This is a genomic window from Pseudomonas sp. B12(2026) (assembly GCF_057767015.1).
Genome location: NZ_CM173430.1, coordinates 1681516 through 1904575, shown reverse-complemented (window position 1 = coordinate 1904575; position 223060 = coordinate 1681516). Strand labels below are relative to the sequence as shown.

The following is a 223060-nucleotide window of genomic DNA, read 5'->3' as shown; positions in this document are numbered from 1 at the left end:
AACCGAAGAACTGTTCGGCGAACAGGGCCACTTGTGGCATGCCCTTGTCGTCGACGTGCTGCGCCAGGGCCGCCTGCAGTTGTTGCTGGAAGTCGGCTTTGCTGGCTGCGGTGAAGAACGCCATGGTGTTACTCCGCTTGGCTCGAATTATTGGATTGAGCGTAGTTCGCTTGTGCGTCTTGGTGCGGGTCACAGTTATAACCGGGCAGTGTGACCCTCGATTGACCGCCACGACCGGACAGTCACCGATCCGCCGAGCTTATCGGGAGTCGATCGCCGCCGGCTTACGAGGCCGCGACATATTCGTTCAGCCTGAGGCAATGGGTCGTACGTTCGTATGAGGCCCGCCGGCGATTTCCATGCAATGCACGATTGTCCGCGGAGGCCCCGACCGACCAGAGTGCGCCATCGACACACGAATGGGATGACGCCGATGACTCGCTCACTCTGGCTGCAGGAAATCGCCGCCGAACTGGACCCGACCCCGGCCCTGGCAACCGATCTGGACGTGGACGTGGCCATCGTCGGCGGCGGTTTCGTCGGCCTGTGGACCGCGCTGCGCCTGCTGGAACTGGACCCCGCCTGCCAGGTGGCGATCCTCGAACGGGACATCTGCGGCGGCGGCGCGTCGGGGCGCAACGGCGGCTTCGTGATGTCCTGGTGGCCGAAGATCAGCTCGCTGGCGGCGCAGTGCGGCAAGGACGAAGCCCTCCGGCTGGCGCGCGCGTCGGCAGCCGCCATCGGCGAGATCGGCGAGTTCTGCGCGCAACACCGGATCGACGCGCACTTCCGCCGCAACGGCTGGCTGTGGACCGCCACCAGCGACGCCCAGCGCGGCGCCTGGCGGGACGTCCAGCGCACCTGCGAGCGCCTCGGGGAGCCGGTCTTCGCCTCGCTGCCCGCTCAGGAAGTGGCGCGCCGCAGCGGTTCCGCCCGCCACCTGGAAGGCGTGCTCGAGGCCAGCAACGCCACGGTGCAACCGGCGCGCCTGGCCAGGGGGCTGCGGCGCGTGGCGCTGGAACAGGGCGTGCGGATCTACGAGAACACGCCGGTGCTGGACTTCCAGCGCGGCCAGCCGGCGCAGCTGCGAACCCCCGGCGGCACGGTCAGGGCCGGGCGCGTGGTGCTCGCCCACAACGCCTGGGCGGCGGCGATCCCGGAGCTGCGCCGGACCATCCTGCCGGTCACCAGCACCATAGTCGCCACGGCGCCGATCCCGCAGCGCCTGGAGCAGATCGGCTGGACCGGCGGCGAGGCGATCACCGACTCCCAGCTGATGGTCGACTACTACCGCACCACCCACGACGGCCGCATCGCCTTCGGCAAGGGCACCGGCATGATCAGCTACGCCAGCCGGGTCGACGCCCGCTACGACGACAACCCCCGGCTGAGCCAGGAGACCGAGGACGATTTCCGCCGCAGCTACCCGCAGCTGGCGGACGTACCCATCACCCACGCCTGGAGCGGCCCGATCGACCGCACCTACGACAGCCTGCCGGTATTCGGCCACCTCGAGGGCGCGCCGCACATCGTCTACGGCATCGGCTGGAGCGGCAACGGCGTCGGCCCCAGCCGCATCGGCGGGCGCATCCTCGCCAGCCTGGCGCTGGGCCGGGACGACGAGTGGAGCCGCTGCGGCCTGGTCGGCCGCCAGCCCAAGCGCTTCCCGCCGGAACCGCTGCGCTATGTCGGCGGGCTGACCGTGCGCGGCGCCGTGCAGCGCAAGGAAATGGCCGAGGCCGATGGCGGCCGGCCGTCCTGGCTGGACAAGGCGCTCGCCACCCTCGCCCCCTCCGGCCTCGAAGACAAGAACCTCTGACCCCCAAGGAGACCGCCATGCCGCAACCGATCCTGCTGGCAGCGACCGCCAGCCTCGTCCTGCCCGCCGCCGTGCCGGTGAAGGCGCCGCTCGGCGAGCCCGTCGCCCTCGCCGCGACCCACGCCGAGGAGGCCGCCGACGGCCTGCTGACCGGCGTCTGGGAGTGCTCGCCCGGCCGCTGGCGCCGTCAGGTGCTGGCCCGGGAGTTCAGCCACATCATCGCCGGACACTGCGTCTTCCTTCCCGACGATGGCGAACCGATCGAACTGCGCGCGGGCGATGCGGTGCTGTTCCCGGCGAACTGCTCCGGGGTCTGGGATATCCGCGAGGCGTTGCGCAAGAGCTTCGTGATCATTCCCTGAGCCCGGCGATCTGCGCCGCGCGCAGGGCGATCCAGAGCACCGCGACGTCCTCGGTGGAGTCCAGCGAGCGGCCGCAGATTTCCTCGATGCGGCGAATCCGGTAGACCAGCGTCTGCTTGTGCACGTTGAGCTCCTGTGCGGCCTTCTGCCAGGAACGGTTGTGCGCGAGGAACACCCGCAGGGTGCGCTGCAGCTGCGCGCCCTGCTGCTGGTCGTAGTCGGCCAGCAGGCCGAGCACGTTGCGGTGCACCCGCACCGCCTCATCCAGGCTGCCGGGCAGCCAGGGCTGCTCGGTACGCGCCTCGGCATAATCCATCAGCGGCCGCCGCGGGCAGGCATGGGCCAGCGCCAGGCGCGCTTCGCGCAGCGCCTCCGGCATCCGCCCCGCATGTCCCAGCGGGGCGCTCAGCCCCATCGCGCAACCCAGGCCGGCCTGCACCGCGCCGGCCGCGTCGCGCCCGGCCAGCAGCACCATGAGTTCCTCGCCCTGGTTGCGCACCAGGAATTCCAGCCCCTGGCGGCGCAGGCGCCGCTGCCACTCCACCGGCGCCGCGGCATCGGGCCGGGCCAGCGCCAGCACCGCGCGCTCCGCCGGGCACTGCAACTGCGCCAGCCGCTCCGCGGCCGCCCGCTCGGGCAGGCGCTGCTGCAGCAGGTCGTCGAGCAGTTCGGAGCCCAGCCGCAACCAGCGCTCGCGCTCCACCTGCAGGCGCTCCAGTTCGATCCCCAGCACCGCCACCAGGTGATGCAGCAGGCCGTAATCGAGCAGCTCGCCGCCGCAGGCGAGGATGGCGCAATCGACCTGCGACGGCAGCGCCATCACCAGCGCCTCGCCCTCGTCGCCGGAGCAGCGCAGCACCGCCGGCGAGCCGCTCTTGAGCGCCTGCCGACGCGCCAGCAGCACCGGCTGCCACTGCCCGGGCAAGGGCGGCAGCTCCTGCTGCCAGGGCTCCAGGTTCAGCGGATCGAAGAGGAACAGGCGCGCCTGCACGTCGCGCCCGAGGCGCTCGACCAGCGCCGCCAGCCCCAGCCCGCGCAGGCCCATCCGGGCGCTTTCGTAGATGCGGCTGATGGCCGTCCGCCGCTCGAACTCCTCCTGGCGCCCGGCGTCGAGAATGCTGCGGGTCACCGCGGAGAACGGCACCGAGTAGTGGGTCATCAGCACCGGAAAGCCCAGTCGCTCGGCGGTCTCCCGCAGCGCCCCGAGGTCGTCCGGCGCCTGCATGTTCTCACCGATCATCAGGCCGGCCACCTTGGCCCGCGCCAGGCGCTCCAGATAGCTGCGCTGCGCCTCGCCGTCGGCGGGAATGCCGATGCCGGTGGTCATCAGCAGGTCGCCCTCGCCGAGCCATTCGGTGGGGTCGGCCAGCTCGCAGACGTGCGCCCAGCGCAGCCGCCGGGCGCTGCCCGCGGCGCCGCACAGGAGGCGGGTGCGCAAGGGTTCGCTGTCGATGATGTCCTGGATGCAGAGCGGCATGGTGCGTGGGTCCCGCAGGGTCGGAAAAGGTTCGGCGAAGGCGCCAAGCATGGCATCGCCCAGCATGACCTGTCGCGGCGGGCGGCGCCTTAGTACGGAGGTACGAGCCGTGCACGGCGATTCTTGGTTCCGTCTGATTGCCCGTCGCGCGCCAGGCCGCCGAGACTTCCCTGGCATCGCCGCGCCGCCGTACTGCCTGGCCAGCGGCGCCGAGTCCTCCAGCCCCTGGAATACCCGCTCGACGGAGAAATACAACAATGAACAAGTCACTGAGCCTTTCCCTCGCACTCGCCCTGGGCTGCGCCGCCTCCGGCCACGCCCTCGCCGACCTCACCGTGGTGTCCCACGGCGGCGCCAACAAGGCGGCCCAGGTCAAGGCCTTCTACGAGCCCTACACGCAGCAGCACGGCACGCGGATCGTCGCCGGCGAGTTCAATGGCGAGATGGCCAAGGTCAAGGTGATGGTGGACACCGGCAGCGTGTCCTGGGATGTGGTGGAGATGGAAATGCCGGAGCTCACCCGCGCCTGCGACGAAGGCCTGCTGGAAGAGATCGGCGACCAGTCCGCCCCCGGCCTGCTGGAAGGCGCGGTGCAGCCGTGCGGCTTCGGCTTCTTCGTCTGGTCCACGGTGCTCGCCTATAACGCCGACAAGCTGAAGACCGCGCCCAGCGGCTGGGCGGACTTCTGGGACTTGAACAGGTTCCCCGGCAAGCGCGGCCTGCGCAAGGGCGCGATGTACACCCTGGAGTTCGCCCTGATGGCCGACGGCGTGGCGCCCAAGGACGTCTACCAGGTCCTCGCCACCCAGGAGGGCCAGGACCGGGCGTTCCGCAAGCTCGACCAGATCAAGCCGAACATCCAGTGGTGGGAAGCCGGCGCCCAGCCGCCCCAGTACCTGGCCTCGGGCGACGTGGTGATGAGCTCGGTGTACAACGGCCGCATCGCCGCCGTGCAGAACGAAAGCAACCTGCGCATCGTCTGGAACGGCGGCATCTACGACATGGACGCCTTCGCCATTCCCAAGGGCGCGAAGAACCGCGACGAGGCCCTGAAGTTCATCTCCTTCGTCCTGCAGACACCGCAGCAGAAGGCCTATGCCGAACAGATCGCCTACGGCCCGGTGAATACCCAGGCGGTGGGCCAGGTGGACCCGCAGCGGCGCAAAAACATGCCCACCGACGCCGCCAACCTGGAAAACCAGGTCGCCATGAGCGCCAGCTTCTGGGCCGATCACGGCGAACAGCTGGAACAGCGCTTCAACGCCTGGGCAGCAAGGTAGGACAGTGCCTCCACAGTGCGGGGCCGCCCGGCCCCGCCTGACTTCGGCCGCTCCCGGGCGGCCTTTTTTGACACCCCCGGCAGGCGCTCCGGATGTGCCTGTGATAGCCAGCTGCTATGTTGCCGTCCTGATCCCCCGGAACGGACACCATGCAACGTCACCCGCCCCTGCGCCGCCCGCTGCTGCGGCATCTGGACAACCTGCTGGTCACCCTGCTCGGCAGCGCGCTGCTGGCCCTTGCCTGGGCGTTCCTGCCGGCGGCTGTCCGTCCGCTGCTGCTGGGCGCCGTGCCGGTCTACCTCGGCGTGCTGCTGCCGCGCTGCATCGGCCGCCGCGAACGCCTGCGGCGGGTGCGGGCGGCGCGCGACAGGTCGGTGCGCGAATGGGGCTTCTGCAGCCGCGACCGCAGCGGGCCCTGGATCAACTACATCGACTTCCCGCTGGTGCGCGAGGACGCCCTGTTCAAGGGTCGCCACTTCTACAGCGAGTGGCTGGTGGTGCACGACGGCCGGCTCATCATCAACCCCGGCCCGGCCAGCGTCGACCTCGCCGCCGGCACCGTGCGCTACGACCTCTCCCGCCAGCGCACCTACGCCTGGGACGGCTGCTCGCCCAAGGTACCCTTCTACTGGATCGCCACCTTCGGCACGCCGGACGGGTGGGACCACCTGGAGCCGGTGCAGTGCCTGCGCCACGGCCGGCAGGAGCAGCGCCTGATGTTCTGGCCGGTGGCCCACCACGCCAGCCTGGTGCACGACGCGCTGTACCAGTTCCTCAACGTCGCCCCGGTAAGCAAGGCCGAGGCCGACAGCCTGTTCCGCCGCATGCTGCTGGAAGCCGGGATGCCGCGCCCGCTCGCCTGGGTCTACTACCTCGCCGTGGTGCTCGGCGGCGCCCGCGACATGCGCCGGCTGCGCAACCCCGACGGCGCGCTGCGCTGCCTGACGCCCCTGCCCGGCGACGCAGCGTCGCAGGCGCGGAGCGCGCCGCCGGCGGCGAGAACCCCGGCGCTCCCCGTGGAACGGCCGATGCAGTAAAGTATGGGCCCCGACAGCCCTACCCCTCGTCCAGGAACCCCACGCGATGGAACATCGTGAGTCGCTGCTTGCGCTGCGCCAGTACCTCTCCAGCCAGATCCTCGGCCAGGAAAAGCTCATCGAGCGTCTGCTCATCGCCCTGATCGCCGACGGCCACCTGCTGGTGGAAGGCGCACCGGGCCTGGCCAAGACCAAGGCGATCAAGGACCTGGCCGAAGGCCTGGAAGCCGAGTTCCATCGCATCCAGTTCACCCCCGACCTGCTCCCGGCGGACATCACCGGCACCGAGATCTACCGTCCGGAGAACGGCACCTTCGTGTTCCAGCAGGGACCGATCTTCCACCACCTGGTGCTGGCCGACGAAATCAACCGCGCCCCGGCCAAGGTGCAATCGGCGCTGCTCGAAGCCATGGCCGAGCGCCAGGTCAGCGTGGGCCGCTGCACCTACGACCTGCCGCCGCTGTTCCTGGTGATGGCGACGCAGAACCCCATCGAGCAGGAAGGCACCTACCCGCTGCCCGAGGCCCAGCTCGACCGCTTCCTGATGCACGTGAAGATCGGCTACCCGGAGGCTTCCGTGGAGCGCCGCATCCTCCAGCAGGCGCGCGGCGAGGCGCTGCACGGCGAGACCCGGCCGGAACGCCGGGTGACCCAGGAATCGATCTTCGCCGCCCGCCAGGAAACCCTCGGCCTGTACATGGCCGACGCGGTGGAGGAATACCTGGTGCAACTGATCATGGCCACCCGCAACCCGGCCAAGTTCGACGCCGAGCTGGGCGAGTGGCTGGCCTACGGCGCCAGCCCGCGCGGCTCCATCGCCCTGGACCGTTGCGCACGCGCCCATGCCTGGCTGGCCGGCCGTGATTTCGTCAGCCCCGAAGACATCCAGGCGATGCTGTTCGACGTGCTGCGCCACCGCCTGATCCTGTCCTTCGAGGCCGAAGCCGCGGGGATCGACCAGGACCGCGTGGTCCAGCGCATCCTCGACGTGGTCGCCGTCGCCTGACATGCACAACGTCCTGGCGCCCGGTGTGGCCGTCTCGCTCGGCGAGCTGATCGAGATCCGCCACCGCCTGCGCGAAGTCCAGCTGTTCTCCACGCCGTCGCGGCGCAGCCCGCTGATCGGCCTGCACCACTCGCGCCTGCGCGGGCGCGGGGTGGACTTCGACCAGGTGCGCGTCTACCAGGCCGGCGACGACGTGCGCACCATCGACTGGCGCGTCACCGCGCGCACCCAGGAGCCGCACACCAAACTGTTCCATGAGGAACGCGAGCGCCCGGTGTTCGTCCTCGTCGAGCAGAGCGCCCGGCTGTTCTTCGGCTCCGGGCTGTGCCTGAAATCGGTGCTCGCCGCCCGCGCCGCCGCCTTCATCGGCTGGTCCGCGCTGGCGCACAACGACCGCATCGGCGGGCTGGTGTTCACCGACAGCGAATGCCACGAGATCAAGCCACGGCGCAGCAAGCAGAGCCTGCTGCAACTGTTCAACCTGATCGTGCGCGCCAACCACGGGCTGTTCGCCGGCCACGGCGGCGCCAACGGCCACGGCGGCGACGGTTTCAGCCTGGCGCTGCGCCGCGCCCGCGAAGTGCTGCGCCCGGGCAGCCTGATCCTGGTGGTGTGCGACGAGCGCGCGCTGGGCGACCTGGCCGAGCAGCAACTGGCGCTGCTGGCGCGGCACACCGACCTGGTGCTGCTGCCGGTCTCCGACCCGCTCGACCACGCGCTGCCCGCCGCCGGGCTGCTGCGCTTCGCCGAAGGCGCCGCGCAGCTGGAGCTGGACACCCACATCGACGAGCAGCGCCTGGCCTACCGCGCCCAGGGCGAAGCGCGCCGCGAACGCTGGACCCGCCTGGCCCAGCGCCTGGGCGTGCCGCTGCTGCCGTTGTCCACCCAGGAGGAGCTGGTCGAGCAGTTGCGCAACCTGCTGGAACAGCACCAGCCGGGATACTCGCGATGAATCCGCTCGACCAGTTGGAACCGCTGATCAGCCCCGCACCGGTCGCCTGGTGGCCGCCGGCGCCCGGCTGGTGGCTGGTCGCCGCGCTGATTCCGCTGGCGCTCTGGGCGCTCTGGCGCACGCGCCAGCGCTGGCTGCCCCGGCGCGCGCCGAAACAGGCCGCCGAGGCGCCGCTCGACCCCGTGCGCCAGGCCGCGCTGGATGAGCTCGCGCGCTTGCCGCGCCCCTACGACCGCGCCCCCGCCGGCCCCTGGCTACAGGCGCTCAACGGCCTGCTCAAGCGCGTGTCGCGGGCGCGTTGGCCCGACAGCCACAGCCATACCCTGAGCGGCCGCGCCTGGCTGGCCTTCCTCGACAACCGCTGCCCCGCCGCCGGCCTGACGCGCTGGATGATCCTGGTGGAAGGCGGCTACCGCGCCGAATGCCAGCTCGACGACAAGGCCATCGACGGCCTCGCCGCCGCCGTGGAAACCTGGGTGCGCAAGCATGTTTGAGTTCGCCTGGCCCTGGGTCTTCCTGCTCGCGCCGCTGCCCTGGCTGATGCGCTACATCCTGCCGCCGGCGGACAGCGGCGAGGCGGCGCTCAAGGTCAGCTTCCTCCAGGAGCTCGAAGGCCTCGCCGGCCGCCGCGCCCGCGCGCGCCTGCCGGCCTGGCGCCAGCAGGCGCCGTTCGCCCTGCTCTGGCTCTGCCTGCTGCTGGCGGCGGCGCGCCCGCAGTGGGTCGGCGAGCCCTTGCCGATCCCCGCCAGCGGCCGCGACCTGCTGCTCGCCGTGGATGTCTCCGGCTCCATGGACTACGCCGACATGCGCTGGGAAGACAACGAGATCAGCCGCCTGGAGCTGGTGAAGAAACTCTTCGGCGGCTTCATCGAAGCCCGCCGCGGCGACCGCGTCGGCCTGATCCTCTTCGGCAGCCGCGCCTACCTGCAGGCGCCGCTGACCTTCGACCGCCACACCGTGCGCGTCTGGCTCGACGAAGCGATGATCGGCATCGCCGGCAAGGACACCGCCCTGGGCGACGCCATCGGCCTTGCGGTGAAGCGCCTGCGCCAGCGCCCGGCGCAGAGCCGCGTGCTGGTGCTGATCACCGACGGCGCCAACACCGCCGGCGAGATCGAGCCGCTGACCGCCGCGCGCCTGGCCGCCGAGGAGCAGGTGAAGGTCTACACCATCGGCATCGGCGCCGATCCGCAGCAGGGCGGCGTGGCCGGCCTGTTCGGCCTGAACCCCGGCCTGGACCTCGACGAGCCGACGCTCAGGGCGATCGCCGAGACCACCGGCGGCGCGTATTTCCGTGCCCGCAACGGCGAGGAGCTGCAACGCATCTCCGACAGCCTCGACGCCCTCGAACCGGTGGAGCAGAAGCCCACCCAGGCGCGCCCCGCCCTCGCCCTCTACAGCTGGCCGCTGCTGCTGGCGCTGCTGATCAGCGTGACGCTGGTGGTGCGCGAACTCTGGCCGCCGGAGGACTGGCGCTGGCCGGCCCGCCCGGCCTGGCTGGCGCGGCTGCGCCGGGAGCGCCAGCCATGAGCGCGCTCTGGCCCCATCTGCTGCGCCCCGGCTGGCTGCTCCTGCTGCCACTGCTCGGCTGGCTGCTGTGGAAGCTCTGGCACCGCCAGCGCCGCGCCGGCCGCTGGCAACTGCTGCTGCCGCCGGCCTTCCATCCCTGGCTGCTGTCCGGCGGCCGCGGCCGCCACGAGCGGCGCCCGTGGATCTTCCTCGGCCTGGCCTGGCTGCTGGCGGTGCTGGCGCTGCTCGGCCCGAGCTGGCAGCACCTGGAACAGCCGGCGATGGAGCGCAGCGACCCGCTGGTGGTGGTCCTCGAACTGACCCCGGACATGCTCGCCACCGACCTGCCGCCCAGCCGCCTGGAGCAGGCGCGGCGCAAGGTGCTCGACCTGCTGCAGACACGCAGCGACGCGCAGACCGCCATCGTCGTCTATGCCGGCAGCGCGCACACCCTGGTGCCGCTGTCCAACGACCTGGGCACCGCGCGCAACCTGCTCGACGCGCTCAAGCCGTCGATCATGCCCGAGCCGGGGCGCCGCGCCGACCTCGCCGTCGAGCAGGCGCGCCAGCTGCTCAAGCATGGCGCCGAAGGCAGCGGCCACATCCTGCTGATCACCAGCGCCCTGGACGCCCGGGAACGCCAGGGCATCCGCAAGGCGCTCAAGGGCAAGGGCAAGCACCTGCTGCTGCTCGCCACCGGCACCGCCGGCGGCGCGCCGATCGCCCTGGAAGACGGCACCTTCCTCAAGGACGAGCAGGGCAACATCCTGGTGCCGCGCCTCGACGACAACGCCCTGCGCCAGTTCGCCGCCGACCTCGACGGGCGCTTCCAGCGCCTGCGCCAGGGCAACGCCGACCTGCGCGCCCTGGGCCTGCTGGACGACACCCAGGGCCTGCAGGTCAGCAAGGAGGACGCCCTGCTGCGCCTGCAACGCTGGGCCGACCAGGGTTACTGGCTGCTGCTGCCGCTGCTCCTGCTCGCCGCCTGCGCCGGGCGCCGGGGCTGGCTGTTCAGCCTGCCGTTGCTGCTGCCGCTGCTGTGGGCGCCGCCGCAGACCGCCAACGCCTTCGAGTTCGCCGACCTCTGGCTGCGCCCCGACCAGCAGGGCCAGCGCCTGCTCGACGCCCAGCGCCCGGCCGAGGCCGCCGAACGCTTCGAGGACTTCCGCTGGCGTGGCCTGGCGCTCTTCGAGGCGGGTGACTACGCCGACGCCGCGCAGGCCTTCGCCCGGGGCGACAGCGCCGCCGACCATTACAACCGTGGCAACGCCCTGGCCCGGCAGGACGCGCTGGAAGCGGCGATCGACGCCTACGACCAGGCCCTGGAGCGCGACCCCGAACTGGCCGCCGCGCAGCGCAACAAGGCGCTGCTGGAAGACCTGCTGCGCCAGCGGCAGAAAGCCGCCAGTGACGAGGAAAGCGCCGCGTCGCAGCAGCAGAACCCGTCCCACGGCGAATCCAGCGAGCCCCAGCCGACGCAGCCCAAGGACGCCAAGCCCAGGCAGGAGCAGTCCGAGGAGCAGGACACGCAACCCACGCCGTCCGCGCAGACGCCGGAACAGCGCGACGCCGGCAAGCCGGGCGCCAGCCGCAGCGATGCGCCGCAGGCGGTCTCGCGCAACGACAGCGAAACCAATCCGGCAACCGCCGGTCCACTGAGCGACGAACGCCGCCAGGCCCTGGAACAATGGTTGCGCCAGATCCCCGACGATCCCTCCGAACTGCTGCGCCGCAAGTTCTGGTACCAGCAACAGCAGCAGCGCCAGGAAACCACGCAATGAAACGGCTGATCTGCCTGACCCTGCTCTGCCTCGCCGCCGTCCGGGCCGAGGCCAGCTTCACCGCCAGCGTCGACCGCACGCGCCTGAACGAAGGCGAAAGCATCGACCTGACGCTGGAGTCCGACGACCCGACGCTGTTCGGCAAGCCGGACCTCAAGCCCCTGGACGAGCAGTTCGTGGTGCTCGGCACCCGCCAGGTCAACCACCTCACCACCCTCAACGGCAAGACCCAGGCCACCACCCAGTGGATCGTCACCCTGCAGCCGCGCAACCGGGGCAGCGTGGTGATCCCGCCGATCCGCCTGGGCGGCAACGCCACCGAGACGATCAGCCTGCAGGTGCTCCAGGCCGAGGAAAGCGCCGGCGTGCAGAAGCTCGCCCCGGTGTTCATCGACGCCAGCGTCGACCAGGAGGAAAGCTACGTGCAGGCGCAGGTCATCCTCACCCTGCGCATCTACCACTCGGTGTCGCTGTACGACGACAGCAGCCTCACCCCGCTGCAGATCGCCGACGCCCGTGTCGAGCCGCTGGGCGAGGCGCGCACCTACGAGAAGGAAATCAACGGCGTGCGCCATGGGGTCATCGAGGTGCGCTACGCGATCTTCCCGCAGAAGAGCGGCACCCTGGAAATCCCCGGGCAGACCTTCAACGCCACCCAGGTCGCCCAGCAGCACACCCCGGACTACAACCCCTTCGGCCCGCAGCCCGGCAAGCAGATCCGGGTGATCTCGCCGACCATCCCGCTGCAGATCAAGCCCAAGCCCGCCGACTATCCCAAGGACGCGCCCTGGTTGCCGGCCCGCGCGCTGACCCTCAGCGAAACCTGGAGCCCGCAGCCGGAGCAGGCCCGCGCCGGCGAGGCGCTGACCCGCAACATCATGCTGCGCGTGGAGGGGCTCTCCAGCGCCCAGCTGCCGCCGCTGCCGCTGGCGCCGCCGGGCGAGCTGCGCCACTACCCCGACCAGCCGCAGCTGGCCAACCAGAGCACCGAACAAGGCGTGATCGGCAGCCGCGAGGAACGCGAGGCGCTGATCGCCGACCATGCTGGCCAGGTGCAATTGCCGCCCGTCGAGGTGGTCTGGTGGAACACCCGGGACAATCGCGTGGAGCGCACCCGCCTGCCCGAGCGCACCCTGGAGGTCGCCGCCAACCCGCAACTGGAAAGCACGGCCGAAACGCCCGCCGCGCCGTCCGCCGAGGCCCTGCTGCAGAGCGATGCCCGCCTGTGGCCCTGGCAGCTGGCCTGCGCCCTCCTCGCCTTCACCACGCTGCTGGGCTTCGGCCTGTGGTGGCGCGCGCGGCGCCTGCCGGCGGTGATCCGCGCCGCGGTCGCCGGCCCCAGCGCCCGCACCCTGCTCGACGAGCTGCGCCGCGCCTGCCAGGCCAACGACCCGCACGCCACCCGCCAGGCGCTGGACGCCTGGGCGCGCCAGCAGCCGGAGACCCTGGCCGACATGGCGGCGCGCTTCGTGCCGCTGTCCGATGCGCTGGACGGTCTCAACGGCGCGCTGTACAGCGACAGCGAAGGCGGCCGCAACTGGCAGGGCGAGGACCTCTGGCGCGCGGTGCGCAGCCTGCCGGGCGCCGATCCGCAGGCCGTCCCGGCGGCCGAGCCGGGCAGCCTGCCGCCGCTCTACCCGCGCTGACGCACCGGCGGGGCTATGCTTGCTGGCAAGCCCCGACAAGAGGCGCAGCGATGCCCTGCTCCCGCTCATACCTGCCGGCACTTGTCGCCGGCCTGCTGTTGAATCACGGTCTGCACGCCGAGCCGGCCCTGCCGCCGGCGCAGCCGCTGCAAGGGCCCGGCGGCTCGGGCTACAGCCACGCCGACGTGCGCCAGTGGCACTTCAACCTCGACGGCAACGAATACTGGGTCTTCACCCCGGCCCGCCCGCAGCCGGAAAGCGCGCCGCTGGTGGTGTTCAACCACGGCTGGAGCGTCATGCAGCCGGACCTGTACCGGGCCTGGATCGAGCACATCGTCCGGCGCGGCGCAATCCTCATCTACCCGCGCTACCAGGCCAGCCTGAAGACGCCCGCCGCGGACTTCCTCCCCAACGCCGCCGCGGCCGTGCGCCACGCCGTCGCCGACCTGCGCGCGGGCAGGCTGGCGGTCCGGCCGGAGCTGGAGCATGTGGCGTATGTCGGGCACTCCGCCGGCGGCCTGATCGCCAGCGGCCTGGCCGCTTCCTGGCAGCGCCTGGGCGTGCCGAAACCGCGCGCGCTGATGGCGCTGGAGCCGGGCAGGAGCGGCGGCCCGCGCAAGCGCCAAGTGCCGCTGGAGCCGCTCTCGGGCATCCCCGCCGGGACCCTGCTGCTGGCGGTCTGCGGCGACGAGGACGACCGGATCGGCTGCAATGACGCGCGGCGCGTCTTCGAGGAAAGCACCCGGGTCGCGTCAAGAGACAAGGACCTGCTGCTCCTGCGCAGCGACCGCCATGGCAGCCCGCCGCTGCTGGCCGACCACGCGGCGCCGGCCGCGCCGCGCTTCGACCCGCGCTACCCGCCCAGCGACTCGTCCGGCGGGCTGTTCAACCGCGTGCAGGAGCGCGTGCGCCAACGCCTCAGGCAGGGCCAGCCTTCCGCCCACAACGCCCTGGCCACCGATGCGCTGGACTGGTACGGCAGCTGGAAGCTGTTCGATGCGCTGTGCGACGCCGCCTTCTACGGCCAGGACCGCGACTACGCGCTGGGCGGAACGCCGGCGCAATTGTCGATGGGGCGCTGGAACGACGGGACGCCGGTGAAACCGATTCAGCGGTTATCGGCGCCAGTTCCCTGAGAGCCCGGCGTCTGCCTGGGTTCGCGAGCAAGCTCGCTCCTACAGGGAGCAGCGCGTAGCCCTTCGTAGGAGCGAGCTTGCTCGCGAACAGCCTCAGCTGCCGCCGGCTTCCATCACCGCGCCCTTGAACACATCGTCCAGCGGCACCTGGTAGCCGATGGCGAGGCGGTTGGTCTCGTTGGCCATGGCCACCACCGCCAGCAGTTCGCCGAGCATGGCGTCGTCCATCCCGGCCTTGCGCGCCGCTGCGCCGTGGGAGCCGATGCAGTAGTTGCAGTTGTTGGTGACGCTGACGGCGACGTAGATCAGCTCCTTCACCAGCGGGTCGAGCTGCCCCGGCCCCATCACCTCCTTGAGGCTTTCCCAGGTGCGCCTGAGGGTCTGCGGGTGGTTGGCCAGGGCCTTCCAGAAGTTGTTCACCCAGTCGATCCTGCGGGTCGCCATGATGTCGTCGTAGACGGCGCGGACTTCGGGGCTGGCGTCGGTGTATTCGATGAGCTGGAAGGACATGGGCACTCCTGATTCGTTCTTTTGAATAACAAGACGAAATAAGAAAAGCAGAATTCGGAATTGGAAGACGGGACTGGCGCTGGGGAAAGATAAGGCGCGCCATCCCTCCCCCGTCAAGGAATCAGACACATGCAACGACTGCCCGCCCTGCTCCTCGCCGCCTCCCTGCTGCCCGCTCTCGCCCAGGCCGCCCAGCCCGGCCTGTGGGACACTTACGCCAGCCTCAGGCAGCACGAATGGGTCGACCTGACCCACGCCTTCGACAACGACACGCCGCACTGGAAAGGCTTCGAGCCCATGGGCCGCAAGACGCTCTACAGCGTGGACAAGGACGGCTTCCAGGTGGAGCTGTACAGCCACGTCGGCCAGTGGGGCACCCACGTCGATCCGCCGGTGCATTTCCACAAGGGCCTGCGCAGCGTCGACCAGCTGGAGGTGAAGGAGCAGTTCCTGCCGCTGGTGGTGTTCGATATCCACCAGCAGGTGGCGAAGAACCCCGACTACGTGCTCACCCTCGCCGACGTGAAGGCCTGGGAGGCCAGGCACGGCGCGGTGCCCGAAGGCGCCTTCGCCGCCCTGCGCACCGACTGGTCCAGGCGCTGGCCGGACCAGGCGAAGATGCAGAACCAGGACGCCGAGGGCGTGGCGCACTACCCGGGCTGGAGCAAGGAGGCGCTGGTGTACCTCTACGAGACGCGCAGGATCACGGCGTCCGGCCACGAGACCACCGACACCGATCCGGGCATCGCCACCAGCAAGGACGACTATTCGCTGGAGTCGTACATCCTCGGCACCGACCACTACCAGATCGAGCTGCTGGCCAATCTCGACCGGGTGCCGGAAGCCGGCGCGCTGGCGGTGGTGAGCTTCCCGAAGATCGCCAGAGGCACGGGCTTCCCGGCACGGGTGTTCGCCATCCTGCCGTGAGCGGGCACAGACCGCTTTTCGTAGGAGCGAGCAATAAAAAACCGCGGCCCTCGGGCCGCGGTTTTCGTTTACCGCTACGGCAATCGATCAGTGCACCAGGATCGACGCCTTCTTCTGACGCACCTTCTCCGGGTTGATCAGGAAGCGCGCCAGCGCCGGCAGCAGCCAGAGCGCGCCGAACATGTTCCAGAGGAGCATGAAGGTCAGCATCAGGCCCATGTCGGCCTGGAACTTGATCGCCGAGAAGATCCAGGTGGCGACGCCGATGGCCAGGCACAGGCCGGTGAACAGCACGGCCTTGCCGGTGGACTTCAGCGTCTCGTAGTAGGCCTCCTGCAGGGACAGGCCCTGGCGCAGGAAGGACTCCAGGCGGGTGTAGATGTAGATGCCGTAGTCCACGCCGATGCCCACGCCGAGCGCGATCACCGGCAGGGTCGCCACCTTCACGCCGATGCCCAGCGTGGCCATCAGCGCGTTGGCCAGCACCGAGGTGAGGATCAGCGGCAGCACGATGCACAGGGTCGCGGCGAAGGAGCGGAAGGTGATCAGGCACATCGCCGCCACGCAGATGTACACCAGGACCAGGATGGTCAGCTCGGCCTGCTTGATCACCTCGTTGGTGGCCGCTTCGATACCGGCGTTGCCGGCGGCGAGCTTGAACTTCAGGTCATCCTGGTCGTTGGCCTTGGCGAACTCCTGGATCACGCCCACCGCGCGGTCGAGGGTCTCGGCCTTGTGGTCGTTGAGGAACACCAGCAGGGGCGCCAGCGAGCAGTTGCTGTTGAACAGGCCCTCGGCGCGGCTGATGGAGTTGTTCAGCACGTCCTGGTTGCGCGACAGCGACTCCCACTTCAGGTTGCCCTCGTTCATGCCCTTGATCATCTGCTTGGAGACGGTGACCAGGGAGATGGCCGACTGCACGCCCTCGGTGTTTTCCAGGCGCCAGGCGAGCTCGTCGATGGCGGACATGGTCTTGTGGGTGGAGCAGCCTTCGGCCCCGGACTCCACCATCACCACCAGCACGTCGGAGCTGGTCGAGTAGTTGCGGATGATGAAGTCGTTGTCCAGGTTGTAGCGCGAGTCCGGACGCAGCTCCGGCGCGCCCTGGTCGAGGTCGCCGATCTTCAGGTGGTGGCCCTGCCACAGGCCGCCGGCGAACATCACCAGGGCGATGACCACGGAGATGGGCGCCACGGTCGGGCTGGCGAAGTTGGACAGCGCGCGCCAGAACGGATGGTCGCGCACGGCGTCTTCCTTGCTGCGCTGCACCGCCTTCTTGCTGATGCCGATGTAGGAAATGGCGACCGGCAGCAGGATCAGGTTGGTGAACACGATCACCGCCACGCCGACGGAGGCGCCGATGGCCAGCTCGCGGATCACGCCGATGTCGATCACCAGCAGGGTGATGAAGCCGACGGCGTCGGCGAGGATCGCGATCATGCCCGGCAGGAACAGCTGGCGGAAGGTGCGGCGGGCGGCCAGCAGCGGGGTTTCCGCGTCGCTGGAGTGCAGGGCGATACCGTTGATCTTCTGCACGCCGTGGGAAATACCGATGGCGAAGATCAGGAACGGCACCAGCATCGAGTATGGGTCCAGCCCGAAGCCGATGGTGTGCAGCAGGCCCAGCTGCCAGATCACCGCCACCAGGGTGGTGGAGAGCACGGCGATGGTCGAGCGCACGCACTTGGTGAACCACAGCAGCAGCACCAGGGTGATCACGAAGCAGATGCCGAAGAAGCCGACCACCATCAGCAGGCCGTCGATCAGGTCGCCGACCTTCTTGGCGAAGCCGACCACGTGGACCTTCACGTTCGGGTTCTGCAACTGGTACTTGTCGCGGATCTTCTCTTCCAGCTCATGGGAGAACTGGCGGTAGTCCAGCTTCATCAGCTTGCCCTGGTCCTGCGGGTCCGGATAGACCTCCAGCAGCGGCACGTCGATGATGCTCGACTTGAAGTTGTTGGCCACCAGGCGGCCGATCTGGCCGGACTTCAGCACGTTGTCGCGCAGCTGGTCGAGCGCCCTGGGCGAGCCGTCGTAGGTCTGCGGAATCACTTCGCCACCGGCGAAGCCTTCCTCGGTCACCTCGGTCCAGCGCACGCTGGGGCTCCACAGCGACTTCATGCCGGAGCGGTCGACGCCGGGAATGTAGAAGACCTCGTCATGGATTTTCTGCAGCGTCTCCATGTACTCCTTGGTGAAGATGTCGCCGTTCACCGCTTCCACCGAGATGCGCACGGTGTTGCCGAGGTTGGCCAGGTCGTTGCGGTGCTCCAGCATGTTCTGGATGAACGGGTGCTGCAGCGGAATCATCTTCTCGAAGCTGGTGGACGGACGGACCTGGGTCGCCTGGTAGCCGAGGAACAGGGTCACCAGCAGGCAGGCGATGATCACCAGCGGCCGGTGGGTGAAGACGATGCGTTCCAGGAAAGTCGCCTTGTCCTGTTGGTGCTTGTTGATAGCGTTCATTGCGACTCCCCCGGCTTATTGTTGTTCTGCCAGCTCGGCGCCGGTCGCCGTAGCCAGGTGGATGCCGCCCTGGCCGACCAGCACCAGGTTGCCGTTGCCGGCGCCGGTCACGCCCGCCAAGGACAGGCGGTCGGGACGGTTGACGACGCTGAAGCTCACGCCGTCGTCCTTGCTCTCCAGCACGCTGCCGCCGTGGCCGACGACGACGATGGTGCCGTCCTCCAGCAGGCTGCCCTCGGAGAGGCCGAACTCCAGCTCGCCGCCATTGGCGGTGGGCAGCTCGACCTGCTGCCAGGTGTCGCCGAAATCGCCGGAGCGGAACAGGTGGCCGCGCAGGCCGTAGGCCAGGACGGTGCCGGCCTGGCGGGTGCCGGTGGCGCCGAACAGCGAGCCTTCGTAGGGGCCCTGGAGCTTCTCCCAGGTCGAGCCCCAGTCCCTGGAGCGGAACATGCTGCCCGACTCGCCGACCACCAGCAGGCCGGAATCCTTCACCGCGGCGATGGCGTTGAGGTGGAACTGGTCTTCGTTGTCCAGGCGGTCGCTGGCGTCTTCCCAGTGCTGGCCGCCGTCGGTGGTTTCCAGCAGCGCGCCATAGGCGCCCACGGCCATGCCGTGGTTCTCGTCCTGGAACCAGATGTCCAGCAGCGGCGCTTCGCGCTTGAGGTCCTCGAACTGGCGCACCCAGGTGGTGCCGCCGTCGGTGGTGGCGAGGATCTGGGCGTCATGGCCGACGGCCCAGCCCTTCTTGTCGTTGAGGAAGAACACCGAGGTCAGCAGCTGGCGGGTCGGCACGCTGGCCTGGGTCCAGCTCTTGCCGGCATCGTCGGAATAAAGGATATGCCCGTGGTCACCCACCGCCACCAGGCGCTTGCCGGCCTGGGCGACGCTGAGCAGCAGGCTGCTGGCGGCCTTGGCGGAGGGAATCGAGTTGGAATCGCCTGGGTTTTCCGTCGCGGCGAGCGCATGCAGGGGCGCCAGGGAGAGCATCAGGAAGGACAGCGCGCCGAGCAGGGAAATCGACTTGCGCGACATCGGGAAGGAGCGCGGCACGGCCGATACGGGCTGCTCGCTCGGAGTGCGCCACTGGGGCTCACGCATATGCCTTTACCTCTTTGTTCTTATGCAGGCGGTATGTAGTTCGAGGCTATATAGCCAGCCTTTTCCGGGGCTGACAATTAACGCCACGTTATCTTTTGTTAAGCGCCAGCAGCCTCATCCAAAAGGATGATCGCGCATCGCCATCAGCCCCGGAAGTCGCGCCGCCAGGGGCCTGCAGCGAGGCGAGCGGTAACACTTTCACGCTGCCGGGGCAGCGCGCTCGGGCAACGGAAAAGCCCCGCGACTGCGGGGCTTCGGGTGCGCTGTCCTGTAGGAGCGCGGGGGGACTCAGCGGGTACCGCGGCGACGCAGCGCGGACGGGCTGAAGTAGGCGTCGTCCGGCACGGCCTGGCCGAAGTCGATGGTGCCGGGTTCCTCGTTGTCCAGGTTCTGCACGTGGTAACGGCGGGCCTGCAGGTCGTGGAAGGTGTCCAGGGCGGTCCAGGTGGTGGGCAGCTCGTAGTAGTTCTTCAGGTAGGCCAGCGACACGCGCCACAGCTCGCCGCGGCCGTCGTACTGGTCGACCTCGGCGGCGCCCCAGCTGTCCTCGTCGAGGAACAGCACGCGCTTGGAATAGATGTGGCGCGCCCCGGGCTTCAGGGTGCCTTCGACGACCCACACGCGGTGCAGCTCGTAGCGGGTGTATTTCGGGTTCAGGTGGTTCGGGGTCAGCAGGTCCTGGTACTTCACCTCGGGGCTGGAGACCTTGTAGTTGTTGTACGGGATGTACATCTCCTGCTTGCCCACCAGCTTCCAGTCGTAGCGGTCCGGCGAGCCGTTGAACATGTCGGTGTCGTCGGCGGTGCGCAGGCCGTCGGCGGCGGCTATCGGCGTGTCGTAGGCCAGGTTCGGCGCACGCCGCACGCGGCGCTGGCCGGCGTTGTAGCCCCAGGCCTGGCGCGGCTCCTGCACCTGGTCGAGGGTCTCGTGGACCAGCGCGGCGCCACCGGCCAGGCGCGCCGGGCTCCTGGTGAAGGACAGGTAGTAGAACAGCAGGTTGTTCAGGTCGGCGAAGCTGCCGCCCTGGATGTAGTACTTGAACAGCGCTTCCTGCTGCGAGGTCACCAGGGAGTAGTCGCCGTTGCGCTGCACCGCCACTTCCGAAGCGCGACGCACGATGTAGGTGCCGCGATAGCGGGCGATGTGGTTCCACAGCGCTTCCACGCCGCTCTGCGGGATCGGGAAGGGAATGCCACCGAAGGCGTCGACGAAGCCGTTGCCACCCTCGGCCAGCCTGGCGCTGGTGGCGTTCCTGAAGGTGTTGTCATACACCCACTGCGGCGCCGAACCGCTGCGGCGGCTCGGGTACACCGGCATCTGGAAGGTGTCCGGGTAGGTGGCGAACAGCGCCAGGGCGCCCGGTGTCAGGTTGGCCTTGTACTGGTCCAGGTTGGCCCTGGTGATGGTGTACAGCGGCTTGTCCGCGGCGAACGGGTCGAGGTGGTGCCGGCCCGGCGTGTAACCGGCCGGCGCCTGGGTGATGCCGCCGGTCCAGGCCGGGATGGTGCCGGCGGCGTTGCCGGCCTTCTCCGCGCCCAGTGGGGTCAGGCTCGACTGCAGCCGGGCCGCGTCCTGCGCGGAAACCGCCGCCAGGGCGCTGCCGGCGGACAGGGCCAGGGCCACTGCCGCGCCGATCAGGGTACGCATGTTGCGCATGGTGATTCTCCGTGAGGTTCGCGCGGCGGGACTTCGCACGCCCGCCGCGCGTCTGTCATCCGCTGGTTAGAAGGAGTACTTGACGTTGAAGCCGACGTTGTCGCGGTCGCGCCCGGCGTTGTTCATCCCCGCCCCGTAGAACTCGGTGTACTGCAGCTCGGCTTCCAGGGCGTTCAGGTAGGTAGCCTTGACGCCGAGGGTGTAGGCCTTGCGGCCCTCGATGAAGTTGCCGGTCTGGTAGGAGTTGCCTTCGAAATCGTCCTTGTAGACGGCGTACGGCGAGACGTTGACGCCGGCGAACACGTCGTTCCAGGTCCCCGAGAGCAGCAGGGTGTAGCCGTAGGCGTTGCGATTGACCTGGTCGTCGCGGTCGTAGCCGGAGATGTAGGCGCCGTTGCCGCGGCCGGAGTAGTAGCGGGTGGTGCCATCGTAGGCGGTGTATTGCAGGTCGCTGCCGCGCAGGTGCTCGGAGGCCAGTTCGGCCACGCCCATCAGCGAGTCGAAGGACAGCCGCGGGCCGAAGTTGTAGATGCTGCCCAGCGAGGTGTTGAAGGCCTCGACGCGCTCGTGGTTGTGGATCTCGTCGCTCATCGCCAGTGGCCGGCCGCCGATGTTCACGCTCTGCCCGCTGGCCAGTTGCGGTGCCTGGACGAGCAGGTCGCCGAGCAGGTCGTTGGTGGTGGCGATGCCGATCGGCAGGTTCGGGCGGTAGGCCAGCTCACCGAACACCGAGGCGTCGCCCACGGTGGTGTTGAAGCTGAAGCCGTACATGCGGATGTTCTCGACGTACTCGCGGCGGGCGTTGACCTGGTTGGCCACGTCCACCGCGGCGGCACCGTTGACCAGCCCCAGCACCTGGCCGGCCATGGCATTGCCGTTACTGGCGGCATCGAGCAACTGAGCGTAGGACGAGAAGCCGCCGGCGCCAGCCAGTTGGTCCAGGTCCAGGCCCGCGTAGCTGCTGTTCAGGTCCGCGTAGATGGTCGGTTCCTTGGCGTGGTAGTTGACGAAGTAGAAGCCGAACTCGGTGGAGTTCAGTTCCTCGGCCACATAGTGGAAGGCCACGCCGAACTGGCCGTCGTCCTTGGCGTTGATGTCCTTGCCGACGCTGGCGACCTTGAACACGCCGTTGGAGTCCAGGTACTGGGTGCCCTGCAGGCCGCCGACGTGGGCCGCCGAGAGCTGCGGGTAGAGGCTCTGGAACAGCGGGTTGGCCAGCTCGTCCACGCGGCTGTAGGCGGTGTTGCCGCCGTCGGCGAACAGGTCGGTCTCGGAGAAGAAGGTGCCGACCGGGTCGATGCGGGTTTCCTTCCAGTTCCACTGGTAGAAGGCGTCCATCGACAGGTTGTCGGTCAGGCCGATGTTGAAGCTCGCCGCTTCCACCGGCATCAGCACTTCCTTGAGCTCCGAGCCGGGCAGGCGGAACTTGGCGGCGTCCACCGGGTTGGTGGTGTTGACGCCGCCACGGTAGAAGATGCCCTCGCCCCAGTTGAACACCTGGCGGCCCAGGCGCGCGGTCAGCGGGTGGTCGGCCACGTCCCAGTTGCCGTAGACATAGGCGTCGAGGATTTCCGCGCGGTTGCCGGCGGCATCGCGGGTCTCGCTGGTGAAGCTGTCGTCGTGGGGATGGTTCTGGCTCGGCTGCGGCGGCTGGTTGTGGTCCAGGTAGTCGTTGCGCCGGTCCATGACCTGGGTGTCATAGAACGCCGAGCCGCGCACGAACAGGCCGTAGTTGCGGTAGGTCGCCTCCAGGTCGGACGTGACCTTGTACACCTCGGAAACCAGGCCGGTATCGAAGTTGCGGTTGCCGTCGTTACCGTTGATGTCGTCGTTGTTCCCGTCCTGGCCCTGCACGCGCCACAGGGCGCCGTAGGACACCGTGGTATCCAGCGAGCCGCTCACCTCGTTGTCGAGGAAGCTGAACTCGACGGCGGCCGCCTGGGCGGGCATCAGCAGCGGCAGGACGCCGGCCAGGGCAAAACCCGCACGAGCAGGCGCGTAACGCAGGATGCTCCTGCGAACAGCGATTTCCATTAAGACTCACTCCATGGACTGATCATTCTTCAGCGGCGCCGCCACTGCCGGGCGGTTCGCCGTTCAGCCGTTATTCCACGGCCTTGTTGTGGTCGATCCGAAGGGAACGCCCCCAGGATGCGCGACACGCCTCCCGCCCCATCGGACGGGCAAAGGCGAAGCCGGGCGGCCAGTGCAACGCCGATGCCAATTGCACTGAACGCCGCGGATGTGTGCGCAAAAATCGGAGATATGCAGCGCTACCTTTTGTGACCGGTCATTCACTGACCAGACCCGGTGACCGATCGCGCCATCCGCCTTCCGGATGGCGCGATCCGCCCCTGCAAGGCCCGACGCAGAGACCTCCGCATTTTCGAGCCCAATAGCGCAACACGATAAGCAAGACGCCGATCAATTCCGATAGGTAACAAAAAAGGTGTTACCAACCAAAGCCGGTAACACCTTTCGACAGCGGACTGCGCCCCGGGGACGGGGCGCGGCGGGCGACTCAGGCGAGGCTCTTGCTCACCACTTCGTACACATCGCTGGACAGCTCGCCGGAGGCGAGGATGCGCTCCAGCTCCGCGCGCATCAGCGCCTGGCGCTCGGGCGCGTACTTGCGCCAGCGGGTCAGCGGGGTCAGCAGGCGCGAGGCGATCTGCGGGTTCAGCGCATTCAGGGTGATGATCTGGTCGGCGAGGAAGCGGTAGCCCGCGCCGTCCGCGCGGTGGAAGTTCACCGCGTTCTGGTTGGCGAAGGCGCCGATCAGCGCGCGGATCTTGTTCGGGTTCTTCAGGGTGAAGGCCGCGTGCCCCATCAGCGCCTGCACGCGCTCCAGCCCGCCCGGCAGGGTGCAGCCAGCCTGGACGCTGAACCACTGGTCCATCACCAGCGGGTCATCCTTGAAGTAGTCGGCGAACATCGCCAGCGCTTCGGCCTTCTCGCTCTCGAACGCGGAGTTGACCAGCACGGCGAGCGCGGTCAGGCGCTCGGTCATGTTGTCGCAATCCTTGTACTGCTCCTGGCAGGCGGCGAGCACCTCGGCCTTGCCGCTCTGCATCAGGTACGACAGCGCGATGTTCTGCAGGCTGCGGCGGGCGATGTGGGTCGCCTCGGCGACGTAGGCGGTCTCGCGGGACTGCGTGCGGTTGGCCTGGTAGCGCTCCCACAACTGGTCGTGCAGCGCCGCGCCGATCTGCTGGCGGGCGAACTCGCGGGCGGCGTGGATGGCCTCGACGTCGGCCACTTCGCTGATCTCGGTGAGATAGGCCTCGCTGGGCAGCGAGAGCATCTCGGCGACCATCGCCTGGTCCAGCCCGGTGTCCAGCAGCAGGGTGCGGAAGGCGCTGACCAGGCGCTGGTCGAGCGCCAGCGGCTCACCGCGCTGGTGCTGGCCGATCAGCTCCTGCAGGACCTGCACGGACAGCTGCTGGCCGGCTTCCCAGCGGTTGAAACCGTCCTCGTCGTGCTGCATGAGGAACATCAGCTGGTCGCGGTCGTAGGGGAAGCTCAGCTTCACCGGCGCGGAGAAGCCGCGCAGCAGCGACGGCAGCGGCTTCTCGGCAATGCCGACGAAGGTGAAGGACTGCTCGGCCTGGTCCAGAGTCAGCACGCGGTCGCTGCCGTGGGCGTGTTCCTCGCCCTTGAGGCGCAGCGGCAGCGCGTTGCCCAGGCGGTCGAGCAGGCCCATCTGCACCGGGATGACGAAGGGCTGTTTCTCGCGCTGCCCCGGGGTCGCCGGGCAGCTCTGGCGGAAGGTCAGGGTGTAGCTCTGCGCGGCGGCGTCGTAGCTTTCCTCGACTGCCAGGCGCGGGGTGCCGGACTGGCTGTACCAGCGCTTGAACTGGGTCAGGTCGATGCCGTTGGCGTCTTCCATGGCCTTGACGAAGTCGTCGCAGGTCACGGCCTGGCCGTCATGGCGCTGGAAGTACAGGTCGGTGCCCTTGCGGAAGCCCCCGGCGCCCAGCAGGGTGTGGATCATGCGCACCACTTCCGAACCCTTTTCGTAGACGGTCAGGGTATAGAAGTTGGAAATCTCGATGAAGGAATCCGGGCGCACCGGGTGCGCCATGGGGCCGGCGTCCTCGGCGAACTGGTTGGTGCGCAGGAAGGCCACGTCCTCCACGCGCTTGACGGTGCGCGAGTTCATGTCGGCGGAGAACTCGCTGTCGCGGAACACGGTGAAGCCTTCCTTGAGCGACAGCTGGAACCAGTCGCGGCAGGTCACGCGGTTGCCCGACCAGTTGTGGAAGTATTCGTGCGCCACCACGCCCTCGACGCGCTGGTGCGCGGCGTCGGTGGCGGTCTCGGCCTTGGCCAGCACGCAGCTGGAGTTGAAGATGTTGAGGCCCTTGTTCTCCATGGCGCCCATGTTGAAGTCGTTGACCGCGACGATCATGAAGATGTCCAGGTCGTACTCGCGGCCGTAGACCTTCTCGTCCCAGCGCATCGAGTTCTTCAGGCTGTCCATGGCGTGCTGGACCTTGTCGATGTTCTCCGGCTCGACGTAGATGCGCAGGGTGACGTCGCGCTCGCTCAGGGTGGTGAACTGGTCTTCCACGCACCAGAGGTCACCGGCGACCAGGGCGAACAGGTAGGCCGGCTTCTTGAACGGGTCCTGCCAGGTCGCCCAGTGGCGGCCGCCCTCCTCCGCACCGCTGGCCACCGGGTTGCCGTTGGAGAGCAGCACCGGGTACCTGTGCTGCTCGGCGGAGAGCGTGGTGGTGAAGCTGCTCATCACGTCCGGGCGGTCGAGGTAGTAGGTGATCTTGCGGAAGCCTTCGGCCTCGCACTGGGTGCAGAACATCTTGCCGGACTTGTACAGGCCTTCCAGCGCGGTGTTGCTTTCCGGGTGGATGCGCACGCTGCTGTCGACGGTGAAGGTCTTCGCGGTCGGCTGCAGGGTCAGGTGGCTGTCGTCGAGCTGGTACTCGCCGGGCTGCAGGGCGCGGTCGTCCAGCGCGAGCGACAGCAGCTCCAGCTGCTGGCCGTCGAGCACCAGCGGCGGCAGGCCGTCGCCGCGCTCAGGGTTGCGGCGCATCACCAGCTGGGCGTGGACCAGGGTATGGTCCTCGTACAGCTCGAAGGTCAGGTTGGTCTCGTCGATCAGGTACTCGGGGGCCTGATAATCCTTGAGGTAGATGACTTTCGGTTGCTCGGTACGCATATGGCCCTCCGGGCAGCTTCAAGCGGCAAGCTTCAAGCTGCAAGTTGTCTTATCGCTTACGGCTTGCAGCTTATGGCTAGCCGATAGGCTGTGTACTTGCGCACGTTGATCACGCCGGTATCGAAGATCAGGTACTGGCCCTTGATACCCTGCAGGGTACCCTCGACCACCGGCGTCTTGTCCAGATCGAAGCTGGCGATCTTGGCCGGGTAGGCCTCCACCGGGTACTGGATTTCGATGGGATCGAGGTCGATCACCGGCTGGATCGCCTGCAGGCCGAAGCGCTGCTGCAGGGCGCGCAGGCCCTCGGCGCAGCTGTCGAACAGCTGTTCGCGGATGGCCACCAGGTCCAGCGGCTCGGCCTCGCCCTTGAGCAGCGCGCGCCAGTTGGTGCGGTCGGCGACCTGGCTGCGCAGCAGGTCCTCGACGAAGCCGGACTGCTGGCGGGTGGCCACGCGCATGATCGGCAGCGCCTGGCGCGCGCCCTGGTCGATCCAGCGGGTCGGCACCTGGCTGGCGCGGGTGATGCCCACCTTCACGCCCGAGGAGTTGGCCAGGTAGACCACGTGGTCGGTCATGCAGAAACGCTCGCCCCACTCCGGCTCACGGCAGGAGCCATCGTCGAAGTGGCACTTCTCCGGGCTCACGATGCAGCTGTCGCACTGCGCCAGCTTGGTGAAGCAGGGGTAGCAGTAGCCCTGGCTGAAGCTCTTCCTGGTCTTGCGCCCGCAGTGGCAGCAGAAGATTTCGCCCAGGTATTCCAGGCGCACCGTCCTGCCGATCAGCGGGTTCACCGGGACCTCCGCCTCGCCGAGGCGGAAGGCGTACTGCACGGGGCTTTCCAGGCGCGCCGACATCTTGCTCAGGGCGCCGCGTCCGATCTCCTGCATCAGTGCAGCGCGTTGGAGGAGAAGAGGATGTTCGGGATCGGCTCGGCGTGGGACTCGCAGGCCTGCGGGCCCATGTAGCCGGTGTGCTGGTCTTCGGGCAGGTTCTCCATCTCCCAGGCGATCATCGCCTGCAGCGACAGTTCCTTCTGCTCCTGGGTGAGCTTGCGGCCGTCGGGCCACTTGCCGATCTCCACGGCCAGCTTGAGGCTCTCGTAGATTTCGGGGGTGATGTTCTGGATCATTTCGGCGAAGGACGACATGGGCCGGCTCCTGCTGGGGGCGAACGAAACCGGCATTCTACCGGGCCGGACGGCCGCGCGCACGGACGCCGGTCAATTGGCAGGAGTTCTTATTGTAGGAGCGAGCTTGCTCGCGAACGCCCAGCAGCGGAGTTACCGGGAAATCCGTTCGCGAGCAAGCTCGCTCCTACAGGTTTCGGCGGCGCTCCTAGCGAGCCGAACGCCGCGCCAGCAGCCCGCCGACCAGCCCGCTCAGGCACCCCGCCAGCAGCCCGCCCACGTGGGCGCCGTTGGCGATGGAGCCGAAGCCGAGCAGGTCGATCACCCCGGACAGGCACACCAGCAGCCAGATCAGCATCATCGCCACCACGCCCCTGGGCAGGTGATAGGCCGGGGTCGGCGCCATGCGCTGGAAGATCCAGCAATGGCCGAGCAGCCCGTAGAGCACGCCGGACAGCCCGCCGAACAGGCTCGGCCCGCTGGCCGCGAACTGCACCACGTTGGACACCAGCCCGAAGCCCAGGCTCAGGCCCAGTAGCACCCAGGCGCCCTGGCGGTACTCGATGCGCCGCCCCAGCTCCCAGTACCACATGGCGTTCATCGCCAGGTGCATCCAGCCGAAATGGATCAGCATCGGCGTCAGCAGCCGCCACCATTGCCCGGACGCCAGCGTCTCGGACAGCGGCAGGAACATCAGGCGGTCCTCGCCGACCATGCGGAAGTCCTGGAAGGTCAGCCAGCGCAGGGTTTCCGGGTAGGTGCCGAGCAGGGTCACGGCGGCGACGACGAAGGTCGCCAGCAGCACCGCGGCGGTCATCCGGCTCAGCTTCAGTTGCTGCAGGAATCCCGGGCCACGGCTCAGCGGTTCGGCCTGTGCGCCGAACTGCGGGTCACCCTGCGGATAGCGCGCGTAGAGGGCGCGCACCTCGTCGGCCAGTTGCGCATCGGGCACCCAGAGCACCTGCTCGCCCGACTCCTCGCTGACCCGGAAGGGCACGTTCAGGCGCCGCAGCAGGCTGACGAAACCACCCAGGTCGACCGCCGCCGGCAGCCGTATCGCTTCGACCACGCTCACTCGTCGCCCTCCGCGCGCTTCACCTCTACCCAGACGAACTTGCTGCGCTCCAGATGGCGCTCGTCGTCCAGCCGATAGGCCGCCAGCTTGCCGTACATCACCGCACTGTAATCCAGGCAGGCCAGGTTCGGCCGGATCGGCGCCGGCGTGCCGCGCCGCCAGTAGTGGCCGACGAACAGCAACGGCTCGTCGGCGCCATAGGTCAGCAGGCTGGACTTCTGCTCCGCGCTCAGGCGTTCGCTGGCGACTTCGTCGGGCAGCGCGTCGGGCTGGAACACGATGTCGCCGTAGGTTTCCGGCTCGCGGTCCTCCTCCCAGAACTTGGTGCGGAAGAACGAGCGGGTGAAGCCGTCGCTGCCGGTCAGGGTCATACCGTTGGGCAGGCGCATGTCGGTACCGCGCAGCAGGCGGTCGCAGGACTGCTGGGCGAAGCTGCCCGGCTCGGCACTGGCCTTGAGGAAGGCTTCGTCGATGCGGCCGTCGTGGAACTGCCGGCGCAGCGCGTCGATCACGTCGTGGTCCCAGCAGGCGTGGACCATGCGGAAGTGCCCGGCGTCGAGGAACAGCGGCATCTCCTGGAACCAGCCGAGGAAATCGCGCCAGTCCGCCGGATGGCCTTCGAACTGATCCAGGGTTTCCTTGATCAGCCGGGCGTGGCGCGGCGTGTGCTCGCGCACGTAGTGCCGGCCGCTGCCGGGCGCCGCCGGGGTCGACCAGCCGAGGGCGTTGAACTCGTGGTTGCCCATGATGCACAACGCCTCGCCGGCGGCCACCATGTCGTGCACCCGGTGCAACGCCTCGCGGATGCGCGGGCCGCGGTCGATGATGTCGCCGAGGAACAGCGCCTGCCGCCGGGCATGCCGCCACACGCCGCCCTGCAGGCGGTAGCCGAGGCGCTCCAGCAGATGGTCGAGGGTGTGCGCGCAGCCGTGGACGTCGCCGATCAGGTCGTAGCCGCGTGCGGGATCGAGTTCCATCACTCGCTGCCCCCGAGGCGGCTGCCCCAGCCCAGCTTGGTCCGGCAGACCTCGTAATAGTTGTGGTCGATCGGGTGGATCAGCCGCAGCTTGTGCGGCTTCTTGCTCACCGTGACGGTGTCGCCGGGCGCGCAGGTGAAGTGGTTCTGCCCGTCACAGGAGACCTGCGGATAGATCTGCATGTTCGGCGAGACGACGATCTTCAGCTCGCTGTTGCCGTCGACCACGATGGGCCGGCTCGACAGGGTGTGCGGATACATCGGCACCACGACGATGGCGTCGAGCTTGGGGTGCATGATCGGCCCGCCGGCGGACAGCGAATAGGCGGTGGAGCCGGTCGGGGTGGCGACGATCAGGCCGTCGGCCTTCTGGCTGCAGACGAACTGGCCGTCGATGTGCAGCTCGAACTCGATCATCCGCGTGGACTTGCCGGGGTGCAGCACCACGTCGTTCAGCGCGTCGCCCTGGCCGATGGACTCGCCATGGCGGCGCACCAGCGCATCGAGCAGGAAGCGGCTCTCGACGATGTACTGGCCGCCCAGCACTTCGGCGACCTTGGTTTCCAGCTCGTCCGGGCGGATATCGGTGAGGAAGCCCAGGCTGCCGCGGTTGATCCCCAGCACCGGCACCTTGTGCCGCGCCAGGGCGCGCGCCGCGCCGAGCATGCTGCCATCGCCGCCGACCACGACCACCAGGTCGCAGATCTCGCCCATGATCTTCCGCGAGCAGGTCTGCAGGCCGTGGCCCGGCAGCACCTCGGCGATGGTGTCCTCGAGGATCACGTGCAGGTGGCGTTCGATGAGGAAGCGCTTCAGCCGACGGATGGTTTCCAGGACCTGGGTGCTGCCCAGGCGGCCGATGATGCCGATATTGCGAAAGGGTTCCATGGGACTCCGGGCGGCGTTGCGGTGCGTGAATCCCGGAATTATGGGCGAAACGCCGAAGCAGCGGCAAACCGCAGCGCGGCCCGAGCGGCTAGGCTAGAGGAATGAGCGCTCTCAACCCCCTGCTGGACGAACTGATGACCGAGCTGCGCCAGCCCCAGGTGCGCGACCTGGCCTGGACGCTGCTCGCCCCGCCGCTGCTCGATCCGGGCAGCCCGGCCCTGCGCCACCCGCTGGCGGCCAGCCGCTGGCTCGCCGAACCTACGCTGCTGGCCGACTGGCTGCGCCGGCAGGAGCATTCTCCGGCGACCCTGCTGGAGCAACTGGACAGCGCACCGCACCAACGCCTCGGCCGCTACTACGAACGCCTCTGGCAATACGCCCTGGAGCAGGCGCCCGACCTGCGCCTGCTAGCCGCCAACCTGCCGGTGCGCGACAACGGCCACACCCTCGGCGAACTGGACCTGCTGCTGGAGGACGACGACGGCCTGCACCACCTCGAACTGGCCATCAAGCTCTACCTCGGCCCCAGCGAGGATGGGCCGAACGCCTGGCTCGGCCCCGGCGCGGAAGATCATCTGCTGCGCAAGATCGAACACTTCTACCAGCACCAGCTGCCGCTCTCGACCACCCCCGACGGCTTGAAGGTGATCCGCGAGTTCAGCAAGGCCACGCCCTCGGCCGGGCTCTGGCTCGGCGGCTACCTGTTCTACCCCTGGCCAACGCGCTGCCCGCCGCCCGCCGGCGCCAACGGCAACCACCTGCACGGCCGCTGGCTGCACCGCCACGAATGGCCGCGCTACCAGGACCTGCGCGCCGACGGCTGGCAGGTGCTGCCGCGCGAGCGCTGGCTGTCGCCGGCCGCCTGCGATGCCGATGAACGCTGGAGCACCGCGCAGTTCGCCAGCTGGCTAGCGGCGCTGCCGGAGGACGGCTTCCCGCAACTGCTGGTGCGCCTGGCGTTCGAGGACGGGCGCTGGCGCGAACAGCAACGGCTGTTCCTGGTGGGCGACCGCTGGCCGCGGGTGCACGGCGGCTATTCGCGCTGAGCGGCCAGCGCCCGCAGGCGCTCCTGCATCGCCCGGCGTCCCTGCAGGCCGCCCGTGTGGACGGCGACGATACGGCTGCCGCGCGTGATCCGCCCGGCGGCGACCTCATCGTGCAGCGCCAGCAGCAGCTTGCCGGTGTACAGCGGTTCCAGCGGTACCCCGCACTCGGCCTCGGTATCGAGGATGAAGCGCGCCAGCCGCGGATCGATCCGCGCGAAGCCGCCCCGGCTGGCGTCGATCAGGCGGTAGCCGGAAGCCTCGCTCCCCGCCTCCTTCAGCAGAGCGGGCACCTGCGCCTCGACGCCATGCCCCGGCGGCACCGCCAGTGCGCCCACCACCGGGTGCGCACCGCGCTCGCCCAGCACCAGGCCGGCCAGGGTGGTGCCGGTGCCGCACGCGACCCAGAGCTGCTGATAATCGGGCCAGCCGATGTCCGCCAGTTGCTCGCGAACCTGCGCCACCAGCGGCGCGCAACCCTGCGCACCGGGCAACCCGCCGCCGCCCTCGCCCACCGGCAGCAGATCGGGGTAGCGCTCGCGCCAGGGTGTCCAGAAATCCGCCGCATGGCGCTGGCGATAGCCGCCGTAGCCCAGCCAGTGCAACTGCATGCCGAGCCGGCGCAGGTCGGCGACCGTGGGATTGTCCTGCTCCTCGCCGCGCAGCAGCCCGACGCTGCGGAAACCGAAGCGGGCGCCGGCCGCGGCCAGGGCGTGGAGGTGATTGGAATGGGCGCCGCCCAGGCTCATCACACCGGCAAGGCCGAGATCGGCGGCCTGCTTCAGGTAGGGGGCGAGCTTGAACCATTTGTTGCCGGAGACGAGTGCGTCCACCCGGTCCAGGCGCAGCAGCGCCAGCTCGACGCCAGCGCGTTCGAGCCAACCCAGGTGAACCGGTTGCAGCGCTGCGACGGGGCGCCAGTCAGGGTACTGCAAGACGCCCGCTTAAGCCGTGGTCACGCTGCGCAGGCGGCCGGCGGTCTTGTGGCGGGAGCAGCAGTTGCTGTCGCCTTCGACGAAACGTCCGGGCGTTTCCACGCGGTCGATCGGCAGGGCGCAGCGATCGCCATTGGACAACCGCCCCTCGCAGGTCGGCTGCTGGTAGTGCGCCAGCCACTGGCGGTACTGGTCTTCCGAGACGAAGCACTTGGCCGCGGCGAAGGCCATCGGGTTTTCCTGATAGCGGGTGACATCCTGCAGCGACAGGGTCAGATGGCCGGCGCCCGGGTGATAGACGACGAAGATCACACCCTGGCCCGCCAGGCGCTCCAGCATCGAACCGTCCGCCGCGTTGACCGACTTTGCAGCCAGTTCCTGGCGCAGGTCTTCGACGCTCTGCTGCAATTGCTCGGCCTTCCCGGCCTGCTCGCGAAGCCGTGCGCCTTCCGCGCGCAGTTGCTCGCTCTCCTGGCGCTGTTTCTGGTTCTCCTGCTGGAGCTTCTGGCCGTCCTGCTGCAGCTTCTGGTTCTCCTGCTGCAGCTTCTGGCTGTCCTGCTGCAGCTTCTGGTTCTCCTGCTGCAGTTTCTGGCTGTCCTGCTGGAGCTTCTGGCTCTCCTGCGGCAGCTTCTGGTTCTCCTGCTGCAGTTTCTGGACTTCCTGCTGGAGCTTCTGATTCTCCTGCTGCAGTTGCTGGCCCAGCTCGTTGCGGTAGTTCAGTTCCGCATCGCGGACGGAAAGCTGCTCCTGGTAACGCGCCTCCAGCGCGGCGATGCGGGCCTTGGCCTCGTCCTCGATCTGCTGCCGCAGCTGGTCCAGCTCATCGCGGCCGCTCTCCTCGATCTGCCGCAGCTGGGCGGTCAGTTCCTCACGGCCACGCTGGAATCCGCTGACCTGCCCGTCCAGTTCGCCGCGCAGGCCGGCATTGATTTCTTCTTCGCGCCGGAGCCCGTCGCGCAGCGCCGAGACTTCGGCCTGCAGCAGCTTGATCTGCTCCTGCGCGCCGAGCTTCAGGCGGCTGAGTTCCTGCTCGTGCTGCTGGCTGAGTTGCGACAGGCGGGTTTCGTGCTGGCCGAGCAGTTCGGCGGTCTTCTGCTCGTGCTCCTGGAGCATCTCCCGCGCCAGCCGCTCGGCGGTTTCGCGGGACTCCTCCTCGGAGGGCGCATACCACTGGTGCTCGGCGGCCATCTGCAGGTGCTGGGGTTTGATGGCGGCCGGCTCTTCTTCCGTCAGCAGGCCGAGGTTGTTGCGTTTCGCCGCCTCGCGCAGCTGCACCAGATGGTTGCTGCCGCTGCCCAGGTCCGGGTCCCACAGGTGCATCTGGTGCCAGGACACCGGGCACTGGCTGCGGCACGCCAGGCGGATCGGCCCGGCGCCCATGTCCGGGCCACGGCCGGCACGCTCGGCGAGGTTGCGCAGGGGCAGGTTCCAGCCGCGGTCGGCCTCGCCCTTTTCGTCGAAGTCCAGGTAGAAGAACACCGCCGCCTTGACCATCAGGCGCGGGTTGATCAGCACATAGGCCAGCCGCACCTGTTGCTCGGCGAGATCAGGCATGTGCACGACGTTGTCGAGCAGCGCCTCGAATTCGGGGTAGAGCATTTCCTTGCAAACGCCACGGTCATTGAAGAAGACCACGGCTTCCACCATCTGAGGCTTCTTCTGCATGCTCATCGATTGACCTCTGGGCCTGTGCTGGAGGAAGTCTGGGAAATGGTACCGTAGGAAAGTGGCACCTTGATGGCAGGAAAATCCCGACATCCGGGTCAGTCTAGGGGAAATAATGTCGCGGGCAATGTGACTCGGTTGGCACCCGATCCGCCGGTCGGGTCAAGCGTGTGAGCGGCAGGGTAAATCTGTGACGGAGTTTGTCATTCCGAGAAAAGTCGCAGGCCCCGGCGGAACTTTCCGGGGCCTGCGAATTGCGACTCAGATCTCAGCGGCGAGACGCGAGCCCTGGTTGATGGCGCGCTTGGCGTCCAGCTCGGCGGCCACATCGGCGCCGCCGATCAGGTGCACGCTCTGGCCGGCGGCCTGCAGGCCTTCGTACAGCTCGCGCAGCGGCTCCTGGCCGGCGCAGACGACCACGGTATCCACCGGCAGCAGCTGCGGCTCGCCGCCGGCCACGCTGATGTGCAGGCCGTCGTCGTCGATCTTCAGGTATTCGACGCTGTTGAGCATCTGCACCTGCTTGTTCTTCAGGCCGGTGCGGTGGATCCAGCCGGTGGTCTTGCCCAGGCCGTCGCCGACCTTGGACTTCTTGCGCTGCAGCAGGAACACCTGGCGCGCCGCGGCGTGCGGGTGCGGCTGGATGCCGGCGATGCCGCCACGGGCCTCGAGGTTCTCGTCGATGCCCCACTCCCGCCAGAAGGCGTGGCGGTCCAGGCTGGTGGATTCGCCGTCATGGGTGACGTATTCGGAAACGTCGAAGCCGATGCCGCCGGCGCCGATCACCGCCACGCGGTTGCCCACCGGCTTGCGCTCGAGGATGGCGTCCAGGTAGCTGATCACCTTGGCGTTGTCGATGCCCGGGATGGCCGGGGTGCGCGGCACGATGCCGGTGGCCAGGATGATCTCGTCGAAGCCGCCCTTGACCAGGTCGTCGACGCTGACGCGGGTGTTCAGGCGCAGCTGCACGCCGGCGGTGTCCACCTTGCGCTTGAAGTAGCGCAGGGTCTCGTAGAACTCCTCCTTGCCCGGCACGCGCTTGGCGACGTTGAACTGGCCGCCGATCTCGCCGGCGGCGTCGAACAGGGTCACCGCGTGGCCGCGTTCGGCGGCGACGGTGGCCGCCGAGAGGCCGGCCGGGCCGGCGCCGACCACGGCGACCTTCTTCACGTGGGCGGTGGGAATGTAGTTCAGCTCGGTCTCGTGGCAGGCGCGCGGGTTCACCAGGCAACTGGTCAGCTTGCCGCCGAAGGTGTGGTCCAGGCAGGCCTGGTTGCAGCCGATGCAGGTGTTGATCTCGTCGGCGCGGCCGGCGGCGGCCTTGTTGACGAAGTCCGGGTCGGCGAGGAACGGACGGGCCATGGACACCATGTCGGCGTCGCCCTCGGCCAGCACCCGCTCGGCGACGTCCGGGGTGTTGATGCGGTTGGTGGTGATCAGCGGGATGCCGATCTCGCCGCGCAGCTTGGCGGTGACCTTGGTGAAGGCCGCGCGCGGCACCTTGGTGGCGATGGTCGGGATGCGCGCCTCGTGCCAGCCGATGCCGGTGTTGATGAGGGTGGCGCCGGCCTTCTCGATGGCCTTGGCCAGCAGGACGATCTCGTCCCAGGTGCTGCCGCCTTCCACCAGGTCGAGCATCGACAGGCGATAGATGATGATGAAGTCCGGCCCCACCGCCTCGCGCACGCGGCGGACGATCTCCAGCGGCAGGCGCATGCGGTTCTCGTAGCTGCCGCCCCAGCGGTCGGTGCGGTGGTTGGTGTGGGCAACCAGGAACTGGTTGATGAAGTAGCCTTCCGAACCCATGATCTCGACGCCGTCGTAGCCGGCCACCTGGGCCAGGCTGGCGCAATTGACGAAGTCGGCGATCTGCTTCTCGATGCCCTCTTCATCCAGCTCGCGCGGCTTGAACGGGTTGATCGGCGCCTGGATGGCGCTGGGCGCCACGGACTTCGGGCTGTAGGCGTAGCGCCCGGCATGGAGGATCTGCATGCAGATCTTGCCGCCCGCCTCGTGCACCGCCTGGGTGACGATCTTGTGCTTCTCGGCCTCTTCCGGGGTGCTCAGCTTGGCCGCCCCGGAATACACGCCGCCCTCCTCGTTCGGGCCGATGCCGCCGGTGACCATCAGGCCGACGCCGCCACGGGCGCGCTCGGCGAAGTAGGCCGCCATGCGCTCGAAGCCCTGCGGCTTCTCCTCCAGCCCGGTGTGCATGGAGCCCATCAGCGTGCGGTTGCGCAGGGTGGTGAAGCCCAGGTCCAGCGGCGCGAGCAGATGCGGGTAGGTGGCGGTCATGGTTCCTCCGGTATTCACGGTGATGCCGCACCCTCGGCGGGTCGCTGGCGGAACGCCAGGGCACGGGGCGCGGTCGGTATGGGGCAGACTCTAAGGAGCGCCCCCGTGCCGCTCAATGATCGAAAATGACAAGTTACTGACCAAAGATGACACCGCACCTTGGCAACGCCCGGCCCAGGCCCTACCCTGTGGAACATCCACGGAGTACCCGTCCTTTATGCGCAAGCTGATCTTCCTGGTCCTGGTGATCCTCTTCGCCGGCTATGCCGGCTGGGCGGAGCGTCGCCCGGTGGGCCATTACCTGTCCGACCTGCGCAGCCAGGTCGCGCTGAACCAGGGCGAGCCGTCCGAACGCGGCAACCTGCTGGGCGTGCAGCCGGAACTGTTCACCCAGGACTACCAGAGCGTCGAGCGCCTGCGCCTGAAGTTCCACGCCTACCTGGCCAAGGCCCGCGACGAAGGCCTGATCAACCCGCGCACCGTGGTGGTCTTCCCCGAGCACATCGGCACCTGGCTGGTGGCCGCCGGCGAGAAGCCCGAGGTCTACCAGACCGAACACCTGAGCCAGGCCATGGAATGGATGGCCGCCAGCAACCCGCTGAAACTGGCGCGCGGCTGGCTCGGCGCCAAGGGCGAGGACCGCATGGCCGACGCCCTGTTCCGCATGAAGGCGGTGGACATGGCCCACGACTACCAGACGCTGTTCGGCGGGCTGGCCCGGGAATTCGGCGTGACCGTGGTCGCCGGCTCCATCGTGCTGCCCAACCCGCGCATCGTCGAAGGCCAGATCCTCACCGGCAACGGCCGCCTCTACAACGTCACCCAGGTCTTCGGCAGCGACGGCCTGCCGCTGGGCAAGCCGCAGCGCAAGCTGTTCCCCATCGACGACGAGAAAGGCTTCACCCGCGGCGGCGATGCCGACGACCTGCAGGTCCTGCAGACCCCCGCCGGACGCCTGGGCGTGCTGATCTGCGCCGACAGCTGGTATCCGGCGAGCTACGCCGCCCTGGCCGTCAACAAGCCGGATTTCGTCGTGGTGCCCGCCTTCCTCACCGGCAACGGCAACTGGAGCAAGCCGTGGAAGGGCTACAACGGCGCTGCCACGCCGAGCGACGTGACGCTCAAGCCCGGCGAACTGAGCGAAGGCGAAGCCTGGGAACGCCTGGCCCTGGCCGGCCGCCTCGGCGCAAGCGGCGCCCGCGCCGGCGTCACCGTGTTCCTCCGCGGTCATCTCTGGGACCTGGGCAGCGACGGCCGCAGCCTGGTGGTCAGCGGCGACAGCCACACCCTGGCGCCGGACGGTCCGGGCGCCCGCCTGATCAACCTCTGGCTATGAGCCGCCCGACCATGCGCCTCGGCGACCTCTCGGTGGGCTTCGTCCACAGCCTCGCCGACGCCCTGGCGGAAAGCGGCGTCGCGCCGCAGCCGCTGCTGCAGCAATACGGGCTGGATGCCGCGCGCCTCGGCGAGCCCGGCGCGCGGCTGTCCATCCCCCGCTACATGCGCCTGGGCCACGCGGCCATCCAGCAGAGCGGCGATCCCGCGCTCGGCCTGCGCATGGGCCAGCTGAGCCGGCCGGGCCAGAGCGGCCTCGCCGGCGTCACCGCGGCGCAGGCGCCCAACCTGCGCGCCGCCGCCCGCGCGCTGATCCGCTTCGAGCCGCTGTACGCGCAGAACTACCGCGGCCGCAGCAGCTTCATCGAAGACGCCGGCGGCGCCTGGCTGCGCTTCTACTCCATCAGTCCGTACAACGCCTACAACCGCTTCGTGGTGGATTCGGTGCTGTCCGGCTGGGCCAGCATGCTCGGCAGCATCGGCGCGCAACCGCTGCGCCCGGAGAAGATCGAGATCGAATATCCGGCGCCGGCCTGGGCATCGCGCTTCGAGGAATTCTTCGACTGCCCGGTGGAGTTCGGCGCCGGGCACAACCAACTGCGCCTGGACCAGGCCAGCCTGGCGCGCGACAACCCGGAGCACTGCCCGAGCACCTGGCGGCAATTGCTGGACATCTGCGAGAAGGAACTGGAGCAACTGACCCGCACGCGCAGCCTGCGCGAGCGCGTCGCCCAGTTGCTGGGCCCGATGCTCAACGGCCGCGAGCCGGACCTGGAGGAAGTCGCCGCACGCCTCAAGCTGCCGACCTGGACCCTGCGCCGCAAGCTGGCCGAGGAAGGCACGCAGTTCCGCAGCATCCTCAACGACACCCGCCGAGACCTGGCGATGATCTACATCCGCGACACCGACCTCGCCTTCGGCGAAATCGCCTACCTGCTCGGCTTCGCCTCGGCCGAGGCGTTCCAGCGCGCCTTCAAGCGCTGGAGTGGGCAGACACCCGGGGAATTCCGCCGTGCCCAGCGGCACAGCGCCTGACACGCCTTGCCGGCATCGTCGGCGCGCGGCAGCGGCGGCACCGTGCCGGACCTTTTCGCCAAGCAAAGAAAAAGCCCCCAGGTATCGCTACCTGAGGGCTTTCGGATATGGCGCAGCGGACGGGACTCGAACCCGCGACCCCCGGCGTGACAGGCCGGTATTCTAACCGACTGAACTACCGCTGCGTGTCGGTTGGACTTGCGTCCGGTACAGCAACCTCCAATGTATCCGGAGCCTTGGCTCGACGGATCGGTTCGGGGCAGGAACCATTGGAGGGAAAAGATGGCGCAGCGGACGGGACTCGAACCCGCGACCCCCGGCGTGACAGGCCGGTATTCTAACCGACTGAACTACCGCTGCGCGTAACTTGCGAGAGTGGTGGGTGATGACGGGATCGAACCGCCGACCCTCTGCTTGTAAGGCAGATGCTCTCCCAGCTGAGCTAATCACCCTTCGTCTCGAAGTGGGGCGCATTCTACAGTCGGCATTTCCTAAGTCAATGCCCTGATTGGAATTTTTTTCATTTTTCCGGAAAAGACCTGCCAGCCTTTCCACGCCACGGTGCCGGACCGGGTTCGCGAGCTAGCTCGCTCCTACGAGGAGGCGCAGCGCCAACCTGCAGGAGCGAGCTTGCTCGCGAACAGCCCAGCCCTCCCTCGCCGGAAAAGAAAAAGGGCGACCCTCGGGCCGCCCTCCTCTTCCACGCCCGACGCTCAGTCGAGGTAGATCATCTTGCGCGTCATGCCGCCGTCGATCACCAGCTCCTGCCCGGTGACGAACCCGGCGCCGTCGCCGATCAGCCAGGACACCGCCGCCGCGACGTCTTCCACCGTGCCGACCCGGCCGACCAGGTGCTGGTCATGGTCCAGCTCGGTCAGCGGTTCCGCCTCCCGCACACGCGGGTCGCGGGCATCGGTCCAGCCGGGGGAAATCGCGTTGACGCGGATATCCGGGCCGAGGCTGCTGGCCAGGGCGTGGGTCAGCGACAGCAGCCCGCCCTTGCTCGCCGCATAGGCCTCGGAGTCCGGCTCGGACTGGTGCGCCCGGGTCGAGGCGATATTGACGATGCTGCCATTGTGCGCGCGCAGGTAGGGCGCGCAGTGCTTGGCCAGGAGCATCGGGCCGGTGAGGTTGACCGCCAGGGTGCGGTTCCACTCGTTCAGGCCCAGGCTTTCCAGCGGCGTGTTGTGCGGCCGGGCGATGGCGGCATTGTTCACCAGCGCGTCGAGACGGCCGTACTGGCCGATCACCTCGGCGACGGCCGCCGCCACCTGGGCCTCGCCGGCCACGTCCAGCGCCAGGAAGCCGGCGCGCTCGCCCAGCGCCCGGGCCACTTTCGGCCCGCGCTCGCGGTCTATGTCCGCCAGCACCACCTGCCAGCCCTCGGCGATCAGCCAGGCGCTGACGCCCAGGCCGATGCCGTGCGCCGCGCCCGTCACCAGGGCGACGCGGCCGTTGCCGAGAAGATCCGTCGCGCTCACAGGGCTGCCAGGCCCCGCGCCAGGTCGGCCGTGATATCGGCGACATCTTCCAGACCCACGGCGACGCGGATCAGGTTGTCACGGATACCGGCATTCGCGCGCTCCTGCGGCGACAGGCGCCCGTGGGAGGTGGTGGCCGGATGGGCGATGGTGGTCTTGGTGTCGCCCAGGTTGGTGGTGATGGAGATCATCCGGGTGGCATCGATGAAGCGCCAGGCCGCGGCCTTGTCGCCCTTCACCTCGAAGCTCACCACCGCGCCGAAGCCCTTCTGCTGACGCTTGGCCAGCTCGTGCTGCGGATGGCTGGGCAGGCCCGCATAGTGCACGCGCTCGATTCCCGGCTGCTGCTCCAGCCACTCGGCCACCTGCTGCGCCGCGGCGCTGTGGGCCTGCATGCGCACACGCAGGGTCTCCAGGCCCTTGATGAAGATCCAGGCGTTGAACGGGCTCAGGGTCGGGCCGGCGGTGCGCAGGAAGCCGACCACGGGCTCCATCTGCGCGCGGCGACCGGCGACCACGCCGCCCATGGTGCGGCCCTGGCCGTCGATGTACTTGGTCGCCGAGTGGATCACCACGTCCGCACCGAGTTTCAGCGGCTGCTGCAGCGCCGGGGTGCAGAAGCAGTTGTCCACCGCCAGCAGCGCACCCTTGGCATGGGCGATCTCGGCCAGCGCGGCGATGTCCACCAGCTCGGCCAGCGGGTTGGACGGCGACTCGACGAAGAACAGCTTGGTGTTCGGCTTGCAGGCCGCTTCCCAGGCCGCGAGATCGCTCAGCGGCGGGTAGTCCACCTCGAGGCCGAAGCGCTTGAAGTACTTCTCGAACAGGCTGATGGTCGAGCCGAACACGCTGCGCGAGACCAGCACGTGGTCGCCGGCGCTGCACAGGCTCATCACCAGGGAGAGGATCGCCGACATGCCGGTGGAGGTCGCCACCGCCTGCTCGGCGCCTTCCAGCGCGGCGATGCGCTCCTCGAAGGTGCGCACCGTGGGGTTGGTGTAGCGCGAGTAGACGTTGCCCGGCACTTCACCGGCGAAGCGCGCGGCCGCGTCGGCGGCGCTGCGGAACACGTAGCTGGAGGTGGTGAACAGGCCTTCGCCGTGTTCCGCCTCCGGGGTGCGGCGCTGGCCGGCGCGCACCGCCAGGGTGTCGAAACCGACACCCTGCAGGTCGCTGTCCAGCCGGCCGGCTTCCCAATCCTGAGCCATGCCCTGCTCTCCTCAGTCGTTGTACAGATCGATGATGGCGCTGACCGCGTTGGCCTTGCTCTTGGTCGCGTCGTTGCGCGCCTGCTCGATCCTGTTCAGATAGGCTTCGTTGACGTCGCCGGTCACGTATTCGCCGTCGAACACCGCGCAGTCGAAGTGCTCGATCTTGATCTTGCCGCCACCGACCGCGTCGATCAGGTCCGGCAGGTCCTGGTAGACCAGCCAGTCGGCGCCGAGCAGCTCGCAGACCTGCTCGGTGCTGCGATCGTGGGCGATCAGTTCATGGGCGCTCGGCATATCGATGCCGTAGACGTTGGGGTAGCGCACGGCCGGCGCGGCGGAGCAGAAGTAGACGTTCTTCGCACCGGCCTCGCGGGCCATCTGGATGATCTGCTTGCTGGTGGTGCCACGGACGATGGAGTCGTCCACCAGCATCACGTTCTTGCCGCGGAATTCCAGCTCGATGGCGTTGAGCTTCTGGCGCACCGACTTCTTGCGCGCGGCCTGGCCGGGCATGATGAAGGTCCGGCCGATGTAGCGGTTCTTCACGAAGCCTTCGCGGAACTTCACGCCCAGGCGGTTGGCCAGCTCCAGCGCGGAGGTGCGGCTGGTGTCCGGGATCGGGATGACCACGTCGATGTCGTGGTCCGGGCGCTCGCGCAGGATCTTGTCGGCCAGTTTCTCGCCCATGCGCAGGCGCGCCTTGTACACCGAGATGCCATCCATGATGGAGTCCGGACGGGCCAGGTAGACGTGCTCGAAGATGCACGGGGCGTACTGCGGATTGACCGCGCACTGGCGGGTGTAGAGCTTGCCTTCTTCGGTGATGTACACCGCTTCGCCCGGCGCCAGGTCGCGGATCAGGGTGAAGCCGAGGACATCCAGGGCGACGCTTTCCGAGGCGATCATGTACTCCACGCCGTTCTCGGTGTGGCGCTGGCCGAAGACGATCGGGCGGATCGCATGGGGGTCGCGGAAGCCGACGATGCCGTAACCGGTGATCATCGCCACCACGGCGTAGCCGCCGACGCAGCGGGCATGCACGCCAGTGACGGCGGCGAACACGTCTTCCTCGGTCGGCTGCAGCTTGTTGCGCACCGCCAGCTCATGGGCGAACACGTTGAGCAGCACTTCCGAGTCGGAGTTGGTGTTCACGTGGCGCAGGTCGGACTCGTAGATTTCCTTGGCCAGTTGCTCGACGTTGGTCAGGTTGCCGTTGTGCGCCAGGGTGATGCCGTACGGCGAGTTCACGTAGAACGGCTGCGCCTCGGCGGAGCTGGAGCTGCCGGCGGTGGGATAGCGCACGTGGCCGATGCCGGTCTTGCCGACCAGATGCTGCATGTGGCGCTGCTGGAAGACGTCACGGACCAGGCCGTTGTCCTTGCGCAGATACAGACGGTCATCCTGACAGGTGACGATCCCCGCAGCGTCCTGGCCACGATGCTGGAGAACGGTGAGCGCGTCATAGAGCGCCTGATTGACGTTCGACTTGCCCACGATACCGACGATGCCACACATGCGACGCAACCCCTAGTTGGTTTCAGGCTGAAACAATCCAATATTCGGCAGTATCCACCGGACCTGCCGTCACGGCGACGGCTTCCCGTCGCCTGCGCCGCCCCTCACTGGGCCGGCAGCATAGTTCCCGCTCCAGACGGTGGAGCAAGGGCGGCGCCGGACATCCAGTGCCCGGCGAAAGTCAGAATGAAGTTCTTCGACCAGTCGGCGACGATCAGGAAATGCGGCATCAGTGCCGACTGCTGCCACCACGGGTCCTGCTGCACCGGCGTCAGGCTCAGCAGGCCGACCAGCAGCACCACCAGCAGCACGCCGCGGGCACCGCCGAACACCATGCCAAGCAGGCGGTCGGTGCCGGACATGCCGGTCACCCGCACCAGCTCGCTGATGAGGAAGTTGACCAGTGCGCCCAACAGCAGCGTGACGACGAAAAGAGTGGCGCAGGCGGCGATGACACGCCCGGAGGGCAGCTCGATGTAGGGTGCGAAATGCCCGGCCAGGGCGCCGCCGAACATCCAGGCGACCGCACCGGCCACGATCCAGGTGACCAGCGACAGGGCTTCCTTGACGAAACCTCGGCTCAAGCTGATCAGGCTGGAAATGACGATGATGCCGATCATCGTCCAATCGACCCAGGTAAATGCCACGTTGCGGCCCAGAAACGGAAAGGCCCCGCATTTTAGCAGAGGCCTTCGATTTAGCGGAGCCCCAGTTTGACATGGGGCCGATTGAGTCAGGCTAACGACGCGGCTCAGCCACGCTCGGGCTGGAAGCGCACCACGAAGCCGTTGAGCTTCTGCTGCTTGCCCAGCTGGTCGCGCAGGCGCTCAGCCTCGGCGCGCTCCACCACGGGACCGACGAACACCCGGTTCATCCCGTCGAAGCTGCGTACATAGGCGTTGTAACCCTGGCTGCGCAACTGCTTCTGCAGATCGTCGGCACGGGCGCGACTGGACAGGCTGGCCAACTGCACCGACCAGCTGACCGGCAGGTTGCTGGCATCCAGACGCTGGGCGGGAGCGGGAGCCGTGGCGGCGCTACCGGCCTGGGCCTGTGCCGGCTGCGGCTGCGGCGCGGGAGCGGCGGGCTTGGGCGCCGGCGCCGCCGGCTGGGCAGGCGCCGCTTGCGCAGGAAGGCTGGCAATGGGCGCGGACGGCGCGGGAGCGGCCTGCGGCTGCGCGCCGGCATCGGCCTCCTCGGCCTGCGGCTCCGGCACCTCGGTGGGCTGCACTTCGACGCTCGGCATGGCCGGCGGCTTGGGCATCACCGGAGCTTCGACCACGACCTGACGCATCTCGTCCTCGCGGGAGAACAGCATCGGCAGGAAGATGACGGCCAGCGCCAGCAGCACCAGCGCACCGACAACCCTCTGCTTGAGCCCCTTATCGAGCAAGGCCATGGATCACTTCCCCTTTTGCTTATCGAGCAGCCCTGGCGAGCCACTCCAGGGCACCCGCCACGCTGTAGAACGAACCGAACACCAGAATCTCGTCGTCTGCCGACGCCGCATCGCACTGCGCTTCGAGCGCCGCGGCAATGTCCGCATGCCCGCTGACGCTCGCACCCCGGGCGCGCAACCCGGCTTCCAGCTCTTCCGCTGGCCGGCTGCGACCGGTGGGCAGCGGCGCGACGGCCCAATCCTGCACCAAGCCGAGCATGGGTTCCAGTACGCCATCCAGATCCTTGTCCGCCAGCAGGCCGAACACCGCATGGCGTACGCCCTTGGGCGGCGCGGAACGCAGGCGGCCGGCCAGATACTGCGCGGCGTGGGGATTGTGCCCGACATCCAGCAGCAGATGACGTTCCTGGCCCTTCCAGCGCAGGGTCCGCCGCTCCAGCCGGCCGGTCACCCGCGTGCGGCGCAGAGCGGCAGCCAGTCGCTCCGGCTGCCACGGCAGGTCGAGCAGGGCATAGACCTGCAAGGCCAGCGCCGCGTTCTCCATCGGCAGGTCGAGCAGCGGCAGGTGGTGCAGGGTCAGCGCTTCCCCGGCGGCGGAACGACCGCGCCAGTGCCACTCGCCCTCGCCCTGCGCCAGGTCGAAATCGCGGCCGCGCAGCACCAGTGGCGCGCCCAGGCTGCGCGCCTCTCCGAGGATCGGCGCCGGCGGCTCCAGATCGCCACAGACGGCGGGTTTGCCAGCGCGGAAGATGCCGGCCTTCTCGAAGGCCACGCTCTCGCGGGTATCGCCCAGCCAGTCGGCGTGATCCACACCGATGCTGGTGACCACGGCGACATCGCAATCCACCAGGTTCACCGCATCCAGGCGTCCGCCGAGGCCGACTTCCAGCACCACGGCATCCAGGCCGGCGCGCTCGAACAGCCAGAAGGCCGCGAGGGTGCCCATTTCGAAGTAGGTCAGGGAAGTCTCGCCACGCGCCGCCTCGACGGCGGCGAAGGCTTCGCAGAGCGCTTCATCGCTGGCTTCGACGCCATCGATGAGCACGCGCTCGTTGTAGCGCAGCAGGTGCGGCGAGCTGTAGACGCCGACGCGCAGGCCCTGCTCGCCGAGCAGGGCGGCGAGGAAGGCGCAGGTGGAACCCTTGCCGTTGGTGCCGGTGACGGTCACCACGCGGGGCGCGGGGCGCCCCAGGCCAAGCCGGCCGGCTACCTCACGGGAGCGTTCCAGCCCCATGTCGATTGCCGTGGGGTGGAGTTGTTCGAGATAGCTGAGCCAGTCGGCAAGGGTACGGTGGGTCATCCTGCGAGCGCGGTGCTGGGAGTGTGGGTGAACTTGGCCAGCAGCTTGGCCAGCCGCTGACGCATTTCGGAACGGTGGACGATCATGTCGATGGCGCCGTGCTCCAGCAGGAACTCGCTGCGCTGGAAGCCTTCGGGCAGCTTCTCGCGCACGGTCTGCTCGATCACCCGCGGGCCGGCGAAGCCGATCAGCGCGCGCGGCTCGCCGACGATCACGTCACCGAGCATTGCCAGGCTGGCGGAAACGCCGCCGTAGACCGGGTCGGTCAGCACGGAGACGAACGGAATGCCCTCTTCGCGCAGGCGCGCCAGCGCGGCGGAGGTCTTGGCCATCTGCATCAGGGAGATCAGCGCTTCCTGCATGCGCGCACCGCCCGAGGCGGAGAAGCAGACCATCGGGCAGCGATGCTCCAGCGCATAGTTGGCGGCACGCACGAAGCGCTCGCCGACGATGGAGCCCATGGAGCCGCCCATGAAGGAGAACTCGAAGGCGCTGACCACCACCGGCATGCCCATCAGCTTGCCGCTCATGGAGATCAGCGCGTCCTTCTCGCCGGTGTCCTTCTGCGCGGCGGAGAGGCGGTCCTTGTACTTCTTGCTGTCGCGGAACTTCAGGCGATCCACCGGCTCCAGCTCGGCGCCGAGCTCTTCGCGGCCTTCCTCATCGAGGAAGATGTCGATGCGCGCGCGCGCGCCGATGCGCATGTGGTGATCGCACTTGGGGCAGACGTCGAGAGTCTTTTCCAGCTCGGGGCGGTACAGCACCGCCTCGCAGGACGGGCACTTGTGCCACAGGCCTTCCGGTACCGAGCTCTTCTTCGCCTCGGAACGCATGATGGAAGGGATCAGCTTGTCTACCAGCCAGTTGCTCATGCTCTCGTCTCCAGTGCAGGGGCACGGCGTGAAGCCATGCGCGTGTCCCTGAGCAAATTCATCGTCGCGGTTCCGACCTCAAGGCCGGAACCCCTCGCAAACAAAGGCGCCGCCCGGGGCGTCGCCACGAATACACCACTCGATGCGGGACGCCGGCGTCGAACACCGACGACTCCCTGCGCTGCCGGGCAGCGATTGGGTAGTGGACGGCGGCAGGCCGCTCGTCGTCACATGAAGATTCCGCGTCACGCGACCGACCGGCACTGGGCGATGAAATCGCGGATCTTCTGCGCATCCTTGATGCCCTTGCTGGCTTCCACGCCCCCACTGACGTCCACCGCATAGGGCCGTACCTGGACGATGGCCTCGGCCACGTTCCCGGGCGTCAGGCCGCCCGCCAGGATCAGCGGCCGCTTCACGCCTTTCGGCACCAGCGACCAGTCGAACGCCTGGCCGGTTCCGCCGGGCACGCCTTCGACAAAGGTATCCAGCAGGAAACCGCTGGCCTGCGGGTACTTCGCGATCTGCGCCGCCACGTCGTCGCCCGGTTTGACCCGCAGCGCCTTCAGGTACGGCCGGTGCCAGCCGGAGCAGGCTTCGGGCGTCTCCTCGCCGTGGAACTGCAGGATGTCCAGCGGCACCGCATCGAGGATTTCCCCCAGCTCGCAGCGGCTGGCATCGACGAACAGGCCGACGGTGCTGACAAAGGGCGGCAGCGCGGCGATGATCGCCCGCGCCTGCTGGACGCTCACCGCGCGCGGGCTCCTGGCGTAGAACACCAGCCCGATCGCGTCGGCGCCGGCCTCGGCAGCGGCGAGGGCGTCCTCGACACGGGTGATACCGCAGATTTTGATGCGAACGGCGGACAAGATGCGGGAACCTTCCAGTATCAGGCGACAATCAATCGGTCGATGGTAGCAAATGCCCCTGGCATCGTCAGCCAAGGATATCGGGCAAACTTGAAAGGAAATGTGGCCCCAGGTAGCGCTCGGGCAAGGCGAACTCTTCGGGATACTCCACGCGCACCAGGTACAGCCCATAAGGATGCGCGGTGACGCCGCCGGCGCGCCGATCGCGCGCGGCCAGCACTTCCCCAGCCCACTCCACCGGACGTTCGCCCGCGCCGATGGTCATCAGCACGCCGGCGAAGTTGCGCACCATGTGGTGCAGGAAGGCGTTGGCGCGGATATCCAGCACGATGAAGCGGCCGTGTTCGATCACCTCCAGGTGGTGCACGGTCTTCACCGGCGACTTGGCCTGGCACTGCACCGCGCGGAACGAGGTGAAGTCATGGGTGCCGACCAGCGCGCGGGCCGCCTCACGCATGCGCGCGACGTCCAGCGGGCGGTGGTTCCAGGTGACCTCCTCGGCCATGTGGGCCGGACGGATCAGGTCGTTGTAGATCACATAGCGGTAGCGCCGCGCCATGGCGGTGAAACGCGCATGGAAATGCGCCGGCATCACCTTGGCCCAGGTCACGCTGATGTCGGCCGGCAGATTGGCGTTGCCGCCCATGACCCAGGCCTTGAGCGGCCGCTCGACGCGGGTATCGAAGTGCACGACCTGTCCGCTGGCATGCACGGCGGCATCGGTGCGCCCGGCGCAGACCACCGACACCGGCTCGTCGGCGACTTTCGACAGGGCTTTCTCCAGCGCCGCCTGCACCGACGGCACGCCGTCCTCCTGGCGCTGCCAGCCGCGATAACGCGCACCTTTGTATTCGACGCCCAGGGCAATCCTGGAAACGCCAGCGGCAGCCACTTCGTCTGCCGGAGAGTCTTTATCTATCAACGGCTTATAGCCTTTTCGTTTCCGCAACCGATCAGATTATACCGGCCTGCGCACCTACTGCCACGCGGGGCGGCTGTTTAGTTGCGGAAACGATTTTGATGGCATTTCTGCCATCAAGATGACCACCCCTTCCTTTATATAGGGAGAGGCGCCGGCTACCAACCAGTAATGCAGCAGTAGTGTAAAAGCATCGCCCCAGGCTGCATTACGCCTGCGTCTTAGTCCGAAACGGTCTAAAACGAAATCCCGAGATGGCCGCCCGGAGAGCCAGTATTTCCGGGTTGACGGCACTTAGTTTTAGACAGCCTTTCCCGCCCGTTCTGGGCACCTATCCCCCTCCCCTCACCCGGTCATAGGCCGCCTCACACGCCCGCCCCGCTATTCCCCGGCGGTCGGCTTCAGCAGCATAGAATCGAACAGCCTCTCCGAGCCGGCCGAGCAGGTCGGCTCGCACTCGGGCTTCGCCTTCGGCTGCCTGGCCGAGCTGGGCAGTGAGGGCATTGCCGCAGCCTCGGCTGCGCTGTTCAAGCTCGGCGTACCGCTGCTGCAGGCGCTGCAAAGCATCCCCAGACCGATCAGCATCAGCCCGGGCCACTTCCAATTCCCCATCTGCTTCATTTCCCACCTCATCGACCGCCTTCTGGCGGCGTTGCTCTTCAGTTCGGGCCTGGGCGGCAGCGCGGCGATCACGCTCCGAGACCTCCAGTCGGTAGTCGGCCAGTTCGGCCTGAGCCTTCGCCGCATCGGCCTGGGCCCAGCCCACCCGCAACTGCTGGCCGCCGGCCACGATGATCAGCGCCAACCCCCACCAGGCCCAAGCCGGCACCACCTTCAGCCAGGTCATGCCAACCTCCCGCCAGCGGCCAGGTAATGGGCCAGCAGGTCGTCCAGCTTGTGTTCGTTCTGCCCGTAGCCAGCGCCTGGGAGGCTGGCCCAGATGTTCCGGCATTTGGCGATGGCCTCCGGGATACGCCCGGCCTGGATGTCCGCCAGGGCGCGCCGCTCGCGGATCTGCTGGATGGCCACGCGGTCCTGGTTGGCCGGCGTGAACCCGCCCTCGAGCTTCAGCGACTTGCGGTAGGCGTCCCAGTAGCGGGACAGCAACTGGTACCGGCCGGCGGCGGTGGACTTGATGCCCAGGTGCGGCAAGTCGACCAGACGCCGCGGATGATCGGCGTAACCGGTGAAGGTGGCACCGCCGACGATCACGTCATAGCCCTGGTCCTCGGTGGGCTGGCGTGGATGATCAGTACCCTCCGACCAGGCGAGCATGTCCAGGAAGGCGAGCACGTTCCGGCCGCCGGCGGCAGCCTCAGTCAGTCGAGCCATGATTTTCTCCAGAAAAAGAAAGCCCGGCGCGTGGCCTGGCTGTCGTGTGTTGTGGCACTAGCATTGATGGGCGGATATCATTCGCGGCTTGCTTATGACGGGGGCGGTATGAGTAACAAGATTCTCGGCCTGGATGGCCTGCGCGGCATTTCAGTGATACTTGTGATAATGTCTCACGCAGTTATATGGCCTAGGGTTGGCGTAACAAATAGCGGATTTCTTTCTGTTTTTAGCCCAAACGTTGGGGTGAATGTATTCTTTGCCCTTTCCGGCTTTCTAATAACACTACTTCTAATAAGCGAAAAGAAGAAAACCGGGGGAATAAGCATTTACAACTTCTTCATGAGAAGGCTAATACGCATATTCCCACTATACTTTCTTGCAATAACCATTCTTCTTGCAGTATCAGCATTGGGAATGGCACAAATCAAAGGCTGTTCATTCGCGCACGCGTACACTTACACATTAAATTTCGCGTCAAAGAGCTGCAACCACCAAACCATGTCACACTTTTGGTCATTAGCTGTGGAAGAGCACTTCTACCTAATTTGGCCGATAGTCTTTGCAATCGGCGCAAGATTTGCTCTAGCTTCTGCGGTAGCATTCGCTGCGACATGCGTTTACTTTGGAGTTTCTCTATTTTCAGGCCTTGATGAGTACAATATTTCTCGTTGGACTTTTCCTGCAGCCGCGCCAATCGCTTTTGGATGCATAGGGGCATTCATAGCAAACAAAGAATTTGTTATTAAAATTGTATCGGACAAGGGTACGTCTGGCATCGTTCTTATTCTCGCGCTGGCGGGGCTTTCATCGCCAGCCTTCGTAAGCTCTAATTTGCCTTGGCTGATCTCTATTACACTGTTAATCCTGTATATTTACCATAATCAGGACTCAGCTCTAGTAAAGACACTTGAATTCAAGCCGCTTGCAACAATAGGCCTTATAAGCTACGGACTTTATGTTTGGCAGGGTGTTTTCACCGGAAACGGTCCGTACAGGATGAACAGCCAATTCCCGCCAGAGCTAGACCTCGGGCTTTGGATTGCAATCATTGCCGCACCAATTAGCTATTTATTTTTCGAGAAGCCAATTCTTAGATTGAAGTCACGATTTTCCGGAAAAAGGACTGATTAAGTGAAAATATGCGCCAGCAATGGCGCATTCATTATCACTGAATAATCCTATACGTGTATGTCGCAGAAACGGCGGCAGAACCGTCACTTGTTGCAATGTTGAACGAACCTGCACTTACCCCAGAAACATACAGCCGCTTAGACCCTGCCTGCTGATCTACCGCTGCTTTGCCTATCGGCGTCAGCTCAATCAGCGCTCCAGTCCGGATCGAGGCGGCTTGCGGGGACACCGCACTGTCTACCACCAGGGCGTTTGCTGCGGTCATGGTGAAGGTTCCGTTGGTGCCCAGGCTGTTCTGGCCGTTGTTAAAGGCGCGTTCGCCAGTCGGTACGGCACAGAGAGCAGTGGCCGCAGAGAGTAGGCCGATGCCGTTATTGTCGTGCGCCAAAATGTTGCTGTTGCCATCAGCCGTCGATGCGAAAAGGATCTGACTGGTCAGCTTGACGCCACGAGCATCCTCCACCGCGTTGTTGTAAATCTCGCCATTGATGCAGGTGAAGAAGCGCATGGCGGTCGCTGCTGTTGCGCCGTTGGCGTTCCTGATGATCTCGTCGTGGATCTTGAAGGCCTGCACGCCACGCATGGCGATAGCATAGCCGGCGCACTCGCGGTGCGTGTTGCCGTAGATGTTCACGTTGCGGAGCAGTCCTGCCGCGCCGGTGATATAGCGAACGCGGATGTTTGCCTCGTCGCCGTTGACACCAGGGACAGGGCCGCCCGACAAGGTGTTGCCAGAGATGACCAGATTGCGAATGCCGGTGGTCATGACGATGTCGATCGGGCTCTGGGAGCCGATAACGGCCACGTTGTTGTTGGCGATAATGATGTCGTACTCCACCGAATCAACGACCGCGCCGGATTTTGTACGCAGCGAGATGCCCGAAAGGGTAATACCCTCGGACACATCGTTGCCGATGATGCGGCAGCCGTTCAGTGTCGACACGGCGATGCCGCTCGCGCAGTTCTTGACGGTGTTCCCCTGAATAAGAGTGTCATCCGCAAAGCTCTGGATGCCCGCTGCGGCCCCGGCATCGTCGATGTCGTTGAAGGCGATCTTGCAACCGAACCCGTTATTGTAGATCAGGTGCTCCAGGACCGACTTGCCGGTGTTGTTCGCAAACACGCTTTCCCGGGAGGTGGAGAAGATGCCGCTGTAGCAGGCGCCGTTACCGGCCGAGCGGCCGAAGTGGTTGCGGGTCAGCTTGTGGCGGAACCGCGCCACGTTTGAAATGCCGCTGTAGATCCCGAACTGGATAGTTCCCGCACCGTGTGCCGTCGGTCCTCCGATGAAGGTATTGCGGTCTGCCCAGTTGTCGTCCCCACGCAGGTTCAGACCTACGGTGGGTTGATCATAGTAGGTCAGATCGCGCGATCCCGAGAAGTTGCCATCCAGGCGAACCAGAGACGGGAACCACTGGATCAGGGGATCGGACTGGCTGTTGGTGTCGAGGAATTCGCCGGATACGTTACGCACAGTGCCTTGACCGCAGAACATTTGATGGTTGCCAGTGAATCGGAAGATATCGTCCAGGGCAGACGTGCCGCGCACCTCGCCATCGATGCGCACGGCAATACGATCGGTCGAGCAGGTCAGCGCAAACAGGGTGTTATTTGCCACCGCATTGGCGCGGCGGTCGACAATGGTGACGCCGCCCGAACTGGTGGCGTTGACGTGACGGTATACGTGCGGTGCCGGGTAATGCAGGGTCTGTCCCGGCAGCAGCGAGGCCAGGGCCGCTTGGCTCGCTGGACGCCAGTCCCACGTGGAGATATCCCCGCCCGGTGCGTAGCCGGTGGCCAGCGTGGCGAATTCCCAGATGTTCACCGCCGAGGCGTCCAGCCCCTGGCTCACCGTCGTGATCGCGGCGTTGATTGGCAGTCGGTCCCAGCCGACGCGTGCGGCACCGGTCGGCGCGGCCAGGTCTTGGCGCAACACTGCATCGCCAACGCTGACGAACTTCGGTTGGTCCACCACCCAGTTGTCCACCGTGGTGTAGGGCAACGCTAGGTCGGCAGCGGACCGCCAGTATTCCCCGTTCTTTGTGAACACTTGATTCGGGGCGGAAATTAGCAACGGACCGTCGGCGTCGTAATCGCCGATTAACTCGTAGCCGGAGTTAGCTATAAAATTAGAGAACGCGGTTTGGATGCCGGACCAGCTGCGGCGATTCACCCCGAGTCGGTCGGGATAGAACTCCAGCGGCCCGTTGGAAAAGAGATCGAAGTTTGCGGCGTTATCGAAGACGTCGCGCGGATCGCTGGAGCCGTTGGGCTCAACGGGGTTCCCAGTGTTGTAGCGCATGCATTTCTCCGGGCATGAAAAAGCCCGCTCTAGGCGGGCTCAGGTAGTTGACGAAGTCGAGAATCAGGGCGCGGTGGCGTCGTCGTACTGGTAGACGCGGGCGTCGTAGTTCACTGCGGCGACAGAGGCACCGACGTTGCTGCTGGGCTCGATCGAGGTGATCAGCACCGGGTAGGACCACCGCGTGACAGTGCCAAACAGCAGGTGCGGCGGCTCTATCTCCCAGGACAGGTCTGGAATGAAGTCGGGGGCCGTGATCGTGAGGGCGTAGTCATCGACCCGCGTCGCCGGATACGGCCCGGACAGCGTACCGTCCGGGCGGCGTAGCGCGACCAGATGCGGATCCGCAGACGACCAGTCCAGCGGCTCGCTGGATTCCAACCGCACCAGGCCGCCACCAATCGCCTCGAAGCCCAGCAGCAGCGCGCTCTGGCCGTAGCCGGGCACGTCATCTGCTACCGCGCAGTAGCCGAGATAGTCGCTGTTCAGGGCATCCAACTCGGTCGACCAGATGTTGTCCCAGCGCCGGTACAGCTGGACCATCCGCCGGCGCATGCCAATTCGCCAGGCCCGCGTCCGGTCTGTGACGCCGGGAACGCTGATCTTCTCGACCTTGCGCCCGACATCGCCCGGAAGCCGGCACTGCACCGTCGCCTTCTCCCAGGTCTGCCCGTCCGTGTATTCCACATCGACGCCGTCATAGTCGTCCGGCCCTGGCGCGGTGAAGCTGCGCACCAGGCCCTCGGTCATGTTCTGCGGGGTGTACATGTGATCGAAGGAGGTCCGCGGCTCATCTCGGACGGGCGAAATCTTGCCGCGCTTGATCGTCAGTTCCGCAAAGCCGGCGTCCAGTGCGTCCTCGAGGTTGCTCTTCACGGTTCCGGCATCGGTGATCGCGATGTCGTAGGTGTCGCCCCGCGACTTCCAGATGGCGTCCAGTCGGTCGAGCTCCACCAGGTCCAGGTCGGCGTCGGTGTAGCCGATGGACTTCGCCACGTAGGCCACCCAAGGCACGATGTCGCGCGTTGGCTGCGGAGACGTCCAGGCCCCTCCGCTCCGCGTCGGCAGGATACGAGTTGGAACCAGCGAAATTTTGTTGTCGGTCATCGAGGAGATACGATCCGAGGATCGCACCTTCACCGCGATGATGGTCACCCCCTCGTAACTGGTCTTCGCCGGCAGGTTCGCCCGCAACCCATACCACTGGGCTTTGTCGCGGTACTCGGATGTGGAGTTGCCGCCCTGGTTGACGAACACCTTGCGCATCCGCACTTCCGGCCGCATGGCATACGGGAGCGCGATTCGATCCGTGAATCCCTGCTGGTCGAGTGTGTTGCCGGCGTGGCTGAAGTGGACAACGTTCCAGGCGCCGCCGACGGCCATGTCCCGCCACTCAACGTCGTAGAAGACGCTGATCTGGTAGAACTGCCCTTCCCGGCCGACACCGCACAGGCCTTCCGGCATGAACACGTCGAACTCGATCAGCGAGGTTTTCTCGCGCTCCGGGCAGGCCGGGAACGGGCCACGGTAGCCGCCGACGGATCCACTCATGTCCAGGCTGATGACTGCAGACGAGGTCGTCATGCTGTTGAAGCCTGGCCATCCGAGGTCAGTGGATCCGCTGGAGGTAAGGCGCTGAACAGTGATGCTCTGCTTGTCGGCTGCGATCGTGACGATCCGGTACAGCAGGCCTTTCGGACCGATGGTGGCGAGTCCACTCCCCAGCGCAAGCTGATCAGCAGGAGCGCCCCAGTCATAGTCGAGGGTCATTCCGGCGGTGGCGTCGAAGCTGTCCACCGTGTAGTAGCCACCGTTCACGCCAACCACTTCGATCTCATCACCGACTGATGCGTTCAGCATCGACAAGGGGCCGGTGATCACATCGCGCGGCGTTCCGTTGGTCACGGTGTAGCTATACGGCGCAACGACGCGGATCACCTGACCCACAGCCCAATCATCGGGGAACTTGCCCTGGCCTGTCGGGATGGAGATGGTGAATCCGCTGAACTGGTAGGCAGCGGCGGTCGGCGACGGCGTGACGTCGGTCGATAGCGTCAACTCCAGGCCAGCGGTACCGGTGGACGTGGCGCCAACCTCGGCCGCCGTGTGCCACCACTGGGCGGCAGTCTCCGCCGACAGGTCAGCGCCCGGTTCGTAGATGGTGTAACTGGCGTCGGCGCCCAGGGCGAGCATCGCGGTGTCGCCGATAAGCACCGAACTGGCGGGAATCTGGTACTCCCCTTTCCCCACGCACAGCAGGAGTTCCATCCACTGCTCGCGCGGACCCGAGAAGTACTTGCGCGGCGGCAGTAGGTAGTCGGGGTATCGCTTTGGACGACCGGCAAGCTCTGGAATGACGTCGCCCAAGGCGACTTTGTTCGCGTTCGCCGATGAGTCGTTCAACTGGTTTCCGCTGCCCGGCGCCGAGGGCATGCCGGGCATCTTGGGCATTAGCGCGCGGAAGACTGCCTGGGCACCTTTGAACAGCGCAGCGGTGATGGTGAACGGATCGGTACCACGCGGCTCGATGTAAATGCGCGCCACGTCCTGCGGCTGCAGCAGTGTATCGCCCCACTCTTCCGCTGGCACGACCTGCTCCTGCGCACTTATCTGCTGCTCAGTCAGATCGGACCGGCTCGCAAACTCAGCGCGGATCAGGCCGACGGTGATCGGGTGCAGGTCTCGATCGCTGAAACTCGGAACGTTGGCCACCAGCCACTCGCGAATGGTCAGCGACTGGATGATCGGATGCCGCTCCAGCGGCTCACCCTTGAGCTTCGACGGATAGATCTCTATAGCCATCTGTATGTCTTCCGATTCGCGACATTCGATATTGCTTCTGGAGAAACACCAAATATTTTCGATAGATCAAGTAATTTCGATCCAGACGCCCTCAACCTACGAATCTCTAAAACTTGATCCTCTGTAAGCTTTCCAACGGACAGCGCGGTTTTTCTTCTTTCCGTGTCACCACGCACTCTTGTCTTGTGCGTATTTGATATGGCTGCGAGGCCTTCTGGCGTGTGTTTCCATTCTTGCTTCGGAGCCTTGGTTATACGTTCAATTACATCTGCACTTCTGTCTTTCCATGCCTGCCTCATCTTCTCCTTGGTTTCCTCGCTATGTCTGTACCCAGATGGAGCGCCGGCAACCTTATGCAGGTTGTATTCAGGGGACAAGTTATCAAGACATAGCTGCTCATAAAAAAGAAGTTCCGCCCTCTCACAGATTATTAATTTATTGAACGAAAACGACTCCTCTCCATATTTTTCAAATGCATTCTGAAGATATTTATTTCTATGACAACCACGACGCAACGAGTGCAGATGAACTGACTTTCTAATTGAAAAATTGGAAGCACTACCTATATATCTTTTCCCGTTGACGGAATTAACAATTTCGTAAATACACGTCTTATATGATCTCTTTGTCACGGTAATAGATCACTCGCAGGTAGCGCGCCTCGAAGTCGGCCAGGCGCTGAATGGTTGGGGTGCCGCGCGGGTTGATGTCCAGAACAGCCAGGCGACCGTCCTTCTCGACCACCAAGCCGACATGCACGCAGAGCTCGCCGCGCATCGCCGCGGCAATGACGCCGGGCGCCGGCTCACACTCGACCAGAGCGCGCTCCACCTCGGCGCGGTAGGCGCGCTGCATGTCCACCGGCGTGAGCCGCGTGACCGCGCCGAAGTTGCTCAGCCGCGGCAGGCCGTAGAGCTCGACGCGAGCCAGGATCACCAGTCCCCAGCAATCCAGGCACGGCAACTCGCGGCCGCCTTCGACATAGGTGGCCGTCAGGTATCGATCGAACATGGGTCAGCTGATGTACTTGAGACCGGGCGCGAAGGTCGTCGTGTACACGTCACGCGGCCAGCCGGTGTTGATCAGGTCGTAGTAGCCGGCGGTTACCTCAACCGTGGTACCGGAGCATCGACCGCTCTTCACCACCATGCGATAAGGTGGCTCCGCCGGCGCGCTGCGGTCGGTGTCGAGGAAGATGCGCAGTGTTAGGAACACCTGGGCGCCGGCTTCCAGCGCAGCATCAATGCGCTGCTGGGCTTCGCCGGTGACATTGTCGATGGCGAAGCCAACTGTCTGCGCGCCGGAGTTGTCGCGCTTCGGGATTGCGACGTCGATGCCGGCTGCCTGAAAGGCGAGCGTCCGCGCATCTTCCGTTGTGAACGCCTGGTCTTCGAAGCCCTGGCACAGCAACAGCGAATCGGCCCAGGCGTCGCAGGACAGTTCCAGCGTGGCGATGGCGACCTCCGGGCCGCCAGAGGCGTAAACGCGTTCAAGGACGGTCATGCTTCAGGCCACTCCCTGTTCAATGCCATGTCGATGATGCTCATGCCGAACCAGAGGTCGGGGAAAAAAGCCCAGCCAGGTTGAATAAGCGGCCGCTCACGCAGTTCAAGCGAGGCAGTGAATCGCCACATGCTCACCCCAACGAGCGTCGGCCCCGAATACATATCGGCGAAGCGAACGGTGTAGTCCTGCATCCCGACCGGGGATTTCAGTGGGCACTCGAACCACTGCGATCCGTCGACCAGGACCTCCTTGAACCAAGCTTCGAAGAACTGGGCTTGCATGTCGTCCATCAACCAGTTGACCGCGGCAATCGTTGGCGTGCTGGTGTAGCGCCGACGCTGCCGCGCCCTACCGGTTTGCAGGGCTGACCTGAGGAGAGGACTTACTGGCGAGAGGTCATAGCCATCGCGCTGGGGGCAGGGAAGGTCGTCTGGGTACTTGATCACGTCCCTCTCCTCTTCATCCCATATGCTTGCGAAATTGCCTTGGACGTTTTCCCATCGCCCATGATGTCCGCGACGATCACATCGATAACTTCCTGGCCATTGTTGGAGCGCCTCTCAACAGTTCCGGCCTTGTCAGGGCTTTCGATGATGTTGATCACCGGCGAAGAGCCGCCCATCTCGTTCATCCCCGACTGCACCTTGTTCAGCGTGTTGTCCAATTTGGCGCTGGTTTCAGCGGTGGTCACCCGCTCGCCCTTCTGCAGAAACCAGGTGCCGTCCTGCGGGATGGAGTCAATTCCGTCGTGCGCCATACCGGAGAGTGCCAATGCCCCGATGGAGGCCGCCATGGGCTCGGCCACCGCGAGCGCCGCGGTCATTGCGCCTGGCGCCGCGATAGGACCAACAATGGGAATGGCCGCCGTCGATGCGAACGCCGCCAAGCCAGCCTGCAGCGCAGTCGCCTGCGCGTTCGCTGAGAGCGCGGTGGCGGCACTGGCCTGGGTAGCCTTCCCGGTCAGCAACTGCACAGCCTGGAGCACAAGCCATTGCGCCGCCATGTCGGCCAGCGCCCTGACCATGGTCTCGCCGATCGTCTTGGCGATGCCATCGATGACATCACTCACGCCTTCGGCCTGGGTGGCAATGTCGTACAGGCCGTCGCTCACCTCCGAGGTCGAGCTTTCGAGGATGCTCGTAACCGCGTCGGCGGCCTGCTGGTTGTAGTTGGTGGCGCTGTCGACGTAGTTCTGGAAGGCATCGTTGACGCCGTCGATCCAGTTCGACTGCGCCTCATCCACCCGGGCGTAGTAGTCCTCCTGCAGTTTCAGGCGCTCATCCAATGCCCCCTGGAGAATCGCCGTTTCCTGGTCGTACAACTCCTTGCTGATGTCGCCGGAGTTCCGCTGGGAGGTCAGCTCAGCGAGCTTCTCATTGAAGCTCTGCCGGATCTGGAGCATCTCCTGCAGCCGCGCGCGATATTTATCGCCAGCGCCGGCACCGGCCAGTTCGATGTCGAAGCCGGCGGCGGCCGTGCTGTTCTCCTGGCCCAGTGAGGCGCGATAGGCGGCCGCCTTGGCGGCATCTTCGTTCGCCAGCTTCAGCTTCTGCAGACGATCCAGCTCAGCGGCCAGGCCGTTGAGGCGCTCCTGCTGCTGAGCATTGATGCCCTTGAGCTTTCCAGACTCGATCTCGAACTGGAGTTTGGCGACCTCGGTCGCGTTCTTTCGCTTGTCGACCTCGGTGTTGATCAGGGAGATCTGCCGCTCGTAACCGGTCTCGGCCTCATCGAAACGCTTCTGCAGCGCCTTCGCGGCCTGCTCTGCAGCCTTCTGCGCAGCCTTCTCTTCGTTGGTTAATGCGGTGAATGTCCCGGCCTTACCGCCATTCTTCCTCAGCTTCTCAAGAAGATCCGCAAGCTCCTTGATCTTCCCATTCGTTCCACCGCTACCTGCCTTGTCAATCTGATCGATGAATCCAGCATACTTCTCAGCGGTCGCATCAAGGTCTTCGCCAACAGTCGCAGCGGCGTTCTGGACGTTTTGCTGGAATTTGTCGAATGCTCCACCGGAAGTAATGTTGCTCCAGTCGATATCCTGAAGACCTTCCACGCCTGCTGCGGCAACAGCAAATGCCCCGGCAATTGACTTGCCTACAAGGTCAAACGCACCGACTGCCCCTACCGCAGCCTTTGCCATGAACTTCAGGGTATCGACCACCAAGTCGCCAATGACGACCGCGGCCTGACCTTCGTTGTTGACTCCTAGCAATCCGACAGCCATGTCGCTAAGTGCCGGAAGCAGCTGCGCTGCGATCTGGTTCTTCAGCCCGGCAACGCTCTGCTCAATCAACCAGGTCGCTGCCTGCAGTTCATTCGCAGCACGAATGGTCTTCTCATCAAGGATGGCGCCGGACGCTTCGGCGGCATCCCCAAGAGTCTTGAATCCTTCAGCATTGTTCAGAAGCAGTGGGGTTAGAGCTGTAGCGTCGCTGGCAATTGCCTCCATGTAGAATGTCATGTCAGCCTGGCTGACGTTGGCCTTCTGCAGACTCTGCACGTACAGGCCGAGCGCCTGAGGCCCAGATAGATTGCGGAAGTCGTCAGCGGTGACACCGACCTTCGGAGCGATGTTGGTAAAGAAGTCAGCGAGCGCGCCGCCACCAGTGTTGAGGAAGTCACCGACCTTGTCGTTAGCATCCTTGAAGATGTCGGCGAGCTTTTCCTGCTCTATACCAACCAGTTTCGCACCGGCAGCGTACTTCTGAAATTCAGTCGTGCTGCTCCCGGCGACCTGGGAAAGGTTGGAAATCTCCTTGGCCGAATTGATGGTGCTGACTGTAATCGCAGTCAGTGCAGTCGCGCCTGTCGCCACAGCTCCGCCAATCGCAACACCAACAGCCTTGGCGTTCTTCTCGACTTCTTTCCGCCACTTCTGCGAACTTCGCTCAGCCGCGTCCATGCCAGTAACGAAGCCACCCACCTTGGCAATCAGATCGAGCGTAAGCGTGCCGAGGCTACTAGATGCCATGTTGACTCCAGTTATTTCCAGGCATCCATAGCCTGCTCAAGAGAGATCGCGGGTTCTTTTTCGTGCTGCATGAAGTCGTAGATCTTGAAGCCGCCGCCCTTCTTGTGGCTGTTGGCATAGAGGGTTGCGAGAAGTGCAGAGCCTCGCTCTACTCGCATGCCAACGTTTAGGCTTCCACGCTTAGCTCGATATCGAGTCCAGCTCAGGAACTCTCGATAGCTGAGGCGCTGCTGCGCCTCAGCTATGGTCCTGCCGCCAACCCCGCACAAGACCAACTCATGCCAGAGTTCGTCTAGCTCGCTGAGCTCGGCGTCTTTCCCATGTTGTTTACCTCGGCGATGGCGCCGAGCAGAGCAACAGTGAGATTTCCGTCAAGCTGGCCGCGGTCAGGATCGGCCTCGCCGGTAATGTCGCCAGCAGTGAATACCGGCTTCCCATCGGCAGTGACAATGCTAGCCGCGATACGTCCGGCGATGCCGTCTACCTTCCCGTTGATTGCCATCAGGTCGGATACAGCAGAGCTATAGGAAAGCGGACGAACATAGACAGTGGCAGTCAGCTCCTTGTCGCCCTGCTTCCAGGTGATTTCCCGCTCCACAGGGGCGCCACTGAAGGCGCCCAGTTCTTTCAGAGAATCGATGCTTAACAGCATGGGTTACACCTTCGGAATCCAGGCGGAACCGCCCGAACGCTGGATGGTTGCCGACGTGGTAACCACGGTGTTAGCGGCGAAGTCGAAGGGGAAGTCCGACATGTAGCCTTCGAACACGAACCAGGTGCGAGTGGTGGGCAGAACGAAGTCATATTCACCATTGCTGTCCGGGCCACTGATGGTTGGTGCGGCAGTGCCATCAGCCCAGCCAACAGCCCACTTGAGGGTCGGCGAAGGGTCAGTTTCACTGAGCTCATGTAGGCGCAGGTGGGATTCGTTTTCCGGATCAGCGTTCAGGCCGAGAGTCGCCTGCCCGGGAGTACGCAGACCCGGCTTGTAGCTGCGCGTGGTAGCGGAAAGACAGGTGTCTTCGATCTGGTCGGCGGGGTTGCCGCCCGGGCTGAAGGTGGTGGCACACTCGACTTCACGGACGCCAGGCCCGCTGCTGTCGAAATTCGGATCGATGAAATAGACCTGAGTTCCTTGGGTAAGGACCGACATGGTGTTTCTCCTGTACGGGTTTCTTGAGGCACAAAAAAACCCGCACTTGGCGGGTTGCTTACTAAGGGCTGCAGCTAGCGCTGAACCCACCAGTCCACGTCAAAACTGACGCGGTAGTTCTTTGTCTCCTGATCGCGATCCTCGCCATTCCAGCGAGTGATGTACGCGACAGGCTCTATTGCATTGCGAAGAGCTCTGGCGACGTTCCTGGCAGCAGTAGCGCTCGTGGCGTACACGTCTATCTGCAAGGAAAATTGGTCAATATCAGGACGCTGCTTCAGATAGTTCTCTGGCGATCCGCCCAGCGTTTGCCATACGGCATATGGAAGCGCCACACCCTGAGGAGCTTCGCCAAACGGATAAAGGCGCACTGGCGTTCCGAGAGCAGCCTGAACTTCGGAGTTAGCTGCGCAAACCTCATAGATAGGCGGGAACATCAATTCACCTTTTTCTTCTTGGCGCGCTTGATAGCACGGTCTATGGCCTTCTCGTATTCCGAAACGAAGGTGTTCGTCACTTCGCTGATGTGATCTGCAAGAGCGGAGCGCATGAATGGTTGCGCACGCATCTTCTCGGTTCCGAATTCAAGAAGTCGCCAATGCGGGGTCGGCGCGTTCTGTGTCGTTTCAACTCGCTCGCCACGCTTCGGAAGTATGGCACCGTGGAGCACGCCAATACGGAAACCGAGATCTCCAGTTCTCTTGAAGAGCCTTCCATTCCAGCGCAATGCTATGTTGTCCGCGATGCTCCGGCCGGTACCAGGATCGTCCACCTTCTGCGCGCCAGCCTTTGCATTCGCCACAATCAGCGCCGCAGCCTTTCGTAGCGATGAGCGACCGCCTTTGCGCTTCAGGTCATAGCTAATCTCTTCGAGCTTCCCGAGAAGGCTGTCCAGACCTTCGATCTTGAACTCGACAGCCTCAGCCATTAGATGACCCTCTCACCATTTCGCAGAATCCACCGCCCATAACGTCGGAACGCGAACGAGCTGATGCCTTCACGGCCAAGCTCTGACTCGGCATGGTTGATCTCGCGAAGCTCGAAGCCCTGGCGATCCATCCAAGAAACGAATCCTTCCAACGTCCAGTACCAGATATGCTCGCCTGGCTTGAAGTGCTTGGACTTCAGGCAGTCGGCTTGATCCTTGTAGATCGGCATCGAGACGAACGCCCAGTCGCCAACGCTACGTAGCACCAATTCAGGATCAGGGATGTGCTCAAGGCTGTCCCAGAAGGACATGGCGTCCCAGCCGAAATATGGGTTCTTGTAGCAGCCGTTGGCTTCAAGCCACTGCAGCGCCTCGGGATTCACGTCGAAGCCGAATCCACCCGACTCCTCTACGAATCGGCCACCACCTATGCCGATGTCGAGCACCTGGCCTGTGAAGTGCCGGCGCACCATCTCAACGCGAGCTCGCGTCAGGGCCTCACCCATCGGAGTGGCGTCGAGCTCCTGATACTTGGCAAAGTACGCGCCTTCATAGTCCATGGGCTTCCGGCCATGCCAGCCCATGCCGAGCTCTTCAGACCAGAGCAGGCAGTCGGTCAGCCCATTCGGCAAACTTGCGGTCATAGTCGCTGATTCTCTTGTCGCAGTTGTGTTCTTTCAGGGTGCAGTGGCAGAACCTGTCAGGGACCGCAAAGGTGATGCGGGACAGGTCCATGCATGGATCGGTGATGTGCTCTGGCGAGTTGAATCCACCCTGACCGCCGCAGATGATCCAGGCCGGCACCTTGGCGGCGATGCTGGCCGGAACGATCCAGCCGATACCGCCGATCACGGCGGCTGCGTGCTGCAGCAGAGCGAGTAACTGTTCAACCTTCAGCTCGCCGCGGTGGAAGCTGATATCAGCCACTGGCAGTGGGTCCAGAGCCCATTCAACATCTGGAACGAGGTCGGCAACCGACACGACCTTCCAGCCTCTACGCTGAATCTCTGCTGCTGCGCTAGCGATGTACTCAGGAAAAGGGTTACGCGCATCAGCGCGCCACTCGGAGCGCACCGTTGCAGGTCTCACCAGAACATAACGACCATCAACAGGCGACTGCCCGAAGTCCGGTAGGTCGAATTCTTTCGGCTCGCACCGATATGCCTTGCGAAGTCCCTTGATTATCGGCTCTCGTCCATAGGCAATGCGCAACTCTCGGGAAGGCGGCGCCTTGTGCCACTTGTGCGGACGGTCGATGTTCTTGGCCTGGGTGCGAAGCTTCGTAGAAGGCCTTACGCATTTGACGTTGAGATCGCTGTAGAACTCAGGCCATGGCGTTTCGAGAAACGCGCCTGGATAGTTCTTCACAAAGGCTCTGGCGAAGATGTTGTCGCCAAGCCCCATCATTCCCTTGATCAGCAAAGCGCCTCCTCAAGGATCAAGCGCGGGAAACATCCGAGCGCGCTATAGCGACTGCAGTTGATCACCTCAACCCCGCGAGCCTTCGCTTCCGCCGCAACCTGCGCGAACTGTTTGTGCCAGCCGGCGACCTTCTGAGCATCAGGATTCTTTGTCCGGTGGTGTGCGCCATGCCAATGCATGCCGGCGGCAATGGAGCAGTCATAGCCCAGCAGGAGGACCCGAGAGGATCCCTGCTGCATCGCAAACTGGATGGCACGCATGCCGCTGTTGTAGGGGCCGCCAACCTGATGGTGATTCACCCCAAAGCGCTGCTTGGCCTGGCGAGTGCAGCTCCAGCGTTCAGCCTGGATATCGATCTCATCGCCGTACTCGGCCCACCAGCATGCATCGCCGGCATAGATCACGTCGCAGAAGCGGGCCAGCTTCCAACTGGAGTTAACAGCGATGGTTGGCAGGTCTGCGCGTTCAACGACGGCGCAGTCTTCAGCAGTCAAAGAAGGTCCGCTGGCGATGCACACGACTGTGCAGCCAGTCCAGCGCTTGGATTCCATTAGCCTTCGTTGACGCCTTCAGAGCATGGTGCGGTGAGGTACTCATTGCCGCGCACCGGATCAGGCAGCCAACCGGCTGGGTTGTAGATCTTTCCGTTGTGCAATACTCGCATGTTCGGGAGCAGGCCTGCACGATAACGGATCGTGATCCGCGCACTGATGTCGGATTGCACAGCCTGAGCAGAGATGAACTCGCGCACGCTCAGCGGCTCGATGGCGGCCGGAACTGCAGGCCACACAGTAGACCAGGCCGGCACTACCTCGCCGGTCTGCGGGTCCTGAACATCCTGCCTCGCCTGGATATCCACCCGGTGGCGCAGACGGCCTGCCTCCATGCCCATCTCATGCCACCGCTGGGTCGCGGAGTGGATACAGTAGAGCAGTCACCGGCGCTGGCAGATAGCCCTGGGCAAAGGCGCTGTCCGGGTTCTCATCGCGATTCTTGTAGAAGTAACCAATGAGCAGCAGCGTGGCTTGTTGCACAGGCATGGCTACTACCTTGTCATTGCTGCTGTCGCGCACGTACTCAGGATCACCGTTGCTGTCCAGGATCGGATCATCGTTGCTGTCGCGCTCGACTTCGTATGCAGACGAAAACTTCAGGTAGTTCTTCACAGCGCCGGATGCTGCAGAGATGTAAGCGCTGATGAGGGTGTCGTCATCATCATGGTCCATCCCGAGATGGGCCTTGGCGCGATCCAGGGTTACGTATTCCATCAGACCTTCACCCCTTTGCTCGGATCATGCTTCGACGCATTATCGCGCAGATCCTTCCCATCCCGGCCTTTCTTCACGGCGAGACGCCAATCAGCCGAGCCACCTGGAACTCCTTCTGGTGCATCCTTCTGCGCGATCCAGTAGCAGCCACCGTAAGTGGTACCGTCACCCTGTTCGTAGGACTTATCGGCGCTGTAGACACCGCGGTCGATAACCGAAGCGATCTTCACCGACTTCTCAATTACTACTTTGCCGGCCTGCATCTTCACGGTGACGGTGCGACCGTCCTCGCCTAGATCAATATCGAACGACTCCAGAGGCAGAGCATCACGCCCATCCTTCGGTGCCGGAATTCGATCAAGAGCCTTGCTGGTGTCCTCGCGAACCTGGCGCTCCCAGTGAAGCGTAAGGTCAGAGAATCGGCGCTCGAAGAATGCGGCAACCTCTTCCACGCTGGCAGCCTTCGGAAGTTCGATGGACTTCACCAAATCTTCCAGATGAGAGCGCAGGGCATCCATATCCGCATCCTTGCCGGTGGCGGCCGGCGGCAAGGCTTTGACCGCGTCGCCCACCATCTCGGCAAGCATGGGGCGAATATCTTCGGCGGTGACGGATTCGCCATCTTTCGCCCGTGGCAATTCGGAAGCAGCCTTGGACACCTCTTCGCGGATCATCGGTGCCACATCATCTATGGTGACGCTCTGGCCGTCTTTCGGCGACGGAATGGCCTTCACGAGCTCTTCCAGGTGCGACTTCAGCGCATCCATATCGGCAGATGCGCCGTCCTCGCCATTCTTAGGGGCCGGGACCAGGGCTGCGGCCTTCTCAGCGATCAGCTCGATTGATGGCTGTGCCTCAATGGCCTTCTTCAGTTCCTCGATGAGCGAGTCACGCTCAGCGATCTGTGCTTCAAATTCCTCCCGAAGATCGCTCGCGGCCTTGGACAACAGCCGGCCGAAGACTGGCGCCAGCGCCTTAGCCTGGGCCTCCAGTTCACGCATGTTCAGCACTGGTCAGCTCCTTTTCGAGTAGCAGCGCCAGCATGCGCGCTTGGTCTTCGATTTCTTGGTCGTCTGGCTCTGGATCGGCCGCCGGTTCCGGCGCAGGCGTATTACTGGGCAACACGTTGTTGCGCACCTGGTCCAGTGGGAAGTCCTGCTGCTGCATGTAAACGGTATCGCCGCCTGCCAGCGGAGGAAGGTTGAATTCAAGGCGGGCATCGTTGATTGCTTCGATGCTGCTTTCCACAAGCTTCCCGTGGTACTCCGCCTTCTTGCCAGCGTCCATCCGCATCAGAACCGATTCGTCCATGTCGACCTTGTAAGGATCGGCGCGCAGGCCTTCGGTCAGCAAACACTCCATCGCCTGGATGTCCGCCTGAAGAGCGTCGTCGTAGTAGAGTTGGTTGATCGCGTCGACGCCCAGGCCAGAAGGAATAGTGCCGAGTCCAACCTTGAAGGGCGGAATACCGAATGGTTGGCAGATCTGCTCGTCTGAGTACCGAAGCTGCTCGACCATCTGCGAGTCGACCGATTTCGACGCCAATGAAACGAACTGCAGGCCATCACCAACGACAGCCACCTTCCCCGCATTGGCGCCGGTGAAGTTGTCGTTCCAGTAGGCTTTCAGACGCTCAGCGGTTCCGTCTCCAATCGCGCCAGGAGCCGAGAGAATCCCGGAAGGCTGGGCGTTGTTCGCGAAGAACTCCGACGACGAACGCAAGATCCGCATGTTCTTCAGCGCCGGCCAGTAAGCCGCGGCAATCGGGGGAAGGCCAATCAGCGGGTGGAACGGGCAGATGCAACGGTCGTGGATGATTTCCGAGGCCGGGACGATCAGGTCAGTCTCACCGTCCGGCAGAAGATTCAGGTTGTCCACGTAGAGCTGGTAAAAGACCTCGCCAGAATCCGAGATCAACGGCATCACGCGGCACGGGTCTAGGATGTAGAGAGCCACCACCACGCCGCGCATGTCGCGCTCCTTAAGCGCATAGGTGTTTCCCTGAGTCTTTTTCGAGAGCGACCAGTATTCGCGGAACTGCTGCGGGGTCTGGTAGTGGTTCGGCTTCTTCAGAACCGGCGAGTAGGCCGGATTCTCGACAGCCTGCCAGATGCCCTGCGCGTTCTTCTGCTTCAGGCTGAAAGGCAGCTTTCCGATGTCCGTGGCGATACGAGACACGCAAGCATAGAGCGTTGGGTACTGCAGCAGCGAATCCAGGCGCTCTTCCTTGTTCCGCTGCCAAGCACCAGTGAAAGGCTCGCGTACCAGAGGCCACCAGCCACGGGAGACAGGGACGCTCTGAAGCGTCTTCTCCCCAGTCAAGGCGGCAGCCTTAGCAGCCGAGAAGATACTCAGGCTGTTACCCATTGATCACCGCCTTCTTCAGTAGGTAACTCGCGAATAGCAGGGAAATCCCCGCGGCAATGAGAGCCGCGCCAGGGCCAAGGATTAGGTTCACGCCGGCGACAATCGAAGCGGCTCCCAGAAAGAACAGGGAGACGATCCACAGAGCTGCGCTGACGAGGAAGGTCACAAGCCATGAGGCAATCGCCTTTGAGACGTGCAGCGCCTTCTTCATCCGCATTACTTACTCCTGGGCTTGCGCCTTCGGCTTGCGACCGCGCTTCTTCCGCTCAGACGGCGCATCGCCCGTAGCCTCGGAGGAAGGCTCAATAACCACTAAAGGCGTAATAGGGTCAGCCGCAGTCATCACCTTTGTGCTGTACTGCTGCGATTCAGCCTCTGGCCACCGCGCACGCTTAGCCTTCACCAGAATCTTGGCGTAACGCTCAGGCATGGTCTTGACCACGCCGGACTTGATGTCGATGACTTTGACGTTCATGTGAACTCCAGAAAGGAAAGGGGCGCCGAAGCGCCCCTCAGGCCTTACGCGGCGCCCCAGTTGACGTCGGTCAGGTAAGCCACAGCGGAAGCACGGCGGCGCGCCCAGTTGATGGTGCGCTCGGCTCGGAAGCCGACCAGGTTGCGCTGCCACAGCGATACGAGGACGGTGCTGGCAGTGGTCGGGTTGTCCGGGGTGTCGTTCATCTGCAGGGAGGCTTCGGTGGACATCGACAGATCGATGCCGCCTTCGTCGCCCAGGTAGATGTCGCTGGCGTTGACCAGGGCGACCAGCGAGCCGCTGGAGTCGGTCGGGATGTACTCCGACACGATCACGGGCAGGCCGAACAGAGTGCCGCCGGTCATGGAGATGCCGGGGAACTCTGCTTGGCCCAGAGGATTCTGCATCAGGCTCAGAGCCAGAGCAGTGGTCGCCGGCATCAGCCATACACCGGAGGTCGGAGCATTGTTGGCCGCGATGAAGGCACTGAACAGCGCTTTGATGTCGGCGCGTACAGCGTCTGCATAGTTACCGCTGGACGGGATGCCCGCCACGCCATTCAGGATAGACGCCGGCGAGATGCCAGCTACTGCGGCCTTGGTCGGATCGATGAAGTCAATGTCCAGGCGCTCGCGCAGGGCTGCGGCCAGTTGGTCGCGGATGATGCCGTCGGCGGCCGGACTGGAATCGCGGATCACCTCCATGGTGGCCACGGCGATGTTGGCAACCTTCAGCGGCTCCAGGGTGGTGCGGTTGAAGTCGAACTTGGTCAGCGGCTTGGCATTGCCCTCGCCAACCCAGTAACCGTCGCCGCCAGAGGTCTGGCCGATCAGCGGAGTGCGGAACGGAACGCGGCGCAGGCTCGGCACACCGTTGTTGCCGAAGCGGCCGAGGATGGTCTGCGGGCGCAGGTATTCCACGAAGTCGGCGAAGACGTTGGTCTCGTCGCCAACCAGCGGGCCTGCCCAGGTAGAGTCCGAGGTGGTTGCCGGAGCAACCGCGGCCTTGGTCACCAGACGCTGGGTGGCGTTAATGATCGAGTCTTGGCCGTCATACAAGGCCTTGGCGATGCTGATCGCGTCGCGATGTTCCAGGTGACCGAGAGCCAGGCACTTGGCAGCACGAGCGAAGGCGATGCCAGGCTCGAGCTTCTGGGTGTTCTTGGCGCGGACCTGCAGTTCTTTCACATCCAGCGTCTGGATGCGCTTGGCACCGGGTTCTTCGGCAACCGGCTTGGCGGTCGCTGCCTGCGCCTTCTGCATGTTGCGCAGGCGGCCGATGTGCTTGTCGATGGCGGCGATCTCTGCCTCCAGAGTGTCGAACTGCTCCGACTGCTCGGCGTCCAGGGTTTCGCCGCTCTCGGCGGATTTGGTCATGATGGCTTCCATTTCGGCAGCCTTGGCGGTGCGGGTCGCCTCGAACTCGGCGATCTGCTCAGCGATGGTTTTCATGTCGTTGCCCTCCTCGGGCTTCGGAGATTTCAGGGATTTGGTGGTACTTGCCGAAGCGCCGGCGGGGGTGACGCGAACGACCGGAACAGACTTGATGCCAAGCGCGGCGCGCTGTTCTCGGTCGATGGATTTCACGGACGTGATCGTGGCTTCTGCGTTGGCCGGAATCGTTACGGCCGAAAGCTCGAACCATTCCCACGAGAGGAAACGCAGGCCCCAGGAACCGGGGATCTGCTCAAATTCTTTGGCCGAGAAGCCAATCGAAAGGCCGCGGACCAAGCCGGACTTGATCGACTGCCAGGCTTCATCGAGGCGGTCTTTCAGTTTCCCTGGCTCATCCACCTGGGTGAGTTGTACGGAAACTTCGATTCCCTTCTGGGTGACCTTTGCCTCGGTGACGTGGCCAATCGGCTCATCGTGGTTGTGCTGCCAGAGGAAAGGGATCGGAAGCTTGAACTGGGCGCCTTTCGGTTCAACCACGTCCTGCATCCGATCCGGCGACGGAGTGGAAGCGATGCCAGTGATGACGCGCTTCTCTTCGTCCAGCGCCTTCACCTCGAGGGTGCTGTACGCACGATTGGTCTTCATTGCGGGCTCTCCAGAAACGAGAAAGCCCGTTCAAGGCGGGCTCTATAGGTGCCGGGCAATCAGCCCAGGACGAACATCTGATAGGTGCGCTCTGGCTCAACTTCGTTGGCCGCTGCACCGCTTACTGCCATCGCCAGCGCCACCATGCCGTCAATCCGGCCGGTAGCCTTGGCCTTGGTAAACTTGCGGTTTCCGGCTGGATCGCTGACGGTGATCGCGTTCGCCGCACACATGGTCAGTACCGGGTGATTACCGTGGCGCAGCTTCTTCGCCAGCAAGCGCGACTCCAGCTCACGAAGGGCCGGGGACATGCTGACGAATCCCTGGCCGAACTCCTTGAACCGACCGATCTCTTCTTCGGTGAAGCCAACGCGCTCAAGCCATGGCTTTAGGAAGCGCATGTTGTAGCGGTCGAAGTTGATGCATTGCACGTCGCACCTGTCGAACACCGTGCGCAGGTACTCGGCGACAAATTCATATTCGATGGAGCGGCCAGGCGTGGTTTCGAGTAAACCATCACGCGCCCAGATGTCGTAAGGAACCCGGTCATTCCGCGCCTTCTCGGTCAGGCCATCGCCTGGAAGCCAGAAGGTCGGCTCAACATCACCGTCTTCTCCAACGAGGACAAGGCCGGTCAGGTCATTCACGCTGGATAGGTCAAGGCCACCGTAGACTCGCTTTCCGTCCAGGCTTTCGGCGCGGTCGCCATTCTCTTGCCAGACCGACCGGCTCACAAACGGCGTTCTCGCCTCGACCCTTTGGTTCAGGATCAGGTTTCGGTAGGCCGGCTCACGACTTGGCAGGCGCTTGGCATCAGACGCCTGGCGGAACACCTCATCCTTGTTCATGAAGTCATCGAAGTGCGGATTTGCCGCTCTGATGGCTTCTTCGCTGAATGGGTCCATTTCCAGCGGCGCAGTGCAAATCTCCACCTTGTTGCGCGGATCTGCGCCGGACAACGCATCGTCGATCAACAAGCTGAGCAGATCAGCATCAGTAGGCGCCTGAGTACTGATGATGATCGAGAGCGGGCTTTCCTGGGCTGCAGAGGCTGTTTCCAGAGCCTCATATAGCTGCGACCTGGGACCGACCACCTGACCCAATTCGTCGTGAATGATCAGCGCTGGACTGAGGCCGAACTTGGTTGCTGCGTCCGCGCTGAGCGCTTTGTAGAAAGTGCCCAGCTCGCCGCAGAGCAATTCCTTGGCAGTGTCCCGGATGTTCACGCACTGCGATAGGTCTGGGCTCATTCGCACGACCTTGGCGGCCAATTCGAACAGGATTGCCGCCTGGTCGCGGGACTGTGCCGCGCTGTACAACTGGGAGTTGGGACAAGCTTCCGGGCCGCAAAGGTGCAGGAGAAGTAGGAATGCCGACAGGGCCGTCTTGGCATTCTTCCTCGCCATCGACAGGATGAACATACGCGTCGGCGAGTCGTAGATGCGCTTGATCCACTTCTTCTGGTGCTTGGTCAGCTTGACCGGCCTTCCAACCAGGCGACCTTCAGGGATACAGCAATGCTGCTCAATCCACTGAATGTTCCGCTCGCCGCGGGTTAGTCGCTTTCGACCTGCCACGGCTTCTTACCTCTCTCGGTCGGCACGGCCTTGTCGGCGCGCACCAGACTTTGCTGTGTCAAGCGCATCGATCGAAGCAGCGCATTCATGCAGCGCGTCTCCCGCTCCAGCATGGCGCCGAGTTTGTCGAATCGCTTCAGGCCGTCATCATCGACCAGCCAAGCTGGGTCGAATTGCTCAAGCTGCTGCGCGATCAGGTCGGCCTGCACCTTGTGCCGGCAGTATTGCGCAAGCATCCCGATGTGTTCATCGCCAAACCAGTCAGCCGGTCGAGCATTGACCAGAGAAACCCACACGCCCTTTTGCGCGGCAGTCAGATCAGCCGGAGGCGCTAGACGGCGATCAATGCCAGCAGGCGTAGCAACAGCCAGCGAAGCGACGGACTTTTTGCCTCGCTCTGCCATTTCTGCGTTCCAAAATTCTACGGATTAATGAAGAAAGACTTTCGGGCGCGGTCAGATAGGGCGTGGCCAAATAAAATCTGACTACCCCCCAGTCCTACGCAGCGAATCCGAGCCCAAGTTGCCCGAATGATTTCGCACCCTTTGCTCTATTGCAGGCACTGCAAGCGCAAGCCACATTGCCCCATGTGTGCGTGCCACCGTCAGCCAAGGCGACGATGTGCTCAAGCTCTGGCGCTCTCGGGTGCAAGCTGCCTCGCTTGCTCTTCAGGGTCTTAACACCGCACAGATGGCATACCCAACCATCACGCTCGAAGACCTTCAGCGGCTCTATCCGCTCAACCGTCGAGGCACGCTTAAGAGCTCTTCTTTTCGCATCTCTCGCCTTGCGCGATTCCTGCATGCCCGGATAGCTCTTCACCCTCTGCCTTTTCGCGGCATCACGGCATTTTGCTGAGCAATGGGTGTTGATAGATTGGGTTGCGATGAATGCGCTCTTACAGTGAGAGCATTCTCGCTCGATGCGCACTGGTTGATGCTCTCGCTTTGCATATGCCTTCTTGGCATACACACTGCGGGCGCACTTGACTGAGCAGAGCCTGTGCTTGGTCTTGCCTACTGAGCCATCGATATTGCGGCGTGGCTCATATGCCGCTCCACAGCCTTCACAGATGAAGGTAGACTTCTCGCTATCCATCCTGATCCTCCTACGATCATGGGTGGTAGAAGCCCTGCCGGATGCCAGTCCGGCAGGGCTTCGTCGTTATTGTAGCCAGTGGTGATTGGGATCTACAGGAGCTCCCGATGTATCGCAGCCCGGAATCGCTCCCGATTTCTCAATCCGCTGCTTGGTCGAGCTATGGCACTGCGCGCATAGCGGCTGCCAATTACTCCTATCCCAGAAGAGCGCCTGATCACCTCTGTGTGGAACCTTGTGGTCTACCACTGTCGCAGCAACCACCTTCCCTCGATCCTGGCAGTAACTGCAGAGAGGGTTCTTCCGCAGGAAGGTCAGCCGAGCCTTCTGCCATCTGCCGCCATATCCGCGCTCGGCGGTTGTCTTGCCAGAGCGCCAGTCATCGGCAGCATCATTTGACTGCTTGCTCAAAGGACCGGATCGCCATTGAGGTAAGTGCGAAGCGGGCGTTCTTCCACCCCATCCTCGTCAGCCATCGCCTCAATCAGTGACGCGAGCAGTAGGTTGGTCTTGCGCTGCTCGGCTACCAGCTCAGTCAGAAGCGGTCGCATATCAGTCTCGATGTGTGCGTCAGTGCCACCGGCAACAACTAGGTGGCGCATGCCAAGACGCTGAGCAATCAGCTCAATCTCCTGGTCTGCCTTCTGGCTTGCCTCTTTGCTCAGTACCTGCGGGATCTTCACCACGAGTAAAGGCTTTGCGTGCTCGGTCATGTGCGATCTTGCTCCACTTGAGTAGCCAGGATCGTCTGCGCGCGCAGGCAGCACATGCCATCAGCTCACCCACCACTTGATCAGCCAGGCCCCAATCCCCATGCCGAAGATCAGAATGCCGACGATGAAACGAATCCAGGCGACAACCTGGTCATCCGTCCTGTGCGAGCCGATGTAGATCCAGAGGCCGGCGAGGCACAGGATGAGGATGATGGCGTTCACACCTGGTCAGCCTTCCGGCCAAGCCAGCGGTCGGCGTAGGTGCGGATCTTCTCCACCCCCATGAAGCCGACCATGCAACCGGCGAAGGTGGCGAGATTGCTGGGGAGGCTGAAGTATTCGAGCAGTGGCACAAGGGACACGGCGATCAGCCCGCAGAGCGCCCCTTCCAGCATCATCTGCCGTCGACCCCCGCCGCCGTAGATCACGCGGACCAGGGCAGTCAGGCCAGCAGTCAGGCCAGCATAGATTTGCGGCTGATGCAGAGACAGCCATGCCAGCAGTGCAGCCCAGAAGCTGGGATCTTCTTTCATTCTTGGCATCTCGGTTGTCCTAGCCCTTCGCCGGGCTGGCACTGCGCGTGTGGAACGAAGATGGCTGGCAAGCAGAGATTCGAACTCCGGACCGGCGCATTAACAGTGCGCTGCTCTACCGCTGAGCTACATGCCATTCGTTGGTGCCGCCACCAGGCATCGAACCCGGGACCTTCCGCTTACAAGGCGGCTGCTCTACCGGCTGAGCTATAGCGGCTGGAAGAAAACGCCGACTGCTCCGTCGGCAGAGGCGCTGGGGAGCGCAAAGTTGAATCCGATCACCCTGAGCGGCAGGAACCGCAGTGAGTTGCGATTGCGCCAGTAGTCGTCAGGATGAATCAGGATGCTGTCGAGCTGGATGCCTTGCCGCTGCGCCTCGTAGTACCAGCGCTTGATGCGGGCTTCGAGGCTCATCCTGATCTCCGAAAACGACAAAGCCCCAGCTATCTGCCGGGGCTTTGGGGGGGGGTTGAACTTCTTCAGGGGGAAGTTCGAGTTATGGGAGGAGCATAGCGCCACCCGAGATATTTTGCAATGCTATATCGTTTCGATCTTACGCTGCCTCGCACATGAGGTTGATAGCCTGGCTTACCGGCGCCAATGCGGCCTTGTCCAGGTCGTCGCAGGCGAGGAAGCAAGCATCGACAAAGCCGCCCCACTCACGACTCCATGACTCACTGGCGAGCAGTGCGCCACGCTCAGCGAGCAGCCATGCCCTGAACGCCTCCGGGGAAGGCAGCGGGTCGACGCCTGAGCTCTGTCCGCCCTGGTGCATCCGGCGATAGCGGAACAGTACGCCGGCGGCGACTGCTTCGGCCTTTGGGATGCGCTTGGCATACATGCGCTCGCCACGGCTGTAGGCCACGTCAAAGACCATCCTCTCCGACCGTTCCCTCAGGTCATCCGGGCAACCCATGCGGCCTTCCGGTGCATAGAGGTGATGTCCGAACACCTGGAGCCCAACAGGCAGAGTGCAGATAGCGGTCTGGACCATGCCGGCCAGCGTGCGGTGGACGCAGGCGGAAACCGAACGGTTGATCTCGGACTTCTGCACCGCGACCCCGAGCTCTTGGATCATCGCGAAGTGGGCGGCGTTGCCACTTTCCGCAGCGTGTAGGCAGTCGTGCCAGGCTGTGCGTGCGCTGTTCAGCTTCATTCCCCTTCCCCCTTGATCAGCCCGTATTCACGAAGGATTGCCCACTGCTGGGCGACGTATTCGGTTAGCGTCACTCCGCCGCCTCCGTCTTGTTCGCACCGCAACGCCGGCAGGTGCAGGTCTGCAGACGCTCACCCAGGCTGTACCAGGTATGAGCACAGCCCCAGGCGCAACCGAAGAACAGGCATTTCCAGTTCATGCGGTCTTCCTCTTCAGCTCGCGCACCTTGGCGCGAAATTCGGCCGTGATGGCCTCGTAACCTGCAGGACGGCGAAACGCCGGAGTGACGATTGCTTCGGCGGCATCCCACCCAGCGCGGAACCTATCGATGATCGTGTTCTCAGTAACCGCTGCGCCGTCAAAGCGCGACCACTCAGCGGCAGTCATCGTCACCCCTTCAATGCTGATAGCTACCGCATTGCTGCGCTCATGCTTGTGGTTTGTCTTGGGCGCTGGTGCGATCCGCTTTCTGCCGTTGTGAGTGATCTTTGGCGCATACACAGCATCGAAATCGCTATACCCGCGACTCTTCCTTCCGATGATTGTCCGACCGCTTACCTTGACGCCTGGGGCACGACTCCACTCTTCCGGAGTCATAGTCACGCCATTGATCGTTATCCGATGGTTCTTTTCCAGAGTTGCCTGGACCGGATAATCGCGCCACGTGTTGCACGGCGGACACAGAGGCCTGAGGTTTCCCTCGGCGTTGTTCTTGACGTCGCGGTCCTTGTGATCGATGTGGCAGGTACTCCAACTCAGTGGCGCACCGCAGAGCTCACAGTCAGGCAGAACGTCGCCGTACTTTGCATACATGACAGCTCGGTGTTCGGATACATAGCCCTGGCTATCGCGAAGCGGATGCCCCGGCTCGTAAAGACGCTGGTACCCCTTCCCAGGCATCGTTATGCGATAGGCTCTGGTGTAACCGAGTGCCTCCTTTTTCTTGTCGAGCTGCAGAGTGAAGTCTCCGTTCCTGCGAAGTCGGAAGTAGTGCATCTGGCAAAGCTGGACTCCCTTGTAATGGGCTTCCCGGTCGCAACCATCTACGCGGCATTGCATTTGCGTCGAGCCTCCATCCGGCGGATTTTCTTGGAGAAGACAGCCTTCAGGCGCTTCAGGTAGGTAATGTCGTGCCTGGCGACGGAGTTGTTTCCTTCCAACTGATCAACCCTGGATTGGCCAATCTTCTCGATCAGACGAGGCCGATAAACCATCAAGTTCCCGCTTAGGTGGTTGTTACATGCACTGCAGGACTTGTTCATGTTCCATAGGTTGAACCTGAGCTGAGGTGCAGCCCCAACGCTGCGGAAATGCGAGCAATGCCATTGGCCGCCCCATGTGGCTGGCTTGTCGCAACTGACGCAGCCGAGGTGCTCGTCGCGGAGGCGGACATACCGATTGATTACAGCCTGAGCCTCGCGCAGGTAATCCGCCCTGCTCTTCAGCTTCTCCTTCCGCACCTTGATCTCTTTGCGCTGGCGGTCAGCGATGGATTTGCGGGCCTGCTTCTGGATGCCCTCGTCCGCCTTTCCGATGACCAGGGCGCAGGCCGGGCTGCAGGCTTTCTCCGTAGTCCTGTATTTCGGCACGAACTTCTTGCCGCACTCGGGGTTCTTGCAGGTCTTCTGGCGGGCTTTGCGGAGGGAGATGGTCATGCCTCCACCTCCTTCGCCTTCTGCTGCTCGGGCTGGAAGTCGCCGCGGAGGGGCATGAGGTGCCTCTGATCAGCAAGGCCCTTTCCTGGCGTCTCGATGATTCCACGCTGCTTATTGAAATAGGCCCCTATAACCTGAGGCCCTTCAACAATCCAGGCGTCAATGGGAGCTGGCACCTTGTGCCCGGGCGAGATTTCGTATTCATCGCCAGCCCTGATGAACTGGACCAAGGTGCAGGTGGCACCGATGTTCCTTGGGTCACGATGGCAGCCAACAATCAAGGCAAGATCGTCAACATTGAACTTGCTCATGCGAAAGTCCCCATCTGCTCGGCTGCGGCCATAGCATCAGCCTCGGTTTCGAAGTGAGAGGAAAGGACCAGACGCCAGCAGGCGGCGAACACGTCGCGGTACAACGGCTCGAAGGCCGTGTCGTCCATGCTTGCCCAACTGATCGACTTGGCTTCCTTGCGAACTCCTTCAGGGGTGTGCACCAGGTGGAAGTGGCCGGCCTCGATGGTGATCCATTCGCGGAATGCCTCGCGGCTCTTCTCCACTGCAGGGAAGCGGTCGGCGCGGTCGGATTCCAGCTTGTCGATGTACGCCGCCACAGCATTCTGCAGTTGGCCTGGCTTGCCGTTGAGGTCTTCGAAGTACTTGGCCAGCCCACGGATGCCGCGCATCTCTTGGCGAGGCACCAGGCCACCCTTCGGTTCCCAGTACTCCCAGGCCAGATCCAGCATGGCGAAGAACTTTCCGTGGAACCGGGCGTTCCGCATCTTGGTGAACTTCCCGTGGACGACCTGGCCGGCCTTCCACTTCTGGACGGTTTCGCGATCAGCCTCAGTGGCAGGCACAAGGCCTTGGGCTGTGCGGATGAGGGCTAGCTCAGCCATGGCTTACTCTCCCTGCGCCGGCGCGGTTGATTCATTCTTCCGATAAGGCGCAAATGCACCGCAAACCACGCAAAGCCAGCCTTCTTTGGTTGGCTTCATCGGGCTTCCGAAGTGGCTGCCTTTCTCGCAGTTGTCGTGCCACATGGCCCGTCCCTGAATATCGTGATAGAGCTTCACCGGCTTCGGTTCTTTCAGGTCAGCCATTGGACTGTCTCCCTCAGCGAGCTTGCTGCGCAGACGAGAGAGAAGTGGTGAAACAGTCGGCTTCGGAATTTCTGCCTCAACCAGCGCGAGCGCGATGGACAGCCCCTGAAGCATTCCGCTCTCCGGCGTACCCATCGGATCAGGCGCAGGCAGTGTTGCCCCGGCCTGCTTCAGGCTCTCTTGTATCCGCTTAAGCGTCTCACCCCGACGAGCGCATTCAGCGCTTAGAGCTAACCACCGTTGCTGCGCCTTTGGCCCATGGACGATATCCACGATTTCCAGCCGCTCGCGCTGAGCCTCGAAGGCAGTGATCAACTCCATAACGTCACCGAGGACTTGGCGCACCACCTCGGCGTGCATCGTGTATCCATCTGGGCATGTGCTCAGGCGGATGGCGAGAGACTTCAGTTCATCCCAGTCAGCCATCACTCAACCCTCCCCTGCGGCCAAATCGACTGCACGACCTGCAGCGGGTCGCAGTCTTCCATCAGCACCATCACAGAGCCCTGGCATGCTCCCGGCAGTGCTCCAGCGCCGACTCCTTCGTGCCAACTGGGCCGATGAATTCGCCCCTGAACGAGGCCCTGAATAGGGGCTCCGATCCATCCATGAACTTCGCTATGGCGTACCCATCCGGCCTCCGGACGAGCCATTCGTTGATGCGCTCCCATCTCAAGAGGCCTCCCTAATGCGTTGCATGAGCAGGTCGTTGTAGTCCTGGCCGCGAGGGCAATCGCGACGGACATCGACCGGAATCTTGTGCTTGATGATCAGTCGGCGAGCCAGAGCCTCGGCTGCGGCCTCCCCCGTATGGGAATGGTCCACATCGGCGAAGACCGTCACCTGCTCCACCCCCAAGGGAAGCTGGAAGCGCTCCATGCGGCCGGCGTCTCCAGTGGCCCAGCAGGCGACTCCGTAGAGCTGCGATGCCGACAGGGCCGTCTCGATACCTTCGGCGAGACCAAGATGCTTCGGGGTGTCACACAGGCGGATCACGCAATCGCCGGTCTGACCTGGGGTGTAGAGCTTCTGGCTGGGAAGCTGGGCCTTTCTTCCTTCCTTGGTGATGAAGCTCAGGTGGTAGCCCTTGCGCTTTCCGGAGACGTCGAAGAGAGCGGCCACCATCGCCGGGGAAAGCGTCTTGTCCTGCCAGTTCCAGATGCCTGGGTTGTACCGGAGGTATTGGCGCGGAGCCGATTGGATGCCGCGGTTGCGCAGGTACAGCACCACGGGATCGATATCGGCCAGCGGCAGGTTTCCATCGTGGATGCGCTTGAGCAGCGAGCGGTGATCGCGCTCCTGCTTCACGGACTCACGCAGGGCACCAGAACGACTGTCCAGGTCGCGAGCAAGCTCCTTGAAATCCATGCCGGTGACGCCCATCGCCAGCCTGAATCCATCGCCAGCACCGCAGCCGTTGCAGTAGTAGGAGCCAGAACCTTCCTTGTCATCGAAGCGGAAGCGATCCTTGCCGCCACAGAGCGGGCATTCCGTGTGCTTCCCGCTCAGTTGCTTCTCGTTGAGCCCGTAGGAGCGAAGCGCATCAGCCCAGCGGCCAACCATGCGGTCGACAGTCTTCATGCCGCCGCCCTCCGCTTGGCCCACTTGATGTTGATGTGGCGAATCCACTTCTCGATCTCTGGGGACGGATGGCGCGGGGCTATGCTCTTGGTGTCACGCGGAGCGCTTCCGCAGTACTCGCGGCACTTGTGCCAAGCCCACCCAGGGTTGTGATGGTGGTCTATGGCATAACCGAGGAACTGGGCGAAGATGGCTTCCTTCTCGGCGGCGCTGAAGGTCTTCCGCTTGGAAGTGCCCTCGCCGATCTTCACCAGCTTACCGTCGCACCACTCGACATCCTCATGCGCCTCGGGCTTGAAGCCGCAGGCCGGGCAGATGCTGGTGGCGAAAAGGCGCTGGCACTTCGGGCACGGGCGAGGCAGGCGCTCAGCCTTCTCGGTATCACGCACGCGGCGGTCGCTGTTCTTGCCGGCACCCATATCCAACTCAGTCGGCAGCGGCTCAGTTGGAACGCCATTGCGCAGACAGTTACCGGCGTGGTCGATGATGATGCAGTCATCCTTGCCATCGGCGGGACGCAGGCCGCGCCCCATCATCTGGTAATGCATCATCAGCGACTTCGTGGGGCGCGCCAGGACAACACAGGAAGTCTCCGGCGCATCGAACCCCTTGGTCAGCACGGCGACGTTGCAGAGAACACGAATGGAGCCGTGGCGGAAGTTCTTGATGATCTTCGCCCGCTCCTGCTCATCCATGTATCCATCGACGTGTGCGGCCAGGATGCCGGCGGTGTTGAACTGGCGGGCAAGCTCACGGGAATGGGCGACGTTGCAGGCGAACACCACGGTCTGGCGGTCTTTCGCATGGATCAGCCAGTTGGTCACCACGTCGCCCATGATCTTGGCGCTGCCCATCACCTCGGCCAGGGCGTCTTCAGCCCAATCACCATCGGCAGTGGTCTTGATGCCCTTCATGTCCGGGATGTGCGGTGCATAGCATTCGGCTGGCACCAGGTAGCCCTGCTGAGTCAGGTCGGACAGAGAGGCAGTGACCACCAGGCGCCCGAAGGTCTTGCCGAGCCCCTTGCGGAACGGCGTGGCACTGAGGCCGATCACAGGAATCTTGCGCTCAATGCATTCGGCGATGATCTCCTTGTGCATCTTGTGCAGGACGTGAGCTTCGTCGATCACCACCAGGTCAGGCTTCAGGTGATCGGCCAGGTCTTTCCAGCGGGAGCGCAGGGTTTGAATGGTGCAGACCTGCACGGGCTTGCTGTAGTCCGTGAAGATGTGGTCGGACTGGATGACACCCACCTGCAGGCCGTCATGGCAGAACCGTGCCACCGCCTGATCCACTAATTCCAGGGAATCGACAATGAAGAACGCCCGCTTGCCCTTGGCGCAGGCCCCCTGCTTCATCGCCGATGCAATGGTGGTGTTGTGTGTGACCGTGAAATCGCCCAGCAAAAACAGGCGGTCGCCGTCGATCTCAAAGCCGTAATAATCACCCTCGCCTATTGGATCAACCGTGATGCCTATGTTCAGGACATTCTTGATTTGCTTACGAGGTGACGCGATGCGGCGCGGCACTCGACAAGGGATGATGTGGACGTTGCCGCTGATGCTGACTCGGAAGTATTCACCAACAAAGCCTGTTGCCTTGATAACCTTGCGGCAGGGGGTTACATAAGCAGCGAGCCCCAAAGAGCGCGCCAAAAAAGCCACGTCATTGGCAAGCTGTACCTGCTTTAGCGTCAGATCGTAGTAGCCATTACCAAGGAATCCGTCCGTATCTACTATCCCGGCCAACAACTCAAGCCGGTCTTGCCGTGAGGCTGTCTTGTAAACGTGCGGTATGTGCTTATCGAAAAGGATGCCGAGCTCGCGCAGTCCCTCCAGAGCGGAGTTCTTAACCTTCTGCTGGCGATGGCGAGTAATGCGGTAAGTGGAGCAGCCGCGACCAGGGTAGACCGCCACGTCATGACCTGACGCCGCAGCATAGTCAGCCCATTCCTCTGCGACTTCGCTGTCTGCCGTGGTCAGGTGCGGCTGCCCCGTGGTGCCGTCCCCCAGCCAAGCGCCGACTATGTACGGCGGGACAGTGAGCGCTTCGCCAGAAGATGCGAAATCGACGCCAGTTCTCCAGCCCTTCGCGCAATGCTTGAAGGTCTTTGACTGTTGCAGATAGTCGCTTACCCCAATATTCACGATGCCAGGCTCATAGCCGCCAAGGCGGTCATTGCCGATCAGCCGCAGCGAAAGGATGTGAGATTCATTAACGACGTAGCTGTCGCCCTTTGTCGGGGTCACGCGATACAGATTTTCACGACCTCGACAAATAGACAGGACTCGGCGCGGCTTGCTGTCAGGACCCATGAGCAATTCCCCAGCAGAGACATCTTCGACAGCCCTGACAGTGCCGTCGAACATCAAAACAGGTGTGCCTTTACCCAGACACTTCCCGGCACCGGTTGGAGCCATCAGCATCTGCACGAGAATCCCATCGCGGATGCCGCGCCGAAGCTCGTTCAACGCCAGGTCTTGGTACGGTCGAAGGATTTGAGCCATAATCGTCCTCGCTCTCTGAGCAGCGCCCCGTTCTGTCCTCGTCGACGCCGGGGCGTTTTCGTTTCAGCCTTTCCAGGCCCAACCAAGGGAAGGCTCGCGTTTCACCTCCCCGCCGAATTTCGCCTCAACCATCCGCATCGCGTTGGCGGGCGCATAACCCTTCCCGATGAGCCAGTCGTAGTAGCCGTTCGGGTCAGGCTTCCTCTTCTTCCCAACCAAGGGAGCGCTCTGCGCTTTCCCCTTACGCCGTCGAGCCATCTCACTCACTCCTGGTCGGGGCTTTTCCTGGCTTGGCCCTGTGTTTCAGGCATACCAAGATCAAGAGGGCACCCGGCCCAACGAAATTTCCCGGAATCGGTTGTCTTTCGAGCTCGCTATACCTGGCTGGATGGGGCGGCCTTCTGCCCCCCAAACACGTCCGACTTCTCTATTTCGCCGGACAACTCACTTGCCGCCAGGGTTGGCATCCGAACAGTGACCGCTTGCCCGGATGCAGGGCCGCCCTCCTTCCAGAATCCCCTCGCGCCTCCACAGTCACCGGCTCTTCTCGCCGTCACCTGCTTGCAGCTTCCCCGCGTCCTAGCGGTTGGTCCGACTCAGCTCTTGGGGCGTTACTCCCTCCACTTGCCGGACGCTCGGGGGCTGGTGTTTTCGCCCCGTGCTCTGTACTTCACTTTCACCGCTGCGCCTGCTCGGAGAAGGCGCCTTAGCTGTCACTGGCCGACAGTGCGGTTAGTCACCCTTGAGCCCCTCTTCAGGCCTCAGCTGGACGACCTTCGCTTTAGGTCGCCCTGCGGATGTCAGTCCGCCCATCGCAATCCCTTCGATCACGATCTCTTCCATGCAGCGTTCAATGCTCCAGCCATGCTGCTTGGCCAGGGCATCGATGCTCTCTTTCACCCACTCAGGCAGGTCATCGAATTCGAGTGCGCTCATAGCCCCTCCAGAGGGGCCTTAAGCCGCCGTAGAATCGAACTTGATGGCTTGTTCTTCCTGGATCGACTCGATGGCGCCGTTCACGACGGACCACTCGATGAGTTCACGAAGGAAAGCGGCGTACTCGATGTCAGCCCTGCTGGCCGCCTTGCGCAGCATCCGGTCGAATTGAGGTGTCAAGCTGAGCTTCGGGCGCTGGGTTTTGCGCTGCTCGGGACGGTCGTACATGCACAGTGCTCCTATGCGGCTGATTTTTTTGGGGATGCATTGGTGCGAAGCGCGGCCGGATCGAGGTGCTTTCCACGGGCCTCGGCCAGTTCGGAAATCACCTCGGCGTAGCGCGTTTCGCCGGTGTATTCGGTGCGGGGGAGCTGGTCGCTGCGGATCCATTTGTCCACCGCCTGGCGGCTCTTGCCGCACGCTTTGGCAACGGCAATGGCGCCCCCGGCGAGGTCTACAGCCTCAGCAACAGAGCCTTCTCGGCAGGTGAATGGAGTATCCATATTGAGCCTCGCTCATCAACTTACGGTTGATATTAATGATCAACTGACTGTTGCGCAAGTTCTGTGCAAGGATCAACCAATGGTTGAGACTCAAGAGATACGGGACGCCTTTGCGGCGCGCCTGAACAGAGCGCTGGACGAAATGCCTGAGATCAGGCAGGAGCGCGGCCGCAATGTCGATTTGCATGGCGCACTGGAGAAGCTAGGGGCTAGAGCGAAGAAGCAGGCTACTCACAAATGGCTTACCGGCTCCTCGATCCCTGAACGCGACAACATGGAACTGCTAGCGCGCTGGCTGGGTGTTCGCGTCGAATGGCTGGAATACGGCCTGGGCGAAATGCGCGAATCGGACCAGGCTAAGCCCGAGCCCGAACCTTCGGCGGACTCGTCCGATGACGAATACGTCCACGTCCCGCTGAAGAGCGCCAGGGGCGCAATGGGCCGCGGCTACGAGAACCCCTACGTCGAAGTGAAGGGGCATCTGGCGTTCAAGCGATCCTGGATCATGGCCAGGGGCTTGAATGTGAAATATCTGGAAGCCTTCTATGCCGACGGGTGGAGCATGCATCCCACCATCAACGATGGCGACGTGGTGCTGTTGAACAAGGCCCAGAAAGAGCCGATCCACAACACAATCTTCGCCCTCAATGGCGCCGACGGCGTGATCATCAAGCGCCTTTCGCATGCGAGCGCCGTGAACCAGTGGGGGCTGATCAGCGACAACCTCGACAAGCGCGAATTCCCGGACCAGTGGTTGGACGAGGATGACGAGCCTATGGCGCTGATGGGGCAGATCGTGTGGCGTGGCGGGGATCTATAGCGGAATCCATAGGGGAAGAGGGCATGGAAAAGGAAGATAGATTGGACGCTCTTCGTAATAGGAATCCAATCACCACGATTACTGCGGATGAGTTCGTAAGGTTCCTGAGTTTCAAAGCATCCGACACAAAATGTGAGTCATGCGGTTCGTCCTCATTCAGAACCATTAATGACCTGGCGGATGAGACCAATGCGGCGATTTTCCAGTCCCCCGTCGGCATGCACACCGAAGAGCGCATTGGTTTTATTTCTACGCTGGCTATCATGTGTGAGAACTGCGGACTAATCAGGCACCATGCTTACCGCAAGGTGCAGCATTGGCTCAATGAGAACCCTATCGAGTCATCTACCCATGGAAGCGATGCAGATGACCGGTAAGGCTGACTTCAATCCTCATGGCAATGGCGAGAACGTAGTATCCTTCCGAAGAGACGGCAAAGGCGGCAATGGCACCGGAGGGGGCGGCATGGATACTCGGATCATCAACCTGGAACGAGATATGACCGACGTTAAGGTGGCGATCGGCAAGGTTGAGACTCGCCTGGAAACCATTCAGTCCACCATGGTTACCAAGGGTCAGCTCGCAGTTTATGCGTTGCTGGGACTGATTGCCGTTGGCGGTGGAGGGTGGTGGATCGTCCAGCAATACCTGGCGCCAATCCTTGCAGCAATAGGCAAACTTCCCTCCTAATCAAATCCCCGCACCCGCGGGGCTTTTCGTTTCTGACCATTGACCGCCCTATCCGTTTTGGTAAATTTCCACTGCCCTGGAGCTGGGAAGACAGCAGCTGCCAGGACAAGGCCGCGCCATCGAGTGCGGCCTTTTTCGTTTCTGGCAATGACGGCATCGCCTGCTACGCTGAAGTTTCCATGCTGAGACCTTTCCGGCCGCCCGTCCCCGATCGAGGCGGCCTTTCTTTTTCTGGCATCTGCACAGGAGGACGCCATGGGGCAGCCACATCGACCGACCTTCTGGGTTCTTCTTTTCGCCTGGGCTGTCGCCTCGGCAGCGATTGCCTCCGTCATCTGGCTGATGCTGGATCGAATTGGACCAGGTTGGTGATCGCATCAATAGCCCGCTTCGGCGGGGCTTTCCATTTCCGGCCTCCCCTACCAGGCACTCTCGTCCACCTGCCACCGGATGGTGACAGCGCCCTCCTCCCCCTCCTCGATATCCACCCCGTCAGCCAGGCTCATCTCGTCCAGTAGCCGGTCCCAGTCAGCGTGGCTTTCGCCCTCCTCCCTACTGATGGTCAGCGACCGCGCCAGCTGCGCGGCCGGCATACCCATCAGTCGCTGAATCCTTCTCCCTAGTACCTCGTAACTGCTCGGTTCGCGCGGTTCCTGCCTCTTCGCTTGCTTTGCCATATCAACCTCCTGTTGCTGTATGTATATACAGTATTTCCTCCCTCAGGCTCTTTGCAAGCTGGCCGCATAGAAAATTTTTCCCTTAGAAAATCAACCGGATATCAACTGAAACACGAAATATCAACTTCTGGTTGTTGACATAAAACAACCACTGGTTGATATTTGTCTCACACCAACGCAATCCACCGCGCTGGAAAGGCAGAGATGCCTCGGCGAAGCCGGAAGCTCTTTAGCTCTACCCAAGGCAGCGATGGACAGGCCTCAACAGTCCAGAGGGATAGCAACTCTCCCGGGCGTGCAGCGTAAAGCGCCAAGACGAGTTTTCCAGCAGGCAGAGACCGTGGCTGGAGGAACAGACGAGACACGCCGCGCGAGACGCCAGATTGCTGAGCGCGGCGGGAAGCATCACTTCAGCCAGTTCGATTGAGCTGGCTGCGGGATGACAACCGAACAGCAACCCTGGAGACCAGCACGATGAGCCAGATCTCGATCGTTGGTTACGAAAGCGAATGCAACTGCGAGCACTGCGGTCGCGCCCTGAAACACGGCATCCGTCTGAGCGATGGGCGTCTAGTTGGAGCAACCTGCTTTGACAAGAAGCTGACTATGCCGCGTACCTACCAAGGCAAGTCCTTCCGCTTCGGTGCCGAGTTCATCGTCCGGGTCGCGAAGGTGGTGCAGTTTTACTCGCCGCAGAACTGGGCGCGCTTCGGGGTTTCGGCATCGAGCACCATCTTCGAGGTGGCCGCATGAAAGCTAAGCAAAAGCGCGGACAGGCAAGCCTGAAGGGTGACAAGCGCGACTACTCGCGCTTGGTACTCGCAGCCTTCGACTCAATCGAGGATGAAGCGGAAACAGCCAGGATCGTTGAACTGAACCGCCGGCGGCGCGAAGTGAATGAGAGCGCCAAAAAGCGATTCTGAAAAGCCATCACTTCTGCCGCTTCACCGAGGCGGAAGCGGGATGCGTAAGCATCAGACCCCCATCCTTCGCCCGGCTCCGGCCGGGTTCTTTTTCCCTCCCAGTCGAGCACAAGGACAGACCATGAGCATTCCAGCATCCATCAAAGCATCTGAACTCCCCGCCCTCGGCCAGCAGTTCGCCGGCGGCACCCTCTTTGCCCGTCAGTGGTACGGCGACAAGGAGTACGCCCTGGTGGCGCTCGGCGCCGACGCCGAGATCTCCGGCGCCTGGGGTCAGTACGACCAGGAAGTGACGACCAACCACGGCGACGGCGAAGCCAACACCCGCGCGATGGCCGAAGCCGGTAGCGAGCTGGCCGCTAAGGTGCTGGGCCTGGATGCCTTCATCCCCTCCGCGCTCGAATCGCACCAGATGATGTTCGCCAAGCAGCTCGGCTACCTGACCGACCTGCGCGAGGATCGCTTCTATTGGTCGAGCACGCAGTCCTCCGCCTACCTCGCCTTCTTCATGGGCTTCGAGCTTGGCTGGCAGAGCTTCACCGACAAGGCCGGCGAGCGCCTCGCGCGCCCCGTCCGCAAGATTCTCATCCTTCAGTAATTCACTCCTTCATTCCTTCCACCTGCAGGCGATTCGCGGGGCCACGCCCACCGCGGCCAGACCTGAAGCATGCTGGGTAAGCGCCGGCCGCCTGCACCCCAATTCCGAGGACAACAGATGAATGCGCCGCAACTGTCCGCGCTGAAGATCGGGCGCTTGGACAACCTGACCATCAACTTCTTCGCGCCGGACCGGGGACAGCCCATCGAAGGTGTCGAGCATCGCGCCTTCGAGGTGAGCAGCAGCGCTCCCCCGCTCGGCGCCTACTGGCCCGGCGAAGGCGGCCACAATGGCGGCATGATTCGCGGCGAGAACGGCCAGCCGGATTACTACCTGATCGTAGCTGCCGGCCCTGCCGCCGAGTTCCGCGCAGAGTGGGGCGGCTACGAGCACGAGACCGAGGGTGCCGACAGCGCCAGCGATGGGCTGACAAACACCCTATCCCTGCTGGCCGACAGCGTGGAGCACCCGGCGGCCAAGCTGGCCTCGGAGTTCTCCGCCGACGGCCACACGGACTTCTACCTGGCCGCGCGCCGCGAGCTGCAAGTGGCCGAAGCGAACGTGCCGGAGCTGTTCAGCAAGGGTTATCACTGGTCGAGCACGCAGTCCTCCGCCAACGGCGCCTTCGTCATGGCCTTCGAGGGTGGCTGGCAGGGCAGCCTCGACAAGGGCCTCGAGCGCCTCGCGCGCCCCGTCCGCAGGAAATTCATCTAGTCCTTCAATCCTTCATTCATGGGCGCGTCAGCGCCCTCGCTTTTCGAGGTAGCCAGGGTGGCGCTGCATACCGATCTGGAAATCCATCGTAGTGCCGAGGAACTGCTCGGCGTTGTGTTCAAGCTGGTCAGGCACATCCCGCGCGACATGAAGCAGCTCATCGGCGGCAAGCTCCGCGACGAGAGCCTTCAGGTGATGGTGTTGATCGGTCGGGCGAACATGACTCGGAACAAGCGCCAGCACCTGGACGAGATCCTCGAAAGCATATGGATGATCAACCACCTGCTCCGCGCGATGGTGAACGAGCGCTTCATCAGCGTCCCGCAACACGCGAGGGCCGCGAAGATCACCGCCTCCATAGGTCGTCAGGCTAACGCATGGAGGAAATCCGCAACTGCGCCCGTTACCTGAGGGTCATGGCTCTCTCGTCTGCGCGCTGAATCTGGTCGTGCCGCTGCCCGAACGGGCACCGCCATGCGCACCCACAGGGACCACCGGACACCGGCGAGGCCTGGCGCAGTTTCTCTGCTGAGCAATCGACAGGGCGACGTGGATAGCACGATAGGTCGCAGTACTCCGCCAACAACGCCTTCATCATGGACTTCGAGAATGGCTGGCAGAACAACAACGACAAGAACAACGAGCGCCTCGCGCGCCCCGTCCGCAGATTCGACAGTTGCACCCTTTACCTTCGAGGAGCTAGCACAAGCCTACTTCGACTGTCGGCGCCACAAGCGCAACACCAACAGTGCTCGACGCTTCGAGCTGAACCTGGAAGAGAATCTGCTGTACCTGTACGACGAACTGCAGGCCGGCACCTACAAGCCGGGCCGGAGCATCTGCTTCGTGGTCACTCGGCCGAAGGCGCGCGAGGTGTGGGCGGCGGACTTCCGCGACCGCATCGTGCACCACCTGCTGTACAACCGCGTCGGCGCCAGCATCGAGGCCACCTTCATCATCGACAGCTGCGCCTGCATCCCAGGGCGCGGCACGCTGTACGCCGCCGAGCGCCTGGAGGCCAAGGTGCGGAGCGTGACGCAGAATTGGAGTCGCCCGGCGCATTACCTGAAGTGCGACCTCGCGAACTTCTTCGTCGCCATCGACAAGCGCGTGCTTGCCAACCAGCTGGTACGCCTGATCGATGAATCCTGGTGGCGCCGTCTGGCGCTGCAGATCCTCTGGCACGACCCGCGCAGCGACTACGAGGTGCGCAGCCCGCGCCACCTGTTCAACAGAGTGCCGCAGCACAAGAGACTGACGGCACAGGCCGAACACCTTGGACTGCCGATTGGGAATCTCAGTAGCCAGTTCTTCGCGAACATCTACCTGAACGACCTGGATCAGTTCGTGAAGCACCGGCTGCGGGCAAAGCACTATATCCGTTACGTCGACGACTTCCTCCTGCTGCACGAATCTCCGCAGCAGTTGAATGAGTGGCGTGCCGCCATCGAGTCCTTCCTACCCAGACTGGGTGCCAGGCTCAACCCGAAGAAGACGATTCTCCAGCCTGTGGAGCGCGGCGTGGACTTCGTCGGGCATGTGATCAAGCCCTGGCGTCGCACCACTCGCAAACGAACCGTTGCGGAAGCGCATCGGCGAATCTCCGCGGCGCCAGATGATGAGCTTCGCGCCCTAGCCAACAGCTATCTCGGCCTGTTTCGGCAGGCAAGCCACTCTCACACAGACCGCGCATCAATCTCCAACGCCCTGCTTCGTAAGGGCTTCTCGGTGGATTTCGCGCTGACCAAGACATTCCCTCCCAGGAGGAAGTCATGAACGCAATCCAGAACCACAGGATCGAGGAGCACCAGCTCGCGTCGAGCGAATGGCTCACCACCCAGGTCGACCAGCTCCTCAAGGGTAACGACGCCGAGGGCATGAACTTCTTCGGATTCCGAATCAGCGGAACGATCAAGCATGTGCCCGGCTTCGCTGATCGCCTGATGGAAGAGCTTGGCGACATCGACCCTGGCCGCGAGTGTTTCGTCGTCCAATGCCTGCTTGCAGTGGGTCGCGGCGATCACGAACTGGCCGCAGCCATCTACGAAAACCACCTCCGCTCCGGCATCAACGAGTTCGCCGAACAGTGCATCCAGGAGAGCGCAGCATGAAGCCCTGGCAGGTAATAGATCGACAGATCGAACTGCTCCGCTCTGCCGGCGAGAACACCCCGCTATCGGCCAGCGAAGTCATGGGGATGATCGAAATGGCCGAGGTCTGCCAGGTCATCACCTACGGCGACGGTATCAAGTTCCGGGCCGACGTCCACGACATCGAGAAGAAGCACTGGGACAAGGTGCTTGGGAGTGTTGCATGAGTGAAGTAGCTGAGATGTACCAGGGTATGAAGGACCACAAGAAGCGGCTACGCGCGAAGTACGGCGTCAACTGCCCTGAGTGTGTTCGCCTCCTGCCGCGCGCCAATCCGACGATCCTGCTGCCCGGGCAGCGCTGCAAAATCCACAAGTACACCGATCCGCGCGACGAGCTGACCGATCAGCAATGGAGCGACGTATGACGATCATCGCGCCCTCCTTCGAGGAACTGATGAAAGCCCTGCCTAGCAAGGGCTTTTCTTTGCCCATATTCCGGCGCTCGCCGTTCAAGTGCAACGGCCGCTGGGTTTGCGAGGTGCAGCCATGATCCGCCGCGCCCTCCGAAACGGCCTGATCGTTGCTCTTCTCGTCATGCTCGCCTTCTTCAAGCTCATTGAGCTGGCCGACTCCATCACAGGCCATCACACAGCAGAACAGCCAATCACATACCCGACCGCAGCGGGCCGCTGAGCGGATATCTGTCGGAGGTATTAGCCGGTTCGTGGCCTGGAGTTAACCCCGGCAGCCAATCTCAGAGTGCATACCCCGCCTGAGCGAGTTGGCCGTCTGGCGCACGTTACGCGCCTTCTCTTCCACCTGGAGAACACTATGAAAGCGATCTTCCTGATTGCCGGCCTGCTCGTGCTAGCCGGCTGCATTGATGAGTCTGGAGCGCGCCGAGTGCTGCAAGGCGCCGGATACACCGAAATCCGCATGACTGGTTACAGCTTCTTCTCGTGCAGCAAGGACGACACCTATTCCACTGGGTTCGTCGCCAAGGGCCCCACTGGTCAGTCGGTAACCGGATCAGTCTGCTCCGGAATGTTCTTCAAGAACTCGACCATACGCCTGGATTAACCCCTCCCTCAACTGGCTGCGCGATGCGCGGCGAGGTATCAGTCATGTCCACTGCAATCGCAGAACGGCAGGAGTCTGCCGTTGTAGTACAAGCCGAGTCGGCCACCATCCTCCAGGTCATCCAGCGCGCCGCCGCCGACCCGCAATGCGACATCGAGAAGATGGAACGCCTGCTGGCCATGAAGGAGCGGATGGACGCCAAGGCCGCCGAGGTCGAGTTCAACGACTCCCTGTCGCGCGTACAGGCTCGCATGGGACGCATCGAAGCCGATGCCACCAACAACCAGACCCGCAGCAAGTACGCCACCTACGGGAAGCTGGATAAGGCTCTGCGCCCAATCTACACGTCCGAGGGCTTCTCGCTGTCGTTCGGCACCGAAGAGGCGCCCGAAGGAATGGTCGGGATGGTCTGCTTCGTCAGCCATCGTTCCGGCCACACCCGTCAGTACCGTGCGCACGTCCCCTCGGATGGCAAGGGCGCCAAGGGTGGCGACGTGATGACCAAGACCCACGCCTTCGGCTCCGGAACCTCCTACGGAATGCGCTACCTGCTAAAGATGATCTTCAACGTGGCCATCGGCGAGGAAGACGACGACGGTAATGCCGCCGGCGACGACGCCTTCCGCAATGCTGTGCTGGACGACCTGGTGGCCAAGGCCAAGGGCGCGCAGACCAGCACAGACCTGCAGGCCGTATGGCAATCCGGTCTGAAGACCCTGCAAGCGGCGAAGGACATAGCCGGCGCCGATGAACTGCGCGCCGCGGTAACTGCACGCAAGGCTCAGTTGGAGGGAAAGAAATGATCCTTATCCCGTGCGACCAGGGCGGAGAGGCATGGCACCGCGCCAGAGCAGGCGTAATCACCGCCAGCATGTTCAGCGATGCTCGGGCAAAGCTGAAGTCCGGTCCAAACAAAGGGCAGCCCACATCAGCAGCACTGGACTACGCCTTTCGGGTAGCAATCGAGCGCATCGCCGGCGAACCGCTGGATGGCGGCTTCGAGACGTGGCAGATGAAGCGCGGCCACGAACTGGAGCCGATGGCCAGGATGGAACACGAAATACAGACCGGCCTGATGGTTCAGCGCGCCGGCTTCGTCACCACCGACGACGGCTGCTTCGGTGCCAGTGCAGACGGCCTGATCGGCGAAGAAGGTGGCAGCGAGTACAAGTGCTTCCTCGCCCCCGACAAGCTCCGCGCCTTCCACATCGATAACGACGCCAGCGGGATCATGGACCAGGTGCAGGGTTGCATGTGGATCACCGGCCGTAAGTTCTGGCACGTCGGCATGTACTGCCCCGCCCTTGAGTCAGTAGGTCGTCAACTGTGGTGGCAGGAATTCAAGCGCGACGACGACTTCATTGAGGCCCTGGAGGAAGATCTGTGGCAGTTCAAGCTGCTGGTCGACCAGTACGAAGCCAAGCTCCGGGAGAAAGCAGCATGACTCCAATCGACTACCGCTCCACTCCTCCAGTTGACCTGGCCCGTGAGCGAATCGCGGGCTGTGTTGCTGAGTTCCTGGCGGCTGGCGGGAAAATCGACGTTGTAGCCGGCTTCGAGTACAAGCCTCTCCCTCCGAAGAAAGTGGCAACGCCTAAGCCGGAGAAAAAGCCGCGAATCAGCCCGAAGCGCCTCAAGCCAGAGCGCGAGGCGGAACTAGTTGAGGCGATCCGCAAGCACGTGTCAGCTGGCGACAGCAAGACCGTCACCCAGCGCACGCTGCACATCAGCTTCGAGCTGCTGACCAAGCTCTGCACCATGTATGGAATCGTGTTTGGAGATGCCAGGAAGCGCACTCGCGAATGGAACGCATCCATCTCGCAGAAGGCAGCAGAGAAGCGCGAGTTCCACGCTGAGCGTGTGATCGCGCTTCACAAAGCAGGCGTCAGCCTGACGGAGATCGGCCGTCGCATCGGCGCAGACCGCAAGGTGGTAACCCGCATCCTTGAGGAGAAGGGAATCATCGGAGGCCTGCCCAATGCCAGCTAAGACCGCCGCTGAACGCAAAACAGAGCGACATTTTCCGAAGCGGCAGCTTGAAGCAATCACTGCAGAAGAAGCAATGACGCTCCTGGACTATGACCCACAAACAGGCGTTCTTGTCTGGAAGATAAGGTCAGGGCCAAGAGGTCTGCCTGGGAACCGCGCCGGCTCTCAAAACTTACGCGGCTATCTGACTGTCAAGCTGCGCGGCAAGTCCTATCAAGCCCATCGTATCGCTTGGCTGATCGCGACAGGAAGCTGGCCAGAAGCCGACATCGACCACATAAACGGCAAGAAGGATGACAACAGGCTGGAGAATCTGCGTGCCGTTACCCATCGCGAAAATATGGCAAATCAACCATTGCCTACGACGAACACCAGCGGGGTTCTGGGGGTTAGCTGGGATAGGCGCGATAGGAAATGGCGCGCCCAGATAGCGATTAACGGCAAGAAGCTCCATCTAGGCTACTTTGCCAAATTCGAAGATGCAGTCTCGGCTCGCAAGGCTGCTGAAAAAGCACACGGCTTTCACGCTAACCACGGAAGGCAGAAATCCTGAAGTTTTCGACCACTTGATTGGAGAAGGAGATTGTCAAAGACACCAGCAGAAAGAAAACGCGACCAAAGAGAAAGAGACAAATTGAAGGAGGATGAACGCTTGGCGCGCCTCCTCTCCCGCCGCATCAGCCTGGACCTATTCAAGGCTACCGACATGGCGTTGATCCGCTGCATGGCCCGAGCGGGTATCGAAGAGCCGCAAGATCTCATCACTCGGCTGATTCACAACGCCGACAAGCTGACGGACGCCGGTCTCGAAAAGATGACCGAGCTTTCGTGACCTGCTCGCGTGACTGTCACGACTCGTAGTCACGCATAACCCCTAACCACGCCATCCGCTGCACCTGCGGCGCGGCGGCGCTCTACCTGGAGAAACCCAATGCAAGCAGTCATCTACGCAGGCCTGCGCAATCCAGGCCGTGACCAGCTGATCTTCAATGCCCTGATCAGCAAGCCTGTCAGCGAAGTCGCAGAGGAGTTCTGCTGCGCGCCGAGCACCATCCGCGCGGCCGCCAAGCGCATCGCTGACCTTGCTGTCTTCGATCTTCGCCTTGTAGGGGGGGGTAAGGACCTTCCGGTAGGCAAGGTGGCAGCCAAGTCATTCCGCCGTGCCGCGCTGGGTGCATATCGCCACTTCTGCGGGACCTTCCGACACCTGGAGCTCCCAAGCTGGTCCGTCACGGACGGCACCAACACTATCTCCATTCAGGACCTGCGCAACCTAGATAGCGGCTGCGCCTCCGTCACTGAAGACGACAAGGAGTAAGCCATGCCTGTGGCGGCCTACTACAACGAGATCGACCCCTACGCCGCCCAGTGGCTCCGCAACCTGATCGCCGCCGGCCACATTGCGCCAGGCGACGTCGACGAACGATCCATAGAGGACGTGCACCCCGATGACCTCCGCCCTTACACGCAGTGCCACTTCTTCGCCGGCAGCGGCGCGTGGTCTCTCGCCCTTCGCCGCGCCGGCTGGCCAGATGATCGACCTGTTTGGACCGGTTCCTGTCCTTGCCAACCTTACTCCTCGGCAGGCAAAGGAACTGGGTTTGATGACCCCCGCCACCTCTGGCCACATTTTGCCTGGCTCATCCGCCAGCATCGCCCTGGAGAAATCCTTGGTGAACAGGTTGCAAGCAAGGACGCAGAACCTTGGCTCGACCTTGTACAAGCTGACCTGGAAGGAATGGAGTATGCCTTCGGGGCTGTTGCGTTCCCGTCTGCGGGCATCGGTGCGCCGCACATCCGAGACCTAACCTACTGGGTGGCCAACACCTACTGCGATGGATGCAAACCGCGGCGCCAAGGACGCAAGGCCGTGGGACACGGGGCGCCCTTTGAACCAGATCGCAGCCCTGGCGGGCTGGGCGACGCCGGCAGCCAGGGATTGGGTGAGCGCATCAGCCTCGGAAGAGTTTCTGGCCGAGAGGCTGGAGCAGACAAGGGGGAAGCCACTCAGCGAGCAGGCATTTACTTTGGCGGGATGGCCAACACCGATGGCGGGGACGCCAGCGCAGAACGGCAACAACATGGCTGGCAACTCAGACTTCACGCGGAAGACGGAAGCGATGTGTGGCCGGGATATCGCAGGCCACGGGCTGAGCCTTCCGGAAGACTGGAGCGGCCCGGCCCGGTTAACGGCCTCTGGGCAGATGCTGACTGGATCTATTGCCGGGATGGGCGCTGGCGGGCAGTTGAACCCGGCACATTCCCGCTGGCTCATGGGGCTCCCGCCCGAGTGGGACGCCTGCGCGCCTACGGAAACGCCATCAATGTTGAAGCGGCGGCGCAGTTCATAGCGGCCTATCTCGAGTCGACGGCCTGAACCTCCCCAGAGGCTTGCCCGCCCCGCCGATGAAGCATCGCCCGATGCCGGCGAGACGGGCAAGCCGCCTCAGTAGACCCCACACCCTCAACAAGTTCAGCGCCAGCAGGCGCAAGGATTCCCCATGCTCGACAAATCAGCCTTCCAGCGCTCAACCGAAGCGCTGGTTGTAGATCCGCACGCCCATTACATGGCTCAGGCCGAGCAAGCGCAGTTCCACATGGACGCCCTGACCCTGATCCGGCGCCTGAAGGTCTATGCCGACCGCAGCGCCTCCCCGATAGCCCATGAGCTTTGTGTCGAAGCGACTGAGTTCGTGGCCAAGCACAGCAAAGGAGTACCGGCATGAGCATGACAATGGACCTGATCCGCCACATTGCCGGCCTCTACAGCGGAAAGGCCATCAAGGGGGACTTCACCCAGGTCTACATCACAGGGAACGAAATCTGGATGGCGCAACAGATCCTCGCCTCGCAGCAGGGGGAGCAGGCAGAGGGCGAGCATGTCCCTGACGATGTCTTCGAGGCCGAGTTCATGACTTGGTGGGAAGACGAAGGCCAATACTGCCGCGCTGGCGGCGGCGACTACGAACGGACGTTCGCCTTCCAGGCATGGCGTCATCTCTATCCCAAACTGATGACGGCGCGCGCCGCCCTGGCGCAACCCTCCCCGGCTGAAGACATGAGCGCAGCTCAGGAATTGGACGGTGTGAAGGCGATTCTCAACGACATGGCTGATGCACTTAAGCGCCTGACCTTCCAGGCCCGCACCACTGGCGGAACGGCAGGGCCTGACGAAGCTCTGATGAATGCATGCGAGCGCGCTGAAAGGGTTTTATCGCTGGGCGGCATGGGCGCCGCCTTCATGCGCGGATGTGATGATCATGAAGCTAAGGCCGAGCGACCGGATGTGGTTGGCAACCTGCACTTGGGCGGATGGGCAGACCAGGACGAGCTGGAAGACAACGACATCGAACTCGACATGACGGTTGTCGAGCGCCTTCAGGCTGAACTGGCAAGCAAAGGCGATGGCGTCTACATGTCGCTGATGACCGTCGCCCAGCACGAGCGCATCGTCGAGGCGCTGCTGGCTGATGTTGAGCGCAGCAGACGCACCATCACCGGCATGAACGAGGCACACGCAAAGTTGGCCGGGTTGTACGAAACCGCCCAAACCAGGGTGGCGGAGCTGGAAGCTGAAAACACCGCCCTGGCAGCTACCAGCGGCCCGTGCATTGTCGGAGATGACTACGGACACACCTACTGCAAGCACGAAGCGAAGCTATTAAAGCTGGAGAAGCGGGAGCCGGCGGCGTTCCGATCTGCGCGGGTAACCAGCTTCCGGCCTGGCATGGGTGAAGTCACATTCTACGTCGCCGGCGGCGTGCCTGGATTTATGAACGTCGGGAACACCATATATGTCGCGGATCGGGAACCGGTCGCCCAGGCTGGGCAGGTGCCGGAGGGCTGGAAGCTCGTTCCCGTGAACGCCACACCGGCAATGGTCGAAGCGCTGATAAACAACCTGACCGTGACAAATCGCGGGACTCTGTTGAACCCAGCGAATGCGGTGAATGCGGTGCTAGACGCCGCGCCGGCGCAGGGAGGTGAGTGATGGGTACGCAATGCAGCCAGTACGACTCCGAGACCAATCGCTGCAAAAGCGGATTCCCGCGAATCCACGCCGTGTGCTGGGGCGGCAATCCAGGCTGCCCAACCTGCGGCCACGTCAGTTCGCAGCCCATGTGCATGAAGGATGAAATACCGAACCACCTGGCGCGAGATGACGGATTACCAGTCTGCTGGCCAGAGAAGGAGAAAGGCCATGAGTGAGTTCAAACGCGAAGAGCGATTCATTGTCATCAAGCGCAAACACCTATCTGCGGAAAGCAGGACCCATAACTCGCTTGAGCAAGAGTTGCGCGTCTGGCTAGATCGGCACCTGGTTCCTACTACCGAGTGCGTGGTTGTCGAATCCGATTGGCCTGAGTACGAAACGGTCTGGGCGATGATCGCGGCGCGGGTCGAAGGCCGGCCAACTCCGTATCAAGTCCTCGAACAGCAGATCGCAGCCCTTCGCCAGCACAAGAACGACTACATGGAGGCGGCGGAAGGGACGCGACGTGCGCTCGAATCCGAGAACAAGGCGCTCAAGGGTGATCTCCAGGAAGAGCGCGAGATCAGCAGCATTCTGCTCGGGAAATACGATGCGCTGGAAGCCGAAGCCAATGGCATCCGCGAAGAACTCGCCCGCATCAACGCTCTCGCCAACTGCGGCAGCATCAGGAACTGGCTGAATCTCAGCGATGATGACAAGGCCAAGTGGTTCGAACTCTACTGCCGGAAGGATGACGAGAACGTGGCGATGCGGCGGGAGCTGGAAGAGCTGCGCGCAAGGGTGATGGTTGTACCGGAGCGTAAGCACGATCCACGCGGCGGACTTGGTTCCCACGCGCGCGGCTTCAACGCCTGCCTCGACGAACTGGCTCGCCTCAACGGCAAGGCGGTGAGCGAGGGGCTGTTGCGGCGGATAGTTGAGGAGCAGCCTGCCGTTCAGGACATTGGCGAGATGTTCAATTGGCAGTACGCACATGATCACGCGATGGCAGAGCTGAGAGCCCTGCTCGGCGAGGGGAAGGAGCATGAGTGAGCCAACACGTTACTGTTCGTTCTTCACCAGCCAACCAGAGAACTGGCAGCCGTGCTCGAAGGAGCACCACGACATGGTAAAGGCCCATCCTAACGAATGGCCCGGCTATGAAGTGCGCGCTCTGACGGCCATCCCCGCCGATCAGGTGTTGGTGCCTAGGGAGCTTCTGGAGGAACTGCTTGAGGCAGCTAAGGACGGAGCAGCCCACAAGGGCGAGTACCTGTCCAAGAAGCACGGCGAGCCCGAACTGTTCGCGAAGTTCGACACCCTCCTACACCCCTAACCCTTCCCCTTAACCGCACACCCAATCCCCCGCCGGCCAGCGCCGGCGCGATGAGGTATTGCCAATGGAAACCCAAGCCGAAACCCTCAACGAAGACGAGATTGCCGCCATCACCGGGTACCGGATACCGTCAAAACAGATCGAATGGCTCCGCAGGAATGGCTGGCAGCATGCTCTGAATGGAGCGCGCCGGCCCGTGGTGGGCCGCGTGTACGCCCGACTCAAGCTGGCCGGCGTAAAGCCCTCCTCCTCCAATGCCGTGGCTGAGCCGTGGACGTTGGACCTTTCTCGCGTGGGGTAAGAGATGCGCCCGAAGAAACCAGCCAACCGTGACTTGCCGCCAAGGATGATCCGCCGGGTCCGCACGCTGAAATCGGGCCAGGAGTGGGTCGGCTACTACTACGCAGGGCGTGACGAGAAAGGTAAGCGCAAGGAAATCCCGCTGGGCACCGATCCAGACGAGGCGCGCGTGAAGTGGGCGCAGTTGGAGCGAACCAAGGTGCCGGCCACCGCCAAGACGGTAGGTGACCTGCTGCGGCGCTACGACCGCGACGTGATCCCAGGCAAGGGCGTCAAGACCCAGAAGGACAACCGGAAGTGCTTGGTGCACCTTTTCCGAGCCTTCGATGACGCGCCGATGGAAGCGATCACGCCGGCTGTCATCGCGCAGTATCGGGACGGCAGGACCGCTCCCGTACGCGCAAACCGGGAGATTGCCCTGCTCTCCCATGCATTTAACATGGCCAGGGAATGGGGGATTTATTCGAAGGAGAACCCGGCGCGTGGCGTCAGGCGGAACAAGGAGGCGCCGCGTGACGTGTACGTCACCGACGAGGTATGGCAGGCGGTGTATAGCGAGGCTCCGCGCGAGCTGCAGGTTGCAATGGACATTGCCTACCTGACCGGGCAGCGGCCGGCGGACGTGCGCAAGATGCGTTGGTCGGAGGTGACGGAAGACTTCCTCCTGGTCGGCCAGGGCAAGACCTCCATGAAGCTGCGGATTCGCCTGCACATCGACGGGCTACGCACCGGCCTGGGCCGGCTGCTCGATCAGCTGGACAAGTCGCGCCCCCACCTGATCACCACCGCCGAGGGCAAGCAGCTCACCGAGTCCATGCTGCGCCAGCGCTTCGAGCCAGCACGCAAGCGGGCGGCAGGGAAAGCCACAGAGAACGGTGACCCCGACCTGGCCGCCGCCATCATGCAGTTCCAGTTCCGCGACATCCGCCCGAAAGCGGCCTCGGAAATCGTCAGCTTGGAGGATGCATCCGACTTACTTGGCCACACCACCCAGGACATGACGAAGCGCGTTTACCGGCGCGTCGGCAAGGTGGTGAACCCCGTGAAATAGCCACGGGGTTGCGGAAATGGCCAAGAGAGTTGCGGAAATTGCTCGCCTGAAAGTGGCGTAATCACCGCCTCGCCGAAACACAAACGGCAGCCACTTCGGCTGCCGCTTGGGGTATTGCTTCACTCATCTATCTGGAGCCTTCCGGCTCAGGCGATACGCCCGAGCAGTTCACGCGCTTCCTGCTGCTGGTTGTCGTTACCCTCGGCGAGCACTTCGTCGAGGATGTCGCGGGCGCCTTCGCTGTCGCCCATGTCGATGTAGGCACGCGCCAGGTCCAGCTTGGTGGCCGCCTCATCGGCGCCGGAGAGGAAGTCGAACTCGTCGTCCTCGTCCGCGCTCGCGCCGGGAATCTCCAGATCATCGCTCGCGGCAGCCACTTCCGGCTCCGGCGACGGCGCCGCGGGCTCCTCGACATCGCTCGCCAGGCGATCCAGTTCGGCGCTCACTTCGTCGAGCTGGCTGGCGAAGCTGTCGTCGGCCTTGGCCGGCTCGGGCTCATCGTCCGGCAGGGAAAGATCGAAGTCATCCGGCAGGTCGGCCAGCGACTGCGTCACGCCATTGTCCTTGTCGAAGGAGAACTCTTCCGCGCTGACGCTGGACAGCGACGCCGGGTCATCCTCCAGGCCGAGCAGGAAGTTTTCCTCGGCAGACGCAGGAGCATCCTTTTCCAGGTCCAGGGCAAAGTCGGCCAGGTCGTCGGACAGCGATACGTCCGCCGGCTTGGCGGCCGAATCCTCGCCCAGGTCGAGGTCGAAGGCGAAGTCGTCGTCCGCCTTGGCCGGCTCGACGGCGGGCGCTTCGAATGCCAGATCGTCGTCCAGATCGAAATCGCTCAGCGACAGGTCGTCATCCTTGCTCACGACCGGTGCCGCGGTGGGCTTGTCGGTCTCCAGCTCGAGGTCGTCCAGGGCCAGGTCGAAGGCGTCGTCGAGGTCGCCAACCAGGGGCGCCGGCTCGGCGGCGGGCTCCGGGCGGGCCGGCGAATCCAGGGTCAGGTCGTCGAGGCTGAAGCCGTCGAGATCGTCGGCCGCTGCAACAGCGGCCGCGGCACCCGCAGCACCCACGGCGGCCAGCGCGACCATCCCCGGATAACGGGCCTTCAGTTGCTCGACCTGGGCATCGGCACCACCCATCTCGCGCAATTCCCTTTCCTGGCGGGCAAAGCCTTCGCGATCACCGATCTCGGCATACACCTCCATCAGCTTGAGGCGCAGGTCGGCGCGCTGCGGCTCATCGTAGATGGCGCCCTGCAGGAGCTCGGCAGCCTGATTGAAGCGGCCGTAGGCGATGTAGATATCCGCCTCGCCCAGGGCATCGCTGGTCTGTGCCGCGACGCGCTCGGGAGCCGCCTGCGCCGGAGCGGCCGCTTCGGCGGCCTGCGGAGCGTCGAGGGAGTCCGGATCGGAGTCGGCGAGATCGAAATTGCCGCCCAGGCCCTGCTCGTCCAGCGCGGCTTCGGCTTCCAGCTCCTCGCGTTCCCTGGCGGCCTTGCGACGGGAAATCACCATCAGCACGACCAGCAGCGCCAGCAGCGCGCTGCCGGCGATAGCGCCCAGCCAGACCGGGTTGGCCAGGAGCTCATCGATGAAGCTCGGCGCGGGCTGTTCGACCGGGGCCGGGGCCTTCTTCGCGACCACCGGTTTGGGTGCCGGCTTGGGCGCCGGCGGCGCAGGCTGAGCGGCCGGCGCAGCAGGTGCTGCCGGCTGCACGGGCGCAGCGGCTTGAGCAGGCGCTGCCGGTTGGGTCGGAGCGGCGGACTGAGGAGCGGGGGTTGCGGGCTGAGGTGCAGCGGGCGAGGCCGCCACCGGAGCCTGGGCCGTGCCTTGCGGGGCATTGCCAAGCTCATTCTGCAGCTTCGCCAGCTGGGCATCCTTCAGCGCGATGAGCTTCTGCAGCTTGTCCATCTGGCTCTGCAGATCGGTCATGCGGCCTTGCAGTTCTTCGTTCTCGCGGCGGGTGCTATCCAGGCTTTCCTTGGTGACCGCCAGCGTCTCGGCGATACCATTGCCGCCCTCGCTGCCCTTGTCGCCACCCTTGGCCTTGCCCTTCTCGCCGGAGACCAGGCGCAGGCTGTCTTTGCTCTCGGCCTGCGACGGAGCCGCACCGGCGTTGGCGCGCGGAGTGGCATCCAGTTGACGGGCGCCTTCGGTCGGCAGGCTGCGGCCCTCGCGCCAGGTGGTGAATTGCTGGTTGACCTCGGTGGCGGCATCGGGCTGGGTGCGGGACGTGATCTGCTCCGCATCCGGCAGACGCAGCACCTGGCCGCTCTTCAGGCGGTTGATGTTGCCGCCGAGGAAAGCGTCGGGATTGAGGTCCTGGATCGCCAGCATGGTCTGCTGGACCGAAACGCTGCCGTTCGGACGCGCACGCGCCGCGATCTCCCACAGGGTATCGTTGCGGCCGGTGCGGTATTCCTTGCCGTCCAGGTGGCGCGGAGCCGGCGCCTCAGCCGCAGCGGGGCGCGGGGCCGGCGCAGCGGCCGGACGCGGCGCGACCGGCGCCGGCTGGCGGACGCTCGGAGCCGGCGCGGCCATGGGCGCACGGGGCGCGGCGGCCGCGGCGGTCTGCGGGGAATACATCGGCGGGTCGAGCAGCACGGTGTACTCGCGCAGCAACCGGCCATTGGGCCAAAGCACCTCGACCAGGAAGTTCAGGTAGGGCTCCTGCACCGGGCGATCCGAGGTCACGCGAATGACGCTCTTGCCGTTGGGCTTGATGACCGGGGTGAACTTGAGGCCGGTGAGGAAGTACTGGCGGTCGACGCCCGCCTTGTTGAAGTCTTCCGGAGAAGCCAGCTTGGGGATCAGCTCGCCCGAGGAAAGATCACGGACTTCGACCAGGTCGATCTCGGCATCCAGCGGCTGGTTCAGCGCCGAACGCAGGTGGATGTCTCCCAAGCCCAGTGCATGCGCCATGCCCGTGGTCAATGCCGAAGCAGCCGCGATTGCCTGCACCAGTTTACGAAGCCGGATCATAATTTAATCCCTTGTTTTAATAGCTTTTTTCTGGACTAGAACGATATCTATCGGGTTGTCGTCGCCCACGATGCCCAGCGTTTCCACGCTCAGGCGTCCCCCTGTCAACGACAATCCAGCCAGTGTTTCCAAGCTAGAATACTTCTTCAAATATTCGGTAAGTATCTTTTACAGATAGTGTTTTATCAACAACTCGCCCAAGTTCACAGCATTTAGCGCTGCGCCTTTTCTCACATTATCTGACGCAATCCACAAATTCAGTTTGCATGGATTTGCCAGGCCCGAACGCAGGCGGCCGACGTAGACACTATCCTGCCCCTGTGCATCGCCGATGACAGTCGGGTAATCGTCTTCGACCCGCTCGATGCCGGGCGCGGCATCCAGGGCGGCCTGTACCGCCTCCAGCGAAACCGGGGCGGCGGTGGTGATCGACAGCATCAGCGCGTCGCCGAAGAACACCGGCGCCATGACGCAGGTCACGTCCAGCGCGCCATCCAGCTCGGGAAACAGCGCGGACAGTTCCGCGGCCAGGCGCCGCTCCAGGGCGGAATGCCCCTGCTCATCCACGGCGCCGACCTGAGCCAGCATGTTGAAGGCGTACTGCCGGTCGAGCAGCTTCGGCTCCAGCGGACGGGCATTGAGCAACTCGGCGGTCTGCCGCGCCAGCTCCTGAACCCCCTCGCGCCCCAGCACCGAGGCGGAGAGGCAGGCGCTGACGCTCAGTTGGCGAATATCCAGCACCTTGCGCAGCGCGGCGAGCACTTCGGCCACTTCCGCCGCCGGCGCACAGGGCGCGGCGATCCGCGCCGGCAGGCCGAGCGACGCCAGCGCCTCGCCGTTGGCCGCCGGCAGCACGACCGGGGACTGCCCGGCCAGCGCCGCACCGCTCAGGTCGATCACGCTGCAACCGGCCGCCAGCGCCTGATCGGAGCATTCCCGGGCGGCATCGGCGGTGGTGGAGAGAAAGGCCAGACGAACCTTGCCGAAGTCGAAGTCGGACAATTTGCCGACACGCAGGTTGCGCCCGCGGAACGCCACCGACTTGCCGGCGGATTCGCCCGTGGCCAGCAGATACAGGGTGCCTACGGGAAAGTCCCGCTCTTCCAGCAGCTCGACCAGTGCCTCGCCCACAAGTCCGGTGGCGCCTACTACGGCGATGTCGATGGTTTCAGGCATCCAGTGTCTCGCGATATTCAGGGAGGGAAACTGCGCAGCACTTTACTTGCCCCCCAACGGCGAGGCAATCGAGTGCCCCGCCGCCTATCGCCGCACGATGGGTTTACGGCTGCGCGGCGCTTTCCGTGGCCTGGGCCGCTACCACCGCTTGCCCCTGGACCGGAGCCGCGCCCGCGGAAGCCCCGGCGGGCTTGCCGGCCTTGTCCTGCTCCGCCAGACGGGCGATCAGGCCGGCGATCTGCGCGTCCTTCAGCTCGAGCAGCTTGTTCAGCTTCTCCATCTGGCTCTGCAGGTCGGAGATCCGGCTGCGCATTTCATCGCCTTCGCGGCGGGCGCTGTCGAGCCCTTCCTGAAGCACGGCCAGTTGCTCGGCGTCGGCCTTGTCCTTCTGGTTGGCGGCGCGTCCCGACACCAGGCGCAGGTTGTCGCGCGCCTCGGCGCTGACCGGCGCCGCCCCCGCCTCGGTCTTCTTCGTCGCATCGATCTGCCGGCCCTGCGGCAGCGCGGCCTGGCGGCGCGCCTGCCACTCGCCGTGCTGCGCCTCGATGCGCGCCACGGCCTGCGCATGGCTCTGCGCCCGCGCCTGCTGCTCATCGGGCAGGCGCAGCACCTGCCCGGCTTTCATTTGATTGGCGTTGCCGTCGACGAAGGCATCCGGGTTCAGTTGCTGGATCGCCGCCATGGTCTGCATCACCGACACATCGGAGGACGGGCGATTGCGCGAGGCGATGTCCCACAGGGCATCGTTGCGCTGGATTCGATAGCTGTCCGTCGGCGCTGATGCAACCGGGGCTGCCGGCGACGGCGCAGCCTGGCGGGTGGGCGCGGCGAGCGGACGGACCGCGACGGCCGCCGGCGGGGTCACCGGCGAGGCGGCATAGCTCGGCGGGTCGAGCAGCAGCGTGAACTCGCGCACCACGCGCCCCTGCGGCCACACCACCTGCACCACGAAGTTGACGTAGGGCTCCTGGATCGGGCGCTGCGAGCTGACGCGGATGACGCCAGCGCCGTTCTTGCCGATCTCCGAACGGAAGCGCAGGCCGGTCGCCACCTGGTTGCGATCGACGCCCAGGCGGTCGAAATCCTGCTGGGAGGCGAGGCTGACCACCACCTCCTCCGCGTTCAGGTCGCCCACACCGCGCAGATCGATGTTCGCCGACAGGGTCTGCCCGAGGACAGCGCGCGACGAAATCTCACCCAGCTCCAGCGCATCGGCGGCGCCTGGCAGGAACGCCGAGGCGATGGCCGCCGCCAACAAGAATCCGTGAAACCGAGACATCCTCTCCCCCGCTGCAAGTGTCCGATTGGCCGGCACGAAAGGGCGCGCCGAAAACCTGGGCTGCGAGGATAGCGAGTGGTTCCGTGCTGCTTTTCCGGGTCCGTCACAGAACACCGCGAAATCGACGGAGAACTCCACCGGAGCGCCAGACTTCGCGCGTTTTTGTGCGGGAGATCACTTGCCGCGGAAAGCACGACGCCGGCACTGGGCCGGCGTCGCGGGTGTCACGGGGAGCGGATCAACGCTCGAGCAGGATGCGCAGCATGCGCCGCAGCGGCTCGGCGGCGCCCCACAGCAGCTGGTCGCCGACGGTGAAGGCGCCGAGGAACTGCGAGCCCATGTTGAGCTTGCGCAGGCGGCCCACCGGAACGCTCAGGGTGCCGGTGACGGCGGCCGGAGTCAGTTCGCGCATGCTGATCTCGCGCTGGTTGGGAACCAGCTTGACCCAGGGATTGTGCTGGCTGATCAGGCCTTCGATGTCGGCCATCGGCACATCCTTGTTCAGCTTGATGGTCAGCGCCTGGCTGTGGCAGCGCATGGCGCCGATGCGCACGCAGATGCCGTCCACCGGGATCGGGCTCTTGAAGCGCCCGAGGATCTTGTTGGTCTCCGCCTGGCCCTTCCACTCCTCGCGGCTCTGGCCGTTGGGCAGTTCCTTGTCGATCCACGGGATCAGGCTGCCGGCCAGCGGCGCGCCGAAGTGCTCGGTCGGCATGGCGTCGCTGCGGATAGCTTCGGCGACCTTGCGGTCGATGTCGAGGATGGCGCTGGACGGGTTGGCCAGGTCGTCGGCCACCGAGGCGTTGATCGCGCCCATCTGCTTGATCAGCTCGCGCATGTTCTGCGCGCCGGCACCGGAGGCCGCCTGGTAGGTCATGGCGCTCATCCACTCGACCAGGCCGGCTTCGAACAGGCCGCCCAGGGCCATCAGCATCAGGCTGACGGTGCAGTTGCCGCCGATGTAGTTCTTGCTGCCGGCATCCAGCGACTGGTCGATGACCTTGCGGTTCACCGGGTCGAGGACGATCACCGCGTCATCCTGCATGCGCAGGCTGGAGGCGGCGTCGATCCAGTAGCCCTGCCAGCCGGCTTCGCGCAGCTTGGGGAAGACTTCGTTGGTGTAGTCGCCGCCCTGGCAGGTCAGGATGACGTCGAGGGTTTTCAGATCCTCGATGCTGTAGGCGTCCTTCAGGGGGGCAATGTCCTTGCCAATGGACGGACCTTCGCCACCCACGTTGGAGGTGGTGAAGAACACCGGCTCGATCAGGTCGAAGTCCCGCTCTTCCAGCATCCGCTGCATGAGCACCGAACCGACCATGCCACGCCAACCGATCAGACCTACACGCTTCATCGCTACTACACCTTCATATATTTAGAGGGCCGTCGCGCCCGCCTTTCCACGAGGGCGGGAGCGAGCGAACCCGCAAGATTACAGATTCCGCAGCGCGGCGACTACCGCATCGCCCATTTCGCGGGTACCGACTTTCGTGCAGCCTTCGGACCAGATGTCGCCGGTGCGCAGGCCCTGATCGAGCACCAGGCTCACGGCCTTCTCGATGGCGTCGGCGGCGGCGCCTTCATTGAAGGTGTAACGCAGCATCATCGAGACCGAGAGGATGGTCGCCAGCGGGTTGGCGATGCCCTGCCCGGCGATGTCCGGCGCGGAGCCGTGGCACGGTTCGTACATGCCCTTGTTGTTCGCGTCGAGCGATGCAGAAGGCAGCATGCCGATGGAACCGGTGAGCATGGAAGCCTCATCCGACAGGATGTCGCCGAACATGTTGTCGGTGACCATCACGTCGAACTGCTTGGGCGCGCGCACCAGCTGCATGGCGGCGTTGTCGACGTACATGTGCGACAGCTCGATGTCCGGGTAGTCCTTCGCCACTTCCTCGACCACTTCGCGCCACAGCTGGCTGGAGGCCAGGACGTTGGCCTTGTCCACCGAGCACAGCTTCCTGTTGCGCACGCGGGCCATGTCGAAGCCGACGCGGGCGATGCGGCGGATTTCGCTCTCGCTGTACGGCAGGGTGTCGTACGCCTGGCGCTCGCCGTTCTCCAGCACGCGCTGCTCGCGGGGCTGGCCGAAGTAGATGCCGCCGGTCAGCTCGCGGACGATGAGAATGTCCAGGCCGGCGACCACTTCCGGCTTCAGGCTGGAGGCACCGGCCAGCTGCGGGTAGAGGATGGCCGGGCGCAGGTTGCCGAACAGGCCCAGTTGCGAGCGGATCTTCAGCAGGCCGCGCTCGGGGCGGATGTCACGCTCGATCCTGTCCCACTTCGGCCCGCCCACGGCGCCCAGCAGCACGGCGTCGGACTGGCGCGCGCGCTCCAGGGTCTCGTCGGCCAGCGGTACGCCATGCTTGTCGATGGCGGCGCCGCCGATCACGTCGTGGGTCAGTTCGAAGCCCAGCTGGAACTTGTCGTTGGCCAGCTCCAGGACCTTGACCGCTTCGGCCATGATCTCCGGGCCGATGCCGTCGCCGGGAAGAACCAGAATCTGTTTGCTCATCACTTGTTTCCTTCGGAAAAGATTAAAAGCCGCAAGCTCTCGCCTGGAGCCTGCGGCTTGTAGCTTGCAGCTGTTATTTAGTCGCCCAGAGCACCAGCACGTCGGTGCTGAAGGAGCCCTCGGCGTCGATCTCGAAATACTCGCGCACCTCGTCGCCCATCGAAAGCTGCAGGGCGCGAATGGCCTGGCGCATCACCTCGGGGGTGCGCATGCGCTCGACCCAGGAGGTGAACTCCAGGCGCAGGCGCTGGCGCTTGGCAGAGGTCACCGCGAGCCCCGCCTCGCCCACCAGACGCGCCCACTCCGACGGGGAGTAGTCGCGCACGTGGCTGGTGTCGCGCAAGACTTCGACAGTCTGCAGATAGGTATCCAGCAGAGGCAAGCCCGGCGCCGCCACATCGATGAAGCAGGCCGCGCCGCCCGGCTTGAGCACCCGGCGCACCTCGCGCAGGGCCTGGCCGACGTCCCGCCAGTGGTGCGCGGAATAGCGGCTGAAGACGAAGTCGAATTCACCATCCGCGAACGGCAGCTGCTCGGCGACGCCACAGCGGGTGGCGATGTTGCCCAGGCCGCGCTCGGCGGCGGCCGACGCCACCACGTCGAGCATCTGCTGCGACAGGTCGTAGGCCACCACCTCGCCGACCAGCGGCGCGACGTTGAAGCTGACGTGCCCGGCTCCGCAACCCAGGTCCAGCACGCGGGCGCCGGTAGTCGCCGACAGTCGCTCGCGCAGCTGGGCGAACTCCTCGCCCTGGGCGTGTACGGCGCTGGTCAGGTAAGCATTGGCCTGGGCGCCGAACTGGCGCTGGACCACTTGCTCGTGGCGACTCTCGGTCATGACGTTCTCCTTGCGAGGTGTGCGGCGCCGGTCAGGCGTCGCGGAACAACCAGGGTTGGCGTTGCTTGTAGCCGGCTTCGAAACCGCGGATGGCGTCGGCGTCCTGCAGGGTCAGGCCGATGTCGTCCAGGCCGTTGAGCAGGCAGTGCTTGCGGAACGCGTCCACTTCGAAGCGGTACTGCTTGCCGTCCGGGCGGGTCACGGTCTGCGCAGCGAGGTCGACGGTCAGCTGGTAGCCCTCGGTGGCCTCGCACTGGGCGAACAGCTCGTCGACTTCCTCATCCTTCAGGATGATCGGCAGCAGGCCGTTCTTGAAGCTGTTGTTGAAGAAGATGTCGGCGAAGCTCGGCGCGATCACGGTGCGGAAGCCGTACTCGTCCAGCGCCCACGGCGCGTGCTCGCGGGAGGAGCCGCAGCCGAAGTTCTCGCGGGCCAGCAGCACGCTGGCGCCCTGGTAGCGCGGGAAGTTGAGGACGAAATCCTTGTTCAGCGGACGCTTGGAGTTGTCCTGGTTCGGCTGGCCCACGTCGAGGTAGCGCCACTCGTCGAACAGGTTCGGGCCGAAGCCGGTGCGCTTGATCGACTTGAGGAACTGCTTGGGGATGATCTGGTCGGTGTCGACGTTGGCGCGGTCGAGCGGCGCGACGAGACCGGTGTGCTGGGTAAAGGCTTTCATGTCTGGTCTCCTCAGGCCTGCATCAGTTCGCGTACGTCGATGAATCGACCGGTCACCGCAGCCGCGGCGGCCATCGCCGGGCTCACCAGGTGGGTGCGGCCACCGGCGCCCTGGCGGCCTTCGAAGTTGCGGTTGGAGGTGGAAGCGCAATGCTCGCCGCTCTCCAGGCGGTCCGGGTTCATCGCCAGGCACATGGAGCAGCCCGGTTCACGCCACTCGAAGCCGGCTTCGATGAAGATCTTGTCCAGGCCTTCCTGTTCGGCCTGGGCCTTCACCAGGCCGGAGCCCGGCACCACCAGCGCCTGCTTCACGGTGGAAGCGACCTTGCGGCCCTTGGCCACGGCGGCGGCGGCGCGCAGGTCTTCGATGCGCGAGTTGGTGCAGGAGCCGATGAACACGCGGTCCAGCTGGATATCGGTGATCGCCTGGTTGGCGTTCAGGCCCATGTACTTCAGCGCGCGGACGATGGAGTCGCGCTTGACCGCATCGGCCTCGGCCGCCGGGTCCGGCACGTTCTGGTCCACCGCCAGGACCATCTCCGGGGAAGTGCCCCAGCTGACCTGCGGCTTGATGTCTTCGGCACGCAGTTCGACGATGGTGTCGAAATGCGCGTCGGCGTCGGAAACCAGGTCGCTCCAGGATTCCACGGCCTTGTCCCAGTCGCTGCCTTGCGGCGAGAACGGACGGCCCTTGACGTATTCGATGGTCTTCTCGTCGCACGCCACCATGCCGACGCGGGCGCCGGCCTCGATGGACATGTTGCAGATGGTCATGCGGCCTTCCATGGACAGGTCGCGGATGGCGCTGCCGGCGAACTCCAGGGCATGGCCGTTGCCGCCCGCGGTGCCGATCCTGCCGATCACCGCGAGGACGATGTCCTTGGCGGTCACGCCGAAGGGCAGCTTGCCCTCCACGCGCACCTGCATGTTCTTCATCTTCTTGGCCACCAGGCACTGGGTGGCGAGCACGTGCTCCACCTCGGAGGTGCCGATGCCGTGGGCCAGCGCGCCGAAGGCGCCGTGGGTCGAGGTGTGCGAGTCGCCGCAGACCACGGTCATGCCCGGCAGGGTGGCGCCCTGCTCCGGGCCGACCACGTGGACGATGCCCTGGCGGACGTCGTTCATCTTGAATTCGAGGATGCCGAAGTCATCGCAGTTCTCGTCCAGGGTCTTGACCTGGATGCGCGCGACTTCGTCGGTGATGGCGGCGAGGCCCCCCTTGCGCTCGGCCCGGGTGGTCGGCACGTTGTGGTCCGGGGTGGCGATGTTCGCGTCGATGCGCCACGGCTTGCGGCCGGCCAGGCGCAGGCCTTCGAAGGCCTGCGGCGAGGTCACTTCGTGGAGGATGTGGCGGTCGATGTAGATCAGCGACGAGCCATCGTCGCGGCGCTTGACCTCGTGCATTTCCCAGAGCTTGTCGTAGAGCGTCTTGCCGGCCATCAGAGAGTCCTCATCAGCGTCTTTCTATGCCCCTAGGGCTTGTGGGGACGATGCTATGGGCTGACGCCGAATAACTCAAATTCATATTTTTTATTCAAAGGATTTCCACGAGGAATACGGTGCGTTATAAAAGCCGGGCGCCGTTTCCAGAGCGCAGGGAGTCGCCATGGACCTGACCAGCCTCAACACCTTCCTCGCCATCGCCGAATCCGGCAGCTTCTCCGAAGCCGGCGAGCGCCTGCACCTGACCCAGCCGGCGGTGAGCAAGCGCATCGCCGCCCTGGAAAGCCAGCTGGGCGTACGCCTGTTCGACCGGGTCGGCCGCGAGGTGACCCTGACCGAGGCCGGCCGCGCCCTGCTGCCGCGCGCCTACCAGATCCTCAACGTGCTGGACGACACCCGCCGCGCCCTGACCAACCTCAACGGCGAGGTGAGCGGCCGGCTGGTCCTGGCCACCAGCCACCACATCGGCCTGCACCGCCTGCCGCCGCTGCTGCGGGCCTTCACCCGGGCCCACCCGCAGGTGGCGCTGGACATCCAGTTCTGCGACTCGGAAGTGGCCTACGAGGAGATTCTCCACGGCCGCGCCGAGCTGGCGGTAATCACCCTCGCCCCGGAAACCGCCGAACCCGTGCGCGCCGTGCCGGTGTGGGACGACCCGCTGGACTTCGTCGCCGCCCCCGAACACCCGCTGGCGGTGCAGGGCCCGGTGTTCCTCGCCGACGTGGCGCGGCACCCGGCGGTATTCCCCGGCGGCAACACCTTCACCCACCACATCGTGCGGCGCATGTTCGAGGCCGAGGGCCTGACGCCGAACATCGGCATGAGCACCAACTACATGGAAACCATCAAGATGATGGTTTCCATCGGCCTGGCCTGGAGCGTGCTGCCGCGCACCATGCTCGACGACAGCGTGGTGCGCCTGCCGCTGCAGGACATCCAGCTGAGCCGCCAGCTGGGCTACATCCTGCATACCGAGCGCACGCTGTCCAACGCCGCGCGGGCCTTCATGCGCCTGCTCGACGCCCAGGCGGCCGGGCTTGCGCCTGTCGCGGCCTGACCTCCCGATGCTCCGCCAGGATGAACAACAAGGGGGCTCGATGCCCGTCCGCACGCCACTTCGCGACCGCCCCGTGAGCGGCCGCGGTTTCTGCCCAAGGGGCGCCGCATGACCCGGCACGACCTCCCCTCCCGGCCCGGGCCCGAAAGCCAGGACCAGTTCGCCAAGGCCTTTCACACCGGCCCCGACGCCATGGTCATCAGTGAGCGGGACAGCGGGCGCTTCCGCGAGATCAACGCCAGCTTCACCGACCGCTTCGGCTGGAGCCGCGAGGAAGCCCTCGACCAGACCTCGCTGCAGCTGGGCATCTGGCCCTCCGCGGGCGAACGCCAGCGGATGCTCGACGCCCTCGCCGCCGAGCAGCGCATCGAAGGCCTCGAAGTCACCCTGCTCACCCGCGCGGGCGAGCAGCGCAGCGCTCGCCTCTACGGCTGCCAGATCGAACTGCAGGGCCTCGTCTGCCTGGTCCTGACCATCCGCGACATCACCCGCCTGCGCGCCCAGGAACAGGCCCTGCGCGACAGCCAGGAGCGCCTCGACCTGGCGCTGGACTGCGCGCAGCTGGGCATCTGGGACTGGCACATCCCCTCCGGGATGCTCTACGGCTCGACCCGCGCCGCGGTGCTCCACGAACTGCCGGAACGGGACTTCCACGGCCCCTTCGGCGAATTCTTCGCCTGCGTCAGCGAGGCCGACCGCCGGCGCATGCGCCAGGCCTACGCGCGCCTGGCCAGGGGGCCGGACAACGACTACCAGTTCACCTACCGCGCCCAGCTGCAGTCCGGCGAGCTGCGCTACCTGGAGAGCCGCGCCCGGCTCCACCGCGACACCGGGGGCAAGCCACTGCGCATGGTCGGCACCCTGCTCGACATCACCGAGCGGGTGGTGCGCGAGCGCAGCCTGGAAGCCTCCGAGGAAAAGTTCGCCAGCCTGTTCCAGGGCAGCCCGGACCCGATCTGCGTCTCGCGGGTGCGCGATGGCGAGTTCATCGAGGTCAACCCGAGCTTCTGCACCACCTTCGGCTGGAGCGCCGAGGAGGTCATCGGCCGTTCTTCGATCCTGATCGACCTCTGGGCGGACCCGCGGTTGCGCGAGCGGCTGTTCGAGCAACTGATGCGCGACCACGCGCTGCAGAACGCCGAGGTCCAGTTCCACACCCGCGACGGCCGCACCATCACCTGCATGGTCGCCAGCCGGCTGATCTGGGTCGACCGCCAGCTGTGCATCCTCACCACCTTCCGCGACGTCACCGGTCGCCTGCAGGCGGAGGCGGAGCTCAAGGCCAGCCAGGAGAAATTCGCCAAGGCGTTCCACTCCAGTCCCGACGCCATCACCATCACCGAGCGCCACAGCGGCCGCTACATCGAAGTCAACGAAGGCTTCTACCGCCTGACCGGCTACCGCCCCGAGGAAATCGTCGGCCGCACCTCGCTGGAGCTCAGCGTCTGGGACACGCCCGAGGAACGGACCAAGCTGCTGGCGGCCCTCGACCGCGACGGCTACGCGCACCACCTGGAAATGCGCGGCCGGCACCGCGACGGCCACACCACGACGGTGGACGTCTCGGTCGAGCCCATCGAACTGGGCGGCACCGCCTGCCTGCTGCTGACCGCCCGCGACACCAGCGAACTGCGCGCGGCGCAGGCGCGCATCCAGCACCTGGCCTACCACGACGCCCTGACCGACCTGCCCAACCGCGCCCTGCTGATGGACCGCCTGAAGCAGCAGATCGCCCTGCTGCAGCGCCACGACCTGCGCGGCGCGCTGCTGTTCCTCGACCTGGACCACTTCAAGCACATCAACGACTCGCTGGGGCACTCGGTGGGCGACGCCATCCTGCAGATGGCCACCGCGCGCCTGGAGGCCAGCGTGCGCCAGGAGGACACGGTGGCGCGGCTGGGCGGCGACGAGTTCGTGATCCTGCTCTCCGGCATCGCCGGCGACCGCCTGGAGACCGCACGCCAGGTGCGCCAGCTGGCCGAGAAGCTGCGCGACCTGCTGGCCGAGCCCATGCTGCTGGACGGACACCGCCTGCAGATCACCCCGAGCATCGGCATCGCCCTGATCCCCGACGACGGCGCCACCCCCGAGGACCTGCTCAAGCGCGCCGACATCGCCATGTACCGCGCCAAGGACGCCGGCCGCAACACCGTGCAGCTGTTCCACGCCTCCATGCAGCAAGCCGCCAGCGAGCGCCTGCGCCTGGAGAACGGCCTGCGCATGGCCATCGCCCGCCGCGAATTCAGCCTGCACTACCAGCCGCAGGTCGACGCCCGCGGCTCGCGCATCGTCGGCGCCGAGGCGCTGCTGCGCTGGGAGCACCCGACGCAGGGCGCGCAATCGCCGGCCAGCTTCATCCGCGTGCTGGAAGACAGCGGGCTGATCGTCGACGTCGGCCAGTGGGTGATCGAGGAGGCCTGCCGCACCTGCGCGCGCCTGCTCGCCGAGGGGCGGATCGACAGCGAGGACTTCTGCCTCAGCGTGAACATCAGCCCCCTGCAGTTCCGCCAGAACGATTTCGTCGAGCACGTCCTCGACAGCCTGGACCACGCCGGGCTGCCCGCCCGCCTGCTGAAACTGGAGATCACCGAAGGGATCGTCATCCAGCAACTGGAGGACACCATCGCCCGCATGCAGCGCCTGCGCCAGGCCGGGGTGCGTTTCGCGATGGACGACTTCGGCACCGGCTACTGCTCGCTCACCTACCTCAAGCGCCTGCCGGTGGACAGCCTGAAGATCGACCAGAGCTTCGTGCGCGACGCGCCCAACGACAGCAACGACGCGGAGATCGTCCGCGCCATCATCGCCATGGGCCACAGCCTGGGCCTGGAGCTGATCGCCGAAGGCGTGGAGACCCCGGAGCAGCTGGCCCTGCTGGAAGAACAGGGTTGCCACCAGTACCAGGGCTACCTGTTCAGCCGGCCGGTGCCGCTGGACGCCTTCATCGCCCTGCTGCCGCGCCGGGAAACGCAAACGGCGCCCTGAGGCGCCGCGCCCGGTCAGCCGGCCGGGCGCAACTCCGACATCACCACCATCACCTGCGCCTCGTCGGCGTCGCCATCGTTCAGGTAGAGGTGGCCGACGCTGCTGTCGAAGTAGGCGGTCTCGCGCGGGCCGATGCTCACCGACTCGCCCGTCTCGAACTGGATGCGCACCCGCCCGGACACCACCAGGGCGAATTCCTGGCCGGGGTGGCGGACGAAATCGTCGAACTCGCCCACCTCGCGGGCGAAGATGCGCGCGTAGAGCGGGGTCATGCTGCGCTGCGGGAAGTCGCCGGCGATGGGGTAGTACTCGTAGCCGCCGGTGTCGTAGCCGGCGGCGTCATCGACGCGGGTCTTGACGAAGGTCTTCAGCCCGCCCTGGGCGCCGACGGACGGCAGCGGGCGGAACAGCTGGGCGATATCCACCTGCAGCGCGCGGGCCGCCGCCGCCAGCTTGTCGTAGCTCACCGCGACCTGCGCCAGCTCCATCTTCGACAGCGTGGAAACCGCCACGCCAGACAGGTCGGAGAGCTGCTTGAGGGTCAGCTTCTGCTGCTTGCGCACCGCCCGCAGGCGCGCGCCGACTTCGTTCCGATCCAGTTGCTGAGGCTTGGGCAGGGCTTGGGCGGTTTCGCTCATGGGACATCTCGAAAGTGGATGCGGAAAGTTTACCGGGCCTTGCCTTTGCCGCAAAAATTCTCATATCTTAGATTTCTCACATAAGAGAAAACCTGCGAAAGGTCCTTGCCGTGAATCCATTCGACATCGTCATCATCGGCGCCGGCATCGCTGGCGCCTCCCTCGCCTACCGCTTGAGCGAAACCCACCGGGTGCTGCTGCTGGAGCGCGAAGAACAGCCCGGCTACCACTCCACCGGACGCTCCGCCGCCATGTTCATGGCGGCCTACGGCACCCCGCAGATCCAGGCGCTGACCCGCGCCAGCCGGGCCTTCTACGAAAATCCGCCGGCCGGCTTCAGCGAGCACCCGATCATCACCCCGCGCGGCTGCCTGTACGTCGGCGGCCCCGATCAGCTCGAACTGCTCCGGCAGGCCGAATCCACCCCCGGCGTGCGGCGCATCAGCACCGAACAGGCACTGGAACTCATCCCCCTGCTGCGCGCCGACGCCATCGCCGGCGCGCTGTACGAGCCCGACGCCCGCGACCTCGACGTGCACGCGCTGCACCAGGGCTACCTGCGCGGCCTGCGCCAGCGCGGCGGCGAGCTGCGCTGCAACCGCGAGCTGCTGTCGGCGCGCCATGCGGACGGCGTGTGGACGCTGGCTCTCAGCCAGGGCGAAAGCGTGCAGGCCACGCAGCTGGTGAACGCCGCCGGCGCCTGGGCCGACCATGTGGCCGAGCGCTGCGGCATCCGCCCGCTCGGCCTGCAGCCCTGCCGGCGCACCGCCTTCACCTTCGCCGCGCCCGCCGGCGTGGACGTCAGCCGCTGGCCGACGGTGATCGGCATCGACGAGAGCTTCTACTTCAAGCCCGACGCCGGCCAGTTGCTCGGCTCCCCCGCCAACGCCGACCCGGTCGAGGCGCAGGACGTGCAGCCCGAAGAACTCGACATCGCCCTCGGCGTGCACCACATCGAGGAACGCACCACCCTGGCGATCCGCCGCCCGAACCACAGCTGGGCCGGGCTGCGCTCCTTCGTCGCCGACGGCGACCTGGTGATCGGCCACGACGCGCAGAACCCGGCGTTCTTCTGGCTGGCCGCCCAGGGCGGCTACGGCATCCAGTCGGCCGACGGCGTGTCGCGCCTGGCCCAGTCGCTGCTGCTCGGCCAGCCGCTTCCCGAATCCCTGCGCCAGGAAGGCGTCGATCCCCAGCGCCTGAGTCCGGCGCGCCTGCGTTGAGTCCCCCGGAGGATTTCAGAATGAGCGATATCCAGCGTTACCCCAGCAGCCTGCCCTTCCCCTTCTCCCGCGCGGTCAAGGCCGGCGGCTTCCTGTTCCTCTCCGGCCAGGTGCCGATGAGCGCCGAAGGCGAGGTGGTGCGCGGCGACATCCAGGTCCAGAGCGAAGCGGTGATGACCCGCATCGGCGAAAGCCTGGCGGCCTGCGGCGCCGACTTCTCCCAGGTGGTGAAGGTCACCGTGTGGCTGTCGGACATGGCGCACTTCGCCGGCTTCAACGAGGTGTACAAGCGCTACGTCGACCAGGGCCTGCCGGTGCGCTCCTGCGTGGCCTCCGCCCTGGCGCTGGGCGTCGATGTCGAGGTGGAAGTCCAGGCCTACGTCGGCCAGGCCTGAGCCCTCTCCCGGCCCCGCACCGGTCGGGGTCGTCTCCATAACAACAACAGAGTTTCGATCATGAAAACCAGTCTCAAGCTCGGCGGCGCCTACATCGGCCTGGTGGTTGGCGTCGGCTTCGCCTCCGGCCAGGAAATCCTCCAGTTCTTCGGCAGCTTCGGCCTCATGGGCCTGCTCGGCGCCGTGGTGGCGCTGGCGCTGTTCGCCTTCCTGCTGATGAACCTCTACCAGATCGGCAGCCGCCTGCAGACGCAGTCGCACAAGGAGGCCATGGAGTACATCTGTGGCAAGCCGCTGGGGCGCGTCGTCGACCTGATGCTGACCTTCTTCCTGTTCGGCACCATGGTGGTCATGTTCGCCGGCGCCAACTCGTCCTTCGAACAGCAGCTGGGCATCGGCCATTCCATCGGCGGCATCGTCCTCGGCGTGCTGACCATCGTCACCGTGTGCCTGGGCCTGAAGCGGGTGATCACCCTGATGAGCCTGATCACCCCGGTGCTGATGGTCATCGTCGCGATCATCGCCATCCATGCCCTGACCCACATCCAGAAGCCGCTGGCCGAACTGGAGCAGATCGCCCTGGCCCTGCCGCACCCGGCGCCCAACTGGCTGCTCAGCGCCTTCCTCTACGTGTCCTACAACGTCGCCGCCACCGCGGCCGCCGTGGTGGTGATGGGCAGCAGCGTGGCCAACCTGCGCAAGGCCGGCCTGGGCGGCGTGATCGGCGGGGCCGGTGTCGGCGTGCTGATCCTGGCCATGTCCCTGGTGATGCTGGTGCAGATCGACGTGATCGGCGACAGCGCCATCCCCACCCTGCTGCTGAGCAACCACATCGCAACCGGGTTCGGCGACGTGATGCTCGCGCTGCTGCTGGTCAAGCTGTACTGCACCACCAGCGGCTTCGCCTACACGCTGGCCGCGCGCTGCGCCGCCTATGGCGTGCCGTTCCGCCTGGCCACCGTGGTCGCGGTGGTGCTCGCCTTCATCGGCAGCCAGGTCGGCTTCGTCAAGCTGGTGGGGATCGTCTACCCGGTCATGGGCTACCTGGGCTTCGTGCTGATGCTCGCGATCGTCATCGCCTGGTGGCGCAACCGCGCGGCGCCGCTGCCGGAGCGGCAGAACGTCTGATTCGCGCGCACACGAAAACGCCCGTCTCCTGCGAGACGGGCGTTTTGCTTTTCGGCCAGGCCCCGGCTGCTGCCGAGGCGCGCATCAGGCCTCGATGGCCGGGCGCTGGCCGTTGATGGCGTTGATGGCGATCCGCTTGGGCTTGGCCTCTTCCGGAACGATGCGTACCAGCTCGATGCTCAGCAGGCCGTTCTTCAGCGACGCGCCCTGGACCTCGATGTGGTCGGCCAGGCGGAACGACAGCTTGAAGGCACGCTGGGCGATGCCCTGATGCAGGTAGGCGACGCTCTCGGAAGCCTTCTCGCGCTTGCCGCCGATGACGGTCAGCACGCCGCGCTCCACTTGCAATTCCAGGTCCCCTTCCTGCAGGCCGGCGGCGGCGATGACGATGCGGTAGTGGTCGTCACCGTGCTTCTCGATGTTGTAGGGCGGGTAGGAACTGCCGCTTTCACTGCGCAGGGCGGATTCGAACAGGTCGTTGAAGCGGTCGAAACCGATGGACTGGCGGAACAGCGGGGCGAGGGAAAGGACGTTGCTCATGGCGAATCTCCTGAAAATTTCAGCAAGGTATGATCTGGAGCCTGATTCAGAACTCCGGCGCGGGACCCGACTTCGGCCTCCCGCAGTGACATAGATAGGGACGGCAGAATCCGTTTCAAGCCCGTCTTTGAAAAAGGATGTCATCGTGAAAAAGGTCATGCTCATCACCGGCGCCAGTCGTGGCATCGGTGCCGCCACCGCGCTGCTCGCCGCCGAGCGCGGCTTCACCGTGGCGATCAACTACCGCCGCGAGCGCGAGGCCGCCGACGCGCTGGTCACGCGGATCGCCGCGGCCGGTGGCAACGCACGCGCATTCGCCGCCGACGTGGCGAATGAAGACGATGTACGGCGCCTGTTCCGCGACGTGGACGAAGCTTTCGGCCGCCTCGACGTACTGGTGAACAACGCCGGCATCCTGGAGCGCCAGATGCGCCTGGAGGACATGGACGTGGCGCGCCTGCAGCGGGTGTTCGCAGTGAACGTCACGGGAACCTTCCTCTGCTGCCGCGAGGCGGTGAAGCGCATGGCGCGCCAGCACGGCGGAACTGGCGGAAGCATCGTCAACGTTTCGTCCATGGCCTCGCGCCTGGGCTCGCCCAACGAGTACGTCGACTACGCCGCAGCCAAGGGCGCAGTGGACAGCCTGACCATCGGCCTGGCCAAGGAGGTGGCGGGCGAAGGCATCCGCGTCAACGCCGTGCGGCCGGGGCTGATCAAGACCGAGATCCATGCCAGCGGCGGGGAGCCGGGGCGCGTGGCGCGCCTGCAATCGGCGATCCCCCTGGGCCGGGGCGGTGAGGCGGAGGAAGTGGCGCGGGCGATCCTGTTCCTCGCCTCAGACGAGTCCAGCTACAGCACCGGTGGATTCATCGACGTCAGCGGCGGGCGCTGATATCGCTTTTTTGTAGGAGCGAGCAGCCCGGAATCAGGCGGCGACTTCGATCTCGACCTGCAGCATCCGGTCCAGCACGTCGCAGTCATGCTCGCGGCGCACCCGGGCGAACAGCTCCACGGCTTCGGGATAACTGCGGGTGAGCATCCCCAACCACTGCTTCAGGCGTCCCGGCGCGTAGCGCGGCGCCAGCTTGCGCCGGGCCTGGCGCCAGAAGTCGTCGAGCAGCGCGCGGACCTCCGCCCAGGGCATCGGCAGCACCTCGCGGCCATCGCGCCAGGCGGCGATCTGCCGGGCGAGGTCCGGGCGCGACACCAGCCCGCGGCCGAGCATGATGTCGGCCACGCCGCTGATGGCGCGGCAGCGCTGGTAATCCTCCAGGGTCCAGACCTCGCCATTGGCGAACACCGGCACCCGTACCGCATCGGCCACCTTCGCCACCCACTCCCAGTGCGCCGGCGGCCGGTAGCCGTCCGCCTTGGTCCGCGCGTGCACCACCACGTGGGCGGAGCCGCCGTCGGCCAGGGCGCGGGCGCAGTCGAGGGCGCCATCCGGGCTGTCGTAGCCCAGGCGCATCTTCGCGGTCACCGGGATCTGCGCGGGCACGGCGCGGCGCACCGTTTCGATGATGCTGAACATCAGTTCGGGTTCTTTCAGCAGCACCGCGCCGCCCCGGGAGCGGTTCACGGTCTTGGCCGGGCAGCCGAAATTCAGGTCGATCACCGGCGCACCCAGCTCGCAGACCTGCACCGCATTCTCCGCCAGCAGCTGCGGGTCGGAGCCGAGCAACTGCACGCGCATCGGCACGCCGGCACGGGTGCGGCTGCCGTGTTCCAGCTCCGGGGCGAGCGCGAGGAAGGCCGACGGCGGCAGCAGCCGGTCGTTGATGCGGATGAATTCGGTGACGCACCAGTCGATGCCGCCGACGCGGGTCAGCACATCGCGGAGGATGTCATCTACCAGCCCCTCCATCGGGGCCAGGGCGATCTGCACGACAGGCGAGCCTCGGGCAATTGCGGGGGCGCGGATTGTAGGGAATGCGCCGCGCCGGGAAAAGCGCGGCGCGACGGATCACGCGCCGGCGGCGACGGTTTCCGGCGGCAGCAATGCGCGGCCGTAACCCTCGACGAACTCCGCCGGCATGCGCTTGGGCTTGCCGGTGGACAGCTCGATGCAGACGAAGGTGGTCTGCGCGCGCAGCAGGGTCAGGGCGTCGGCGGGGCGTACCAGCTGGAAGTGCCGGGTCATCCGCAGGCGCTGGTCGGATTCGACGATCCAGGTGCCCAGTTGAAGTTGGTCGCCTTCATAGGCGGCGGCCAGGTAGTCCACCTCGTGGCGCACCACCGCCATCGCCCGGTCCAGCCGGCGGTACTCGGCCAGGTCCAGCCCCAGCCGCTGCGAATGACGCCAGGCGCAGCGCTCCAGCCAGCTGACGTAGACGGCGTTGTTGGCGTGGCCGAGACCGTCGATGTCCTCGGGCTTGACCTCGATGTCGATGACGAACGGATCGGGCAGCTGCCAGCTCATGCGGAATGCTCCAGGCTTGCGGCCAGCTCGCGCGCTTCGATGGCCAGTTGGGTGATCTGGTCCCAGGCGCGGGCGCGCACCAGGCTCGGTGGCGCGATCCAGGTGCCGCCGACACAGGCGACGTTGGGCAGGCGCAGGACGTTGAGCAGGTTTTCCTGGGTGATGCCGCCGGTCGGGCAGAAGCGGATGCCGGTGAACGGGCCCTTCAGGCTCTTGAGCATCCGGATCGCCGCGTTGCCGTCGGCGGGGAACAGCTTCAGCGAGCGGTAGCCGTACTCCAGCGCCACCAGCACTTCCGAGGGCGTCATCACGCCCGGCAGGAAGGGCATCTTCGCGTCCTCGGCAGCGGCCACCAGACGCGGCGTGCAGCCGGGGCTGACAGCGAACTGCGCGCCGGCATCGCGGGCTTCCTGGAACTGTTCGGTGTGGATCAGGGTGCCGGCGCCGAGGATCACCCCGGGCAGCTCGCGGCGGATTTCCGCGAGGGCGTCCAGCGCCTGCGGCGTGCGCAGGGTCACTTCCAGCACCCGCACCCCGCCATCAAAGAGCGCGCGGGCGAGGTCCGTGGCCAGCGCCACATCCTCGATCACCAGCACCGGCATGACCGGGCGCGCCTGCTGCAGCACCCAATCCATCGACAGACTCATGCGTTCCCCCAGTCGGCCGCCCGCGTGCGCAAGACCTCGCGCCCAGGCCGGGGCAGCCGGAAATGCCCGGCAGTCTACGCCAGGCCGCCGAGCCTGACGACCTGCAACGGGCCATCACACAACGAAAACGGCGGCCCGTGGCCGCCGTTATCAGGCTGCTGAATGACTCAGGATGCCAGGGCCAGTGCGAGCGGCTCCTCGACGCCCTCCAGCAGCGCCAGCACCGCCTCCGACAGCGCGACGTCGGCCAGCACGCGATGGTGCCCGCCGTCCGGCAGGCGCAGCAGCCGGCTGCCCGGCCAGGCCTCGTGGATGGCGACGGATTCCGCCACCCGCACATGCCGGTCATCCTCGGCGTGCACAACCAGGCCGGGCATGTCCAGCGCGTAGCGCGCCACATCCAGTTGCCGGGCCGGAATGCCCGCCTGCCGCTCGACCTGGCGGATGAAGCTCGAACGCGCCTGCGGCGGCAGGCCGACGTGGCGGGCGAAGCCGCGCAGCACGCTGAGCACCTTGCTCGGCGCGGCGATGGTCACCAGGGTCTCGCTGCGCAGGCCCATCTGGGTCGCCAGCAGCGCGCTGGCGCCGCCCATGGAATGGCCGATCACCGCGCGCAGCGGCGGCAGCTCACCGGCCGCCTCCAACAGGGCGCGGGCGAACAGCACGACGTCCGCCTCGCTCCCCGGCGAGCGGCCGTGGGCCGGGCCATCGAGGGCGACCACCCCGTAGCCGGCGCCGACCAGCGTCTCGATCAGCGCGGCGAACTGCGTCGGGCGCCCTCCCCAGCCGTGCATCAGCAGCACCGCCGGCCCCTCGCCCCAGCGCAGCGCGGAGAGGCCGAAGCGCAGGGTGATGCGCTCGGAACTGGCCAGCAGCGGCAGCTCCCAGTCGCGCGGCGGCAGCTCATGGGGCGTCATGAACAGCTGACGCATGCGTTGTGCCGCCCAATACGGCGCAACGCGGCCCAGGGTGGCGTTGATTCCTCGAACCCAGCTCAGACTGCTCATTTTTCCGCACCTCCTCAGATCACCGCTTTCTTCGCGGCACGCAGGACACGATCGGACAGGTCGCCCTTGCCCAGGGCTCGGGCCAGCGCCAGTCCGCCAATCATCAGGGCCATGTCGCTGAGCACCACGTCGATCTCCTCCGGGCGCCCGGCGAGGCTCGCCACCATCAGCTCCACGTGCTCCTCCAGCGCGGCGCGGAAGCCTTCCGGCAGATGCGCCACTTCGCTCAGGGAGCTGGGGATCGGGCAGCCTTCGTCTTCGGTGTCGCGGTGCTTGCGCGACAGGTAGAACTGCGCCGCCAGGGCGCGGCGCTCGGCGAAGCTCAGTTGCGGGTCGAACATCTTCAGGCCGACCCGGCGCTTGCTCAGCAGTTGGCGGAACGCCTCCAGCATCAGCGCGTCCTTGCTCTCGAAGTGCGCATAGAAGCCGCCCACGGTCAGCCCCGCCGCCGCCATCACCTCGCCCACGCTGGGGTCCACCGGACCGCGCTTGAGCAGTGCCTGGGTGGCGGCGCACAGGATGCGTTCGCGGGTCTGGGCCTTCTTGTCGCTCATGGCTTCACTCCAAAATATTATGGTCAGAATATTATTCTCATAATAAAAATCGGCAAGCCGAAAGCGCGACCGCTGGTCGGGAAGGAATTTTCCGGAGGGAGAAAAACAAAAGGGCCACTCGAAGATTGAGTGGCCCTATAGGCACCGCAGAGCGGTAAAAATGGCGTCCCCTAGGGGACTCGAACCCCTGTTACCGCCGTGAAAGGGCGGTGTCCTAGGCCACTAGACGAAGGGGACATGACCTTCGAAGAAACCTGCCTCGCGGCAGATTCTGGCTTCATCCCGATTGGGAAATTGGTGGAGCTAGACGGGATCGAACCGTCGACCTCTTGCATGCCATGCAAGCGCTCTCCCAGCTGAGCTATAGCCCCAGATGACTCTGGCTGACGACGCGAACGCATCGTCGCTGGATAAGTGGCGTCCCCTAGGGGACTCGAACCCCTGTTACCGCCGTGAAAGGGCGGTGTCCTAGGCCACTAGACGAAGGGGACGCAAACCTTCGATTTCAGCCTCATCCGGACCGACGAGGCTTACTAGTAATTTGGTGGAGCTAGACGGGATCGAACCGTCGACCTCTTGCATGCCATGCAAGCGCTCTCCCAGCTGAGCTATAGCCCCAAAGTACCGCTGGATCTACCGTTCCGTGTCGCCCTGCCAGGCAGTTCGTCGCTGGAACGGGGCGCATCTTAGGGGCGAGGCGAATCCCTGTCAACATTATTTTTTCAGATTTCTAATTTTTTTCTCCCACAGAACAATCACTTATGTGACAGCCCCGATTTCCGGCCGACGAAATGGCCGCCCCGGTTGCCCTCCTCCGTCCTTGCCGATCAGGTAGGCACGGATATGAAAAAGGCCGGGCACCCGTAGGTGGCCGGCCTTTTTCAGTGTAGGAAAGAACTCAGGCGCCGATGGCGTCGCGGATCTTTTCCCACTCCTTGGCTTCTTTCTTCGACGCACCGCCCAGCAGCTCCAGGGCCTGGCGCAGGCGGAAGCGCGACAGGTCGGCGCCGAGGATTTCCATGGCGTCGAGCACCGATACCGAGCTGGCCTGGCCGGTGATGGCCGGGAACATCAGCGGCATCACGTCGCGCAGCTTGAGGCCCAGGTGTTCGGCCACGGCCTGGATGGTCGCGGTGATCCTGTCCTTCTCCCACTGGCGCAACGCTTCGAGCTTCCACAGCACCAGTTGCAGCACCTGGCGGACCTGGGTGGCGTCGAGCTTCTTGTGCTCGAACAGCTTGGCGTCCAGCTGCACGCCGCCGCTGAAGAAGAAGCCGGCCAACGGGGCGATCTGGCTGAAGTTCTCCACGCGGCCCTGCACGTGCGGGGCGATCTGCATCAGGTACTCGGGGTTGAGCGCCCACTTCTGCACTTCTTTCGCGAAGTCCTCGACGGACAGCTCGCGGATCCACTGGCCGTTCAGCCAGGAGAGCTTCTCCAGGTCGAAGATCGGACCGCCGAGGGACACGCGGGACAGGTCGAAGTGCTCGATCATCTCCGCCAGGCTGAACTTCTCGCGCTCGTCCGGCATGGACCAGCCCATGCGGCCGAGGTAGTTCAGCAGCGCCTGGGGCAGGAAGCCCATGCGCTCGTAGAAGGTGATGGAGGTGGGGTTCTTGCGCTTGGACAGCTTGCTCTTGTCCGGGTTGCGCAGCAGCGGCATGTAGCAGAGCACCGGTTGCTCCCAGCCGAAGTACTCGTACAGCTTGATCAGCTTGGGCGCCGAGGGCAGCCACTCTTCGCCACGCAGGACGTGGGTGATGCCCATCAGGTGGTCGTCGACCACGTTGGCCAGGAAGTAGGTGGGCAGGCCGTCGGCTTTCATCAGCACCTGCATGTCCATGCGGTCCCACGGGATTTCCACGTCGCCGCGGAGCATGTCCGGTACCACGCAGACACCCTCGGTCGGCACCTTCATGCGCACCACATGGGATTCGCCGGCGGCGATGCGCCGGGCCGACTCTTCCCTGGGCAGGTGCATGCAGTGACCGTCGTAGCGCGGGGTTTCCTTGCGCGCCTGCTGCTCGGCGCGCACGGCGTCGAGGCGCTCGGCGGAGCAGAAGCAGGGGAAGGCATGGCCCTTCTCGACCAGCTCGTCGCTGTACTTCTGGTAGATGGCGCCGCGCTCGCTCTGCCGGTACGGGCCGTGCGGACCACCGACGTCCGGGCCTTCGTCCCACTCGATGCCCAGCCAGCGCAGCGCGTCGAAGATCTGCTGTTCCGATTCGCGGGTGGAGCGCAGCTGGTCGGTGTCCTCGATGCGCAGGATGAACTGGCCGCCGTGCTGACGGGCGAAGCAGAGGTTGAACAGCGCGATATAGGCGGTACCGACGTGCGGGTCGCCGGTGGGAGACGGCGCGATACGGGTGCGGACAGTGGTCATGAAGGCTCTCATGTGAATCGGTGAGGACAGCGCGCGCCGGGACAGGCGCTCATGGACGCGATGGTATCAGGCGGGCCGCCCCCGGCTCCAGCCAACGCTCCGCATCGATCGGCAGGTTGTTGATCAGGAAATCCAGGAAGGCCTTCACCTTCATCGCCTGGAAGCGCCGCGACGGGTAGACCGCGTAGAGCTCGCCGACCGGCAGTTGCACCTGCGGCAGGACGCGCACCAGGCTTCCGCTGGCCAGCTGTTCGTCGACGATCAGCTGCGGCAGCGAAGCGATCCCGGCGCCGGCCAGCACCGCTCCGCGGGCGAAGGTGATGTTGTTGCACGACAGCACCCGATGGCAGGGAATGCTTTCGCCGAGCAGCGGCCAGTAGCGCTGGGAGTCGGCCTGCAACAGCACGGCGCGATGGCCGGCCAGTTCCTCGACCTGCTGCGGCTGGCCATGCAGCCTGAGGTACGCCGGACTGGCGCACAGGCAGCGGTTGGTGGTCAGCATGCGCCGGGCGATCAGGGTGGAGTCTTCCGGCTGGCCGACCATGATGACGATGTCCACGCCCTCCTCCAGCGGATCGACGCTGCGCGAGGTCAGCTCGACCTCGGCGGTGATCTGCGGATAGAGGTTCATGAAATCGCCCAGCACCCTGGCCAGGTACATCTGGCCGAACTCGATGGGCGCGGTGATGCGCAACAGTCCCGACGGTGCCTGTTGCAGCTGCATCACCGCCTGCTCGGCCTCGGCGAAGTCATACATGATCTGCCGGCAGCGCTCGTAGTAGGCCTGCCCCACTTCGGTCAGGCGCAGCTTGCGGGTGGTGCGGTTGATCAGGCGCACGCCCAGGCGCTCTTCCAGCAGCGCAATGCGCCGGCTCACCGTGGACTTCTGCATGCCCAGGCTCTGCGCGGCCTGGGTAAAGCTGTGCAGCTCCACCACGCGGGTGAAGATCAGCGCATCATCCAGCCCCATGATTGTTCCCTATAAGCAACAAAGTTTCCGAAGTGTAGCGGCTACGTGCCGCCACGGAACACTGGTACATTGGCAAACATTTTTCGCCAACCAAACGCTCGTTCGCCTATGCCTGCCCAACTGCAACGTCGCCTGACCGTGTTCCTCGTCATCCTCGTGGTGGTCGCCCTCGCCTTCCTGGCGCGCTGGTACTTCATCGGCCGCTTCGTCGAGGGCACCGACAACGCCTACGTGCAGGGCGAGATCACCCGCATCGCCAGCCAGCTCGGCGCCCGCGTCGACGAAGTGCTGGTGCAGGACAACCAGCACGTGGAAAAAGGCCAGTTGCTGGTGCGGCTCGAGGCCGACGACTTCACGCTCGCCCTGGATCGCGCCAAGGCCACCCTGGCCACCCGCGAGGCGGAACTGCAGCAGGCGCGCAGCAAGCTCAAGGGCCAGTCGAGCGCCATCGCCGCCAGCGAGGCCGACGTGAACGCCAGCCAGGCCACCCTCGGCCGCGCCGAGGTCGATCTCGGCCGCGCCCAGGCGCTGCGGGGGCCGGGCTACGTCTCGGAGGAGCGCGTCACCACCCTCACCGCCGACTCCCGCGTCGCCCGCTCGCAGGTCGCCAAGGCCCAGGCGGACCTGCAGGCCCAGCGCATCCAGCGCGACACCCTGGGCACCGACATCCAGCGCCTGCAGGCGCAGATCGAAAGCGCCCGCGCCGATATCGCCCAGGCCGAGCTGAACCTCGCCCGCACCGAAATCCGCGCGCCGGTGAGCGGCCTAGTCGGCCAGCGCAACGCCCGCATCGGCCAGTACGTGCAGGTCGGCACCCAGCTGCTGTCGCTGGTGCCGGACGACGGCATCTGGATCCAGGCCAACTTCAAGGAAACCCAGATCGGCAAGATGCGCCCGGGACAAAAGGCGCGGCTGGTGTTCGATTCGTTCCCCGACAGCCCCATCGACGGCGAAGTGCAGAGCCTGTTCGCCGCCTCCGGCGCGCAGTTCAGCCTGCTGCCGCCGGACAATGCCACCGGCAACTTCACCAAGGTGGTGCAGCGCATCCCGGTCAAGATCACCTTCGCCGACGACAACCCGCTCAAGGGCCTGATCCGCCCGGGCATGTCCGTCGAGGCCGAGGTCGAGTTGCGTGTCCGCTGACGCCCTGGTGCGGCCGATCGGGGAACCGACCCGCCGCGACTGGATCGCCGTGTTCAGCGCCATGCTCGGCGCCTTCATGGCGGTCCTCGACATCCAGATCACCAACTCCTCGCTGAAGGACATCCAGGGCGCGCTGGCCGCCACCCTGGAGGAAGGCTCGTGGATCTCCACCTCCTACCTGGTGGCCGAAATCATCATGATCCCGCTCACCGCCTGGCTGGTGCAGCTGCTTTCGGCGCGCCGGCTGGCGGTGATGATCTCCATCGGCTTCCTGTTCTCCTCCCTGCTCTGCTCCTTCGCCTGGAACCTGGAGAGCATGATCGTGTTCCGCGCCATGCAGGGCTTCACCGGCGGCGCGCTGATCCCGCTGGCCTTCACCCTGGCGCTGATCAAGCTGCCGGAGCACCACCGGCCCAAGGGCATGGCGCTGTTCGCCATCACCGCCACCTTCGCGCCCTCCATAGGCCCGACCCTGGGCGGCTGGCTGACGGAGAACTTCGGCTGGGAATACATCTTCTACATCAACATCCCGCCGGGCCTGCTGATGATCGCCGGCCTGCTCTACGGCCTGGAGAAGAAAGCCCCGCACTGGGAACTGCTGAAGAGCACCGACTACGCCGGCATCGTCACCATGGCCATCGGCCTGGGCTGCCTGCAGGTGTTCCTGGAGGAAGGCCATCGCAAGGACTGGCTGGAATCCAGCCTGATCGTCAGCCTGGGCAGCATCGCCCTGGTCAGCCTGATCCTCTTCGTGATCCTGCAGACCTCGCGGCCCAACCCGCTGATCAACCTGGGTATCCTGCGCAACCGCAACTTCGGCCTGTCGAGCATTTCCAGCATTGGCCTGGGGATGGGCCTGTACGGCTCGATCTACGTGCTGCCGCTGTATCTGGCGCAGATCCAGGGCTACAACGCCATGCAGATCGGCGAGGTGATCATGTGGATGGGCGTGCCGCAGCTGTTCCTCATCCCGCTGATTCCCAAGCTGATGAAGATCATCGAGCCGCGCCTGCTCTGCGCCCTGGGCTTCGGCCTGTTCGGCGCGGCGAGCTTCTTCTCCGGCACGCTCAACCCGGACTTCGCCGGCCCGCAGTTCAACCAGATCCAGCTGCTGCGCGCCCTCGGCCAGCCGATGGTGATGGTCACCATCTCGCTGATCGCCACCGTCTACCTGCAGCCGCAGGACGCGGGCTCGGCGTCGAGCCTGTTCAACATCCTGCGCAACCTCGGCGGCGCCATCGGCATCGCCCTGCTGGCGACCCTGCTGGATAGCCGCGCCAAGGTCTATTACGACTACCTGCGCGAAGCGGTGGTGCCGGTGAACGGCGCGGTCGACGAGCGCCTGGCGCAACTGGCCGCGCAACTGGGCAGCCAGCAGGCGGCGCTGGGCAAGCTGAGCGAGATCGTCCACCAGCAGGCGGCGATCATGGCCTACAACGACGCCTTCCACGCCATCGGCGTCGTCCTGGCGGTCAGCATGCTCGCGGTGCTGCTGACCCGTCCGCTGCCAGCGACCATGAGCGCCGACGCGGCCGCCGCCGCGCACTGAAGGCCCTTCCGTTCTCTGCCCCTGCAGGAGCGAGCGTGCTCGCGAACCTGTCTGGCAGCGGAGCCACAGCTCGTAGGATGGGTGGAGCGCAGCGATACCCATGTTGCCGGTACTCGGAATCGATGGGGTTCGCTGCGCTCTACGCCATCCTGCGGGAGCGCCAGGGAAGACAGGTGCTGGAGCCTGCCCCCGCCCCTTTCCGACCAATCACTCCATCGAAACCATGCGTTCGCGCAGCTTGCCGATCTCGTCGCGCACACCGGCCGCGGCCTCGAATTCCAGGTCGCGGGCCAGCTGGTACATGCGTTCTTCCAGCTGCTTGATGCGCTTGGCGATCGCGTCCGGCGTGCGCAGCTCGTTCTCGTAGCGGCCGCTTTCTTCCGCGACCTTCGCCAGGCTCCGGCGCTTGCCCTTGGCGCCCGGCACCACGGCGCCTTCGAGGATGTCCTTGATGTCCTTCTTCACGCCCTTGGGCACGATGCCGTGCGCTTCGTTGAAGGCGACCTGCTTGGCGCGGCGCCGCTCGGTCTCGTTGATCGCCCGCTGCATCGAGCCGGTGACGTTGTCGGCATAGAGGATCGCCTTGCCGTGCAGGTTCCGCGCGGCGCGGCCGATGGTCTGGATCAGCGAGCGCTCGGAACGAAGGAAGCCTTCCTTGTCCGCGTCGAGGATCGCCACCAGCGCCACCTCGGGCATGTCCAGCCCCTCACGCAGCAGGTTGATCCCCACCAGCACATCGAAGGTGCCCATGCGCAGGTCACGGATGATCTCCACCCGCTCCACGGTGTCGATGTCCGAGTGCAGGTAGCGCACCCGCACGTCGTGGTCGCCGAGGTAGTCGGTGAGGTCCTCGGCCATGCGCTTGGTCAGGGTGGTGACCAGCACGCGCTGGTCCTCGGCCACGCGCCGGCGGATTTCCGAGAGCAGGTCGTCGACCTGAGTGGTCGCCGGGCGGATTTCCACTTCCGGGTCGACCAGGCCGGTGGGGCGCACCACCTGCTCGATCACCCGGCCGGCGTGCTGTTCCTCATAGGGGCCGGGGGTCGCGGAGACGAAGATGGTCTGCGGGCTGATCGCCTCCCACTCCTCGAAGCGCAGCGGCCGGTTGTCCAGCGCCGAGGGCAGGCGGAAGCCGTATTCCACCAGGGTTTCCTTGCGCGAGCGGTCGCCCTTGTACATGGCGCCGACCTGGGGAACGCTGACGTGGGATTCGTCGATCACCAGCAGCGAATTGGCCGGCAGGTAGTCGTAGAGGGTCGGCGGCGGCTCGCCGGGACCGCGCCCGGAGAGGTAGCGCGAGTAGTTCTCGATGCCGTTGCAGTAGCCCAGTTCGAGGATCATCTCCAGGTCGAAGCGGGTGCGCTGCTCCAGGCGCTGGGCTTCCACCAGCTTGTTGCTGTTGCGCAGGTAGTCCAGGCGCACCTTGAGCTCGTCCTTGATCTGCTCCACCGCCTCCAGCAGCGTTTCCCGCGGGGTTACGTAGTGGCTCTTGGGGTAGAAGGTGAAGCGCGGCAGCTTGGTGAGCACCTCGCCGGTCAGCGGGTCGAAGGCGGCGATGTTCTCCACCTCGTCGTCGAACAGCTCGACGCGGATGGCCTCCAGGTCCGATTCCGCCGGGAAGATGTCGATCACGTCGCCGCGCACGCGGAAGGTGGCGCGGGCGAAGTCCATGTCGTTGCGGGTGTACTGCAGGCTGGTCAGGCGGCGCAGCAGCTCGCGCTGGTCCATGCGGTCGCCGCGGTCCAGGTGCAGGACCATCTTCAGGTAGGACGCCGGGTCACCGAGGCCGTAGATCGACGACACGGTGCAGACGATGATGGCGTCCTCGCGCTCCAGCAGCGCCTTGGTCGCCGACAGCCGCATCTGCTCGATGTGGTCGTTGATCGAGGAATCCTTCTCGATGTAGGTGTCCGAGGACGGTACGTAGGCCTCGGGCTGGTAGTAGTCGTAGTAGGAGACGAAATACTCCACCGCGTTGTTCGGGAAGAAGGTCTTGAACTCGCCGTAAAGCTGCGCGGCCAGGGTCTTGTTCGGCGCCAGGACCATGGTCGGGCGCTGCACCTGGGCGATGACGTTGGCGATGCTGAAGGTCTTGCCGGAGCCGGTCACCCCCAGCAGCGTCTGGTGCGACAGGCCCGCCTCCAGCCCTTCCACCATCTGCCGGATGGCTTCCGGCTGATCGCCGGCGGGCTTGAAGCGCGAATCCAGCTGGAATAACGACATGGGAACCTCGCTTTGGCGTGTGACGCTTCGGTCGCCAAAGCGTCTTACCAGTCGAAAGCATGCGCGACAACTCGCCGCCTGCCATAGAGGCCTATATAATACCGGCCCGTCGACGCAACCCCCAGCGCCGTGAGCGGGGGGCTGCAATTGCACTTCACTCCCGCCTTAGAGCTGCCGCCAAAATGAGTCTGTTCTCCGCTGTCGAAATGGCCCCCCGCGACCCCATCCTGGGCCTGAACGAAGCTTTCAACGCCGATACCCGTCCGGGCAAGATCAACCTGGGCGTTGGCGTGTACTACAACGAGGAAGGCCGTCTCCCGTTGCTGCGCGCCGTGCAGGCCGCGGAGAAAGCCCGCATCGAGGCCCATGCCCCGCGCGGCTACCTGCCGATCGAAGGCATCGCCGCCTACGATTCGGGCGTGCAGAAGCTGCTGTTCGGCGCTGACTCCGAGCTGCTGGCCGAAGGCCGCGTGGTCACCACCCAGGCCGTCGGCGGTACCGGCGCGCTGAAGACCGGCGCCGACTTCCTCAAGCGTCTGCTGCCCAACGCCACCGTCGCCATCAGCGACCCGAGCTGGGAAAACCACCGCGCGCTGTTCGAAGCCGCCGGTTTCCCGGTGCAGAACTACCGCTACTACGACGCCGCCACCCACGGCGTGAACCGTGCCGGCCTGCTGGAAGACCTCAACGCCCTGCCCTCGCAGTCGATCGTGGTGCTGCACGCCTGCTGCCACAACCCGACCGGCGTCGACCTCTCCATGGACGACTGGAAACAGGTCCTGGACGTGCTCAAGGCCAAGGGCCACGTGCCCTTCCTCGACATCGCCTACCAGGGCTTCGGCGACGGCATCGACGAAGACGCCGCCGCGGTGCGCCTGTTCGCCAAGTCGGGCCTGAACTTCTTCGTTTCCAGCTCCTTCTCCAAGTCGTTCTCGCTGTACGGCGAGCGCGTCGGCGCCCTGTCGGTGGTGACCGACAGCCGCGAGGAGTCGGCCCGCGTGCTGTCCCAGGTCAAGCGCGTGATCCGCACCAACTACTCCAACCCGCCGACCCACGGCGCCAGCGTCGTCGCTGCCGTGCTGAACAGCCCGGAACTGCGCGCGGTATGGGAAGAAGAGCTGGGCGAAATGCGCACCCGCATCCACGCCATGCGTGAAGCCATGGTCGCCCAACTGGCCGCCCAGGGCGCCAAGCGCGACTTCGGCTTCGTCGCCCAGCAGCGCGGCATGTTCTCCTACTCCGGCCTGACCGCCGAGCAGGTGGAGCGCCTGAAGAACGAGTTCGGCATCTACGCCGTCGGCACCGGCCGGATCTGCGTCGCCGCGCTGAACAACGGCAACCTGGACACCGTCACCCGCGCCATCGTCCAGGTGCTGTGAGCAATTAAGGGGAAGTCATCGCAACGATGTTGACTTCCCCTTTTTAATCAGTAAGATACAGCCCCGTTGTTCCGCGATAGCTCAGTCGGTAGAGCAAATGACTGTTAATCATTGGGTCCCTGGTTCGAGTCCAGGTCGCGGAGCCAAATTCGAAGCCCTCGGCACATGCCGGGGGCTTTTTCTTTTCCGCCCGGAAAAGAAAGCCGGTCAATGACCGGCTTATTTCGTTCTGCCCCCCCTCAGAGTGAAATCCTGTCCCGATTCTTGTCCAGGGTTCCCTTGCCAATCCCTTTCACTTCCAGGAGCTGGTCGACACTGGTGAACGGGCCGTTTGCCGTACGGTAGTCGACGATCGCCTGGGCCTTGACCTTGCCGATGCCTTTCAGCACGTCCTGCAATTCCTCCACGGTCGCGGAGTTGATGTTCACCGTGTCGGCATTCGCGACCGGCGCTGGCGCCTTGTCGGCGGGTGCGGCGGACTCGATGGCAGGTTTGGCGGCAGGCTCGGTCTTGGCTGCTGCTTCGGCAATATCGGCGATTGCTGCGCCGGAAACACCGGCGAAGGAAAGGCTGGCCAACAGGGCGATTCTTGCGATGGATGTCAGGCTTCTTTTCATGGAGCGTTCCGTGATACGTCAGGTTGCTAGGCGGACGCCAATGCGCCGCCTGGGAAACATATCGCCGGGAATGTCCGTGAAAACGCCGCTTTAAAGAGTCGGCGGCAATCTCCGTCGCCGCCGACAAATCGCAAAGAAAGGACTGACACCGTTCGCAGATATGGCTCTTCCGCCTTCTGCTAGGCGCCCGCGCTCAGGGCTCCATGCGTCGTTGCTGATGGATGAGGTCGACGATCTCGCCTTCCGGGCAATAGCCGTTGACGGTTTCGCGCAGCAGCTGGCGCACCCGCGCATAGTTGCCCTGATCGACCGCCGCGAGCAGGTCGACCAGCACCAGCTTGAAGCCATCCCAGGGCATCAGTTCCTCGTTGGCCTTCATGATCATCGGATGCTCGGTAGCACTGACGTCGTCGCCGATCAGCAACTCCTCGTACAGCTTCTCGCCCGGCCGCAGCCCGCTGAACTCGATGGAGATATCGCCGTGGGGCGTGCGCTCGGAGCGCACGCTCAGGCCGGACAGGTGGATCATCCGCTCGGCCAGTTCGAGAATCCTCACCGGCTGCCCCATGTCGAGCACGAACACATCGCCGCCACGTCCCATCGAGCCCGCCTGGATGACCAGTTGGGCGGCTTCGGGAATCGTCATGAAATAGCGGGTGATGCCCGGGTGGGTGACCGTCACCGGCCCGCCGCGCTTGATCTGCTCGCGGAACAGCGGAATCACCGAGCCGGACGAGCCCAGCACGTTGCCGAAGCGAACCATGGTGAAGCGGGTCTTGTTGACCTGATGCACACCGGACTTGTCGCCGAACAACACCGGCGCCGACTCCTGGCTCAGGGCCTGCAGGATCATCTCCGCCAGCCGCTTGGTACTGCCCATGACGTTGGTCGGGCGCACCGCCTTGTCGGTGGAGATCAGCACGAAGTTCTGGACCCCGGCCTGCACCGCCACCTGCGCCGAATGCAGCGTGCCAAGCACGTTGTTGAGCACGCCTTCGGAAATGTTGTGCTCGACGATCGGCACATGCTTGTAGGCGGCGGCGTGGTAGACGGTGACCACCTTCCAGGTCCGCATGACGTCGAGCAGCCGCTCTGGATTGCGCACGGAGCCCAGGATCGGCACCAGCTGCACCGCCAGGGATTCACGCTTGACGCGCATTTCCAGTTCCTGGTGCACGCGATAGAGGTTGTATTCGCTGTGCTCGAACAGGACCAGCACCGTCGGCGAAGAGCTCAGGATCTGGCGGCAGAGCTCCGAGCCGATGGAACCGCCCGCCCCGCTCACCATCACCGCCTGGCCGCGAATGCAGTGTTCGAACAGCTCCTCGCGCGGCTCGACCGCATCGCGCCCGAGCAGGTCGGCGATATCCACCTCCTGGATGTTGTCCACCCGCACCCGGCCATTGGCCAGGTCGATGAACCCGGGAACGCTGCGCACATGCAGCGGATAGGGCTCCAGCAGGCCGAGGATTTCGCGGCGGCGCGCACGCGAGGCCGACGGAATCGCCAACAGCACTTCCTGCGCGCCAGTCTCCTCGATCATCTGCTGGATGTGCTTGGGTTTGAACACCCGCAGGCCGGCGATAACGCGGTTGGCGATCTCGTCGTCGTCATCGATGAAGGCCACGGGGCGCATGGCGCGCCCCATCCGCAAGGCCGCGACCAGTTGGTTTCCCGCCGAACCGGCGCCATACACGGCCACCTTCGGCAGGCCGTCCTGCTTGTTGAAGAAGGGTACCGCCTGCACGGCGCTGTACCAGTCGCCCATGAAGTACTGCCGCATGGCCAGGCGCAGCCCGCCGACCATCAGCAGGCTGAGCCACCAGTAGTTCAGCACCAGGGAGCGCGGAACCATCTCGGTGACCGAGCGGTTCCAGTACACCACCAGCGACAGCACCAGGGCCGACACCGTCACCGCCTTCCAGATGGCGATCAGCGCGTCATTGCCCAGGTAGCGCATCACTGCCCGGTACATGCCGAAGCGGATGAACAGCGGAATCGCCACGACCGGCGCCACGGCGAACAGCCAGCCATGCACCCGCGTGGGATAGAGCAGGTCCTCCGTTCCCAGGCGCACGATGAACGCCATCCAGAGCGAGAACCAGACCAGAATGATGTCAGTGACGACCTGCAAGAGTCGTTTGTACCGTCGCGGAAGCCTTAGCAGGCGTTCTCGAAGCATTTGTACTTGTCCTTAATCGAGAGCGGAGTAACGAATCTCCCCGCTACATTGACCACCATTTCCAATGGAGTTCAGCTCACTTCCTGATCATCCGGACGACCTGCGTCCAGACGAGCCACGACAAGCACCAAAGGAACATAAGCAACAATCAGCGCCAACGAACCGGAAAACAGTCCCAGGCTGACCAGAATAGCCAGCGGCACCAATCAGCGCAGATTGATGCCGGCAATCGCCAGGGACACCCGCAAATGGCTGCCGTAGTGCCGGGAGGCACGCTGATAGGCGTGATTGCGATGCGCCCCATAAACCCGCTCGCCGCGAATCGGGTGATGGAACAGGTATAGCTCGCATCGACCACGAACACCTCGAGCAGGATCAACCAGCTCCAGATCGACGGCGGCAACACCCATCCCGCCTGGAGCGCTATTCACCCCAGCACGCCCCGAGAAAGTCGCTGCCGACATCGCCCATGAAAATGCGCTCCGGCGGGAAATTCCTGACCATGGCCCTGCGGTCGCCATGGCTGGGCTCAACCTGAGCCACGCTTTCGCGCCGGCGTCGACCAACCAGTAGCAAAACGCCCCACCAGACAGACGCTGATGACCTCCAGGTCGGGGATGCCATCCACGAAATGCTACAAGTTGAGCAGCCAGGCGAGGAATACGAAGGCTGGCGCCCCCGCCAAGCCCAGGTCGAGCCCCCCCAGGCCCCGGACAGCACCGGCAACCCGACCACCCAGTACAGCAGCCATCCCGCTCCGAAGAAATGCCCGAGCAGGCAGCAGGGCCACCAGGCTGCGAAGGTCCACCGCCCCGAGGGCAGCGGCCAGCGCCAGGCAACCGAGGAATCCCGCCACGATGGCGACACCACCCGCCCTTGGGTGTCGGAATCCGGTGCGAGCTGCGGGCGTTCTGGACATCCATGATGCTCCGCGCCAACGTATAGCACCGCACGCCTCAGATCATCGCTCAAGACACCAGGAAGACCGCTGCCAGCATTACGCCCATGCTCATTGCTTCCGATGCTCCCTGAACCATTGCGCGGCCTCCCGGATCGCCCGCGCCACCGGCACCGGAGGTTCCCAATCCAGAATCTGGCGGGTGGCGGAAATATCCACCTGCAGCGAGCTCAGCAGGCGCTGCACCTGCTGGCTGCGCCCGCTGAGCAGGCCCAGTACTCGCAAAGCCAGGGCCGGCATCGGCAGCAGTCGTGGGCGCACTCCCAAAGCATTGCTCAGTTCGCGGCACAGTTGCGCGGTGGACAGATCCTGCCCATCGCTGACCAGGAACACCCGGCCGGCAGCCGCAGGATGACGCGTACAACGCAGCAGCAGATCGACCAGATTGTCCCGCGCGACCAGGCTGCGACGATTGTCAATGGCCGAGAAAGGCAACGGCAGCCGCCGTTGCAGTGCAACCGTCAGCTTGGCGAAATTGGCTTTCGCGCCCGGCCCGTAGACCAGCGGTGGGCGTACCACCACCACCTCCAGGCCGGTTTCGTCGGCAATGGCGAACAAAGCCTGCTCCGCTTCAAACTTGGACTGGCCGTAAGGGTCCTGCGGGTGCGCGGGCGAATCAGAGCGGTACGGCTGCCCGGGTGGGGTCTCCTCGCCATTGACCTTGATGGAGCTGACGTAGACGAACCGCTTCACCCCTGCCGCGACTGCCTGCCGGGCCAGGTGGCGGGTCGCCTCGACGTTCGCGGCACGGAACTCGGCCAGCGGATCGCTGGCACGCTCATCCATGACATGCACCCGCGCGGCCGCATGAATGACCACATCGATACCCTGCAGCGCCTCATCCCAACGCTGGGAGGCGCTCAGCCCGTCGATGCGTGCAGACTCGACGCCGGCGGGCAGTTCATCCGGCAACCGCCGCACGGCGATGCGCACACGCACACCGGGTTCCAGGCACAAACGCGCCAAAACGCCTCGCCCGACAAAACCCGTCGCGCCCGTCAGTAAAACGTTCAATCCTGTACCTGTAGAAAGCGACGCACGTGGCGTCATCCATAATGTCGAGCGAATTCGCGCTAGAGGGGCGAGATGACCGGCCGCAGCGCATTCCAGGCATGGCAACTCGGACACTGCCAGTGCAGTTCCCGCCCGGCGAAACCGCACCGGCTACAGCGGTAGCGTGGCATTGTCCTATACAAGCCGATGATAACTGGAGCAATTTTTTCAACGCTGGAAGGATTTCCACCAGTTGCGCCGAGCCCTTCGAGGAACTCGCCGATTCCCTGCCAGGAGGGACGCTGCTCGACACGCCGCAACAGGCTGTCGCGCCAGTGCGCCGAGTCGCCGGTCTCGGCCAGGACGGCCAGGATCAGCGGCGGCACTTCTTCGGACTCCGCCAGGTCGCGCAGGAACGCACGTATCTGTGGCTCACCCAGGCAATCGTAACGCCGCAACAACGGCACGATCTCCCCGACGAAAGCCTTGGCGTCCCGCGCCAGCTCGCTCATGGTGGCGACGGCCGCCGGATGGTCCTGCCGCCAGAGCTCGCAGTCCAGCCGCATCAACAGCGCCCGCACGCAATGGCGATCCACCCGTCGGGCCTCGCGCAGCAGTTCCTGCATGGCACTGCGATCGCCGGTCCTGCCCTTCTCCTGGGCCAGCTCGCAGTAGTAATTGGCCAGCGCCGCGCTCAGTTCGGGGCGGCTGGGCACCAGCCGGGCGGCCAGTTCGATAGCCCGGGACCAGTCTTTCTCCCGCTCGCAGATCAGCCGTTGCTCGTCGAGCGCCTCCAGCGAAATCGGCGCGCCCTGCAGGTGGACCAGCTCATCGAGCAATTCCTCGGCGCTGCCGAGCAGCCCGCCGGCGATGAAATCCCGCGCCAGTTCGAGGCGGACCTGGGAGGCCAGCGAAGCATCCCCGCCAGCGCGCCCCAGGAGGTCCTGGTGAATATGAATGGCTTTTTCGATGTCGCCGCGCCGGCGGAACAGGTTGCCGACGTGCAGATGGCTTTCCAGCGTCTCCGGACTGAGCACCAGCCCCTGGGAAAGGCTTTCCAGCGCATCGTCGGAGTGGTGCTCCAGCAGGTTGTGCATGCTGTGGATGCGTGCCCGCAGGTCCCGGCCTTCGCCGGCGACGGGCTCCGGACGCGAGCGCCGCCCCATCCACCAGCCGATGGCCAGGGCGCAGAAGAACAGCAGCGTGGCCAGGACGCTAGGCATGATCCGTCAGCGACTTGTCACGCAGCGCGTCGTTCTCCTTGCGGAAGCGAGTGATTTCGGAGCGCATGCCGGCCATGCGGACGCGCGCCCGGGCGCGGACAGGAATGCTCAGCAGCAGGCCGATCAGCCCGCCGAGGATGAAAGCCAGGGAAACGAACAGCACCAGCGGCCATTGTGGCGACTGCCAGCCAAGGAAGGTCAATTGCGCGGGCTGGAGGTTCTCCAGGACGAAAACCACGACCACGGCGGCCAGCACGACGAGCGCCAGGATGAACAGGAAACGCTTTACCCGAAGCATGGGAACTCCTTCAAAACGGCTACCCAGGGGTCACTCGGGCTCGTTGACGCGGTCGCGCAGCTCCTTGCCGGGCTTGAAGTGCGGAACGAACTTGCCGTCCAGGCGCACGGACTCGCCGGTCTTCGGGTTGCGGCCGGTGCGCGGGGCGCGGTAGTGCAGGGAGAAACTGCCGAACCCCCGGATTTCGATGCGATCCCCCGTCGCCAGAGCCTGGGACATTTGCTCAAGCATGGTCTTGATCGCCAGCTCCACATCCTTTGCGGAAAGCTGCCCCTGATGGGTGACGATTCTCTCGATCAACTCCGACTTGGTCATGGTTTTCCCTTCTTTTTCAAGCGGCTAGATCAGCTCAAGGTTCTTTTAGCATGCTGATCAGGCTTTGAACAGTCCGAATGGGAAGGATGTGGTCGCGCCCCCGCCGGGCCGGCCTCGGGAACAAAAAAATGGCCGGCCTCCGGGGGTTGGAGGTCGGCCACGGTCGCACCCAGGAGCGGGAGGGTGCGCAAGGGAAAACGGATCAGGCGATGGCGGCGAGCTGCTCCTTGGCCTTGGACAGGCCCTTCTCGGCGAACTCGGCGCCCATGTTCAGGCCTTCGGCATGGATGAAGGTGACGTCGTGGATACCGACGAAGCCCAGCGCCTGGCGCAGGTAGGGCTCCTGGTGATCCAGCGCGCCGCCGGCGTAGACGCCGCCGCGGCTGGTCAGCACGAAGGCGCGCTTGCCGCTCAGCAGGCCCTGCGGGCCGCTCTCGGTGTACTTGAAGGTGAGGCCGGCGCGCAGCACGTGGTCCAGCCAGGATTTCAGGGTGCTGGGGATGGCGAAGTTGTACATCGGCGCGGCCAGCACCAGCACGTCGGCGGCCTGCAGCTCGGCGGTCAGCAGGTTGGAGCGCTGCAGCGCTGCGCGTTCGGTCTCGGACTGTTCCTGCTCGGGCTTCATCCAGCCACCCAGCAGGTCGGCATCCAGGTGCGGCACCTGCTCGACGGCCAGGTCGCGAACCTGGACTTCGTCCGCCGGGTGGGCGGCCTGCCATTGGGCGATGAATTCGCGGGTCAGCTGACGGGATACGGAACCCTGCTGACGGGCACTGCTTTCAATAACCAGAACGCGGGACATGGATTCGACCTCCATCGGTCATAACTGGGCGATGGAGTGAATCCTATAGACGGTTAAATCGATAAAAAAGCGTAAATAATCGCTGTTAATCATCGAATAAATTGATTTTAAACCTGACTACCTCTAGTCTTGGGTAATGACAGGCTCCGTCAGGCCGGCGTACAGGTGAGCCTGATGCGCAGCCTGATGACCGCGCGGCTGAAGCTGGCGGTCAGGTTGGCCCCCCGGCCCGGCGCCAGGGTGGCCCTGCGCACGGTAGGCGTTTCCGGACCATTGACGAACACCGCGGTGCAGGTCACTGGTTGCTGGCCGTTGTTGGTCAGGAGGATCGCGCCCATCTGGTCGCCGATGCCCTGGGTGTCATAGCTGACGTCCAGGCCATTGAGGGTCTTCTGCACCTCGATCGGGAAGGCCAGGGCGGTCAGTGGCAGCAGGGCCAGTACGGCACAGCAGATTTTTTTCATGGGCGGTCTCTTGTTGGTCTTCTCCGGACCGCCAGATTAGACAAGAGGAGGCGAGGATGAAAGCGCCCCGCGTTACCCTGGATCAGTGGAGAACCCTGCAGGCCGTGGTCGATCACGGCGGCTTCGCCCAGGCGGCGGAAGCCCTGCACCGTTCGCAGTCGTCGATCAGCTACACCGTGGCGCGGATGCAGGAGCAACTCGGCGTGCCGCTGCTGCGCATCGACGGGCGCAAGGCGGTGCTCACCGAGGCCGGCGAGGTGCTGCTGCGGCGCTCCCGCCAGCTGGTGAAATCCGCCGGCCAGTTGGAAGAGCTGGCCCACCACATGGAACAGGGCTGGGAGCCGGAGGTGCGCCTGGTGGTGGACGCCGCCTATCCCACCGTGCGCCTGGTCCGCGCCCTCTCCGCCTTCATGCCGCAAAGCCGTGGCTGCCGGGTGCTGCTGCGCGAGGAGGTGCTCTCCGGCGTGGAGGAAGCGCTGGTGCAGGGCCATGCCGACCTGGCCATCAGCGGCCTGAACATCGCCGGGCACCTGGGCGCCGACCTGAGCGTGGTGGACTTCGTCGCCGTCGCCCACCCCGACCACGCGCTGCACCGCCTGCAGCGGGCGCTCACCCACCAGGACCTGGAAACCCAGATGCAGGTGGTGATCCGCGACTCCGGCCGCCTGCAGCCGCGCGACGTCGGCTGGCTGGGCGCCGAGCAGCGCTGGACGGTGGGCAGCCTGGCCACTGCCGCCACCTTCGTCAGCAACGGCCTGGGCTTCGCCTGGCTGCCGCGGCACATGATCGAGCGCGAACTGCAGGACGGCCTGCTCAAGCCGCTGCCACTGAACCAGGGCGGCGTGCGCGAGAGCCGCTTCTACCTCTACCCGAACAAGGAGAAGCCGCTCGGCCCGGCCACGCAGATCCTCGTCGAGCTGCTGACCACCTTCGCCAGCGTCCCGCTGGACGCGCACTTCGCCGCCCCCGAGAGCCCGGCCTGAGGGCTCGGCCCCAGAGCAAAAGCAAGGAGCTAGCCATGCCCTTCTTCGACCACGCCGGCCACCGCCTGCATTACGAGGAAAGCGGATTCGGCACCCCGGTGCTGCTGGTGCACGGCCTCGGCTCCAGCACCCGCGACTGGGAATACCAGGTGCCGGAACTGGAAAAGCGCCACCGGGTGATCGCCCTCGACGTGCGCGGCCACGGCCAGTCGGACAAGCCGCGCGAGCGCTACAGCATCGCCGCCTTCGCCGAGGACGTGATCGCCCTGCTCGACCACCTGCACCTGGGCCGCGTGCATCTGGTGGGCATCAGCATGGGCGGCATGATCGGCTTCGAGCTGGCCACCCGCTGGCCGGAACGGCTGAACAGCCTGACCATCGTCAACAGCGCGCCGGAGGTGAAGCCCCGCACCCTGCGCGAATACATGGAAGTGGCGCGCCGGCTGTTCCTCGCCCACGTGCTGGGCCTGGACACCGTGGGCAAGGCGCTGGGCAAGCTGCTCTTCCCCAAGCCCGAACAGAGCGACCTGCGTCGCAAGATCCAGCAGCGCTGGCCGCAGAACGACAAGCGCGCTTACCTTTCCAGCCTGCACGCCATCATCGGCTGGGGTGTGCAGGAACGCCTGGCGCGCATAACCTGTCCCACACTGGTGATCAGCGCCGACCGCGACTACACCCCGGTCTCGCTCAAGCAGGCCTACGTCGGGCGCCTGCCCAACGCCCGCCTGGTGGTGATCGAGGACTCGCGCCATGCGACGCCGCTGGACCAGCCGGAACGCTTCAACACCACCCTGCTCGACTTCCTCGAGCAGGTCGACCATCCCTAGAAACCTTACGGAAATCTCCGCCAAATGACCCTGTTCAAACGCTTCCTGCTCGCCGCCTGCTCCCTGGTCCTGGCCGGTTCGGCATTCGCCGCCGACACCAACAAGCCGCACGTGCTGCTCTCTACCAGCCAGGGCGAGATCGAAATCGAGCTGTACGCCGACAAGGCGCCGATCTCGGTGAAGAACTACCTCGCCTACGTCGACAGCGGCTTCTACAACGGCACCATCTTCCACCGCGTGATCCCCAACTTCATGATCCAGGGCGGCGGCTTCACCGAAGCCATGCAGGAGAAGGACACCCAGGCGCCGATCAAGAACGAGGCCGACAACGGCCTGCTCAACGAGCGCGGCACCCTGGCCATGGCCCGCACCAGCGCGGTGGATTCGGCCACCAGCCAGTTCTTCATCAACCTGACCGGCAACGACTTCCTCAACCACGGTGCCCGCGACTTCGGCTACGCCGTGTTCGGCAAGGTGGTGCGCGGCATGGGTGTGGTCGACCAGATCGCCGGCGTGAAGACCGGCAGCCACGGCATGTTCCAGGACGTACCGAACACCCCGGTGGTCATCCTCTCCGCCAAGCGTCTGTGATTTCTCGAAACCACGGCTGACGGAGGCCCCCTTCGGCAGGTCCAGGACGGACCTGCCCCAACCCGAGAAGAATCATGCTTTATCGTCGTTTCGAGCGTCTGATCGATCCCTTCCGCGATGCCCCCGAGCGCATGCCGCCGTCCGACGTCATCCGCTTCTACATCCATTACCTGCGCCAGGTCTGGCCGGTCTTCCTCGCCCTGCTCTTCGTCGGCCTGATCGTCGCGCTGATCGAGGTCGCGCTGTTCAGCTACCTCGGCCGTATCGTCGACCTCGCGCAGGGCACCGCGCCGGCCGACTTCTTCTCCGTGCACGGCCGCGAGCTGATCTGGATGGCGGTGGTGGCGCTGGTCCTGCGCCCGGTGTTCAACGGCCTGCACGACATGCTGGTGCACCAGAGCATCAACCCCAGCATGACCAACCTGATCCGCTGGCAGAACCACCGCTACGTGCTCAAGCAGAGCCTGGGCTTCTTCCAGAACGACTTCGCCGGGCGCATCGCCCAGCGCATCATGCAGACCGGCAACTCCCTGCGCGACTCGGCGGTGCAGGTGGTGGACGCCATCTGGCACGTGGTCATCTACACCGTCAGCGCCCTGGTGCTGTTCGCCGAGGCCGACTGGCGCCTGATGATCCCGCTGGTGCTCTGGGTGATCGGCTACGTCGGCGCGCTGGGTTACTTCGTGCCGCAGGTGAAGCGCCGCTCGGTGGCCGCCTCGGACTCGCGCTCGAAACTCATGGGGCGCATCGTCGACGGCTACACCAACATCACCACCCTCAAGCTGTTCGCCCACACCCGCCAGGAAGAGAACTACGCCCGCGAGGCCATCGACGACCAGACCCGCAAGGCCCAGCGCGCCGGGCGCGTGGTGACGTCGATGGACGTCACCATCACCGTCTTCAACGGCCTGCTGATCGCCGGCACCACCGGCCTGGCCCTGTGGCTGTGGACCCAGTCGCTGATCTCGGTGGGCGCCATCGCCCTGGCCACCGGGCTGGTCATCCGCATCAACAACATGTCCGGCTGGATCATGTGGGTGGTCGGCGGCATCTTCGAGAACGTCGGCCAGGTGCAGGACGGCATGCAGACCATCGCCCTGCCCCGCCAGGTGGTCGACCAGCCCGGCGCCAGGCCGCTGTCGGTGGCGCGTGGCGAGGTGCGCTTCGAGCAGGTGTCGTTCAGCTACGGCAAGGGCGGCGGGCTGATCGACGGCCTCGACCTGGTGGTGCGCCCCGGCGAGAAGATCGGCCTGGTCGGCCCCTCCGGCGCCGGCAAGTCGACCCTGGTGAACCTGCTGCTGCGCCTGTACGACCTGGAGGGCGGACGCATCCTGATCGACGACCAGGACATCGCCCACGTGACCCAGGAAAGCCTGCGCGCACAGATCGGCATGGTCACCCAGGACACCTCGCTGCTGCACCGCTCGATCCGCGCCAACCTGCTCTACGGCCGCCCGGAGTCCACCGAGGCCGAGCTGCAGGAGGCGATCCGCAAGGCCCGCGCCGCCGAGTTCGTCCCGCAGCTGAGCGACGCCGAGGGCCGCTTCGGCCTCGACGCCCATGTCGGCGAGCGCGGCGTGAAGCTCTCCGGCGGCCAGCGCCAGCGCATCGCGATCACCCGCGTGCTGCTCAAGGACGCGCCGATCCTGATCCTCGACGAAGCCACCTCGGCGCTGGACTCGGAGGTGGAAGCGGCGATCCAGGAAAGCCTGGAGACCCTGATGCAGGGCAAGACGGTGATCGCCATAGCCCACCGCCTCTCCACCATCGCCCGGATGGACCGCCTGGTGGTGCTGGAGCACGGCCGCGTCGTCGAGAGCGGCAGCCATGCCGAGCTGCTGGCCCACGGCGGGCTCTACGCGCGGCTGTGGCGGCACCAGACGGGCGGCTTCGTCGGGGTGGATTGAGCCCGGCGCCCGCCTTTGTTCAGGGGCCGCTGGCCTCCGTTTTACGGGGGCCAGCGGACCGTGGGGACGACACGGGCGTTGCCGTCATTCCCGCGACCTCCTGCCACAGGACCCGCCCTGCAAGCCCCGTCAATGCTGGATTGTTGCCTCTGAGTACCAAGTATTTGTGGCGCCGGGCTATATGACGGAGGTCAACGGAATCCTATTATTTCCGTGCTGTTTCAGCGCGCGCCGCAACACCACCCAAGACCCGTAATCATCCCCAACGCTTCCCGACGGAGCCCCAGGCTCAGCGTCACGGCCAGATCATGTCCGGACACCGGGAACAAGGCAGGTAAATTCATGAAAGCTGTAGTCATCCTGGCCATGCTGGGCTTCTCCTCGCTCGCCCTGGCCGAGCAGGCGAATGCCGGCAACCAGGCGCAAAGCGCGGCCGTGGAGCAGTACACCTACGACATGAAACTGGACATCGCCCATGTGATCTCGACCACCGACGTGTCCAACCAGTGCGGCATCGTGCCGGCGCGCATGACCTACGAAGACTCCCAGGGTCAGCGCCACACCGTCGAATACCAGGTGTGGGGCAACGGCTGCTCCGGCGGCTAACCGACTTGCGCACTTCCGCCGGGGCCCACGCAGCCCCGGCGGGAATGCCAGCCCCGTCTACGGCTGCAGGGCCGCCTTCGCGAGGTTGCGAGTGTGCGCGCCGAAATGCCGGATCAATTGCAGAATCTGCTCATCCAACGCCTCATCGTGGCGGAACGGCGCCGGTGAGTTCCCCGCGCTGAAATCCCCCGCCGGCGCCTTCTCGTTCTCCAGCCAATGGCCGATCGCCGCATCGAATGCCGCCGCATGGGCATGGGACTCGCTCGCCACCACCTCGCGCAGATAGTCGGTCGAATACGCCGGATAGCCGCCATCGGCGCTGACGTCGGCGTAGGCCGCCAGCAATGGCGACGGCCCGCCCTGGCGCAAGGTCTCGCGCAGCCACTCCAGCTGATAGCGCTCCACCCCGGTATGCCGGTCCGCCACGCGCTGGATCGCCGCCTGCTTGTCGGCATCGAAGCCGGCCATGGACTTGCCGGCCGTCCACAGCATGCTGGTGGTGGTTTCCCCCGGCAGCGGCGTCGAGTGGTAGGGCTGGGTCATGTCCTGGATGTAGTGCATCGCCCAGCCGAGGAAGCGGTAGCCCCAGTACGGGTGGCCGGTGTCGAAGGCGAAGCGCGCCAGCCCGTAGAACTGGTAGGCGCGCCACTCCGGCCAGTTGCGCGCCAGATAGGGCGCGCCGGCGAAGATGATCGCGTCCTCGTGGTAGAAGCCCATGTGGAACGGCGCCTGGGAGCTGAACTCGAAGCGCGGATCGCCGAACGGCTGGGGGCCGAAGCCGTAGCGCTGGCCGGCCTCGCCGGGGTTGTCGCTGAACAGATTGATGTCGTGGCCGAAGTCCGGCTCGTCGGCGGCGCTGGCCAGCACGTCCAGCGCGGCAATCCTCTCCCCGGCCTGCAATTGCACGAAGCGCCACTGGCTCCAGCCGGACAGGTTGTGGAACACCAGCACATCGGCCGGCCTGAGCGCGGCATGGCCCGGCAGCTCGCCGCCCGGCGGCGGCTGCACGGCGGTGGCCAGCCTGATCTGCGGATTCAGGCGCAGCGCCATGAGGAAGGCCTTGCCCAGATCATCGCGGCCGTCCTCGGTCAGGCGCAGGTCATCCGGGCGCGGCGGGTATTCGCGGAAGTGTTCGCGGGCGTAGGCTTCCTGCTCGTCGAGCAGCTTCACCAGGCCGGCGCGCTGCTGGCTGAGGAAGCTCTCCAGCGGCTCCACCTCGACCGCCGGCGCCCCGGCAATGGCCGGCAGTTGCTGCAGGGCGATGTAGCTGCCCAGGGTGTGATTGGACCAGGCCCAGAGACTTTGTGGCAGGACCAGCAGGCCGGCCAGCAGGCAGGTGGTAAATCGCTTCATCGGCTCTTCGCTCTTGTTTGGCAATGCGCAAGGAAAACCCGCACGCAGCCTAGCAACCGGGAGCCGCCCCGGCACTGTCGAAGTTGCCCCGTGCGAGTCACGGATAACGCCACGGTTGCCCCTCATCAATGGCGCGAACCCTCCCAGCCACTACACTTGCCCGGCATGGAAAGGCACCGGCACGGTTCCGCAGCCGGCCTCTCGGTATAAGGGCGCTCCCATGCTGCAGTCCGTTTCACCCAAGCACGACCTCCCGCTCAAGCCCGATCCAGCCGACCCCCGCAGTGGCGTACTCGCCCCCTTCAGCATCGCCGCGTTCCGCATCATCTGGATCTGCAACCTGTTCGCCAACCTCGGCACCTGGGCGCAGTCGGTGGCGGCCGCCTGGGTGGTCACCGAGGCCCACGCCAGCCCGCTGATGGTGGCGATGATCCAGGTCGCCTCGGCGCTGCCGCTGGTGCTGCTGTCGATCATGTCCGGCGTGCTGGCGGACAACCATGACCGCCGCAAGATCATGCTGGTGGGCCTCTCGGTCGAACTCTCCGGCGCCGCGCTGGTGACGCTGCTGGCATTCCTCGGCTATCTCGACCCGCTGCTGCTGATCATGTCGATCCTCTGGCTGTCGCTGGGCACCTCGATCACCATCCCGGCCTGGCAGGCCGCGGTGAACGAGCAGGTGCCGCCGCGCATGCTCGGCGATGCGGTGCTGCTCAACAGCGTCAACTACAACGTCGCCCGTGCCGTCGGCCCGGCCATCGGCGGCCTGCTGCTGTCGGCCACCGGGCCGTCCTGGGTGTTCCTGTTCAACTGCCTGTGCTACGCCGCGCTGATCTGGGCGATCTGGCAATGGCGCCGCGAGGTGCCCAAGCGCACCCTGCCGCCGGAGCACATCTTCGAGGGCGTGATCGCCGCGCTGCGCTTCACCCAGCACTCCAGCGTCACCCGTCTGGTGATGCTGCGCTCGGCGGTCTTCGGCCTCTCGGCCAGCGCCATCTGGGCCCTGCTGCCGCTGCTGGCGCACCGCAACCCGGACGGCAGCGCCTCGGTGTACGGCTACATGCTCGGCGCCCTGGGCCTGGGCGCCATCGCCGCCAGCACCCTGGTGCGCAAGGTCCGGCTGTTGCTCGGCAGCAGCCGGCTGATCAGCTTTTCCGCCGCCGTGCTGGCGCTGGTCATGCTGATCCTGGGCCTGGTCGACAACCTCTGGGTGATCTTCCCGGCGCTGATCCTCGGCGGCAGTTGCTGGATCGCCGCCGTGGCCACCTACAACTCCGCCGTGCAGATCCTCGTCCCCGACTGGGTCAAGGCACGAGCCCTGGCGCTCTACCAGACCGCGATCTACGGCGGGCTGGCGGCGGGCTCGTTCCTCTGGGGCCACTTCGCCGAAACCATGGGCGTGCAGGGCGCGCTGATCGCCGCCGGCTGCCTGCTGCTGGTCTCGGTGGCGCTGCTGTACAGCTCGCGGCTGCCGGAGCTGAACGCCGGCAACATCGCCCGCGCGCCGGGCGGCGTGCCGGGCCAGCCGACCTTCGAGTTCAACCCCGAGCGCGGCTCGGTGCTGGTCTCCATCGAGTACCGCATCCCGGCCGAGCGCACCCGCGACTTCGTCCGCGGCGCCAAGCCGCTGCGCCGCCTGCGCCTGCGCAATGGCGCGGAACGCTGGGCGCTGTACCGCGACGTGAGCAATCCGGAAATCTGGCAGGAGCTGTTCCTGGTGGACAACTGGATAGGCCACCTGCGCATGCTCGACCGCCTCACCCTCGAGGACAAGACCATCGTCGACAACGTCACCAGCCTGCACGTGGGCGATGCGCCGCCGGTGACGCGGCACGGGGTGAGCTACGAGTCGGGCAGCTACGAGGCGCCGCCGGAAACCCTCGGCTAGCGGCGCAGAAACGAAAACGCCTCCCGGTCAGGGGAGGCGTTTCGGGTGGCGCGGAAGTTACTCCGCCGCCGGCTTCCGGCGCTTGAGCGGCGCCAGGCCGTCCTGGCTTACCACAGCGGACGGGCTGGCCTTCGGCCTGGCGGCCGGCTTCTTCTTCGCCGGCGCCTTGCTGGCGGTTTTCTTCGCATCGTCCTTTTTCTTCTTGGTGCCGGCGGCCTTGCCGGATGCCTTGACCTTCTTCGGCCCCTTGTAGGTGCCCTTCAGCTCCTTGATGACGCGCAGCTCGAAACGCAGCTTGAGGTAGCGCTCGATGCTCGACATCAGGTTCCAGTCGCCATGGCCGACCAGCGAGATCGCGGTGCCGGAAGCGCCGGCGCGGCCGGTGCGGCCGATGCGGTGCACGTACTCGTCGCCGCGGCGGGGGATGTCGAAGTTGATCACCAGGTCCAGGCCGTCGACGTCCAGGCCGCGGGCGGCCACGTCGGTGGCGACCAGCACCTTCACCGCGCCCTGCTTCAGGCGCTCGATGGCCAGCTTGCGATCCTTCTGGTCCTTCTCGCCGTGCAGGACGAAGACCTTGTGCCCGGCGGCGATCAGGCGGCCGGTAAGACGATCGGCCGCCACACGGGTGTTGGTGAAGATGATCGCCTTGTCATAGGTCTCGTTGCCGATCAGCCAGTGCACCAGGGCTTCCTTGTGCGCGACGTCGTCGGTCAGGATCACCTGCTGCTGCACGTCCTCGTTCAGCTCGCTGACGCGGTTGAGCTGCAGGTTCTCCGGCTCGCGCAGCACTTTCTCGACCATGTCGTGCAGGCCGCTGCCGCTGGTGGCGGAGAACAGCAGGGTCTGGCGCTGCGCCGGGCACTGCGCGGCGAGCTTGAGCACGTCCTCGGAGAAGCCCATGTCGAGCATGCGGTCGGCTTCGTCAAGCACCAGCACTTCGATGTCGTTCAGCGGCAGGTTGCCGGCGTTGAACTGCTCGTTCAGGCGGCCGGGGGTGCCGATGATGATTTCCGGGTTCTTGCGCAGGCGCGCACCCTGCACCTTGAAGTCCTCGCCGCCGGTGATCAGGCAGGCCTTGATGAAGGTGAACTGGGCGAAGCGCTCGACTTCCTTGAGGGTCTGCTGGGCCAGCTCGCGGGTCGGCAGCAGGATCAGCGCGCGGGCGCCGCTCCTGGGCTTCTCCTCGGCGAGCAGGCGGTGCAGCAGCGGCAGCACGAAGGCGGCGGTCTTGCCGCTGCCGGTCTGCGCCGTCACCCGCAGGTCGCGTCCCTCCAGGGCCTTCGGGATGGCCGCGGCCTGGACCGGGGTCGGCTCGGAGAAGGACAACGAATCGAGCGCCTTGAGCAGGCGTTCGTGCAGGGCGAATTGGGAGAACAAGGCAGACCTCGATATCACGGAAAGACCAAATAGCTGCATAGCGTAACCGATGCGCCGGTTTTATTCGCCGGTCGCTATCGGTATGCCCCGCATTCCGGACCGAACAGCCGGGGGAAAGGGCCGCCCCCGGACTCCGCCGGAACACACCGCACAACGAACGCCGCGGCGACGCACCGCCCAGCGTATGCGGGAATCGGACAGACGCACCGGCAACCCGCAACCGCCGTGCCATGCTCAGATCGAACCTCGTGCAACGGAGAAACAGGGTGCCAGCGACACTCATCTATTTCGTGGCCGCCAGCCTGGACGGGTACATCGCCCGCCCCGACGGCAGCGTGGGCTGGCTGCTGGGCTATGACAGCGCCGCCGACGACCATGGCTACGCTGCCTTCTACGCCGGCATCGACGGCCTGCTGATGGGGCGCGCCACCTACCTGCACTGCCTGGACCAGGGCGACTGGCCCTACGCGGACAAGCCAACCTTGGTCATGACCCGCTCCAACCACATTCCCCTGGCGGGCACGCGGATCGAGCTGATGCACTGTCCGCCGGGCGAAGCCCTGGACGCCTTGCAGGCAAAGGGCTGCCAGCGCGTCTGGCTGGTCGGCGGGGGGAGCCTGGCGGGAAACTTTCTCGCCGCGGGGTTGCTCGACGAACTGATCGTCAGCATCATCCCGCACCTGCTGGGAGCCGGTATTCCGCTCTTCAGCATCGGACTAGAGCAACGTCTGCAACTGCTGGAACAGCGCAGCTTTCCCAGTGGCGTCGTGCAACTGCGTTACCAGATCCTCAAGGAAAACCCCTCGCCATGACCCTCGCCACGATCAGCATCGCCGCCGCCTGCCTGCTCGACGCCAGCGGACGCCTGCTGCTGGTGCGCAAGCGCGGCACCCACGCCTTCATGCTCCCCGGCGGCAAGCACGAGCCCGGAGAAACCTCGGTGCAGGCCCTGCTGCGCGAGCTGGACGAGGAGCTCAACCTGCGCCTGACGGAAGACCTGCTGACCCCGCTGGGCCGCTTCCAGGCCGACGCGGCCAACGAGCCGGACACCCGCGTCGACGCGCAGGTCTTCGTGGCCGCCCTGCCCCATCCGGTGAGCCCGGCGGCGGAACTGGAAGAGCTGGCCTGGCTGGACACCGCCAGCGACACCCCGCGCAACCTCGCGCCGCTGCTGCACGAACAGGTGCTGCCCGCCCTTCTCCAGCACCTGGGTTGATCCCGGGGCTGCGCAAACCTGCATTTCGTCGGTTTTCTACCCGCGACACCACGTCCCACCCGGCCTTGCGCCATCAGTGCCGCGGCGCCCCTGTGTCATAGCCGAAACCCGCATGCCATAGGGCTTCTCGCTATAAGCCGCAACGCTGACTAGCGAGTCCGAACACATGTCACGGCACTGACGGCAAGTCACATGGCGACCAGCAGAGTCGACGGGCGGTAAGAACTGCCCCGAAAACTCGTTCAAAATGCGTGAAATTCATCAGCGGACAAAGGAAACCACGCCGAAGAGCAACGGCGATCCAGCGGAGTCTGGGTGACATCAACCCGCAAGAAGACATGCCGAATGCGAAGTACCCTTTTGACATGCCTTTCCATAGGCTTGGCGACTTTCTTGGCCGCCACTGAGGCAACTGCCTCTACCCAAACCACGCGCACCTACCGCCCCGCGCCGCTGGAGCTTCGCGTTCCGGTCCAGGGCAGCGCCCTGCTGACCCTCAACGCCAGGCCGGTCAAACCGGCCGCACCGGCGAAGAGCGAAGCGCATCAGGTCACCCAGCGCGCCTACAGCATGATCGGCACGCCCTACCGCTGGGGCGGCACCTCGCCCAAGCGCGGCTTCGACTGCAGCGGGCTGGTCAACTATGTCTACCGCAACGTCGATGAAGTGGACCTGCCGCGCACCGCGCGCGCGATCTACAACATGCGCAGCAACCCGAAGGTGGCGCGCGGCGAGCTGCGGCCCGGCGACCTGGTGTTCTTCCGCATCCACAACCGCCGCAACGTCGACCATGTCGGCATCTACGTCGGCGGCAACCAGTTCGTCCATGCCCCGCGCCGCGGCGAGAAAGTCCGCGTCTCGAACCTCAACGGCAGCTACTGGAAGCGTCACTTCCTGGCGGCCAGGCGCGTCCTGCCGGAAACCCTGGCCAAGGCCGATCTGCCCGGCCGCCGCTTCAACTGACAGCGAAGGCTCTCCCCTCGCGGGAGAGCGCCCCCTCAGCCTTTCGCCTCGAAGGCATCGCGACGCGCCTGCCGACGCAGCAGGCGCGCGCTGTCCCAGCCGGTCAACAGCACCGCCACCCAGATCGGTCCGTAGGTCCACAACTGTGCCGGCTGGAAGGCTTCGCCCAGGAACAGCACGGCAATCGCGAACAACAGCACCGGCTCGACGTAGCTGAGAATCCCGAACAGCCCCATGGGCAGCAGCCGGCTGGCGGCCATCATGGCGCCGAAGGCCAGCGCACTGATCAGCCCCAGTACCGGCAACAGCGTCCACAAGCGCGGCACTTCCTCCAGCACCTGGCCGCTACCGGTCAGCCACAGCGTGAGGACGGCGAACGGCAGCAGCACGGCCATCTCGAAGACGAAGCCGGACAGCGAATCCACGCCCATCCTGCGGCGCAACATGAAATACGGCGGATAGCCCAGCGCGGTGATCAGGGTGAACCAGGAAAACGCCCGGGTCAGCCACAGTTCATGCGCCACACCGGCCACCGCGAAAGCCACGGCGACGGCCTGCAGCGGGGTGAGACGCTCGCCGTAGAACACCCGGCCGCAGAGCACCATGGTCAGCGGCAGCAGGAAATATCCCAGGGACAGCTCCAGCGTGCGCCCGACCATGGGCGCCCAGATGAACACGCCCCACTGCACCAGCATCATCGCCGCCGTCAGCGGGAAACAGGCCAGCAGCCAGGGCTCGCGCAGCAGGCGCCGGCCCGCGCCGCGCAGCACGCCGCCCTGGCGGGTGAAGCACACCAGCAGCAACACCATGGGAATCGACCAGACCACCCGGTGAGCGATCACCTGGATGCTGGTCAGCGGCGCCAGCGTATGGATATAGCCCGGCAGGGTCACGAACAACAAAGACGACGCCAGGGACAGCGCCACGCCGCGTCCGGAGATATTCATGCGTGAATCTCCCGCTGACGGCGCAGGCCCAGGCGGTTGACGCCGAGGGAGGCGACGATCACCGCGCCGCCCAGCGCCAGGCGCGGCAGATCGGCCTGCTCGTTCCAGATCAGCAGGTTGATCAGCAGCCCCACCGGCACATGCAGGTTATTCATAACCGCCAGGGTGCCGGCATCCACCAGGGTGCCACCCTTGTTCCACCAGAACTGCCCCAGCGCGGTGGCCAGCAGGCCCATCCACACCAGCACGCCCCATTGCACCTGGGTGGTCGGCAACTTCTGCGGATTGCCGAACAGCAACCAGCCCGGCAACGCGATCAGCAGCGCGCCGACGAAGAAGTAGCCGAAGCGGCGGAACTGCGGGATATCCGAGGGATAGCGCTGCACCAGATGCTTGTACAGCACCTGGCCGGCGGCGAAGGTGGCGTTGGCCAGCTGCAGCAGTAGGAAGCCCTCGATATAGTCGCCACTGACGCCGTCGTAGCGGATGATCGCGGCGCCCAGTACCGCCACCACGGCAGCCAGCAAGGCCCAGGCGTTGAAGCGTCGATTCAGCGCATCGTCGATCAGCGCCACGTGCAATGGCGTCAGCACGGTGAACAGCAGCACCTCGGGCACCGTGAGCACACGGAAACTCTGGTAGAGGCAGACGTAGGTGATGCCGAACTGCAGCGCCCCCGCCAGCATCACCCCCGCGACGAAGCGAGGATGCACCCCGCGCCAGCGGGTCAGCGGCAGAAACACCAGGCCAGCGAGCACGACACGGGTCAGCACCGCGAAATAGCTGTCGACCTGCCCAGCGAGGTACTCGCCGATCAGACTGAAGGAGAACGCCCAGAGGACGGTAACGAAAAGCAGGTATGGCATGAGTGGCGCGACCGGAACGGGGCAAGCACCATAACGCCTGTCTCACATCAGAGAAAGTGCTGCGCGCCCGCCGCCTGCGAAAGGCAGAAACGAAAAAGGGCGACCGAAGTCGCCCTTTTCCTTGGATGAGGAAGCAGGGATTAGCCCTGGTTCTCCATCTGAGCACGGATCAGGTCACCGATGGTGGTCGGACCAGTGCTTTCTGCGTCTTGCTTGCTACGCAGTTCTTTCATCGCATCCTTCTCGTCATCAACGTCCTTGGACTTGATGGAGAGGGAAATGACGCGGCTCTTGCGGTCGATGCTGATGATCTTGGCTTCGACTTCTTCGCCTTCCTTCAGAACGTTGCGAGCGTCTTCAACGCGGTCACGGCTGATTTCGGAGGCTTTCAGGATGCCTTCGATTTCGCCGCCCAGGCTGATGACAGCGCCCTTGGCGTCAACTTCCTTCACGGTGCCGCGAACGATGGTGCCCTTCTCGTGCATCGAGGCGTAGTTGGAGAACGGATCGTCTTCCAGCTGCTTGATGCCCAGGGAGATGCGCTCACGCTCCGGATCAACGGAGAGGATGACGGTTTCCAGCTCGTCGCCCTTCTTGAAGCGGCGAACGGCTTCTTCGCCGACTTCGTTCCAGGAGATGTCGGACAGGTGAACCAGACCGTCGATGCCACCTTCCAGGCCGATGAAGATACCGAAATCGGTGATCGACTTGATGGTGCCGGAGATCTTGTCGCCCTTGTTGAAGCGGCCGGAGAAGTCTTCCCACGGGTTGGACTTGCACTGCTTGATGCCCAGGGAGATACGACGACGCTCTTCGTCGATGTCCAGAACCTGAACTTCCACTTCGTCGCCAACCTGAACGACTTTCGACGGGTGGATGTTCTTGTTGGTCCAGTCCATTTCGGAGACGTGTACCAGGCCTTCCACGCCCTCTTCCAGCTCGGCGAAGCAGCCGTAGTCGGTGAGGTTGGTGACGCGCGCGGTAACGCGGGTGCCTTCCGGGTAACGAGCCTTGATGGCAACCCATGGGTCTTCGCCCAGTTGCTTCAGGCCCAGGGAGACGCGGTTGCGCTCGCGGTCGAACTTCAGAACCTTGACATCGATCTCGTCGCCAACGTTGACGATTTCCGACGGATGCTTGATGCGCTTCCAGGCCATGTCGGTGATGTGCAGCAGACCATCGACGCCGCCCAGGTCAACGAACGCACCGTAGTCGGTGAGGTTCTTGACGATACCTTTGACCTGCTGGCCTTCCTGCAGGGATTCCAGCAGAGCTTCGCGCTCGGCGCTGTTCTCGGCTTCCAGGACGCTGCGGCGGGAAACGACAACGTTGTTGCGCTTCTGGTCCAGCTTGATGACCTTGAACTCGAGCTCTTTGCCTTCCAGGTGAGTGGTGTCGCGTACCGGACGCACGTCGACCAGCGAACCCGGCAGGAACGCGCGGATGCCGTTGACGTCGACGGTGAAGCCACCCTTGACCTTGCCGTTGATGACGCCCTTGACCACTTCGTCGGCAGAGAAAGCAGCTTCCAGAACAATCCAGCTCTCGGCACGCTTGGCTTTCTCGCGGGACAGCTTGGTTTCACCGAAGCCATCTTCTACCGCGTCCAGCGCAACGTGGACTTCGTCACCCACATTGATGGTCAGCTCGCCCTGTTCGTTGTAGAACTGCTCGACCGGGATGACGCCCTCGGACTTGAGGCCGGCATGGACGGTGACCCAGTCACCATCGATGTCGACCACGATGCCGGTGATGATTGCACCCGGCTGCATGTCGAGGGATTTCAGACTTTCTTCAAAGAGTTCTGCGAAGCTTTCGCTCATGTCTATACCTGTAGTCAAAGGCCTGTAGGCCCGATTCCGCGTCACCAGCAGACACGGTCAAGTGATGAAAAAGAAGCCCGCAGGATCAAGACTGGTATCCTGCCGGCCCCCTGTTGCACCCGCCGAAACGGGTACTCCACATTCAGATTTCAAGGGAACGCTCCGCTTAATATAGACGGAACCCTCCCGATACAAGGTCTGGAATGTTAGCAACGCTCCACTGCTGCGTCAATTGGAGCTGAACGACGCACGGACGCTTCCCCACCACTCCACACAGCGCCGCAACGGGGCAGTCAGGCGCCAGGAGCGACTCTCGAACATCTGATCCAGTTGGAAGCCTAAACTGTCGGCATGATGCCGAAGGGCCTGCAGTTCCTGCACCAGGTCTTGTGCATGCATCTGTGACGCCTGCAATTTCTCCTGCCAGCCACTTTCGGCCAGGCGGAACCAGCTTTCAGCTTCCGCACGCCCGGCCTGCTCCTGCCGAACGGTGTGTTCGAGCATCGAAATCCACGCCGCCTGCTCCCGGCAGTTGCTCTCAACCTGGCGGAGCCAGCTTTCGGCTTCCGCACGTCCAGCCTGCTCCTGTCGAATGGTGTGTTCGAGCGTCGAAATCCACGCCGCATGCTCCCGGTAGTTGCTCTCAACCTGGCGGAGCCAGCTTTCGGTTTCCGCACGTCCAGCCTGTTCCTGTCGAATGGTGTGTTCGAGCGTCGAAATCCACTCAGTCAGTTCCGCCTCTCGACGCAACCGATCCTCACTACATTGCCGCAAACGCACCTCTTGGTGCTGGCAGAACTGGCCGGTCGTCCAGAGTTCCATGTCCCACTGGCCACATTGCCGGAGGACTGGCCAGAGATCGGCAAACCGTCCATCAAGCCGCTCGATATCGCCAGGCAGGAGTCGCTCATGGTTACGAGCCTGGTCGACACTTAAGGCGAGCAGAATCCGATGCAGGCGCACAAGGTCCGGGAAGCTGTCCGGATGCTGCTCCAGCGCCTCCGGATCGTAGGCAGCGTGGCGCAATCCGGGGTCGAACACCTGACTCCTGAACCGTTCCAGCATCTGCGGGGCGGGCTGCAGACCCAGCCATGCCGCCACTTCGCCCAGAGCCATCGCCGGCTGCTCGAGGAACCGGTCATAGTCGACGACCACGAATCGCTTGCCGCCAGCGAATTGCAGTGCCCGCACCATGTGCTCATACCAGAGCAGCAGGCCCTTGCTGGTCGAAAAGCCATCCCGGGTAGTCAGCGATGCCGCCACACTGAGCGGGTTTCGCAGGGGAATCAACAGCCAGTAGTCGATCTTCAGGCGATCCAGCACCGGCCCCCATATATCCATCAAACGTGGCAGACGCGGATCCTTCAGACCGAATAGCCCCTCGCCCCGTAGCCGTGACTTCAGCCAGCGGGCGATTTGCAGTTGGAAACGCCACCGGGTACCAGACGACATCCGCGTGCAGTCCACCCCCAATGTCGAGGACGTCGCCCCCAATGCCTGATACATGCGCTCATTGAGTTCCACCACAGCCCGATCCTCCCAGAACCCCTTGGGATTGTCGGGAGCCGGTCCTATCAGCTCACTACCGTAGTCGACACCCATTCCCTCCAGTGCTGCAGAAAGCAGGCTCGTACCTGAGCGGTGCATACCGAGGGTTATCACCAGTCGCCTCACCGGACCACCCCGACCTGTTTGCCCGGCGAAGCCTCCAGCCCTCGCCTTCGCCGGCTCGGCAATATCCATTGATCGACGACCGGGCGAGTGTTCAAGTAGTTTTCGTAGAACTGGGCGAACTGCGACCTGTCCATCAGTTCCGGCAGCCGGTAAACCACATCGGCAATGGCGTCGAGCCACTCCGGCAACTTCCGCCTGGACTCCGACAACACGTGCAGCGAACGGCCACCAAGGCGCGCCACCAGCACCTCAAGTGCAACGTCCTCGTTCTGACTATCCGCTCCCAGATACAGGGCGAGGACACCCTGTGGAGGCCATCGATACTGGGAGGGGCGCGACAGATTGCAGAACGGGTTGTCGGTTGGTCTGCACTGCTGGCCAGCCGTCAGACCTCTCCGCCAGGAGGCATCGTGAAACAGACGAGGATGAGCCCGACGCAGCATGCATTTGATTTGCCTGACATTGCGTCTGGCGAGCCCTAGCCGTGACTCACCGTGCTTCCGGTAAAGCAACATCGGCTCCTTGAGCACCGCACCCCGAATGCCCAGGCTGGCCATACGCATCCAGAAATCCCAGTCCTCGTATAGCAGCCCACGGTCTTCGCTGAACCCGGCAACACGGACCCAATCATCCCGATGGAACACGGCGGAGACGCCCAGGTGATTGACGAAGCGCAGCAGGCCCGGATGCAGATCAAAGGTGTGCCAGACACCACTCCCGCCGCCAAAGAACTCGATCCAGCCATGCACCAGGCGTACGCCAAGGTCACTTTCGAGCACCATGGCGCACTTCTCCAGATAAGAGTCGGCCAGGCAGTCATCGGAATCCAGGCAACAGATATAGCGACCCCCCGCATGTCGAATGCCCAGATTGCGCGCGGCCCCCGGCCCGGCATTGGGCTGGCGTAACAGGCGTATGGCGGTCATCCGCTTGAGCAGCGCCAGCAGATGCAGGGTTCGTCGATCCGTCGAGCCGTCATCCACCACTATGACCTCGAAGTCCCGCAGCGTCTGCGAATGCAGACTGCGCAGGGTGTCCAGCAGGAATCGACCATGGTTGTGGCAAGGCACCACCACACTGATAAGAGGCAGGCGGGGGTCCCAGCGCGCCCCCCTTGCCCCTCGCGCCAGCACCGGTAATCGTGAGCATTGGTGCATGAACCGGAACAGGACTGACCGACCCAACCGACGAATCCCGGAGTGAAGACGCATCATGGACGCTCGACTTCAGCCGTTGTGACGGCATTTCGCGGAGCATATCCGGGAATGGCCAGGAGGCCGGCCTTGAACGCCTGCCAGGAGTGTCGTTGCAGAACCATAGCCTGAGCATCTGCCGCCTTCAGACGGGCACTCTCGGCATCAGCGAGAATTTCCCGCAGGGCCTGGACAAAACGCGGCGCCCCAGCATCGGCCGGCAACAGATATCCGCGAGCATCGGACACCAGTTCGGCAACCCCGCCCACGTCGGGAGTCACGATGGGAAGCCCTGCCGCCGCAGCCTCCAGCAGGACGTTGGGCAATCCGTCATAGGCGGAGGTATAGAGAAAAGCCGCGTAACCACCGGCCAGGGCGATGCTCCAGAAGTCATCGAAAGCCCCAGCCATTCGAACGTTCGGCAATGCCCGCAAGCGCTGCAGCAGCCCGGCATCGCACTCTGGTGCCGCGTCGCCAAAGACATCGAAACCGATGTCCGGAGCCGACGCCGCTATGGCGTAGAGCAGTTCGGGACGTTTCTGCGCAGCCAGGCGCCCGGCCCAGAGCACCCGCGCACCGTTCGGAGAAGGTTCGCTGATGGCCCCTGTATAGGGGAAGTACAAGGCGTGCAGATTCTTTGCAGGCACGCCATCACGCCGCTGGATTTCGTGTTTGAACCGCTGATTGTCGGTAATGATTCCAGTCAGGTAGGCGCTGCTGGTTGGCACGTAATCGGTGGCGTACCCGCAACGCATGCCATTGCGATCGAAGTCGTCGCAGTAAAGGCTGGCGTACAGCGACTTGCCGCTGCTGAGCAGAGCCTTGCCGAAACCGTCGAACAACTGCCAACCCAACTGCGAGTTGATGAGATGGATAGTGGTTGCGGGCGACTGCAGCAACAGCCGCAAAAGCACCAGGCGCCGGTCCTCCTCCGAAGCCTCTCGCGCAATGCGACCGTACTCGACGACTCGGGCATTGTCCGGCAACCGATGTAGCCAGGGAGATGGTACGTCACGCGTCACCACCACGGTCACTCGCCATCCCAGCTCTCCGCACAGCCGGACATGATGAAGAACGCCCAGATCGGCACCGCCACGCATCATGTGCGGAATGAGGAAGATCACCTGCGGCTGGCTTTCGACGAAGTCGGCGACCAGTTGTCGGTAAAGGCACGCCGCATAGGTGTCCTCGACCGGCTGCCAGGCGTGATACCGGGCCAGCAATTTCGGAGTGGGGTACAAGGTCGGCTCGATGAGCGCCAGCTCGCGCAACTCGTCGGCAATCCAATCAGGAACCACGGGCGACGCCGCCCTGGGATGAATATCGAGCACCTCTTGCGCCCCACCCTGCACAGGCTGTGCACCAATGGGGGCGTCCAGGAAATAATGGCGGCGAACCCGGCGACAGAAGCGGACAAATCGCTGCATCTGGTGCTCGCTCAGACACCGACGCAAGACTTGCGTCAACGAAAAATACCCTTGCCATGCAACACGGGCGAGCATGCCATCGACTCTCAACTTCATTTCATGCCCCGCTGATTCCACAGATCGGCCGCAAAGAACGAACCCGGCCGTACCACGACCTGCTGCTGCAGCCCCAGACTCTGACGCGAGCCCACAGCCTTGCGCCGGTAGAAGAGCGCGGTTCCGGAGGCAATCGTGTGCTGGTATCCAGCGGCCAGCACACACAGGCTCCAGTCCCAGTCCTCATAGCCAAAGCCGTTGTATTCCATGTCGGCCTGCCGATAGCGGCACTGGTCGAACAACGTCCGATGGGCGAAGACCGTGGACGCCCAAAGGTGGTGCTTGAAGCAGGTCTCCAGACTACCGGCGCCGGTCAGTTGATCGGTCTGCCGCGTCAGTTCCCAGCAGCCGCCAAAGGTCAGCAGGTAGTCGGGATGCACCACGACCCGTTCCCGGCTGCGCAATACCCGGACAGACTCGGCTATCCAGTTCGCGGAGCAATAGTCATCGCCATCCAGAATGCCTATCCACTCGCCGGACGATTGCTCGATACCGTGATTTCTCGCCATGCCGGGATCGCCATACTTCGAGCTCAGCAGCCGATCGCTGCCACGTAATACCGGATGCGATGCCACCATCCGCCGGGTGCGAGCATCCGCTCGATCCAAGACGGCAATCAGTTGTACCTGCAGCCCTTCGCGCTCTGCCGCAATGCGCATCCGCTCGAATCCCAGCAGAGCCCAGTGCGCGATGCCGCCTTCGGCATGGAAGGTCATCACCACCGAAACCTGACCGGCGCCACTCTCTCCAGGTGACAGGGCAAGCCCATCTCGCTGGTCTGCAGAAGCTCCTGCGTTGCTATTTGGCATGGAAACATCACTCACAGAATGTATTGCAGCCGCTCGGCCACATCGCACAACACGCCAGCGACCAGATCGCGCTCCGGAGGCGGCAACTCCTTCCGCCAGGAGACAGGTGCCATGGTCGGCAGCGGCTCCTGGGTCAACAACAGCTCAGTCATCGCCTCGGGAGCGACGATCAGGTCCTCGTACCGCAACCAGCGCACCCGCGGCCCCGCCTCCAGCAACCGGATGACCAGGAAGCGCCACCAGAGGGCTCGCCGCAACGCAGGATTGCCAAGATCGGAGATATTCCGGAGCATCCCGCGCTCCCGCTCGCTGAGCTCGGGGTCGTCGGGATTACCCAGCGGCTGGGACGCCAGATCGGCATCGCGCAAGTGCTCGAAGGTCGACGCCCAGGAGGCGAGGCAGTCGTAGGGATGGCGTACCAGCGCGATGACCTGCGCCTTCGGCATCACCCGCAGCAGAGCCGGCAAGCGGACCAGGTAAGCCAGGGTATTCTTGGTTCCCAGCGTGAATCCCGCCTCAGGTGAGGAAACCAGGTATGGCAATGCAACGTCCTGCTGGTGCGCCGTATCGTCGACCAGACGTCCGTCGACATGCTTGTTCAGTACCGGCCGTCCAGCCAGGATTTCCCTCCGCAGCTCCGCATAAAAGCGCGGAATCCCCCAGGGCTCCGGCTCCCGGATCAGGCTCTGGAAGATTTGCGAAGGCTCATTGATGACCACGGTCTGCCGGCGTTCGGACAGTAGCCGGCAGAGAAAACTGGTTCCACTCCTGGGCAACCCGGTGATGAGGAGATCCGTGGCCTGGCTGGCGGTCTCCTGCGCTCCCCCGGCGGCACCCAACACCGCACTCATATCGCGGCGGAGTTGGCGCCATGCCGGATTCGCCTCGAGTGTCCGGGCCAGTTCGGGCCATCTCGATTGCAGCGTTTGCAGGTCCTGCAGCAGCGCCGGCTCGCGGGCCAGAACCTCGGGATCATGGTAGTGACAGAAGCAAGGGTCGTTACCAGCAGCCAGCGGCTTACAGTGCAGCGGATAGTTGTAGCGCTCGCCCAGTACTTCCGTGCGCCGCGGCAGATGAGCCAAAGCCAGCGGCAATGCCAATTGATCCAGCCACGGCCACTTGTGGTCGATCTCGGCGGCTGCCTCGATCTCACGGGCAATCTGCAGCCATAGTTGTGCGAACTCGGCAGCCCCGCGCACCCAGATGAAACCGGCATTGAAATAGGGCGGCATGAGGTCGCCCGACAGGCTGGCCAATACCCGCGCCTCGGGCAGCGCCAACCCCACCAGCGCATACAAGCGCTCCCAGTAGCTCGCCGAGACCGGCACCAGCGCGAGATCGGCTGGTTTCAGAGCGGCCTCGTGCCGTTGCAGATAGGCGAGGTCCGGAACAGCCCGACAATACATGTCGCTGTCGAGGAACAGGCAGTGGCCGTCAGAGCCACCCAGCGCCAGCGCAGCGAACTTGTTGCCGATGGGGTAGCCGGTGCCGAAGGGATTCTCGATCGGCTGGCATTCAATCTCCAGGCGCGCAAGCAACTGTTCCGTCGAAGGGCTCAAGGCTCCCCAAAGGTGATCTGGCTTGGCCACCGCCGCGACGATGCGCAGCCTGCGATCAAAGCCTAGCCTCGCGCGCAACGAAGCAGCCAGAACTGCCGACTTGGCCTCCAGCGCGCCGCCATGGATGACGAAGACAATTGTGACTGGCACTCCCGGCTGACTTTCTGAACGGACGTCCTGGTTCATGCTGGTAGCGCCTCGACCGAACCATGCAGGTTCACCACCGCATCGAAGCGCTTCAATGGGCTTTCCACCCGGAAGGGAGTAGCGCCCACCCGCTTGTCCAGCAGCACCTGAACCTTCTCCGACAGGGCATCGTCCAGACGGAGAGTCAACGCATAATCGCCATCCTGCAGGTCAGCTACAAAACTGAAGCGCACACGAATCAGGCCATCGTCACCTGCAGCCAGCGCAACCCCCAACTGGCTATTGTTGACTGCATACAGGTTGTAGCCGCGCACATCGCGCAGTACCAGGGTGATTCTGGGACAACGTGCGGGCTGGAACAGCCGGACACTCACCTCCAGGCCAACGCGCTCGCCACTGATGAAATAGCCACGCTCGGCTCCCTCGCCAACCAACGCCACGGACTGGATACAGCCATGCCCAGTACCGATAGCCGGGCCGTCTCGACGAGGCTCCGGCGGGCTCGCCAAGGGTTTGCTGCTGGCTGGCGTAGTGTCTCGTAGATAAAGCTCACAACCGGTTTCGCAATCCCCGTCGAACTGGACAAGCCCCTCCTTCAGGTAGATGACTCGGTTGCAGTAAGCCTTTATCAACTGCAGGTCATGGGAAACCAGGACAATCGTCACTCCTCGTTGAAGAAGTTGATCCAGGCGGCTCAGGCATTTGAACTGGAACTGGGCATCGCCGACCGCCAGCGCTTCATCGACGATGACGATATCGGCATCGACATGGGCCGTGATTGCAAAGGCAAGGCGCACAACCATACCGCTGGAGTAGGTTTTGACCGGTTGATCGATGAACTCGCCGATTTCAGCAAACTCGATGATCGAGGCCTGGCGAGCAGCAAGCTCTTCCGCACTCAAACCGAGCAGCCGGGCAGTGAACTCAATGTTTCTGCGGCCGGTTTCCTCCGAATCGAAACCGGTCCCCAATTCCAGCAATGCGGCAATACGCCCCCTACGAAAGACGGTGCCAACAGAGGGCGAGACGGTGCCGGCAAGCACTTGCAGCAGCGTCGACTTGCCGCTGCCATTGCGCCCGATGACTCCCAGCACTTCACCACGCGCGACCTCGAAGGAAACCTCCCGCAGCGCCCAGAACTCTCGATGGAAACCAAAACGCTCGCCCAACAGAACGTGCAGGAAACGCCGTCCGGAGCTTTCGAAGATATGGAACATCTTCCCCAGTCGGTCAGTACGAATGACCCAGGTCGAATCATCAGCCATGTACAGCAACACTCACGAGAAGTAAGAAATCATCTTTTCGTTGATCTTCCGAACATCAAATCTGGCTTCGGCAATCCTTCGACTTTCCCGCCCCATCTTCGCGATCAGCAGTGGGTCGTTGACGAACCGTTCCATGGACTCGGCGATATGCTGCGGGCTTCTTATCGGCACTAAAAATCCATTGACCCCATCCTCGATACTTTCGCGGCACCCGACGGAATCAGTGGTGATGATCGGCCGGCCGACAGCCATGGCTTCCTGTATGGTTCTCGGCAAGCCTTCGCGGTAATAGGAGGGGTAAACAAGAACGCTGGAGCAGCCCAGCCATTCCCGTACATCGGAAACTCGCCCTACCCAGCGAATCACCCCCTCGCCCACCCACTGACTGACTTCCTCTCGGAACATCGAACCAGGGTTTGCATCTACGTCGCCAACCACAACGAACTCAACCAGGGGATATTTGGCTTTGACCAGTCTTGCGGCGGCGACGAAGTCCGCTACACCCTTCTCGCGCAACAGTCGCCCCACGAAAGAAAAGATCACCGGCTCGATGACTGGCTGCCGCTCCCGGAACCGCTGGAGATCCAGACCGATCCCCGGCAGCATAGTGACCTTGCGGCCATCGACCAGCCCTCCGCCCACGAAAAGCCGATAGTCATCCGCGTTCAGCAGAAAGACCCGGGACGATGTGCCAAGGCTGAGCCGATACAGGCAACTGACCAGGGTTTTCAGAAGGGCACGGGAAAAGGACATGGCGCTATCGGAATAGACATACCCAGCGCCTTCGATAAGGGAATAAACACGATTGACCCGTGAAACCCTCGCGGCCAATCCACCATAGATGACCGGTTTGGCGAAGTAGCTGAGCACTGCATCGATCCTCAGTTCTTTCAACCGCGCAGCCAGTTCCCAAATGACTTTCACAGCGTTGAACGGGCTAAGTCCCACCCGATCCATTGCGACCGTTACGGGTATGGCGCCCAGCGTGCGGATCTGACGCTCTGTCCAGACATCGTAATCCGGTGCGAATGCAAAAACTTCAACGCCACGGGAAACCAAGTCCCGAATGAGATCCCCACGAAAGTTGACAATGGAAAATGCCTGATTCGACACAACGGCCATACGATTGAACTTCATCCGCACAAAGCCTTTAGGGACGCACTTAATAACCAACCACCAATGACACAAACAAAGGAAGAGGCGGCACTTAATCCGCCTCTTCCGGGCAACTAATTATTTTGATTAGTTGCGATTATTGCCTGCCTTGTGGTTAGTGACAGTCGACGGACCAGAGTCGCCGTTGAAATTACCCTGGGTAGTGCCGGTCATGTTATTCAGGGTGCCATTAGGAGAGCGAATCAGACCCAATGCCTCACAGGTCGGGAATTCACCTTCCATTACCAGGCGAGCACGGCCGTTGGCACCATTCCAGTCGTTACCATCGACCCCGAAGGCGGCGGCAACTTCCTTGATGCTATACACACCCGTCTCATGCGACTTCAGCACGCTCTTTCCGGTACTGTCGGTGATGTAGGCACTGCCAGTTTCCGGATAACGCTTGCCGTTCTGGTCATACAGAACGCCACGTACCTTGCCATTGCGACCGTCATCGCTGGTGTTGGTCAGGCGGATGAAGAACGCATCCTGGTTGTTGGCTGACGGCAGGTTGAACAGGCTGGCAACGCAGCTGCTCTTCCAGAAGTGGTCGATCTGAGCTCCCTTGATCACACGGTCCACATAACGCACGTTACCGAAGTCAACGCTCAACGGACCAACGTTGAAGCTCTGTTGGGCCATCATGGCGGCAGTTCCACTGGCGACGGCACAAATGTTGTAGGTCCGGTTGACATCTGCATTATGCAGACTGATCGCCAACTTCGAAATACCGTCCGCCCCCCGGCTCTCAGCTATTTTCGCGGAGTCCCAGGAGTAAACGGCAGCACTTGCATGATCCGAGCAATTTCCATCTACCAGAGCTACGGACGAAAGACCAGAGAAGTTACCCGAGATATAGCTTTCGATCTTGTCACTGCCGTTGAAACCAAACACGTTCCGACCATCTTCGTTCAGCACATCGGGATTCACACCCAGGCGGACAGAACCGAGTCGTTGGTAATCAGCACCATAGTTTGCCGGATCACTGAAACCTACCAGGGCAGTAACGTTCGTGTCGAAGGTCTTGTCCTGGTTCGCCAGGTCCAGGGAGTTGAGAACCTGATAGGATCCCCACTGACTGGTGTTCAGCACATCCCAGTAAACTGCCGGCAGAGACGTGAAGACCATGAATGGAGCGGCAGAGTCATTATTTTCGGCGCTCAGAGCATTGGCACCGGTAGTGGTATCCAACTGGGCAGATACCGTCACTTGGAATCGACGTTCATTCAGCGGGTCATTCAACTTAGAGACCTGCGGATTGAACGATTGGCCAACGAAAGTATTGTCCCCCTGCAACGGTGCACGCAGATGGTCGACTTTGGCTGGTGCGGAAGATGTAGTGCCGTTGGTACGAAACAGGAAGTGAACAATGCCGTGCGCGGGAGCCACTGCGGTCGCAGCCGCGATTTCAGCAGCACCTGCAGTATCCAGAGTCAGACTCAGGGTGTTGACACCAACACCAGTAGTAATGGCGAAACCGGTCCCAGCAGCCAAGTTGCCGATCTTGATCTGATTTGGGGAAATCTGGTTGGCGAACTGGGCAACAGTACGATCCAGCGTCAGTTTGATGGTATGCCCCTGAGCAGCATGTACCGCCTTGGTCAGGTCAATGGCGTAATCCAGGTCCGGCAGGTCGAACTGGGTGGATTCGGAAAGGTTGCCGAAGATTTCCTGGGCGATAGTGATGTTCGCGGCGCGGCTGGAATAATTCGCGCCAGTCTCAACGCTCACACCTGGAACATAGTTAGTCTGGCCAGGGCCATACTGGCTTACTTCCCCCGGAGAGTTTTCGGTCACAGAAGGGTTTGAACTCGGGCCAGTGATGATATTGACCACCCCCGCCCCCGCATTCGCAAAGCTTGCAAACATGGCAGATGCGATTGCGGCACCCAGCAGCGTTTTCTTCAACATTTAGACTCACTCCCAATATCATTGACTATTCATTTATTTCTCACCCTCAACCAACCCGAGGGCAGAGTGCTCGACATCCGAAGCAGGGAGGAAGTATCAGTTTCCTGTATTTCTGCTCACTATCGCTCGCCTCCTCAGTAGTTGGCCAACCACCAGGAGATCGATGAACGCGTTGTCGAACTTCTCTTCAGCTGTCCTGTGTCATGTACAACGATTTCACACAGCTAAAACCGCTCCCTTATGGCTCACGATTTCCGGAGGCTTTATACAGCTCAGAAAGTGATCGCAACAACAGACAATGCGGTTATTTGAGGGGAAAAATAGAAACAAAGAAAATTCATCAAGCCTGCGGTAAAAAAACCTTCAGAAGATTCTCACACCTCAAAAATCCCCATGAGCAACTCAAAAAAAAGCCCCGCACCAACAGTGCGAGGCTGCAATGAAAACCGACTGGAACAGAACCCTTAAAATCTAAAAATCTTTCTCAGCCGCAAGCGCCCGGAGCCTTGTTGCACGACAGTTCCGGCTCGATCATACGCCTGAGGTTCTCAGTAACCTCTCTAGCATCATCTGCCCCCTCGATAATGTAAGGCTGTATAAGCATAACAACCTCACTCCTTGACTTATTCACGCTACTCTTCCCAAAAAGATACCCAAGCACTGGAATATCCTTCAACCAGGGGATACCGGTGTTTCCATCATCGCCACCTTCTCTAATCAACCCGCCCATGAATATAGAACCACCACTCTGTAGTGTCAGCGCCGTTTCCATGGACGTTCTGCTGATAGTGGGCGTCAAGCCATCCGCCCCACCTGATGAGCCGCCAGATGAACCACCACCTCCACCGGAACCAGAAGAGCTCACTTCCTGGCTGACAGTCAGATCCACTCTATTATTTGAGTAAACAACGGGCGAAACATTCAATATCACACCCGTTGACCGATAAGATATCCCTTGAATGATATTGGATGTACCATCAGTACTACTTCCGTCATTCTGGCGCGTTGTCGTAACCGGTACATCCGACCCCACATTTATATTTGCCTGCTGACCACTCTTCACCAGAACCCTGGGAGTAGCCAATATTCTGGCTCGATTATTCTGTGCAACCGCAGTTAACAGAGCATGCGCGCCGCCTGCTGTATTGATCAGATAACTGAACTCGCCACTTGGCCCCAGCTCAACCTTTTTTCCAATACTCGTCAGGCTATTCAAGTCCCCCGTACCAAAAGACCAGTCGATCCCGAAGCTTTTATTATCGACGAGATCCACACTGGCTATGGTTACCTCAATCAGAACCTGTCGCGCCGGCCTATCCAAGTGTTTGAGCATCGGCTGCAATTGTTGCCATGTGCGTCCCGGGCCACGGAAGAGGATGGCATTGCGATTTTCATCTTCGGCCAACGTGCCTCCACCCATCATGCTTGACGCCAGACTGTCCATCAGGCCGCTATTACCCGCTCCCCCCAAGAGCGCCTGGGTACCGGCCAACTGCAGCAACGGCGAAACGCCGGAACTCCTAGCGCCCCCCATGTCGTCCGAGCCGGAGCGATTGATCTTGGTACTGTCGGTTGCAGCACGCCTGGAAGCACTGTTGTTGAGATCCGGCGTCAAACCATAAGCGCCCCCGCCGCCCAAGCCAGACATCAGCGAACGCAGAGACCGGGCCAGATCGGTAGCGCGGGTATTGCGCACTTCATAGAAGAACAGCCCCTCCTTTTCACCTCCCATCCCATCTTCCACCACACTGGCCAGAGGAGCCCGATCTGCCTGCCGGGCCCATTCCCGAACCAGACCGAGGAGCGACTGCTGATTGGCGAAGACGATCAACCCGTTCGAACTCTCCAGCGGCACCAGTACGACGCTGCCGGATGCTTCCCCCAGCCCGACGCTGTAGCCCTGGGCAACAAGCAGGGTCTTGAGTTGTTTGGCGAGCGTCTCCGATGAGATGAAGGCCGGGTCGATACGCAGGCTGTACTGGCCTCTCATGAAGGGTTGGTCCAGCAGCACGACAGCCTTGGCCGCCTGGGAGACGATGGCCGACATTCCTTTGAGCATCAGCCCTCCGCGCGCACCATCGGCTGTGGCGGTAAGTCCCGACTTTTCATAGGCGCTGCTGAGCCAGGGAATCACATCCTTGGCGTCGACATTGTGCAACTGAACGAACTGGAATACCGGCCGGTAGGCGATGGGAACATCGGGACGGGCGTCCCCACTGATGAGGATCGGTGGCTCATCCGGACTCAGACCGATCTGCTTGATCTGGAAACGCAGCACGTCCCCCTGCTTGACGATCTCCACGCCGTAGTTGGCCATCACCTGGGAAGCCACGTTGTAGACCATCTGCGAAGTCTGCGGCTGCTCGAGCCGCAGGGTGACCCGGTCCGTTTTGTTCTTCAGGTTGTTATCGATTTCAAAGGAAAGTCCCAGGATGTTGCCGAACACCTCATTGATGAAGGCGGCCAAGGTTACGTCTTCGACATTGACGGTGACGTCGGCCTTGGTGTCGTTCAGCGTCAGACGGTCGGCCTTGTCCACCACTCCGTCCCGGGGCCCCTTGGTCGCCTGAGGCGTCGTCTCGAACGAGGGCCCTTGCGGAGGTCTTGCACCGACATTGCCATTGGCTGGAAAAGTCGCCCCGCCGGCGTCGGCCTCTGCGCTCCCTCCCGGGGATCCAGTGAGCAATGGCGCGGGAATGTTCATGGGATCGGTAGAACATCCTCCCGCTGCGCTTGCACAGATGGCTACCAGAAGTGCGCGCCTTACCAATGGCAGACGGACCTTACTCGGCTGGTACATAGAGTTTCCTTTCCTGATCTCCCCCTTCGTCAGGAAGAGAAAAACGAATTCCCTGATCATCAATGATTTCCAGGCGCTCGCCGCCTGGCAGGGCGTCATCCGGCAGATATCGCTGAGGTTGGGTCTTGGCCTCCTCGGCAATCAGCGCATAACGCTTACCTGCCACAGAAACCACACCCTTGAAGTGCCAAGCCACCTTGCGCTTGCTGACGGCCGACGCGGCACCGCCATTTCGCTCCGTCAGCGAGTCGCTTTGTACTCCCCACCAAGCGATAGAGGCGACATCCGCGGCAACACCGGCGCCAAAAGAATTTTCGGGATACTCGGGAAGGCTCCACTCAGTGTCTGAACTGGCATCCGATACCCCTTCCTGGGCTGGGTTGAGCAGCAATCCGCCAGAAATCCCCAACCCGGCGATCAGCAGATAAGAGCGAAGAGCTTTTTGCGGATTCATTGAACGATGTCAGAGCGAAGAGCTGGCTGGCCTGCAGGGTCCGTAACTCTGTCATTCCTTAACCGGCGCAAATGGCAACTGATGTGAGTGAAAACTCCGAATAGCACATCAGATAGAGCCAGCTATCCGGCGCGTAGCCTTGGAGGGTGTACGAAAAAACCGCGGAAACAGAATCACCTTCGTGATCGGCCGGAGACCTATATCGCGAGGTGCAACGAACACCCCGGTGCGGTCAGGAAGTTGATCAAGGCTCTGGGTTCCCGAAGCAGAAGATGGGCCAGCCATCACGATGATGATCGGAGGGTGCTCAGCGGCATCCTCCGGACTCTCTGTTCCAAAGCCACCAGGCGCAACCTGCCGGAATGTTTCGCACATCGGCAGTTCCGCGGCCGGCGAGCGACAGCACGCTTGATCAGATTATTGAAGGCTTATCGATTAGGCTGAATCAGGAGGGCCTGATTCAGTTGGATGCCTGAAGACCAGCCATGGAGCCAGGAGGGAGTACAGCAGACAGCTCTACACGGAGTATCCGGAGCGAGCTGACGAAGCGAGGTGGCGCCCCCTACTGGAGTCGAACCAGTATCTAGCCCTTAGGAGGGGCTTGTTCTATCCATTGAACTAAGGGGACGAAGCGGCGAGTTTAACGCATCCTGCGTGCAGTGTATCGGATGGAACCTCCAACCCTCTCCCCGGAAGGAGAAAGGCTCTATCCAATAGAGCTGCCGGGACGCGGCCGGGTCGGCATGTTAACGAGAGATGGCGATTTTGTCATGCCGCAGCCACTGGGCAGGTCCATTATTTTTTCAACAGGAGGACATACCGTGCATAACAGCTCAGTGGACCATGAAGCGACACCCGACTCGCCCTTCGCCACGTTCGATGTCCGCGTCGCCACGCCGGACGACGCCCCGGCCCTCGCGCCCCTGCTGCAACAACTGGGCGCCCAGGATCCCAGCCCGGATGTCGCACTGCTGGCGCTGGAGCTGGGCAACCGGCGCCCAACGCGGGTAACCCTGGTGGCCGAGCGCGATGGAACGCTGCTGGGCACGTGCACCCTGCATCTCATCGAGCACATCGCCCACGGCTTCGCGCGCTCGGCGATCCTCGAAGACATGGTGGTGGACAGCCGCGCCCGCGGCCAGGGCATCGGCCAGGCCTTGATCCGGCGTGCCGTGGAGTGGGCCAGCGGCTGGGGCTGTTACAAGCTGGCGCTGTCCAGCCACCAGGATCGGGAAATGGCCCACCGATTCTATGCAGCGATGGGATTCGCCCCACACGGCGTCAGCCTCTCCCTGCAACTCGACTGAGCAGGCTCAGACTGCCTCGGCGGTGGGCCCATCCAGCAGTTCGAGCAGGCTGTGCACCGTGGTCTCCAGCGCCCGGGAGTTGTCCAGCTCGACCAGCGGCCCCGGGAGACCGTCGGCAAAGTGCGCATTGCGCGCCAACCGCGCCTCGATTTGCGACAGGCTCTCCCTCCCCCTCGCCAGCAGCCGCGCACGCAGGACATCCGGTGAGACCCGCAGCAGTACCGCCAGCAGGTCCGGATAACGCTCCCGGGCCTGCGGCAGGTACTTGCGCGAGCCATTGACCAGCACGTGGTGCCCTGCGGCCAGCCAGTCCTCGATCTCCCGCGGAATGCCATAGCACAGGCCATTGGCGCGCCAGCACATGGCGAAGGCGGCCGCCTGCTCCATGTGCTCGAATTCTTCGTTCGTCACCGGGTGCGCATCCTCTCCCCGGGCTTCCGCCGAACGGGTAATGACGCGCCGGGCGATACGGCAATCCCGTGCGGCCAGTGGCGCGGCGGCGGCTTGCAACAGGCTGTCCTTGCCGGAGCCCGAAGGGCCCATCAGGTAAATGAGTCTGCCTGGGATCATGACACTCTCTGGGACCGCTGGATCGGTGCTACGTCGTTTCTGACCTGCCGGCCGGATGATACCGCCCACGGTGCAGGAAATCGGAAGAATCGCTATCGAAAATCCCCTAATGCCGGCTCGCCCCTGCACGCAGACAGCCCACTGTGCCATCATGCGCGCCCGCCGTGCACCCCTTGTCGCCGTGGCGGCGGAGCTCCCTGCAGTTCGGCTACGCTGTCAATATCGGACCTGCAGTCGCCTAAAACCCACCGAAGGAAAGGTCTGCCGAGGGTGTCGCATTTCGGACGATTGGTGCTGGCATTTAGCCTTCACTCGCACCACAATATGTCGCAGATTTGACGTCAAGTTATTGGTTTTCCTAAAACCGTTGACGACGCGCTGAACGGCCAACGGAAATCGCTGTCAAAGGGCCTGAACGAACGCTGACCCATGGCATCGGCCTCCCTGACTTACAGGTTTAATGTATGCGCCCATTGAAACAGGCAACCCCTACCTACTCCAGCCGCACCGCTGACAAATTCGTCGTACGTCTGCCGGAAGGCATGCGCGAGCGCATCGCTGAAGTCGCTCGCAGCCACCATCGCAGCATGAACTCCGAGATCATCGCGCGCCTGGAGCAAAGCCTGCTTCAGGAAGGCGCATTGCAGGACAATCTTGGCATTCGCCTGGACAGCCCGGAGCTGAGCCTGCACGAACGCGAACTGCTGCAACGCTTCCGCCAGCTGACCCATCGCCAGCAGAATGCCCTGATCGCCCTGATCGCGCACGACGCCGAGATGGCGCAGAACGACGCCTGAGCCGTCCGCAACACCGAAAACAGCCGGCCTCGAGCCGGCTTTTTCATGCCCGTCGTTTTTTTGCAAAGGGTGGGTGCAGACAGCACATCACGGGTACAAAAAAGCCGCCTCGCGGGCGGCCTTTTCGGCGCGACTGGCTACATCAGGAACAGCGTAGCCAGCCCGAGGAAGATGAAGAAGCCGCCGCTGTCGGTCATGGCGGTGATCATCACGCTGGAGCCCATGGCCGGGTCGCGCCCCAGGCGCAGCAGGGTCATGGGGATCAGCACCCCCATCAGCGCGGCCAGCAACAGGTTCAGAGTCATGGCACCGGTCATCACCGCACCCAGCTCCCAGTTGCCGTACAGGTAGAAGGCCACCAGGCCGATCACCCCGCCCCACACCAGGCCATTGACCAGCGCCACGCCCAACTCCTTGCGCAGCAGACGGTTGGCGCTGTTGACCTGCACCTGGTCCAGCGCCATGGCACGGACGATCATGGTGATGGTCTGGTTGCCGGAGTTGCCGCCGATGCCGGCGACGATGGGCATCAGTGCGGCCAGCGCCACCAGCTTCTCGATGGAACCCTCGAACAGGCCGATCACCCGCGAGGCGATGAAGGCGGTGATCAGGTTGGTGGCCAGCCAGGCCCAGCGGTTGCGCACCGATTTCCAGACCGAGGCGAAGATGTCTTCCTCCTCGCGCAGACCGGCCATGCTCAGGACTTCGCTCTCGCTCTCCTCACGGATCAGGTCGACCATCTCGTCGATGGTCAGACGACCGATCAGCTTGCCGTTCCTGTCCACCACGGGCGCGGAAATCAGGTCGTAGCGCTCGAACGCCTGGGCGGCGTCGTAGCCGTCTTCGTCCGGATTGAAGATCACCGGGTCGGTGGCCATGACTTCGGCCACGTCCTTGTCCGGATCGTTCACCAGCAGGCGCTTGATCGGCAGCACGCCCTTGAGGACGCCGTCGTAGTCGACCACGAACAGCTTGTCGGTATGCCCGGGCAGCTCCTTGAGGCGGCGCAGGTAGCGCAGCACCACTTCCAGGCTGACGTCGTCGCGGATGGTGACCATCTCGAAGTCCATCAGCGCGCCGACCTGATCTTCCTCGTAGGACAGCGCCGAACGCACCCGCTCGCGCTGCTGCGCATCGAGGCTTTCCATCAGTTCGTGGACCACGTCGCGCGGCAGTTCCGGTGCCAGGTCCGCGAGCTCGTCGGCGTCCATGTCCTTGGCCGCGGCGAGGATCTCGTGATCGTCCATGTCGGCGATCAGGGTTTCCCGCACGGCGTCGGAGACTTCGAGGAGGATATCGCCGTCACGCTCGGCCTTGACCAGTTGCCAGACCGTCAGGCGGTCATCCAGCGGCAGGGATTCGAGGATGTGGGCGATGTCGGCCGGGTGCAACTCATCCAGCTTGCGCTGCAATTCGGCAAGGTTCTGGCGATGCACCAGGTTTTCGACGAGGTCGTGATGCTGGCCTTCCTGACGGTGCGTCAGTTCTTCCACCAGCTTGTGCTTCTGCAGCAGGTCGACCACCTGACTGAGGCGGTCCTGCAGGCTTTCCTGCGGCTTCTTGGCTTCTACTTCGGTCATAGCACGCTCCACCCCCAGTGGCAGAACGCGCCATTGGGGATCAATACATCAGGTCGTGTGTACGCAATCGGGGTTCTGAGTAACTACTGGGTAAGTCCATGGTGGTTGTCCCATGCGCCCATCAAGGGCAGATGCGGGAAATGATAACACTCCGGGGTGTAATAGGCGTTACAAAATCACGGTCAGAACAATCGCTTGCGCCCGAAAGTTCGGTGCCGGTTCATCGCACGATACGACGCCCGAAATCCCCCACAAGACACCCGGCACCGGATTACAAGCTCAACCCCTAGGCTGCCGGCAGGCCCATCGTCACGGAGGAAAACCATGCGCCTGCCCGCCCTACTGTTTTCGACCCTGCTCCTGCTACCGACCTGCGAAGCGGCGACGGTGTTCCGTTGTACAGCTGCCGACGGCAGCGTCCTCTTCAGCCAGCTTGGCTGCCCCACCGACCAGCAACAGGAGCAGCAGAATGCCTCCAATCCCACACCGGGAAGCGGCAAGCCAGTACCGCTGGCGACTTCCGAGCCCACCTCGCAATCGCGTGCGGTACGACGCGAGAAAGGCAAGGACATCGACGACAGCGTCGTGGTGGTGGGAGAACAATAGAACGGCTGCGGCAATCGCGTTACCGGCCAGGCACGGCGCAAGGCGATCATCGAAGGCAGGATCAAGACCGGAATGACCCGCGGCGACGTGGAAAGCACCCTCGGCAGGCCGGACAAGGTCAGCCAGAACAACGGAACGCTGCGCTACCACTACCAGGCGGACAAAAGGCACGGCGCCCGCACCGTGACCTTCGACGAAGACGGCTGCGTGGCGGGCAAGGCGAAACGCTGAGAACAGCGCGTCACGGGCTTTTCGCCGAACAAAGAAAAAGGGCCTGCATTTCTGCAGGCCCTTTCGTATGTGGCGCACTCAGGAGGATTCGAACCTCCGACCGCTCGGTTCGTAGCCGAGTACTCTATCCAGCTGAGCTATGAGTGCGTCGTTGGTGCAGTTTAACCAGATTCACCAACTGGCTGCAGCTAGTCCGGAATTACCCTTCTTCGCCGCTGAAGCCCCGCTTTCGCGTTGCCTCTTATATGGCGCACTCAGGAGGATTCGAACCTCCGACCGCTCGGTTCGTAGCCGAGTACTCTATCCAGCTGAGCTATGAGTGCGCTGATGAGGGCGCAAATTCTAGTGTGATCTTTTCGCGCTGTCAACATGATTTTTCAATCATTTCAGTCACTTACGTAACCGGACAACTCAAGCACCAGAAGATGCAATGGCGGAGAGGGGGGGATTCGAACCCCCGACACCCTTTTGAGGTGTACTCCCTTAGCAGGGGAGCGCCTTCGGCCACTCGGCCACCTCTCCGCAACACGGGGCGCATGATAACCATGTTTTCCCCGTTTGCAAAGAAAATTTTTAAGGAAATTAATGGTTTGGTTCTTGGTCTTTCTCTTTCTGGATGCGCTGGTAGATTTCCTCACGGTGCACAGCGACTTCCTTCGGCGCATTCACACCGATTCGCACCTGATTGCCCTTGACGCCCAGCACAGTCACGGTGACGTCATCACCGACCATCAGGGTCTCTCCGACCCGGCGAGTCAGAATCAGCATTCCTTTCTCCTTACGAATTACGGATAAACAGTCTGCAAAAAAGAAATGGTGGCAGATTCGTATAGTTCAAGTGCGCGAATCCTTCACCCAAGTATTGACCAGTCCTGTCGGAATGAAAGTTCCTACCGGCCAGTCAAAAATGACAAAAGGCGCGGGTTAGCCGCGCCTTTTCAGATCCACTCCCCTCACTCGCCCTGTCGGGCCGGGGCATCGAGTTCGAATGCGGTGTGCAGGGCGCGTACCGCGAGCTCCAGGTACTTCTCCTCGATGACCACGGAAACCTTGATTTCCGAAGTGGAGATCATCTGGATATTGATGGACTCCTTGGCCAGCGCCTCGAACATGCGGCTGGCGACACCGGCGTGGGAGCGCATGCCGACGCCGACGATGGAAACCTTGGCGATGTTGGTGTCGCCGGTGGCTTCGCGCGCACCGATGTTGCTGGCGGTCTGCTTGAGGATTTCCAGGGCGCTCAGGTAGTCGTTGCGGTGCACGGTGAAGGTGAAGTCGGTGGTGTTATCGTGCGAGACGTTCTGCACGATCATGTCGACTTCGATGTTCGCGGCGCTGATCGGGCCAAGGATCTTGAAAGCAACGCCGGGGGTATCCGGTACGCCACGGATGGTCAGCTTGGCTTCGTCGCGGTTGAAGGCGATGCCGGAGATGATCGGCTGTTCCATGGATTCCTCTTCATCAAGGGTAATGAGGGTACCCGGACCCTCCTGGAAGCTGTGCAGCACGCGCAGCGGGACGTTGTACTTGCCGGCGAACTCGACCGAACGGATCTGCAGGACCTTGGAACCGAGGCTGGCCATTTCCAGCATCTCTTCGAAGGTGATCTTGTCCAGGCGGCGCGCATGCGGCACTACGCGCGGGTCGGTGGTGTAGACGCCATCCACATCAGTGTAGATCTGGCATTCGTCGGCCTTCAGCGCCGCGGCCAGGGCCACGCCGGTGGTATCGGAACCGCCACGGCCGAGGGTGGTGATGTTGCCGTGCTCGTCCACGCCCTGGAAACCCGCGACGACCACGACGCGGCCGGCCTTCAGGTCCGCGCGGATGTTGGCATCGTCGATGCTCAGGATGCGCGCCTTGGTGTGCGAGCTGTCGGTCAGGATGCGCACCTGGTTGCCGGTGTAGGACACCGCCGGCACGCCGCGCTTGATCAGCGCCATGCTCAGCAGCGCGATGGTCACCTGCTCGCCGGTGGAGACCATGACGTCCAGCTCGCGCGGAATCGGCTGGTCCATGATCTGTTTGGCCAGGCCAATCAGGCGGTTGGTTTCGCCGCTCATGGCGGACACCACCACGACGATGTCGTCGCCCGCTTCACGGAACTTCTTCACCTTCTCGGCCACCTGCTCGATTCGCTCGACGGTGCCGACGGAGGTCCCTCCAAACTTCTGTACGATCAAAGCCATTTCAAAAGCCGCCTGATTCCTGAAGGGCGCCCATTAGACATGCATCACCGCATGCTGCCAAGGCCCGCCGGACGCGCTGCGGGCCCCGGTATTTCAGGGCCTCAGAGGCCCTGTTCGACAAAACCACGCGCCAGCGCCAGAGCCTCGTCCAGCTTGCCGGCATCGACGCCGCCGCCCTGGGCCATGTCCGGGCGACCGCCGCCCTTCCCGCCCACGGCCGCAGCCGCCTGCTTCATCAGATCGCCGGCCTTGAGCTTGCCGGTGAGGTCCTGGGTCACGCCGGCGACCAGCACGACCTTCTCCTCGAATACGCCGCCGAGCAGGATCACGCCGCTGCCGAGCTTGTTCTTGAGCTGGTCGACCAGCGCCAGCAGCGCCTTGCCGTCCAGCCCGTCGAGACGGGAGGACAGGACCTTCACGCCGCCGACCTCGACCGCGGAACCCGCGAGGTCGTCGCCGGCTGCGCTGGCGGCCTTGGCCTTGAGCTGCTCCAGCTCCTTTTCCAGCTGGCGGTTGCGTTCGATCAGGCCGGACAGCTTGTCCAGCAGGTTGTCACGGCTGCCCTTGACCAGGCCGGCCGCTTCCTTGAGCTGCTCTTCCGCGCCGTTCAGGTAGGCCAGCGCCTGGGCACCGGTCACCGCTTCGATACGGCGCACGCCGGAGGCCACGCCGCCTTCGCTGGTGATCTTGAACAGGCCGATGTCGCCGGTGCGGGACACGTGGGTGCCGCCGCACAGTTCGACGGAGAACTTGCCGCCCATGCTCAGCACGCGTACCTGATCACCGTACTTCTCGCCGAACAGCGCCATGGCGCCCTTGTTCTTGGCGGACTCGATGTCGGTCTCTTCGGTCTCGACCTCGGAGTTCTTGCGGATCTCGCGGTTGACGATGTCTTCCAGCTGCTTCAGTTGCTCGGGCTTGATCGCCTCGAAGTGGCTGAAGTCGAAGCGCAGGCGCTGGCTGTCGACCAGCGAGCCCTTCTGCTGGACGTGATCGCCCAGCACCTGGCGCAGCGCGGCGTGCAGCAGGTGAGTGGCGGAGTGGTTCAGCGCGGTGGCCTGGCGCACGGAAGCGTCGACCTCGGCCTTCACCGCGGAGCCGACGCTCAGGCTGCCCTGGGCGACCACGCCGTGGTGCAGGTGCGCACCGCCGGCCTTGGTGGTGTCGCGCACATCGAAGCGCACGCCGGCACCGGCGAGGTAGCCGCTGTCGCCGACCTGGCCGCCAGACTCGGCGTAGAACGGAGTCTGGTCGAGGACGACCACGCCCTCCTCGCCTTCGCCCAATTGTTCGACGGCCTTGCCGTCCTTGAACAGCGCGATGATCTGGCCGGCGCCGGAAACGCCCTGGTAGCCGAGGAAGCGGGTGTCGCCGTCGACCTTCACCAGGCTGTTGTAGTCCATGCCGAAGGCGCTGGCGGAACGGGCGCGCTCGCGCTGGGCCTCCATCTCGCGCTCGAAGCCTTCCTCGTCGAGGGTCAGGCTGCGCTCGCGGGCGATGTCGTTGGTCAGGTCGACCGGGAAGCCGTAGGTGTCGTACAGCTTGAACACCACGTTGCCGGGGATGACGCTGCCTTTCAGCTCGGCGAGATCCTGTTCGAGGATCTTCAGGCCCTGCTCCAGGGTCTTGGCGAACTGCTCTTCCTCGGTCTTCAGCACGCGCTCGATGTGCGCCTGCTGCTGCTTGAGTTCCGCGAAGGCCCCGCCCATCTCGCCCACCAGCGCGGCGACGATCTTGTGGAAGAAGGTGCCCTTGGCGCCCAGCTTGTTACCGTGGCGGCAGGCGCGGCGGATGATGCGGCGCAGCACGTAGCCGCGGCCTTCGTTGGACGGCAGCACGCCGTCGGCGATCAGGAAGCCGCAGGAACGGATGTGGTCGGCGACGACTTTCAGCGACGGCGCGTCGTCGTTGGCGCAGCCGATGGCCTCAGCGGAAGCCTTCAGCAGGCTCTGGAACAGGTCGATCTCGTAGTTCGAGTGGACGTGCTGCAGCACGGCGCTGATGCGTTCCAGGCCCATGCCGGTATCCACGCTCGGCGCCGGCAGCGGGTGCATGACGCCGTCCGCGGTGCGGTTGAACTGCATGAATACGTTGTTCCAGATCTCGATGTAGCGGTCGCCGTCTTCTTCCGGCGAGCCGGGCGGGCCGCCCCAGATGTCGGCGCCGTGGTCGAAGAAGATCTCGGTGCAGGGACCGCACGGACCGGTGTCGCCCATCGCCCAGAAGTTGTCCGAGGCGTAGGGAGCGCCCTTGTTGTCGCCGATGCGGACCATGCGCTCGGCGGGGATGCCGACTTCCCGGGTCCAGATGTCGTAGGCCTCGTCATCGCTGGCGTAGACGGTGACCCAGAGCTTTTCCTTGGGCAGGTTCAGCCACTTGTCCGAGGTCAGGAATTCCCAGGCGTAGGTGATGGCGTCGCGCTTGAAATAGTCGCCGAAGCTGAAGTTGCCCAGCATTTCGAAGAAGGTGTGGTGGCGCGCGGTGTAGCCGACGTTTTCCAGGTCGTTGTGCTTGCCGCCGGCGCGTACGCACTTCTGGCTGGTGGTGGCGCGGGTGTAGGCGCGCTTTTCCAGACCGAGGAAGCAGTCCTTGAACTGGTTCATGCCTGCGTTGGTGAACAGCAGGGTCGGGTCGTTCGCCGGGATCAGCGAACTGGACGCTACGCGGGTATGTCCCTTCTCTTCGAAGAAGCGGAGGAAGGCTTCACGGATTTCAGCGCTTTTCATAGATTCTTCCACGGAAAAATGCGGCCACAAATCGCCGGCAAAGGGCCGCATTATGATCGGCCCTGCGTACTCGGTACAGAGTGTTTGTGCGATAGATGGCGCCGGTTGCGCCCCGCTCGCACTCAGTTGCGACGAAAGGCGGCGAAAGCCTCGACGATACGCGGAATATCCGTCGATTTCACGTCGATATGAGTCACCAGCCGCAGGCGCGCCGCCGGGCTGACGCGAATGCCGCGCTCGGCCAGATGGGCGCCCAGCGCGCCGGCCCGCTCGCCGATGCCGACGTAGACCATGTTGGTCTGCACCGGCTCGATGGCGTAGCCCAGTTCGGCGAGGCCACGGCCCAGCGCCTCGGCGTTGGCGTGGTCCTCGGCCAGGCGCGCGACCTGATGGTCCAGCGCGTACAGCCCCGCCGCCGCCAGGCCGCCGGCCTGGCGCATGCCGCCGCCGACCATCTTGCGCAGGCGGCGCGCGCGGCCGATCAGCTCGGCGTCGCCGCAGAGCACGGAGCCCACCGGCGCGCCCAGGCCCTTGGACAGGCACACCGAGACGGAATCGAAGTGGCGGGTGATCTCGCAGGCGTCCACGCCCAGTTTCACCGCCGCGTTGTACAGGCGCGCGCCGTCCAGGTGCAGGGCCAGGCCACGGCGGCGGGTCATTTCCCGCGCGGCGGCCAGGTAGGTCAGCGGCAGCACCTTGCCCTGCATGGTGTTTTCCAGCGCCAGCAGGCGGGTGCGGGCGAAGTGGAAGTCGTCCTGCTTGATCGCCGCCTCGACCTTGTCCAGGTCCAGCGAACCGTCGGCCTCGCCGTCGATGGGCTGCGGCTGGATGGAGCCCAGCACGGCGGCGCCGCCGCCTTCGTATTTATAGGTGTGCGCCTGCTGGCCGACGATGTACTCGTCGCCCCGGCCGCAATGCGCCATCAGCCCGAGCAGGTTGCTCATGGTGCCGGAGGGCACGAACAGGCCGGCGGCAAAGCCCAGGCGCCCGGCCAGGGTCGTTTCCAGGCGGTTGACCGTGGGGTCCTCGCCGTAGACGTCGTCGCCCAGGTCGGCGCGCGCCATGGCCTCGCGCATCCCGACGGTGGGCAGGGTGACGGTATCGCTGCGAAGGTCGATGAGGGACATGGCGGGCTCCTAGGGCAACAGGCGGAAATGCCCGATGCTAAGCGCTCGCCAGAGGAGGAACAAGGGTTGTTCTGCAGGCCCTTGCTCGCGAACAGCCCGGCGCAGGAGTCGCCGGCAACATCGTTCGCGAGCAAGCTCGCTCCTACGAAAAGCTGAAGGCGCTCAGAGCTCGGTGGGGACCACCAGGATGCCGGCGCGCAGCCCGTTCTTCACCCGCGGGTTGGGGAAGATGATCCGCGCGCCCTGCTCTTCCACGATCCAGCGGGTGCCGCCGATGTCCTCGGCGAGCAGGTAGCCCTGGTCCAGCTCGGTGAAGTTGTCCACCGCATCGTCCAGGTGCAGGCGGAAATGGTCGCTGTGCTTGATCACTTCGCGGGACACGGCGAACAGCTTGAGACCGTCGAGCTGCGCGCCATCGACGAGCGGCGCGTCGCCACGGATCAGGCCCTGCAGCATGACCTCCAGGCGATCGAGGTTGACCACCTGGTTCTGCCCGAACGGCCGCGCCTTGCCCAGTTCCAGGGTGAAGGCCTCGGCGCCGAGGCGGCTGTAGGTGTAGGCGCTGAAGGTGATGCCCGGCTTGTTCTGCAGCAGCACCGCGTCGATGCCGGCGCTGCGCAGGCGCGCCAGTTCGTCGCGGGAATGCTCGCGGCCCTCGCTCCAGGGATAGAGGGCGAACTGCTCGATCTTCGAGCCACGGATGGCGGTGTGCAGGTCGTAGTGCAGGCGGGGGCGCTCGGCGCGGACGAAGAAGGCGGCGGCCAGGCGCTCCAGCTCGGCGGCGCGCAGGGCTTCGTTGCCGCTGCCTTCCTCGTGGCGGCCGCAGAACAGGCGGTTGATGTCCTGCTCCAGGTAGCGCTCACCGCGGCGCATGGCCTCGGGGTTGCCGAGCAGGACCAGCAGGCGCGCCGCCGGCTTGATCTCGCCGCGGGCGATGCCCTGCACCAGGCGGTCGAGCAGCTCGATGGGCGCGGTCTCGTTGCCGTGGATGCCAGCCGAGAGCAGCAGGTCGCGGCCCTGGTCGCGGGTGGTGGACGGGGTGATTTCCAGGGCGCCTTCGGCCAGCCAGTGCAGCCGGGTGCCGTCCGCGGTGAGCTGAATCTTTTCCGTCGGCTCGCGGCCGGCGAGGGTCAGTTCGAGCAATTTGCCCAGGGCTAGCATGCGGACGCCTCCAACGTTTCCAGCAGCCGCAAACGGCCCTGGACTGCGCGATCAGTGGTGATGGTCACATCCACAGTCTGGACCATGTTCGTGGACTTCGGCGGCTTCCAGCTCCAGGCTCAGGCCCAGCTGGTTCACCGCCTGCGGACGCACCACCAGCAGCGGGATCTCGGTGTCGTCCTCATGGGAGTCGGCGTAGATCACCAGGCCGCCCTTGCCGTCGGCCTCCAGCCACAGCTCGCGCCCTTCCAGGCGGATGGCCAGGCGCGCGGTGTGGGTCTCGCGGCGCTCGCCCTTGGTGTCTTCGAGAATCAGCGGGAGGCTTTCGGTCATGTCGGTCACCTGACCCGTTCTTGCCTCGCCGAGCGCAGCTCAGGCGAGGCAAGAACAGGCGAAAGAGCGCGGTTTACGCGCTGTAAATGAGTATCTTGATCGGACTCGCGCACGAGCCTGTTCTTAACGCTGCATGAGCAAGCGCAGGCAGGCAGTGAGCGGGTCATCAGATCTGCTGGAACGGATAAACCGAGCCCAGTTTAAGGATCTGGCTCAATTCATCCAACGCCGTCCGGCACTCGACCAGCAGCTGCGGGTCGGCCAGGTCGGCTTCGGACAGGCGGTCGCGGTAGTGCTTGTCGACCCAGGCGACCAGGGTGTCGTGCAGCGTCGGGGTCATGATCACGCCCGGGTTGACCGCCGCCAGCTCGCGCTCGCTCAGCGCCACGCGCAGGCGCAGGCAGGCGGGGCCGCCGCCGTTCTGCATGCTCTGCTTGAGGTCGAACACCTTCACCTCGCGGATCGGGCCGTCCTCGGCAGTCAGGCGCGACAGGTAGCTCCACACGCGCTCGTTCTTGCGGCACTCCTCCGGGACGATCAGCAGCATGTCGCCGTCGGCGCGGGTGAGCAGCTGGCTGTTGAACAGGTAGGACTTCACCGCGTCCTCGACCGTGACCTGGTCGCGCGGCACGCACACGGCGCGGAAGCGGCCGCCACGGCGGCTCAGCTTGTCGTGCAGCTCGGCGAGCACGCGCTCGGTGTCGAGGAAGGCGTCCTCGTGGTGGAACAGCACTTCGCCGTTGCCCACGGAAATCACGTCGTTGTGGAACACGCCCTGGTCGATCACCGCCGGGTTCTGCTGGGCGTAGACCACGCCGTCATCGCTCAGGCCGTGCAGGCGGGCGACCGCCTGGCAGGCTTCCAGGGTCTGCCGCGCCGGGTAGCGCTGCGGCGCCGGGAAGCGGCTGTCGAAGGCGCTGCGGCCGAACACGAAGAACTCCACGCCGGCTTCGCCGTAGGACTTGCAGAAGCGCGTGTGGTTGGCCGCGCCCTCGTCGCCGAACTGCGCCACCGCCGGCAGCGCGGCGTGGTGGGCGAAGTGCCGCTCGTCGCGGAACATCGCGCCGAGGATGCGGCTGGTGACCGGGTGCTCGATGGAGCGGTGGAACTTGCAGTTCAGGTTGGCGGCGGTGAAGTGCACGCGGCCATCGGCGGTGTCGGCACTGGGGCTGACGGTGGCGGCGTTGGCGGTCCACATGCAGGACGCCGAGCTGACCGCGGCCAGCAGCGGCATGGCGTCCTTGGCGGCCTTGGCGATCACCTCGGCGTCAGTGCCGGAGAAGCCCAGGGCGCGCAGCGAGGCGACGGCCGGGCGCTCCTGCGGGGCCAGCACGCCCTGCTTGAAGCCCATCTCCATCAGCGCCTTCATCTTCGCCAGGCCCTGCTTGGCGGCCTCGCGCGGGTTGGACGCTGCCTGGCTGTTGCTCTGCGACGCCACGTTGCCGTAGGACAGGCCGCCGTAGTTGTGCGTCGGCCCGACCAGGCCGTCGAAGTTCATCTCATAGGCGGTCATCACAGGCTCACTCCCGGGGTCAGGGTTGCAGGCAGGCTGAGGCTCTCGCTTTCCAGCGAGGCGACCGGATAGGCGCAGTAGTCGGCCGCGTAGTAGGCGCTCGGGCGGTGGTTGCCGGAGGCGCCGATGCCACCGAACGGCGCGCTGCTGGCGGCGCCGGTCAGTTGCTTGTTCCAGTTGACGATGCCGGCGCGGCTGTCGATGAGGAAGTCCTCATAGCGCTCGCGGGAATCCGACAGCAGACCGGCGGCGAGGCCGTACTGGGTGGCGTTGGCCTCGCGCACGGCGGCGTCGAAGTCGGCGTAGCGGATCACCTGCAGCAGCGGGCCGAAGAACTCTTCGTCCGGGCGCTCGGCCACGGCGGTGACGTCGAGGATGCCCGGGGTCAGCAGCGCGGCGCTGGCCAGCGGCTGGGTCATCGCCAGCAGCGGCGTGGCGCCCTTGGCCAGCAGGTGCTCCTGGGCCTTGATCAGGTGCTGCGCGGCGGCCAGGGAGATCACCGAGCCCATGAAGGGCGCCGGCTGCTCGTCGAAGCGGCCGACCTTGATGGTCGAGGCCACGGCCACCAGGCGCTCCAGCAGCGCGTCGCCCCAGGCGCCCCGCGGCACCAGCAGGCGGCGGGCGCAGGTGCAGCGCTGGCCGGCGGAAATGAAGGCGGACTGGATGATGGTGTAGACGGCAGCGTCGACGTCTTTCACTTCGTCGACGATCAGCGGGTTGTTGCCGCCCATCTCCAGCGCCAGGATCTTCTGCGGACGGCCGCCGAACTGGCTGTGCAGCAGGTTGCCGGTGCGGCTGGAGCCGGTGAAGAACAGGCCGTCGATGTCATCGTTGCCGGCCAGCGCCACGCCGGTGTCGCGGGCGCCCTGCAGCAGGTTGATGACGCCGGCGGGAATGCCGGCCTCGATCCAGGCCTGCAGGGTCAGCTCGGCGACCTTCGGGGTCAGCTCGCTGGGCTTGAACACCACGGCGTTGCCCGCCAGCAGGGCCGGCACGATGTGGCCGTTGGGCAGGTGGCCGGGGAAGTTGTACGGGCCGAACACCGCAACCACGCCGTGGGGCTTGTGGCGCAGCACGGCGGTGGCGTCGGCCAGCGGGCCGCTCTTCTGTCCGGTGCGCTCACGGAAGGCCTGGACCGAGATGGCGACCTTGTTGACCATGCTGGTCACTTCGGTGGCGGCTTCCCACAGCGGCTTGCCGGTTTCCTCGCCGATGGCGTGGGCCAGCGCCTCGGAACGGCCCTTGAGGGCGGCGGCGAAGCGCTCCAGCACGGCGATACGCTCTTCCACCGGGCGGCGGGCCCAGGCCGGGAAGGCATTGCGCGCGGCAGCGACGGCGGCGGCGACCTGTGCGGCAGAAGCGGCGCGGCCGCTCCAGACCACGGTCTGGCTGACCGGGCAGAGCGATTCCAGCGGCTCGCCTTCGCCCGCCAGCCACTGGCCGGCAATGTAGTGGGTATTCATCATCAGGCTCCCCTGACGCCCTGCGGCGTCAGTTGCGTTTTCCGGAGAGGGGCACCGCGCGGACCGAGGCCCCGGCGGACAGGCGCAGGCGCTTGGCGGTCTGCGCATCGACCACCAGCGAGCCGGCGGCCACGCGCGCGGAGGCGGCGGTGATGCGGCACTCCTCGCGCTTGCGGTTGTGGATCAGGAAGGGTTCGGCGTCATCGCCCGGCGTGCCGATGGCCAGCACCAGGGTCTGGCTTTCGGCGATGGCACGGATCTTGTCGGTCGGCGCCTCGATGGCCGGGCCGGCGTCGAAGATGTCGACGTAGCCCTGGTAGCTGAAGCCCTCGGCCTTGAGCATGGCCAGCGCCGGCTCGGTGTGCGGGTGCACGCGGCCGATCACCGAACGCGCCTCCTCCGAGAGGAAGCAGGTGTAGAGCGGGAACTTGGGCATCAGCTCGGCGATGAAGGACTTGTTGCCCACGCCGGTCAGGTAGTCGGCCTGGCTGAACTCCATCTTGAAGAAGTGCCGGCCCAGGCTCTCCCAGAACGGCGAGCGGCCTTCGCCATCGGACATGCCGCGCATCTCGGCGATCACCTTGTCGCCGAACAGCTCGCGGAACTCGGCGATGAACAGGAAACGCGCCTTGGACAGCAGGCGGCCATTGATGCCGGTGCGGTGGTCGGCATGCAGGAACAGCGAGCACAGCTCGGACTGCCCGGTGAGGTCGTTGGCCAGGAACAGCGTGGGAATCTCGCGGTGGATACCCAGCTCCTGGGAGGCGCTGACGGTCAGGCCGACGCGGTAGTTGTACCAGGGCTCGCGCAGGCCGACGGCGCCGGCCACGGCGGAAATACCCACCACCTTGCCGTCGTCGTCCTCGAGGACGAACAGGTAGTCGGCGTCGGCGCGCTCGGCCTCGCCGCGGAAGGCCTTCACGGCCCAGTTGAGGCGGTGCTGCAGGCGCTGCTCGTTGGCCGGCAGGGTGGTCAGGCCGGTGCCGGTGCTGCGCGCCAGGTCGAACAGAGCCGGAAGGTCGGCGCTGGTTACGGGACGGACGATCATGTTCTCTCCCCTCAGATCGCGACCAGGCGCACGCTGGCGCCCTCGCCGACGCCCAGGGCGTCGGCGGCTTCCTGGTTCAGGGTCACCGGCTTGCCGGGTGCCCAGTCGAGTTCGGCGACGATGGCGCGGAAATCCTGCAGCTGGCCGTTGGTGACCAGGTAGCCGCGGTTGCCCTTGCCGCCCGCGCCGATGCGCACCGGCACCTGCCGGCTCTGGGCGATGGAGCGGATGCTGGAGGTGCGGGCGTGCAGGGTCGGGCCGCCGTCGAAGATATCGATGTAGTTGTCGGACTCGAAGCCGTCGCGCATCAGGATGTCGAAGGTGATCTGCGCGCGCGGGTGCACCTGGCCCATGGCCTCCTGTGCCTCGTCCGGCAGCAGCGGCACGTAGATCGGGTAGTGCGGCATCAGCTCGGCGAGGAAGGTGCGGCTCTTCAGGCCCGAGAGCCTCTCGGCCTCGGAGTAGTCGAGGTCGAAGAAGTTGCGCCCGATGGCGTTCCAGAACGGCGACTGGCCCTGCTCGTCGCTGTAGCCGACGATCTCCACCACCACCGCGTCGGCGAAGCGCTCCGGATGGCTGGCCATGAACAGCAGGCGGCCGCGGGAGTTGAGCTCGGCGACCGGCGTGCTCACCAGGTCGCGCTCGACGTAGAAGCTGGTCAGCAGGCTGTTGCCGGTGAGGTCATGGCACAGCGAGAGGACGTGGATCTTGTTGTGGATCTTCAGCTCGCGGGAGGCGTGCACGAAGGTCTCGTTGCGGAAGCTGTAGAACGGCTCGGAGAAGCCGGCCGAGGCGACGATCGCCGAGCAGCCGACCAGGCGGCCGCTGACGCTGTCTTCCAGCACGAAGAAATAGCTTTCCTCACCGTTGAAGCTCACTTCGGCGGCGAACGAGGCCTCCGAGGCGAGGATCTTTTCCCGCAGGCGTTCCGCGTCGTCCGGCAGCGACGTGACGCCGACCGGGCTGTCCGCGGCGAGACGCTGCACCTGCTGCAGGTCGGCCACTTGGGCGGGGCGCATCACCAGCATGGCGTCACTCCTCTAACCAGACAAAAATTCATGATTCGTGGGCGCGACACGGCCCGTGCCACGCTCACATGGACATTTGGAAAACCGGCCGGAGCCAATCCGGCCGGTCAGGCGGAGCGCGGGCCCCGCCGTTTCAGCGTAGCTGCCGGCGTCAGCCGCGGGTCAGCTTGGCGATGGCGCGCTCCAGGCGATCCAGGCCTTCGTCGATGTCCGCGTCCGGGATCACCAGGCTGGGCGCGAAGCGCACCACGTCCGGGCCGGCCTGCAGGATCATCAGGGCCTCTTTCTCGGCGGCGTTCAGCACGTCCTTGGCCTTGCCCTTCCAGGCGTCCGCCAGCACGGCGCCGATCAGCATGCCCATGCCGCGCACCTGGGTGAAGATGCCGTACTCGGCGCCGATCTTCTCCAGGCGGACCTTGAAGCGCTCGTGCTTGGCTTTCACGCCTTCGAGCACTTCCGGGGTGTTGATCACGTCGAAGGCGGCGCCGGCCACGGCGCAGGCCAGCGGGTTGCCACCGTAGGTGGTGCCGTGGGTGCCGACCACCAGGTGCTCGGCGATCTTCGCGGTGGTCAGCATGGCGCCGATCGGGAAGCCGCCGCCCAGGCCCTTGGCGCTGGACAGGATGTCCGGGTTCACGCCGTAGTACTGGTGGGCATAGAGGTAGCCGATACGGCCGAAGCCGCTCTGCACTTCATCGAAGATCAGCAGTGCGTTGTTCTCGTCGCACAGCTTGCGCACGCCTTCCAGGTAGGCCTGGTCGGCCGGCAGCACGCCGCTCTCGCCCTGCACCGGCTCGATGATCACCGCGCAGGTCTTGTCGGAGATGGCGGCCTTCAGCGCGTCCAGGTCGTTGAACGGAATGTGGGTGATGCCCTGCACCTTCGGACCGAAGCCGTCGGAGTACTTGGCCTGGCCACCGACGTTGACGGTGAACAGGGTACGGCCGTGGAAGCTGTTGACCATCGAGATGATCTCGTACTTCTCGGGACCATAGACGTCATGGGCGTAGCGGCGCGCCAGCTTGAGCGCGGCCTCGTTGGCCTCGGCGCCGGAGTTGGCGAAGAACACGCGCTCAGCGAAGGTGGCGTCGATCAGCTTCTTCGCCAGGCGCAGAGCCGGCTCGTTGGTGAACACGTTGGAGACGTGCCAGATCTTGCCGGCCTGCTCGGTCAGCGCCTGCATCAGCGCCGGGTGCGCGTGGCCCAGGGAGTTCACTGCGATGCCGCCGGCGAAGTCGATCAGCTCGCGGTCGTTCTGGTCCCAGACTCGCGAACCCTGACCACGCACCGGAATGAAGGCAGCCGGGGAATAGTTGGGGACCATGACCTGGTCGAAGTCGGAACGTTGGACCTGAGCTTGCGGAGCGGACATCGGTGTTCTCCTGCCTGGTTGAGGCGGCTATCGATGAAAGGATTGTAGGGACGATTGGCGGGTCGGCATTGCCGCCATGCGACAACTTGTTATAGCGCCAACCCACGGATTGCCGGGGCTTACGGAAATGCGACAGAAAGCGTCGGGAAGGCGCAGTGTAAGGCCTGCGGCCTGCTGCGGGTACAAACGACCGTGGAATTTGTTCGCGCAGCGAGCGCACGTACGGGAATAAGGAGAAGGGGATGAATTCTGTAGGAGCGAGCTTGCTCGCGAACCGCTTGAGACCGAGGTATCCGGCGAGATGGTTCGCGAGCAAGCTCGCTCCTACGAAAAGCGCAGCGTCAGCCGCGCTCGGCGGCGGCCGGGGAGGTTTCCGCGGTGCCCTGGCCGCGGCGCTGGTTGCGGTCTTCGCGCGGGGTCACGCCGAAGAAGTTGCGGTAGGCGCTGGAGAAGTGCGGGCCGCTGGAGAAGCCGCAGGACAGGCCGATCTGGATGATCGACTTGCTGGTCTGCATGAGCATCTGTCGCGCGCGGTTCAGGCGCAGTTCCAGGTAGTACTGGCTGGGCACGCGGGTCAGGTACTGCTTGAAGATGCGCTCCAGCTGGCGGCGCGAGACGCACACGTGCTGGGCGATCTCGTCGGTGGTCAGCGGTTCCTCGATGTTCGCCTCCATCAACAGCACCGCCTGGGTGAGCTTCGGGTGGCTGGAGCCGAGGCGGTTCTTCAGCGGGATGCGCTGGCGCTCGGAGCCTTCGCGGATGCGCTCCACCACCAGCTCCTCGGACACCGCGCCGGCCAGTTCCGCGCCGTGGTCGCGGGAGAGCACCGCCAGCAACAGGTCGAGCACGGCCATGCCGCCGCAGGCGCTGAGGCGGTCGCGGTCCCATTCGAACAGGTGGTTGGTGGCGATGACCTTGGGGAAGCGCTCGGTGAAATCGTCGTGCCAGCGCCAGTGCACGGCCACGCGGTAGCCATCGAGCAGGCCGAGCTGCGCCAGCGGGTAGATGCCGGCGGACAGCGCGCCGATGCTCACGCCGCCGCGCGACAGCTGCTTGAGCGCGGCGGCCAGCGGCGCGGAGACCGGCAGGGGAACTTCGTCGGCGACCAGGAAGATCCGCTGGCACTGCTCCAGCGCGCCATTCCAGGGCTGTCCCGGCAGGCGCCAGCCGTCGGCCTCGGCGACCGGTTCGGCGCTCATGAACACCGGGTCGTAGAGTGCCTCCGGATGCAGCCGGCGGGCGACCCGCAGGGCCTCCTCGGCCAGCGCCAGGGTCAGCGCCCGCGTGTGCGGCCAGAGGAGGAATCCGATGCGTTGAGCGGTCATGCGGTCACCAGGCGACACAGGATGACAGACAGCTTACTTCAAGCTGCCGGAAAGGAACTGTTTGAGGCGTTCCGATTTCGGATTGGCGAGGACTTCCTTCGGACAACCCGCCTCCTCCACCAGCCCCTGGTGGAGGAACACCAGCTGGTTGGAGACCTCGCGGGCGAAGCCCATCTCGTGGGTCACCACCACCATGGTGCGGCCTTCCTGGGCCAGGTCCTGCATGACCCGCAGGACTTCGCCGACCAGCTCGGGGTCGAGCGCCGAGGTCGGTTCGTCGAACAGCATGACTTCCGGCTCGACCGCCAGCGCGCGGGCGATGGCCACGCGCTGCTGCTCGCCGCCAGACATGTGCGCGGGATAGGCATCCTTGCGGTGCGCCACGCCGACTTTCGCCAGGTAGTGCTCAGCCTTTTCCAGTGCCTCTTTCTTCGACACGCCGAGCACGTGGACCGGCGCCTCGATGACGTTTTCCAGGGCGCTCATGTGCGACCACAGGTTGAAGTGCTGGAACACCATCGACAGGCGCGAGCGCATGCGCTGCAGCTGTTTGGCGTCGGCGGCCCGGAGCGCGCCGTCCTTGTTCGGCACCAGCTTGAGCTCTTCGCCGTTGAGCAGGATCCGGCCGGCGTGGGGCTGCTCCAGCAGGTTGATGCAGCGCAGGAAGGTGCTCTTGCCCGAGCCGGAGGAGCCGATGATGCTGATCACGTCGCCCGCCTTCGCCGCCAGGGAGACGCCCTTGAGCACCTCGTGGTTGCCGTAGCGCTTGTGCAGGTCCTGGATTTCCAGTTTGTACATGGTGTCGGTTCTCGAATTCAGTCGTTGATCAGCCGGCCCTTGCGGAACGGCTCACGCCCGGCCACCTTGGCCAGCCAATGCCCCGGCAGGGCATAGCGCCCACGCTCGATGGCGAACAGCACGCCGGAAGTCCCGGCGCAGACGGTGCTGACCTTGTCGTTCAGCGGGTCGACCACCTCGAACAGCGGGTCGCCCTTCTCCACCCACTCGCCCACCTTGCGCAGGTAGCTCACGACACCGGCGTGGGGCGCGTGGAGGTATTCGGTGCCTTCGAAGGGCATGCCCTCGCAGCATTCGGCCGGGGCCGCCGGCCAGTCGCCGTCGATCAGGCCCTGCTCGGCGAGGAAGCCGAGGATGGCCTCGGCGTTGGCCCGGGCCTGCTCGACGCGGGTATCGCCCACGCCGCCCAGTTCCACGGTGGTCGCCAGGCACGCCAGCGGAATCGCCGCCTGCGGGAAGGCGCGCGCCAGGCGCAGCCAGGGCAGCGAGCAGGATTCGTCGAAGGCGTTGCCGCCGGAGTCTTCGGCGAGCAGCGCGACGCCGGCCTTCAGGCGCGCGGCCAGGGACTTCCAGCGCGGCCAGTGCTGCGGGATCGCGTAGACATGGATGGCAGCGTCGAAGTCGCAGTGCAGGTCGAGCACCACCTCGGCGTCGCAAGCATGGCGTAGCAGGATGCGCTGCATGCCCTGCAGCTCGGAGGCCGCCGGCGGCAGCGCGTCCAGGCTGTCGCGCATGGCTTGGCGGATCAGCTCGACGTTGGCGGCCTCATCGTCGCCCAGGCGCTCGCCGGCACGCTCGGCCACCAGCGCGCCGAGCTCGACGAAATCGCGGTTGAAGTTCTTCCCGCTGTCGAACTCGAAACGGCCCAGGTGGCTGGCCTGCAGGGTCTGGCCCAGGCCGATGGGGTTGGCCACCGGCACCAGTTCGACCAGGCACTTGAGCTGCCCGCGCACTTCCAGCCCGGCCAGGCGCTGCTTGAGCTCCCAGGCGGTACGCATGCCCGGCAGCTCGTCGGCGTGCAGGCTGGACTGAATGTAGACCTTGCGCGGCCCCTTGCCATAGCGGAACACGCTCAGGCGGCGTTCGCTGCCCAGGCTGCTCCACGGCAGCAGATGATCGATACGTTCCACGCTCGACTCCTCAGTGCTTGCGCGGCGCCAGGTAGGCCAGCCAGCGGCGCTCGGCCAGCTTGAACAGGCGCACCAGGGTGAAGGTCAGGATCAGGTAGAACACGCCGGCGGTGATGAACGCCTCGAACGGCAGGTAGTACTGCGAGTACACGGTGCGTGCGGCGCCGGTGATGTCCACCAGGGTGACGATGGAGGCCAGGCTGGTGGTCTGCAGCATCATGATCACTTCGTTGCTGTACTGCGGCAGCGCGCGGCGCAGCGCCGAGGGCAGCAGGATGCGGCGGTACATCTTCAGGCGCGACATGCCCATGGCCCTGGCCGCCTCTATCTCGCCATGGGGCGTGGCCTTCAGGCTGCCGGCGAGGATTTCCGCGGTGTAGGCGCTGGTGTTGATGGCGAAGGCGGCGCAGGCGCAGAAGGTGGCGTTGGACAGCAGCGACCACAGCGAGCTCTCGCGCACCGCTTCGAACTGGGCCAGGCCGTAGTAGATGAGGAACAGCTGCACCAGCATCGGGGTGCCGCGGATCACGTAGGTATAGAGCCAGGCCGGCAGGTTCACCGACGGGTTCTTCGAGCAGCGCATCAGCGCCAGCGGCACCGCCGCCAGCAGGCCGAAGAACAGCGAGATCGCCAGCAGCTTGAGGGTCACCAGCAGGCCGCCGAAGTAGAGCGGCAGGCTGTCCCAGATGACGGAGTAGTCGAATATCACGATGGCGTCCTCTGACTCAGAGCTCGGCGACTTTCACGCCGACCGAATAGCGGCGTTCGAGCAGGCGCAGCAACACCAGGGAAACGCTGGTCACCACCAGGTACAGCGCCGCCACGGCAAGGAAATAGGTGAAGGGCTCGCGGGTCGCGTCCGAGGCCTGCTTGGCCTTGAACATCATGTCCTGCAGGCCGACCACGGAGATCAGCGCGGTGGCCTTGACCAGCACCAGCCAGTTGTTGGTGAAGCCGGGGATGGCCAGGCGGATCATCTGCGGCACCTGGATACGGAAGAACACCTGCAGCGGGCTCATGCCGTAGGCGAAGCCGGCCTCGCCCTGCCCTTTCGGGATGGCCATGAAGGCGCCACGGAAGGTCTCGGACAGGTAGGCGCCGAAGATGAAGCCCAGGGTGCCGACGCCGGAGGCGAAGGGGTTGAGGTCGATGTAGTCCTCGTAGCCGAGCATCGGCGCGATCCAGTTCACCGCGGCCTGGCCGCCGTAGAAGATCAGCAGGATCAGCACCAGGTCGGGCACGCCGCGGATCACGGTGGCATAGAGGTCGCCGCACCAGGCCAGCCACTTCACCGGCGACAGGCGGATGGCCGCGCCGAGCAGGCCCAGGGCGATCGCCAGGGCCATCGACAGCAACGACAGCTGAAGCGTCAGCCAGGCACCATCGACGATGGTGGCTCCGTAGCCATTGAACATAGTTTCGTACCTCTAGAGCGGACGCCGCCCGCAATCGCACGGACGCAGCAGGGCGACCGCGCGACGGATCGCCCCCAATAAAAAAGTGGCACAAACATCAGGAAACGACCTGGGTTTGCGCCACTTTCGTGGACCTTGATCAGTTCTCGCCGTAGACGTCGAACTTGAAGTACTTGTCCTGTACCTGCTTGTACTTGCCGTTGGCACGGATGCCGGCGATGGCCGCGTTGAACTTCTCGGCCAGGGCGCTATCGCCCTTGCGCACGGCGATGCCGACGCCTTCGCCGAAGTACTTCACGTCGCTCAGCTGCGGGCCGACGAAGGCGAAGCCCTTGCCGGCATCGGTCTTCAGGAAGCCGTCGTCGAGGTTCACCGAGTCGGCGACCACCGCGTTCAGGCGGCCGGCCACCAGGTCCATGTTGGCTTCCTGCTGGGAGTTGTAGCGCACCACTTCCACGCCGGCCGGGGTCAGTTCGGCGGAGGCATAGCGGTCCGCGGTGCTGCCGCGCAGCACGCCGACCTTCTTGCCCTTGAGCTCGGTCAGCGGATCGGCGAGGGTCGAACCCTCCTTCATCACGTAGCGGGCCGGGGTGTTGTAGTACTTGTTGGTGAAGTCGACGGACTTCTTGCGCTCGTCGGTGATGGTCATGGACGAGAGGATGGCGTCGATCTTGCGAACCTTCAGCGCCGGGATCAGGCCGTCGAATTCCTGCTCGACCCAGGTGCACTTGACCTTCATTTCTTCGCACAGGGCGTTGCCGATATCCACGTCGAAACCGGCCAGCTGGCCATCGGGAGTCTTGAAGGAGAACGGCGGGTAGGCCGCTTCGATACCGATGCGCACGGGTTTGTCATCGGCGTGGGCCATAGCGGTGATAGCGGAGAGCGCCAGCGCGCCGAGAAGTGCGAACTTCTTCATCAGTAGCTCCTTCGAGGGTAAGACTTCGATTGGCAGGAGAAAGGGGTTGTCCCTGGCTGCCCGTGCAGAAGTGAAGGTTGTTGTTTATCTGCGCATTGCTGGCGTCTTTCTCGTGGAAAAGCACGCCTACCGGGGTGAGCGGCATTCTAGCGACAGCCCCTGAGCGGTTATTTCTTCAATGCGACAAGTAATTATAGAAGCGCAGGAGACAGGGCCCCAGCGGCTTGACGGCGCGGATATTACGTGATCCGCAGGAGAATAGTAAAACCTGTTTGACCTGCAGTAATCAGGCCAATAATTCCAAAACCTAGAAATCATGCAGGTTGCGGGATACCGGCGATCTTCAGGCCGACAGAAAATACGCACCACGGCTGTGCGAATTGTTTCCTGGCGCCTCAATTTGTCGCACCGAATTGTTACCGGTGCGCACGCATCAGCCTGTAGGACCGCGGGAATGATGCCCAGCCTTTCTCGCAAATTTTGGTCAGCCGTTGCGTTATTTACCGCTCTTTGGGATCGGTGTTTCTGCGCCGCTTCGGCGTGTGCTGGGATATTTGGTTTCGCCCTCCCGGGCGAGTCCCTTTTGGCGTCCCAAAAGGAACCAAAAGGACTCGTCCCGACATCCGGGTCTTCGCTTCGCTCAGACTGCCCTCCTTCCGGTATCGCTCCGAGGGTCGGCGTACAAGGGCCGTCCCTGGCCCTTTACGCCTCTCGCGGCATCCATGCCGCTCGCCCCTCTGCGCAATACCTCCACTCGGCCTCCTGACGGGACCCTGCGCGCGCCTGAAACCTTGGCTGCTCCATGCTGGGAGCGGCTTTTCGTAGGATGGCGTGGAGCGAAGCGATACCCATCACGGCGGACAACGCTGCGCGTCATCCACCCCACGGGGCTGGCCGGGGGAAATGCGGGAATGGAAAAGCCGGACCGCAAAAAGAAAAACGCCCCGGCAAGCGGGGCGTTTTTCATCGGGCTGAGGATCAGGCCGCGCGCATGGCCTGATGGGTGTCGATCAGGTGCTGCACCACACCCGGGTCGGCCAGGGTGGAGATATCACCCAGGGCGTCGTACTCGGCCGTGGCGATCTTGCGCAGGATGCGGCGCATGATCTTGCCCGAACGGGTCTTCGGCAGGCCGGGCGCCCACTGGATCACGTCCGGCGTGGCGATCGGGCCGATCTCCTTGCGCACCCAGGCCCGCAGTTCCTGGCGCAGCGCCTCGTCGCTTTCCTCGCCGGCATTCAGGGTGACGTAGACATAGATGCCCTGCCCCTTGATGTCGTGCGGCACGCCAACCACCGCGGCCTCGGCCACTTTCGGGTGGGCCACCAGGGCGCTCTCGATCTCGGCGGTGCCCATGCGGTGACCGGAGACGTTGAGCACGTCATCCACGCGGCCGGTGATCCAGTAGTAGCCGTCCTCGTCGCGACGGGCGCCGTCGCCGGTGAAGTACATGCCCTTGAAGGTCTTGAAGTAGGTATCGACGTAACGGTCGTGGTCACCGTACAGGGTGCGCGCCTGGCCCGGCCAGGAGTCGAGGATCACCAGGTTGCCCTCGGTGGCGCCTTCCAGGATGTTGCCCAGGTTATCCACCAGAGCCGGCACCACGCCGAAGAACGGCTTGGCGGCGGAGCCCGGCTTCAGGCCGTGGGCGCCCGGCAGCGGGGTCATCAGGCAGGCGCCGGTTTCGGTCTGCCACCAGGTGTCGACGATCGGGCAGCGCGACTGGCCGACGGTCTCGTAGTACCACTGCCAGGCTTCCGGGTTGATCGGCTCACCAACCGAACCCAGCAGGCGCAGGCTGGAGCCGTCGGCGCCTTCGACCGCGGCCTTGCCCTCGGCCATCATGGCGCGGATGGCGGTCGGCGCGGTGTAGAGGATGTTGACCTTGTGCTTGTCGACGATCTTGGCGACGCGGGAGATGTCCGGATAGTTCGGCACGCCCTCGAACAGCACGGTGGTCGCGCCATTGGCCAGCGGGCCGTAGACGACGTAGGTGTGACCGGTGACCCAGCCGATGTCGGCGGTGCACCAGAAGACTTCGCCCGGACGGTAGTCGAACACGCGCTCATGGGTCAGCGAGGCGTAGACCAGGTAGCCGCCAGTGGTGTGCAGCACGCCCTTGGGCTTGCCGGTGGAGCCGGAGGTGTAGAGGATGAACAGCGGGTCCTCGGCGCCCATTTCCTTCGGCGCGCAGGTGCTGCCGGCGACCTTCATCAGGTCCTCGAACCATACGTCGCGGTGCTGGTTCCACTTGATGTCCGAGCCGGTGCGCTTGCAGACGATGACCTTCTGCACGCTGTGGGTTTCCGGGTTGGTCAGGGCGTCGTCGACGTTGGCCTTCAGCGGGGTCTTCTTGCCGCCGCGCACGCCTTCGTCGGCGGTGATCACCACCTTGGACTGGCAGTCGATGATGCGGCCGGCCAGGGCCTCGGGGGAGAAGCCACCGAACACCACGGAGTGGATCGCGCCGATGCGGGCGCAGGCCAGCATGGCCACCACGGCTTCCGGGATCATCGGCATGTAGATGGTCACCACGTCGCCACGGTGCACGTCCTGGCCACGCAGGGCGTTGGCGAACTTGCAGACCCGCTCGTGCAGCTGGCGGTAGGTGATTTCCTCGTGATCCGCCGGATCGTCGCCTTCCCAGATGATGGCGATCTGGTCGCCGCGTTCGGCGAGGTGACGGTCGAGGCAGTTGTAGGAAAGGTTCAGGGTGCCGTCGGCGAACCACTTGATGTCGACGTGGTGGTCGTCGAAGGAGGTCTGCTTGACCTTGGTGAACGGCTTGATCCAGTCGATGCGCTGGGCCTGTTCGCGCCAGAATCCGTCGGGGTTGACCACCGACTGCTGGTACAGCTTCTTGTAGGTGGCCTCGTCGGTCAGAGTGGTCGCGGCCACTTCGGGACGCACGGGGTACACGGATGCCATGGCGTTTTACCTCGGTGAAGAGTGTTGTTTTTGTTGCCGTCAGTTGTAACGGCGACACCCTTCCCCGAACCATTCGACCATGGTCTTACCACTCAAGGCCCAGTACTGATGGGCCCTATAAGCGCGGCTTCTGGCGGCATTCCAAAGGCGTTAGACCAAGGTAGGACGCCCGTGCCGGACCATCATCCTTTCGTGCTCCTCGAGCATCCCCGGCATGCAGTCGCGGAGGAATTCCACCCAGGTGCGGATCTTCGCGTCGAGGTACTGGCGCGACGGATACAGCGCATAGACGTTGAGGTGGAACAGGCTGTAGTCCGGCAGCACGCGCACCAGGCTGCCGTCCCTGAGGCCCTGCACGGCGGAATACACCGGCAGCGCGCCGATGCCCATGCCGGCGCGCACCGCCTCGGTCATCGCATCGGCGGTGTTGACCTGGAAATGGGTGTGGTTGACGCCGACCAGCTCCTGGCCGTCCGGGCCGTCGAACAGCCACTTGTCCAGCGACATCACCGAGTTCACCAAGCGCAGGCAGCGGTGCTCGGTGAGCTCCGCCAGCTTTTCCGGCAGGCCATTGCGCACCACGTAGCCCGGGGAGGCGCAGAGCACGCTGTAGGTCTCGCCGATGCGCTTGGAGACGAAGCCCGAGTCCGGCAGGTCCTGGGCGATCACCACGGAAATGTCGTAACCCTCGTCGAGGATGTCGGTGATGCGGTTGGCCAGGGTCAGGTCGAAGCTGACCTCGGGATAGATCTCGCAGTACTGCGCGATGGCGCGGATCAGGTAGTGCTGGCCGATGCCGGTCATGGCATGGACCTTGACCCGGCCGTGGGGCCGGGCCTGGGCGTCGCCGGCTTCGGCCTCGGCTTCCTCGATGTAGCCGAGGATCTGCTGGCAGCGCAGCAGGTAGCGCTGGCCGGCTTCGGTGAGGGCGATGCGGCGGGTGGTGCGGTGCAGCAGGCGGGTGCGCAGGTGCGCTTCGAGTTTGGCCACCGTCCGCGAGACGTAGGCGGTGGTGAGGTCCATGCGCTGGGCGGCAGCGGTGAAGCTGCCGGTCTCGGCGACACAGACGAAAGCACGCATGTTGTGCAGCAGGTCCATCATTTCTCCTGAAAGCCCGTCCAGGCACCACGGCGGGCGGCCTCTGCAACGACGCTCGACCGAGCAACGTCTTGTTACAGATTCACGACGGGCGGCGAATTGTCGCATATCTGCCGCAACGAAATTATTGTTCTTTCAGACAACAATAATTCGCCCAACCGTCAGCTTATCCTGCCTCCGGCGCACTTCTAGAATCGCCAGCCCCAACGCGGTCTCCCGCTACATCCCAGGACAAGCAGCCGTGCTCCGCCTTTCGTGCAACGTGCTTCCACCCCTTCGCAATACTTCCGAATTACAGGGTCTCGAAGGCCCGATCCGCGCCCCAAGCCTGACGAGATAAGCCCGATGAGCAGTCTCTCCGTGCGCCTGCCCAAGGCCGCCGCGCTGCGCTTCGCCCTGTCCGACTGGGCGCACACCGACGGCGTCACCTGGATGTTCATCCTCAAGACGCTGATCACCGCCTTCACCGCCCTGTGGCTGGCCTATCGCCTGGAACTGCCGCAGCCCAGCACCGTGCTGGTGAGCGCTTTCATCGTGCTGCAGCCGCAGAGCGGCCAGGTGCTGGCGAAGAGTTTCTACCGCATCCTCGGCACCCTCGCCGGGCTGACGGTGATGGTCACCTTCATCGCCCTGTTCGCCCAGGAGCGTGTGCTGTTCCTGCTCTGCGTGGCCATCTGGGTCGGCCTGTGCACCGCCGGCGCCGCGCGCTACCGCGACTTCCGCGCCTATGCCTGCCTGCTCTCCGGCTACACCGCGGTGATGATCGGCATCCCCGCCACCCTGCACCCCGAGGGCGCCTTCATGCAGGCGCTGTGGCGGGTGCTGGAGATCAGCCTGGGGATTCTCTGCACTGGCGTGGTCAGCGCCATCGTCCTGCCGCAGACCAGCACCGCCGCCCTGCGCAACGCGCTGAACACCCGCTTCGGCGGCTTCGCCGGGCTGGCCAGCGCGGGCCTCAACGGCACCCTCGACCACGAGCGCTTCGAACAGGCCAGCGCGCGCATCGCCGCCGAAGTGGTGGGCCTGGAAAGCCTGCGCAACGTCACCGCCTTCGAGGACCCGCACATGCGCCTGCGCAGCGGCCGGCTGGCACGCCTGAACAGCGAGTTCATGCAGTTGACCACGCGCTTCCACGCCCTGCAGCGCCTGCTCGACCGCCTGCGCCAGCGCCAGGCCAGCAACGTCCTGGAAGTGCTGATGCCGTGCCTGATCGACGTCAGCGAACTGCTCGCCAGCTGGCACGGCCGGCCGCTCACCGAGGCCGACGCCGAGCGCCTCAGCGTGCAGCTGGAACTGTGCAAGCACCACCTGATGCCGCGCATCCGCGAGGCCCGCGCCACGCTCGGCCACGCCTGCCCGCGGGAAGCCGACCAGCTCGACTTCGAGACCGCCGCCGAACTGCTCTACCGCTTCACCGACGACCTGCACAACTACGCCCAGACCCACGCCTCGCTCGCCGCGCACCGGCACGAGCGCGAGCAGTGGAAGGAGCGTTTCACGCCCAAGGCCAACGCCCTGGCCGCCGCGGTCGCGGGCTTTCGCTGCGCGCTGCTGGTGCTGGTCGGCGGGGTGTTCTGGATCGCCACGTCCTGGCTCAGCGGCGCCACCTTCGCGCTGACCTCGGTGCTGATCGCGGCGCTCTCCTCCGCCTCGCCCAACCCCAAGCGCCTGTCCCTGCAACTGACCCTCGGCACCCTGCTCGGCGCCACCCTCGGCTTCATCCTCACCTTCCGCGTGCTGCCGCACATCGACGGCTTCCCGCTGCTGTGCTTCGTGCTCGCGCCGGTGTTCGCCCTCGGCGCCTTCCTCATCACCCGGCCGCAATGGAGCGGCTACGGGGTCGGCCTGCTGGTGTGGTTCTGCATCGCCTCGCTGCCGGCGAACCTGGCGCGCTACGACGCCTACACCTTCATCAACGAATACCTGGCGATGCTGCTGTCGATGGGCATGGCGGTGATCGCCGCCATCGTCATCCTGCCGCCCAACCGCCCGTGGCTGTGGGAGCGCCTGGAAGCCGAACTGCGCCTGCGCGTGGTGCGGGTGATCAGCGATCCGCTGAAGGGCCTGTCGTCCGGCTTCGAGAGCGGCACCCGCGACCTGCTGAACCAGGCCTACGGCCTCTCCACGGGGCGCCCGGACGTGCAGCGCCGGCTGCTGCGCTGGACCTTCCAGGTGCAGGAGATCGGCCTGTCGATCATCGAACTGCGCCGCGAGCAGGCGTCGCTGCCGAACGAATCCTGGTACGCCGAGCGCATGCCCTGGCGCCGGGCGATCCGCGCCATGGGCCGGGCGCTGATCCGGCTGTTCATCCAGCCCAGCGAAAGCAACCGCCTGCGCGCCCTGGCGGCGGTGGAGCACGCCATCCACGCCACCCGCAGCACCGACGACCGCCGCCCGCCGCACTTCGACTCCTCGCCGCTGCGGCGGGTGTGCAGCTACCTGCACTTCATCCGTACCTCGCTGCTCGATCCGCAGTCGCCGTTGCGGGACTGAGGGCGCGGATCGCGCTCAAGTGCGCTCGGGAGCGAGCGGGCTTTCGTTGTTCGTAGGTGGATAACGCCGTGTGTTATCCACCGTCTTGTTCGGTGTTTCTGCGCCGCTTTGGTGTGTGCTGGGACTTTTTGTTTCGCCCCCTCGGGCGACCTACTTTGTCAAACGCCACAAAGTAGGCAAAGGTCTGTGCCCCTGCATCCGGTTTTTCGCTTAGGCGAAAAATTCCCTCGCTCCATCGAAGTTTCAGGGGCCCGCGTTGACGGGCCATCCCTGGCCCGACAACGCTCTCGCGGCATCCATGCCGCTCGACCCCTGAAACTCCGATTCCACTCGGCCTCCTGAAGGGGCGCTCCGGCGCGCGCGGATGTTTCTCTGGAAATCTTCAAGAGCCAAAGCCCAAAGCCACAGCGTGCCAGGGATTTGCTTGTGTAGGAGCGGACCTTGTCCGCGAAGCTCTTGAGCGGGGGCTATCGCGGACAAGGTCCGCTCCTACAAAAGTTGATCCCACCGTAGGAGCGGACTCCGTCCGCGATGCTCTTGCTTTCGTAGGGTGAATAACGCGCAGCGTTATCCACCTGATGGGTATCGCTTCGCTCCACGCCATCCTACGAAGAGCGATCCTTCAGCCGCAGATCTGCCTGTCACACCAAAATCGCAGGCGCGCGCAGAGTCCCGTCAGGAGGCCGAGTGGAGGTATTGCGCAGAGGGGCGAGCGGCATGGATGCCGCGAGAGGCTTGAAGGGCCATGGATGGCCCTTGCAAGCCGACCCTCGGAGCAATACCGGAGCGAGGGCAGTCTGAGCGAAGCGAAGACCCGGATGTCGGGACGGGCCCTTTTGGTTCCTTTTGGGGCCCCAAAAGGGACTCGCCCGGGGGGGGCGAAACAAAAAGTCCCAGCACACACCGAAGCGGCGCAGAAACACCGAAACAAAAGCATCGCGGATAAGATCCGCTCCTACAAAAACGATATACCCCACCGCAGGAGAGACGGGGCACCAAGCCCTTGTTCGCGATCGGCCGGCAAGGTCGGCGTCACGCAGGTTCGCGAGCAAGCTCGCTCCTACGAAGAGCCGCGCGGCGCCGGCCTGCTCGTGCAAAGCCCTCCACAAACCCGCTCGCGAGCACAACCAGCCGTCCATAAAAAAGCCCGGCACAAAGGCCGGGCACGTCCAAACCGGGACAGCTCAGTGTGTATCCAGCAACGCCAGCGCCTCGCGGCTCAGGCGTTCGACCGTGGCCCAGTCGCCGCTGTCGACGGCGGCCTTGGGCAGCATCCAGCTGCCGCCCACGCACATCACGTTGGGCAACCGGTAGTAGTCATTCAGGTTGTCCGGACCGACACCGCCGGTCGGGCAGAAACGCACCTCGGGGAACGGCCCGCCGAACGCCTTGAGCGCCTCCACGCCGCCGCACACCTTGGCCGGGAACAGCTTGAAGCGGCGCAGGCCATGACGGTACGCCGTCATGATCTCCGACGCGGTGGCCACGCCCGGCAGCAGCGGCACGGGGCGCTTCGCGGCGTGCTCCAGCAATTCGTCGGTGCAGCCCGGCGTCACGATGAAGCGAGCCCCCGCCTCCTCCGCCTGGCGGAAGGTCAGCGGATCGAGGACGGTCCCCGCGCCCACGCAGAGTTCGGGGCGCTCGGCGGCGAGCTTGCGGATGGCGGTCAGGCCCAGTGCGGTACGCAATGTGACCTCCAGAACGGTGATCCCGCCGGCGGCGAGCGCATCGGCCATCGGCAGGATGTCCGACTCGCGGTCGATGGTGATGACCGGCAGGATGCGCGCGCGCTGCGCGAGGGCATCGATCTGCTGGATGTGTTGTTCGGGGCTGGTCATGTTGCGGTAACTCCGTGCCTCAAGGGCACCAGTGGATCGACAGGGGGGAACGCAGGAACGCGCTCACCGGCGCGCGTTGCTCATCGTTGTCGCTGAGCGCCGCGCTCAGGGTGGCCAGCTTGGCCTCGCCCTGGATGGCGAGCAGTTGCACGCGCGCGCCTTGCAGCACGGCGCGGCTCAGGGTCAGGCGCTGGCGCGGCACGGCCGGCGCCCACATCGGCAGGCAGCGGCGCGTGCCGGCCGGGTCCAGCGCCTCGGCCAGGCCGGGGCTGCCGGGGAACAGCGAGGCGGTATGGCCGTCGTCGCCCATGCCGAGCACCAGCACGTCGATGGGCAGCGCCAGCTCGTGGAGGAAACGGTCGGCCTTGGCCGCCGCCTCTTCCAGGTCGTTCGCCGGCTGGTACAGGCCGATGAAATGCGCCTTGGCCGCCGCTCCCCTGAGCAGGTGGCGGCGCAGCAGGGCGGCGTTGCTGTCCGGATGCGATTCGGGCACCCAGCGCTCGTCGGCCAGGCTGACGGAGACCTTCGACCAGTCCAGCAGCGCGCCGCTCAAGGCTTCGAGGAAGGCCACCGGGCTGCGCCCGCCGGACACCACCAGCAGCGCCCGGCCACGTTCGATCAATGCCTCGCGCAGCGCGTCGGCTACGACGTTAGCCAGGCCGCGAGCCTGCTCGGCGGCGTTGTTCCAGGTTTTCCAGGCCATGCCTTCAGCCAGTTTCGGTTCACAGATCGCCATACCAATCCCTCCCGTCGCGCGCAATCAGGGCGACAGCCGCCTGCGGTCCCCAGCTGCCCGCCGGGTACGGCTTGGGCTCCTCGCCCAGGCGGCCCCAGCCGGCGATCAGGTGGTCGCACCATTTCCAGGCGAACTCCACCTCGTCCTTGCGCACGAACAGGTACTGGTTGCCTTGCATGACCTCCAGCAGCAGCCGCTCGTAGGCGTCCGGCGTGCGGGCGGTCTGGAAGGTCTCGGAGAAATTCAGTTGCAGCGGGCCGGTGCGCAGGTGCATGCCCTTGCCCAGGCCCTGGTCCTTGGTCATCACCTGCAGGGAGATGCCCTCGTCCGGCTGCAGGCGGATGATCAGGCGGTTGCTGATCAGCGAGCGCTGCTCCGGGGCGAAGATGTAGTGCGGCGGCTCCTTGAAGTGGATGACGATCTGCGACAGCTTCTGCGGCATGCGCTTGCCGGTGCGCAGGTAGAACGGCACGCCGGACCAGCGCCAGTTGCGAATGTCCACGCGCATCGCGACGAAGGTCTCGGCGTCGCTGTTGGGGTTGGCGTTCTCCTCGGCGAGGTAGCCGGGCACCGCCTTGCCGTCGATGAAACCGGCGGTGTACTGCCCACGCACCACGCGGGTGGCCAGCTGTTCCGGGGCGATGGGTTCGAGGGCGCGCAGCACCTTCACCTTCTCGTCGCGGATGCTGTCGGCGGTGAGGTCCGCCGGCGGGTCCATGGCGATCAGGCAGAGCAGCTGCAGCAGGTGGTTCTGCACCATGTCGCGCAGCTGGCCGGCCTTGTCGAAGTAGCCCCAGCGGCCTTCGATGCCGACCTTCTCGGCCACGCTGATCTCCACGTGGGAGATGTGGTTCTGGTTCCACTGGGTCTCGAACAGGCTGTTGGCGAAGCGCAGCGCGATGAGGTTCTGCACCGTCTCCTTGCCCAGGTAGTGGTCGATCCGGTAGATGCGGTTTTCCGGGAAGAAACGCGCCACCGCGTCGTTCACCACGCGGGACGATTGCAGGTCGTGGCCGATGGGCTTTTCCAGCACCACCCGGGTGCGCTCGGCGAGGCCGACGGCCGCGAGGTTCTCGCAGATGCCGCCGAACACCGAGGCGGCGGTGGCGAAGTAGGCGACCAGGGACTGCGCGTCGCCCACCTGCGCGGCCAGCGCCGGGTAGGCGCCGGCATCGAGGAAATCCATGCTCAGGTGCTGCAGGCGCGCCTGGAAGCGCTGCCATACCGCTTCGTCCCACTCCTTCGCCGGCACCGCCTGACGCAGGCGGCGCTCGATGGTGACCAGCGGGGCCTCGGTGGCGCCATCGTCACGGGCCAGGGTGAGAATGCGGGTATCGCCGTGCAGCAGGCTCTCGCGGTCGAGCTGGTACAGCGCCGGCAGCAGTTTGCGCAGGGCGAGATCGCCCAGCGCGCCGAACAGCGCCAGGGTACAGGGCAGAACGCGGACATCAGGCATTTGTTGTTACCAACCAAATTTTGAACGATAGTTAGCCTTCTACACCGGCATTAAGACAAATATGTAGTAATTAAACAACATATTTTTACCACCTCGCGCCGTGGTTGGTCGCCTGCCGGCCTGACGTTAGGATAGCGCCGCTGGCCGCCCCCACCCGGCCAACCGTCGATTGCCCAAGGAGCACGGATGAAAAACCTGCTGGAGCAGATCCAGAGCCGTCTGGAACAGCTGAACAAGGCCGAGCGCAAGGTCGCCGAAGTGATCCTGCGCGATCCGCAGCAGGCCACGCGCTTCAGCATCGCCGCGCTGGCCCAGGCCTCCAGCGTCAGCGAGCCGACGGTGAATCGCTTCTGCCGTTCCTTCGGCATGAGCGGCTATCCGGAGCTGAAGATTCAGTTGGCCCAGAGCCTGGCCAGCGGCGCAGCCTTCGTGACCCAGGCGGTGGCCGCCGACGACGGCCCCGAGGCCTACACCCGGAAGATCTTCAGCAGCACCATCGCCTCGCTGGATAGCGCCTACAGGCTGCTCGACCCGAAGCTGATCGACCGCGCCGTGGACCTGCTGATCCAGGCCCGGCAGATCCACTTCTTCGGCCTCGGCGCCTCAAGCTCGGTGGCGCTGGATGCGCAGCACAAGTTCTTCCGCTTCAACCTCGCGGTGTCGGCCCACAGCGACGTGCTGATGCAGCGGATGATCGCCTCGGTGGCGCACACGGGCGACCTGTTCGTGGTGATTTCCTACACCGGGCGCACCCGCGAGCTGGTGGAGGTGGCGCACCTGGCACGGCAGAACGGCGCCTCGGTGCTCGGCCTGACCGCCGCCGACTCGCCGCTGGCCCGCGCCAGCACCCTGAGCCTGGACATCCCGCTGCCCGAGGACACCGACATCTACATGCCGATGACCTCGCGGATCATCCAGCTCACCGTGCTCGACGTGCTCGCCACCGGCGTGACCCTGCGCCGCGGCACGGACTTCCAGCCGCACCTGCGGCGGATCAAGGAAAGCCTGGTGCCGACGCGCTACCAGCTCGACGAGGAAGGTTGAGGAAAGCGCCGCGCCCACAAGATCAGATCGGCGCGCGGCGTTGCTTTTCGTAGGAGCGAGCTTGCTCGCGAACGGATTCACCGGGCACTACGGAGCCGAGAGGTTCGCGAGCAAGCTCGCTCCTACAGGCCCCTGGCCTTGGGCTGCGACGAAGCCGGGCGTATCGGCGTACAACCGCGAACGGTTGCGCGCCCTGCGTGTGGTCGATCAGACCAGCCCCGCCCGCAGGTTCAGCAGCATCCGCTCGCCCTGCGCCAGGATCAGCCCGCCGGCGCGGTAGCCGGCGGCGCCGATGCACAGGAAGCGCTCCGCGTCGGCCGCCGCCACCTGCTCCACCGCGCGGCTGCCGGGGTGCCAGATGACGCTGCCGGCGCCGGCGTTCTTGTCGATGCGCAGGCGGCGCTGCCAGCCGGCGTCTTCCAGCACCAGCGAACCGGTGTTGTAGAGCACCTGCTTGACCGCCCCGCGCGGCGCCCAGGTGTTGGGCAGGCCGCTGGCCTTGCCGTCCAGCTCCATCCCGTGGACCACCGAGCGGCGCAGCGAACCCACGCGCCAGTAAGGCTGCAGGGCGAAGCTGAACAGGCAGTCGCTGTCATCCTCGTGGTAGCTGGAGAGTTCGATGTCCAGGTCCTGGCCCAGCCGCGCTTCCAGGCGCACATGCCAGTCCTCGACGTCCAGTTGCCAGCTGACCACCACCTTGCTGTCGTCCGCCCAGGCGTCGAGCATCCGCCACTCGCGCTGGCGCGCCCAGCCGTGCTGGGGCCAGTCGGGCTCCACCGGATGGCTGCCGAACCAGGGCCAGCAGACCGGGATGCCGCCACGGATCGGCGCCGTGCTCAGGCTCGGCCACTGGCTGGAGCACCACAGCAGCGGGCGCGCGCCGCGCGGCTGGAAGTGCAGCAGTTGCGCGCCCTGGCGGCTGAACACCGCCTGGCACTGCGGATGGTCGATCAGCAGCAGGTCGCGACGCTGGAAGCGCACCCAGTCGAAGGGGCGCTTGCCCCGCATGGAATGAAAGAAGCGCTGCAGCGGGTGCTCGAGCATTATCCGGATGTCCTGATCCAATCCCTGCCCGGACACTCCGGGGCGTAAAGAGGTCTGTAGTTTCACTACATTCGCTGAAAAAGCGCCGATTCTACCCGCAAAGCCTAGTCACGCGCAGCGCCCGCGCCAACGAAAGCGCCAGCGCAACGCCGCCCCGCCGGCCGCCAGGGCGGGCTGGGGCGTCCGGCGGATACGCCAGGCGCTTCCCGCCCGGCTCAGGCTCCGCCCCGCAGGGACTGCTCCAGGGCAACACCGGCGCCGAACAGGCCGGGATGTTGCGCTGTCATCACCCACACCGGCACCTGCTCCAGGTACGGCCCGCTGGTCTTGCCGCGCGCGGAGAAGGCCGCGGCGAAACCGCTGCGCTGGAAGCGTTCGAGGAAGCGCGGAACGATGCCGCCGGTGATGTACACGCCACCCAGCGCGCCCACCGTCAGCACCGCATTGCCGGCGACCCGCGCCAGCCACAGGAAGAAGTGCTCGAGCACCGCGTCGGCGTAGGCATCGCCGGCCAGGGCGAGTTCGCCGATCTGCGCGGCGCTGGCGCACTGCGGCTCGACGCCATCGAGCTGGCAGCTCAGGCGGTAGAGGTTCTCCAGGCCGCTGCCGGAGAGCACGCGCTCGGCCGAGACGTGGCCGTACTTCTCGCGCAGCAGCTGCCAGAGGGCGAAGTCGCGCTCGGAGGTCACCGGCAGGTCGACGTGGCCGCCCTCGCAGGGCAGCACGTCCCAGCCGCCGCCGGGCAACGGCATCAGGCTGCCGACGCCCAGGCCGGTGCCGGGGCCGATGATCAGTTTCGCGCGGCCTTCCAGCGCGGTGCCGGGGCGCACCTGCACCAGTTGCTCGTCCGACAGCCGCGAGGCCGCCCAGGCCATGGTGCTGAAGTCGTTGACCAGCAGCAGGTGGCGCAAGCCCAGCTCGGCGCGGAAGGCGTCGCGGCGGATCACCCAGTGGTTGTTGGTGAACTTGAAGTCGCCGGCGCCGACCGGCCCGGCACAGGCCAGGCAGACGTTGTGGATGGCCGACAGCGGCTGGCCGACGCGCTGCAGGTAGGCGCGCACGGCGTCTTCCGGGCGCGGGTAGTCGGCGCAGGCCAGGACCTGGATGGATTCGAGGACGTCGCCGCGCCACAGGGCGAAGCGGGCGTTGGTGCCACCGATATCACCGACCAGGGCGAAAGCGTTCTGGGCGTTGCTGGAATTCATGGCGAACTCGGCCTGGAAGTTGAGGAAAAGGACTCATGCCAGCATAGGACATCGACCCGGGGCCTCCCGCGTGGCGAGCGGGAGGCCCCATCGGAGCGCGCTTCAGCGCAGGCCGTTGAGCTCGGCGGTGAAGCTGCAGGCGCCCTGCTCCGCCGGGCTGAAGGCATTGCGCATAAAGGCGAACAGCTCGCGGCCCATGCCGAGGTTGTCGATGGCCGGCGTCTCGACCAGCGGACGGGCTTCCCATTCCGCCGCCTCCACCAGCACGCGCAGCTCGCCGGTGCTGCCGTCGACGCGCACCACGTCGCCGTCGCGCAGCTTGGCCAGCGGGCCGCCGTTGAGCGCTTCCGGGGATACATGGATGGCCGCCGGGACCTTGCCGGAGGCGCCGGACATGCGCCCGTCGGTGACCAGCGCGACCTTGAAGCCGCGGTCCTGCAGCACGCCGAGGAACGGCGTGAGCTTGTGCAGCTCCGGCATGCCGTTGGCGCGCGGGCCCTGGAAGCGCACCACGGCGACCAGGTCGCGCTCCAGCTCGCCGGCCTTGAAGGCGGCGGCCAGGCTGGCCTGGTCGTGGAAGATGCGCACCGGCGCCTCGACGATCTGGTGCTCCGCCGCCACGGCGGAAACCTTCATCACGCCGCGGCCAAGGTTGCCTTCCATCAGGCGCAGGCCGCCCTCCGGCGAGAACGGGCGGTCCAGCGGGCGCAGGATGTTCTCGTCCAGGCTCGCCGCCGGGCCTTCGCGCCAGACCAGCTTGCCGCCGTCGAGGAACGGCTCCTGCAGGTAGCGGCGCAGGCCCTTGCCGACCACGGTCTGCACGTCTTCGTGGAGCAGGCCGCCGTCGAGCAGCTGGCGGATCAGGAAGGACATGCCGCCCGCCGCCTGGAAGTGGTTGATGTCGGCCTGGCCGTTCGGGTAGATGCGCGCCAGGGTCGGCACCACCTCGGAGAGGTCGGCCATGTCCTGCCAGGTCAGCTGGATGCCGGCGGCCTGGGCGATGGCCAGCAGGTGCAGGGTGTGGTTGGTCGAGCCGCCGGTGGCCAGCAGCGCCACCACCGAGTTGACCAGCGCCTTCTCGTCGACGATCTCCGCCATCGGCACGAACTGGCCGTTCTCCGGCGTCAGGCGCGCGGCCTGGCGCGCGGCTTCGCGGGTCAGCTCGTCGCGCAGCGGGGTGTTCGGGTTGACGAAGGAGGCGCCCGGCAGGTGCAGGCCCATGACCTCCACCAGCAACTGGTTGGTGTTGGCGGTGCCGTAGAAGGTGCAGGTGCCCGGCGCGTGGTAGGAGGCCATCTCCGAGGCCAGCAACTCCTCGCGGGTGGCCTTGCCCTCGGCGAACAGCTGGCGCACCGCGGCCTTCTCCTTGTTGGAAATGCCGGTGGGCATGGGGCCGGCGGGGACGAACACCACCGGCAGGTGGCCGAAGCGCAGCGAGCCGATCAGCAGGCCGGGGACGATCTTGTCGCACACGCCCAGGCACAGCGCGGCGTCGAACATGTTGTGCGACAGCGCGATGGCGGTGCCCATGGCGATCACGTCGCGGCTGGCCAGGGACAGTTCCATCCCCGGTTCGCCCTGGGTGACGCCGTCGCACATGGCCGGCACGCCGCCGGCGAACTGGCCGACCGAGCCGATCTGCCGCAGGGCGTCCTTGATCAGTTCCGGGAAGCGCTCCAGCGGCTGGTGCGCGGAGAGCATGTCGTTGTAGGCGGAGACGATGGCGACGTTGGCCTGGTTCATCAGCCGCAGCGCCTGTTTGTCCGACTCGCCGCAGGCCGCGACGCCGTGGGCGAGGTTGCCGCAGGGCAGCGTGCCGCGGTGCGGGCCCTTGGTGGCGGCTGCCTTGACCAGGTCGAGGTAGCGCTGACGCGTGGCCGCGCTGCGAGCCTGGATGCGCTGGGTGACTTCGAGCACGCGGGGGTGCATGGCAGCATTCTCCTACAGACTATCAGTTGTTGTTTTTACAACATTATCTTCGAATACCGGGCATCCGCTTTTCTTCGAAGGGTAAATTTAGTGTTTTTTACCACAACAGAAGAAAAGAGACGACTTCCATGACTATACGCCTGACGACCAGCGAATCAGGCCGCATCGGTCGGAACCTTCGTCGTGCGCGCTGGCGCCGGGACCTGCGCGCGGGGGTTCGCGAGCAAGCTCGCTCCTACGAGGAGCGAGCGCCGTCGCGCCGCTCAGTCGTAGCGCCGCCTGCCCTGCGCCTCCAGCACCAGCAGGCGCATGTCGGCCTCAGCGAGGATCGCCTGCTGGCCGAGGTGGTCCGCCTGCTTCCACGCCTTGATTTCCTCACGGCTGCGGCCGCAGCCCAGGCAGATACCCTCTTCGAATTCGCAGACCTTGATGCAGGGACTCTTCACGGATTTCCTCTCTGACCGGGTGAACATCAGTGGGCCCGCCCACTGGACACCCGCCGGGCCCCGCCGGTCCAACGCGGATTTCCCATCGCCGCCATCGACCCCGCCAATCGAACGCCGCAGCCCCTTATGCCGCCAGCCGGGCGGGAAGCGGCCGAATGCGCCAACCACAAAGAAAAACGCCACGGCTCGACGAGCCGTGGCGTTTTCGTTCCGGCGGGGAGCCCGCGGAAGCGGCTCAGAGCAGCGTGAAGCTCTGCTCCTTCACGCTCTCCGAATCCAGGCCGACGTAGACCTTGAACTCGCCCGGCTCCGAGGCGTAGCGCAGGTTGCTGTCGTAGAAGCGCAGGTCTTCCTCGCGGATCGGGAACTGCACCAGCTTCGACTCGCCCGGCTGCAGCATGATCTTGCTGAAGCCCTTGAGCTCCTTCACCGGGCGGCTGATGGAGGCGGCGACGTCGCGCAGGTAGAGCTGCACTACGGTCTCGCCGGCGACCTTGCCGGTGTTCTTCACGGTGACGCTGGCGGTCAGCTGGTCGCCCTTCTTCAGTTTCGGCGCCGACATCTTCACGTCCGAGACGCTGAAGTCGGTGTAGCTCAGGCCGAAGCCGAAGGGGTACAGCGGGCCGTTCTGCGAGTCGAAGTAGCGCGAGGTGTATTTGTTCGGGTGCTCGTGGTCGAACGGGCGGCCGGTGTTCAGGTGGTTGTAGTAGATCGGCACCTGGCCCACCGAGCGCGGGAAGGTCATGCTCAGCTTGCCCGCCGGGTTGTAGTCGCCGAACAACACGTCGGCGATGGCGTTGCCGCCCTCGGTGCCGCTGAACCAGGTTTCCAGGATGGCGTCGGCGTTCGCGCTTTCCCAGCGCAGGTCCAGCGGGCGTCCGTTCATCAGCACCAGCACCAGCGGCTTGCCGGTGGCCTTGAGGGCCTTGAGCAGCTCGACCTGGCTCTGCGCGATGCGCAGGTTGGTCTTGCTCGACGCCTCGTGGGCCATGCCCTGGGCCTCGCCGACCACGGCGACCACCACGTCGGCCTGCTTCGCCTTGGCCACGGCGTCCTCGATCATCGCCTCCGGGGTGCGGGAGTCGACGCTGACGTCCTCGTTGTACTCGTTGAGGTACTTGATGATCTCCTCGTCGTCGGTGACGTTGGCGCCCTTGGCATAGAGCAGCGCGGCCTTGCCACGGGTCGCCGCACCCATGCCCTGGAGCACGGTCACCGCCTGGAAGGCCTTGCCGGCGGCGGACCAGCTGCCCATCACGTCACGCTTGCTGTCGGCCAGCGGGCCGACCAGGGCGATCACGCCGTCGCGCTTGAGCGGCAGCACGCCGTTCTGGTTCTTCAGCAAGACCATGCCCTTGCGCGCAATCTCGCGGGCATCGGCGCGGTGCAGGCGATCCTCGGCGTCGGTATCCACCGGGTCGGCGCCCTCCAGGTAGCGGTACGGGTCCTTGAACAGGCCCATGTCCCACTTGGCCGCCAGCACGTCGCGGCAGGCGCGGTCGATGTCGGCCTGGGTGATCTCGCCGGATTTCAGCAGCTCGGGCATGTGCTTGCCGTAGAGATCGTCGTTCATGTTCATCTCGACGCCGGCCTTGATCGCAAGGCCGGTGGCGTCGCGCTCGTTGGCGGCGACGCCGTGCTTGATCAGTTCCAGCACCGCGCCGTGGTCGCTCAGGGTCAGGCCCCGGTAGCCCCACTGGCCGCGCAGCAGGTCCTGCAGCAGCCACTTGTTGGCGGTGGCGGGCACGCCGTTGATGCTGTTCAGCGAGACCATCACCGCGCCGGCGCCGGCATCGATGGCGGCGCGGTACGGCGGCAGGTAGTCCTGGAACATGCGCTGCGGGCTCATGTCCACGGTGTTGTAGTCGCGGCCGCCTTCGCCGGCGCCGTACAGGGCGAAGTGCTTGACCCCGGCCATGATGGTGTCCGGCTGGTCCAGGCCCTTGCCCTGGTAGCCCTTGACCACCGCGGCGGCGACCTTGCTGGTCAGCCAGGCGTCCTCGCCGAAGCCTTCGGAGACCCGGCCCCAGCGCGGGTCGCGGGCGATGTCGACGGTGGGCGAGTAGGTCAGGTTGAGGCCGTCGGCGCTGGCCTCGATGGCCGAGACGCGGGCGCTGCGCTCGATGGCGTCGAGGTCCCAGCTGGCGGCCAGGCCCAGGCCGATGGGGAACACGGTGCGATGGCCGTGGACCACGTCATAGGCGAAGAACAGCGGAATCTTCAGGCGGCTTTTCATCGCCGCGTCCTGCAGGTCGCGGATGCCCGGACGCACCACGGTGTTGAACACCGCGCCGGTGGTGCCGGCGGCGATCTCGTTGAGCAGCACCGGCTTGGGGTGGTCGGGACCGACGCTGACCAGGCGCAGCTGGCCGATCTTCTCTTCCTGCGTCATGCGCTGCATCAGGCTGTCGATGAAGGCGTCCTTCGACTGGCCGGGCAGCGGCGCGGCGGGAACGGCGGCAGGCGCCTGGGCGGCAAAGAGCAAAGTGCTGTCCAGGCCCAGCAGGAGGCCGAGCCAGCAGATACGGCTGATTGGAGTTGTTTTCATATAGGCACTCAGCGGCCGGCGTCGGGCGCCAGTCCGCTGCAGAAGGTTGGAAGATCGATACCGGTCATGCGCCGTTTTTCCGGCGATTCCCCGGATTTCGCCGCCGGCGCGCCTCGACGCGGCACATAAGGTCGTCTCGCGACGGACGGAAGTCAATCACCGGACGACCGTATGCCGCAGCGACCGGACCATCAGCGCTCGCGATCGCGCGCGATGGACTCCATTTCCTCGCGCATGGCCTCGGCCAGCGCGCGTTCCTCGTCCCACTCCTCATCCGCCGCCGCGGCGGCCGGCGTCGCGGCGGCGGGCTCGGGCTGCGGCTCGGCTTCGGCCGTCGCATCGGCTTCGGCTGGCTCCTCCGCCGAGTCTTCCGGCTGGACCTCGGGCAGGCCGAAGACGCCGCTGAAATCGGCATCCACGCCGCTGTCCTCGCCCTCCGTGGGCGGCAGGTCGATGAGGTCGTCGAAGTCGGTCTTCAGGCCCTGCTCCATCTCGTCCAGCTCGGCGAGCAGGCTGCGGAAGCTGGTTTCCTCCGGTTTCTCTTCCGGCGGCGCGGGCTCCGGTTCCTCGCCGGCATCGCGCAGGGCCTGGTCGGCCAGCGCCTGCAGCGACGGCGGGATGTAATCCTCGTCGTACTCCTCGGGGCCCGGCAGGCTGGCCGTGGGCGCCATGTCCTCGAGGATCGGCTGCGGCTCGGGCTCCATCAGCTTCAGCTCGGCCAGCGGTGGCAGCTCTTCCAGGCTCTTCAGGTTGAAGTAGTCGAGGAAGGTGCGGGTGGTGGCGAGCATCGCCGGGCGGCCCGGCACCTCGCGGTAGCCGACGATGCGGATCCACTCGCGCTCCATCAGCGTCTTGACGATCTGGGTGTTCACCGCCACGCCACGGATTTCCTCGATCTCGCCGCGGGTGATCGGCTGGCGGTAGGCGATCAGCGCCAGGGTCTCCAGCAGCGCGCGGGAATAGCGCTGCGGGCGTTCCTCCCACAGGCGGCCGACCCAGGGGGCGTACTTCTCGCGCACCTGCAGGCGGTAGCCGGTGGCGACTTCCTTCAGTTCATAGGCCCGGCCGGCGCAGGACAGTGCCAGCACCGCCAGCGCATCGCGGAACTGCTGCGGCTCCGGGCGCTCGGCCTCCTCGAACAGCTCGCCGAGGCGCTCCAGCGACAGCGGCTTGCCGGCAGCCAGGAGGATGCCTTCGAGCAGGGTCGCCAGTTCTTGCGGGTCGGACAGATTCATCGGGGGCTCGGGTCAGGTTGAACGGTTTCGCGGGTTAGCCGGGAAAGCTACTCAATGCGCGGCGCCAGGGCAACGCCGGCGGCTCAGAGCGGCTCTTCGTCCGGCTCGGCGCTGTCTTCCGGGCCGTCGAAGTGGCCGTCCTCGAAGGTCGGCTCGGCCGGCGGCTCCTCGCGGGGCTCGTAGACGCCCTCCTCGCCCTCTTCCAGCACCTCGGTGGCCGGCGCGGCGGCGCCTTCCTGCACCTCGCTGCGGGCGCGGACGTGGATCGGCGCGAAGGCGGCGTTCTGCACCAGCTCCACCAGTTGTTCCTTGACCAGCTCCAGCACCGCCATGAAGGTCACCACCACGCCGAGCTTGCCTTCCTCGACGCGGAACAGGCTGATGAAGGGCACGAAGCCCTCGCCCTTCAGGCGTTCGAGGATTTCCGTCATGCGCTCGCGGGTGGAGAGCATCTCGCGGGTGACCTGGTGGCTTTCGAACAGGTCGGCGCGGCGCAGCACTTCGGCCATGCACAGCATCAGCTCCTGCATGTCGACCTCCGGCAGCAGCCGGCGCGCCCGCGCATCCGGCGCGGCGACGGTGGGCACCACGTAGTCGCGGCCCAGGCGCGGCAGCTCGTCGAGGTCCTCGGCGGCCTTCTTGAAGCGTTCGTACTCCTGCAGGCGGCGGATCAGTTCGGCGCGCGGGTCTTCCTCTTCGTCCTCGGCCTCGGTCGAGCGCGGCAGCAGCATGCGCGACTTGATCTCGGCGAGCATAGCGGCCATCACCAGGTACTCGGCGGCCAGCTCCAGGCGCACCGACTTCATCAGCTCGACGTAGCCCATGTACTGGCGGGTGATTTCCGCCACGGGGATGTCGAGGATGTTGATGTTCTGCTTGCGGATCAGGTAGAGCAGCAGGTCGAGCGGGCCCTCGAAGGCTTCGAGGAAGACTTCCAGGGCGTCCGGCGGGATGTACAGATCCTGCGGCAGCTCGGTCAGGGCCTCGCCGTAGACCAGCGCCAGCTGCACCGGGACGCGGTATTCGGTGGCGCTGGAAGGATCGTCCGGCTCGCTCAGGTCACTCATCGGCCACTCGTCAGGCTCGTGGGGGATACAACGGGCATTATCCCTGCTTTTGCCGGCCTTGGGTGGTATTTAGGAAGAGCGCCCTTCGTAGGAGCAGATCCCGAGCGTGTGGTGTTTTGGGCTGTGGGCTTTGGCTCTTGAAGACTTCCAGAGAAATCCCCAAGCGCACCGCAGCGCCCCTTCAGGAGGCCGAGTGGAATCGGAGTTTCAGGGGTCGAGCGGCATGGATGCCGCGAGAGCGTTGTCGGGCCAGGGATGGCCCGTCAACGCGGGCCCCTGAAACTTCGATGGAGCGAGGGAATTTTTCGCCTAGGCGAAAAACCGGATGCAGGGGCACAGACCTTTGCCTACTTTGTGGCGTTTGACAAAGTAGGTCGCCCGACGGGGCGAAACCAAATATCCCAGCACGCGCCGAAGCGGCGCAGGACGCCAATCTCAAAAAAGCATCGCGGACGGAGTCCGCTCCTATGGAGTACGCGGCTTTTCCAGGAGAGACCGGGGGCGCCCAGCCTTCGTCCGCGATCAGCCGCGGTTCGCGAGCAAGCTCGCTCCTACAGGTGTTCATCCGGCAGCACGGGTGCGCAGGTGGGCCTTCGCGGACAAGGTCCGCTTGTGTCTGCTGACTTCGATAGGATCGAAGGTGAGAGCGGCGGGAAGCAAGCTGCAGGTCCGCAGTGTTAGTAGCACGAGTAGGAGCCCAAGCTGCCTCCCGCCGTCCTCTGACCAAAGCCCGAACAGTTGAACGAGCACAACCTCGAACCACAAGCGTGGGCAGTCAGAGCGCTCTCGCCATGCAGTTTACGAGGGTTGAAGCATGACGTGTTGGATCGGTATCGATGTTGCCAAGGACTCACTGGCCGTATGGTTCCGCCCACAGGGCAGGAGCTTGAGCGTTTCCAATGACGAAGCGGGACATCAGCAGTTAGTGACGCTCTTCGCCGAGGAGAAGCCCGGCCGCATTGTGCTGGAGGCTACCGGTGGATATGAGCGAGGCGTCCTGCATGCCTTGTCCCGAGCCGGCCACGCAGTCTCTCGCTTGAATCCCACACGGGTTCGGGCGTTTGCTACCGCCATGGGCAAGTTGGCCAAGACCGACCCCATCGATGCGGCCGTCCTGGCGCATCTGGCCCAAACGCTGGAGGAAGCCCCCAGTACGGTTCTTTCGCCGGAGCGCCAGCGGCTGCGAGAGCTGGTGCAACGTCGCGAGCAACTGGTTGGGCAGCGCGATGATGAGCGCCGGCGCCTGCAACAGGCCAACGACCCCTTTGTCCGCCAATGCCTGGAGGACGCCATCAAGGCCTTGAAGGCCAGAATTTGCAGCTATGACGAGCAAATCGCCGAGGCCATGGCTGCGGTGGACTCCGAGCAGGTCCAGCAACTCAGTCAGGTCAAGGGTGTAGGCCCGGTAACCGTCGCAGGATTACTGGCTTACCTGCCAGAACTGGGACAACTCAACCGTCGCCAGATCGCCGCCCTGGTCGGCTTGGCCCCTTACAACAGCGACAGCGGCCAGAAGTCGGGGCAACGCCGTATCCGCGGAGGGCGCGGCATGATTCGACGCATCCTCTACATGGCAACCTGGTCGGTCATTCGTTACCAGAAGAGCTTCGCTCTTCGTTATCACGGCCTACGCGAAAACGGCCGATGCGCCAAAGTCGCGTTGGTGGCCTGCATGCGAGTTCTGATCGTACGGCTCAATGCGATGGTCCGGGACGGCACTTGCTGGAGAACTGACTTCGAGTAAAAGACAGTTGCTCCTACGCGGGAGCCGCCAGCGCGGCGCTCAGCGGTAGGACAGGCCCATGGCGTGGCGCACCTCCACCAGGGTCTCGCGGGCGGCCTCGCGGGCGTGCTCGGCGCCCTCGGCGAGGATGCCGCGCACCAGCTCCGGGTTGTCCTCGTAGTCCAGCGCGCGTTCCTGGATCGGCGCCAGTTCCTGCTGGATCGCCTCGATCAGCGGCCGCTTGCAGTCCAGGCAGCCGATGCCGGCGCTGCGGCAGCCCTCCTGCACCCACTGCCGGCAGCCGTCGTCGGAATAGATCAGGTGCCACTGCCACACCGGGCAGCGCTCGGGCTCGCCGGGGTCGTTGCGGTGCACCCGCGCGGGGTCGGTGGGCATCCGCGAAATCTTTTCCTCCACCTCCGCCGGGCTGTCGCGCAGGGCGACGGTGTTGCCGTGGGACTTGGACATCTTCTGGCCGTCCAGCCCCGGCATCTTCGGCGCGTGGCTGACCAGGGTCTGCGGTTCGGGCAGCAGCAGCCGGCTACTGCCTTCGAGGTAGCCGAACAGCCGCTCGCGGTCGCCCAGGGTCAGGCTCTGCTGCTCCTTGAGCAGCGCCCGCGCGGTTTCCAGCGCCTCGCCGTCGCCCTGCTCCTGCCAGGTGCGGCGCAGGCTGGAGTAGAGCTTGCCGGTCTTCTTGCCGAGGCGGCCGATGGCGGTCTGCACCCGCTCCTCGAAGTCCTCCTCGCCGCCGTACAGGTGGTTGAAGCGGCGGGCGATCTCGCGGCTGAACTCGACATGGGCGAACTGGTCGGAGCCCACCGGCACCCAGCCGGCGCGATAGATCAGGATGTCCGCCGCCTGCAGCAGCGGATAGCCGAGGAAGCCGTAGGTGGAGAGATCCTTGTGGCTGAGCTTTTCCTGCAGCTCCTTGTAGGTCGGCACCCGCTCCAGCCAGGACAGCGGGCAGATCATCGACAGCAGCAGGTGCAGTTCGGCGTGCTCGGGCACCTGGGACTGGATGAACAGGGTCGCCGCGCTGGGGCTGACGCCCACCGCCAGCCAGTCGATGGCCATGTCGCGCACGTGCTGGCGGATGCCGGCGGTCTCGTCGTACTCGGTGGTCAGGGCGTGCCAGTCGACGATGGAGAAGAAACACTCGTATTCGTGCTGCAGCTTCACCCAGTTCTGCAGCACGCCGTGGTAATGCCCCAGGTGCAGGCGCCCGGTGGGACGCATGCCGGACAGCACGCGGCGCTGGGAATCGACGTTGGCCAAGGATCAACCTCGCGGAGGACGGACGAAGTGCGCAGTATAGGCTCCGGACCCGTCACGATCCGTTGCGCGTTGGGCCTGCACGCTCAGGCGCTGACCATGAACGGCTCCGGGTCGCCGCAGCCGACGCGCACCACCACCGGGTCCTCCTCGGTCAGGGCGATCACCGTGGACGCCTCGCCGCCGCCGTAGCCGCCGTCGATGATCAGGTCCACCTGATGCTCCAGCAGGTCGCGCATCTCGTAGGGATCGTTCAGCGGCTCGGTCTGCCCCGGCAGGATCAGGCTGACGCTCATCAGCGGCTCGCCCAGCTCCTCCAGCAGCGCCAGGGCGATCGGGCAGCCCGGCACGCGCAGGCCGATGGTGCGGCGCTTGGGGTGCAGCAGCATGCGCGGCACTTCGCGGGTGGCGTTGAGGATGAAGGTGTAGGGCCCCGGCGTGTGCGCCTTGAGCAGGCGGAACAGGCCGGTGTCGACCTTGGCGTAGAGCCCCAGCTCGGAGAGGTCGCGGCAGACCAGGGTGAAGTTGTGCTTGTCGTCCAGCCGGCGCAGGCGGCGGATGCGCTCCACCGCCGACTTCTCGCCGATCCGGCAGCCCAGCGCGTAGGAGGAGTCGGTGGGATAGGCGATCACGCCGCCCTGCCGGACGATCTCCACCGCCTGCTTGATCAGGCGCGGCTGGGGGTTTTCCGGATGAACCTGAAAGAACTGACTCATGAAGTCTCCTGGGTCCCGAGGGTAATGTCCGTATTGGCCAGGCGCGGCCAGAGCGGCGGAAGGTCGTCCGGCACCGCGCGGTACAGGCCCAGCTCGGACCAGTCGCTGGGGCCGTGGAAATCGCTGCCGGCGCTGACCAGCAGGCCGAACTCGCGGGCGAGGATGCTCAGTACGCCGACCTGTTCCGCCGGCTGCGGGCCGTTGACCACCTCGATGGCATGGCCGCCGGCGGCGATGAAGTCGCCGAGCAGCTTGCGCCGCTTGGTCCGCGTGAAATCGTACTGGTAGGGGTGCGCCAGGCTGATCCAGGCACCGGCGGCGCGCAGCGTCCCGACCGCCTCGGCGAGGGCCGGCCAGTGCTGCTTGACGTCGCCCAGCTTGCCCGCGCCCAGCCACTTGCGGAAGGCTTCGGCGCGGTCCTTGGCGTAGCCCTGGCGCAGCAGGAACTCGGCGAAGTGCGGACGCGCCGGGGCGTTCTCGCTGTCGCCCAGCTCGCGCTGCACCGCCCGCGCGCCTTCGAAGGCGCCCGGCATGCCCTTGGCCTCCAGGCGCCGGCCGATCTCCTCGGCGCGGGTCCAGCGGGCACGGTGCAGGTCGTCCAGCGCCTTGAGCAGCGACTCGGCGCGGGGATCGAAGCCATAGCCCAGCACGTGGATGGTGGCGCCACCCCAGGTGCAGGACAGCTCGACCCCGTCGACCAGTTCCATGCCCAGCCGGCGCGCGGCTTCGCGGGCCTCGGGAAGGCCGTCGAGGGTGTCGTGGTCGGTCAGCGCCAGCACGCGCACGCCGCGCTCGAAGGCGCGGGCCACCACGGCCGAGGGGCTCAGCAGTCCATCGGATGCGGTGCTGTGGCAGTGCAGGTCGACTCGCATGGGTGCTTCCCGGGTCAGGCTGGGGAAAAGGCGGATAACTTCTGTATAGACGCTCTGTCTGTATAGACGCTCTGTGCCGGCGCTCCCCCGGCAATCGGCTGAAATCGTGACATGGCACAGCGTTGGGCGGATGAGGCTTTCAGTTCACCGGCAGGTTGGTATTATGCCGGCTCTACCAGGCTCTGGCTGCCGTAATGAAGCAATTCATCGATTTCATCCCCCTCATCCTGTTCTTCATCGTCTACAAGGTCGCCCCGCGCAGCGTCGAATTCGCCGGCCAGAGCTTCTCGGTCGGCAATATCTACAGCGCCACCGCCATGCTGATCGCCGCCTCCGTGGTGGTCTACGGCACCCTGCTGATCAAGCAGCGCAAGCTCGACAAGGGCCAGTGGGTGACCCTCGCCGCCTGCCTGCTGTTCGGCGGCATGACCCTGGCCTTCCACAGCGAGACCTTCCTCAAGTGGAAGGCGCCGGTGGTCAACTGGCTGTTCGCCCTGGCCTTCGCCGGCAGCCACTTCATCGGCGACCGCCCGCTGATCCAGCGGATCATGGGCCACGCGGTACACCTTTCCGAATCCCTGTGGGCGAAGCTGAACATCGCCTGGGTGCTGTTCTTCCTGTTCTGCGGCTGTGTCCAGCTGTTCGTCGCCTTCACCTTCCAGAGCATCTGGGTGGACTTCAAGGTGTTCGGCAGCCTGGGCATGACCCTGCTGTTCCTGATCGGCCAGGGCGTGTTCCTGGCCCGCCACATGCACGACGAACCAACCGGCGAAAAACCCAAGGACTGACATGCTCTACGCGATCATTGCCCGTGACATCACCGCCTCCCAAGAACGCCGCCTGGCTGCCCGTCCGGCACACCTCGCCCGCCTCGAACAGCTGAAGGAAGAAGGCCGCCTGGTACTGGCCGGCCCGCACCCGGCGATCGACAGCAACGACCCGGGCGCCGCCGGCTTCACCGGCAGCCTGATCGTCGCCGAGTTCGAGTCCCTGGCCGCAGCGCAAGCCTGGGCCGACGCCGACCCCTACCGCGCCGCCGGCGTCTATGCCGAAGTCGTGGTCAAGCCGTTCAAGAAAGTGCTGCCGTAACCCCGCTCCCCTTGCAGCCCCGCGGCAGGGAAGCCCGCGGGGAATCGCAGCCGGACACCGCCGGGATGGCCGTGGACGGCAGTCCGTCATCGAACAAGGACTCCCGATGCACCGTCTGCCCCTGCTTGCCTGCCTCGCCCTGCCGCTGGCCGCCCAGGCCGAAGACCCCGCCCCGGAACAGCCGCCGGCCGCCGCTGTCGAAGTCAACGACGCAGCCAGTTCCGCGGCTCATGGCGACCTTGAGCGCCGCCTGGCCGAAAGCGAGCAGCAACGCGAGGCGCTGACCGCCCGGCTGGCCGCCCAGGCCGCAGACCAGGACAACAGCCAGGACGAAGCCGTCATCAGCCGCCTGCGCCAGGAAAACCAACGGCTGAAGCTGCAACTGCGCGAAACCCGGTTGCAGCCGCCGCCGCGCCTGCTGAGCGACCTGCAGGTCTGGTACCTCAGTGGCGCCGGCACCGCCCTGCTGGCCTTCGTCCTCGGCGCGCTGAGCCGCGGCAGCCGCCGCCGGCAACGTCGCGAATGGATCAACTGAAAGAACCGTCTTCATGAGTGAACTGCTGCTGATCGACGACGACCGCGAGCTCTGCGAGCTGCTCAGCACCTGGCTGGCCCAGGAAGGCTTCAGCATCCGCGCCGCCCACGATGGCGCGCAGGCCCGCGCCGCGCTGGCCAGCCGCGCCCCGGACGCGGTGGTGCTCGACGTGATGCTGCCCGACGGCAGCGGGCTGGAGCTGCTCAAGCAACTGCGCGGCGAGCACCCGGACCTGCCGGTGCTGATGCTCTCCGCCCGTGGCGAGCCGCTGGACCGCATCCTCGGCCTGGAACTGGGCGCCGACGACTACCTGGCCAAGCCCTGCGACCCGCGCGAGCTCACCGCCCGCCTGCGCGCCGTGCTGCGCCGCAGCCACCCGGCGCAACCCAGCGCACTGCTGGAGCTGGGCGACCTGGCGCTGAACCTCACGCGCGGCGTGGCGACCATCGGCGCGCAGGAAATCAGCCTGACCCTCTCCGAAAGCCGCATCCTCGAAGCCCTGCTGCGCCAGCCGGGCGAGCCGCTGGACAAGCAGGCCCTGGCGCAACTGGCGCTGGGCCGCAAGCTGACCCTCTACGACCGCAGCCTCGACATGCACGTCAGCAACCTGCGCAAGAAGCTCGGCGGCCACCCCGACGGCCGCCCGCGCATCCTCGCCCTGCGCGGCCGCGGCTACTTCTACGCGACCTGACGCGGGCCTGCGTGAAGCGTGCCGCAGCGCCTCACGCAATCTTTACCGAAGCTTTACCCGCGACTGACCGCCCTTGACCTTGCCGACCCTAGACTGGGCTCATCCGGTAACGACCGGTCCCTGAAAGGAGAAACACCATGCGCAAGACCCTGACCGCCCTGCTGATCGCCGCTGCCCTGCCGACCGTCGCACTGGCGGCCACTCCCGCGCCGACCGACGCTGCGTCGCCGGCGCCGATGATGAGAGACCATGGCGGCATGATGCACGGCGGGCACCGCGGCATGCTCCGCGAACTGAACCTGACCCAGGAGCAGCGCCAGCAGATCCACAAGCTGATGGGCGACTCCATGAAGAATCGCCACGAGATCACCGACAAATACTGGAACAAGCTGCCCGAAGCCGACCGCAAGGCCATGCAGGAAGAGCTCAAGGCCAACCGCGACAAGTCCGAAGCCGGCATCCGCGGCGTCCTGACGCCCGAGCAGCAGAAGAAGTTCGACGAACTCAAGCAGCAGCGCGAACAGCGCAAGGCCGAATGGGCGAA

Annotated in this window: 221 protein-coding genes and 14 tRNA genes (2 of these 235 running past the window's edge); 75 read left to right on the top strand and 160 right to left on the bottom strand. The window is 64.9% G+C overall.

Going from position 1 to position 223060, the window contains the following annotated elements:
* A protein-coding gene (locus AC3B6A_RS08995) for an NAD-glutamate dehydrogenase (protein WP_488402123.1) crosses the window boundary here: on the bottom strand, window positions 1-124 show its 5' portion. The gene continues 4739 nt to the left of window position 1, outside the view; only the first 124 of its 4863 coding nucleotides appear in the window; it begins with the start codon at window positions 122-124; its stop codon lies off the left edge, out of view.
* Between the two features lie 309 nt (window positions 125-433).
* On the opposite strand from AC3B6A_RS08995, the gene AC3B6A_RS08990 reads away from it, so the two are divergent.
* Both AC3B6A_RS08990 and AC3B6A_RS08985 read left to right on the top strand, forming a co-directional pair.
* A complete protein-coding gene (locus AC3B6A_RS08990) occupies window positions 434-1819 on the top strand; it encodes an NAD(P)/FAD-dependent oxidoreductase (RefSeq protein ID WP_488402121.1) in 1386 nt (461 codons plus the stop codon).
* Between the two features lie 17 nt (window positions 1820-1836).
* Window positions 1837-2181, top strand: a complete 345-nt coding sequence (locus AC3B6A_RS08985; RefSeq protein WP_488402119.1) for a cupin domain-containing protein — start codon at window positions 1837-1839, stop codon at window positions 2179-2181.
* Here the strand turns inward: AC3B6A_RS08985 and AC3B6A_RS08980 are convergent.
* Window positions 2171-3724, bottom strand: a complete 1554-nt coding sequence (locus AC3B6A_RS08980) for a PucR family transcriptional regulator (protein WP_488402117.1) — start codon at window positions 3722-3724, stop codon at window positions 2171-2173. The genes AC3B6A_RS08985 and AC3B6A_RS08980 overlap by 11 nt on opposite strands.
* Window positions 3725-3915: 191 nt before the next feature.
* Here AC3B6A_RS08980 and AC3B6A_RS08975 point away from each other — a divergent pair, with 191 nt between their 5' ends.
* The 9 genes from AC3B6A_RS08975 to AC3B6A_RS08935 all read left to right on the top strand — a co-directional run bounded on the left by AC3B6A_RS08975 (window position 3916) and on the right by AC3B6A_RS08935 (window position 14005).
* Window positions 3916-4938: an ABC transporter substrate-binding protein gene (locus AC3B6A_RS08975; protein WP_488402115.1), complete on the top strand. Its 1023-nt coding sequence runs from the start codon at window positions 3916-3918 to the stop codon at window positions 4936-4938.
* 149 nt (window positions 4939-5087) lie between these two features.
* Window positions 5088-5975: a DUF1353 domain-containing protein gene (locus AC3B6A_RS08970; RefSeq protein ID WP_488402114.1), complete on the top strand. Its 888-nt coding sequence runs from the start codon at window positions 5088-5090 to the stop codon at window positions 5973-5975.
* Window positions 5976-6021: 46 nt separating this feature from the next.
* Window positions 6022-6981 carry an AAA family ATPase gene (locus AC3B6A_RS08965; protein ID WP_488402112.1) on the top strand — a complete coding sequence of 320 codons (960 nt, stop codon included), beginning with the start codon at window positions 6022-6024 and terminating at the stop codon, window positions 6979-6981.
* A gap of 1 nt (window position 6982) precedes the next feature.
* Complete coding sequence (locus AC3B6A_RS08960) at window positions 6983-7933, top strand: DUF58 domain-containing protein (protein ID WP_488402111.1); 951 nt, start codon at window positions 6983-6985, stop codon at window positions 7931-7933.
* Entirely contained in the window at window positions 7930-8427 is a 498-nt protein-coding gene (locus AC3B6A_RS08955; RefSeq protein WP_488402109.1) for a DUF4381 domain-containing protein, read from the top strand. The genes AC3B6A_RS08960 and AC3B6A_RS08955 overlap by 4 nt, the downstream gene beginning before the upstream one ends.
* The gene (locus AC3B6A_RS08950) at window positions 8420-9463 is read left to right on the top strand and encodes a vWA domain-containing protein (protein WP_488402107.1); all 1044 of its coding nucleotides are present in this window, start codon (window positions 8420-8422) and stop codon (window positions 9461-9463) included. Before AC3B6A_RS08955 ends, AC3B6A_RS08950 begins: the two co-directional genes overlap by 8 nt.
* Complete coding sequence (locus AC3B6A_RS08945) at window positions 9460-11223, top strand: VWA domain-containing protein (protein WP_488402106.1); 1764 nt, start codon at window positions 9460-9462, stop codon at window positions 11221-11223. Before AC3B6A_RS08950 ends, AC3B6A_RS08945 begins: the two co-directional genes overlap by 4 nt.
* Window positions 11220-12869: a BatD family protein gene (locus AC3B6A_RS08940; RefSeq protein WP_488402104.1), complete on the top strand. Its 1650-nt coding sequence runs from the start codon at window positions 11220-11222 to the stop codon at window positions 12867-12869. Before AC3B6A_RS08945 ends, AC3B6A_RS08940 begins: the two co-directional genes overlap by 4 nt.
* Window positions 12870-12919: 50 nt before the next feature.
* A complete protein-coding gene (locus AC3B6A_RS08935) occupies window positions 12920-14005 on the top strand; it encodes an alpha/beta hydrolase fold domain-containing protein (RefSeq protein WP_488402102.1) in 1086 nt (361 codons plus the stop codon).
* Window positions 14006-14098: 93 nt separating this feature from the next.
* Here AC3B6A_RS08935 and AC3B6A_RS08930 read toward each other — a convergent pair whose 3' ends face one another.
* A complete protein-coding gene (locus AC3B6A_RS08930; RefSeq protein ID WP_488402101.1) occupies window positions 14099-14515 on the bottom strand; it encodes a carboxymuconolactone decarboxylase family protein in 417 nt (138 codons plus the stop codon).
* A 129-nt stretch (window positions 14516-14644) separates the two neighbouring features.
* Between AC3B6A_RS08930 and AC3B6A_RS08925 the strand changes: the two genes are divergently transcribed.
* On the top strand, window positions 14645-15442 hold the full coding sequence (locus tag AC3B6A_RS08925; protein WP_488402100.1) for a cyclase family protein: 798 nt from the start codon (window positions 14645-14647) through the stop codon (window positions 15440-15442).
* Between the two features lie 87 nt (window positions 15443-15529).
* On the opposite strand, the gene AC3B6A_RS08920 is transcribed toward AC3B6A_RS08925, so the two are convergent.
* The 10 genes from AC3B6A_RS08920 to AC3B6A_RS08875 all read right to left on the bottom strand — a co-directional run bounded on the left by AC3B6A_RS08920 (window position 15530) and on the right by AC3B6A_RS08875 (window position 29912).
* A complete protein-coding gene (locus AC3B6A_RS08920; RefSeq protein WP_488402099.1) occupies window positions 15530-17911 on the bottom strand; it encodes an efflux RND transporter permease subunit in 2382 nt (793 codons plus the stop codon).
* 15 nt (window positions 17912-17926) lie between these two features.
* Window positions 17927-19009, bottom strand: a complete 1083-nt coding sequence (locus AC3B6A_RS08915; protein WP_488402098.1) for a YCF48-related protein — start codon at window positions 19007-19009, stop codon at window positions 17927-17929.
* A 288-nt stretch (window positions 19010-19297) separates the two neighbouring features.
* Entirely contained in the window at window positions 19298-20665 is a 1368-nt protein-coding gene (locus AC3B6A_RS08910) for a DUF1329 domain-containing protein (protein ID WP_488402096.1), read from the bottom strand.
* 66 nt (window positions 20666-20731) lie between these two features.
* Entirely contained in the window at window positions 20732-22699 is a 1968-nt protein-coding gene (locus AC3B6A_RS08905; RefSeq protein ID WP_488402094.1) for a DUF1302 domain-containing protein, read from the bottom strand.
* Window positions 22700-23186: 487 nt separating this feature from the next.
* The gene (gene pepN, locus AC3B6A_RS08900) at window positions 23187-25844 is read right to left on the bottom strand and encodes an aminopeptidase N (RefSeq protein WP_488402093.1); all 2658 of its coding nucleotides are present in this window, start codon (window positions 25842-25844) and stop codon (window positions 23187-23189) included.
* Between the two features lie 56 nt (window positions 25845-25900).
* Window positions 25901-26734: a DUF2797 domain-containing protein gene (locus tag AC3B6A_RS08895; RefSeq protein WP_488402091.1), complete on the bottom strand. Its 834-nt coding sequence runs from the start codon at window positions 26732-26734 to the stop codon at window positions 25901-25903.
* Window positions 26734-26994 carry a YeaC family protein gene (locus tag AC3B6A_RS08890; protein WP_488402090.1) on the bottom strand — a complete coding sequence of 87 codons (261 nt, stop codon included), beginning with the start codon at window positions 26992-26994 and terminating at the stop codon, window positions 26734-26736. Before AC3B6A_RS08890 ends, AC3B6A_RS08895 begins: the two co-directional genes overlap by 1 nt.
* Before the next feature lie 187 nt (window positions 26995-27181).
* Complete coding sequence (locus AC3B6A_RS08885; protein WP_488402088.1) at window positions 27182-28048, bottom strand: rhomboid family intramembrane serine protease; 867 nt, start codon at window positions 28046-28048, stop codon at window positions 27182-27184.
* Window positions 28045-29025: a metallophosphoesterase gene (locus tag AC3B6A_RS08880; RefSeq protein WP_488402087.1), complete on the bottom strand. Its 981-nt coding sequence runs from the start codon at window positions 29023-29025 to the stop codon at window positions 28045-28047. Before AC3B6A_RS08880 ends, AC3B6A_RS08885 begins: the two co-directional genes overlap by 4 nt.
* Entirely contained in the window at window positions 29025-29912 is an 888-nt protein-coding gene (locus AC3B6A_RS08875) for an NAD(+) kinase (RefSeq protein ID WP_488402085.1), read from the bottom strand. The genes AC3B6A_RS08880 and AC3B6A_RS08875 overlap by 1 nt, the downstream gene beginning before the upstream one ends.
* 101 nt (window positions 29913-30013) lie before the next feature.
* Between AC3B6A_RS08875 and AC3B6A_RS08870 the strand changes: the two genes are divergently transcribed.
* Window positions 30014-30958 carry a DUF1853 family protein gene (locus AC3B6A_RS08870; protein WP_488402083.1) on the top strand — a complete coding sequence of 315 codons (945 nt, stop codon included), beginning with the start codon at window positions 30014-30016 and terminating at the stop codon, window positions 30956-30958.
* Here the strand turns inward: AC3B6A_RS08870 and AC3B6A_RS08865 are convergent.
* The 3 genes from AC3B6A_RS08865 to AC3B6A_RS08855 form a co-directional block, all read right to left on the bottom strand.
* On the bottom strand, window positions 30946-31890 hold the full coding sequence (locus AC3B6A_RS08865) for a 1-aminocyclopropane-1-carboxylate deaminase/D-cysteine desulfhydrase (RefSeq protein ID WP_488402081.1): 945 nt from the start codon (window positions 31888-31890) through the stop codon (window positions 30946-30948). The genes AC3B6A_RS08870 and AC3B6A_RS08865 overlap by 13 nt on opposite strands.
* A gap of 9 nt (window positions 31891-31899) precedes the next feature.
* A complete protein-coding gene (locus AC3B6A_RS08860) occupies window positions 31900-33561 on the bottom strand; it encodes a coiled-coil domain-containing protein (protein ID WP_488402079.1) in 1662 nt (553 codons plus the stop codon).
* A gap of 255 nt (window positions 33562-33816) precedes the next feature.
* On the bottom strand, window positions 33817-35850 hold the full coding sequence (locus AC3B6A_RS08855) for an oxidoreductase (protein ID WP_488402077.1): 2034 nt from the start codon (window positions 35848-35850) through the stop codon (window positions 33817-33819).
* A gap of 217 nt (window positions 35851-36067) precedes the next feature.
* On the opposite strand from AC3B6A_RS08855, the gene AC3B6A_RS08850 reads away from it, so the two are divergent.
* Window positions 36068-37186: a nitrilase-related carbon-nitrogen hydrolase gene (locus AC3B6A_RS08850; protein WP_488402075.1), complete on the top strand. Its 1119-nt coding sequence runs from the start codon at window positions 36068-36070 to the stop codon at window positions 37184-37186.
* Window positions 37183-38220, top strand: a complete 1038-nt coding sequence (locus AC3B6A_RS08845) for an AraC family transcriptional regulator (protein ID WP_488402073.1) — start codon at window positions 37183-37185, stop codon at window positions 38218-38220. The genes AC3B6A_RS08850 and AC3B6A_RS08845 overlap by 4 nt, the downstream gene beginning before the upstream one ends.
* Before the next feature lie 108 nt (window positions 38221-38328).
* On the opposite strand, the gene AC3B6A_RS08840 is transcribed toward AC3B6A_RS08845, so the two are convergent.
* From AC3B6A_RS08840 to AC3B6A_RS08775, 14 genes are all read right to left on the bottom strand, one after another.
* Window positions 38329-38405, bottom strand: a tRNA-Asp gene (locus AC3B6A_RS08840).
* 98 nt (window positions 38406-38503) lie between these two features.
* Window positions 38504-38580: transfer RNA gene (locus AC3B6A_RS08835), tRNA-Asp, on the bottom strand.
* A gap of 16 nt (window positions 38581-38596) precedes the next feature.
* Window positions 38597-38672 (bottom strand) — tRNA-Val (locus tag AC3B6A_RS08830).
* 261 nt (window positions 38673-38933) lie between these two features.
* Entirely contained in the window at window positions 38934-39701 is a 768-nt protein-coding gene (locus AC3B6A_RS08825; protein WP_488402071.1) for an SDR family oxidoreductase, read from the bottom strand.
* Window positions 39698-40909 carry an O-succinylhomoserine sulfhydrylase gene (locus AC3B6A_RS08820; protein ID WP_488402069.1) on the bottom strand — a complete coding sequence of 404 codons (1212 nt, stop codon included), beginning with the start codon at window positions 40907-40909 and terminating at the stop codon, window positions 39698-39700. The genes AC3B6A_RS08825 and AC3B6A_RS08820 overlap by 4 nt, the downstream gene beginning before the upstream one ends.
* A gap of 12 nt (window positions 40910-40921) precedes the next feature.
* The gene (gene purF / locus AC3B6A_RS08815; protein WP_488402067.1) at window positions 40922-42427 is read right to left on the bottom strand and encodes an amidophosphoribosyltransferase; all 1506 of its coding nucleotides are present in this window, start codon (window positions 42425-42427) and stop codon (window positions 40922-40924) included.
* Between the two features lie 104 nt (window positions 42428-42531).
* Complete coding sequence (locus tag AC3B6A_RS08810; protein ID WP_488402065.1) at window positions 42532-43074, bottom strand: CvpA family protein; 543 nt, start codon at window positions 43072-43074, stop codon at window positions 42532-42534.
* A gap of 104 nt (window positions 43075-43178) precedes the next feature.
* Window positions 43179-43826, bottom strand: a complete 648-nt coding sequence (locus AC3B6A_RS08805) for an SPOR domain-containing protein (protein ID WP_488402063.1) — start codon at window positions 43824-43826, stop codon at window positions 43179-43181.
* Window positions 43827-43845: 19 nt separating this feature from the next.
* Window positions 43846-45126, bottom strand: coding sequence for a bifunctional tetrahydrofolate synthase/dihydrofolate synthase (gene folC, locus AC3B6A_RS08800; protein ID WP_488402061.1), 1281 nt, complete (start codon window positions 45124-45126; stop codon window positions 43846-43848).
* Window positions 45123-45998 carry an acetyl-CoA carboxylase, carboxyltransferase subunit beta gene (gene accD / locus AC3B6A_RS08795; protein ID WP_488402059.1) on the bottom strand — a complete coding sequence of 292 codons (876 nt, stop codon included), beginning with the start codon at window positions 45996-45998 and terminating at the stop codon, window positions 45123-45125. The genes folC and accD overlap by 4 nt, the downstream gene beginning before the upstream one ends.
* A 245-nt stretch (window positions 45999-46243) precedes the next feature.
* On the bottom strand, window positions 46244-46867 hold the full coding sequence (locus tag AC3B6A_RS08790; protein WP_488402057.1) for a phosphoribosylanthranilate isomerase: 624 nt from the start codon (window positions 46865-46867) through the stop codon (window positions 46244-46246).
* Window positions 46868-46934: 67 nt separating this feature from the next.
* Window positions 46935-47789, bottom strand: coding sequence for a tRNA pseudouridine(38-40) synthase TruA (gene truA / locus AC3B6A_RS08785; RefSeq protein ID WP_488402055.1), 855 nt, complete (start codon window positions 47787-47789; stop codon window positions 46935-46937).
* Window positions 47790-48117: 328 nt separating this feature from the next.
* Window positions 48118-48633: a DUF2514 family protein gene (locus tag AC3B6A_RS08780; RefSeq protein ID WP_488402053.1), complete on the bottom strand. Its 516-nt coding sequence runs from the start codon at window positions 48631-48633 to the stop codon at window positions 48118-48120.
* A complete protein-coding gene (locus AC3B6A_RS08775) occupies window positions 48630-49118 on the bottom strand; it encodes a glycoside hydrolase family 24 protein (protein ID WP_488402051.1) in 489 nt (162 codons plus the stop codon). The genes AC3B6A_RS08780 and AC3B6A_RS08775 overlap by 4 nt, the downstream gene beginning before the upstream one ends.
* 108 nt (window positions 49119-49226) lie before the next feature.
* Here AC3B6A_RS08775 and AC3B6A_RS08770 point away from each other — a divergent pair, with 108 nt between their 5' ends.
* Window positions 49227-50252 carry an acyltransferase family protein gene (locus tag AC3B6A_RS08770; RefSeq protein ID WP_488402050.1) on the top strand — a complete coding sequence of 342 codons (1026 nt, stop codon included), beginning with the start codon at window positions 49227-49229 and terminating at the stop codon, window positions 50250-50252.
* A 34-nt stretch (window positions 50253-50286) separates the two neighbouring features.
* Here the strand turns inward: AC3B6A_RS08770 and AC3B6A_RS08765 are convergent, their stop codons facing one another.
* The 45 genes from AC3B6A_RS08765 to AC3B6A_RS08545 all read right to left on the bottom strand — a co-directional run bounded on the left by AC3B6A_RS08765 (window position 50287) and on the right by AC3B6A_RS08545 (window position 82843).
* Window positions 50287-52554, bottom strand: a complete 2268-nt coding sequence (locus AC3B6A_RS08765; protein WP_488402048.1) for a right-handed parallel beta-helix repeat-containing protein — start codon at window positions 52552-52554, stop codon at window positions 50287-50289.
* 63 nt (window positions 52555-52617) lie between these two features.
* A complete protein-coding gene (locus AC3B6A_RS08760) occupies window positions 52618-55356 on the bottom strand; it encodes a host specificity factor TipJ family phage tail protein (protein WP_488402047.1) in 2739 nt (912 codons plus the stop codon).
* Window positions 55347-55988 carry a GIY-YIG nuclease family protein gene (locus AC3B6A_RS08755; RefSeq protein WP_488402045.1) on the bottom strand — a complete coding sequence of 214 codons (642 nt, stop codon included), beginning with the start codon at window positions 55986-55988 and terminating at the stop codon, window positions 55347-55349. Before AC3B6A_RS08755 ends, AC3B6A_RS08760 begins: the two co-directional genes overlap by 10 nt.
* The gene (locus AC3B6A_RS08750; RefSeq protein ID WP_488402043.1) at window positions 55969-56367 is read right to left on the bottom strand and encodes a hypothetical protein; all 399 of its coding nucleotides are present in this window, start codon (window positions 56365-56367) and stop codon (window positions 55969-55971) included. Before AC3B6A_RS08750 ends, AC3B6A_RS08755 begins: the two co-directional genes overlap by 20 nt.
* A gap of 3 nt (window positions 56368-56370) precedes the next feature.
* A complete protein-coding gene (locus AC3B6A_RS08745; RefSeq protein ID WP_488402042.1) occupies window positions 56371-56859 on the bottom strand; it encodes a DUF1833 family protein in 489 nt (162 codons plus the stop codon).
* Window positions 56856-57308, bottom strand: coding sequence for a hypothetical protein (locus AC3B6A_RS08740; protein ID WP_488402040.1), 453 nt, complete (start codon window positions 57306-57308; stop codon window positions 56856-56858). The genes AC3B6A_RS08745 and AC3B6A_RS08740 overlap by 4 nt, the downstream gene beginning before the upstream one ends.
* Window positions 57305-59833, bottom strand: a complete 2529-nt coding sequence (locus AC3B6A_RS08735) for a phage tail tape measure protein (protein ID WP_488402039.1) — start codon at window positions 59831-59833, stop codon at window positions 57305-57307. Before AC3B6A_RS08735 ends, AC3B6A_RS08740 begins: the two co-directional genes overlap by 4 nt.
* Window positions 59834-59844: 11 nt before the next feature.
* Window positions 59845-60102: a phage tail assembly protein T gene (locus AC3B6A_RS08730; protein WP_488402037.1), complete on the bottom strand. Its 258-nt coding sequence runs from the start codon at window positions 60100-60102 to the stop codon at window positions 59845-59847.
* Between the two features lie 23 nt (window positions 60103-60125).
* Window positions 60126-60485 (bottom strand): phage tail assembly chaperone family protein, TAC, encoded by a 360-nt coding sequence (locus AC3B6A_RS08725; RefSeq protein WP_169890292.1) that lies wholly within the window; start codon window positions 60483-60485, stop codon window positions 60126-60128.
* A 3-nt stretch (window positions 60486-60488) separates the two neighbouring features.
* Window positions 60489-60986 (bottom strand): phage tail tube protein, encoded by a 498-nt coding sequence (locus tag AC3B6A_RS08720; RefSeq protein ID WP_416775295.1) that lies wholly within the window; start codon window positions 60984-60986, stop codon window positions 60489-60491.
* 74 nt (window positions 60987-61060) lie between these two features.
* Window positions 61061-61423 carry a DUF3168 domain-containing protein gene (locus tag AC3B6A_RS08715; RefSeq protein WP_488402035.1) on the bottom strand — a complete coding sequence of 121 codons (363 nt, stop codon included), beginning with the start codon at window positions 61421-61423 and terminating at the stop codon, window positions 61061-61063.
* Entirely contained in the window at window positions 61423-61914 is a 492-nt protein-coding gene (locus AC3B6A_RS08710) for an HK97-gp10 family putative phage morphogenesis protein (RefSeq protein WP_488402033.1), read from the bottom strand. Before AC3B6A_RS08710 ends, AC3B6A_RS08715 begins: the two co-directional genes overlap by 1 nt.
* Window positions 61914-62558, bottom strand: coding sequence for a methyltransferase domain-containing protein (locus tag AC3B6A_RS08705; protein WP_488402032.1), 645 nt, complete (start codon window positions 62556-62558; stop codon window positions 61914-61916). Before AC3B6A_RS08705 ends, AC3B6A_RS08710 begins: the two co-directional genes overlap by 1 nt.
* Window positions 62509-63336, bottom strand: a complete 828-nt coding sequence (locus AC3B6A_RS08700) for a hypothetical protein (RefSeq protein WP_488402031.1) — start codon at window positions 63334-63336, stop codon at window positions 62509-62511. Before AC3B6A_RS08700 ends, AC3B6A_RS08705 begins: the two co-directional genes overlap by 50 nt.
* Complete coding sequence (locus AC3B6A_RS08695) at window positions 63330-63887, bottom strand: hypothetical protein (RefSeq protein ID WP_488402029.1); 558 nt, start codon at window positions 63885-63887, stop codon at window positions 63330-63332. The genes AC3B6A_RS08700 and AC3B6A_RS08695 overlap by 7 nt, the downstream gene beginning before the upstream one ends.
* Window positions 63887-64222, bottom strand: a complete 336-nt coding sequence (locus tag AC3B6A_RS08690) for a phage head closure protein (RefSeq protein ID WP_488402028.1) — start codon at window positions 64220-64222, stop codon at window positions 63887-63889. The genes AC3B6A_RS08695 and AC3B6A_RS08690 overlap by 1 nt, the downstream gene beginning before the upstream one ends.
* Before the next feature lie 7 nt (window positions 64223-64229).
* Window positions 64230-64604, bottom strand: coding sequence for a head-tail connector protein (locus AC3B6A_RS08685; RefSeq protein WP_488402027.1), 375 nt, complete (start codon window positions 64602-64604; stop codon window positions 64230-64232).
* Window positions 64604-65614: a hypothetical protein gene (locus AC3B6A_RS08680; RefSeq protein WP_488402026.1), complete on the bottom strand. Its 1011-nt coding sequence runs from the start codon at window positions 65612-65614 to the stop codon at window positions 64604-64606. The genes AC3B6A_RS08685 and AC3B6A_RS08680 overlap by 1 nt, the downstream gene beginning before the upstream one ends.
* Window positions 65598-66971, bottom strand: coding sequence for a phage portal protein (locus AC3B6A_RS08675; protein ID WP_488402025.1), 1374 nt, complete (start codon window positions 66969-66971; stop codon window positions 65598-65600). The genes AC3B6A_RS08680 and AC3B6A_RS08675 overlap by 17 nt, the downstream gene beginning before the upstream one ends.
* Window positions 66964-67188 (bottom strand): hypothetical protein, encoded by a 225-nt coding sequence (locus AC3B6A_RS08670; RefSeq protein ID WP_488402024.1) that lies wholly within the window; start codon window positions 67186-67188, stop codon window positions 66964-66966. Before AC3B6A_RS08670 ends, AC3B6A_RS08675 begins: the two co-directional genes overlap by 8 nt.
* A gap of 3 nt (window positions 67189-67191) precedes the next feature.
* Window positions 67192-67446: a hypothetical protein gene (locus tag AC3B6A_RS08665; protein WP_169890317.1), complete on the bottom strand. Its 255-nt coding sequence runs from the start codon at window positions 67444-67446 to the stop codon at window positions 67192-67194.
* 44 nt (window positions 67447-67490) lie between these two features.
* On the bottom strand, window positions 67491-69485 hold the full coding sequence (locus tag AC3B6A_RS08660) for a phage major capsid protein (protein ID WP_488402022.1): 1995 nt from the start codon (window positions 69483-69485) through the stop codon (window positions 67491-67493).
* 59 nt (window positions 69486-69544) lie between these two features.
* Window positions 69545-71062, bottom strand: a complete 1518-nt coding sequence (locus AC3B6A_RS08655) for a terminase large subunit (protein WP_488402020.1) — start codon at window positions 71060-71062, stop codon at window positions 69545-69547.
* Window positions 71041-71466 (bottom strand): phage terminase small subunit, hendrixvirinae-type, encoded by a 426-nt coding sequence (locus tag AC3B6A_RS08650; RefSeq protein WP_488402018.1) that lies wholly within the window; start codon window positions 71464-71466, stop codon window positions 71041-71043. The genes AC3B6A_RS08655 and AC3B6A_RS08650 overlap by 22 nt, the downstream gene beginning before the upstream one ends.
* Window positions 71467-71560: 94 nt before the next feature.
* Complete coding sequence (locus tag AC3B6A_RS08645; protein ID WP_488403549.1) at window positions 71561-71866, bottom strand: HNH endonuclease; 306 nt, start codon at window positions 71864-71866, stop codon at window positions 71561-71563.
* Between the two features lie 360 nt (window positions 71867-72226).
* Window positions 72227-72571 carry an HNH endonuclease gene (locus tag AC3B6A_RS08640; RefSeq protein ID WP_488402017.1) on the bottom strand — a complete coding sequence of 115 codons (345 nt, stop codon included), beginning with the start codon at window positions 72569-72571 and terminating at the stop codon, window positions 72227-72229.
* On the bottom strand, window positions 72568-72873 hold the full coding sequence (locus tag AC3B6A_RS08635; protein WP_488402016.1) for a hypothetical protein: 306 nt from the start codon (window positions 72871-72873) through the stop codon (window positions 72568-72570). Before AC3B6A_RS08635 ends, AC3B6A_RS08640 begins: the two co-directional genes overlap by 4 nt.
* A gap of 60 nt (window positions 72874-72933) precedes the next feature.
* A complete protein-coding gene (locus AC3B6A_RS08630; RefSeq protein WP_488402015.1) occupies window positions 72934-73095 on the bottom strand; it encodes a hypothetical protein in 162 nt (53 codons plus the stop codon).
* On the bottom strand, window positions 73092-73415 hold the full coding sequence (locus AC3B6A_RS08625) for a phage holin, lambda family (RefSeq protein WP_488402014.1): 324 nt from the start codon (window positions 73413-73415) through the stop codon (window positions 73092-73094). The genes AC3B6A_RS08630 and AC3B6A_RS08625 overlap by 4 nt, the downstream gene beginning before the upstream one ends.
* 52 nt (window positions 73416-73467) lie before the next feature.
* Window positions 73468-73542: transfer RNA gene (locus AC3B6A_RS08620), tRNA-Asn, on the bottom strand.
* Between the two features lie 5 nt (window positions 73543-73547).
* A tRNA-Thr gene (locus tag AC3B6A_RS08615) sits at window positions 73548-73623 on the bottom strand.
* On the bottom strand, window positions 73614-73820 hold the full coding sequence (locus AC3B6A_RS08610) for a hypothetical protein (RefSeq protein ID WP_488402013.1): 207 nt from the start codon (window positions 73818-73820) through the stop codon (window positions 73614-73616). Before AC3B6A_RS08610 ends, AC3B6A_RS08615 begins: the two co-directional genes overlap by 10 nt.
* Window positions 73821-73959: 139 nt before the next feature.
* On the bottom strand, window positions 73960-74562 hold the full coding sequence (locus AC3B6A_RS08605; protein WP_488402012.1) for a hypothetical protein: 603 nt from the start codon (window positions 74560-74562) through the stop codon (window positions 73960-73962).
* Window positions 74563-74632: 70 nt separating this feature from the next.
* Entirely contained in the window at window positions 74633-74761 is a 129-nt protein-coding gene (locus AC3B6A_RS08600) for a PSPA7_2676 family Cys-rich small protein (protein WP_488402011.1), read from the bottom strand.
* Entirely contained in the window at window positions 74758-75621 is an 864-nt protein-coding gene (locus AC3B6A_RS08595) for an HNH endonuclease signature motif containing protein (protein ID WP_488402010.1), read from the bottom strand. Before AC3B6A_RS08595 ends, AC3B6A_RS08600 begins: the two co-directional genes overlap by 4 nt.
* Window positions 75606-76217 carry a recombination protein NinG gene (locus AC3B6A_RS08590; protein ID WP_488402009.1) on the bottom strand — a complete coding sequence of 204 codons (612 nt, stop codon included), beginning with the start codon at window positions 76215-76217 and terminating at the stop codon, window positions 75606-75608. Before AC3B6A_RS08590 ends, AC3B6A_RS08595 begins: the two co-directional genes overlap by 16 nt.
* Window positions 76214-76528 (bottom strand): hypothetical protein, encoded by a 315-nt coding sequence (locus AC3B6A_RS08585; protein WP_488402008.1) that lies wholly within the window; start codon window positions 76526-76528, stop codon window positions 76214-76216. Before AC3B6A_RS08585 ends, AC3B6A_RS08590 begins: the two co-directional genes overlap by 4 nt.
* Window positions 76525-77112, bottom strand: a complete 588-nt coding sequence (locus AC3B6A_RS08580) for a DUF1367 family protein (RefSeq protein ID WP_488402007.1) — start codon at window positions 77110-77112, stop codon at window positions 76525-76527. The genes AC3B6A_RS08585 and AC3B6A_RS08580 overlap by 4 nt, the downstream gene beginning before the upstream one ends.
* A 3-nt stretch (window positions 77113-77115) precedes the next feature.
* Window positions 77116-77742, bottom strand: a complete 627-nt coding sequence (locus AC3B6A_RS08575) for a hypothetical protein (RefSeq protein ID WP_488402005.1) — start codon at window positions 77740-77742, stop codon at window positions 77116-77118.
* 246 nt (window positions 77743-77988) lie between these two features.
* The gene (locus tag AC3B6A_RS08570) at window positions 77989-78897 is read right to left on the bottom strand and encodes a toprim domain-containing protein (RefSeq protein WP_488402004.1); all 909 of its coding nucleotides are present in this window, start codon (window positions 78895-78897) and stop codon (window positions 77989-77991) included.
* Window positions 78894-81404 (bottom strand): Hint domain-containing homing endonuclease, encoded by a 2511-nt coding sequence (locus AC3B6A_RS08565; protein WP_488402002.1) that lies wholly within the window; start codon window positions 81402-81404, stop codon window positions 78894-78896. The genes AC3B6A_RS08570 and AC3B6A_RS08565 overlap by 4 nt, the downstream gene beginning before the upstream one ends.
* 63 nt (window positions 81405-81467) lie before the next feature.
* A complete protein-coding gene (locus AC3B6A_RS08560; protein WP_169890363.1) occupies window positions 81468-81662 on the bottom strand; it encodes a hypothetical protein in 195 nt (64 codons plus the stop codon).
* 474 nt (window positions 81663-82136) lie between these two features.
* The gene (locus tag AC3B6A_RS08555; RefSeq protein ID WP_488402000.1) at window positions 82137-82340 is read right to left on the bottom strand and encodes a hypothetical protein; all 204 of its coding nucleotides are present in this window, start codon (window positions 82338-82340) and stop codon (window positions 82137-82139) included.
* An 18-nt stretch (window positions 82341-82358) separates the two neighbouring features.
* Complete coding sequence (locus AC3B6A_RS08550) at window positions 82359-82568, bottom strand: hypothetical protein (protein ID WP_217970117.1); 210 nt, start codon at window positions 82566-82568, stop codon at window positions 82359-82361.
* An 11-nt stretch (window positions 82569-82579) separates the two neighbouring features.
* Window positions 82580-82843, bottom strand: a complete 264-nt coding sequence (locus tag AC3B6A_RS08545) for a helix-turn-helix domain-containing protein (RefSeq protein WP_488401998.1) — start codon at window positions 82841-82843, stop codon at window positions 82580-82582.
* Window position 82844: 1 nt separating this feature from the next.
* Here AC3B6A_RS08545 and AC3B6A_RS08540 point away from each other — a divergent pair, with 1 nt between their 5' ends.
* Genes AC3B6A_RS08540 through AC3B6A_RS08530 form a run of 3 tightly spaced genes read left to right on the top strand, consistent with a single transcriptional unit; the run spans window position 82845 to window position 84353 of the window.
* On the top strand, window positions 82845-83663 hold the full coding sequence (locus AC3B6A_RS08540) for a S24 family peptidase (protein ID WP_488401997.1): 819 nt from the start codon (window positions 82845-82847) through the stop codon (window positions 83661-83663).
* Window positions 83664-83686: 23 nt separating this feature from the next.
* Window positions 83687-84040 (top strand): SGNH/GDSL hydrolase family protein, encoded by a 354-nt coding sequence (locus AC3B6A_RS08535; RefSeq protein ID WP_488401996.1) that lies wholly within the window; start codon window positions 83687-83689, stop codon window positions 84038-84040.
* Complete coding sequence (locus AC3B6A_RS08530; RefSeq protein ID WP_488401994.1) at window positions 84015-84353, top strand: hypothetical protein; 339 nt, start codon at window positions 84015-84017, stop codon at window positions 84351-84353. The genes AC3B6A_RS08535 and AC3B6A_RS08530 overlap by 26 nt, the downstream gene beginning before the upstream one ends.
* Window positions 84354-84772: 419 nt before the next feature.
* On the opposite strand, the gene AC3B6A_RS08525 is transcribed toward AC3B6A_RS08530, so the two are convergent.
* Window positions 84773-85030: a DUF1654 domain-containing protein gene (locus tag AC3B6A_RS08525; protein ID WP_488401992.1), complete on the bottom strand. Its 258-nt coding sequence runs from the start codon at window positions 85028-85030 to the stop codon at window positions 84773-84775.
* Between the two features lie 474 nt (window positions 85031-85504).
* Between AC3B6A_RS08525 and AC3B6A_RS08520 the strand changes: the two genes are divergently transcribed.
* The 25 genes from AC3B6A_RS08520 (at window position 85505) to AC3B6A_RS08400 (ending at window position 99086) form a co-directional block, all read left to right on the top strand.
* Entirely contained in the window at window positions 85505-85783 is a 279-nt protein-coding gene (locus AC3B6A_RS08520; RefSeq protein WP_488401990.1) for a hypothetical protein, read from the top strand.
* A complete protein-coding gene (locus AC3B6A_RS08515; RefSeq protein WP_488401989.1) occupies window positions 85780-85953 on the top strand; it encodes a hypothetical protein in 174 nt (57 codons plus the stop codon). The genes AC3B6A_RS08520 and AC3B6A_RS08515 overlap by 4 nt, the downstream gene beginning before the upstream one ends.
* 121 nt (window positions 85954-86074) lie before the next feature.
* Window positions 86075-86551: a hypothetical protein gene (locus AC3B6A_RS08510; RefSeq protein ID WP_488401987.1), complete on the top strand. Its 477-nt coding sequence runs from the start codon at window positions 86075-86077 to the stop codon at window positions 86549-86551.
* Window positions 86552-86668: 117 nt separating this feature from the next.
* Window positions 86669-87265, top strand: a complete 597-nt coding sequence (locus AC3B6A_RS08505) for a DUF1566 domain-containing protein (RefSeq protein WP_488401986.1) — start codon at window positions 86669-86671, stop codon at window positions 87263-87265.
* A 57-nt stretch (window positions 87266-87322) separates the two neighbouring features.
* Window positions 87323-87676 carry a four helix bundle protein gene (locus AC3B6A_RS08500; protein ID WP_488401984.1) on the top strand — a complete coding sequence of 118 codons (354 nt, stop codon included), beginning with the start codon at window positions 87323-87325 and terminating at the stop codon, window positions 87674-87676.
* Between the two features lie 198 nt (window positions 87677-87874).
* Window positions 87875-89041, top strand: coding sequence for an RNA-directed DNA polymerase (locus AC3B6A_RS08495; RefSeq protein ID WP_488401983.1), 1167 nt, complete (start codon window positions 87875-87877; stop codon window positions 89039-89041).
* Entirely contained in the window at window positions 89038-89376 is a 339-nt protein-coding gene (locus AC3B6A_RS08490; RefSeq protein ID WP_488401982.1) for a hypothetical protein, read from the top strand. The genes AC3B6A_RS08495 and AC3B6A_RS08490 overlap by 4 nt, the downstream gene beginning before the upstream one ends.
* Window positions 89373-89582, top strand: a complete 210-nt coding sequence (locus tag AC3B6A_RS08485; protein WP_488401980.1) for a hypothetical protein — start codon at window positions 89373-89375, stop codon at window positions 89580-89582. The genes AC3B6A_RS08490 and AC3B6A_RS08485 overlap by 4 nt, the downstream gene beginning before the upstream one ends.
* Window positions 89579-89782, top strand: coding sequence for a hypothetical protein (locus AC3B6A_RS08480; protein ID WP_488401979.1), 204 nt, complete (start codon window positions 89579-89581; stop codon window positions 89780-89782). Before AC3B6A_RS08485 ends, AC3B6A_RS08480 begins: the two co-directional genes overlap by 4 nt.
* Window positions 89779-89907 (top strand): hypothetical protein, encoded by a 129-nt coding sequence (locus tag AC3B6A_RS08475; protein ID WP_488401977.1) that lies wholly within the window; start codon window positions 89779-89781, stop codon window positions 89905-89907. Before AC3B6A_RS08480 ends, AC3B6A_RS08475 begins: the two co-directional genes overlap by 4 nt.
* A complete protein-coding gene (locus tag AC3B6A_RS08470; protein ID WP_488401975.1) occupies window positions 89904-90050 on the top strand; it encodes a hypothetical protein in 147 nt (48 codons plus the stop codon). The genes AC3B6A_RS08475 and AC3B6A_RS08470 overlap by 4 nt, the downstream gene beginning before the upstream one ends.
* Window positions 90051-90188: 138 nt before the next feature.
* Window positions 90189-90437, top strand: a complete 249-nt coding sequence (locus tag AC3B6A_RS08465) for a hypothetical protein (RefSeq protein ID WP_488401973.1) — start codon at window positions 90189-90191, stop codon at window positions 90435-90437.
* A 44-nt stretch (window positions 90438-90481) separates the two neighbouring features.
* Complete coding sequence (locus tag AC3B6A_RS08460; protein WP_488401971.1) at window positions 90482-91240, top strand: ERF family protein; 759 nt, start codon at window positions 90482-90484, stop codon at window positions 91238-91240.
* Window positions 91237-91881, top strand: coding sequence for a lambda exonuclease family protein (locus AC3B6A_RS08455; RefSeq protein ID WP_488401969.1), 645 nt, complete (start codon window positions 91237-91239; stop codon window positions 91879-91881). The genes AC3B6A_RS08460 and AC3B6A_RS08455 overlap by 4 nt, the downstream gene beginning before the upstream one ends.
* Window positions 91878-92426 (top strand): hypothetical protein, encoded by a 549-nt coding sequence (locus AC3B6A_RS08450; RefSeq protein WP_488401968.1) that lies wholly within the window; start codon window positions 91878-91880, stop codon window positions 92424-92426. The genes AC3B6A_RS08455 and AC3B6A_RS08450 overlap by 4 nt, the downstream gene beginning before the upstream one ends.
* The gene (locus AC3B6A_RS08445; protein ID WP_488401967.1) at window positions 92416-92979 is read left to right on the top strand and encodes an HNH endonuclease; all 564 of its coding nucleotides are present in this window, start codon (window positions 92416-92418) and stop codon (window positions 92977-92979) included. The genes AC3B6A_RS08450 and AC3B6A_RS08445 overlap by 11 nt, the downstream gene beginning before the upstream one ends.
* Before the next feature lie 30 nt (window positions 92980-93009).
* Window positions 93010-93258 (top strand): hypothetical protein, encoded by a 249-nt coding sequence (locus AC3B6A_RS08440; protein ID WP_488401966.1) that lies wholly within the window; start codon window positions 93010-93012, stop codon window positions 93256-93258.
* A 99-nt stretch (window positions 93259-93357) separates the two neighbouring features.
* Complete coding sequence (locus AC3B6A_RS08435; protein WP_488401964.1) at window positions 93358-93744, top strand: hypothetical protein; 387 nt, start codon at window positions 93358-93360, stop codon at window positions 93742-93744.
* A gap of 9 nt (window positions 93745-93753) precedes the next feature.
* Window positions 93754-94803 (top strand): DNA cytosine methyltransferase, encoded by a 1050-nt coding sequence (locus AC3B6A_RS08430; protein WP_488403548.1) that lies wholly within the window; start codon window positions 93754-93756, stop codon window positions 94801-94803.
* Between the two features lie 124 nt (window positions 94804-94927).
* Window positions 94928-95152 carry a hypothetical protein gene (locus AC3B6A_RS08425; RefSeq protein ID WP_488401962.1) on the top strand — a complete coding sequence of 75 codons (225 nt, stop codon included), beginning with the start codon at window positions 94928-94930 and terminating at the stop codon, window positions 95150-95152.
* A complete protein-coding gene (locus AC3B6A_RS08420; protein WP_488401960.1) occupies window positions 95149-96417 on the top strand; it encodes a hypothetical protein in 1269 nt (422 codons plus the stop codon). The genes AC3B6A_RS08425 and AC3B6A_RS08420 overlap by 4 nt, the downstream gene beginning before the upstream one ends.
* A 210-nt stretch (window positions 96418-96627) precedes the next feature.
* The gene (locus tag AC3B6A_RS08415; protein WP_488401958.1) at window positions 96628-97452 is read left to right on the top strand and encodes a hypothetical protein; all 825 of its coding nucleotides are present in this window, start codon (window positions 96628-96630) and stop codon (window positions 97450-97452) included.
* A complete protein-coding gene (locus AC3B6A_RS08410; protein WP_488401956.1) occupies window positions 97445-97735 on the top strand; it encodes a hypothetical protein in 291 nt (96 codons plus the stop codon). The genes AC3B6A_RS08415 and AC3B6A_RS08410 overlap by 8 nt, the downstream gene beginning before the upstream one ends.
* Before the next feature lie 64 nt (window positions 97736-97799).
* Complete coding sequence (locus AC3B6A_RS08405; RefSeq protein ID WP_488401955.1) at window positions 97800-98036, top strand: DUF4224 domain-containing protein; 237 nt, start codon at window positions 97800-97802, stop codon at window positions 98034-98036.
* Window positions 98037-98039: 3 nt separating this feature from the next.
* Window positions 98040-99086, top strand: coding sequence for a phage integrase (locus AC3B6A_RS08400; RefSeq protein WP_488401954.1), 1047 nt, complete (start codon window positions 98040-98042; stop codon window positions 99084-99086).
* 146 nt (window positions 99087-99232) lie between these two features.
* Here AC3B6A_RS08400 and AC3B6A_RS08395 read toward each other — a convergent pair whose 3' ends face one another.
* From AC3B6A_RS08395 to leuC, 8 genes are all read right to left on the bottom strand, one after another.
* Window positions 99233-102061, bottom strand: a complete 2829-nt coding sequence (locus tag AC3B6A_RS08395) for a motility hub landmark protein FimV (RefSeq protein WP_488401952.1) — start codon at window positions 102059-102061, stop codon at window positions 99233-99235.
* Window positions 102062-102229: 168 nt separating this feature from the next.
* Window positions 102230-103237, bottom strand: a complete 1008-nt coding sequence (locus AC3B6A_RS08390; RefSeq protein WP_488401951.1) for an aspartate-semialdehyde dehydrogenase — start codon at window positions 103235-103237, stop codon at window positions 102230-102232.
* 103 nt (window positions 103238-103340) lie between these two features.
* Window positions 103341-104516 carry a type IV pilus assembly protein FimV gene (locus tag AC3B6A_RS08385; protein WP_488401949.1) on the bottom strand — a complete coding sequence of 392 codons (1176 nt, stop codon included), beginning with the start codon at window positions 104514-104516 and terminating at the stop codon, window positions 103341-103343.
* Between the two features lie 238 nt (window positions 104517-104754).
* Entirely contained in the window at window positions 104755-105867 is a 1113-nt protein-coding gene (gene asd, locus AC3B6A_RS08380; protein WP_488401947.1) for an aspartate-semialdehyde dehydrogenase, read from the bottom strand.
* Window positions 105868-105945: 78 nt separating this feature from the next.
* The gene (gene leuB, locus AC3B6A_RS08375) at window positions 105946-107028 is read right to left on the bottom strand and encodes a 3-isopropylmalate dehydrogenase (RefSeq protein ID WP_488401945.1); all 1083 of its coding nucleotides are present in this window, start codon (window positions 107026-107028) and stop codon (window positions 105946-105948) included.
* 73 nt (window positions 107029-107101) lie between these two features.
* Window positions 107102-107866, bottom strand: coding sequence for a class I SAM-dependent methyltransferase (locus AC3B6A_RS08370; protein WP_488401944.1), 765 nt, complete (start codon window positions 107864-107866; stop codon window positions 107102-107104).
* A gap of 31 nt (window positions 107867-107897) precedes the next feature.
* The gene (gene leuD, locus AC3B6A_RS08365) at window positions 107898-108542 is read right to left on the bottom strand and encodes a 3-isopropylmalate dehydratase small subunit (RefSeq protein ID WP_488401942.1); all 645 of its coding nucleotides are present in this window, start codon (window positions 108540-108542) and stop codon (window positions 107898-107900) included.
* Window positions 108543-108553: 11 nt separating this feature from the next.
* Complete coding sequence (gene leuC, locus AC3B6A_RS08360; RefSeq protein WP_488401940.1) at window positions 108554-109981, bottom strand: 3-isopropylmalate dehydratase large subunit; 1428 nt, start codon at window positions 109979-109981, stop codon at window positions 108554-108556.
* 166 nt (window positions 109982-110147) lie between these two features.
* On the opposite strand from leuC, the gene AC3B6A_RS08355 reads away from it, so the two are divergent.
* Both AC3B6A_RS08355 and AC3B6A_RS08350 read left to right on the top strand, forming a co-directional pair.
* Complete coding sequence (locus AC3B6A_RS08355; RefSeq protein ID WP_488401938.1) at window positions 110148-111041, top strand: LysR family transcriptional regulator; 894 nt, start codon at window positions 110148-110150, stop codon at window positions 111039-111041.
* Between the two features lie 108 nt (window positions 111042-111149).
* On the top strand, window positions 111150-114026 hold the full coding sequence (locus AC3B6A_RS08350) for a sensor domain-containing protein (protein WP_488401936.1): 2877 nt from the start codon (window positions 111150-111152) through the stop codon (window positions 114024-114026).
* A gap of 14 nt (window positions 114027-114040) precedes the next feature.
* On the opposite strand, the gene AC3B6A_RS08345 is transcribed toward AC3B6A_RS08350, so the two are convergent.
* A complete protein-coding gene (locus tag AC3B6A_RS08345; RefSeq protein ID WP_488401934.1) occupies window positions 114041-114664 on the bottom strand; it encodes a helix-turn-helix domain-containing protein in 624 nt (207 codons plus the stop codon).
* Between the two features lie 110 nt (window positions 114665-114774).
* Between AC3B6A_RS08345 and AC3B6A_RS08340 the strand changes: the two genes are divergently transcribed.
* From AC3B6A_RS08340 to AC3B6A_RS08330, 3 genes are read left to right on the top strand one after another with little or no spacing between them, the layout of a single operon-like run.
* On the top strand, window positions 114775-115887 hold the full coding sequence (locus AC3B6A_RS08340; protein ID WP_488401932.1) for an NAD(P)/FAD-dependent oxidoreductase: 1113 nt from the start codon (window positions 114775-114777) through the stop codon (window positions 115885-115887).
* 20 nt (window positions 115888-115907) lie between these two features.
* Window positions 115908-116282 carry a RidA family protein gene (locus AC3B6A_RS08335; RefSeq protein ID WP_488401931.1) on the top strand — a complete coding sequence of 125 codons (375 nt, stop codon included), beginning with the start codon at window positions 115908-115910 and terminating at the stop codon, window positions 116280-116282.
* 60 nt (window positions 116283-116342) lie between these two features.
* Window positions 116343-117410, top strand: coding sequence for a YkvI family membrane protein (locus tag AC3B6A_RS08330; protein ID WP_488401929.1), 1068 nt, complete (start codon window positions 116343-116345; stop codon window positions 117408-117410).
* An 84-nt stretch (window positions 117411-117494) separates the two neighbouring features.
* On the opposite strand, the gene AC3B6A_RS08325 is transcribed toward AC3B6A_RS08330, so the two are convergent.
* Window positions 117495-117950, bottom strand: coding sequence for an Hsp20 family protein (locus AC3B6A_RS08325; RefSeq protein ID WP_488401927.1), 456 nt, complete (start codon window positions 117948-117950; stop codon window positions 117495-117497).
* A 145-nt stretch (window positions 117951-118095) separates the two neighbouring features.
* Between AC3B6A_RS08325 and AC3B6A_RS08320 the strand changes: the two genes are divergently transcribed.
* Window positions 118096-118842, top strand: coding sequence for an SDR family oxidoreductase (locus AC3B6A_RS08320; RefSeq protein ID WP_488401925.1), 747 nt, complete (start codon window positions 118096-118098; stop codon window positions 118840-118842).
* 33 nt (window positions 118843-118875) lie between these two features.
* Here the strand turns inward: AC3B6A_RS08320 and AC3B6A_RS08315 are convergent, their stop codons facing one another.
* The 11 genes from AC3B6A_RS08315 to AC3B6A_RS08265 form a co-directional block, all read right to left on the bottom strand.
* Window positions 118876-119835, bottom strand: a complete 960-nt coding sequence (locus tag AC3B6A_RS08315; protein ID WP_488401924.1) for a tRNA dihydrouridine synthase — start codon at window positions 119833-119835, stop codon at window positions 118876-118878.
* Window positions 119836-119913: 78 nt separating this feature from the next.
* A complete protein-coding gene (locus AC3B6A_RS08310) occupies window positions 119914-120369 on the bottom strand; it encodes an acyl-CoA thioesterase (protein WP_488401923.1) in 456 nt (151 codons plus the stop codon).
* On the bottom strand, window positions 120366-121016 hold the full coding sequence (locus tag AC3B6A_RS08305) for a bifunctional 4-hydroxy-2-oxoglutarate aldolase/2-dehydro-3-deoxy-phosphogluconate aldolase (RefSeq protein WP_488401922.1): 651 nt from the start codon (window positions 121014-121016) through the stop codon (window positions 120366-120368). Before AC3B6A_RS08305 ends, AC3B6A_RS08310 begins: the two co-directional genes overlap by 4 nt.
* Window positions 121017-121183: 167 nt before the next feature.
* Entirely contained in the window at window positions 121184-122023 is an 840-nt protein-coding gene (locus tag AC3B6A_RS08300; protein ID WP_488401920.1) for an alpha/beta fold hydrolase, read from the bottom strand.
* 14 nt (window positions 122024-122037) lie between these two features.
* Window positions 122038-122577 carry a TetR/AcrR family transcriptional regulator gene (locus tag AC3B6A_RS08295; protein ID WP_488401919.1) on the bottom strand — a complete coding sequence of 180 codons (540 nt, stop codon included), beginning with the start codon at window positions 122575-122577 and terminating at the stop codon, window positions 122038-122040.
* A 161-nt stretch (window positions 122578-122738) separates the two neighbouring features.
* A tRNA-Glu gene (locus tag AC3B6A_RS08290) sits at window positions 122739-122814 on the bottom strand.
* A 58-nt stretch (window positions 122815-122872) separates the two neighbouring features.
* A tRNA-Ala gene (locus AC3B6A_RS08285) sits at window positions 122873-122948 on the bottom strand.
* 44 nt (window positions 122949-122992) lie between these two features.
* A tRNA-Glu gene (locus tag AC3B6A_RS08280) sits at window positions 122993-123068 on the bottom strand.
* 51 nt (window positions 123069-123119) lie between these two features.
* A tRNA-Ala gene (locus tag AC3B6A_RS08275) sits at window positions 123120-123195 on the bottom strand.
* Between the two features lie 280 nt (window positions 123196-123475).
* Entirely contained in the window at window positions 123476-124960 is a 1485-nt protein-coding gene (gene gltX, locus AC3B6A_RS08270; RefSeq protein ID WP_488401917.1) for a glutamate--tRNA ligase, read from the bottom strand.
* Between the two features lie 49 nt (window positions 124961-125009).
* Window positions 125010-125930: a LysR family transcriptional regulator gene (locus AC3B6A_RS08265; protein ID WP_488401916.1), complete on the bottom strand. Its 921-nt coding sequence runs from the start codon at window positions 125928-125930 to the stop codon at window positions 125010-125012.
* Between the two features lie 108 nt (window positions 125931-126038).
* On the opposite strand from AC3B6A_RS08265, the gene AC3B6A_RS08260 reads away from it, so the two are divergent.
* Together AC3B6A_RS08260 and AC3B6A_RS08255 are read left to right on the top strand one after the other, a co-directional pair.
* Window positions 126039-127073 carry an HlyD family secretion protein gene (locus AC3B6A_RS08260; RefSeq protein WP_488401915.1) on the top strand — a complete coding sequence of 345 codons (1035 nt, stop codon included), beginning with the start codon at window positions 126039-126041 and terminating at the stop codon, window positions 127071-127073.
* On the top strand, window positions 127063-128622 hold the full coding sequence (locus tag AC3B6A_RS08255) for an MDR family MFS transporter (protein ID WP_488401913.1): 1560 nt from the start codon (window positions 127063-127065) through the stop codon (window positions 128620-128622). Before AC3B6A_RS08260 ends, AC3B6A_RS08255 begins: the two co-directional genes overlap by 11 nt.
* A 207-nt stretch (window positions 128623-128829) precedes the next feature.
* On the opposite strand, the gene uvrB is transcribed toward AC3B6A_RS08255, so the two are convergent.
* Window positions 128830-130845, bottom strand: coding sequence for an excinuclease ABC subunit UvrB (gene uvrB / locus AC3B6A_RS08250; RefSeq protein WP_488401912.1), 2016 nt, complete (start codon window positions 130843-130845; stop codon window positions 128830-128832).
* A 182-nt stretch (window positions 130846-131027) separates the two neighbouring features.
* On the opposite strand from uvrB, the gene AC3B6A_RS08245 reads away from it, so the two are divergent.
* Together AC3B6A_RS08245 and AC3B6A_RS08240 are read left to right on the top strand one after the other, a co-directional pair.
* Window positions 131028-132224 (top strand): amino acid aminotransferase, encoded by a 1197-nt coding sequence (locus AC3B6A_RS08245; protein WP_488401910.1) that lies wholly within the window; start codon window positions 131028-131030, stop codon window positions 132222-132224.
* Window positions 132225-132294: 70 nt separating this feature from the next.
* Window positions 132295-132370, top strand: a tRNA-Asn gene (locus AC3B6A_RS08240).
* Between the two features lie 93 nt (window positions 132371-132463).
* Here the strand turns inward: AC3B6A_RS08240 and AC3B6A_RS08235 are convergent.
* The 9 genes from AC3B6A_RS08235 to AC3B6A_RS08195 all read right to left on the bottom strand — a co-directional run bounded on the left by AC3B6A_RS08235 (window position 132464) and on the right by AC3B6A_RS08195 (window position 140076).
* Entirely contained in the window at window positions 132464-132841 is a 378-nt protein-coding gene (locus tag AC3B6A_RS08235; RefSeq protein ID WP_488401908.1) for a ComEA family DNA-binding protein, read from the bottom strand.
* Window positions 132842-133034: 193 nt separating this feature from the next.
* The gene (locus AC3B6A_RS08230; RefSeq protein WP_488401907.1) at window positions 133035-135023 is read right to left on the bottom strand and encodes a polysaccharide biosynthesis protein; all 1989 of its coding nucleotides are present in this window, start codon (window positions 135021-135023) and stop codon (window positions 133035-133037) included.
* Between the two features lie 206 nt (window positions 135024-135229).
* Window positions 135230-135433, bottom strand: a complete 204-nt coding sequence (locus AC3B6A_RS08225; RefSeq protein ID WP_488401905.1) for a hypothetical protein — start codon at window positions 135431-135433, stop codon at window positions 135230-135232.
* A gap of 599 nt (window positions 135434-136032) precedes the next feature.
* Window positions 136033-136995, bottom strand: a complete 963-nt coding sequence (locus AC3B6A_RS08220; protein WP_488401904.1) for a UDP-glucose 4-epimerase family protein — start codon at window positions 136993-136995, stop codon at window positions 136033-136035.
* 59 nt (window positions 136996-137054) lie between these two features.
* The gene (locus tag AC3B6A_RS08215; RefSeq protein ID WP_488401902.1) at window positions 137055-138197 is read right to left on the bottom strand and encodes a tetratricopeptide repeat protein; all 1143 of its coding nucleotides are present in this window, start codon (window positions 138195-138197) and stop codon (window positions 137055-137057) included.
* Window positions 138190-138495 (bottom strand): lipopolysaccharide assembly protein LapA domain-containing protein, encoded by a 306-nt coding sequence (locus AC3B6A_RS08210; RefSeq protein WP_488401900.1) that lies wholly within the window; start codon window positions 138493-138495, stop codon window positions 138190-138192. Before AC3B6A_RS08210 ends, AC3B6A_RS08215 begins: the two co-directional genes overlap by 8 nt.
* A gap of 30 nt (window positions 138496-138525) precedes the next feature.
* The gene (gene ihfB / locus AC3B6A_RS08205) at window positions 138526-138810 is read right to left on the bottom strand and encodes an integration host factor subunit beta (RefSeq protein ID WP_015478091.1); all 285 of its coding nucleotides are present in this window, start codon (window positions 138808-138810) and stop codon (window positions 138526-138528) included.
* 202 nt (window positions 138811-139012) lie between these two features.
* On the bottom strand, window positions 139013-139612 hold the full coding sequence (locus AC3B6A_RS08200; RefSeq protein WP_488401898.1) for an FMN-dependent NADH-azoreductase: 600 nt from the start codon (window positions 139610-139612) through the stop codon (window positions 139013-139015).
* A gap of 149 nt (window positions 139613-139761) precedes the next feature.
* Window positions 139762-140076 (bottom strand): 3-phosphoglycerate kinase, encoded by a 315-nt coding sequence (locus tag AC3B6A_RS08195; RefSeq protein ID WP_488401896.1) that lies wholly within the window; start codon window positions 140074-140076, stop codon window positions 139762-139764.
* 56 nt (window positions 140077-140132) lie between these two features.
* Here AC3B6A_RS08195 and AC3B6A_RS08190 point away from each other — a divergent pair, with 56 nt between their 5' ends.
* The 5 genes from AC3B6A_RS08190 (at window position 140133) to AC3B6A_RS08170 (ending at window position 144990) form a co-directional block, all read left to right on the top strand.
* Window positions 140133-141059 carry a PA3225 family LysR-type transcriptional regulator gene (locus tag AC3B6A_RS08190; protein ID WP_488401895.1) on the top strand — a complete coding sequence of 309 codons (927 nt, stop codon included), beginning with the start codon at window positions 140133-140135 and terminating at the stop codon, window positions 141057-141059.
* A gap of 35 nt (window positions 141060-141094) precedes the next feature.
* The gene (locus AC3B6A_RS08185; protein WP_488401894.1) at window positions 141095-141886 is read left to right on the top strand and encodes an alpha/beta fold hydrolase; all 792 of its coding nucleotides are present in this window, start codon (window positions 141095-141097) and stop codon (window positions 141884-141886) included.
* A gap of 30 nt (window positions 141887-141916) precedes the next feature.
* Complete coding sequence (locus tag AC3B6A_RS08180) at window positions 141917-142477, top strand: peptidylprolyl isomerase (protein ID WP_488403547.1); 561 nt, start codon at window positions 141917-141919, stop codon at window positions 142475-142477.
* 74 nt (window positions 142478-142551) lie between these two features.
* A complete protein-coding gene (locus AC3B6A_RS08175) occupies window positions 142552-144384 on the top strand; it encodes an ABC transporter ATP-binding protein (RefSeq protein ID WP_488401892.1) in 1833 nt (610 codons plus the stop codon).
* 342 nt (window positions 144385-144726) lie between these two features.
* On the top strand, window positions 144727-144990 hold the full coding sequence (locus tag AC3B6A_RS08170) for a DUF2790 domain-containing protein (RefSeq protein WP_488401890.1): 264 nt from the start codon (window positions 144727-144729) through the stop codon (window positions 144988-144990).
* A 57-nt stretch (window positions 144991-145047) separates the two neighbouring features.
* On the opposite strand, the gene AC3B6A_RS08165 is transcribed toward AC3B6A_RS08170, so the two are convergent.
* Window positions 145048-146343, bottom strand: coding sequence for a phospholipase C/P1 nuclease family protein (locus tag AC3B6A_RS08165; protein ID WP_488401889.1), 1296 nt, complete (start codon window positions 146341-146343; stop codon window positions 145048-145050).
* A gap of 220 nt (window positions 146344-146563) precedes the next feature.
* Here AC3B6A_RS08165 and AC3B6A_RS08160 point away from each other — a divergent pair, with 220 nt between their 5' ends.
* Complete coding sequence (locus AC3B6A_RS08160) at window positions 146564-148228, top strand: MFS transporter (protein WP_488401887.1); 1665 nt, start codon at window positions 146564-146566, stop codon at window positions 148226-148228.
* Between the two features lie 57 nt (window positions 148229-148285).
* On the opposite strand, the gene AC3B6A_RS08155 is transcribed toward AC3B6A_RS08160, so the two are convergent.
* A complete protein-coding gene (locus tag AC3B6A_RS08155) occupies window positions 148286-149623 on the bottom strand; it encodes a DEAD/DEAH box helicase (RefSeq protein ID WP_488403546.1) in 1338 nt (445 codons plus the stop codon).
* A gap of 251 nt (window positions 149624-149874) precedes the next feature.
* Between AC3B6A_RS08155 and AC3B6A_RS08150 the strand changes: the two genes are divergently transcribed.
* From AC3B6A_RS08150 to AC3B6A_RS08140, 3 genes are all read left to right on the top strand, one after another.
* Entirely contained in the window at window positions 149875-150420 is a 546-nt protein-coding gene (locus AC3B6A_RS08150) for a dihydrofolate reductase family protein (protein ID WP_488401886.1), read from the top strand.
* The gene (locus tag AC3B6A_RS08145) at window positions 150417-150824 is read left to right on the top strand and encodes an NUDIX hydrolase (protein WP_488401884.1); all 408 of its coding nucleotides are present in this window, start codon (window positions 150417-150419) and stop codon (window positions 150822-150824) included. The genes AC3B6A_RS08150 and AC3B6A_RS08145 overlap by 4 nt, the downstream gene beginning before the upstream one ends.
* A gap of 345 nt (window positions 150825-151169) precedes the next feature.
* Window positions 151170-151787: a C40 family peptidase gene (locus tag AC3B6A_RS08140; protein ID WP_488401883.1), complete on the top strand. Its 618-nt coding sequence runs from the start codon at window positions 151170-151172 to the stop codon at window positions 151785-151787.
* 35 nt (window positions 151788-151822) lie between these two features.
* Here the strand turns inward: AC3B6A_RS08140 and rarD are convergent, their stop codons facing one another.
* The 14 genes from rarD to AC3B6A_RS08070 form a co-directional block, all read right to left on the bottom strand.
* Complete coding sequence (rarD, locus tag AC3B6A_RS08135) at window positions 151823-152734, bottom strand: EamA family transporter RarD (RefSeq protein ID WP_488401881.1); 912 nt, start codon at window positions 152732-152734, stop codon at window positions 151823-151825.
* On the bottom strand, window positions 152731-153600 hold the full coding sequence (locus AC3B6A_RS08130; protein WP_488401879.1) for a carboxylate/amino acid/amine transporter: 870 nt from the start codon (window positions 153598-153600) through the stop codon (window positions 152731-152733). Before AC3B6A_RS08130 ends, rarD begins: the two co-directional genes overlap by 4 nt.
* Before the next feature lie 140 nt (window positions 153601-153740).
* Complete coding sequence (gene rpsA / locus AC3B6A_RS08125; protein ID WP_488401877.1) at window positions 153741-155423, bottom strand: 30S ribosomal protein S1; 1683 nt, start codon at window positions 155421-155423, stop codon at window positions 153741-153743.
* Window positions 155424-155651: 228 nt separating this feature from the next.
* Complete coding sequence (locus AC3B6A_RS08120) at window positions 155652-157025, bottom strand: sulfotransferase family protein (RefSeq protein WP_488401875.1); 1374 nt, start codon at window positions 157023-157025, stop codon at window positions 155652-155654.
* Window positions 157026-157093: 68 nt separating this feature from the next.
* The gene (locus tag AC3B6A_RS08115; protein WP_488401873.1) at window positions 157094-158311 is read right to left on the bottom strand and encodes a glycosyltransferase family 2 protein; all 1218 of its coding nucleotides are present in this window, start codon (window positions 158309-158311) and stop codon (window positions 157094-157096) included.
* Window positions 158308-159813 carry a glycosyltransferase family 4 protein gene (locus AC3B6A_RS08110; protein ID WP_488401871.1) on the bottom strand — a complete coding sequence of 502 codons (1506 nt, stop codon included), beginning with the start codon at window positions 159811-159813 and terminating at the stop codon, window positions 158308-158310. The genes AC3B6A_RS08115 and AC3B6A_RS08110 overlap by 4 nt, the downstream gene beginning before the upstream one ends.
* Entirely contained in the window at window positions 159810-160529 is a 720-nt protein-coding gene (locus AC3B6A_RS08105) for a glycosyltransferase (RefSeq protein WP_488401869.1), read from the bottom strand. Before AC3B6A_RS08105 ends, AC3B6A_RS08110 begins: the two co-directional genes overlap by 4 nt.
* Before the next feature lie 104 nt (window positions 160530-160633).
* Window positions 160634-162367 (bottom strand): sulfotransferase family protein, encoded by a 1734-nt coding sequence (locus AC3B6A_RS08100; RefSeq protein ID WP_488401868.1) that lies wholly within the window; start codon window positions 162365-162367, stop codon window positions 160634-160636.
* A complete protein-coding gene (locus AC3B6A_RS08095) occupies window positions 162364-163593 on the bottom strand; it encodes an ABC transporter ATP-binding protein (protein ID WP_488401866.1) in 1230 nt (409 codons plus the stop codon). Before AC3B6A_RS08095 ends, AC3B6A_RS08100 begins: the two co-directional genes overlap by 4 nt.
* Before the next feature lie 12 nt (window positions 163594-163605).
* The gene (locus tag AC3B6A_RS08090; RefSeq protein WP_488401864.1) at window positions 163606-164730 is read right to left on the bottom strand and encodes a glycosyltransferase family 4 protein; all 1125 of its coding nucleotides are present in this window, start codon (window positions 164728-164730) and stop codon (window positions 163606-163608) included.
* Window positions 164731-164835: 105 nt separating this feature from the next.
* Entirely contained in the window at window positions 164836-166659 is a 1824-nt protein-coding gene (locus tag AC3B6A_RS08085; RefSeq protein ID WP_488401862.1) for a hypothetical protein, read from the bottom strand.
* 484 nt (window positions 166660-167143) lie between these two features.
* Entirely contained in the window at window positions 167144-169198 is a 2055-nt protein-coding gene (locus AC3B6A_RS08080; protein WP_488401861.1) for a secretin GspD/PilQ domain-containing protein, read from the bottom strand.
* Window positions 169199-169442: 244 nt separating this feature from the next.
* Window positions 169443-169913, bottom strand: a complete 471-nt coding sequence (locus tag AC3B6A_RS08075) for a hypothetical protein (protein ID WP_488401860.1) — start codon at window positions 169911-169913, stop codon at window positions 169443-169445.
* Window positions 169914-170466: 553 nt separating this feature from the next.
* Window positions 170467-170541: transfer RNA gene (locus AC3B6A_RS08070), tRNA-Arg, on the bottom strand.
* Between the two features lie 193 nt (window positions 170542-170734).
* On the opposite strand from AC3B6A_RS08070, the gene AC3B6A_RS08065 reads away from it, so the two are divergent.
* The gene (locus tag AC3B6A_RS08065; RefSeq protein ID WP_488401859.1) at window positions 170735-171220 is read left to right on the top strand and encodes a GNAT family N-acetyltransferase; all 486 of its coding nucleotides are present in this window, start codon (window positions 170735-170737) and stop codon (window positions 171218-171220) included.
* 6 nt (window positions 171221-171226) lie between these two features.
* On the opposite strand, the gene phnN is transcribed toward AC3B6A_RS08065, so the two are convergent.
* A complete protein-coding gene (gene phnN, locus AC3B6A_RS08060; protein ID WP_488403544.1) occupies window positions 171227-171787 on the bottom strand; it encodes a phosphonate metabolism protein/1,5-bisphosphokinase (PRPP-forming) PhnN in 561 nt (186 codons plus the stop codon).
* Between the two features lie 467 nt (window positions 171788-172254).
* Between phnN and amrZ the strand changes: the two genes are divergently transcribed.
* On the top strand, window positions 172255-172587 hold the full coding sequence (gene amrZ / locus AC3B6A_RS08055) for a transcriptional regulator AmrZ (protein ID WP_015476477.1): 333 nt from the start codon (window positions 172255-172257) through the stop codon (window positions 172585-172587).
* Between the two features lie 137 nt (window positions 172588-172724).
* On the opposite strand, the gene mgtE is transcribed toward amrZ, so the two are convergent.
* Window positions 172725-174167, bottom strand: a complete 1443-nt coding sequence (gene mgtE / locus AC3B6A_RS08050; protein WP_488401857.1) for a magnesium transporter — start codon at window positions 174165-174167, stop codon at window positions 172725-172727.
* A 324-nt stretch (window positions 174168-174491) separates the two neighbouring features.
* On the opposite strand from mgtE, the gene AC3B6A_RS08045 reads away from it, so the two are divergent.
* Together AC3B6A_RS08045 and AC3B6A_RS08040 are read left to right on the top strand one after the other, a co-directional pair.
* Window positions 174492-174773, top strand: a complete 282-nt coding sequence (locus AC3B6A_RS08045; RefSeq protein ID WP_488401855.1) for a DUF4124 domain-containing protein — start codon at window positions 174492-174494, stop codon at window positions 174771-174773.
* Window positions 174774-174845: 72 nt separating this feature from the next.
* On the top strand, window positions 174846-175004 hold the full coding sequence (locus AC3B6A_RS08040) for a hypothetical protein (RefSeq protein WP_488401853.1): 159 nt from the start codon (window positions 174846-174848) through the stop codon (window positions 175002-175004).
* 70 nt (window positions 175005-175074) lie between these two features.
* On the opposite strand, the gene AC3B6A_RS08035 is transcribed toward AC3B6A_RS08040, so the two are convergent.
* The 22 genes from AC3B6A_RS08035 to AC3B6A_RS07930 all read right to left on the bottom strand — a co-directional run bounded on the left by AC3B6A_RS08035 (window position 175075) and on the right by AC3B6A_RS07930 (window position 198577).
* A tRNA-Arg gene (locus AC3B6A_RS08035) sits at window positions 175075-175151 on the bottom strand.
* A 99-nt stretch (window positions 175152-175250) separates the two neighbouring features.
* A tRNA-Arg gene (locus AC3B6A_RS08030) sits at window positions 175251-175327 on the bottom strand.
* Between the two features lie 108 nt (window positions 175328-175435).
* Window positions 175436-175526, bottom strand: a tRNA-Ser gene (locus tag AC3B6A_RS08025).
* 60 nt (window positions 175527-175586) lie between these two features.
* Entirely contained in the window at window positions 175587-175772 is a 186-nt protein-coding gene (gene csrA, locus AC3B6A_RS08020; protein ID WP_003085981.1) for a carbon storage regulator CsrA, read from the bottom strand.
* Window positions 175773-175957: 185 nt separating this feature from the next.
* Window positions 175958-177193: an aspartate kinase gene (locus AC3B6A_RS08015; protein WP_488401851.1), complete on the bottom strand. Its 1236-nt coding sequence runs from the start codon at window positions 177191-177193 to the stop codon at window positions 175958-175960.
* Window positions 177194-177294: 101 nt separating this feature from the next.
* Window positions 177295-179919, bottom strand: a complete 2625-nt coding sequence (alaS, locus tag AC3B6A_RS08010) for an alanine--tRNA ligase (protein ID WP_488401849.1) — start codon at window positions 179917-179919, stop codon at window positions 177295-177297.
* A 122-nt stretch (window positions 179920-180041) separates the two neighbouring features.
* A complete protein-coding gene (gene ltaE / locus AC3B6A_RS08005) occupies window positions 180042-181046 on the bottom strand; it encodes a low-specificity L-threonine aldolase (protein WP_488401848.1) in 1005 nt (334 codons plus the stop codon).
* 162 nt (window positions 181047-181208) lie between these two features.
* Window positions 181209-182207, bottom strand: coding sequence for a succinylglutamate desuccinylase (astE, locus tag AC3B6A_RS08000; protein WP_488401846.1), 999 nt, complete (start codon window positions 182205-182207; stop codon window positions 181209-181211).
* Between the two features lie 51 nt (window positions 182208-182258).
* Window positions 182259-182540, bottom strand: coding sequence for a GTPase (locus tag AC3B6A_RS07995; RefSeq protein ID WP_488401844.1), 282 nt, complete (start codon window positions 182538-182540; stop codon window positions 182259-182261).
* A gap of 166 nt (window positions 182541-182706) precedes the next feature.
* Window positions 182707-184053: an N-succinylarginine dihydrolase gene (gene astB, locus AC3B6A_RS07990; RefSeq protein WP_488401843.1), complete on the bottom strand. Its 1347-nt coding sequence runs from the start codon at window positions 184051-184053 to the stop codon at window positions 182707-182709.
* Window positions 184053-185519, bottom strand: coding sequence for a succinylglutamate-semialdehyde dehydrogenase (astD, locus tag AC3B6A_RS07985; protein WP_488401841.1), 1467 nt, complete (start codon window positions 185517-185519; stop codon window positions 184053-184055). The genes astB and astD overlap by 1 nt, the downstream gene beginning before the upstream one ends.
* Before the next feature lie 25 nt (window positions 185520-185544).
* Window positions 185545-186564 (bottom strand): arginine N-succinyltransferase subunit beta, encoded by a 1020-nt coding sequence (gene aruG, locus AC3B6A_RS07980; protein WP_488401839.1) that lies wholly within the window; start codon window positions 186562-186564, stop codon window positions 185545-185547.
* Between the two features lie 11 nt (window positions 186565-186575).
* On the bottom strand, window positions 186576-187592 hold the full coding sequence (gene aruF / locus AC3B6A_RS07975) for an arginine/ornithine succinyltransferase subunit alpha (RefSeq protein ID WP_488401838.1): 1017 nt from the start codon (window positions 187590-187592) through the stop codon (window positions 186576-186578).
* Between the two features lie 151 nt (window positions 187593-187743).
* Complete coding sequence (locus AC3B6A_RS07970; protein WP_488401837.1) at window positions 187744-188964, bottom strand: aspartate aminotransferase family protein; 1221 nt, start codon at window positions 188962-188964, stop codon at window positions 187744-187746.
* Between the two features lie 341 nt (window positions 188965-189305).
* Window positions 189306-190289: a transcriptional regulator ArgR gene (gene argR / locus AC3B6A_RS07965; RefSeq protein WP_488401836.1), complete on the bottom strand. Its 984-nt coding sequence runs from the start codon at window positions 190287-190289 to the stop codon at window positions 189306-189308.
* 33 nt (window positions 190290-190322) lie between these two features.
* Entirely contained in the window at window positions 190323-191087 is a 765-nt protein-coding gene (gene aotP, locus AC3B6A_RS07960; RefSeq protein ID WP_488401834.1) for an arginine/ornithine transport ATP-binding protein AotP, read from the bottom strand.
* Between the two features lie 17 nt (window positions 191088-191104).
* Window positions 191105-192217: a succinylglutamate desuccinylase/aspartoacylase family protein gene (locus AC3B6A_RS07955; protein WP_488401832.1), complete on the bottom strand. Its 1113-nt coding sequence runs from the start codon at window positions 192215-192217 to the stop codon at window positions 191105-191107.
* A gap of 10 nt (window positions 192218-192227) precedes the next feature.
* A complete protein-coding gene (locus AC3B6A_RS07950) occupies window positions 192228-192926 on the bottom strand; it encodes an ABC transporter permease (protein ID WP_488401831.1) in 699 nt (232 codons plus the stop codon).
* Window positions 192927-192942: 16 nt separating this feature from the next.
* The gene (locus AC3B6A_RS07945; protein ID WP_488401830.1) at window positions 192943-193632 is read right to left on the bottom strand and encodes an ABC transporter permease; all 690 of its coding nucleotides are present in this window, start codon (window positions 193630-193632) and stop codon (window positions 192943-192945) included.
* 139 nt (window positions 193633-193771) lie between these two features.
* Entirely contained in the window at window positions 193772-194551 is a 780-nt protein-coding gene (gene aotJ / locus AC3B6A_RS07940) for an L-arginine-binding protein AotJ (protein ID WP_488401828.1), read from the bottom strand.
* A 978-nt stretch (window positions 194552-195529) separates the two neighbouring features.
* Window positions 195530-197479: an acetate--CoA ligase gene (gene acs / locus AC3B6A_RS07935; RefSeq protein ID WP_488401827.1), complete on the bottom strand. Its 1950-nt coding sequence runs from the start codon at window positions 197477-197479 to the stop codon at window positions 195530-195532.
* A 150-nt stretch (window positions 197480-197629) separates the two neighbouring features.
* Window positions 197630-198577, bottom strand: a complete 948-nt coding sequence (locus AC3B6A_RS07930) for a LysR family transcriptional regulator (RefSeq protein ID WP_488401825.1) — start codon at window positions 198575-198577, stop codon at window positions 197630-197632.
* Window positions 198578-198922: 345 nt separating this feature from the next.
* Between AC3B6A_RS07930 and AC3B6A_RS07925 the strand changes: the two genes are divergently transcribed.
* The gene (locus AC3B6A_RS07925) at window positions 198923-201070 is read left to right on the top strand and encodes an FUSC family protein (RefSeq protein ID WP_488401824.1); all 2148 of its coding nucleotides are present in this window, start codon (window positions 198923-198925) and stop codon (window positions 201068-201070) included.
* 1184 nt (window positions 201071-202254) lie between these two features.
* On the opposite strand, the gene AC3B6A_RS07920 is transcribed toward AC3B6A_RS07925, so the two are convergent.
* Genes AC3B6A_RS07920 through zwf form a run of 3 tightly spaced genes read right to left on the bottom strand, consistent with a single transcriptional unit; the run spans window position 202255 to window position 205100 of the window.
* A complete protein-coding gene (locus AC3B6A_RS07920) occupies window positions 202255-202908 on the bottom strand; it encodes a bifunctional 4-hydroxy-2-oxoglutarate aldolase/2-dehydro-3-deoxy-phosphogluconate aldolase (protein WP_488401822.1) in 654 nt (217 codons plus the stop codon).
* 19 nt (window positions 202909-202927) lie between these two features.
* Entirely contained in the window at window positions 202928-203644 is a 717-nt protein-coding gene (pgl, locus tag AC3B6A_RS07915) for a 6-phosphogluconolactonase (protein WP_488401820.1), read from the bottom strand.
* Entirely contained in the window at window positions 203631-205100 is a 1470-nt protein-coding gene (gene zwf, locus AC3B6A_RS07910) for a glucose-6-phosphate dehydrogenase (RefSeq protein WP_488401818.1), read from the bottom strand. Before zwf ends, pgl begins: the two co-directional genes overlap by 14 nt.
* Before the next feature lie 186 nt (window positions 205101-205286).
* Between zwf and AC3B6A_RS07905 the strand changes: the two genes are divergently transcribed.
* Window positions 205287-206144: a MurR/RpiR family transcriptional regulator gene (locus AC3B6A_RS07905; RefSeq protein WP_488401816.1), complete on the top strand. Its 858-nt coding sequence runs from the start codon at window positions 205287-205289 to the stop codon at window positions 206142-206144.
* A 207-nt stretch (window positions 206145-206351) separates the two neighbouring features.
* On the opposite strand, the gene AC3B6A_RS07900 is transcribed toward AC3B6A_RS07905, so the two are convergent.
* The 7 genes from AC3B6A_RS07900 to AC3B6A_RS07870 all read right to left on the bottom strand — a co-directional run bounded on the left by AC3B6A_RS07900 (window position 206352) and on the right by AC3B6A_RS07870 (window position 215618).
* Entirely contained in the window at window positions 206352-207188 is an 837-nt protein-coding gene (locus AC3B6A_RS07900; RefSeq protein ID WP_488401815.1) for an aldose epimerase family protein, read from the bottom strand.
* Between the two features lie 215 nt (window positions 207189-207403).
* Window positions 207404-208393: a glucokinase gene (locus AC3B6A_RS07895; protein WP_488401813.1), complete on the bottom strand. Its 990-nt coding sequence runs from the start codon at window positions 208391-208393 to the stop codon at window positions 207404-207406.
* 102 nt (window positions 208394-208495) lie between these two features.
* On the bottom strand, window positions 208496-210322 hold the full coding sequence (gene edd / locus AC3B6A_RS07890; protein ID WP_488401812.1) for a phosphogluconate dehydratase: 1827 nt from the start codon (window positions 210320-210322) through the stop codon (window positions 208496-208498).
* A gap of 263 nt (window positions 210323-210585) precedes the next feature.
* Window positions 210586-210768: a DUF1289 domain-containing protein gene (locus tag AC3B6A_RS07885; RefSeq protein WP_488401811.1), complete on the bottom strand. Its 183-nt coding sequence runs from the start codon at window positions 210766-210768 to the stop codon at window positions 210586-210588.
* A gap of 235 nt (window positions 210769-211003) precedes the next feature.
* Window positions 211004-213301 carry a beta-glucosidase BglX gene (bglX, locus tag AC3B6A_RS07880; protein WP_488403542.1) on the bottom strand — a complete coding sequence of 766 codons (2298 nt, stop codon included), beginning with the start codon at window positions 213299-213301 and terminating at the stop codon, window positions 211004-211006.
* Window positions 213302-213507: 206 nt separating this feature from the next.
* On the bottom strand, window positions 213508-214551 hold the full coding sequence (scpB, locus tag AC3B6A_RS07875) for an SMC-Scp complex subunit ScpB (protein WP_488401810.1): 1044 nt from the start codon (window positions 214549-214551) through the stop codon (window positions 213508-213510).
* A gap of 83 nt (window positions 214552-214634) precedes the next feature.
* Complete coding sequence (locus tag AC3B6A_RS07870) at window positions 214635-215618, bottom strand: segregation and condensation protein A (RefSeq protein WP_488401809.1); 984 nt, start codon at window positions 215616-215618, stop codon at window positions 214635-214637.
* Window positions 215619-216432: 814 nt separating this feature from the next.
* On the opposite strand from AC3B6A_RS07870, the gene AC3B6A_RS07865 reads away from it, so the two are divergent.
* Complete coding sequence (locus tag AC3B6A_RS07865) at window positions 216433-217362, top strand: IS110 family RNA-guided transposase (protein ID WP_488398192.1); 930 nt, start codon at window positions 216433-216435, stop codon at window positions 217360-217362.
* A 39-nt stretch (window positions 217363-217401) separates the two neighbouring features.
* On the opposite strand, the gene AC3B6A_RS07860 is transcribed toward AC3B6A_RS07865, so the two are convergent.
* The 3 genes from AC3B6A_RS07860 to AC3B6A_RS07850 form a co-directional block, all read right to left on the bottom strand.
* A complete protein-coding gene (locus AC3B6A_RS07860) occupies window positions 217402-218616 on the bottom strand; it encodes a tryptophan--tRNA ligase (RefSeq protein ID WP_488401808.1) in 1215 nt (404 codons plus the stop codon).
* 83 nt (window positions 218617-218699) lie between these two features.
* Entirely contained in the window at window positions 218700-219329 is a 630-nt protein-coding gene (locus AC3B6A_RS07855) for an L-threonylcarbamoyladenylate synthase (RefSeq protein WP_488401806.1), read from the bottom strand.
* On the bottom strand, window positions 219326-220201 hold the full coding sequence (locus AC3B6A_RS07850) for a PHP domain-containing protein (RefSeq protein ID WP_488401804.1): 876 nt from the start codon (window positions 220199-220201) through the stop codon (window positions 219326-219328). Before AC3B6A_RS07850 ends, AC3B6A_RS07855 begins: the two co-directional genes overlap by 4 nt.
* Before the next feature lie 194 nt (window positions 220202-220395).
* On the opposite strand from AC3B6A_RS07850, the gene AC3B6A_RS07845 reads away from it, so the two are divergent.
* The 5 genes from AC3B6A_RS07845 to AC3B6A_RS07825 all read left to right on the top strand — a co-directional run.
* Entirely contained in the window at window positions 220396-220989 is a 594-nt protein-coding gene (locus AC3B6A_RS07845; RefSeq protein WP_488401802.1) for a septation protein A, read from the top strand.
* Between the two features lies 1 nt (window position 220990).
* Entirely contained in the window at window positions 220991-221290 is a 300-nt protein-coding gene (locus AC3B6A_RS07840) for a YciI family protein (RefSeq protein WP_488401800.1), read from the top strand.
* A 106-nt stretch (window positions 221291-221396) separates the two neighbouring features.
* Window positions 221397-221825 carry an SH3 domain-containing protein gene (locus AC3B6A_RS07835; protein WP_488401798.1) on the top strand — a complete coding sequence of 143 codons (429 nt, stop codon included), beginning with the start codon at window positions 221397-221399 and terminating at the stop codon, window positions 221823-221825.
* Window positions 221826-221838: 13 nt separating this feature from the next.
* On the top strand, window positions 221839-222516 hold the full coding sequence (locus AC3B6A_RS07830) for a response regulator transcription factor (protein WP_488401796.1): 678 nt from the start codon (window positions 221839-221841) through the stop codon (window positions 222514-222516).
* Between the two features lie 137 nt (window positions 222517-222653).
* Window positions 222654-223060, top strand: partial view of a Spy/CpxP family protein refolding chaperone gene (locus AC3B6A_RS07825; protein WP_488401795.1) — the 5' portion only. 31 nt of this gene lie beyond the right edge of the window; only the first 407 of its 438 coding nucleotides appear in the window; the start codon lies at window positions 222654-222656; its stop codon lies beyond the right edge, outside the window.

Coding starts and splice junctions, on each gene's coding strand:
- AC3B6A_RS08990 (WP_488402121.1), top strand. CDS start 434: ATGACTCGCTCACTCTGGCTGCAGGAAATCGCCGCCGAACTGGACCCG.
- AC3B6A_RS08985 (WP_488402119.1), top strand. CDS start 1,837: ATGCCGCAACCGATCCTGCTGGCAGCGACCGCCAGCCTCGTCCTGCCC.
- AC3B6A_RS08980 (WP_488402117.1), bottom strand. CDS start 3,724: ATGCTGGGCGATGCCATGCTTGGCGCCTTCGCCGAACCTTTTCCGACC.
- AC3B6A_RS08975 (WP_488402115.1), top strand. CDS start 3,916: ATGAACAAGTCACTGAGCCTTTCCCTCGCACTCGCCCTGGGCTGCGCC.
- AC3B6A_RS08970 (WP_488402114.1), top strand. CDS start 5,088: ATGCAACGTCACCCGCCCCTGCGCCGCCCGCTGCTGCGGCATCTGGAC.
- AC3B6A_RS08965 (WP_488402112.1), top strand. CDS start 6,022: ATGGAACATCGTGAGTCGCTGCTTGCGCTGCGCCAGTACCTCTCCAGC.
- AC3B6A_RS08960 (WP_488402111.1), top strand. CDS start 6,983: ATGCACAACGTCCTGGCGCCCGGTGTGGCCGTCTCGCTCGGCGAGCTG.
- AC3B6A_RS08955 (WP_488402109.1), top strand. CDS start 7,930: ATGAATCCGCTCGACCAGTTGGAACCGCTGATCAGCCCCGCACCGGTC.
- AC3B6A_RS08950 (WP_488402107.1), top strand. CDS start 8,420: ATGTTTGAGTTCGCCTGGCCCTGGGTCTTCCTGCTCGCGCCGCTGCCC.
- AC3B6A_RS08945 (WP_488402106.1), top strand. CDS start 9,460: ATGAGCGCGCTCTGGCCCCATCTGCTGCGCCCCGGCTGGCTGCTCCTG.
- AC3B6A_RS08940 (WP_488402104.1), top strand. CDS start 11,220: ATGAAACGGCTGATCTGCCTGACCCTGCTCTGCCTCGCCGCCGTCCGG.
- AC3B6A_RS08935 (WP_488402102.1), top strand. CDS start 12,920: ATGCCCTGCTCCCGCTCATACCTGCCGGCACTTGTCGCCGGCCTGCTG.
- AC3B6A_RS08930 (WP_488402101.1), bottom strand. CDS start 14,515: ATGTCCTTCCAGCTCATCGAATACACCGACGCCAGCCCCGAAGTCCGC.
- AC3B6A_RS08925 (WP_488402100.1), top strand. CDS start 14,645: ATGCAACGACTGCCCGCCCTGCTCCTCGCCGCCTCCCTGCTGCCCGCT.
- AC3B6A_RS08920 (WP_488402099.1), bottom strand. CDS start 17,911: ATGAACGCTATCAACAAGCACCAACAGGACAAGGCGACTTTCCTGGAA.
- AC3B6A_RS08915 (WP_488402098.1), bottom strand. CDS start 19,009: ATGCGTGAGCCCCAGTGGCGCACTCCGAGCGAGCAGCCCGTATCGGCC.
- AC3B6A_RS08910 (WP_488402096.1), bottom strand. CDS start 20,665: ATGCGCAACATGCGTACCCTGATCGGCGCGGCAGTGGCCCTGGCCCTG.
- AC3B6A_RS08905 (WP_488402094.1), bottom strand. CDS start 22,699: ATGGAAATCGCTGTTCGCAGGAGCATCCTGCGTTACGCGCCTGCTCGT.
- pepN (WP_488402093.1), bottom strand. CDS start 25,844: ATGCGTACCGAGCAACCGAAAGTCATCTACCTCAAGGATTATCAGGCC.
- AC3B6A_RS08895 (WP_488402091.1), bottom strand. CDS start 26,734: ATGCAGGAGATCGGACGCGGCGCCCTGAGCAAGATGTCGGCGCGCCTG.
- AC3B6A_RS08890 (WP_488402090.1), bottom strand. CDS start 26,994: ATGTCGTCCTTCGCCGAAATGATCCAGAACATCACCCCCGAAATCTAC.
- AC3B6A_RS08880 (WP_488402087.1), bottom strand. CDS start 29,025: ATGGAACTCGATCCCGCACGCGGCTACGACCTGATCGGCGACGTCCAC.
- AC3B6A_RS08875 (WP_488402085.1), bottom strand. CDS start 29,912: ATGGAACCCTTTCGCAATATCGGCATCATCGGCCGCCTGGGCAGCACC.
- AC3B6A_RS08870 (WP_488402083.1), top strand. CDS start 30,014: ATGAGCGCTCTCAACCCCCTGCTGGACGAACTGATGACCGAGCTGCGC.
- AC3B6A_RS08860 (WP_488402079.1), bottom strand. CDS start 33,561: ATGAGCATGCAGAAGAAGCCTCAGATGGTGGAAGCCGTGGTCTTCTTC.
- AC3B6A_RS08855 (WP_488402077.1), bottom strand. CDS start 35,850: ATGACCGCCACCTACCCGCATCTGCTCGCGCCGCTGGACCTGGGCTTC.
- AC3B6A_RS08850 (WP_488402075.1), top strand. CDS start 36,068: ATGCGCAAGCTGATCTTCCTGGTCCTGGTGATCCTCTTCGCCGGCTAT.
- AC3B6A_RS08845 (WP_488402073.1), top strand. CDS start 37,183: ATGAGCCGCCCGACCATGCGCCTCGGCGACCTCTCGGTGGGCTTCGTC.
- AC3B6A_RS08820 (WP_488402069.1), bottom strand. CDS start 40,909: ATGGCTCAGGATTGGGAAGCCGGCCGGCTGGACAGCGACCTGCAGGGT.
- purF (WP_488402067.1), bottom strand. CDS start 42,427: ATGTGTGGCATCGTCGGTATCGTGGGCAAGTCGAACGTCAATCAGGCG.
- AC3B6A_RS08805 (WP_488402063.1), bottom strand. CDS start 43,826: ATGGCCTTGCTCGATAAGGGGCTCAAGCAGAGGGTTGTCGGTGCGCTG.
- folC (WP_488402061.1), bottom strand. CDS start 45,126: ATGACCCACCGTACCCTTGCCGACTGGCTCAGCTATCTCGAACAACTC.
- accD (WP_488402059.1), bottom strand. CDS start 45,998: ATGAGCAACTGGCTGGTAGACAAGCTGATCCCTTCCATCATGCGTTCC.
- AC3B6A_RS08780 (WP_488402053.1), bottom strand. CDS start 48,633: ATGACCTGGCTGAAGGTGGTGCCGGCTTGGGCCTGGTGGGGGTTGGCG.
- AC3B6A_RS08775 (WP_488402051.1), bottom strand. CDS start 49,118: ATGGCTCGACTGACTGAGGCTGCCGCCGGCGGCCGGAACGTGCTCGCC.
- AC3B6A_RS08770 (WP_488402050.1), top strand. CDS start 49,227: ATGAGTAACAAGATTCTCGGCCTGGATGGCCTGCGCGGCATTTCAGTG.
- AC3B6A_RS08765 (WP_488402048.1), bottom strand. CDS start 52,554: ATGCGCTACAACACTGGGAACCCCGTTGAGCCCAACGGCTCCAGCGAT.
- AC3B6A_RS08760 (WP_488402047.1), bottom strand. CDS start 55,356: ATGGCTATAGAGATCTATCCGTCGAAGCTCAAGGGTGAGCCGCTGGAG.
- AC3B6A_RS08750 (WP_488402043.1), bottom strand. CDS start 56,367: ATGTTCGATCGATACCTGACGGCCACCTATGTCGAAGGCGGCCGCGAG.
- AC3B6A_RS08745 (WP_488402042.1), bottom strand. CDS start 56,859: ATGACCGTCCTTGAACGCGTTTACGCCTCTGGCGGCCCGGAGGTCGCC.
- AC3B6A_RS08735 (WP_488402039.1), bottom strand. CDS start 59,833: ATGGCATCTAGTAGCCTCGGCACGCTTACGCTCGATCTGATTGCCAAG.
- AC3B6A_RS08725 (WP_169890292.1), bottom strand. CDS start 60,485: ATGCTGTTAAGCATCGATTCTCTGAAAGAACTGGGCGCCTTCAGTGGC.
- AC3B6A_RS08720 (WP_416775295.1), bottom strand. CDS start 60,986: ATGTCGGTCCTTACCCAAGGAACTCAGGTCTATTTCATCGATCCGAAT.
- AC3B6A_RS08715 (WP_488402035.1), bottom strand. CDS start 61,423: ATGTTCCCGCCTATCTATGAGGTTTGCGCAGCTAACTCCGAAGTTCAG.
- AC3B6A_RS08710 (WP_488402033.1), bottom strand. CDS start 61,914: ATGGCTGAGGCTGTCGAGTTCAAGATCGAAGGTCTGGACAGCCTTCTC.
- AC3B6A_RS08705 (WP_488402032.1), bottom strand. CDS start 62,558: ATGACCGCAAGTTTGCCGAATGGGCTGACCGACTGCCTGCTCTGGTCT.
- AC3B6A_RS08695 (WP_488402029.1), bottom strand. CDS start 63,887: ATGGAATCCAAGCGCTGGACTGGCTGCACAGTCGTGTGCATCGCCAGC.
- AC3B6A_RS08690 (WP_488402028.1), bottom strand. CDS start 64,222: ATGGAGGCAGGCCGTCTGCGCCACCGGGTGGATATCCAGGCGAGGCAG.
- AC3B6A_RS08685 (WP_488402027.1), bottom strand. CDS start 64,604: ATGGAATACGTAACCCTGGATCGCGCCAAGGCCCATCTCGGGATGGAC.
- AC3B6A_RS08675 (WP_488402025.1), bottom strand. CDS start 66,971: ATGGGTAACAGCCTGAGTATCTTCTCGGCTGCTAAGGCTGCCGCCTTG.
- AC3B6A_RS08670 (WP_488402024.1), bottom strand. CDS start 67,188: ATGCGGATGAAGAAGGCGCTGCACGTCTCAAAGGCGATTGCCTCATGG.
- AC3B6A_RS08665 (WP_169890317.1), bottom strand. CDS start 67,446: ATGAACGTCAAAGTCATCGACATCAAGTCCGGCGTGGTCAAGACCATG.
- AC3B6A_RS08660 (WP_488402022.1), bottom strand. CDS start 69,485: ATGAAGACCAATCGTGCGTACAGCACCCTCGAGGTGAAGGCGCTGGAC.
- AC3B6A_RS08650 (WP_488402018.1), bottom strand. CDS start 71,466: ATGGCAGAGCGAGGCAAAAAGTCCGTCGCTTCGCTGGCTGTTGCTACG.
- AC3B6A_RS08645 (WP_488403549.1), bottom strand. CDS start 71,866: ATGCAGGAATCGCGCAAGGCGAGAGATGCGAAAAGAAGAGCTCTTAAG.
- AC3B6A_RS08635 (WP_488402016.1), bottom strand. CDS start 72,873: ATGACCGAGCACGCAAAGCCTTTACTCGTGGTGAAGATCCCGCAGGTA.
- AC3B6A_RS08625 (WP_488402014.1), bottom strand. CDS start 73,415: ATGCCAAGAATGAAAGAAGATCCCAGCTTCTGGGCTGCACTGCTGGCA.
- AC3B6A_RS08610 (WP_488402013.1), bottom strand. CDS start 73,820: ATGAGCCTCGAAGCCCGCATCAAGCGCTGGTACTACGAGGCGCAGCGG.
- AC3B6A_RS08605 (WP_488402012.1), bottom strand. CDS start 74,562: ATGAAGCTGAACAGCGCACGCACAGCCTGGCACGACTGCCTACACGCT.
- AC3B6A_RS08600 (WP_488402011.1), bottom strand. CDS start 74,761: ATGAACTGGAAATGCCTGTTCTTCGGTTGCGCCTGGGGCTGTGCTCAT.
- AC3B6A_RS08595 (WP_488402010.1), bottom strand. CDS start 75,621: ATGCAATGCCGCGTAGATGGTTGCGACCGGGAAGCCCATTACAAGGGA.
- AC3B6A_RS08590 (WP_488402009.1), bottom strand. CDS start 76,217: ATGACCATCTCCCTCCGCAAAGCCCGCCAGAAGACCTGCAAGAACCCC.
- AC3B6A_RS08585 (WP_488402008.1), bottom strand. CDS start 76,528: ATGAGCAAGTTCAATGTTGACGATCTTGCCTTGATTGTTGGCTGCCAT.
- AC3B6A_RS08580 (WP_488402007.1), bottom strand. CDS start 77,112: ATGGCTGAGCTAGCCCTCATCCGCACAGCCCAAGGCCTTGTGCCTGCC.
- AC3B6A_RS08575 (WP_488402005.1), bottom strand. CDS start 77,742: ATGGCTGACTGGGATGAACTGAAGTCTCTCGCCATCCGCCTGAGCACA.
- AC3B6A_RS08570 (WP_488402004.1), bottom strand. CDS start 78,897: ATGAAGACTGTCGACCGCATGGTTGGCCGCTGGGCTGATGCGCTTCGC.
- AC3B6A_RS08565 (WP_488402002.1), bottom strand. CDS start 81,404: ATGGCTCAAATCCTTCGACCGTACCAAGACCTGGCGTTGAACGAGCTT.
- AC3B6A_RS08560 (WP_169890363.1), bottom strand. CDS start 81,662: ATGGCTCGACGGCGTAAGGGGAAAGCGCAGAGCGCTCCCTTGGTTGGG.
- AC3B6A_RS08555 (WP_488402000.1), bottom strand. CDS start 82,340: ATGAGCGCACTCGAATTCGATGACCTGCCTGAGTGGGTGAAAGAGAGC.
- AC3B6A_RS08550 (WP_217970117.1), bottom strand. CDS start 82,568: ATGTACGACCGTCCCGAGCAGCGCAAAACCCAGCGCCCGAAGCTCAGC.
- AC3B6A_RS08545 (WP_488401998.1), bottom strand. CDS start 82,843: ATGGATACTCCATTCACCTGCCGAGAAGGCTCTGTTGCTGAGGCTGTA.
- AC3B6A_RS08535 (WP_488401996.1), top strand. CDS start 83,687: ATGGAAAAGGAAGATAGATTGGACGCTCTTCGTAATAGGAATCCAATC.
- AC3B6A_RS08530 (WP_488401994.1), top strand. CDS start 84,015: ATGGAAGCGATGCAGATGACCGGTAAGGCTGACTTCAATCCTCATGGC.
- AC3B6A_RS08525 (WP_488401992.1), bottom strand. CDS start 85,030: ATGGCAAAGCAAGCGAAGAGGCAGGAACCGCGCGAACCGAGCAGTTAC.
- AC3B6A_RS08520 (WP_488401990.1), top strand. CDS start 85,505: ATGAGCCAGATCTCGATCGTTGGTTACGAAAGCGAATGCAACTGCGAG.
- AC3B6A_RS08515 (WP_488401989.1), top strand. CDS start 85,780: ATGAAAGCTAAGCAAAAGCGCGGACAGGCAAGCCTGAAGGGTGACAAG.
- AC3B6A_RS08510 (WP_488401987.1), top strand. CDS start 86,075: ATGAGCATTCCAGCATCCATCAAAGCATCTGAACTCCCCGCCCTCGGC.
- AC3B6A_RS08505 (WP_488401986.1), top strand. CDS start 86,669: ATGAATGCGCCGCAACTGTCCGCGCTGAAGATCGGGCGCTTGGACAAC.
- AC3B6A_RS08495 (WP_488401983.1), top strand. CDS start 87,875: ATGGCTGGCAGAACAACAACGACAAGAACAACGAGCGCCTCGCGCGCC.
- AC3B6A_RS08490 (WP_488401982.1), top strand. CDS start 89,038: ATGAACGCAATCCAGAACCACAGGATCGAGGAGCACCAGCTCGCGTCG.
- AC3B6A_RS08485 (WP_488401980.1), top strand. CDS start 89,373: ATGAAGCCCTGGCAGGTAATAGATCGACAGATCGAACTGCTCCGCTCT.
- AC3B6A_RS08480 (WP_488401979.1), top strand. CDS start 89,579: ATGAGTGAAGTAGCTGAGATGTACCAGGGTATGAAGGACCACAAGAAG.
- AC3B6A_RS08475 (WP_488401977.1), top strand. CDS start 89,779: ATGACGATCATCGCGCCCTCCTTCGAGGAACTGATGAAAGCCCTGCCT.
- AC3B6A_RS08470 (WP_488401975.1), top strand. CDS start 89,904: ATGATCCGCCGCGCCCTCCGAAACGGCCTGATCGTTGCTCTTCTCGTC.
- AC3B6A_RS08465 (WP_488401973.1), top strand. CDS start 90,189: ATGAAAGCGATCTTCCTGATTGCCGGCCTGCTCGTGCTAGCCGGCTGC.
- AC3B6A_RS08460 (WP_488401971.1), top strand. CDS start 90,482: ATGTCCACTGCAATCGCAGAACGGCAGGAGTCTGCCGTTGTAGTACAA.
- AC3B6A_RS08455 (WP_488401969.1), top strand. CDS start 91,237: ATGATCCTTATCCCGTGCGACCAGGGCGGAGAGGCATGGCACCGCGCC.
- AC3B6A_RS08450 (WP_488401968.1), top strand. CDS start 91,878: ATGACTCCAATCGACTACCGCTCCACTCCTCCAGTTGACCTGGCCCGT.
- AC3B6A_RS08445 (WP_488401967.1), top strand. CDS start 92,416: ATGCCAGCTAAGACCGCCGCTGAACGCAAAACAGAGCGACATTTTCCG.
- AC3B6A_RS08435 (WP_488401964.1), top strand. CDS start 93,358: ATGCAAGCAGTCATCTACGCAGGCCTGCGCAATCCAGGCCGTGACCAG.
- AC3B6A_RS08425 (WP_488401962.1), top strand. CDS start 94,928: ATGCTCGACAAATCAGCCTTCCAGCGCTCAACCGAAGCGCTGGTTGTA.
- AC3B6A_RS08420 (WP_488401960.1), top strand. CDS start 95,149: ATGAGCATGACAATGGACCTGATCCGCCACATTGCCGGCCTCTACAGC.
- AC3B6A_RS08415 (WP_488401958.1), top strand. CDS start 96,628: ATGAGTGAGTTCAAACGCGAAGAGCGATTCATTGTCATCAAGCGCAAA.
- AC3B6A_RS08410 (WP_488401956.1), top strand. CDS start 97,445: ATGAGTGAGCCAACACGTTACTGTTCGTTCTTCACCAGCCAACCAGAG.
- AC3B6A_RS08405 (WP_488401955.1), top strand. CDS start 97,800: ATGGAAACCCAAGCCGAAACCCTCAACGAAGACGAGATTGCCGCCATC.
- AC3B6A_RS08400 (WP_488401954.1), top strand. CDS start 98,040: ATGCGCCCGAAGAAACCAGCCAACCGTGACTTGCCGCCAAGGATGATC.
- AC3B6A_RS08395 (WP_488401952.1), bottom strand. CDS start 102,061: ATGATCCGGCTTCGTAAACTGGTGCAGGCAATCGCGGCTGCTTCGGCA.
- AC3B6A_RS08390 (WP_488401951.1), bottom strand. CDS start 103,237: ATGCCTGAAACCATCGACATCGCCGTAGTAGGCGCCACCGGACTTGTG.
- AC3B6A_RS08385 (WP_488401949.1), bottom strand. CDS start 104,516: ATGTCTCGGTTTCACGGATTCTTGTTGGCGGCGGCCATCGCCTCGGCG.
- asd (WP_488401947.1), bottom strand. CDS start 105,867: ATGAAGCGTGTAGGTCTGATCGGTTGGCGTGGCATGGTCGGTTCGGTG.
- leuB (WP_488401945.1), bottom strand. CDS start 107,028: ATGAGCAAACAGATTCTGGTTCTTCCCGGCGACGGCATCGGCCCGGAG.
- AC3B6A_RS08370 (WP_488401944.1), bottom strand. CDS start 107,866: ATGACCGAGAGTCGCCACGAGCAAGTGGTCCAGCGCCAGTTCGGCGCC.
- leuD (WP_488401942.1), bottom strand. CDS start 108,542: ATGAAAGCCTTTACCCAGCACACCGGTCTCGTCGCGCCGCTCGACCGC.
- leuC (WP_488401940.1), bottom strand. CDS start 109,981: ATGGCCGGCAAGACGCTCTACGACAAGCTCTGGGAAATGCACGAGGTC.
- AC3B6A_RS08355 (WP_488401938.1), top strand. CDS start 110,148: ATGGACCTGACCAGCCTCAACACCTTCCTCGCCATCGCCGAATCCGGC.
- AC3B6A_RS08350 (WP_488401936.1), top strand. CDS start 111,150: ATGACCCGGCACGACCTCCCCTCCCGGCCCGGGCCCGAAAGCCAGGAC.
- AC3B6A_RS08345 (WP_488401934.1), bottom strand. CDS start 114,664: ATGAGCGAAACCGCCCAAGCCCTGCCCAAGCCTCAGCAACTGGATCGG.
- AC3B6A_RS08335 (WP_488401931.1), top strand. CDS start 115,908: ATGAGCGATATCCAGCGTTACCCCAGCAGCCTGCCCTTCCCCTTCTCC.
- AC3B6A_RS08330 (WP_488401929.1), top strand. CDS start 116,343: ATGAAAACCAGTCTCAAGCTCGGCGGCGCCTACATCGGCCTGGTGGTT.
- AC3B6A_RS08325 (WP_488401927.1), bottom strand. CDS start 117,950: ATGAGCAACGTCCTTTCCCTCGCCCCGCTGTTCCGCCAGTCCATCGGT.
- AC3B6A_RS08310 (WP_488401923.1), bottom strand. CDS start 120,369: ATGAGCTGGCAGCTGCCCGATCCGTTCGTCATCGACATCGAGGTCAAG.
- AC3B6A_RS08305 (WP_488401922.1), bottom strand. CDS start 121,016: ATGAGTCTGTCGATGGATTGGGTGCTGCAGCAGGCGCGCCCGGTCATG.
- AC3B6A_RS08300 (WP_488401920.1), bottom strand. CDS start 122,023: ATGAGCAGTCTGAGCTGGGTTCGAGGAATCAACGCCACCCTGGGCCGC.
- AC3B6A_RS08295 (WP_488401919.1), bottom strand. CDS start 122,577: ATGAGCGACAAGAAGGCCCAGACCCGCGAACGCATCCTGTGCGCCGCC.
- gltX (WP_488401917.1), bottom strand. CDS start 124,960: ATGACCACTGTCCGCACCCGTATCGCGCCGTCTCCCACCGGCGACCCG.
- AC3B6A_RS08265 (WP_488401916.1), bottom strand. CDS start 125,930: ATGGGGCTGGATGATGCGCTGATCTTCACCCGCGTGGTGGAGCTGCAC.
- AC3B6A_RS08260 (WP_488401915.1), top strand. CDS start 126,039: ATGCCTGCCCAACTGCAACGTCGCCTGACCGTGTTCCTCGTCATCCTC.
- uvrB (WP_488401912.1), bottom strand. CDS start 130,845: ATGTCGTTATTCCAGCTGGATTCGCGCTTCAAGCCCGCCGGCGATCAG.
- AC3B6A_RS08245 (WP_488401910.1), top strand. CDS start 131,028: ATGAGTCTGTTCTCCGCTGTCGAAATGGCCCCCCGCGACCCCATCCTG.
- AC3B6A_RS08235 (WP_488401908.1), bottom strand. CDS start 132,841: ATGAAAAGAAGCCTGACATCCATCGCAAGAATCGCCCTGTTGGCCAGC.
- AC3B6A_RS08230 (WP_488401907.1), bottom strand. CDS start 135,023: ATGCTTCGAGAACGCCTGCTAAGGCTTCCGCGACGGTACAAACGACTC.
- AC3B6A_RS08225 (WP_488401905.1), bottom strand. CDS start 135,433: ATGGGTGTTGCCGCCGTCGATCTGGAGCTGGTTGATCCTGCTCGAGGT.
- AC3B6A_RS08215 (WP_488401902.1), bottom strand. CDS start 138,197: ATGCCTAGCGTCCTGGCCACGCTGCTGTTCTTCTGCGCCCTGGCCATC.
- AC3B6A_RS08210 (WP_488401900.1), bottom strand. CDS start 138,495: ATGCTTCGGGTAAAGCGTTTCCTGTTCATCCTGGCGCTCGTCGTGCTG.
- ihfB (WP_015478091.1), bottom strand. CDS start 138,810: ATGACCAAGTCGGAGTTGATCGAGAGAATCGTCACCCATCAGGGGCAG.
- AC3B6A_RS08200 (WP_488401898.1), bottom strand. CDS start 139,612: ATGTCCCGCGTTCTGGTTATTGAAAGCAGTGCCCGTCAGCAGGGTTCC.
- AC3B6A_RS08195 (WP_488401896.1), bottom strand. CDS start 140,076: ATGAAAAAAATCTGCTGTGCCGTACTGGCCCTGCTGCCACTGACCGCC.
- AC3B6A_RS08190 (WP_488401895.1), top strand. CDS start 140,133: ATGAAAGCGCCCCGCGTTACCCTGGATCAGTGGAGAACCCTGCAGGCC.
- AC3B6A_RS08185 (WP_488401894.1), top strand. CDS start 141,095: ATGCCCTTCTTCGACCACGCCGGCCACCGCCTGCATTACGAGGAAAGC.
- AC3B6A_RS08175 (WP_488401892.1), top strand. CDS start 142,552: ATGCTTTATCGTCGTTTCGAGCGTCTGATCGATCCCTTCCGCGATGCC.
- AC3B6A_RS08170 (WP_488401890.1), top strand. CDS start 144,727: ATGAAAGCTGTAGTCATCCTGGCCATGCTGGGCTTCTCCTCGCTCGCC.
- AC3B6A_RS08165 (WP_488401889.1), bottom strand. CDS start 146,343: ATGAAGCGATTTACCACCTGCCTGCTGGCCGGCCTGCTGGTCCTGCCA.
- AC3B6A_RS08160 (WP_488401887.1), top strand. CDS start 146,564: ATGCTGCAGTCCGTTTCACCCAAGCACGACCTCCCGCTCAAGCCCGAT.
- AC3B6A_RS08145 (WP_488401884.1), top strand. CDS start 150,417: ATGACCCTCGCCACGATCAGCATCGCCGCCGCCTGCCTGCTCGACGCC.
- AC3B6A_RS08140 (WP_488401883.1), top strand. CDS start 151,170: ATGCGAAGTACCCTTTTGACATGCCTTTCCATAGGCTTGGCGACTTTC.
- rarD (WP_488401881.1), bottom strand. CDS start 152,734: ATGAATATCTCCGGACGCGGCGTGGCGCTGTCCCTGGCGTCGTCTTTG.
- AC3B6A_RS08130 (WP_488401879.1), bottom strand. CDS start 153,600: ATGCCATACCTGCTTTTCGTTACCGTCCTCTGGGCGTTCTCCTTCAGT.
- rpsA (WP_488401877.1), bottom strand. CDS start 155,423: ATGAGCGAAAGCTTCGCAGAACTCTTTGAAGAAAGTCTGAAATCCCTC.
- AC3B6A_RS08120 (WP_488401875.1), bottom strand. CDS start 157,025: ATGGGTGTCGACTACGGTAGTGAGCTGATAGGACCGGCTCCCGACAAT.
- AC3B6A_RS08115 (WP_488401873.1), bottom strand. CDS start 158,311: ATGATGCGTCTTCACTCCGGGATTCGTCGGTTGGGTCGGTCAGTCCTG.
- AC3B6A_RS08110 (WP_488401871.1), bottom strand. CDS start 159,813: ATGAAGTTGAGAGTCGATGGCATGCTCGCCCGTGTTGCATGGCAAGGG.
- AC3B6A_RS08105 (WP_488401869.1), bottom strand. CDS start 160,529: ATGACCTTCCATGCCGAAGGCGGCATCGCGCACTGGGCTCTGCTGGGA.
- AC3B6A_RS08100 (WP_488401868.1), bottom strand. CDS start 162,367: ATGAACCAGGACGTCCGTTCAGAAAGTCAGCCGGGAGTGCCAGTCACA.
- AC3B6A_RS08095 (WP_488401866.1), bottom strand. CDS start 163,593: ATGGCTGATGATTCGACCTGGGTCATTCGTACTGACCGACTGGGGAAG.
- AC3B6A_RS08090 (WP_488401864.1), bottom strand. CDS start 164,730: ATGAAGTTCAATCGTATGGCCGTTGTGTCGAATCAGGCATTTTCCATT.
- AC3B6A_RS08085 (WP_488401862.1), bottom strand. CDS start 166,659: ATGTTGAAGAAAACGCTGCTGGGTGCCGCAATCGCATCTGCCATGTTT.
- AC3B6A_RS08075 (WP_488401860.1), bottom strand. CDS start 169,913: ATGAATCCGCAAAAAGCTCTTCGCTCTTATCTGCTGATCGCCGGGTTG.
- amrZ (WP_015476477.1), top strand. CDS start 172,255: ATGCGCCCATTGAAACAGGCAACCCCTACCTACTCCAGCCGCACCGCT.
- mgtE (WP_488401857.1), bottom strand. CDS start 174,167: ATGACCGAAGTAGAAGCCAAGAAGCCGCAGGAAAGCCTGCAGGACCGC.
- AC3B6A_RS08045 (WP_488401855.1), top strand. CDS start 174,492: ATGCGCCTGCCCGCCCTACTGTTTTCGACCCTGCTCCTGCTACCGACC.
- AC3B6A_RS08040 (WP_488401853.1), top strand. CDS start 174,846: ATGACCCGCGGCGACGTGGAAAGCACCCTCGGCAGGCCGGACAAGGTC.
- csrA (WP_003085981.1), bottom strand. CDS start 175,772: ATGCTGATTCTGACTCGCCGGGTCGGAGAGACCCTGATGGTCGGTGAT.
- AC3B6A_RS08015 (WP_488401851.1), bottom strand. CDS start 177,193: ATGGCTTTGATCGTACAGAAGTTTGGAGGGACCTCCGTCGGCACCGTC.
- alaS (WP_488401849.1), bottom strand. CDS start 179,919: ATGAAAAGCGCTGAAATCCGTGAAGCCTTCCTCCGCTTCTTCGAAGAG.
- ltaE (WP_488401848.1), bottom strand. CDS start 181,046: ATGTCCCTCATCGACCTTCGCAGCGATACCGTCACCCTGCCCACCGTC.
- astE (WP_488401846.1), bottom strand. CDS start 182,207: ATGCTAGCCCTGGGCAAATTGCTCGAACTGACCCTCGCCGGCCGCGAG.
- AC3B6A_RS07995 (WP_488401844.1), bottom strand. CDS start 182,540: ATGACCGAAAGCCTCCCGCTGATTCTCGAAGACACCAAGGGCGAGCGC.
- astB (WP_488401843.1), bottom strand. CDS start 184,053: ATGACCGCCTATGAGATGAACTTCGACGGCCTGGTCGGGCCGACGCAC.
- astD (WP_488401841.1), bottom strand. CDS start 185,519: ATGATGAATACCCACTACATTGCCGGCCAGTGGCTGGCGGGCGAAGGC.
- aruG (WP_488401839.1), bottom strand. CDS start 186,564: ATGATCGTCCGTCCCGTAACCAGCGCCGACCTTCCGGCTCTGTTCGAC.
- aruF (WP_488401838.1), bottom strand. CDS start 187,592: ATGCTGGTGATGCGCCCCGCCCAAGTGGCCGACCTGCAGCAGGTGCAG.
- AC3B6A_RS07970 (WP_488401837.1), bottom strand. CDS start 188,964: ATGTCCGCTCCGCAAGCTCAGGTCCAACGTTCCGACTTCGACCAGGTC.
- argR (WP_488401836.1), bottom strand. CDS start 190,289: ATGACCGCTCAACGCATCGGATTCCTCCTCTGGCCGCACACGCGGGCG.
- aotP (WP_488401834.1), bottom strand. CDS start 191,087: ATGTACAAACTGGAAATCCAGGACCTGCACAAGCGCTACGGCAACCAC.
- AC3B6A_RS07945 (WP_488401830.1), bottom strand. CDS start 193,632: ATGTTCAATGGCTACGGAGCCACCATCGTCGATGGTGCCTGGCTGACG.
- aotJ (WP_488401828.1), bottom strand. CDS start 194,551: ATGAAGAAGTTCGCACTTCTCGGCGCGCTGGCGCTCTCCGCTATCACC.
- acs (WP_488401827.1), bottom strand. CDS start 197,479: ATGGCATCCGTGTACCCCGTGCGTCCCGAAGTGGCCGCGACCACTCTG.
- AC3B6A_RS07930 (WP_488401825.1), bottom strand. CDS start 198,577: ATGGACCTGCTGCACAACATGCGTGCTTTCGTCTGTGTCGCCGAGACC.
- AC3B6A_RS07925 (WP_488401824.1), top strand. CDS start 198,923: ATGAGCAGTCTCTCCGTGCGCCTGCCCAAGGCCGCCGCGCTGCGCTTC.
- AC3B6A_RS07920 (WP_488401822.1), bottom strand. CDS start 202,908: ATGACCAGCCCCGAACAACACATCCAGCAGATCGATGCCCTCGCGCAG.
- pgl (WP_488401820.1), bottom strand. CDS start 203,644: ATGGCGATCTGTGAACCGAAACTGGCTGAAGGCATGGCCTGGAAAACC.
- zwf (WP_488401818.1), bottom strand. CDS start 205,100: ATGCCTGATGTCCGCGTTCTGCCCTGTACCCTGGCGCTGTTCGGCGCG.
- AC3B6A_RS07905 (WP_488401816.1), top strand. CDS start 205,287: ATGAAAAACCTGCTGGAGCAGATCCAGAGCCGTCTGGAACAGCTGAAC.
- AC3B6A_RS07900 (WP_488401815.1), bottom strand. CDS start 207,188: ATGCTCGAGCACCCGCTGCAGCGCTTCTTTCATTCCATGCGGGGCAAG.
- AC3B6A_RS07895 (WP_488401813.1), bottom strand. CDS start 208,393: ATGAATTCCAGCAACGCCCAGAACGCTTTCGCCCTGGTCGGTGATATC.
- edd (WP_488401812.1), bottom strand. CDS start 210,322: ATGCACCCCCGCGTGCTCGAAGTCACCCAGCGCATCCAGGCTCGCAGC.
- scpB (WP_488401810.1), bottom strand. CDS start 214,551: ATGAATCTGTCCGACCCGCAAGAACTGGCGACCCTGCTCGAAGGCATC.
- AC3B6A_RS07870 (WP_488401809.1), bottom strand. CDS start 215,618: ATGAGTGACCTGAGCGAGCCGGACGATCCTTCCAGCGCCACCGAATAC.
- AC3B6A_RS07865 (WP_488398192.1), top strand. CDS start 216,433: ATGACGTGTTGGATCGGTATCGATGTTGCCAAGGACTCACTGGCCGTA.
- AC3B6A_RS07855 (WP_488401806.1), bottom strand. CDS start 219,329: ATGAGTCAGTTCTTTCAGGTTCATCCGGAAAACCCCCAGCCGCGCCTG.
- AC3B6A_RS07850 (WP_488401804.1), bottom strand. CDS start 220,201: ATGCGAGTCGACCTGCACTGCCACAGCACCGCATCCGATGGACTGCTG.
- AC3B6A_RS07845 (WP_488401802.1), top strand. CDS start 220,396: ATGAAGCAATTCATCGATTTCATCCCCCTCATCCTGTTCTTCATCGTC.
- AC3B6A_RS07840 (WP_488401800.1), top strand. CDS start 220,991: ATGCTCTACGCGATCATTGCCCGTGACATCACCGCCTCCCAAGAACGC.
- AC3B6A_RS07835 (WP_488401798.1), top strand. CDS start 221,397: ATGCACCGTCTGCCCCTGCTTGCCTGCCTCGCCCTGCCGCTGGCCGCC.
- AC3B6A_RS07830 (WP_488401796.1), top strand. CDS start 221,839: ATGAGTGAACTGCTGCTGATCGACGACGACCGCGAGCTCTGCGAGCTG.